Annotated in this window: 129 protein-coding genes and 1 pseudogene; 48 read left to right on the forward strand and 82 right to left on the reverse strand. The window is 70.8% G+C overall.

The genetic code is table 11. From position 1 onward, the window contains the following. Positions 1-324 precede the first annotated feature (324 nt). The 6 genes from AC5Y5V_RS16805 to AC5Y5V_RS16830 form a co-directional block, all read right to left on the reverse strand. On the reverse strand, positions 325-1,110 hold the full coding sequence (locus AC5Y5V_RS16805; RefSeq protein ID WP_499937696.1) for a crotonase/enoyl-CoA hydratase family protein: 786 nt from the start codon (positions 1,108-1,110) through the stop codon (positions 325-327). Positions 1,111-1,125: 15 nt separating this feature from the next. After that, the gene (locus AC5Y5V_RS16810) at positions 1,126-2,538 is read right to left on the reverse strand and encodes a WS/DGAT/MGAT family O-acyltransferase (protein WP_499937410.1); all 1,413 of its coding nucleotides are present in this window, start codon (positions 2,536-2,538) and stop codon (positions 1,126-1,128) included. A gap of 28 nt (positions 2,539-2,566) precedes the next feature. Further along, positions 2,567-3,772, reverse strand: a complete 1,206-nt coding sequence (locus tag AC5Y5V_RS16815; RefSeq protein WP_499937412.1) for an alpha/beta hydrolase — start codon at positions 3,770-3,772, stop codon at positions 2,567-2,569. Positions 3,773-3,859: 87 nt separating this feature from the next. Continuing rightward, a complete protein-coding gene (locus AC5Y5V_RS16820) occupies positions 3,860-4,390 on the reverse strand; it encodes a hypothetical protein (RefSeq protein WP_499937414.1) in 531 nt (176 codons plus the stop codon). A gap of 1 nt (position 4,391) precedes the next feature. Beyond that, a complete protein-coding gene (locus AC5Y5V_RS16825) occupies positions 4,392-5,606 on the reverse strand; it encodes a molybdopterin-dependent oxidoreductase (RefSeq protein ID WP_499937416.1) in 1,215 nt (404 codons plus the stop codon). Beyond that, positions 5,606-6,262 (reverse strand): class I SAM-dependent methyltransferase, encoded by a 657-nt coding sequence (locus AC5Y5V_RS16830; RefSeq protein ID WP_499937418.1) that lies wholly within the window; start codon positions 6,260-6,262, stop codon positions 5,606-5,608. Before AC5Y5V_RS16830 ends, AC5Y5V_RS16825 begins: the two co-directional genes overlap by 1 nt. A 126-nt stretch (positions 6,263-6,388) precedes the next feature. Between AC5Y5V_RS16830 and AC5Y5V_RS16835 the strand changes: the two genes are divergently transcribed. Both AC5Y5V_RS16835 and AC5Y5V_RS16840 read left to right on the forward strand, forming a co-directional pair. Further along, a complete protein-coding gene (locus AC5Y5V_RS16835; protein WP_499937420.1) occupies positions 6,389-8,200 on the forward strand; it encodes a PE family protein in 1,812 nt (603 codons plus the stop codon). 18 nt (positions 8,201-8,218) lie between these two features. Continuing rightward, the gene (locus AC5Y5V_RS16840; RefSeq protein ID WP_499937422.1) at positions 8,219-9,127 is read left to right on the forward strand and encodes an alpha/beta hydrolase; all 909 of its coding nucleotides are present in this window, start codon (positions 8,219-8,221) and stop codon (positions 9,125-9,127) included. Here the strand turns inward: AC5Y5V_RS16840 and AC5Y5V_RS16845 are convergent. Together AC5Y5V_RS16845 and AC5Y5V_RS16850 are read right to left on the reverse strand one after the other, a co-directional pair. Continuing rightward, positions 9,112-10,416 (reverse strand): amidohydrolase family protein, encoded by a 1,305-nt coding sequence (locus AC5Y5V_RS16845; protein ID WP_499937425.1) that lies wholly within the window; start codon positions 10,414-10,416, stop codon positions 9,112-9,114. The two genes, AC5Y5V_RS16840 and AC5Y5V_RS16845, sit on opposite strands and share 16 nt — an antisense overlap. Continuing rightward, positions 10,410-11,567: a CoA transferase gene (locus tag AC5Y5V_RS16850; protein ID WP_499937429.1), complete on the reverse strand. Its 1,158-nt coding sequence runs from the start codon at positions 11,565-11,567 to the stop codon at positions 10,410-10,412. The genes AC5Y5V_RS16845 and AC5Y5V_RS16850 overlap by 7 nt, the downstream gene beginning before the upstream one ends. 172 nt (positions 11,568-11,739) lie before the next feature. On the opposite strand from AC5Y5V_RS16850, the gene AC5Y5V_RS16855 reads away from it, so the two are divergent. Beyond that, the gene (locus AC5Y5V_RS16855) at positions 11,740-13,074 is read left to right on the forward strand and encodes a PPE family protein (RefSeq protein WP_499937431.1); all 1,335 of its coding nucleotides are present in this window, start codon (positions 11,740-11,742) and stop codon (positions 13,072-13,074) included. 9 nt (positions 13,075-13,083) lie between these two features. Here the strand turns inward: AC5Y5V_RS16855 and AC5Y5V_RS16860 are convergent, their stop codons facing one another. Next, the gene (locus AC5Y5V_RS16860) at positions 13,084-13,683 is read right to left on the reverse strand and encodes a TetR/AcrR family transcriptional regulator (protein ID WP_499937433.1); all 600 of its coding nucleotides are present in this window, start codon (positions 13,681-13,683) and stop codon (positions 13,084-13,086) included. 407 nt (positions 13,684-14,090) lie between these two features. On the opposite strand from AC5Y5V_RS16860, the gene AC5Y5V_RS16865 reads away from it, so the two are divergent. After that, a complete protein-coding gene (locus AC5Y5V_RS16865) occupies positions 14,091-16,763 on the forward strand; it encodes a PE family protein (protein ID WP_499937435.1) in 2,673 nt (890 codons plus the stop codon). Between the two features lie 23 nt (positions 16,764-16,786). Then, entirely contained in the window at positions 16,787-34,624 is a 17,838-nt protein-coding gene (locus tag AC5Y5V_RS16870; protein WP_499937437.1) for a PE family protein, read from the forward strand. Positions 34,625-34,714: 90 nt separating this feature from the next. On the opposite strand, the gene AC5Y5V_RS16875 is transcribed toward AC5Y5V_RS16870, so the two are convergent. Further along, on the reverse strand, positions 34,715-35,725 hold the full coding sequence (locus AC5Y5V_RS16875) for a MaoC family dehydratase (protein ID WP_499937439.1): 1,011 nt from the start codon (positions 35,723-35,725) through the stop codon (positions 34,715-34,717). Between the two features lie 69 nt (positions 35,726-35,794). Between AC5Y5V_RS16875 and AC5Y5V_RS16880 the strand changes: the two genes are divergently transcribed. Beyond that, positions 35,795-36,943 (forward strand): acyl-CoA dehydrogenase family protein, encoded by a 1,149-nt coding sequence (locus AC5Y5V_RS16880; protein ID WP_499937441.1) that lies wholly within the window; start codon positions 35,795-35,797, stop codon positions 36,941-36,943. Between the two features lie 17 nt (positions 36,944-36,960). Continuing rightward, the gene (locus AC5Y5V_RS16885) at positions 36,961-37,329 is read left to right on the forward strand and encodes a CD225/dispanin family protein (RefSeq protein ID WP_499937443.1); all 369 of its coding nucleotides are present in this window, start codon (positions 36,961-36,963) and stop codon (positions 37,327-37,329) included. A 12-nt stretch (positions 37,330-37,341) separates the two neighbouring features. Here the strand turns inward: AC5Y5V_RS16885 and AC5Y5V_RS16890 are convergent, their stop codons facing one another. The 5 genes from AC5Y5V_RS16890 to AC5Y5V_RS16910 all read right to left on the reverse strand — a co-directional run bounded on the left by AC5Y5V_RS16890 (position 37,342) and on the right by AC5Y5V_RS16910 (position 44,075). Further along, the gene (locus tag AC5Y5V_RS16890; RefSeq protein WP_499937445.1) at positions 37,342-38,235 is read right to left on the reverse strand and encodes an enoyl-CoA hydratase/isomerase family protein; all 894 of its coding nucleotides are present in this window, start codon (positions 38,233-38,235) and stop codon (positions 37,342-37,344) included. Then, a complete protein-coding gene (gene fadD4, locus AC5Y5V_RS16895; RefSeq protein ID WP_499937447.1) occupies positions 38,232-39,749 on the reverse strand; it encodes a fatty-acid--CoA ligase FadD4 in 1,518 nt (505 codons plus the stop codon). Before fadD4 ends, AC5Y5V_RS16890 begins: the two co-directional genes overlap by 4 nt. A 25-nt stretch (positions 39,750-39,774) precedes the next feature. Continuing rightward, on the reverse strand, positions 39,775-41,601 hold the full coding sequence (locus tag AC5Y5V_RS16900; RefSeq protein ID WP_499937449.1) for a phosphoenolpyruvate carboxykinase (GTP): 1,827 nt from the start codon (positions 41,599-41,601) through the stop codon (positions 39,775-39,777). Positions 41,602-41,778: 177 nt separating this feature from the next. Continuing rightward, positions 41,779-43,242, reverse strand: a complete 1,464-nt coding sequence (locus AC5Y5V_RS16905; RefSeq protein ID WP_499937451.1) for a hypothetical protein — start codon at positions 43,240-43,242, stop codon at positions 41,779-41,781. Next, positions 43,239-44,075, reverse strand: a complete 837-nt coding sequence (locus tag AC5Y5V_RS16910) for a hypothetical protein (RefSeq protein ID WP_499937698.1) — start codon at positions 44,073-44,075, stop codon at positions 43,239-43,241. Before AC5Y5V_RS16910 ends, AC5Y5V_RS16905 begins: the two co-directional genes overlap by 4 nt. 151 nt (positions 44,076-44,226) lie before the next feature. On the opposite strand from AC5Y5V_RS16910, the gene trmB reads away from it, so the two are divergent. The 3 genes from trmB to mmpL3 all read left to right on the forward strand — a co-directional run bounded on the left by trmB (position 44,227) and on the right by mmpL3 (position 48,514). Beyond that, a complete protein-coding gene (trmB, locus tag AC5Y5V_RS16915) occupies positions 44,227-44,991 on the forward strand; it encodes a tRNA (guanosine(46)-N7)-methyltransferase TrmB (RefSeq protein ID WP_499937700.1) in 765 nt (254 codons plus the stop codon). A 6-nt stretch (positions 44,992-44,997) separates the two neighbouring features. Further along, the gene (locus AC5Y5V_RS16920) at positions 44,998-45,681 is read left to right on the forward strand and encodes an NYN domain-containing protein (RefSeq protein WP_499937453.1); all 684 of its coding nucleotides are present in this window, start codon (positions 44,998-45,000) and stop codon (positions 45,679-45,681) included. A gap of 67 nt (positions 45,682-45,748) precedes the next feature. Continuing rightward, a complete protein-coding gene (mmpL3, locus tag AC5Y5V_RS16925) occupies positions 45,749-48,514 on the forward strand; it encodes a trehalose monomycolate exporter MmpL3 (protein WP_499937457.1) in 2,766 nt (921 codons plus the stop codon). A gap of 105 nt (positions 48,515-48,619) precedes the next feature. On the opposite strand, the gene AC5Y5V_RS16930 is transcribed toward mmpL3, so the two are convergent. Next, the gene (locus AC5Y5V_RS16930) at positions 48,620-49,753 is read right to left on the reverse strand and encodes an AI-2E family transporter (RefSeq protein ID WP_499937459.1); all 1,134 of its coding nucleotides are present in this window, start codon (positions 49,751-49,753) and stop codon (positions 48,620-48,622) included. 116 nt (positions 49,754-49,869) lie between these two features. Between AC5Y5V_RS16930 and AC5Y5V_RS16935 the strand changes: the two genes are divergently transcribed. After that, positions 49,870-51,039, forward strand: coding sequence for a lysylphosphatidylglycerol synthase transmembrane domain-containing protein (locus AC5Y5V_RS16935; RefSeq protein ID WP_499937461.1), 1,170 nt, complete (start codon positions 49,870-49,872; stop codon positions 51,037-51,039). A 35-nt stretch (positions 51,040-51,074) separates the two neighbouring features. Here AC5Y5V_RS16935 and AC5Y5V_RS16940 read toward each other — a convergent pair whose 3' ends face one another. Then, a complete protein-coding gene (locus tag AC5Y5V_RS16940) occupies positions 51,075-52,913 on the reverse strand; it encodes a serine/threonine-protein kinase PknD (RefSeq protein WP_499937465.1) in 1,839 nt (612 codons plus the stop codon). A gap of 210 nt (positions 52,914-53,123) precedes the next feature. Here AC5Y5V_RS16940 and AC5Y5V_RS16945 point away from each other — a divergent pair, with 210 nt between their 5' ends. From AC5Y5V_RS16945 to AC5Y5V_RS16955, 3 genes are all read left to right on the forward strand, one after another. Further along, positions 53,124-56,123, forward strand: a complete 3,000-nt coding sequence (locus AC5Y5V_RS16945; RefSeq protein ID WP_499937469.1) for an MMPL family transporter — start codon at positions 53,124-53,126, stop codon at positions 56,121-56,123. Further along, positions 56,120-56,611 carry an XRE family transcriptional regulator gene (locus AC5Y5V_RS16950; protein WP_499937472.1) on the forward strand — a complete coding sequence of 164 codons (492 nt, stop codon included), beginning with the start codon at positions 56,120-56,122 and terminating at the stop codon, positions 56,609-56,611. The genes AC5Y5V_RS16945 and AC5Y5V_RS16950 overlap by 4 nt, the downstream gene beginning before the upstream one ends. Positions 56,612-56,730: 119 nt before the next feature. Beyond that, entirely contained in the window at positions 56,731-57,093 is a 363-nt protein-coding gene (locus AC5Y5V_RS16955; RefSeq protein WP_499937474.1) for a DUF4189 domain-containing protein, read from the forward strand. 43 nt (positions 57,094-57,136) lie between these two features. Here AC5Y5V_RS16955 and AC5Y5V_RS16960 read toward each other — a convergent pair whose 3' ends face one another. Continuing rightward, on the reverse strand, positions 57,137-57,826 hold the full coding sequence (locus AC5Y5V_RS16960) for a hypothetical protein (RefSeq protein WP_499937476.1): 690 nt from the start codon (positions 57,824-57,826) through the stop codon (positions 57,137-57,139). After that, complete coding sequence (locus AC5Y5V_RS16965; RefSeq protein ID WP_499937478.1) at positions 57,823-58,434, reverse strand: hypothetical protein; 612 nt, start codon at positions 58,432-58,434, stop codon at positions 57,823-57,825. The genes AC5Y5V_RS16960 and AC5Y5V_RS16965 overlap by 4 nt, the downstream gene beginning before the upstream one ends. Here AC5Y5V_RS16965 and AC5Y5V_RS16970 point away from each other — a divergent pair. Further along, on the forward strand, positions 58,433-60,460 hold the full coding sequence (locus AC5Y5V_RS16970) for a M13 family metallopeptidase (protein ID WP_499937480.1): 2,028 nt from the start codon (positions 58,433-58,435) through the stop codon (positions 60,458-60,460). The two genes, AC5Y5V_RS16965 and AC5Y5V_RS16970, sit on opposite strands and share 2 nt — an antisense overlap. 4 nt (positions 60,461-60,464) lie before the next feature. Here the strand turns inward: AC5Y5V_RS16970 and AC5Y5V_RS16975 are convergent, their stop codons facing one another. The 5 genes from AC5Y5V_RS16975 to ricR form a co-directional block, all read right to left on the reverse strand. Next, the gene (locus tag AC5Y5V_RS16975) at positions 60,465-62,693 is read right to left on the reverse strand and encodes a molybdopterin oxidoreductase family protein (protein ID WP_499937482.1); all 2,229 of its coding nucleotides are present in this window, start codon (positions 62,691-62,693) and stop codon (positions 60,465-60,467) included. Then, entirely contained in the window at positions 62,690-63,283 is a 594-nt protein-coding gene (locus tag AC5Y5V_RS16980; protein WP_499937485.1) for an LmrA/YxaF family transcription factor, read from the reverse strand. The genes AC5Y5V_RS16975 and AC5Y5V_RS16980 overlap by 4 nt, the downstream gene beginning before the upstream one ends. 168 nt (positions 63,284-63,451) lie before the next feature. Further along, positions 63,452-64,438 (reverse strand): L,D-transpeptidase, encoded by a 987-nt coding sequence (locus AC5Y5V_RS16985; RefSeq protein ID WP_499937489.1) that lies wholly within the window; start codon positions 64,436-64,438, stop codon positions 63,452-63,454. Between the two features lie 130 nt (positions 64,439-64,568). Beyond that, a complete protein-coding gene (locus AC5Y5V_RS16990; protein ID WP_499937492.1) occupies positions 64,569-65,807 on the reverse strand; it encodes an MFS transporter in 1,239 nt (412 codons plus the stop codon). A 118-nt stretch (positions 65,808-65,925) separates the two neighbouring features. Beyond that, positions 65,926-66,225: a copper-sensing transcriptional repressor RicR gene (gene ricR / locus AC5Y5V_RS16995; protein ID WP_499937496.1), complete on the reverse strand. Its 300-nt coding sequence runs from the start codon at positions 66,223-66,225 to the stop codon at positions 65,926-65,928. A gap of 80 nt (positions 66,226-66,305) precedes the next feature. Here ricR and ilvD point away from each other — a divergent pair, with 80 nt between their 5' ends. From ilvD to AC5Y5V_RS17010, 3 genes are all read left to right on the forward strand, one after another. Continuing rightward, a complete protein-coding gene (gene ilvD, locus AC5Y5V_RS17000; protein WP_499937501.1) occupies positions 66,306-68,000 on the forward strand; it encodes a dihydroxy-acid dehydratase in 1,695 nt (564 codons plus the stop codon). 382 nt (positions 68,001-68,382) lie between these two features. Further along, complete coding sequence (locus tag AC5Y5V_RS17005) at positions 68,383-71,574, forward strand: PE family protein (RefSeq protein WP_499937504.1); 3,192 nt, start codon at positions 68,383-68,385, stop codon at positions 71,572-71,574. An 11-nt stretch (positions 71,575-71,585) separates the two neighbouring features. Next, complete coding sequence (locus AC5Y5V_RS17010; protein ID WP_499937506.1) at positions 71,586-72,578, forward strand: NAD(P)H-dependent flavin oxidoreductase; 993 nt, start codon at positions 71,586-71,588, stop codon at positions 72,576-72,578. On the opposite strand, the gene AC5Y5V_RS17015 is transcribed toward AC5Y5V_RS17010, so the two are convergent. Further along, on the reverse strand, positions 72,575-73,231 hold the full coding sequence (locus AC5Y5V_RS17015; protein WP_499937508.1) for an O-methyltransferase: 657 nt from the start codon (positions 73,229-73,231) through the stop codon (positions 72,575-72,577). The two genes, AC5Y5V_RS17010 and AC5Y5V_RS17015, sit on opposite strands and share 4 nt — an antisense overlap. A 102-nt stretch (positions 73,232-73,333) precedes the next feature. Between AC5Y5V_RS17015 and mymT the strand changes: the two genes are divergently transcribed. After that, positions 73,334-73,480 (forward strand): copper-binding metallothionein MymT, encoded by a 147-nt coding sequence (gene mymT, locus AC5Y5V_RS17020; protein ID WP_499937510.1) that lies wholly within the window; start codon positions 73,334-73,336, stop codon positions 73,478-73,480. On the opposite strand, the gene AC5Y5V_RS17025 is transcribed toward mymT, so the two are convergent. Genes AC5Y5V_RS17025 through AC5Y5V_RS17040 form a run of 4 tightly spaced genes read right to left on the reverse strand, consistent with a single transcriptional unit; the run spans position 73,473 to position 77,732 of the window. After that, positions 73,473-75,542: a beta-glucosidase gene (locus AC5Y5V_RS17025; protein ID WP_499937705.1), complete on the reverse strand. Its 2,070-nt coding sequence runs from the start codon at positions 75,540-75,542 to the stop codon at positions 73,473-73,475. The genes mymT and AC5Y5V_RS17025 overlap by 8 nt on opposite strands. A gap of 44 nt (positions 75,543-75,586) precedes the next feature. Then, positions 75,587-76,102: a TIGR04338 family metallohydrolase gene (locus AC5Y5V_RS17030; protein WP_499937513.1), complete on the reverse strand. Its 516-nt coding sequence runs from the start codon at positions 76,100-76,102 to the stop codon at positions 75,587-75,589. Beyond that, positions 76,099-76,848, reverse strand: coding sequence for a DUF2786 domain-containing protein (locus AC5Y5V_RS17035; protein WP_499937515.1), 750 nt, complete (start codon positions 76,846-76,848; stop codon positions 76,099-76,101). Before AC5Y5V_RS17035 ends, AC5Y5V_RS17030 begins: the two co-directional genes overlap by 4 nt. A 44-nt stretch (positions 76,849-76,892) precedes the next feature. Continuing rightward, a complete protein-coding gene (locus AC5Y5V_RS17040; RefSeq protein ID WP_499937517.1) occupies positions 76,893-77,732 on the reverse strand; it encodes an alpha/beta hydrolase in 840 nt (279 codons plus the stop codon). Here AC5Y5V_RS17040 and AC5Y5V_RS17045 point away from each other — a divergent pair. Continuing rightward, the gene (locus AC5Y5V_RS17045; RefSeq protein WP_499937518.1) at positions 77,680-78,768 is read left to right on the forward strand and encodes a sigma-70 family RNA polymerase sigma factor; all 1,089 of its coding nucleotides are present in this window, start codon (positions 77,680-77,682) and stop codon (positions 78,766-78,768) included. The two genes, AC5Y5V_RS17040 and AC5Y5V_RS17045, sit on opposite strands and share 53 nt — an antisense overlap. A gap of 13 nt (positions 78,769-78,781) precedes the next feature. On the opposite strand, the gene AC5Y5V_RS17050 is transcribed toward AC5Y5V_RS17045, so the two are convergent. Next, positions 78,782-79,057 (reverse strand): hypothetical protein, encoded by a 276-nt coding sequence (locus tag AC5Y5V_RS17050; protein ID WP_499937519.1) that lies wholly within the window; start codon positions 79,055-79,057, stop codon positions 78,782-78,784. A 138-nt stretch (positions 79,058-79,195) separates the two neighbouring features. Here AC5Y5V_RS17050 and AC5Y5V_RS17055 point away from each other — a divergent pair. Both AC5Y5V_RS17055 and AC5Y5V_RS17060 read left to right on the forward strand, forming a co-directional pair. Further along, positions 79,196-80,017: pseudogene (locus AC5Y5V_RS17055) on the forward strand (serine/threonine-protein kinase); the annotation flags it as partial. Between the two features lie 114 nt (positions 80,018-80,131). Beyond that, positions 80,132-80,485, forward strand: coding sequence for an RDD family protein (locus AC5Y5V_RS17060; RefSeq protein WP_499937708.1), 354 nt, complete (start codon positions 80,132-80,134; stop codon positions 80,483-80,485). 67 nt (positions 80,486-80,552) lie between these two features. Here AC5Y5V_RS17060 and AC5Y5V_RS17065 read toward each other — a convergent pair whose 3' ends face one another. Then, complete coding sequence (locus AC5Y5V_RS17065; RefSeq protein WP_499937521.1) at positions 80,553-81,686, reverse strand: NAD(P)H-dependent amine dehydrogenase family protein; 1,134 nt, start codon at positions 81,684-81,686, stop codon at positions 80,553-80,555. A gap of 103 nt (positions 81,687-81,789) precedes the next feature. Between AC5Y5V_RS17065 and AC5Y5V_RS17070 the strand changes: the two genes are divergently transcribed. Both AC5Y5V_RS17070 and AC5Y5V_RS17075 read left to right on the forward strand, forming a co-directional pair. Continuing rightward, positions 81,790-82,602, forward strand: a complete 813-nt coding sequence (locus tag AC5Y5V_RS17070; protein ID WP_499937711.1) for an IclR family transcriptional regulator — start codon at positions 81,790-81,792, stop codon at positions 82,600-82,602. Positions 82,603-82,607: 5 nt separating this feature from the next. Further along, on the forward strand, positions 82,608-83,321 hold the full coding sequence (locus AC5Y5V_RS17075; protein WP_499937523.1) for a pirin family protein: 714 nt from the start codon (positions 82,608-82,610) through the stop codon (positions 83,319-83,321). A 7-nt stretch (positions 83,322-83,328) separates the two neighbouring features. On the opposite strand, the gene AC5Y5V_RS17080 is transcribed toward AC5Y5V_RS17075, so the two are convergent. After that, positions 83,329-83,898 (reverse strand): TetR/AcrR family transcriptional regulator, encoded by a 570-nt coding sequence (locus AC5Y5V_RS17080; protein WP_499937525.1) that lies wholly within the window; start codon positions 83,896-83,898, stop codon positions 83,329-83,331. A gap of 107 nt (positions 83,899-84,005) precedes the next feature. Between AC5Y5V_RS17080 and AC5Y5V_RS17085 the strand changes: the two genes are divergently transcribed. Continuing rightward, a complete protein-coding gene (locus tag AC5Y5V_RS17085; protein ID WP_499937528.1) occupies positions 84,006-85,424 on the forward strand; it encodes a YhgE/Pip domain-containing protein in 1,419 nt (472 codons plus the stop codon). 63 nt (positions 85,425-85,487) lie between these two features. Continuing rightward, positions 85,488-86,612, forward strand: a complete 1,125-nt coding sequence (locus AC5Y5V_RS17090) for a phosphodiester glycosidase family protein (RefSeq protein ID WP_499937530.1) — start codon at positions 85,488-85,490, stop codon at positions 86,610-86,612. Here AC5Y5V_RS17090 and AC5Y5V_RS17095 read toward each other — a convergent pair. From AC5Y5V_RS17095 to fadD5, 14 genes are all read right to left on the reverse strand, one after another. Further along, a complete protein-coding gene (locus AC5Y5V_RS17095) occupies positions 86,609-87,283 on the reverse strand; it encodes a YoaK family protein (protein WP_499937532.1) in 675 nt (224 codons plus the stop codon). The genes AC5Y5V_RS17090 and AC5Y5V_RS17095 overlap by 4 nt on opposite strands. A gap of 13 nt (positions 87,284-87,296) precedes the next feature. Then, a complete protein-coding gene (locus AC5Y5V_RS17100) occupies positions 87,297-88,031 on the reverse strand; it encodes a mammalian cell entry protein (protein ID WP_499937534.1) in 735 nt (244 codons plus the stop codon). Next, the gene (locus tag AC5Y5V_RS17105; RefSeq protein WP_499937536.1) at positions 87,998-88,564 is read right to left on the reverse strand and encodes an Rv1363c family protein; all 567 of its coding nucleotides are present in this window, start codon (positions 88,562-88,564) and stop codon (positions 87,998-88,000) included. The genes AC5Y5V_RS17100 and AC5Y5V_RS17105 overlap by 34 nt, the downstream gene beginning before the upstream one ends. After that, a complete protein-coding gene (locus tag AC5Y5V_RS17110) occupies positions 88,561-89,535 on the reverse strand; it encodes an RDD family protein (protein ID WP_499937540.1) in 975 nt (324 codons plus the stop codon). The genes AC5Y5V_RS17105 and AC5Y5V_RS17110 overlap by 4 nt, the downstream gene beginning before the upstream one ends. Next, positions 89,532-90,233, reverse strand: coding sequence for an Rv1363c family protein (locus AC5Y5V_RS17115; RefSeq protein ID WP_499937544.1), 702 nt, complete (start codon positions 90,231-90,233; stop codon positions 89,532-89,534). The genes AC5Y5V_RS17110 and AC5Y5V_RS17115 overlap by 4 nt, the downstream gene beginning before the upstream one ends. Continuing rightward, complete coding sequence (locus AC5Y5V_RS17120; RefSeq protein ID WP_499937548.1) at positions 90,203-91,798, reverse strand: MCE family protein; 1,596 nt, start codon at positions 91,796-91,798, stop codon at positions 90,203-90,205. The genes AC5Y5V_RS17115 and AC5Y5V_RS17120 overlap by 31 nt, the downstream gene beginning before the upstream one ends. Then, on the reverse strand, positions 91,792-92,955 hold the full coding sequence (locus AC5Y5V_RS17125) for a virulence factor Mce family protein (protein WP_499937552.1): 1,164 nt from the start codon (positions 92,953-92,955) through the stop codon (positions 91,792-91,794). The genes AC5Y5V_RS17120 and AC5Y5V_RS17125 overlap by 7 nt, the downstream gene beginning before the upstream one ends. Positions 92,956-92,972: 17 nt before the next feature. Next, entirely contained in the window at positions 92,973-94,580 is a 1,608-nt protein-coding gene (locus tag AC5Y5V_RS17130) for a virulence factor Mce family protein (protein ID WP_499937557.1), read from the reverse strand. Then, on the reverse strand, positions 94,577-96,157 hold the full coding sequence (locus tag AC5Y5V_RS17135; protein WP_499937562.1) for a virulence factor Mce family protein: 1,581 nt from the start codon (positions 96,155-96,157) through the stop codon (positions 94,577-94,579). The genes AC5Y5V_RS17130 and AC5Y5V_RS17135 overlap by 4 nt, the downstream gene beginning before the upstream one ends. After that, positions 96,154-97,194 carry a virulence factor Mce family protein gene (locus tag AC5Y5V_RS17140; protein ID WP_499937566.1) on the reverse strand — a complete coding sequence of 347 codons (1,041 nt, stop codon included), beginning with the start codon at positions 97,192-97,194 and terminating at the stop codon, positions 96,154-96,156. Before AC5Y5V_RS17140 ends, AC5Y5V_RS17135 begins: the two co-directional genes overlap by 4 nt. Continuing rightward, a complete protein-coding gene (locus tag AC5Y5V_RS17145; protein WP_499937569.1) occupies positions 97,191-98,498 on the reverse strand; it encodes an MCE family protein in 1,308 nt (435 codons plus the stop codon). The genes AC5Y5V_RS17140 and AC5Y5V_RS17145 overlap by 4 nt, the downstream gene beginning before the upstream one ends. 4 nt (positions 98,499-98,502) lie before the next feature. Then, the gene (locus AC5Y5V_RS17150) at positions 98,503-99,372 is read right to left on the reverse strand and encodes an MlaE family ABC transporter permease (protein ID WP_499937573.1); all 870 of its coding nucleotides are present in this window, start codon (positions 99,370-99,372) and stop codon (positions 98,503-98,505) included. A 1-nt stretch (position 99,373) separates the two neighbouring features. After that, on the reverse strand, positions 99,374-100,090 hold the full coding sequence (locus tag AC5Y5V_RS17155) for an MlaE family ABC transporter permease (protein WP_499937713.1): 717 nt from the start codon (positions 100,088-100,090) through the stop codon (positions 99,374-99,376). Positions 100,091-100,419: 329 nt separating this feature from the next. Next, the gene (gene fadD5 / locus AC5Y5V_RS17160) at positions 100,420-102,054 is read right to left on the reverse strand and encodes a fatty-acid--CoA ligase FadD5 (protein WP_499937576.1); all 1,635 of its coding nucleotides are present in this window, start codon (positions 102,052-102,054) and stop codon (positions 100,420-100,422) included. A 112-nt stretch (positions 102,055-102,166) separates the two neighbouring features. Here fadD5 and AC5Y5V_RS17165 point away from each other — a divergent pair, with 112 nt between their 5' ends. Further along, positions 102,167-102,859 carry a GntR family transcriptional regulator gene (locus tag AC5Y5V_RS17165; RefSeq protein WP_499937580.1) on the forward strand — a complete coding sequence of 231 codons (693 nt, stop codon included), beginning with the start codon at positions 102,167-102,169 and terminating at the stop codon, positions 102,857-102,859. Here the strand turns inward: AC5Y5V_RS17165 and AC5Y5V_RS17170 are convergent. After that, positions 102,856-103,296, reverse strand: a complete 441-nt coding sequence (locus AC5Y5V_RS17170; protein ID WP_499937582.1) for an SRPBCC family protein — start codon at positions 103,294-103,296, stop codon at positions 102,856-102,858. The two genes, AC5Y5V_RS17165 and AC5Y5V_RS17170, sit on opposite strands and share 4 nt — an antisense overlap. Positions 103,297-103,309: 13 nt before the next feature. Beyond that, positions 103,310-103,777: an acyl-CoA thioesterase gene (locus tag AC5Y5V_RS17175; protein WP_499937586.1), complete on the reverse strand. Its 468-nt coding sequence runs from the start codon at positions 103,775-103,777 to the stop codon at positions 103,310-103,312. Positions 103,778-103,791: 14 nt separating this feature from the next. Here AC5Y5V_RS17175 and AC5Y5V_RS17180 point away from each other — a divergent pair, with 14 nt between their 5' ends. Beyond that, positions 103,792-104,898 (forward strand): alcohol dehydrogenase catalytic domain-containing protein, encoded by a 1,107-nt coding sequence (locus AC5Y5V_RS17180; RefSeq protein ID WP_499937589.1) that lies wholly within the window; start codon positions 103,792-103,794, stop codon positions 104,896-104,898. Here AC5Y5V_RS17180 and AC5Y5V_RS17185 read toward each other — a convergent pair. From AC5Y5V_RS17185 to AC5Y5V_RS17225, 9 genes are all read right to left on the reverse strand, one after another. Next, complete coding sequence (locus tag AC5Y5V_RS17185; protein ID WP_499937715.1) at positions 104,885-105,823, reverse strand: alpha/beta hydrolase; 939 nt, start codon at positions 105,821-105,823, stop codon at positions 104,885-104,887. The genes AC5Y5V_RS17180 and AC5Y5V_RS17185 overlap by 14 nt on opposite strands. After that, the gene (locus AC5Y5V_RS17190; RefSeq protein WP_499937592.1) at positions 105,820-106,551 is read right to left on the reverse strand and encodes an SDR family NAD(P)-dependent oxidoreductase; all 732 of its coding nucleotides are present in this window, start codon (positions 106,549-106,551) and stop codon (positions 105,820-105,822) included. The genes AC5Y5V_RS17185 and AC5Y5V_RS17190 overlap by 4 nt, the downstream gene beginning before the upstream one ends. Before the next feature lie 2 nt (positions 106,552-106,553). Then, complete coding sequence (locus tag AC5Y5V_RS17195) at positions 106,554-106,946, reverse strand: nuclear transport factor 2 family protein (protein ID WP_499937594.1); 393 nt, start codon at positions 106,944-106,946, stop codon at positions 106,554-106,556. Beyond that, positions 106,943-107,704 (reverse strand): HpcH/HpaI aldolase family protein, encoded by a 762-nt coding sequence (locus AC5Y5V_RS17200; RefSeq protein ID WP_499937596.1) that lies wholly within the window; start codon positions 107,702-107,704, stop codon positions 106,943-106,945. Before AC5Y5V_RS17200 ends, AC5Y5V_RS17195 begins: the two co-directional genes overlap by 4 nt. Then, positions 107,697-108,668 (reverse strand): zinc-binding dehydrogenase, encoded by a 972-nt coding sequence (locus AC5Y5V_RS17205; RefSeq protein ID WP_499937599.1) that lies wholly within the window; start codon positions 108,666-108,668, stop codon positions 107,697-107,699. The genes AC5Y5V_RS17200 and AC5Y5V_RS17205 overlap by 8 nt, the downstream gene beginning before the upstream one ends. Position 108,669: 1 nt before the next feature. Further along, the gene (locus tag AC5Y5V_RS17210; protein ID WP_499937717.1) at positions 108,670-109,845 is read right to left on the reverse strand and encodes a cytochrome P450; all 1,176 of its coding nucleotides are present in this window, start codon (positions 109,843-109,845) and stop codon (positions 108,670-108,672) included. Positions 109,846-109,883: 38 nt separating this feature from the next. Further along, the gene (locus AC5Y5V_RS17215; protein WP_499937601.1) at positions 109,884-110,588 is read right to left on the reverse strand and encodes an NIPSNAP family protein; all 705 of its coding nucleotides are present in this window, start codon (positions 110,586-110,588) and stop codon (positions 109,884-109,886) included. A 21-nt stretch (positions 110,589-110,609) separates the two neighbouring features. Beyond that, positions 110,610-111,179, reverse strand: a complete 570-nt coding sequence (locus tag AC5Y5V_RS17220) for a hypothetical protein (protein ID WP_499937603.1) — start codon at positions 111,177-111,179, stop codon at positions 110,610-110,612. 87 nt (positions 111,180-111,266) lie between these two features. Further along, positions 111,267-112,436 carry a CoA transferase gene (locus tag AC5Y5V_RS17225; RefSeq protein WP_499937605.1) on the reverse strand — a complete coding sequence of 390 codons (1,170 nt, stop codon included), beginning with the start codon at positions 112,434-112,436 and terminating at the stop codon, positions 111,267-111,269. Positions 112,437-112,578: 142 nt separating this feature from the next. Here AC5Y5V_RS17225 and AC5Y5V_RS17230 point away from each other — a divergent pair, with 142 nt between their 5' ends. Genes AC5Y5V_RS17230 through AC5Y5V_RS17240 form a run of 3 tightly spaced genes read left to right on the forward strand, consistent with a single transcriptional unit; the run spans position 112,579 to position 117,906 of the window. Beyond that, positions 112,579-114,429 (forward strand): serine/threonine-protein kinase, encoded by a 1,851-nt coding sequence (locus tag AC5Y5V_RS17230; protein WP_499937607.1) that lies wholly within the window; start codon positions 112,579-112,581, stop codon positions 114,427-114,429. Between the two features lie 19 nt (positions 114,430-114,448). Further along, entirely contained in the window at positions 114,449-116,137 is a 1,689-nt protein-coding gene (locus AC5Y5V_RS17235) for a protein kinase domain-containing protein (RefSeq protein ID WP_499937609.1), read from the forward strand. A gap of 2 nt (positions 116,138-116,139) precedes the next feature. Beyond that, complete coding sequence (locus AC5Y5V_RS17240; protein WP_499937611.1) at positions 116,140-117,906, forward strand: serine/threonine-protein kinase; 1,767 nt, start codon at positions 116,140-116,142, stop codon at positions 117,904-117,906. A 10-nt stretch (positions 117,907-117,916) separates the two neighbouring features. Here AC5Y5V_RS17240 and AC5Y5V_RS17245 read toward each other — a convergent pair whose 3' ends face one another. Next, the gene (locus AC5Y5V_RS17245; RefSeq protein WP_499937613.1) at positions 117,917-119,497 is read right to left on the reverse strand and encodes an HNH endonuclease signature motif containing protein; all 1,581 of its coding nucleotides are present in this window, start codon (positions 119,495-119,497) and stop codon (positions 117,917-117,919) included. Positions 119,498-119,671: 174 nt separating this feature from the next. Further along, a complete protein-coding gene (locus AC5Y5V_RS17250) occupies positions 119,672-121,129 on the reverse strand; it encodes a PE family protein (protein WP_499937615.1) in 1,458 nt (485 codons plus the stop codon). Between the two features lie 78 nt (positions 121,130-121,207). Here AC5Y5V_RS17250 and AC5Y5V_RS17255 point away from each other — a divergent pair, with 78 nt between their 5' ends. After that, positions 121,208-121,897 (forward strand): DUF427 domain-containing protein, encoded by a 690-nt coding sequence (locus AC5Y5V_RS17255; RefSeq protein WP_499937617.1) that lies wholly within the window; start codon positions 121,208-121,210, stop codon positions 121,895-121,897. Here the strand turns inward: AC5Y5V_RS17255 and AC5Y5V_RS17260 are convergent. The 3 genes from AC5Y5V_RS17260 to AC5Y5V_RS17270 are packed head-to-tail and all read right to left on the reverse strand — an operon-like array spanning position 121,878 to position 124,837. Then, positions 121,878-123,029 (reverse strand): acyl-CoA dehydrogenase family protein, encoded by a 1,152-nt coding sequence (locus AC5Y5V_RS17260; protein WP_499937619.1) that lies wholly within the window; start codon positions 123,027-123,029, stop codon positions 121,878-121,880. The two genes, AC5Y5V_RS17255 and AC5Y5V_RS17260, sit on opposite strands and share 20 nt — an antisense overlap. Further along, positions 123,030-123,950, reverse strand: a complete 921-nt coding sequence (locus AC5Y5V_RS17265) for an LLM class F420-dependent oxidoreductase (RefSeq protein WP_499937621.1) — start codon at positions 123,948-123,950, stop codon at positions 123,030-123,032. It lies immediately after the preceding gene. A gap of 5 nt (positions 123,951-123,955) precedes the next feature. Next, positions 123,956-124,837: an acyl-CoA thioesterase gene (locus AC5Y5V_RS17270; protein ID WP_499937623.1), complete on the reverse strand. Its 882-nt coding sequence runs from the start codon at positions 124,835-124,837 to the stop codon at positions 123,956-123,958. Positions 124,838-124,973: 136 nt separating this feature from the next. On the opposite strand from AC5Y5V_RS17270, the gene AC5Y5V_RS17275 reads away from it, so the two are divergent. Genes AC5Y5V_RS17275 through AC5Y5V_RS17285 form a run of 3 tightly spaced genes read left to right on the forward strand, consistent with a single transcriptional unit; the run spans position 124,974 to position 127,189 of the window. After that, positions 124,974-125,792, forward strand: coding sequence for an SMP-30/gluconolactonase/LRE family protein (locus AC5Y5V_RS17275; protein WP_499937625.1), 819 nt, complete (start codon positions 124,974-124,976; stop codon positions 125,790-125,792). Between the two features lie 16 nt (positions 125,793-125,808). Next, entirely contained in the window at positions 125,809-126,630 is an 822-nt protein-coding gene (locus AC5Y5V_RS17280) for a thioesterase family protein (RefSeq protein WP_499937627.1), read from the forward strand. 10 nt (positions 126,631-126,640) lie between these two features. Next, on the forward strand, positions 126,641-127,189 hold the full coding sequence (locus tag AC5Y5V_RS17285) for a TetR/AcrR family transcriptional regulator (protein ID WP_499937629.1): 549 nt from the start codon (positions 126,641-126,643) through the stop codon (positions 127,187-127,189). Here the strand turns inward: AC5Y5V_RS17285 and AC5Y5V_RS17290 are convergent. From AC5Y5V_RS17290 to AC5Y5V_RS17300, 3 genes are read right to left on the reverse strand one after another with little or no spacing between them, the layout of a single operon-like run. Then, a complete protein-coding gene (locus AC5Y5V_RS17290; protein WP_499937633.1) occupies positions 127,186-128,526 on the reverse strand; it encodes an FAD-binding oxidoreductase in 1,341 nt (446 codons plus the stop codon). The two genes, AC5Y5V_RS17285 and AC5Y5V_RS17290, sit on opposite strands and share 4 nt — an antisense overlap. Before the next feature lie 12 nt (positions 128,527-128,538). Next, entirely contained in the window at positions 128,539-129,279 is a 741-nt protein-coding gene (locus tag AC5Y5V_RS17295; RefSeq protein ID WP_499937636.1) for a glucose 1-dehydrogenase, read from the reverse strand. Between the two features lie 15 nt (positions 129,280-129,294). Continuing rightward, entirely contained in the window at positions 129,295-130,395 is a 1,101-nt protein-coding gene (locus tag AC5Y5V_RS17300; RefSeq protein WP_499937638.1) for an NAD(P)H-dependent amine dehydrogenase family protein, read from the reverse strand. A 100-nt stretch (positions 130,396-130,495) separates the two neighbouring features. Here AC5Y5V_RS17300 and AC5Y5V_RS17305 point away from each other — a divergent pair, with 100 nt between their 5' ends. From AC5Y5V_RS17305 to AC5Y5V_RS17315, 3 genes are all read left to right on the forward strand, one after another. After that, positions 130,496-131,875: a PE family protein gene (locus AC5Y5V_RS17305; protein ID WP_499937640.1), complete on the forward strand. Its 1,380-nt coding sequence runs from the start codon at positions 130,496-130,498 to the stop codon at positions 131,873-131,875. 101 nt (positions 131,876-131,976) lie between these two features. Then, entirely contained in the window at positions 131,977-133,413 is a 1,437-nt protein-coding gene (locus tag AC5Y5V_RS17310) for a PE family protein (protein ID WP_499937642.1), read from the forward strand. 63 nt (positions 133,414-133,476) lie between these two features. Beyond that, a complete protein-coding gene (locus AC5Y5V_RS17315) occupies positions 133,477-134,871 on the forward strand; it encodes a PE family protein (protein WP_499937644.1) in 1,395 nt (464 codons plus the stop codon). Positions 134,872-134,882: 11 nt separating this feature from the next. Here AC5Y5V_RS17315 and AC5Y5V_RS17320 read toward each other — a convergent pair whose 3' ends face one another. Then, on the reverse strand, positions 134,883-135,512 hold the full coding sequence (locus AC5Y5V_RS17320; protein WP_499937647.1) for a TetR/AcrR family transcriptional regulator: 630 nt from the start codon (positions 135,510-135,512) through the stop codon (positions 134,883-134,885). Between the two features lie 174 nt (positions 135,513-135,686). Between AC5Y5V_RS17320 and AC5Y5V_RS17325 the strand changes: the two genes are divergently transcribed. Further along, positions 135,687-135,812 (forward strand): hypothetical protein, encoded by a 126-nt coding sequence (locus AC5Y5V_RS17325; protein ID WP_499937649.1) that lies wholly within the window; start codon positions 135,687-135,689, stop codon positions 135,810-135,812. 68 nt (positions 135,813-135,880) lie between these two features. On the opposite strand, the gene AC5Y5V_RS17330 is transcribed toward AC5Y5V_RS17325, so the two are convergent. The 4 genes from AC5Y5V_RS17330 to AC5Y5V_RS17345 all read right to left on the reverse strand — a co-directional run bounded on the left by AC5Y5V_RS17330 (position 135,881) and on the right by AC5Y5V_RS17345 (position 139,328). Beyond that, complete coding sequence (locus AC5Y5V_RS17330) at positions 135,881-137,305, reverse strand: NAD(P)(+) transhydrogenase (Re/Si-specific) subunit beta (RefSeq protein ID WP_499937651.1); 1,425 nt, start codon at positions 137,303-137,305, stop codon at positions 135,881-135,883. Beyond that, the gene (locus tag AC5Y5V_RS17335) at positions 137,302-137,643 is read right to left on the reverse strand and encodes an NAD(P) transhydrogenase subunit alpha part 2 (protein WP_499937719.1); all 342 of its coding nucleotides are present in this window, start codon (positions 137,641-137,643) and stop codon (positions 137,302-137,304) included. The genes AC5Y5V_RS17330 and AC5Y5V_RS17335 overlap by 4 nt, the downstream gene beginning before the upstream one ends. An 8-nt stretch (positions 137,644-137,651) precedes the next feature. Then, positions 137,652-138,770, reverse strand: coding sequence for a Re/Si-specific NAD(P)(+) transhydrogenase subunit alpha (locus AC5Y5V_RS17340; RefSeq protein WP_499937653.1), 1,119 nt, complete (start codon positions 138,768-138,770; stop codon positions 137,652-137,654). Between the two features lie 96 nt (positions 138,771-138,866). After that, on the reverse strand, positions 138,867-139,328 hold the full coding sequence (locus AC5Y5V_RS17345) for a nuclear transport factor 2 family protein (protein WP_499937655.1): 462 nt from the start codon (positions 139,326-139,328) through the stop codon (positions 138,867-138,869). A 170-nt stretch (positions 139,329-139,498) separates the two neighbouring features. Here AC5Y5V_RS17345 and AC5Y5V_RS17350 point away from each other — a divergent pair, with 170 nt between their 5' ends. The 7 genes from AC5Y5V_RS17350 (at position 139,499) to AC5Y5V_RS17380 (ending at position 150,405) form a co-directional block, all read left to right on the forward strand. After that, positions 139,499-140,710 carry an acyl-CoA dehydrogenase family protein gene (locus AC5Y5V_RS17350; RefSeq protein WP_499937722.1) on the forward strand — a complete coding sequence of 404 codons (1,212 nt, stop codon included), beginning with the start codon at positions 139,499-139,501 and terminating at the stop codon, positions 140,708-140,710. A gap of 1 nt (position 140,711) precedes the next feature. Continuing rightward, positions 140,712-141,533, forward strand: coding sequence for a tyrosine-protein phosphatase (locus AC5Y5V_RS17355; RefSeq protein ID WP_499937657.1), 822 nt, complete (start codon positions 140,712-140,714; stop codon positions 141,531-141,533). Positions 141,534-141,601: 68 nt separating this feature from the next. After that, positions 141,602-143,215: a PE family protein gene (locus AC5Y5V_RS17360; protein WP_499937659.1), complete on the forward strand. Its 1,614-nt coding sequence runs from the start codon at positions 141,602-141,604 to the stop codon at positions 143,213-143,215. A 23-nt stretch (positions 143,216-143,238) separates the two neighbouring features. After that, positions 143,239-144,912 carry a PE family protein gene (locus tag AC5Y5V_RS17365; protein WP_499937661.1) on the forward strand — a complete coding sequence of 558 codons (1,674 nt, stop codon included), beginning with the start codon at positions 143,239-143,241 and terminating at the stop codon, positions 144,910-144,912. 7 nt (positions 144,913-144,919) lie between these two features. Beyond that, positions 144,920-146,539 (forward strand): PE family protein, encoded by a 1,620-nt coding sequence (locus tag AC5Y5V_RS17370; protein WP_499937663.1) that lies wholly within the window; start codon positions 144,920-144,922, stop codon positions 146,537-146,539. 174 nt (positions 146,540-146,713) lie between these two features. Beyond that, a complete protein-coding gene (locus AC5Y5V_RS17375; RefSeq protein ID WP_499937665.1) occupies positions 146,714-148,561 on the forward strand; it encodes a PE family protein in 1,848 nt (615 codons plus the stop codon). A gap of 41 nt (positions 148,562-148,602) precedes the next feature. Then, a complete protein-coding gene (locus tag AC5Y5V_RS17380; protein WP_499937667.1) occupies positions 148,603-150,405 on the forward strand; it encodes a PE-PPE domain-containing protein in 1,803 nt (600 codons plus the stop codon). Between the two features lie 2 nt (positions 150,406-150,407). Here the strand turns inward: AC5Y5V_RS17380 and AC5Y5V_RS17385 are convergent, their stop codons facing one another. From AC5Y5V_RS17385 to AC5Y5V_RS17420, 8 genes are all read right to left on the reverse strand, one after another. After that, positions 150,408-151,376, reverse strand: a complete 969-nt coding sequence (locus AC5Y5V_RS17385) for an NADPH:quinone oxidoreductase family protein (protein WP_499937669.1) — start codon at positions 151,374-151,376, stop codon at positions 150,408-150,410. Positions 151,377-151,381: 5 nt separating this feature from the next. Further along, positions 151,382-152,242 (reverse strand): SDR family oxidoreductase, encoded by an 861-nt coding sequence (locus tag AC5Y5V_RS17390; protein ID WP_499937671.1) that lies wholly within the window; start codon positions 152,240-152,242, stop codon positions 151,382-151,384. 42 nt (positions 152,243-152,284) lie between these two features. Then, positions 152,285-153,727, reverse strand: coding sequence for an aldehyde dehydrogenase family protein (locus tag AC5Y5V_RS17395; RefSeq protein WP_499937673.1), 1,443 nt, complete (start codon positions 153,725-153,727; stop codon positions 152,285-152,287). 88 nt (positions 153,728-153,815) lie between these two features. Beyond that, entirely contained in the window at positions 153,816-154,745 is a 930-nt protein-coding gene (locus AC5Y5V_RS17400) for an SAM-dependent methyltransferase (RefSeq protein WP_499937675.1), read from the reverse strand. Beyond that, complete coding sequence (locus tag AC5Y5V_RS17405; RefSeq protein ID WP_499937724.1) at positions 154,745-155,677, reverse strand: class I SAM-dependent methyltransferase; 933 nt, start codon at positions 155,675-155,677, stop codon at positions 154,745-154,747. The genes AC5Y5V_RS17400 and AC5Y5V_RS17405 overlap by 1 nt, the downstream gene beginning before the upstream one ends. 38 nt (positions 155,678-155,715) lie before the next feature. Further along, positions 155,716-156,663: a class I SAM-dependent methyltransferase gene (locus tag AC5Y5V_RS17410; RefSeq protein WP_499937677.1), complete on the reverse strand. Its 948-nt coding sequence runs from the start codon at positions 156,661-156,663 to the stop codon at positions 155,716-155,718. Positions 156,664-156,727: 64 nt separating this feature from the next. Further along, a complete protein-coding gene (locus AC5Y5V_RS17415) occupies positions 156,728-157,363 on the reverse strand; it encodes a TetR/AcrR family transcriptional regulator (RefSeq protein ID WP_499937679.1) in 636 nt (211 codons plus the stop codon). A gap of 2 nt (positions 157,364-157,365) precedes the next feature. Beyond that, on the reverse strand, positions 157,366-158,346 hold the full coding sequence (locus AC5Y5V_RS17420) for a pirin family protein (RefSeq protein ID WP_499937681.1): 981 nt from the start codon (positions 158,344-158,346) through the stop codon (positions 157,366-157,368). Positions 158,347-158,555: 209 nt separating this feature from the next. On the opposite strand from AC5Y5V_RS17420, the gene AC5Y5V_RS17425 reads away from it, so the two are divergent. Further along, the gene (locus tag AC5Y5V_RS17425) at positions 158,556-160,526 is read left to right on the forward strand and encodes a chloride channel protein (protein WP_499937683.1); all 1,971 of its coding nucleotides are present in this window, start codon (positions 158,556-158,558) and stop codon (positions 160,524-160,526) included. Here the strand turns inward: AC5Y5V_RS17425 and AC5Y5V_RS17430 are convergent, their stop codons facing one another. Continuing rightward, on the reverse strand, positions 160,527-161,078 hold the full coding sequence (locus AC5Y5V_RS17430; RefSeq protein ID WP_499937686.1) for a Dps family protein: 552 nt from the start codon (positions 161,076-161,078) through the stop codon (positions 160,527-160,529). 53 nt (positions 161,079-161,131) lie between these two features. Next, positions 161,132-162,043 (reverse strand): DNA-3-methyladenine glycosylase family protein, encoded by a 912-nt coding sequence (locus tag AC5Y5V_RS17435; protein ID WP_499937689.1) that lies wholly within the window; start codon positions 162,041-162,043, stop codon positions 161,132-161,134. 95 nt (positions 162,044-162,138) lie between these two features. Between AC5Y5V_RS17435 and AC5Y5V_RS17440 the strand changes: the two genes are divergently transcribed. Next, a complete protein-coding gene (locus tag AC5Y5V_RS17440; protein ID WP_499937726.1) occupies positions 162,139-162,498 on the forward strand; it encodes a nuclear transport factor 2 family protein in 360 nt (119 codons plus the stop codon). Here the strand turns inward: AC5Y5V_RS17440 and AC5Y5V_RS17445 are convergent. Together AC5Y5V_RS17445 and AC5Y5V_RS17450 are read right to left on the reverse strand one after the other, a co-directional pair. After that, positions 162,479-162,859 (reverse strand): DUF427 domain-containing protein, encoded by a 381-nt coding sequence (locus AC5Y5V_RS17445; RefSeq protein WP_499937691.1) that lies wholly within the window; start codon positions 162,857-162,859, stop codon positions 162,479-162,481. The genes AC5Y5V_RS17440 and AC5Y5V_RS17445 overlap by 20 nt on opposite strands. Before the next feature lie 36 nt (positions 162,860-162,895). Next, positions 162,896-163,711, reverse strand: a complete 816-nt coding sequence (locus AC5Y5V_RS17450; RefSeq protein WP_499937693.1) for a class I SAM-dependent methyltransferase — start codon at positions 163,709-163,711, stop codon at positions 162,896-162,898. Positions 163,712-163,793 lie beyond the last annotated feature (82 nt).

A 163,793-nucleotide genomic window follows, 5' to 3' on the forward strand; every position in this document is an offset into this window, starting at 1 on the left:
GCTCAGGCCCAGACTCGGGCTCGGGCTCGGGCTCGGGCTCAGCCACACCTTGTGATTCGAACATACTTTCGACTATACCGAACCCTACCGACACGATTGCGCTGTCTCGCAGGACATCGGTGACGCGTTGACTCACCAAGAATGCCCGCGAAACGGTGCTTCGTCGCCTCAACAAAAATGCGCGCGTGGACAGCGCGCCTCCCTGATCGGTCAGCACTGACTCCGGTTAGCCGACCAGACGCGGTCATACCTCAAGACATCGGTGACGGAATTGGGGTGCAGGAGCGGAGCCAACCTCCAACAGTCACCGACCGCGCCAAAGGCTCAGGTCCCGGTCCAGCGGGGCGCGCGCTTCTCGGCGAACGCGATCGCGCCCTCCTTGGCGTCGTTGGACATGAAGATCGGGGCGAGGATCTTGATTTGCTCCGCCCAGCGGGACTCCTGGGTCCAGCCGCGGGACTCGACGATGATCCGCTTGGTGGCGGCCACGGCCAGCGGGCCGTTGGCGGTGATCTTCTCGGCCAGCGCGATCGCCGCGTCCAGCGCCGACCCCGGCTCGGCCAGCACGTTGACCAGGCCTAGGTCGTGGGCGCGCTCGGCGGACAGGCTGTCACCGGTCAGCGCCAGCTCCATGGCGATGGCCGACGGGATGCGCTCCGGCAGCCGCAGCAGTCCCCCGCCACCGGCCACCAGGCCACGCTTGACCTCGGGAATGCCGAACGCCGAGTCCCTGGCCGCCACGATGAGGTCGGTGGCCAGCGCCAGCTCGGTCCCGCCGGCCAGCGCGTATCCCTCCACCGCCGCGATCAACGGCTTGGCGGGCGGGCGTTCGGTGAAGCCCATGCCGCGCCCCTGGATGGCGACGTTCTCGCCGCGGGCGAACGCCTTGAGATCCATGCCGGCACAGAACGACCCGCCGGCTCCGGTCAGGATCCCCACCGACAGGCCGGCGTCGGCGTCGAGGCGATCCATCGCGTCGGCCAGGGCATGGCTGACGGCGGCGTTGACGGCGTTCTTGGCCTTGGGTCGGTTGATGGTGATGATCAGGATGCGGTCGCGTTGTTCGACCAGGACTTCGGGTTCGGTAGCTTCGTCGCTCACAGTGCTGATGGTAACTGGCGCGGGTCAGGCCGGAGCCATGGCGGTCTCGACGACCGTCAGCTCCTCGGAAAGCCCAGCGGCCCTACGTATTTCGATGAAGTCGGCGACCATGGCCTCCGTCACCTCGTGCGGGTCCTTGACGGTGGACCCGTCGGACAGCACGGAGATATTGAGCTGGTCGACGTAGCTCCAGACGGTGATGTTCAGGCCGCTGCCGGCGGTCAACGGTCCCACCGAATAGATCTCCGTCACCAGCGCGCCGCCGACCTGTCCGCGGACGCGCGGGCCTGGGACGTTCGAGATGTTCAGGTTGAGCACCTTGTTCTGCCCGTCGCGGCCCGACATCCACCGGAACAGGGCTTCCGTCGTCGCCGGCGGCCAGTAGGCGGCCCAGCGGCTGATCAACTCCGGCCCCATGAGTTGGTGGCTTTCCTTGGCGGATACCGCATTGTCGTGTGCGGCGCGCACCCGCTCCAGCGGATCGTCGGAGTCGGTCGGCAGCGCCACCATCATGCCGCTGAAGCGATTGCCGGAGATGCGCTCCGGCGAGAAGTCGTAGGCAACCGGCACCGACGCCAGCAGGGGTTCGGCCGTGCCGTCGTAGCGCAATAGCAGCGTGCGCAGCGCACCGCTGGACATGGCCAGCACCATGTCGTTGATGGTCGCGCCGAGCTTCTTGCCGGTCGCCTTCACGTCGGCGAAAGCCAGTGTCGCGGTAGCGAATCGACGTTCGGGGGTCAGCAGGTGGTTCATGAAGGTGGGTGGCGGTGTGAACGGCCGGGTCAGCTCCGGGGAGAACTTGCGGGAGCTGCGTCGCACCCGGCCCACGCCCTCGGCGGTGTAACGCACGGTCGCCGGGATGCGCCCGATGTGCCGCATGTGGTCGGCGAAGGCCGACGTCATCAACTCCAGCTTGGAGGGCGCCGGATCCGGAGTGTAGGAGCTGACCTGAGGCGTCGGCATCAGGTCCATGCCGTGTGCCATCAGGTTCGCCGAGGCCACCCCGTCGGCGAGCGCGTGGTGGATCTTGACCACCACCGCGATCCGGTGGTTGGCCAGTCCCTCGACGAAGTACATCTCCCACAGCGGATGCGCCCGGTCCAGCGGCGTGCTGCAGATCTGCCCGATCGCCTCGTCCAGCTCGCGCCGGCCACCCGGGGCGGCCACGTGCCACGGCCGGATGTGGTACTCGAAATCGACTTCGCAGTTCTCCCGCCACATCGGGTGGTGGAACTTCAGCGGCACGTCAACCAGCTGCCAGCCCAACGGGACCAGCTTGTCCATCCGCCCGGCGATCACCTGGCGGAACGCCTCGATATCGAAGTAGCCGCGATGCTGCTCGTCTAGTTCGATCACCGCGACCTTGATGGTGTGCATGTGCACGTTAGGCGTCTCGCTGTACAGCAGTACCGCGTCCCACCCGCTAAGCCGCTTCATACGGCGACCTTACAATCGCCGGCCGGACTCAGATAACCCGTTTCGCGAACTGCGTGCGGTTGCGGTGAACCTGATTGAGGAACAACGCCGTCGCGTGCGCCATGGCGCCCGCGCGGGGTCCGTCGAGCAGGTCGAAGCCGTGGCCCGCGCCGGGCAACTCGACGTAGCTGACCAGTGACGTGGACACCGACCGCAACCGGTCGACGAAGCCGCGGGCCTGCTCCACCGGGATCACCCGGTCTCGGCTGCCGTGAATCACCAAGAACGGCGGCGCATTTCGGTGCACGCGGTGGATTGGCGACGCGTCGTGGAACACGTGGGGATGGCGCACGATCGACTTCTGCACCACCACCCGCTCCAGGAAGTCGACGAACCGGACGCGCTCGGGGGTGGAGCGATCCGCCCAGTCGTAGCGACCGTAGATCCCGACGACGGCGTCCACCGAGCTGTCCGCGCCTTCGGGCAGCTTCGACTGGTGGTACGGGTCGTCGGGGGTGAGCCCGGCCAGCGCGGCCAGGTGTCCACCGGCCGAACATCCCGCCACCGCAACGAAATTGCGGTCGCCACCGAACTTGTCGACGTTGGCCCGGGCCCACGCGATCGCGGTCTTGACGTCAGAGATGTGCCGCGGCCAGCGGTGGTGCGGCGAGACGCGGTAGTCGACGGCCAGGCACACCCAACCCTGCTCGGCCAGCCGCGACATCAGCGCGGAGCCCTGCAGCATGCTCCGGCCGTGCACCCAGGCGCCGCCGGGCACGAAGATCAGCACCGGCGCGGGTCCGTCGGGCAGATCCTTGCGGCGCCACACGTCGAGCGTCTGGGCGGGGCTGTTCCCGTAGTGGACGCCGCGGCGGTAGAGGTAGGGGCGTTGGCGTAGGGCCTCCCACATGGGGGGCGTGTTCGGGGCCGCAGGCCACTCGACGTCGAGGTCGGCCGACGACACCACCCCGCGCAGGGCGGCGATGGACACCTCGTTGGTGCTTTCGCGGTCGCGGCGGCGTTCTTCCTCCGTGATACCCGGGGTGCGGGGGCGTTTCGTCGCCGCCGACACGAAATCCGGCGCATTCTTGACGCCCCAGATGCCCACCGCAGCCAGAGTGCCCAACGGCTCCAGCCGCTTGCCCACCACCGGCAGCGAAGCCCCCGCAACGCTGAGCGCCAGCATATAGTCCGTAGGACGCGCCCGTAGCAACCATTTCACATAGGGCTTCATGCGTGGCCCCCTCGCCGTCATGTTTGGGAGCGTACCCCCACGCAGTTCGCAGAAACTACGTTTGAACCCTGCTAATCTGCGGCGCCGAAAATTTGCGCGCGCGCGTGTTTAGCCGGAATCAGCATTATTGCTGTTGAAAGCGGTTTGTCTGTTCGCCAGCGTCGCGCTGACGGTAAGCCGCGCGCCGTACACAACGGCGCTGGCGGCGAACAGGGCCGCCGTGAGCAGCAGCCACCTGCCGAGGAACGGTTGCTGCGTCTGTCCGGTCGCCGCCTGATAGGTCGGCGCGCCCTGCTCGATGATGCCGGGCAAGAAGATCACGAACGTCAGCGCGGCCGCCAGCGCGGGAACCCGAATGTGGTTGCGCGCCGACACTTTCGGGTGACGTCGCGGGCGTACGCGGACGGATATCAGGCGGTCGGCCAGCGCGTAGATCGGGAAGAGCAGCAGGTCGTGGCCGACGACCGCGGCGGCGAACCAGACCGCGATCGATTGCCACCAATGGTCCGGGTTCCACAGCGTGGCCGGCTTGAAGGTGGCCAGCACATAGCCCAGCAACGCAAACCCGGCCACCATGGTCAGCAGGTGCATGGGATGCGATCCGTAATGGCGGGCGAAATGCTTTGTCAGTAGCGACATCTCAGGCCTCGAACGCGATCGATGCGACCCACTTGGTGTTGTGCACACCGGGCAGCGCGGGGACGATGATCCGGGCCGGGTAGCCGTGGTCCAGCGGCAGATCGGCGCCGTTGACCCGCAGCGCCAGCAGCGCATCGGGGTCACCGATCTGGTTGCCCTGCAACGTCGCTTCCCTGAACGCCCCGCCCCGCTGCAGCGACGACACCCGCGCCGACCGGGGCGCCGACACGCCGGCCGCGCGGGCCAGCTCGGCCAGCGGCACCCCGCTCCAGGTCTGCACCGTCGACCAGCCTTCCACGCAGGCGATCGGCAGCCGCGCGGTGCGTTGCGGCAGGGCGGCCAGCGCGGCGCGGTCCAGCACCACCTCCGACTGCCCGCCGCGCAGCGTCAACCGCCAGTCCGCGCCGACACGCTCCGGCGTGATGCCGGCGACCACGGCGGTCTTGTTGACCGGGAAATCGCGGCCCCGACCGCGCGGCAGGAGCAACGCGGCGCCGCGGGCCGCACCGCCGAGCGTCTGCCCCACCGTCAGCGCCGCGATCAGCAGCGCACCGGAGCCGACCAGCGCCAGCGTGCCGCGCCTGCTCATCGTCGGCTCGGCGGGGTCGGCGGCCACCAGCCCGGCGGCGTCGGATTCCTGCGGGCGGGTCTCGGATACGCTGGTGTGCAACACCTCTCGCATCGACAGGGACCTGAGCCCGGCGATCATGTGCGGGATCTTGAGCGCGATGTGCATCAGGAAGCCGATGATGAAGACCCACGCCCCGAAGTAGTGGGCGTCATAGAAGCTGAACCCGAAGATGTAGTCGTACTGGATGTTCAGCACGCCGGTGACGATCTGAAACAGCACTCCCCCGACCAGCATCAGCAACGACAGCCGCTCCAGCAGCTGGGCGATCGACCGCGCGGGCGGCCAGACGAACAGCCGCGGGATCACCGACCACAGCTTGGCCAGCACCACCGGGATGATCACCAGGCCCAGCCCCACATGCAGACCCTGGGTCAGCCGGTACAGCCAGGAGGGGCGGGTGGGCCAGGTGAACGCGGGCAGCCGAAGCCAGCCGACGTCGGCCGGGATGGCCTGCCCGAATTGCGGCGCATACGCGACCCAGGACAGCAGCCCGGTGATCGTGATGATCGGCAGCGCCACCAACAACACCAGCCCGAACACCGACGTCAGCCACGGACCACGCAGCGGACTGCGAAACCGCGGCACTATCGGGAAGCGAGGCTCGCGATCACCCGGCCGCTGATCAGGCTGACGCCCGCCAGCGTCAGACCCACCTGCGCGGCCAGCACCGCCGCGCTGTCGACGCCAACCGATGCCCATCTGAACCATGGTCCCACGTCATGACCGGTTTCCAGCCGTACCCAACTGGTCCGGATGCCGATGGCTTCGACGTCGAACTCGGCGACGCAGCGCCCGCCGGCCGCCAGCAACTCGGCGGCGCGGCCCAGGATCCGCCGGGGATCCCCGCCCAGGCCGACGTTGCCGTCGACCAGCAGCACCGTCTGCCAGCGGCCGACGCCGGGCAGCGCGTCGAACACGTCGCCCAGCAGAGCCGGCGCGCCGCCGCGGCCCGCGAGGCGGATCGCCGTGGCGGACCGGTCGACGCCGAGCGCCGGTATCCCCCGCCGAATCAGTCGCGCCACCAACCGCGCGGGGCCGCAACCCAACTCGATGGTCGGCCCGCTGCACAGCTGCGTCACCGCCTCGTCAAAGGCTTCGTCCGAGGCCTCGTCGAAGGCCCCGTCGCGGCCGGCGCGGTTGTGCAGCCAGCGGTGCGCGGGCAACGGACGAACCTCGCCGCCTTCGTGCCGGATCCAACATCGCTCGCCGTCGAGCGCCCGGTCGTACAGGTGACCCAGCATGTGAACGTCCCCTCGGGATTTCTGCCGTTGATACCCCGGCCCCGTTGTTCTCAACCAACGCGAACGCAGCATATGGCGCCCCGGATCGCGTTACGATCCGCGAGTTGCCGGATGAGGGGGTGATCCATGTCGTTTGTGTTCGCGGCTCCTGAGGCGGTGGCGGCCGCCGCGTCGAACCTGGCCGGCATCGGGTCGTCGGTCAGCGCCGCCAACGCCGCCGCGGCGGCCCCCACCACCGGGGTGCTGGCCGCGGCCGAGGACGAGGTGTCGGCGGCTATCGCGGCGGTGTTCGGCGGCCACGCCCGTGGCTACCAGGCCCTGAGCGCGCAGGTCGAGGCGTTTCACCAGCAGTTCGTGCGCACGCTGACCGCGGGCGCGGGCGCCTATGCCAGCGCCGAGGCCGCCAACACGTCCCCCTTGCAAGGCGTGCTGGACGTGATCAATGCCCCGACGCAGCTCGCGCTCGGACGCCCGCTGATCGGCGACGGCGCCGCCGGTCAGACCATCGACGGGGTGGGCCAGGCCGGCGGGGCCGGCGGCCTGCTGTTCGGCAACGGCGGCACGGGCGGGGCGAGCACCAAACCCGGCGCCGCCGGGGGTGTCGGCGGCGCCGCGGGACTGCTGGGCACCGGCGGCACCGGCGGACAGGGCGGGGCGGGCGCGGCCGGCGGCAGCGGCGGCTCCGGCGGCCTGCTGTTCGGCAACGGCGGGACGGGCGGGCAGGGCGGCACGGCCGCGCAGGGCGGCACCGGCGGCAACGCCGTGCTCTTCGGCAACGGCGGGGCCGGCGGCCAGGGCGGCACGGGCCTGACCGGGATCCCCGGCGCCAACCCGGCCTACACCGGCACGGCACAACACGGCGCCAACATCGACCCCGTGTCCGGCTCCGGCGCGCTCACCGGCGTCGCCGGCGGTGACGGCTTCAACGGCGGCGCCGGCATGACCGGCGGCACCGGCGGCGCGGGCGGCTCGGTGACCACCACCAGCGGCATGGCCATCGGCGGCGCGGGCGGCCACGGGGGCACCACCGTCGGGGGCGGCAGCGGCGGCGACGGCGGTGCCGGCGGCTCCGCAACCACCGCCTCGGGCGCGGCCTTCGGCGGGCGCGGCGGCGACGGGGTGATCGGCTCGCTGTCCGGCGGCGCGGGCGGCGACGGCGGCAACGGCGGCGCGGCGTCCGGCAGCACCCAGGCCACGGCCGGCGCCGGCGGCAACGGCGCGAACGGGGCGGCCAGCAACGTGTCCGGCGGTACCGGCGGCACCGGCGGCGTCGGCGGCACGGGCGGCCGCGGCGGCCTGCTGATCGGCAACGGCGGCACCGGGGGCGCCGGCGGAACCGGGGGCACCGGCGGGACGGGAGCCGCCGGCGGCGCGGGCGGCGCGGGCGGCACCAACGAGCTGGGCGCGACCGTGTCGTCCGGCGGCGGCCGCGCGGACGGCGGCACCGGGGGCGCGGGCGCCAACGGCGGCGTCGGCGCGATCGGCGGCACCGGCGGGACCGGGGGCGCGGGCGGCACCGGCGGGGCCGGCGGGCTGTTGGGCAGCGGCGGCGACGGGGGCAGCGCCGGCACCGGCGGGACGGGTGGAACCGGTGGAGACGGCGGGGCCGGCGGGGCCGGCGGAGCGGGTGCGGACAATCACGGTCCCGTCGGGGCGCGGGTCATCGGCGGCGACGGTGGCCAAGGCGGCGACGGCGCGGCCGGCGGCACGGGCGGAACGGGCGGAGCCGGCGGAACCATCGGAGGCGCCGGTGGCAAGGCGCTGCTCGGCCTCGCGGGGGCCACCGGCGGCGCCGGGCACGCAGGCGTGGGCGGCGAGGGCGGCGCCGGCGGGGCGCGCGGCGACGGCGGAGTGGCGGGCACGGGCGCGACGCAGAACGGCAGCGGCGGCGAAAACGGTACGGCCGGCGCCAAGGGCAAGTCCGGCGCCCACGGCTGAGACGGCCATACTGGACCGATGCCGAACGCCGACGTTCACCCGGTTCACCCCGACCTGCGGCTGATCTCTCGCCTGGCTCCCCGCCAGATGGTCGGACCGCGAACTCTGCCGCTGATGCGGTTCTTGACCGGGCTGCGCGGCGGCGGCGTCCGCGACGCCGAGGTGCTGACCCTGGAATCCGGCGCAGGCGTCCGCCTGTTCCGGCCCGTCGGTGTCACCGAGCCGACGCCCGCGCTGGTCTGGATCCACGGCGGCGGCTACCTGTTCGGCACCGCAGAACAGGACGACCGCATCTGCCAGGGGTTCAGCCGGCGGCTGGGCATCACGGTGGCGTCGGTCGACTACCGGCTGGCGCCGGAACATCCGTATCCCGCGCCGCTGGAGGACTGCTACTCCGTGCTGACCTGGCTGACCGGGCTGCCCGCGGTGGACCCGCAGCGGGTGGCGATCGGCGGCGCCAGCGCCGGCGGCGGGCTGGCGGCGGCCCTGGCCCTGCTGGCCCGCGACCGCGGTGAGATGACGCCGGCATTCCAGCTGCTGGTGTACCCGATGCTGGATGATCGCAGTGCGGCGACGGCCGACAAACCGAACTACCGGCTGTGGAACACCCGCGCCAACGCCTTCGGCTGGTGGGCGTACCTCGGCAACGCCGACCCCGACGTCGCCGTGCCGGCCCGGCGCGCCGACCTGAGCGGGTTACCGCCCGCCTGGATCGGCGTGGGCAGCAACGACCTGTTCCACGACGAGGACCTCGCCTACGCCGAACGCCTGAAGGACGCCGGGGTGCCGTGCGAGGTCGAGGTGGTCCCCGGCGCCTTCCACGGGTTCGACCTGGTGGCCCCGAAAGTCGGTGTGGCGCGGCGGTTTTTCGACAGCCAGTGCGACGTCCTGCGGGCCGCTCACATCGCCGGTCACATCGCGAAGTAGATCAACTGCCCGCCGATGACGGTGGCGGCCACCAGGCCGGCGTCCAGCTCGGCCAGCACCGTGTCCGGCGGCTCGGTCAGCACGCACAGGTCCCCCGGCTGCCCGACCTCGACGCTCCGCAACCGGCCCGGCCGCTCGGGCCGGCCCAGGAAGAGCGTCAAAGCCGTTCGCGCGGACACGCGTTCGTCCGCGTTCAGCACGGATCCGCTGGGCGTGGTGCGGTAGACCGCGGCGCGCATCGCGGTCCACGGGTCGCCGTGCCCGAAGGGCATGTCGGTGGAGAACGCCACCGGCACTTGAGCATTCAGCAGCGAGGCGACCCGCCATAGCTGGCGGTGCTCGTCGGCGGGGACGTCGCTGAGGTAGTGATCGCCGCGCTCGGCAACGAAATTCGGCTGCGTGACCACCGTGACGCCGAGCTCGGCCAGGTCGGCGAGGCTGTCGTCGGGCACCACCGACGCGTGCTCGATGCGGTCCAGCGGGTGGCCGCCGGCCGCGCGCAGCGCCGCGATGGTGACGACGAGTTGGGCGGCGGTCACGCAGTGCACGGCAACCGGGTTGTCGTCGGCGTGCTGCTCGCTGATCCACTGCGCCAACGAATCCAGGTCCAGGTGGTCGTCCTGCAGAATCTTCTTGGCCGGCGCCAGGAAACGCAGCCGCGGCCGGAACTCGCCGTGCCGGTGCGCCACCATCAACGCGACCATGTCGTCGGCGCTGAGGTCGGGGGTGGCGTCCGTGACGCCGGTGACGCCGGTCGCGGTGATCCGGCGGCTGAGGTCGGCCAGGTCGGATTCGCGCCGCGACACCGCGTCCGACCAGCCGCGGTCGGCGGCGCGCAGCCGCCCGTCGGGATGCTCCGCGAGGCCGACACGGCCCAGGGCTTCGGAGTTGAGGATCCACAGCGCGCCGCTGCGGTGCTGGATGCGCACCGGGACCTTGCGCACCACCTCGTCCAGGGCGTCCCGGTCCAGGTCGCCGGCCACCGATTCGTGGTAGCCGACCGCGCGGATCCACCCGTCGGGACCCGGTGAGGCATTCGACAGTAGCTGCGCCATTTGCTCTTTGGTGCTGACGCCGGGCGGGCCGACGAGGAACGAGTCCAGCGCGGCAGCCGCCGACCGGACGTGTACGTGGTGGTCGTGCAGGCCGGGTAGCACGGTTCCGCCGCCGGCGTGCAGCACACCCTCCCGGTGCCCGGCTTCCAGCTCGGTACCGATTTCCTCGATGCGCTCACCGACGCGGAGGTCGACCAGCCGGCCGTCGAGCAGGGTAGCGTTGCGAATCAGCATGACAGGCAGCGCCTTTCGGTGACCAGTCGGCGCACGGCGTCGTTGTCGGCACCGAGCGCGGGGGCCGATCCGGTTACCCGCGGCGACTGCGGCGGCGGGGCGGCGTGGGCCGAGACCGCTTCGCCCGCAGGAAGTTCCGCGTAGCCGGCGGCGACGGCGGCCATGGCCACCTCGATCAGCTCACCGCCGCCGCGGCGCAGCGATTCGGTCACCGCGCGGGCCGCTTCCAGGCCGGCCAGCGGGTCGGCGATGGCGTCGCCACAGAACACGGGGCCGGTGCCCACCAAGCCCCCGGCGACCGCGGCGTCGTCGCCGAACGCGGCACGGTCGGGGTTCCCGTCGTATCCGGTGATCCGCAACCAGATTCGGCCGGGCTTGGCGGGCATGTCGTCGGGCCCGAGGCGGCGCCTCGCCAGCGCCGCGGGCCGGGAGCCCTCGATCACGATGTCGGCGGCGGCGAGCAGCTCGCGCACGTCGTCGGCGTGACGGTCGAAATCGACACAGTAGGACAGCTTTTGACCGTTGATCCAGTCGAAGAAGGCGCGGTTGCCGGCGCGGGTGCCGTCGGGGCGGCGTGGGCTTTCGACCTTGACGACGGTGGCTCCGGCGCGGGCCAGCAGCGCCCCGCATAGCGGACCGGCCCACATCGACGACAGGTCGGCCACCAGCAGGCCCGCCTCTTCGCCCAGCGGCGCCGACGGACCCAGGCGGCGCACCCGCGGCGGCGTCGCCTCGGCCTCGCCCAGCGCGGCGGCGGGGATGTCGAGCAGACCTGTGCGTTCGGTGATTTCGGCGGCCAGACGGGTTGCGGCCCAGTCATTCAGCGCCGGCCACGGGTCGGCGAGCACGTCGTCGGCCTCCAGCAGCGCGGGCACGGCGGCGACGTCGTCGGGGCGGGACAGGGTGATCGCGCACCAGCCGTCACGGGACCGCAGCAGTCGGGTGGCGCCACCGGCCGAGACCCGTCCACCTCGGGTCAGGCCGAGCAGCGCGGCCCGCCCGGCCAGCAGCGTCGCCGCGTCGGCGGCGATTGCCCTGGCGCGGCCCAGCACGTTCGCGCGGGAGAAGTCCGGCGGGCCGTCGGGCGGGCCGGTCAGCCAGGCCAGCCCGCTATCCCCCCAGTCGGCCGGCGCACAGCTCACGCTCCCCATTGTGCCCGTAGTGCACATCGCCCTGCGACACGCCAGACCCGGGTTGCGTCATCACAGCAAATTTCTTGCGAAGCTCCTCGTGTCGATGCGACTGTGCAGTAACTCGTCGGCAACCACCGGCAGAAGGCGGCTCGCGACGGCGCCGCAGCGGTCGCTGAGGAGGGCAAGAACCGTGGATTTCGCGACATTAGCGCCCGAGATCAATTCCGGCAGAATGTATACCGGCCCCGGTTCGGCTCCTATGCTTTCCGCCGCGGCGGCGTGGGACGCGCTCACCGCGGAAATGCGCTTCACCGCCGCGAGCTATGCGACGGTGGTTTCCGGCCTGACCGCCGGGCCCTGGTTGGGCCCGTCAGCCGCATTGATGGCCGCGGCGGCAGCACCATTTGTTCTGTGGCTGAACGCAACTGCCGCCCAGGCCGAACAGGCCGCACTCCAGGCCCGAGCCGCCGCGGGCGCCTACGAGGCGGCGTTCGCGATGACGGTGCCGCCGGAAATCGTCGCGGCCAACCGCAGCCTTCTCATGGTGTTGATTGCGACCAATCTTTTCGGGCAGAACACGGCGGCGATCGCCGCCGCCGAAGCGGAATACGCCCAGATGTGGGCCCAGGATGCCGTCTCGATGTACGGCTACGCCGCGTCCTCGGCCGCAGCGTCGACGTTGGTGCCGTTCAGTTCGCCGCCGTCGACCACAAACCCGTCGGGGGTTGCCGCTGCGCTGGGGCCCGAAGTGATCACCGCGTTGCCACAGGTGCTGCAGGCGCTGACAACACCGTCGGCAACCCCGCTGGCTTCGCTGTCGGATCTGCTCAGCGGGCCCACGCTGAACCAGATCCTGGTCGCCCTCACGTTGGTGGTGATCCCGTTGACAGCCATCGACATTCCGATAGCGACGACGAGTATTTCCGCTTCTTCGACAAGCGCCACGGCCTCGTTCACGTCGGCGTCGACGACGATGCGAGGCCTCCTGATCAATGCCGACCGTGATTACGCCGCCGGCAAGGGACCATTCACCGGCAACGGACCGGGCGCCGCGAGGCTGCCGGAGTGGATCCTGGGCGGGCCGAACGGTGGACCATCGACGCAGTCCGTGGCCGCCAACCTCGGCCGGGGAATCCCCGTCGGCGGATTGTCCGTCCCGCCAGGCTGGGCGGCGTCGGCCCCGGCATACCGCACGGTTGCCTACGCCCTGCCGATCAGCACCGGCGCTTCCGAAGCGTTGGCGAGAAGCTCCGGCAACCTGTTCGCCGAAATGGCGCTCGCCGGTGCGGCCGGGCGCGTCGTCGGCGGTACCGCCGGCCTGGGACACGGCGACCAGCGCGTCCGGACAGCCGGGCGCAGCGCCCCGACGCCGTCGCCGCAACCGCAGGCCCAGCTGGTGAGCGACATTGCCACCGAGCTGTCCGAACTGGCCGCGAAAGCCCAGTCGCTGCTCACCAAACTGGCCGATTCCGGGCTCATGAGCGCCGAGCAGATCACCGAGCAGAGAAGACGCTTCCTCGGTTAGCAGGCGCGGTCACCACGTCAATCCCATTGCGGGAAAGAGTAATTGGGCCATATCGCCGTCCGGGATGGCGGCCGGATTCACGCTGCGCTCCAGGATGACGCCCGTGGTGACGGCGAAGAAGAATTCGGCCAGCGACCGGGCGGGGATCGGCGGCGTCAGGCGGGCGGTCGAGTAGACCTCGGCAAGCACCGCGGCGAGGTTGTCGACCGCGCGGGTGTGCACGTCGGCGTAGCGTCGGTCCAGCTCCGGGTCGCGCGCGGCGTGTGCCCGGAACTCGGCCAGCACACACTGCCACCCGGTATCGGATGCGCTGTCTTCGTCGCCGGCACGGAGTACGGCCTGGAAGGCGTCGGCGCCGCTGCGCCCCGTCACCGCCCGTCGGTAATGCGCCGCGCGCTCCTCGACCCGGAGCTCCAGCAACGCGAAGAACAGGTCGGGCTTGCCGCCGAACTGGGAGTAGACGATGCCCTTGGAGAACCCGGCCTCCTCGGCGATGGCCTCCAGCGTGGCCCCCGCATACCCGCGAGCGACGAAGACCCGTTGGGCCGCCGCCAGGACCAGGCCGCGGTTGCGCTCGACCTGTTCGACGCGGCGCAGGCGGGTCGGCATGGCGCCGATTAAATACCGTGGGTATTTGAATGTCAACGGTACTTCACGGCTGCGAAGCGAGTCGAGGCGGAACCATCGGTATCGCGAAAATAGGTCAACCGGGCATGGCTGATGGGCAGGCTCCGTATAGATACCAAAAGAATGATTCAGCCGATTTTGCGGAATAGTAGGTATATAGAGCCCCGATATGTTTATCCTTCTTATCGGGCCGGTCGGGTGCCGCGGCCATGCCCAAAGACCTGCATTGCAGACCAAATATTCGTGCCCGGGACGGAACGCCGTTCTGCTCCGGAGGGGAGCACGAATATCGCTTTAACACGCCCAAAAACTGGGCGAACCGTGCCGGGGGGCCGATACACGACCTAGCACCACCTAGGTCGTGACCTAGCGAATTGGGTGGTCCCCGAATGTCATACGTGATCGCGACTACGGACGCGCTGTCAACCGCCGCATCGGACCTGGCAAAGCTCGGTTCCACCATCGAGGTGGCCCGCAGCGCCGCCGCCGCCCCGACGACCAGTTTGCTGGCCGCGGGGCAGGACGCGGTGTCCACCGCCATCGCGCGGCTGTTCGGCGCGCACGGCGCGGCGTTCCAGTCCGTCGGCGCCCAGGCGGCCGCTTTTCACGACCAGTTCATCCGGGCCATGTCGGCCAGCTCCGCCGAGTATGTCCTCGCCGAGACCGCGAACGCGGCGGCGTTTCCGTACCCGTCGCAACCGGCCATCTTCTCGCCGTGGTTGTGGCTGACCGGCCGGCCGTTGTTCGGCAACGGCGCCAACGCCGCGGCGGGCAGCGGCAACGCCGGCGGCGCCGGCGGATGGCTGCTGGGTAGCGGCGGCAACGGCGGCTCGGGAGCGGCCGGTGGAACCGGCGGAGCCGGCGGTGCCGCGGGGTTCTTCAGCGGCGACGGCGGAAACGGCGGGGCCGGCGGGGCCTCGTCGACGGGTAACGGCGGCAATGGCGGGGCCGGCGCCAACAGCGGATTGTTCTTCGGCAGCGGCGGTTCCGGCGGCGACGGCGGCGCCAGCACCGGCGGACTCGGCACCGGCGGGCTCGGCGGGGCCGGTGGGCGCTCGTGGATATTCGGAACCGGTGGGGCGGGCGGCGCCGGCGGATCCAGCGCGAGCGCGGCCGGCGGGGCCGGCGGGGCAGGCGGGGCCGGTGGGACGTTCTGGGGCCACGGCGGAGCCGGCGGCGACGGCGGCAACGGCGCGGGCAGCGGGGCCGGCGGTGCCGGCGGCGCGGGCGGGCACGCCTCGCTCATCGGCAACGCCGGCTGGGGCGGCGACGGCGGCGACGCCAGCGGCACCGGAGCCGGCGGGGCCGGCGGCGAGGGCGGCGTCACCCGGGTGCTGGGCAACGGCGGCTGGGGTGGCAGCGGCGGCGACAGCGCCGCAGGCAACGGCGGCGCCGGCGGGGCCGGTGGCAACTCCCTGATCGTCGGCTACGGCGGATTCGGCGGCGCCGGCGGCGACAGCGCGGGCGCCTTCGGCGGGGCCGGCGGCGCCGGCGCCAACGGCGGATTCCTGTTCGGCGGCGGCGGCTACGGCGGGCTCGGCGGCAGCAACACCGGCGGCACCGGCGCGGGCGGCGCGGGCGGGGCCGGCGGCACCGCCTGGCTGTTCGGCGACGGCGGCGACGGCGGGGCCGGCGGCACCAGCGTCAGCGCCGCGGGCGGGGGCGGCGGCGCGGGCGCCAACAGCGGCTTCTTCGTCGGCAACGGCGGCGACGGCGGCAACGGCGGCACCACCAGCTTCACCGGCGGCTCCGGCGGGGCCGGTGGAACGGCCGGCGACGCGTGGGTGATCGGCAACGGCGGACACGGCGGGACCGGCGGCGACAGCAACAGCGCGATCTCGGGCATTGCCGGCAACGGCGCCCGCGGCGGCAACGCCGGGTTCCTGTTCGGCAACGCCGGCGACGGCGGCGACGGCGGCACCGGCACCTCGACCAACGGCAACGGCGGCGCCGGCGGCAACGCCCCGCTGTTCGGCAACGGCGGCGACGGCGGCAACGGTGTGGGCGGCGGCGCGGCCGGCAAGGCCGGCCTGTTCGTCGGCAACGGCGGCGATGGCGGCACCGGCCAGCGCGGCGCCGACGGCGGGTTCCTGCTCGGCAACGGCGGCGCGGGCGGCACCGGCGGCATCGTCGACACCGCCGGCGGGGCGGGCGGCAACGCCTGGCTGATCGGCAACGGCGGCGCGGGCGGCACCGGCGGCCACGGCATCGCCGTCATCGCCGACGGCAACGGCTTCGAGGGCGGGGCCGGTGGCAACGGCGGGGTGCTGTTCGGCTTCGGCGGCGCGGGCGGGACCGGCGGCGCCGGGCTGACGACGGTGCCCGGGTCCGGCATCGGGGGTGACGGCGGCGCCGGCGGCCGCGGCTCCTGGGTGCTCGGTGGCGGCGGTGACGGCGGCGCCGGCGGCGCCGGTGGCGTCGGCAACGCGTCCGCCAGCGGCGGCCGTGGCGGCAGCGGCGGCGCGGGCGGTGCCGCGGTCCTGGCCGGCAGCGGCGGAACCGGCGGCGCCGGCGGCCACGGCGGACAGGCCGGCGCCGGCTCGGCGGCCGGGGCCGGTGGCCAGGGCGGCGACGCCGGGGACAGCGGACTGCTGTTCGGCTACGGCGCGGCCGGCGGGGCCGGCGGCGACGGCGGGACGGGCGCGTTGGGCGCGACCGGCGGGGCCGGCGGGTCCGGCGGGGCCGGTTCGTCCGCGACGCTGTTCGGCCCGGGCGGGGCGGGCGGTGCCGGCGGGGCAGGTGGTGACGGCGGCGGGAGCGTCGGCGCGGCCGGCGGGCACGGCGGCGACGCCGGAGACGCCGGGCTGTTCTTCGGCAACGGCTCGACCGGCGGGGCCGGCGGCACGGGCGGCGCAAACCTGAACAACAACGTCGGCGGCCACGGCGGCGACGCGGGCGACGGCGGAGACGCCGGGTGGATCGGCCTGGGCGGCAGCGGCGGCACCGGTGGCTCCGGCGGGGCGGGCACGCCCCCCGGGACCGGCGGGGGCGGCGGCCTCGGTGGTGATGGCGGGCTGCTGGGCCAGCCCGGCCTGCCCGGCCAACCCGGCGCACCGGTCTAACGCGGTCCAAGAAGGGTTTTCAGATGTCTTACGTGATCGCGACCCCGGACGCCTTCTCGGCCGCGGCGCTGCAGTTGGACAAGCTCGGTGCGGCGCTGGAGCAGGCCAATTCGGCCGCCGCCGTCCCGACCACCAACCTGCTGGCGGCGGCGTCCGACGAGGTGTCCATCGCCATAGCGGAGCTGTTCGGCACGCACGGCCAGGACTTTCAGGCCCTGACCGCGCAGGCGTCGGTGTTCCACAACCAGTTCCTGCGGACCCTGACGGCGAGTGGCAGCCAATACGCCGCCACCGAGGCCGCCAGCGCGGCGCCGCTGCAGGGCCTGGCGGACCTCGGGATCTTCTCGCCGTGGAAGCTGCTGACCGGGCGGCCGCTATTCGGCGACGGCGCCGACGGCGCGGCGAACAGCGGGAAGGCCGGCGGCGCCGGCGGCTGGATATTGGGCAACGGCGGCAACGGCGGATCCGGAGCGGCCGGTCAGGCCGGCGGCGCCGGGGGTTCGGCCGGGCTGATCGGTGAGGGCGGTTCCGGCGGGGCGGGCGGCGCGACGTCGATCGTCAACGGCGGCAACGGCGGCAACGGCGGGGCCGGCGGCAACGGCGGCTTGCTGTGGGGCAGCGGCGGCTCCGGCGGGGCCGGCGGCCTGGACACCCTCGGCACCGGGGCCGGGGGCATCGGCGGTAGCGGCGGCCGCGCCTGGCTGCTCGGCGCGGGTGGCGCCGGCGGGGCCGGCGGCGGCGGCGCGAGCGGTGGCGCCGGCGGGTCCGGCGGCGACGGCGGATGGCTGTCGGGCAACGGCGGCGTCGGCGGCGCCGGCGGCGCCAACACCACCGCCACCGGCACCGGCGGCATCGGCGGCGACGGCGGACGGGCCTGGCTGCTCGGCACCGGCGGCGCGGGCGGCGCCGGGGGCATCGGCGGTGTCGGCCCGACGCTGGGCGGTCACGGCGGACACGGCGGCGAGGGCGGCCTGCTCGTCGGCGGCGGCGGCACCGGCGGCGACGGCGGATCCGCGGGTACCGGCGGCACCGGCGGCGACGGCGGCCGGGGCGGCTGGCTGTCCGCCGGCGGTGGCGGCGCGGGCGGCGTCGGCGGGATCGGCCTCACCGGGGCCGGCGGCGCCGGCGGAACCGGCGGCAGCGGCGGACTGTTCGGGCCGGGCGGGGCCGGCGGCGCGGGCGGCAGCGCCGCGCTCACCGGCGGTAAGGGCGGGGCGGGCGGCGAAGCCGGCCTGGTGTTCGGTACCGGCGGGGCCGGCGGCGTCGGCGGCAACTCCGGCGCGGGCATCGACGGCGGCACGGGCGGCGACGGCGGCCGCGGCGGCTGGCTCCTCGGCAGCGGCGGTGTCGGCGGCAACGGCGGCAACGGCGGGGACGGCATCAGCAACGTCGCGGGGGCCGACAGCGACGGCGGCAACGGCGGCAACGGCGGCAAGGGCGGCCGCGGCGGCCTGCTGTTCAGCGACGGCGGCAACGGCGGCAACGGCGGCCTGGGCGGCCGCGGCGGCAACGGCGTGAACGGCGTCGACGGCGCAAACGGGACCTTCCCCAGCGGCGACGGCGGCGACGGCACCGACGGCACCGGCGGCGGCCACGGTGGCACCGGCGGCAACGGCGGGGCGGGCGGGCAGGGCGGTTTCCTCGGCCGCAGCGGCATCCTCGGCGCCGGCGGCGACGGCGGCGACGGCGGCACCGGCGGCTATGGCGGCAACGGCGGCGACGGCGCAAACGGCGACGCAAGCAGCCCCAACGGCGGCAACGGAGGCAAGGGCGGCAACAGCGCCGGCGGCGGCATCGGCGGCGCCGGCGGCGTCGGCTCCACCATCGGCGACCACGGCGCCAACGGGACCGCGCCCCCGGGTGTCGGCGGCAACGGCGGTAACGGCGGCAACGGCTACAGCCCCACCACGGCGGGCGCCAACGGCGGCAACGGCGGCAGCGGCGGCGCGGGCGGCAACCAGGGCAACGGCGGCAACGGCGGGCTCGGCGGCAACGGCGCGACCGGCCTGGCCGGCGACGACGGCGTCAGCGCCGGCGCCAGCGGCACCGACGGCCAGCTCGGCGGCACGGGCGGTGACGGCGGGGCCGGCGGGGCGGCCGGCGGCAGCGTCGGGACCCACGGAGGATCCGGCGGAGCCGGTGGCCGCGGCGGCGACGGCGGCGTCGGCGGTTCGGGCGTCGACGGCGCCAACGGGCTCGCGACCACGGGCGCGGGCGGAAGCGGACACACCGGCGGCGACGCCGGCAGCGGCGGCGACGGCGGCGGCGGCGGCAAGGGCGGCGCGGCGGGCTCGGGCGGGGCCAGCGGCACCGCGGGCACCGCGGGCGCGGGCGGGGTCGGCGGCGACGGCGGCGCGGCGGGCACGGCGGGCGCCGGCGGCGTCGGCGCGAACGGCCACGACGGGACCGCGGCGCACATCGACGGCTACGGCGGCGGCGACGGCGGGGCCGGCGGCAAGGGCGCCGACGGCGGCAACGGCGGCGCCGGCGGGGCCAACGGCAACGGCGTCGGCACCGCGGCCAACGGCAACGGCGGCGACGCCAGCGACGGCGGCAAGGGCGGGGCGGCCGGGGCCGGCGGCTCCGGTCTGGCCGGCGCGGCCGGGACGTCGGGCGTCAACCTCGGCGCCGGACAGGACGGCGGCGACGGCGGCAAGGGCGGCACCGGCGGCAAGGGCGGCGACGGCGGCACCGGCGGGACCGGGACGCACGCCGGCAGCGATGGGCTGGGCGGCGTCGGCGGCAAGGGCGGCGACGCGGGCGCGGCGGGCGACGGCGGTAGCGGCGCGAAGGGCGAGACCGGAGTCAACAACGGCGACGGCGGCGCGGGCGGCAAGGGCGGCGACGCCGGGGCCGTGGGCACCGGTGGTGCGGGCGGGACGAACGGCGGCGGCGGCACGGCGCTCTCCGGCCTCGATGGCACGGGCGCCAACGGCGGCCGGGGTGGCGACGGCGGCGCGGGTGTCGCCGGCACCAAGGGCGACAACGGCGTCAGCGCCGGCGACAGCGGCACCGACGGCACGGACGGCGGCAAGGGCGGCGACGGCGGCGCGGGCGGCGCGAGCAGCGGCACGCTGGGCACCGTCGGCGGCGCCGGTGGGGCCGGTGGCCTGGGCGGCGCCGGTGGGGCCGGCGGCTCGGGCGTCGACGGCGCCAAGGGCGACGCCACCGCGGGCGCGGGCGGCAACGGCCTGAAAGGCGGCGACGCCGGGGCCGGCGGCGACGGCGGAGCGGGCGGTAAGGGCGGGGCAGGCGGCTCGGGCGGGGCCGACGGCACGCAGGGCGCGGCGGGCGCCGGCGGCGACGGCGGCGACGGCGGCGCGGCGGGCAGCGCGGGCGCCGGCGGGACCGGCGCGAACGGCCACGACGGGACTACGGCGCACATCGCCGGCTACGACGGCGGCAACGGCGGCCAGGGCGGCAAGGGCGCCAACGGCGGCAACGGCGGTGCCGGCGGGCTCGACGGCAACGGCGCCAACCAGGCGGCGACCGGCGACGGCGGCGACGCCAGCGACGGCGGCAAGGGCGGCGCGGCCGGGTCCGGCGGCGCGGGCCTGGCCGGTGTGGCCGGGACCGCGGGCGTCAACCTCGGCGCCGGCACGGCGGGCGGCGACGGCGGCAACGGCGGCGTCGGCGGCAAGGGCGGCGACGGCGGCACCGGCGGGACCGGGACGCACGCCGGCACCGACGGGCTGGGCGGCGTCGGCGGCAAGGGCGGCGACGCCGGTACCGCGGGCGACGGCGGCCGCGGTGCCAACGGCACAGACGCCTACGTCGACGGCGGCGGCGGCGGCAAGGGCGGTAACGCGGGCGCTGTCGGGACCGGCGGCGCGGGCGGGGCCAACGGCGGCGGCGGCACGGCCCTGTCCGGCGGGGATGGCACCGGCGCCAACGGCGGCCGGGGTGGCGACGGCGGCAACGGCGCCACGGGCGCCGCCGGCGACGACGGCGTCAACGCCGCCAATCCCGACGGCACCGACGGCAAGACCGGCGGCGTGGGCGGCGCGGGCGGCGGCGGCGGCGCGAGCAGCGGCACCCTCGGAACCACCGGCGGCGCCGGGGGCGTCGGCGGCGCGGGCGGCGCCGGCGGCGACGGCGGCAGCGGTATCGACGGCGTCATCGGACAGGCCGGCAACGGCATCGGCGGCAACGGCACGGCCGGCGGCAACGCCGGCAGCGGCGGCGACGGCGGCGCGGGCGGCAAGGGCGGCGCGGGCGGCTCCGGCGGAGCCCTGGGCACGACGGGCGCCGTGGGCGCCGGGGGCGCCGGCGGCGACGGCGGCAACGCGGGCAGCGCGGCGGCCGGTGGCGCGGGCGCGGTCGGCCACGACGGCACCTCGTCCCACGTCGACGGCTACGACGGCGGGGACGGCGGCAAGGGCGGCAAGGGCGGCGACGGCGGCAACGGCGGCGCCGGCGGGTTCGACGGCAACGGCGCCAACCAGGCGGCGACCGGCGACGGCGGCAACGCGAGCGGCGGCGGCAAGGGCGGCGCGGCCGGCGCCGGCGGCGCGGGCCTGGCCGGCACGGCCGGGACGGCGGGCGTCAACGCCGGCATCGGCACGGCCGGCGGCGACGGCGGCGACGGCGGCGTCGGCGGCAAGGGCGGCGACGGCGGCACCGGCGGGACCGGGACGCACGCCGGCAGCGACGGGCTGGGCGGCGTCGGCGGCAGGGGCGGCGACGCCGGAGCAGCGGGCGACGGCGGCCGGGGAGCCGCCGGTACCGGCACCTACGTGGACGGCGGCCAGGGCGGCAAGGGCGGCGACGCGGGCGCCGCCGGCGCCGGCGGCGACGGCGGGGCCAACGGCGGCGGCGGCTCGGCGCTATCCGGCGGCAGCGGCACCGGCACCAACGGCGGCAAGGGCGGCGACGGCGGCAACGGTTACACCGGCGCCAACGGCGACAACGGCGTGAACGCCGGCGACAGCGGCACCGACGGCAAGACCGGCGGCAAGGGCGGCGACGGCGGGGCCGGCGGCGCGGGCAGTGGCACCACTGGCACGCACGGAGGCGCCGGAGGCGCCGGTGGCACAGGCGGCAACGGCGGCAACGGCGGCACCGGAATCAACGGCGGCGCTGGGCAATTCGGCAACGGCGTGGGCGGCGACGGTCAGGACGGCGGCAACGCGGGCAACGGCGGCGCCGGCGGCACCGGCGGCAAGGGCGGGGCCGGCGGATCCGGCGGCGCGAACGGCACCACGGGCACCGTCGGCGCCGGCGGGGCCGGCGGCAACGGCGGCAACGCGGGCGGAGCGGGCGCCGGCGGTGCGGGCGCGTCGGGCGCCAACGGCACGGCCGGCATCAACGACAACGCCGGATACGACGGCGGCGCGGGCGGGGCCGGCGGCAAGGGCGGCAACGGCGGCAATGGCGGCGTCGGCGGGACCGACGGCAACGGCCTCAACCAGGCGGCCACCGGCAACGGCGGCAACGCCAGCGCCGGCGGCAAGGGCGGCGCCGGCGGCGCCGGTGGCGCGGGCGTCAAGGGCGCGACGGGCACGGCCGGCGTCGACCTCGGCGTCGGGACGGACGGCGGCGACGGCGGTAACGGCGGAGCCGGCGGCAAGGGCGGCGACGGCGGCACGGGCGGCACCGGAACCACTCCGGGTGGCGACGCGGCCGGCGGCGTCGGCGGCAAGGGCGGCAACGCGGGCGCGGCCGGCGACGGCGGCAAGGGCGCGGCCGGTGTCACCGGCATCAACAACGGAGACGGCGGCGCGGGCGGCAAGGGCGGCGACGCGGGTGCCGTCGGCGCCGGCGGCGACGGGGGGGCCAACGGCGGCGGCGGCACCGCCCTGTCCGGCGGTGACGGCACCGGCGCCAACGGCGGTAAGGGTGGGGCCGGCGGCAACGGCTACGTCGGCGCCAACGGTGACAGCGCCACCAATAGCACCGCCCCCAACGGCGCCGACGGCAAGACCGGCGGCGCGGGCGGGGCGGGCGGCGCCGGCGGCGCCGGCAGCGGCACCGCGGGCACTCACGGCGGCGACGGCGGGGCCGGCGGCAAGGGCGGCGACGGCGGCAAGGGCGGCAACGGCTTCGACGGTTCCACCGGGGTGGCCGGATCCGGCATCGGTGGCAGCGGGACGGCCGGCGGCAACGCCGGCAGCGGCGGCGACGGCGGTGTCGGCGGCAAGGGCGGCGCGGCCGGCTCCGGCGGAGCCAACGGGACCAGCGGCGCGGTGGGCGCCGGCGGGGCCGGCGGCAACGGCGGGTCCGCGGGGATCGCGGGCGTCGGCGGGGCCGGCGCGACCGGACACGACGGGACCGCGGCCCACATCGCCGGGTACGCCGGCGGTGACGGCGGGGCCGGCGGCAAGGGCGGCAACGGCGGCAACGGCGGCGTCGGTGGCTTCGACGGCAACGGCGCCAACCAGGCGGCGACCGGCAACGGCGGCAACGCCAGCGCCGGCGGCAAGGGCGGCAACGCCGGCAACGGCGGCAACGGCCTGGCCGGCACCGCCGGCACCAACGGCGTCAACCTGGGGGCCGGGACGGACGGCGGCGACGGCGGGGCAGGCGGCAACGGCGGCGCGGGCGGCAACGGCGGCACGCGGGGCACCGGGACCGTCAACGGCAGCAACGGCGCCGGCGGCGTCGGCGGCAACGCCGGTAGCGGCGGCCTGGCCGGCGACGGCGGGCGCGGTGCCGACGGCAACGCGACGAACGTCAACGGCGGCGCGGGCGGCAAGGGCGGCAACGGCGGCACCGCCGGCACCGTCGGCGCGGGCGGCACCAACGGCGGCGGTGGGAACGCGCTGTCCGGCGCGGCCGGTACCGGCACCAACGGCGGCAAGGGTGGCGACGGCGGCAACGGCTTCGTCGGCGCCAACGGCAGCGACGGCGTCAACGCCACCAACCCCAACGGCACCGACGGCAAGACCGGTGGCACCGGCGGCGCGGGCGGCGCCGGCGGCACCAGCGGCGGCGTCGGCACCACCGGCGGCGTGGGCGGGGCGGGCGGCCACGGCGGCGACGGCGGCACGGGTGGCAGCGGCATCGACGGCACGGCCGGGGTGGCCGGCAGCGGTATCGGCGGTAGCGGGACCGCCGGCGGCAACGCCGGCAGCGGCGGCAGCGGCGGGGCCGGCGGCAAGGGCGGCGCCGCGGGCGGCGCCGGCACCGGCGGCACGGCGGGCGCCGTCGGCGCGGGCGGCGCCGGCACCGGCGGCACGGCGGGCGCCGTCGGCGCGGGCGGAGCCGGCGGCAACGGCGGGTCTGCGGGCAGCGCAGGCGTCGGCGGCGCGGGCGCGACCGGGGCCAGCGGGACGACGGCACACATCGCCGGCTACGCCGGCGGTGACGGCGGGGCCGGCGGCAAGGGCGGCAACGGCGGCAACGGCGGCGTCGGTGGCTTCGACGGCAACGGCGCCAACCAGGCGGCGACCGGAAACGGCGGCAACGCCAGCGCCGGCGGCAAGGGCGGCAACGCCGGCAACGGCGGCAACGGCCTGGCCGGCACCGCCGGCACCAACGGCGTCAACCTCGGGGCCGGCACGGACGGCGGCGACGGCGGGGCAGGCGGCAACGGCGGCGCGGGCGGCAACGGCGGCACGCGGGGCACCGGGACCGTCAACGGCAGCAACGGCGCCGGCGGCGTCGGCGGCAACGCCGGTAGCGGCGGCCTGGCCGGCGACGGCGGCCGCGGTGCCGACGGCAACGCGACGAACGTCAACGGCGGCGCGGGCGGCAAGGGCGGCAACGGCGGCACCGCCGGCACCGTCGGCGCGGGCGGCACCAACGGCGGCGGCGGCAACGCGCTGTCCGGCGCGGCCGGCACCGGCACCAACGGCGGCAAGGGTGGCGACGGCGGCAACGGCTACATCGGCGCCAACGGCGACAGCGCCACCAACGGCACGGCCCCCAACGGCACCGACGGCAAGACCGGTGGCACCGGCGGCGCGGGCGGCGCCGGTGGCACCAGCGGCGGCGCGGGCACCCACGGTGGCGACGGCGGGGCCGGCGGCAAGGGCGGCGACGGCGGCACCGGCGGCAGCGGCGTCGACGGCACGACGGGGGTGGCCGGCAGCGGTGTCGGCGGCGACGGCACGGTCGGCGGCAACGCCGGCAAGGGCGGCGACGGCGGCGGGGGCGGCAAGGGCGGCGCCGCGGGCGGCGCCGGCAGCGGCGGCACGGCGGGCACCGCGGGCGCCGGCGGGGCCGGCGGCAACGGCGGGGCAGCGGGGATCGCGGGTGTCGGCGGCGCCGGCGCGACCGGGGCCAACGGCACCGCGTCCCACATCGCCGGGTACAACGGCGGCAACGGCGGGGCCGGCGGCAACGGCGCCAACGGCGGCAACGGCGGCATCGGCGGCGCCAACGGCAGCGGCAGCGGCACGGGCGCGACCGGAAACGGCGGCAACGCCAGCGCCGGCGGCAAGGGCGGCGCGGCCGGCAACGGCGGCGTCGGCCTCACCGGCACCGCCGGCACCAACGGCGTCAACCTCGGGGCCGGCACGGCCGGCGGCGACGGCGGGTCCGGCGGCACCGGCGGCAAGGGCGGCAACGGCGGCACCGGCGGCACCGGAACCGTCAACGGCAGCAACGCCGCCGGCGGCGTCGGCGGCCAGGGCGGCAGCGCGGGCGCGGCCGGCGACGGCGGCCGCGGCGCCGACGGCAACGCGACAAACCTCGACGGCGGCGCCGGCGGCAAGGGCGGCAACGGCGGGGCCAGGGGTCTCGGCGGGGCCGGCGGCACCAACGGCGGCGGCGGCACCGCGACCGCCGGTGGCAACGGCACCGGCACCAACGGCGGCAAGGGTGGCGACGGCGGCAACGGCTACGTCGGCGCCAACGGCAGCGACGGCGTCAACGCCGCGAACCCCAACGGCACCGACGGCAAGACCGGCGGCGTGGGTGGGGCCGGTGGCGCAGGCGGCACCAGCGGCGGCGTCGGCACCACCGGCGGCGCGGGCGGCGCGGGCGGCAAGGGCGGCGCGGGCGGCACCGGCGGCAGCGGCATCGACGGCACGGCGGGCGTGGCCGGCAGCGGCGTCGGCGGCGACGGCACGGTCGGCGGCAACGCCGGCAGGGGCGGCGACGGCGGCGGGGGCGGCAAGGGCGGCGCCGCGGGCGGCGCCGGCAGCGGCGGCACGGCGGGCACCGCGGGCCTCGGCGGCGTCGGCGGGGCCGGCGGCAACGCGGGCAGCGCGGGCGCCGGCGGCGCGGGCGCGGTCGGCCACGACGGGACCGCGGCGCACATCGCCGGGTACGCCGGCGGCAACGGCGGGGGCGGCGGCAACGGCGCCAACGGCGGCAACGGCGGCGCCGGCGGCGCCAACGGCAGCGGCAGCGGCACGGGCGCGACCGGCAACGGCGGCAACGCCAGCGCCGGCGGCAAGGGCGGCAACGCCGGCAACGGCGGCAACGGCCTGGCCGGCACCACCGGCACCAACGGCGTCAACCTCGGGGCCGGCACCGACGGCGGCGACGGCGGGGCAGGCGGCAACGGCGGCAAGGGTGGCAACGGCGGCACACGTGGCACCGGGACCGTCAACGGCAGCAACGGCGCCGGCGGCGTCGGCGGCAACGCCGGCAGCGGCGGCCTGGCCGGCGACGGCGGCCGCGGCGCCGACGGCAACGCAACAAACCTCAACGGTGGCGCCGGCGGCAAGGGCGGCAACGGCGGCACCGCCGGCACCGTCGGCGCGGGCGGCACCAACGGCGGCGGCGGCACCGCACTGTCCGGCGCGGCCGGCACCGGCACCAACGGCGGCAAGGGTGGCGACGGCGGCAACGGCTTCATCGGCGCCGACGGCGACAGCGGCGTCAACCCCGGCGACAGCGGCACCGACGGCAAGACCGGCGGCACCGGCGGCGCCGGCGGCGCGGGCGGCCTGAGCGGCGGAGCCGGCACCCACGGCGGCAACGGCGGCGCCGGCGGCACGGGCGGCGACGGCGGCGACGGCGGTTCCGGCGTCAAGGGCAGCAACGGGCAGGTCACCTCCGGCGACGGCGAAGACGGCCAGAACGGCGGCAACGCGGGCAAGGGCGGCGACGGCGGCGTCGGCGGTAAGGGCGGCGCCGCGGGCGGCGCCGGCAGCGGCGGCACGGCGGGCACCGCGGGTCTCGGCGGCGTCGGCGGCAACGGCGGCGACGCGGGCGCCGCGGGTGCCGGCGGCGCGGGCGCGCTCGGCCACGACGGCACCACGGCTGGCGCCACACCCCACACCGCCGGATACGACGGCGGCGACGGCGGCGACGGCGGCAAGGGTGGAAACGGCGGCAACGGCGGCGCCGGCGGCGCCAACGGCAGCGGCAGCGGCACGGCGGCCACCGGCAACGGCGGCAACGCCAGCAACGGCGGCGCGGCCGGAACCCCCGGCGACGGCGGCAACGGCGCGGACGGCACGCTCAGCAACCCCGACGGCGGCAAGGGCGGCCACGGCGGCAACGCCGGGACGGCGGGCACCGGTGGCACCGGCGGCACGGGCACCGTCGCCGGCGGCAACGGCTCCGCAGGCACCCCTGTCACCGGCCCGGCCGGTAACGGCGGCAACGGCGGCAACGGCTACAACGCCACGGTCGCCGGCGCCAACGGCGGAAACGGCGGCGCCGGCGGCGACGGCGGCTCTGTCGGCAACGGCGGCAACGGCGGAATCGGCGGCGACGGCATGGCCGGCGACAACGGCGCCGACGGCGTCCAGCCCGGCGCGAGCGGCGGCAACGGCCAGAACGGCGGCAACGGCGGCAACGGCGGGGCCGGCGGGTCCGGCCACGGCGCCAACAGCCACGCCGGCAACGGCGGGGCCGGCGGTAAGGGCGGCGACGGCGGCGACGGCGGCACCGGTGTGACCGGCGCCAACGGCGTCTCCGGCAGCGATGACTACGACAACGGCACCGGCGGCGGCCAGGCCGGCGGCGGGGGCGGCAACGGCGCCACCGGCGGCACCGGCGGCACCGGCGGCGCGGCCGGGACCGGCTACGCGGGCGCCGGCAACGGCACGCAGGGGGTCGGCGGCGACGGCGGCGCAGGCGGGGACGCGGGCACGCCCGGCGACGGCGGAAACGGCGCGGCCGGCACCGCAGCGAGCACCACCGGCGGCGCCGGCGGCAAGGGCGGCGACCCGGGCACCGCGGGTGCCGGCGGCAGCGGCGGCAACGGCCGGATCGACGGTACCGACGGTGCCGACGGCGCCGTCGTCACCAGCGGCGGCAACGGCGGAAACGGCGGCGTCGGGTTCACCTCGACGGCTGCCGGTGCCAACGGCGGCGACGGCGGCGCGGGCGGGGCCGGCGGCGCGGTCGGCAACGGCGGCCACGGCGGCGACGGCGGCAACGGTGTGGACGGCGCGCGCGGCGACAACGGCCTGAACCCCGGCGACGACGGCCAGACCGGCCAGGCCGGCGGCAAGGGCGGCACCGGCGGTGCCGGCGGCGCGGGCGGCTCGACCTCCGGCGACGGCGGGGCCGGCGGCGACGGCGGGACCGGCGGCAACGGCGGCACCGGCGGGACCGGCCGCACCGGCAACAACGGCGTGTCCGGCAGCAACGACTATGGCAACGGCTTCGGCGGCGGCCAGGACGGCGGCGACGGCGGCAACGGCGGAGTCGGCGGTGGCGGCGGCAACGGCGGCGCCGGCGGCAGCGCGGGCCTCTACGGCACCGCGGGCGCCACAGGCAACGGCGGCAACGCCGGCAACGGCGGGGCCGCAGGCACGCCCGGCGACGGCGGCAACGGCGCGGCCGGCATCCTCGGCCACATCGACGGCGGGGCCGGCGGCAACGGCGGCAACCCCGGCACGGGCGGTGCGGGCGGTGCCGGCGGCACCGGCTTCGCCGACGGCGACGACGGCACCACCGGCGCGGGCTTCACCGGCATTGCCGGCAACGGCGGCAACGGCGGCGTGGGCTACAGCGCCTCCATTCCTGGTACCAACGGCGGCAACGGCGGGGCCGGCGGCAATGGCGGCACGCACGGCAACGGCGGCATCGGCGGCGACGGCGGCAGCGGCGCGGACGGCAACAACGGGGCCAACGGCGCCAACCCCGGCGACAACGGCGGCAACGGCCAGGCCGGCGGCCTGGGCGGCGACGGCGGCGCGGGCGGTAAGGGCGGCTCGGTCGTCGGCGACGGTGGCGCCGGCGGGCACGGCGGCGACGGCGGCAACGGCGGCAACGGCGGAAAGGGCCTCGACGGCGCCAACGGCACCCACGACGGCGAAGACGGCGGCAACGGCGGCGACGGCGGCGACGGGGCCGTCGGCGGCAACGGCGGTAAGGGTGGGAACGGCGGGACGGCGGCCCACGGCACCACGGGCGCGGGCGGTGACGGCGGCAACGCCGGCAACGGCGGCAACGGCGGCACCGAAGGCAACGGCGGCGACGGGGCCGACGGCACCATCGACCACATCGACGGCGGCGACGGCGGCCATGGCGGCAACCCGGGCACCGGCGCGGCGGGGGGCACGGGCGGTGCCGGCGGCACCGGTTCGCCGCATGGGACCAGGGGCGCGGACGGCGCGGCGGGCACCACACCCACCAACACCGCCGGCAACGGCGGCGACGGCGGCGACGGCTACAACGCCACGGTGCCGGGCACCGACGGCGGCAACGGCGGTAAGGGCGGCGACGGCGGCGACTACGGCGACGGCGGCAAGGGCGGACACGGCGGCAACGGCGCGACCGGCGGGGCCGGGCAGAACGGCCAGAACCCCGGCGACGACGGCGCCGACGGCGACAAGGGCGGAAACGGCGGCGACGGCGGCGACGGCGGCAAGAGCGGCACCTACGCCGGCCACGGCGGCGACGGCGGCGCGGCCGGTAACGGCGCGACCGGCGGGGCCGGCGGCGACGGCGCGGCCAACCCCGCGGGCGTCGGCGACGGTTACGGCGGCAACGGCGGCAGCGGCGGCGACGGCGGCACCGGCGGCCACGGCGGCAAGGGCGGCGACGGCTTCACCGGCGGCGGCAACGGCGGCGACGGTGGCAACCCCGGCGCCGGCGGCGACTACGGCCTGGGCGCCTCGGGCGCGGCCGGCAACGGCGTCAACGGCTCACATGGCGACACCCCGACCGACATGACCGGCAACGGCGGCGACGGCGGCAACGCCATCGGCGTCCCCGGTGCGGGCCTGCAGGGCTACAGCGGCGGCGACGGCGGCGACGCCGGGGCGTACGGCAACGGCGGCAACGGCGGCAACGGCGGCGTCGGCGGTACCGGCCAGCACGGCAGCACCGGCGTGATCAGCGTCAACAACGGCCTGGGCGGCGACGGCGGCGTCGGCGGCCAGGGCGGCGACGGCGGCAAGGGCGGCGACGGCGGCACGGTCGTCGGCAACAGCGGCAGCGGCGGCGCGGGCGGCACCGGCGGGCAGGGCGGCACCGGCGGCACCGGCGCGACGGGCAACTTCACCTACAACAGCGGCACCGGCGGAGACGCCGGCAACGGCGGCACCGGCGGCATCGGTGGCACCGGCGGCGACGCCGGGGCGGCCCCGCACGGCTCCATCGGCAATTCCGGCAACGCCGGCGACGGCGGCGACGGCGGGTTCGGCGGCGTCGGCGGCGTCGGCGCGGCGGGCACCAGCGGCCACGTCGACGGCGGCACCGGTGGCGACGGCGGCAACCCGGGCGGTGGCGGCGGGGTGGGCACCGCGGGCAGCGGCACCGCCACCGGCCACGTCCCCACGCCGGGCGACACACCGCACGACACCGTCGGCAACGGCGGGGCGGGCGGTGCGGGCTACAGCCCCACCACCCCGGGCCAGAACGGCGGCAACGGTGGCCTCGGCGGCAACGCCGGCGACTACGGCATCGGCGGTGTCGGCGGCGCCGGCGGCAACGGCGCCAACGGCTCGACCGGCAGCAACGGGTCCACCCCCGGCGCGAATGGCACCGGCGGCGGCGACGGCGCCGACGGCGGCATCGGTGGCCAGGGCGGCAAGGGCGGCGTGCTCGCGGGCGCCAGCGGCGCGGGCGGGGTCGGCGGCAACGGCGGCAACGGCGGGGCCGGCGGCAACGGCGCCGACGGCGGCATCTCCCACTTCGACGGCGGCGACGGCGGCAACGGCGGCAACGGCGGCAACGCCGGGGCGGGCGGCAACGCCGGAGCGGTCGGCGGTGACAACACCGCGGGCGTCGGCGGAGCCGGCGGCAACGGCGGCGACACCGGCACGGGCGGCCACGGCGGCAACGGCGCCGACGGCACCGCGACCCACCACGACGGCGGCAACGGCGGCGACGGCGGCCACACCGGCACCGTCGTGGGCAACGGCGCCGGCGGCGGCTCCGGCTCCTCGCCCGGGGCAGACGGGCACAACGGCAACACGCCCACCACCATGACCGGCAACGGCGGCGACGGCGGCGACGGCTACAGCCCGACCTACAGCCAGGCCACCGCGGGCCAGAGCGGCGGCAACGGCGGCGCCGGCGGCAACGCCGGGGATTACGGCGACGGCGGCCACGGCGGCGACGGCGGCAACGGCGTGAAGGGCAGCAACGGCAGCAACGCCACCACCCCGGGCGCCAACGGCGGCAACGGTGTGGCCGGCGGCAAGGGCGGCGACGGCGGGGCCGGCGGCAACGGCGGCGCACAGGCCGGCGACGCCGGCGACGGCGGCAACGCGGGCAACGGCGCCAACGGCGGCAACGGCGGCAGCGGCGCCAACGGCAAGTACGGGACGGCTGGGCAGCTCACCCCGGGCACTGGCCTCGGCGGCGGCCAGAACGGCGGCAACGGCGGCGACGGCGGCAAGGGCGGCGACGGCGGCAACGGCGGCCTCGGCGGCACGGCCGCGCACGGGTCCGGCGGCAGCACAGGCAGTTCCGGCAACGGCGGCGACGGCGGCAACGCCGGAACACCGGGCAACGGCGGCGCCGGCGCGGCGGGCACGTCTGTCTTCCGCAACGGTGGCAACGGCGGCAACGGCGGCAACGCCGGCGCCTTCGGACCCGGCGGCGCGGCCGGCGCCGTCGGCACCGGTGGCATCGGCGGCAACGACGGCGACCCGGTCGTCGGCCCGGCCGGCAACGGCGGTCAGGGCGGCGCGGGCTACAACGCCCTCGGCGCGGGCACCAGCGGCGGCAACGGCGGCAACGGCGGCAACGGCGGCAACATCGGCAACGGCGGCAACGGCGGGGCCGGTGGAGACGGCAAGTCCGCCGTCGTGGCCGGCGCCGACGGCGTCAACCCCGGCGACAGCGGCGGCAACGGCCGCGCCGGCGGCAACGGTGGCAAGGGTGGCAACGGCGGCAACGGCGGCGTCGGCATGACCGGCGGCGACGGCGGCAAGGGCGGCAACGCCGGCAGCGGTACCAACGGCGGCAACGGCGTCGCCGGCGGAGACGGCGTGACCGACGTCAACGAGTACGGCACCGGCATCGGCGGCGGCCAGAACGGCGGCAACGGCGGCGTCGGCGGTAACGGTGGCAACGGCGGCAACGGCGGCACCCACGGCACGGCCGTCGGCGGCACCGACGGCATCGACGGGGCGGGCGGTGACGCGGGCAGCGGCGGCAACGCCGGGACCGCGGGCCACGGCGGCAACGGCGCCAACGGCACCCTCACCAACCCCGACGGCGGCAAGGGCGGCAACGGCGGCACCACCGGCATCGGGACCGCCGGGACGCCCGGCACCGGCTCGACGTCGGGCGCCGCCGGCTCCAACGGCACCTACGTCAGCGGCACCGGCAGCGGCGGCGACGGCGGCGACGGCTACAACCCGACCACCCCGGGCGCCAGCGGCGGCAACGGCGGGGCCGGCGGCAACGGCGGCACCTACGGCACCGGCGGCGACGGCGGAAAGGGCGGCAACGGCGTGGCCGGCACCGACGGCGGCAACGGCTCCGGCGCGGGCGCCAGCGGCACCGCGGGCACCGACGGCGGGTCCGGCGGCAACGGCGGCGCCGGCGGTAAGGGCGGCACCATCTCCGGCGACGGCGGCCAGGGCGGCGCCGGCGGCAAGGGTGCCAACGGCGGCAACGGCGGCAACGGCGTGGACGGTGACGACGGCAGCGCCGGGGTGAACAACGGCGCCGGCCAGGACGGCGGCAACGGCGGCAAGGGCGGCGACGGCGGCAACGGCGGCAACGGCGGAGCGGGCGGCACGGTCACCAGCGGCACCGCGGGCACCGACGGCGCGGGCGGCGACGCGGGCGACGGCGGCAACGCCGGAACCGCGGGCCACGGCGGCGACGGCGCGGCCGGCAACGCCGCCAACCCCAACGGCGGGGCCGGCGGCAACGGCGGCACCACGGCCATCGGCACCGGCGGCACCGGCGGCAGCAGCGGCTCGACACCCGGCAATGACGGGGTCGACGGCACCTTCGTCAGCGGCACCGGCAGCGGCGGCAAGGGCGGCGACGGCTACAGCCCCACGAGCGCCGACTCGTTCAGCGACGGCGGGTCCGGCGGCGCCGGCGGCAACGGCGGCACCTACGGCGCCGGTGGCGACGGCGGCGCCGGCGGCAACGGCCGGGCCGGCACCGACGGCACCAGCCCGACGGCGGCCGGCGCCAGCGGCGGCAACGCGACCAACGGCGGGTCCGGCGGCGACGGCGGTGCCGGCGGCAAGGGCGGCACCATCTCCGGTGACGGCGGCAACGGCGGGGCCGGCGGCCAAGGCGCCAACGGCGGCAACGGCGGCAACGGCGTGGACGGCGGCACCGGCCAGGACGGCGGCAACGGCGGCAATGGCGGCAACGCCGGCGACGGCGGCAACGGCGGACTCGGCGGCACGGTCACCAGCGGCACCGTGGGCAGCACCGGCGCCGGCGGCGACGGCGGCGACGGCGGCAACGCCGGCACCCCCGGCAACGGCGGCGCCGGTGCGCCCGGCACCGCGGCCCACCCCGACGGCGGCAACGGTGGCAACGGCGGCGACCCGGGGACCGCGGGCACCGCGGGCACCGGCGGCACCGGCAACCCGGCCGGCACCGACGGCACGCCCGGCCACCCGGTGGTCGGCACGGTCGGTAACGGCGGCACCGGCGGCAACGGCTACAGCCCGACCTCCGGCGACAGCTTCAGCGACGGCGGCAACGGCGGCAACGGCGGCAACGGCGGATCGCAGGGCAACGGCGGCAACGGCGGGTCCGGCGGCAACGGCCTGGCCGGCACGATGGGCACCAGCGGCGGAACCAACCCCGGCGATCCGGGTGGCGTCGGCAACCCCGGCGGTAACGGCGGCCACGGCGGCAACGGCGGTCTGGGCGGCTCGACCTCCGGCAACGGCGGCGACGGCGGTAACGGCGGCACCGGCGGCACCGGCGGCACGGGCGGCACCGGCGCCGACGGGTCCTACGTGTCCGGCTCACCCAATGGCGGTCAGGGCGGCGACGGCGGCCAGGGCGGCAACGGCGGCAACGCCGGGTACGGCGGCAACGCGCAGGGCGCGGGCGACGGCGGGACCGGCGGGACCGGCGGCACCGGCGGCAACGGCGGGACACCCGGGACCGGCGGCACCGGCGCGACCGGCACGTCGGGCAACCCCAACGGCGGCACCGGCGGCAACAGCGGCACCGGCGGCGAAGGCGGCCTGGGTGGCAACGGCGCCGTCGGCGGCTCCGGCGGAACGACGTCAGGCGACGGCGGCACCGGCGGCAGCGGCGGCGACGGCGGCCATGGTGGCAACGGCACCGGCCTGAGCGGCGGCACCGGCGGCAACGGCGACACCCTGGCGGGCGGCACCGGGGGCACCGGCGGCAACGCCCCCAGCGGCGGCAAGGGCGGCGACGGCGGCGACGGCGCCGCCGGCGGAGCGGCCGGCACGGGCGGTACCGGCGGCGGCAACGGCACCGGCGGAAGCGGCGGCACCGGCGGCGCGGCCGGAACCCCCGGCCCCGGCGGCATCCCGGCCGGCCTGCCCGGCGGACCCGGCACCACCGGCGGAAACGGGCAGGACGGTCAGGACGGCTAACCCCCGCTCGCTCACTCTTCGCGCCCCGCGCCCCGCCCGCCCCGCGCCTCTCGCACCCCGCGCCGACGCGCCTAACCGCGGCGCCCGCGCTCAGAAGTGCAGCGCGCGGAACCGCCAGTCCAGCACCGGGCGGTCGGGCTCGTCGGCCGAACCGACGGCGTACACCAGCGACCGCAGCCCGAGCACGCCGCCGTGCGCGGTCGCCTCGGCCGACTCGATGTGCAACTCGCTGTACAGCGTGTCGCCCTCGTGCACTGGACCGGTGTGGTCGCAGGACTCCCAGCCCAGCACCGTCGCCAGGTTGGGCAGCAGCCGGTTGGCCTGCGCCAGCGCCAGGCCGATGGTGTGCCCGCCGTAGACCAGCCGCTGGCCCCCGACCCGCGAATCATGATGGGTGGCAGCGATGTTCAGCGTGAGGCGAGCCAGCTCCGGCGCGCTGCTGACCACGTCGGCGGTGCTGCGCAGCACCTGCCCCGCCAGGCCAGCATCGAAATGTGGTCCCGGCACCCGAATTCGAAAGATGTCGCCGTCCCAGTGCTCGGTCGGGTCGACGGCCGGCGCCAGGGCGTCCGCGCCGACCGCTAACAGGTCGTCGCCGGGTTCGCCGGGCCGCCAGTCCGGGCTGGCGGGCAGCATCGCGCAGCGGTGGAAGTCCAGCACCAGCTGGTCGGCCTGGTCGATGGTGATCATCCGCAGCGCGGCCAGACCCGTCGGCGGGCGTCCCGGCTTCACCGAATTCGCCCGCAGCCCAACCACTTCGGTGCGGGTGTAGATCGAGTCGCCGATCATCGGGAAGCGGTGGAACTCAAGGCCGCGGTAGAACAAGTTGGCCTTGACCCGCTGGGTGACCAGCGTCGACTGCCCGATCGCCACGTCGCACACCAGCCCCGGATGCGCCAGCGGGCCGGGCGTGCCCGTCACCGCCGTGCACAGGTCGCCGTCCAGAGCCAGCCGCATCCGGTCACCCAGGATCGCCTGGTGCGCGGCCGCCAGTCCCGACGACAGGGTCACCGACGGCGCCCAGTCGAACACCTGGCCCACCGAGAGATCGTCGAAGTAGGCTCCGCCCTCGCGCAAACCCGCGTACCCGTTCACCGTCACAACGCCCCATGCTGGCAGGCTGTCGAAGCGAGGGTCAACACGGAGGTCGCCCATAGTGAGGACTGCCGAGTGAGTACAGCCGAAGAGGACATGCTCGTCGCGACCGTACGGGCGTTCGTCGATCGCGACGTAAAGCCCACCGTCCGCGAGGTCGAGCACGCCAACACCTACCCCGAGGCGTGGATCGAGCAGATGAAGCGGATCGGCATCTACGGCTTGGCCATTGGCGAGGAGTACGGCGGGTCGCCGGTGTCGATGCCGTGCTACGTCCAGGTCACCGAGCAGCTGGCCCGCGGCTGGATGAGCCTGGCCGGCGCGATGGGCGGGCACACCGTGGTGGCCAAGCTGCTGACGCTGTTCGGCACCGAGGAGCAGCGCCGGACGTACCTGCCGCCGATGGCCACCGGCGAACTGCGCGCCACGATGGCGCTGACCGAGCCGGGCGGCGGGTCCGACCTGCAGAACATGACCACCACCGCGCTGCCCGACGGCGAAGGCGGCCTGATCATCAACGGCGCCAAGACCTGGATCAGCAACGCCCGCCGGTCCGGGCTGATCGCCCTGCTGTGCAAGACCGATCCGAGCGCCACGCCGCGGCACAAGGGCATCTCGATCGCGCTGGTCGGCCACGGCCCCGGGATGACGGTGTCGCGGGATCTGCCGAAGCTGGGCTACAAGGGCGTCGAGTCGTGCGAGCTGTCGTTCGACGACTACCGGGTCCCCGAGTCCGCGATCCTGGGCGGCCAACCGGGCCAGGGCTTTTCGCAGATGATGAAGGGCCTCGAGACGGGCCGCATCCAGGTGGCCGCCCGCAGCCTCGGGGTCGCGACGGCGGCGTTGGAGGACGCGCTGGCCTACGCCCAGCAGCGGGAAAGCTTCGGCCAGCCGATCTGGAAGCACCAGGCGGTGGGCAACTACCTCGCCGACATGGCGACCAAACTCACCGCCGCCCGTCAGCTCACGCGGTACGCCGCCGAGCGCTACGACAGCGGCGAGCGCTGCGACATGGAGGCCGGCATGGCCAAGCTGTTCGCGTCGGAGGTCGCGATGGAGATCGCGCTCAACGCGGTACGCATCCATGGCGGTTACGGCTATTCCACCGAATACGACGTCGAGCGCTACTTCCGCGACGCCCCCCTGATGATCGTCGGGGAGGGCACCAACGAGATACAGCGCAACGTGATCGCCGGTCAATTGGTGGCCCGCGGCGGAATCTGACTGTATATTTTGGCGCCATGACCAATCCACCGCGGCAACCGGATTGGCAGCCCTCGAAGCCCGGCTGGCAGGTCCAGCACCCCGATTTCCACGGTCAGCGCGAACCCGAGAGCTACCTGCTGTGGGGGATTTTGTGCACCCTGCTGTGCTTCGCCCCGTTCGGGATCGTGTCGATCGTCTACGCCAGGCGGGTCAACGGCCTATGGACCGACGGGAAGTACCCCGAGGCGCAGAAGGCGTCCACCAGGGCCAAGCGGTGGGCGCTGGCCGGCGCGATCACGGGTCCCGTCCTGGCCGCCGTCGGCGCGGTCGCCTTCCTGCTGCTGGCGCCGACGCCCCAGACGCCGGCCCCCCACGTCACCACCACCGTCAGCCAAACCCCCTGACGGGCAGCGGGTTTACTGCAGCGCGTCGATCAGTCCCCACGCCAGCGCGGTCTGCGCGTCGACGGTGCGCCCGGACAGCACCAGGTATGCGGTGCGCCAGCGGCCGATTCGCCGCGTGACGCTGACGGTGCCGCCGGCGCCCGGGATCAGGCCGAGGGCCAACTCCGGCAGCCCGAACACCGAATCACCGTGCGCCTGAACCCATCCGCAGAACGCGGCCATCTCCAGCCCGCTGCCCAGCACCCGGCCGTGCACCTCGGCGCGGCAGGCCCGGCCGAGCCGGGCGGTCAGCTCGTCGAGCACCAGCGCGGGGCTGTGCCTGGTGCGGGCCAGGTGCGCGCTCGTCGGGTCGGCGAACGTGCCGAACTCGGCGAGGTCGCCGCCACTGCAGAACGAAGGGCCGTTGCCGCCCAACACGATTCCGGTCACCGAGGGGTCCAGCTGCGCCACCGCCAGGGCCTCCAGCAGCGCCGCGCGTGCGTCGGTGGAGAACGCGTTGTGGCGCTGCGGCCGGTTGAACCTGATGCGCAGGGTGTCGCCGTCGCGCTCGGCCCGCACGGGGTCGGCAATCTCGGGCATCCGGGCCGGGCCGCGTTCGGACAGCCAGCGCGCGAACTCCGGGCCCGCCTGCAGCGTCGAGTAGGCCAGCGACTCGGTCACCACGCCCGCCAGCGTCGGCCCGGCGGGGTCGATCGCGCGCAGCACGTCGTCGCACACGGCGCTGGCCTGCGGCCACCGCTCACAGCGCGCCGTCAGCTCGGCCAGCGCGTCGGGCACCGAATCGACGGTGACCACCCGGCGGTCGGCGGACGGCTCCTGGGTCAGCGTGAAAGTCGCTGCATCGAGCGACGTTTCGTCTGTTGGCGGACCTACGGCGACGGTCACGCCGGGCGGGCCGGATTTCACGCCGAATACTTGTCGATCAGCTCGTTCTTGTAGAGCTTGCCGGTGTCGGTGCGCGGCAGCTGCGGCTCGAACGCGATCACGCGCGGACATTTGAAGTGCGACAGGCGATCCCGAAGCCAGGCCAGCAGCTCGTCGGCAAACTCGTCGGTCGCGTCGGCCGGGTCGACGGTCTGCACCGCCGCCATGACGCGCTGCCCCATCTCGTCGTCGGGCACGCCGAATACCGCCGCGTCCAACACCTTTGGGTGGGTGACGAGCAGGTTCTCGGTCTCCTGCGGATAGATGTTCACGCCGCCGGAGATGATCATGTGGTGACGCCGGTCGGTCAGGAACAGGTAGCCCTCGTCGTCGAGGTAGCCGACGTCGCCGACCGTAGTCCAGCCGTGTTTGTCCCGCGACGCCGCGGTTTTGGCCGTGTCGTTGAGGTATTCGAAGGTGTTGCCGCCGCTGAAGTAGACCTCGCCGGCCTGCCCCGGCGGCAGCTCGTTGCCGTCCTCGTCGAGGATGTGTATCTCGCAGAGCATCGGCTTGCCCACCGAACCCGGGTGCGCCAGCCACTCGTCGGCGCTGATCAGCGTGGATCCGATGGCCTCGGAGGAGGCGTAGTACTCGTCGACGATCGGGCCCCACCAGTCGATCATCTGCTGCTTGATCTGTACCGGGCACGGTGCGGCCGCGTGCATCACCCGCTGCAAGCTGGACAGGTCATACGAATTCCGCACGGTTTCAGGGAGTTTCAGCATCCGGGTGAACATCGCGGGCACGAACTGGCCATGGGTTACCCGGTGGCGCTGTATCGCGTCCAGGCAGCCCTCGGGGTCGAACTTCTCCAGCACGACAGTCGTGATCCCGCCGGCCTGCGCGCTCATCGACCACACCGACGGCGCCGTGTGGTACAGCGGCGCCGGACTCACGTAGATCGACTCGGGCGTCATCCAGAACCCGACCAGCGCCGACATCATGCCCGGCACCTCGGTGGGCGGCAGGTGCGGCAGTTCGCGGCGGATCCCCTTGGGGCGCCCGGTAGTGCCCGACGAGTACTGCAGCAGGTCGCCCTCGATCTCGTCGTCGATCGGTGTGTCCGGTTGGTCCGCAACGCATTCCGGGTAGCGCTCCCAACCCGTCAGGTCCCCGTCCGCGAGGATCAGCAGCTCGGGCAGGCCGTCCGGCAGGTGCTCCGCCAGCCGCTCGCAGGTCTCGCGCAGCGCCGCCGAGCCGACGATCGCCTTGGCATTGCTGTTGTCGACGATGTAGGCGGCCTCGGCGGCGGTCAGGTGGGTGTTGATCGGCACGTAGTACAGCCCGCTGCGCCGGGCCGCCCACATGACGGCGTGGATGTGCTCGTTGTTCTCCATCAGGATCGCGACGCTGTCGCCCTCCTGCAGGCCCGCCGCGCGGAACCGGTGCGCCAGCCGGTTGGCGCGGGCCTCGAGCTCGTCGAACGTGACGACCGTGCCCGACGGGTGCAGGATGACGGCGGGCTTGTCGGCGCCGACATGCTGACGAATCTGCATGCGCCGACTGTACGACGCGCAGCTGTTAGTCGGCCTCGGCCAGGCGGTGCTTGAGCGCGTCGAACTCGTCGCGGATGCCGGTCGGCAGCTTGTCGCCGACGAACTCGAACCACTCCTCGATCAGCGGCAACTCGGACCGCCACTCTTCGGCGTTGACGGCCAACGCGCTGGTCACGTCGTCGGCGCCGACGTCCAGGCCGTCCAGGTCCAGGTCCGCGGGGGTGGGCACGATGCCGATCGGGGTGTCCTGGCCGCCGGCGTTGTGCTCGATGCGATCGACGATCCACTTGAGCACCCGGCTGTTCTCGCCGAAGCCCGGCCACAGGAACTGGCCCTCGTCGCCGCGGCGGAACCAGTTGACGAAGAACACCTGCGGCAGCTTGGACTCGTCGGAGTTCTTGCCCAGGTCGATCCAGTGCTGGAAGTAGTCGCCGACGTTGTAGCCCAGGAACGGCAGCATGGCCATCGGGTCGCGGCGCACGGTGCCGACCTTGCCCTCGGCGGCCGCGGTCTGCTCGCTGCCCATGGTCGCGCCCATGAACACGCCGTGCTGCCAGTCGCGGGCCTGGGTCACCAGCGGCACCGTGGTCTTGCGGCGGGCGCCGAACAGGATGCCCGAGATCGGCACACCCTGCGGGTCGTCCCACTCGGGCGCCAGGATCGGGCACTGCGACATCGGGGTGCAGTAGCGGGAGTTGGGGTGGGCGGCCTTCTCGTCGGACTCGGGAGTCCAGTCACGGCCCTTCCAGTCGATCAGGTGCTGCGGCTCGCCCTCCAGGCCCTCCCACCACACGTCGCCGTCGTCGGTCAGCGCGACGTTGGTGAAGACGGTGTTACCGCCCTCGATGGTGCGCATGGCGTTGGGGTTGGACTTCCAGTTGGTGCCCGGCGCCACGCCGAAGAAGCCGAACTCCGGGTTCACCGCGTACAGCCGGCCGTCCTTGCCGAACCGCATCCAGGCGATGTCGTCGCCCAGGGTCTCGGCGCGCCAGCCTTCGATGGTGGGCTGCAGCATCGCGAGGTTGGTCTTGCCGCACGCCGACGGGAAGGCGGCGGCGAAGTAGTAGGCCTTGTTCTCCGGGGAGATCAGCTTGAGGATCAGCATGTGCTCGGCGAGCCAGCCCTCGTCGTGGGCCATCGCCGAGGCGATCCGCAGCGAGTAGCACTTCTTACCCAGCAGCGCGTTGCCGCCGTAGCCCGAGCCGTAGCTCCAGATTTCGCGGGTCTCCGGGAAGTGGGTGATGTACTTCGTGTCGTTGCAGGGCCACGGGACGTCCTTCTGGCCGTCGTCCAGCGGAGCGCCCACGGAGTGCAGCGCCTTGACGAAGAACCCGTCGTCGCCGATCTTGTCCAGCGCGGCCTTGCCCATGCGGGTCATGGTGCGCATCGAGACGACGACGTATTCGGAGTCGGTGATCTCGACGCCGAGCTTCGGGTCGTCGGCGCCCAGCGGGCCCATGCAGAACGGCACCACCCACATGGTGCGGCCACGCATACAGCCGCGGTAGAGCTCGGTCATCGTGGACCGCATCTCGGCGGGGTCCATCCAATTGTTGGTCGGGCCGGCGTCGACCTCGCGCTCGGAGCAAATGTAGGTCCGCGACTCGACGCGGGCCACGTCCGACGGGTCGGACAGCGCCAGGTAGGAGTTCGGGTGCTTGGCCTCGTTCAGCTTGGTGAAGGTGCCCGCCTCGACCAGCTGGGCGGCGAGCCGGCTGAACTCCTCGTCGGAGCCGTCGGCGAAGACCACTCGGTCCGGCTGGGTGAGCTCGGCGACCTCCTCTACCCAGGACAGCAGCCCCTGGTGTTTGGTAGGCGCATCGTCCAGACCGGGAATGGTCGCTGAGGTCATCGAAACTCTCCTGAATTATCTGCTTACTTGGCGGGCGTCTTGCGTGTGCCGACACAACTGTTCACACGGTAAAGCTTTCTATACAGGTTATCGCGAGCAACTTGTCGCGGAAGGCCTGGGCGGGTATAAGCCTCCTCACAACAACGATTCAGAAGACGCAAAAACGCGGGAAAACGCCTAGTTAGGCTCACGTATACCCGGTTCACCGAGTTCTGCACGCACCGCGTCCAGCGCCGCCTGCACCGTCGGCATCTCGCGGTCGCGCACCGCGGCGGCCCGGGCCGCGGCGATGGCGTATTCGCGCAGTTCGGTATCGATGGCGCTGACCTGGTCGGCCACCTGAGCGTTCTCGGCCTCGTCGCGGGCGCTCAGCGCGGTATTCAGCAAAGTCTCCGCCATCAGCACGCGCGTGGCGACCAGCTCCTCGGTCACCGACCGCAGCGTCTCGGTCGCTTCGCCGGCCCAGCGGTCCAGCACCGCCCGGTCGCGCAGCAACCCACGGATCCGCACCACCGCGACGGTGAGCACCAGCCCGACGAGAAGACAGGCCGCGTATCCGACCGCCGCCAGCCAGGGCGACAGGCGGGGCGCCAGGCTGGCCAGCAGGCGGTTCAGCGTCACCGCGACACCCAGGCCGAACGCGACGCCCAGCAGCACCATCAGCCAGGTTTCCTGGCGCCGCGACTTCAGCGACGGGGCGGCGACCTCGACGGTCGGCAGTTGGTCCACCGCGGGCAGCTCCACCGGCACGCCCATCACCTGGGCCACGTCAGCGAGGTGCGCGGAGGTGCCGTCGCTGACCTCGACGACGACGTCGCCGAACCGGCGGTGGGCGTACTCCTGGAAGCCGGGCATCTTGCGCCGGGACAGCCGCGCGGCGTCCTCCTGCAGCTCGCTGCGCAGCGTCGAGCAGCGGTTGCGCGCGAAGTGGGACAGCTGGACGCGGGCCTGCTGGACCTGGCCGCGCAGCATGATGGTGTGCTCGGTCTTCGACTGCCGACGCTCCCGCAGGGCCGCGCTGCGCTGGTCGCGCAGGGCGTCGACCCGGGCCCGCCGGCCGGCGCCGTCGGCGTCGCGGTCGAACCGCTTCGCAACCGTCTGGAGCCGGGACTCCCACGCCCGCAACCGGTTCCGGCGCGGGATGTCGGAACCGTCCAGCTGCGTCCGGACCGCGTCGACCAGCTCGTCGACGCGCGGCTCGCCCAGTTCGGGCAACGCCGCCACACCCACCCAGGGCACCCGCCGGTAGCGCCGCGCGTGGGCGGACAGCTTGTCGCGGTTGGCGTTCAGCACCTCGTTCCAGGTCAGGTGCACGTCGATCTTGGACACCACGCCGATCACCACGTCGGTGTGCTCGGCGGCCGCGTCCAGCAGGGCGCAGTCGGACTCGGTCAGCCCGGCGGCGGCCGACACCACGAACACCGTGGCGAGCGGCGCGTCGCCGGGGCCCAGGTCCGTCGACTCTACGAACTTGTGCTCCGGCAGCCGCTCGCGCAGCGCAAAGACCACGCCGCTCACCCCGGCCATCCACGGGCCGGTCACCAGCACCACGTCGCGGCGGTTGATGGCGGGCGCATCCAGCCGGGGCCCGATCGCCGAGACCAGCGCGTCGACCTCGCCGGCCGCCTCGTCCCCGCTCACCGCCCCGCCCCCAGCCGAAGCGATCCCCGCGTGATGTCGGCGGCGCAGGCCCGACGCACGGCGGGGGATCCGGCTTCGACCAGCTCGGCCGCCGCCATCCGGGCCAGCACGGTGTCGTCGCGGGCCAGGAACTCGCCGATCCCCAGGTGCTGCGCGCCGACGGCGAGGGCTTCCAGTTCCGCGACGGCGTCCAGCACCCGCAGGTAGCGCACCCCGGCTCCGGCGTCGTCGATGGCCGCGACGACGTCGTCGACGCAGCTCATCCGCCGCAGCAGCGCGCGCAGCCGGCCCGGCGTCCACCCGTTGCGGACGGCGGCGACCCCGAGCGCGGTGCCGAACATGTCCAGCGCGCCGAGCAGGGCGGGCGCGACGTCTCCAGTGCCGTCGGCCAGCGCGCGCAGGCCGGCCCACGCCCCGTCGGGCAGGCCGTCGACCGCGGCCACCGCCAGCAGCCCGATCATCGGCAGCACGGGCACCTCGACCAGCTGGGCCAGCTGCGCGCAGCGGGCCCGGGCCGCGACCAGGGGCCCGTCCCCGGCGAAACCGGTCAGGTCGGCCTTGTTGAGCACGACCAACACCGGACGCCGCTCCGCGGTTATCGCGGTGACGTCCTCGGGCTTGAGCACCTCGACCGTCACGTAGACGACCACATCGACCGCATCGGCGGACTCGGACGCTTCGCGCGCGTCCAGCGCACGCGCGACCGTGCTGCGGCCCACCCCCGGGCGTCCGCGGACCGCGACCCGCAGCGGCGCCGCGGCCGCCTCGGCGATCGCCGTGACCCGCTCATCGGCGCTGACGGCGGCGAATCGTGCCAGCTCATCGATGAAAATCTGGTGCCCCTATCCCCGGTGTCCGGTCAGCTCCCGCATGCGAATCGTGGCACTTGCGGCGCGCAGATGCGAGCCAGCCTGTCTATCTGTTACCAGCTGAAGGCAACTGTTGGGTATCAATCTGGACCACGTGCGGCTACATCGGGCGTTCATGGGCCACCATGGACAAATGCATGCGCAACCCGGCGTGGGGATCTCCGAGCAGGGAGCCGCCGGGCGAGATGTCCTTGCGGGAGGACCCGTCACCGCGTTCCGCTCGCGGCGCTCCGCCCTGTCCACCACGCAGCGCGAGACGTGGGAGCGGCTCTGGCCGCGGCTGGGCAGGACCGTGACGGTCGAGCAGGAGCCCGCGCCGCTGGACACCCGCGCCTGGTTCGGCCGCGAGGCGCCGCTGGTGCTGGAAATCGGCTGCGGTACCGGCACGTCGACGCTGGCCATGGCGGCCGAAGAGCCGGACATCGACGTGATCGCGGTCGAGGTCTACAAGCGGGGGCTGGCGCAGTTGCTGTGCGCGATCGACCGGGAGCGGGTGACCAACATCCGGTTGATCCGCGGCGAGGCCACCTACGTGCTGCTGCATCTGATCGCGCCGGATTCGCTGACCGGTGTGCGGGTGTTCTTCCCCGACCCGTGGCCCAAGGCTCGCCACCACAAGCGCCGGCTGCTGCAGCCGGCCACGGTGCGGCTGATCAGCGAGCGGCTGCGCCCCGGCGGCGTGCTGCACGCCGCCACCGACCACGCCGGGTACGCCGAGCAGATCGCCGAGGTCGGCGACGCCGAGCCCCGGCTGCGCAGGGTCGAGCCAGGCGAGGCGCCGCCGATCTCCCTGGTCCGTCCCACCACAAAGTACGAGACCAAGGCCCAGGACGTCGGCAGCGCCGTCGCGGAATTGATCTGGAAGAGACCCGAGAACTAGATGACCATGAGCGTGACTGACGAGGCGGCGGTCGCACCCCCGGAGCCGGACGGCCTGTCCAGCCGCCCCGTCACGCGCGTGCTGCTGGTGTGGGATGCCCCGAACCTGGACATGGGGCTGGGTTCCATCCTGGGCCGACGGCCGACGGGCGCGGAACGCCCGCGCTTCGACGCGCTGGGCCGCTGGCTGCTGGCCCGCACCGCCGAGGTCGCGGCGAACCGTCCCGACGAATCCGTCGAACCCGAGGCCACCGTTTTCACTAACATCGCGCCCGGCAGCGCCGACGTCGTCCGGCCGTGGGTGGACGCGCTGCGTAACGTGGGATTTGCGGTCTTTGCCAAGCCGAAGATCGACGAGGACAGCGACGTCGATCGCGACATGCTCGAGCACATCGCCCTGCGACACGGCGAGGGGCTTGCGGCGCTGGTGGTGGCCTCGGCCGACGGCCAGGCGTTCCGTCAGCCGCTGGAGGAGATCGCCCGCGGCGGGATCGCCGTTCAGGTGCTCGGATTTCGTGAACATGCCAGTTGGGCGTTAGCGTCGGATACCTTAGAGTTCGTCGACCTGGAAGATATCGCGGGTGTTTTCCGGGAACCGTTGCCGCGAATTGGCCTGGATTCGCTGCCTGACCAGGGCGCTTGGCTGCAGCCGTTCCGGCCGCTGTCTTCGCTGCTGACCTCGCGTGTGTGAGAAAAACAGAAAAGCCCCAAGACAGAAGTCGCAGCGCGGGTCGCTAAAGATCCAGTAAGGAGTCCACGTGTTCGCCTGGTGGGGTCGAACTGTGTACCGCTACCGGTTCATCGTGATCGGGGTCATGGTTGCGCTGAGCCTCGGCGGCGGCGTCTTCGGCATGAGCCTGGGCAAGCACGTCACGCAGAGTGGTTTCTACGACGACGGCAGCCAGTCGGTCAAGGCCTCGGTCCTGGGCGACCAGGTGTACGGCCGTGACCGTACCGGCCACATCGTCGCGATCTTCCACGCCCCGGAGGGCAAGACCGTCGACGACCCGGTGTGGTCGAAGAAGATCAAAAACGAGCTGGACAAATTCGTCGCGGACCACCCCAAGCAGGTGCTCCTCTGGGGCGGCTACCTGAAGGCACCTGACAGCGAAAGCCCGCTCGTCAAGGGCATGGCCACCGACGACAAGCACTACACGTTCGTCTCAATCCCGCTCAAGGGTGACGACGACGACACCATCCTGACCAACTACAAGGACATCGAACCGGCGCTGCAGAAGCTGGACGGCGGCACCGTGCAACTCGCGGGCCTGCAACCGATCGCCAGCGCGCTGACCGGCACCATCGCCACCGACCAGCGACGCATGGAGGTGCTGGCGCTGCCGCTGGTGGCCGTGGTGCTGTTCCTGGTCTTCGGCGGGGCGGTCGCGGCCTGCCTCCCGGTGATGGTTGGTGGTCTGAGCATCGCCGGCTCGCTGGGCATCCTGCGACTGATCGCGATGTTTGGGCCGGTGCACTTCTTCGCCCAGCCCGTCGTCTCCCTGATCGGTCTCGGCATCGCGGTGGACTACGGCCTGTTCGTGGTGAGCCGGTTCCGAGAAGAGATCGCCGAGGGCTATGACACCGAGGCCGCTGTACGGCGCACGGTGATGACGGCCGGCCGGACCGTGGTGTTCTCGGCGGTGCTGATCGCCGCCTCGGGCGCCAGCCTGCTGCTGCTACCGCAGGGCTTCGTGAAGTCGTTGACGTACGCCCTGATCACGGCGGTGACGCTGGCCGCGATCCTGTCCATCACGCTGCTGCCGGCCTGCCTCGGCGTCCTCGGCAAGCACGTCGACGCGCTCGGCGTACGGACCGCGTTCCGGGTGCCGTTCCTGCGGAACTGGAAGGTGTCGCGGGCATACCTGAACTGGCTGGCCGACCGGCTGCAGAAGACCAAGACCCGCGAAGAGGTCGAGGCCGGGTTCTGGGGCAAGCTGGTCAACTTCGTGATGAAGCGCCCGCTCGCGTTCGCCATCCCGATCGCCGTCGGCATGATCCTGCTCTGGATCCCGCTGGGCAACATGTCGCTGGGCGGCATGAGCGAGAAATATCTGCCGCCGAACAACGCGGCGCGCCTGGCCCAGGAGCACTTCGACAAGCTCTTCCCCGGGTATCGCACCAACCCGCTGACCCTGGTGATCCAGTCGACCAACCATCAGCCGGTCACCGACCAGCAGGTCGCCGACATGCGCGCCAAGGCCATGTCGATCCCCGGCTTCGTCGAGCAGGACAACAACCCGGCGAACATGTGGCAGGAACGTAAAGAGGCCCCGGGCGCCTCGAAGGATCCGTCGGTCCGCGTGCTGCAGAACGCGGTGAGCGCCGATGCGGATCCGGCCAAGAAACTCGAAGAGCTGCGCTCGATCACGCCACCCAAGGGTTTGCAGCTCTATGTCGGCGGCACACCCGCGCTGGAACAGGACTCGATCCACAGCCTGGTGGACAATGCGCCGCTGATGGTGGTCGTGCTGATCACCACCACCATGCTGTTGATGTTCCTGGCCTTCGGATCCGTGGTGCTTCCCATCAAGGCCGCCGTCATGAGCGTGCTGACGCTCGGTTCCACCATGGGCATCCTGACCTGGATATTCATCGATGGGCACGGCGCGGGACTGCTGAACTTCACGCCGACGCCGCTGATGGTGGTGATCATCGCGCTGGTGGTCGCGGTCGGCTACGGCCTGGCCACCGACTATGAGGTCTTCCTGGTCTCCCGAATGGTCGAGGCGCGGGAGAACGGCATGTCCACCCAGGAGTCGATCCGGATCGGCACCGCGACCACCGGGCGCCTGATCACGGCCGCCGCGCTGGTCCTCGCCGTGGTCGCCGGCTCGTTCGTGTTCTCCGACCTGGTGATGATGAAGTACCTGGCGTTCGGCCTGATGGCGGCGCTGTTGCTGGACGCCACCGTGGTCCGGATGTTCCTGGTGCCGTCGGTGATGAAGCTGCTCGGCGACGACTGCTGGTGGGCCCCGCGGTGGGCCCGCCGGCTGCAGAACAAGATCGGGCTGGGCGAGATCGACCTGCCCGACGAGCACAAGCGCCCCTCGATCGAGGGCCGGTCCACGCGTCCTGCCGTCACTGCGGCGGCCGCCGTCACCCAGGCGCAGCGACCGCAACACGACCCGACGCATCCCGGCGCGCCGGAGCCGCCGGCGCCCCGTCCGGCGATCCGCCCGACCCAGGAGCTGCCCGCTCCGACCTCGAAGGAGCTGCCGTCGGGCGCGGCGACCGGACGCATGCAGTCGGCGACCACCGCGTCGGGCCCGACACGGCCGGCGCCGTCCGCCGACCAGACCCGCGGCCTCCCGGTTGCTTCGAACAAGGCCGACCGTCCCAGCGAGGCCAACGGCGACCCCGCCGACCCCACCGCCGCGCTGCCCGTCATGCGCTCCGACGACTCGGAGGCCGCGACCGAGAAGCTGAATGCCCGCGGCGGGCAGGGCGACAAGGCGCGGCCCAGGCGCCGCGTCGGTGGTGGACTGTCCGCCCAGGACCTGCTGCGCCGCGAGGGCCGGCTGTAACTCCTGCCCTCTCCCCCGCCGACTGTCGACTTATGCCACGCATCTGGCCCTCAGGCGTGACATAACCCAACACTCGCGGGGGTGTAGACGGGGTTGCGAGGGCACTCAGTCGGGATCGTCGGGCGCGGCCTGCATGATGGCGCCGACTTCCTCGTCGTCCTCGGCCTTTTCCGCCTCGGCCTCGGGGTCGTTGGCCAGCAGCACCTGCATCGCGTTGTTGAGGAACGCGACTGTGGGGACCGCGAGCAAAGCGCCGACGATCCCCGCGAGCACCCCGCCCGCGGCGATGGCCAGCACCACCGCCAGCGGGTGAATCGACACCGCGCGACCCATCACCAGCGGCTGTAGCACATGCGCCTCGAGCTGGTTGACCACGATCAGCAAACCCAGCGTCAGCAGCGCGTAGACCATGCCCTTGGCCAGCAGCGCCACCACCACGGCCAGCAGACCCGAGAGCAGGGCACCGATCAGCGGCACGAACGCGCCGAGGAAGACCAGCGAGGCCAGCGGCAGCGCCAGCGGCACACCCATGACCGCCAGCCCCGTCCCGACCCCGGCCGCATCGGTCAGGGCGACCAGGAACGTGGCCCTCACGTATCCGGTCAGGGCGCCGTATCCGGCGCGGCCCGCCTCGTGGACGCGGTCGCGCACATGGGCGGGGACGATCTGCGCGACGTACTGCCAGATGTTGCGACCGCCGTACAGGAAGAAAATCAGCGTGAACAGCACCAACACCGCCGCGGTGGCCAGCTCGGTGATGGTGGCCGCGGTGGATAGCGCGCCGCTGGTCAGCTTCTCCTGGTTGTTGCGGATCGCCTGAATCGCGGAGTTGCCCGCGTTGTCGATCTGCTCGCGGCGCAGGTGCGCGGGGCCCTCGATCAGCCATTTGCGGGTGGAGTCGATGCTGTGCTCGACCTGCGTGACCAGGTCGGGCAGGCCGACGATGAACTGGCTGACGACGAACGTCAGGATGCCGCCCAGGATCGCGAAGCCGCCCAGGAGAACCAGCGACACGGCAATGCCGCGCGGTACGCCCCGCATGTCCAGCCAGTCCACCAGCGGTACCAGCAAAGCGCTGAGCATCACCGCCAGCAACACGGGGACCACGATGACCTCGAGCCTGTCGACCACCCATAGCAGCGCGACGGCGGCGGCCACGATGACCAGCAGCCGCCACGCCCAGGCTGCGGTCTTGCGAACGAGGGGGGAGACCGATTCGTCGTCGAGATTTGCCGACATCGCGCAAGCCTATCTGTCGTCGCGACCCTTCATGGCCGGCACGATCCGGTCACTATCCCGACACGGTCGCCAAGTGCTCGGATGGTGCCGCCACCAGCACGGTTACCCTATTCCACGTGTCGCACGACGCCCCGGCCCGCAGCCTGCGGACCCAGCGCGAGGACGCACCCCGCAGCAAGTACTGGTGGGTGCGGTGGGTGATCCTGGGCATCGTCGGGATCGTGCTGGCCGTCGAGGTGTCCCTCGGGTGGCATCAGCTGGCCAAGGCCTTCGTCAGTACGTACCACGCCAACTGGTGGTGGCTGATCGCGGCGGTGGTGGCGGCCGTCGCGTCGATGCACAGCTTCGCGCAGATCCAGCGCACGCTGCTCGGGTCCGCGGGCGTGCACGTCAAGCAACTGCGGTCGGAAGCCGCCTTCTACGCCGCCAATTCGCTGAGCACCACGCTGCCGGGCGGGCCGGTGCTGTCGGCGACGTTCCTGTTCCGTCAGCAACGGCTCTGGGGTGCGTCGACGGTGGTGGCGTCCTGGCAGCTGGTGATGTCGGGCGTGCTGCAGGCGGTGGGCCTGGCACTGCTCGGCCTCGGCGGCGCCTTCTTCCTGGGCGCGAAGAACAACCCGTTCTCGTTGCTGTTCACGCTCGGCGGTTTCGTCGCGCTGTTGCTGCTGGCGCAGGCGGTGGCGTCGCGGCCGGAGCTGATCGACGGGATCGGCACCCGGGTGCTGTCGTGGGCCAATTCGATTCGCGGCAAACCGGCCGACACCGGCCTGGCGAAGTGGCGCGAGACGCTGATGCAGCTGGAGTCGGTCAGCCTGGGGCGGCGCGACCTGTCGGTGGCGTTCGGGTGGTCGCTGTTCAACTGGGTCGCCGATGTGGCGTGCCTGGGCTTTGCCGCCTACGCGGCCGGCGATCACGCGTCCGTCGCGGGGTTGACGGTGGCGTACGCGGCCGCCCGCGCGGTGGGCACGATTCCGCTGATGCCGGGCGGCCTGCTGATCGTGGAGGCGGTGCTGGTGCCGGGTCTGGTGTCCAGCGGCATGTCCCTGCCCAACGCCATCTCCGCGATGCTGATCTACCGGCTGATCAGCTGGTTGTTCATCGCGGCCGTCGGCTGGGTGGTGTTCTTCTTCGTGTTCCGCACCGAGAATGTCGACGACTCCGACGACGACCCCATCACCGGCCCGCTGCCCGTCGTGCGCGACCACTTCGGCGAGCCGCTCGCCGACCCGACGGAGACGGCGCTGCAGGGTCCACTACCGCCCGAGCCGCCTGAGCCGGCCGACTAGCTGCGGCGCTGGACAGCGCTGACTCGCGATGCGGGTCAGCGCTGCGGCAACTTGACGACGCGGTTCTTGCCGTTGTCGTTGACGTAGACGTCGCCGATGCCGTCGACCACCACGCTGTAGGGCCCGTTGAGGCCGGCGAACGGCAGCACCGTCTGGGCGCCGGACCCGGCGGGCAGCTTGACCACCCGATGGTTGTCCCGGTCGGCGACGTAGACCGCGCCGCTGCTGTCGACCGCGACGCCGCAGGGGTTGTTGAGGCCGCTGAATGGCAGCACCGTCTGCTGTCCGGACGCCCCGTCCACCTTGACCACCCGGTTGTTGCCGTTGCCGACGTCACTGACGTAGACGGAGCTGCTGCCGTCGACTGCGACACCGTCGGGCCGGACCAGGTCGGTGAACGCCACCTGCGCCTGTTCGGTGGACCCGGCCGGCAGCGTGAGCACCCGGCGATTGCCGGTGTCGGTGATGTAGACCGCGCCGTTGCCGTCGACCGCCACGCCTTGGGGTCCGACAAGGCTGGTGAAGGGCAGCACCGTCGTCACGCCGGACGCGTCCACCTTGATCACCCGGTCATTGCCGGTGTCGGCGATGTATATCCCGCCGTTGCCGTCCACCGCCACACCGTGGGGCAGGTTGAGGCCGACGAACCCCAGGTCCTTCTGCGCGCCGGCACCCGGGGCCAGCGACAGCACGCGGTTATTGCCGGTGTCGACCACGTACACGGTGCCGTTGCCGTCGACGGCCAGACCGCCGGGACGGTTCAACCCGGCGAACGGCAGGACCACCTGCGCACTGGTGGTACCGGTCGACGTGCCCTTGTTCATCACGATCAGGGCCACGCCGGCGGCGATAGCCACCGCGACCGCCACCGCCACCGCGGCAAGGACCAGGGTGCGACGACGGCGCCGGGGCTGGGGCTGGGGCTGGAGCTGCGGCTGCGGCCGGGGCGTCACCGCCGGCGGCGTCACCGGCGGCGGCGTCACTGGCGGTGGCGTCACCGGCGGCGGCGTCACCGGCGGTGCGTACCGAGGGGCAGGCTGGCGGGGCGGGGCGTGCAGCGCCATCCGCGCGGCCCGGGCCAGGTCCTTGGCGGTGGCGTAGCGCTGCCGGGGGTCTTTGGCCATGCCGGTGGCAATCACGGCGTCCATGGCCTCCGGAATCCCGGCCCGCAGCCGCGACGGCCGCGGCGGCGGCTGCGTCAGGTGGGCCATGGCGATCTGCTCGATGCCGTCGGCCGGAAAGGGCTCCTGGCCCGTCAGGCCCTGATGCAGCACACACGCCAGCGCGTAGATGTCGGCGCGGGCGTCGGCCACCCCACTGTCGGTGAACCGCTCGGGCGCCATGTAGGCCCAGGTGCCGATCGTCGACCCGACGCTGGTCAAGCCGGTCTCGCCGACGGCGCGGGCGATCCCGAAGTCGATCAGGTACGCGAAGTCGTCGGCGCCGACCAGGATGTTGGACGGCTTCACGTCGCGGTGCACCAGCCCGACCTCGTGCGCGGCGTGCAGCGCCGACGCGATCTGCTCGATGATCGCGACCACCCGCGCCGGCGGCAGCGCGCCGGCCCGCAGCAGGTCCTGCAGTTCGCGGCCCCGGACCAGCCGCATGCTGACGAACAGGCGCCCGTCGATCTCGCCGGAGTCGTAGATCGGCACCACATGGGGCTCGTCGAGCGCCGCCGCGGACCGGGCCTCCCGGCGGAACCGCTCCTGGAACACCGCGTCGTTGGCGAACGCCACGGGCAACACCTTGAGCGCCACAAACCGCGCATTGACCGGGTCGTAGGCCCGCCAGACCTCACCCATCCCACCGCGGCCCAGCAACTCGACCAACCGATACCGCCCGAAGGGCGTCCCTTCGTGCTCAACGGCCATCCGCTCATCTTCGGAGATGCGGACGGCCAGTCCAAATTCCAGCCCGCTCTCGATTCGACAACGGTTCCGTAACTTCCTCGTCCTAATGCCGTCGTCGCAGCTCAGATACCAAGAACCCGGCTTCATCCACAGACCGCTGCGGTAGGCTCGCCAACACGCATTGCGCGAGGAATCGCGAGAAATACGGGGAGTCCGACAATCCAGCAGCTCATGATGCGCCTCAGCCGCAGCCTGCGCAGATTCCGCTGGTTGGTCTTCACAGGCTGGTTGCTCGCGTTGGTGCCGGCGGTGTATCTGGCGCTGACGCAGTCGGGGCATCTCACCGGCGGCGGCTTCGAAGTCGCCGGTTCGCAGTCGATCACGGTGCACGACCAACTCGAACAGCACTATCGCGAGCAGGGAGCGTCGTCGCTGGCGCTGGTGGCGGCCCCCCGCGCGGACGCCAGCTACCAGGACATGAGCGACGCGGTCGCCCAGCTGCGCCACATCGCCACCGAACTCCCCGGCGTCACCGAGGTGCCCAATCCCACCCAGCGGCCCCCGCAGCCCGACCGCCCGTACGTGGTCTCCCTGCGGCTGGACTCCCGCAACACCAGCGACATCGCCAAGAAGCTGCGCACCCAGGTCGGCGTCAAGGGCGACCAGGCCGGGCAGACGGCGAACGGCCATGTGCGGCTCTACGTCATCGGGCAGGGCGCGCTCAGCGCCGCCGCGGCGGCCAACACCAAGCACGACATCGCCAAGGCCGAGGAATGGAACCTGCCGATCATCCTGATCGTCCTGCTCGCGGTGTTCGGTTCGCTGGCCGCGGCGGCGATCCCGCTGGCCCTCGGGGTCTGCACCGTCGTGGTCACCATGGGCCTGGTCTATCTGCTGTCGATGCACACCACCATGTCGGTGTTCGTGACGTCGACGGTGTCCATGTTCGGCATCGCGCTGGCCGTCGACTATTCGCTGTTCATCCTGATGCGCTTCCGCGAGGAGCTGCGCACGGGCCGCAGGCCGAACGAGGCCGTCGACGCCGCCATGGCCACCTCCGGCCTGGCGGTGGTGCTGTCCGGCATGACCGTGATCGCGTCGCTCACCGGGATCTACCTGATCAACACCCCGGCGCTGAAGTCGATGGCGACCGGCGCGATCCTGGCCGTCGCGGTCGCGATGCTGACGGCGGCCACCCTGACGCCGGCGGTGCTGGCGACGTTCGGCCGCCAGGCCGCCAAGCGGGCGGCGTTGCTGCACTGGTCGCGCCGCCCGGAGCGCAGCCAATCCCGGTTCTGGACCCGCTGGGTGGGCTGGGTGATGCGCCGGCCGTGGATCTCGGCGCTGGCGGCGTCGCTGGTGCTGATCGTGATGGCCGCGCCGGCATTGTCGATGGTGATGGGCAACAGCCTGCTGCGCCAGTTCGACTCGGCACACGAGATCCGCGCGGGGGTGGCCGCGGCGTCGCAGGCGCTCGGACCCGGCGCGCTGGGCCCGGTTCAGGTGCTGGTCACCTTCCCCGGCGGCGACGCGTCCGATCACGGCCAGCTCATCGGCGCCGTCCGGCAACGGATGACCGAGGCGCCCAACGTCCGCTCGGTGGCACCGCCGGTGTTCGCCGACGACAACGGCGGAGCGCTGCTGTCCGCGGTGCTGTCCGTCGACCCGGAGGACCTGCGCGCCCGCGAAACCGTCACGTGGATGCGCACGCAACTGCCGAAGGTCTCCGACGCCGAGTCCGTGCACGTCAACGTCGGCGGCCAGACCGCGCTGATCAAGGATTTCGACGATCAGGTGTCGCAGACCGAGCCGCTGGTGCTGCTGTTTGTCGCGCTGATCGCGTTCTTCATGCTGCTGCTCTCCATCCACTCGGTGTTCCTGGCGCTCAAGGGCGTGCTGATGACGCTGCTGTCGGTGGCCGCCGCCTACGGGAGCCTGGTGGTGGTGTTCCAATGGGGCTGGCTGGAAAAGCTCGGGTTCGCGCACATTACGTCGATCGACAGCACGGTGCCCCCGCTGGTGCTGGCGATGACGTTCGGGTTGTCGATGGACTACGAGATCTTCCTGCTGACCCGCATCCGGGAGCGCTTCCTGCTGTCCGGGGACACTCGCGACGCCGTCGCCTACGGGGTGAGCACCAGCGCGCGCACCATCACCAGCGCCGCGCTGATCATGATCGCGGTGTTCATCGGCTTCGCGTTCGCCGGCATGCCGCTGGTCGCGGAGATCGGCGTCGCCTGCGCCGTGGCAATCGCGGTGGACGCGACCGTGGTGCGGTTGGTGCTGGTCCCGGCGCTGATGGCGGTGTTCGCGCAGTGGAACTGGTGGATGCCGCGGTGGATGCTGCGGGTGCTGCCGTCGGTCGACTTCGACCGCCCGCTGCCCGACGTCGACCTCGCCGACGTCATCGTCATCCCGGAGGACATCTCGGCGCTGGTGGCGCCGAACGCGGACCTGCGGATGGTGCTCAAGTCGGCGGCGAAGCTGAAGCTGCTGGCGCCCGACGCCATCTGTGTCGCCGACCCGCTCGCGTTCACCGGCTGCGAACGGAACGAACGCGTCGACCCGCCGGCCGACGTCGACGCGCCGCAGGACGACGACGCCGGAGAGTCGGCGGCCGTGCGAGTGGTCTCGGTCGACACCAAGACCGGCCAGAAGTCGGCGGCCCGGAAGCTGGTGGGCGGCCTGGCGGCCCGCAACGGCATCGCCTGGGCGATTCCGTGGGGCGCTCGCCCGGTGCATCCGGTGACGCTGTGGCGTGGCCGCCTCTCGGTCGCCATCGACGCGCTCGAGGCGGACAGCCCGGAGTCCGGCAGGCGGCCGCAGTACGAGCGCCGCAGTCCCGTGGAGACCACGCACGTCCAGCTGCCCACCGGCGACCGGTTACTGGTTCCGACCGGCGCCGAAGCGCTGCGCCTCAAGGGCTACCTGATCATGTGCCGTAACAGTCGGCGCGACTACGCCGAATTTGCCGACATGGTCGAAACCATGGAACCGGAGACCGCCGCCGTGGTGCTTGCCGGGATGGACAGGTATTACTGTTCTCAGCCACGCGCGTCGCATGCGAGGCGACAATGGATGGCGAGTCAGCTGGTTCGTCGGCTCGCGGATCCCCATCCGTCGGACCTCGACGAGGGTCAGTTGACCGAACCCGACGCCCGGGCAGACTGGGAAGAAGTCAGGCAACGCTGCCTATCGGTGGCAGTTGCGATGTTGGAGGAGGCGAGGTGACGTTGGCAGCCGACCGACGTTCCCACGCCCCGGCGCGGCGCAGCTACGACCCCAGCCAGCCGGTGGAGTTCTGGCCGACGTCGGCCATCCGCGCCGCGATGCAGGGCGGGGACATCGCGACCTGGAAGCGGATCGCCGCCGCGCTGAAGCGCGACCCCTACGGCCGCACGGCCCGCCAGGTGGAGGAGATCCTGCACGGCACCCGGCCGTACGGCATCTCCAAGGCGCTGGCCGAGGTGCTGGAACGCGCCCGCCAGCACCTCGAGGTCAACGAGCGCGCCGAGGTGGCCCGCCACGTGCGGCTGCTGATGGAACGCTCCGGGCTGGCCGAGCAGGAGTTCGCGTCCCGGATCGGGGTGGAGCCCGACGACATGGTGGCCTACCTGGACGGCAGCATCAGCCCGTCGGCGTCGCTGATGGTCCGGATGCGCCGGCTGTCCGACCGCTTCGTCAAGGTGAAGTCGACCCGCGCGGCCGAGACGAACTAGCGCGCAGGGTAATCAGAACGCCTCAAAACAGGTAGTCCGATACTCATGCGGCAAACACCGCCGGGTTTGTATGTTTTCCCTTGTGCATACGCACAGCATTTTCATTGAGGGGGAAAATCATGGGCAAATGGGTAGCACTTGCCGCGGCCGGATTGATCAGCGCCGGACTGGCAACGGCGACGCCCGCGCAGGCGATGGCGGGGTGGCAAGCAATTTACGCGTCCGACGGGGATCCGTTCGGGCATTGGGGGACCGCCGAGAATTTCAGCACCAAGCAGAACGCAGAGGCACAAGCCCTCAAGCGATGCCAATCGAGCGGGGCCAGCGACTGCAAATTCGCTGTTTCGTCGATGCAGTGCGTCGCGTTGGTCGCGTCCCCGAACAGTTGGCACGGCGGTTGGGGGCCCGACCCCGCTACGGCGATAGCGGGCGCGCGGATCGGGAATCACGGCGGCGGTGACGTCGTGCTCACCAGATGCTGATCTGCTGACGTGACCGGCCGCCGCGTCGCGGTGGCCACTAGCCCTAGCTCCGGCGGATCGGCGATACGCCCACCACCAGCCAATCGTTGCCGCGCTTGGTCAGCGTCACCCGCACCGCAGGCGCGGCCTGACTCGGCGGCTCACCGGGCATGGTCTGCGTCACCCGCAGGATCACCGCCACGCTGGCCGCCGTCGGCCCGATGGCCTCCACCCCGGCCGCCAGCGTCGACGCCGTGGCGGTGATGTTCTGCTTGGCCAGGTCGGCGGTGGACTTCCGGTACTGATCCTTGAGCGCGTCCGCCTGCTCCGGCACCATCATCGCGGCGGCCCGGTCGATCGAGTGGCTGGGATCGGCCGGGGCGAACGACGCCTCCGCCTCGGCCATCTGCATGGAGAGTTGCACCACCGACTTGGCGTCTTCCTTGAACTGGCGGTCCGGCGTGGTCCAGTGCGAGTACCCGGTCAGCACCGCCGCCGACAGCGCGGCGGTGCACAGGAAGACGACGCCCAACCGCAGCCTGGGCGCGTCGTCGTCGGTGCCGAGGCTGACCGAGTCGCGGCGCAGCAGCCAGAAGTTGATCGCCATCCCCTGCACGATCAGCAGCAGCAGCACCGAGCAGACCGATACCCACCACCGCGGCCACGACAGCACCACCCCGATGGCCAGCAGTGCGACGATCGTCCCCAGCGGCGCCAGGACGTCGAACGCCAGCAACCGCCACCGGTTTCTCATTTGATGGACTCCAGCCGCGAGATCATCAACTTGCCGGCGATGTTGGAGACGTCCAGGCGCAGGCTCCAATGCACCGTCAGCGGCTTGCTGCCGGCGTTCTCGCTGATCGAAGTCGCGACCACCATCACCGAGTCGGTCCGGCTCGCGAAAGCCGGCAGCTTGGTGGTGATGACGGGATGCGGATTGTCGGGCTTGGTGTCGAGGTCGCGGTGCACCGTTTCGATCGCCACCGACTCGATCCGGCCGACGCTCTGCGACTGCAGCTTCTGCGCCACCTTCCGGTAGTCCTGCACCACGCCGTCGAAGTAGGTGTTGAGGTCTCCCACCGTGCCGTCGTGCAGCTTCTGCAGGCTGGGGTCGAGATTGGTGGTGTTCATGTTGATCAGGACGCCCGTCCAGTCGGCCGCCATCTGCATGACGCTGCTCAGGTACCGGCGCTCCGCGGTGTCCGAACGGTGCGCATGCCAGATCAGCCCGCCGAGCACCACCGCGGCGACCGACAGCAGCGCCAAAAAGATCGACCCGACGCCGTAGCCGGACAGGGCCGGCTCGACGTCCTCGACGTCCTCGTCGTCGAAGTCTTCGACCTCTTCGGCGTCGTCAGACATGGGCAAGATCGTTGCATCCAAAAAACAATGGAAGGATGGCGGGGTGACTGTAGAGGCCATCCGCTCCGGCATCGACCTGAGCTACGTCGACCCCGACGCCCGCCCGCAAGACGACCTATTCGGCCACGTCAACGGCCGCTGGCTGGCCGATTACGACATGCCGGCGGACCGGGCCACCGACGGCGCCTTCCGCGCCCTGTACGACAGGGCCGAGGAGCATGTGCGCGACCTGATCATCGAGGCCAGCCAGTCCGGCGGCCATGAGGGGTCGGACGAGCAGCGGATCGGCGACCTCTACGCCAGCTTCCTGGACGAGGAGGCCGTCGAACGCCGGGGCGTGCAACCCCTGCTCGACGAGTTGGCCACCATCGACGCCGCCGCCGACCGCGACGCGCTGGCCGTCGCCCTCGGCACGCTGGAGGCGGTCGGCATGGGTGGCGGCGTCGGGCTGTACGTGGACACCGACTCCAAGGACTCGTCGCGCTACCTGCTGCACTTCACGCAGTCCGGCCTCGGGCTGCCCGACGAGTCCTACTACCGCGACCCCCAGCACGCCGAAATCCTGGCGGCCTACCCCGGGCACATCGCCCGGATGTTCGCCCTGGTGTACGGGGAATCAGGCAACCACGCCGACACCGCGGCGCGCATCGTGGCGCTGGAGACCAAACTGGCCGCCGCGCACTGGGACGTGGTGAAGCGCCGCGACGCCGAGCTGACCTACAACCTGCGCACCTTCGCCGAGTTGCAGGACGAGGGTGCGGGTTTCGACTGGGCCGGCTGGCTGACGGCGCTGGGCACCACCCCGGAGAACGCCCCGGAACTCGTGGTGCGCCAGCCCGACTACATCACCGCCTTCGCCGGCCTGTGGAGCAGCGAGGACCTCGACGACTGGAAGCGCTGGGCGCGTTGGCGGCTGATCAGCACGCGGGCCGCTCTGTTGACCGACGCCCTGGTCGCCGAGGAATTCGAATTTTACGGACGCCTGCTTAGCGGCACCGAGCAGATCCGCGACCGGTGGAAGCGCGCGGTTTCGCTGGTGCAGGGCCTGATCGGCGATTCGGTCGGAAAGCTTTATGTGCAAAAGCATTTCCCGCCCGGCGCCAAGGCCCGCATCGACACCCTGGTGGCAAACCTGCAGGAGGCGTACCGGGTCAGCATCGGCGACCTGGAGTGGATGACCCCGCAGACGCGCGAGCGCGCGCTGGCCAAGCTGGACAAGTTCACCGCGAAGGTCGGCTACCCGAACAAGTGGCGGGACTACTCCAAGCTGGTGATCGACCGCGGCGATCTGTACGGCAACTACCGGCGGGGCTGCGCCGTCAACAACGACCGCGAGCTGGCCAAGCTCGGTGGCCCGGTCGACCGCGACGAGTGGTTCATGACGCCGCAGACCGTGAACGCCTACTACAACCCGGGAATGAACGAAATCGTCTTTCCCGCAGCTATTCTGCAGCCGCCGTTCTTCGACGCCGACGCCGACGACGCCGCCAACTACGGCGGGATCGGCGCCGTGATCGGGCACGAGATCGGCCACGGCTTCGACGACCAGGGCGCCAAGTACGACGGCGAGGGCAACCTGGTCGACTGGTGGACCGACGCCGACCGCACCGAGTTCGGCCAGCGGGCCAAGGCGCTGATCGAGCAGTACGACGCGTACACGCCGCGAGACCTGGGCGACGGACATCACGTGAACGGCGCGTTCACCATCGGCGAGAACATCGGCGACCTGGGCGGGCTGTCCATCGCGCTGCTGGCGTATCAGCTTTCGCTGGGCGGCGAGCCCGCTCCGGTGATCGACGGGCTGACCGGGGTGCAGCGGGTGTTCTTCGGCTGGGCCCAGGTGTGGCGGACCAAATCGCGTGACGCCGAGGCGATCCGGCGGTTGGCCACCGATCCGCACTCGCCGCCGGAGTTCCGCTGCAACGGCGTCATCCGCAACGTCGACGCGTTCTATGAGGCCTTCGACGTCGGTGCCGACGACGCGCTGTTCCTCGACCCGCAAAGCCGCGTCCGCATCTGGAACTAGGGGGTCACCCGCCTACTGCTCGCCGGATGTCCGCGGGGACGTGCTTGTGCCAGGGGGTGCCCGCGTAGGGGTCCCGCCACTCCGTCGAGGTCAGCGCGTTCGGCGCGACGCCCGGGATGACGGTGCGCCCGTCCTCGCCGACGTAGTCGAGCCCGAAACCGTTGGGCAGGGCCGCATGTCCGGGCAGCATGGTCTCGGTGATCTCGACGGTCGCCTCGGCGCTGCCGGCCGCGGTGGTGATGCGGGCCCTGCCGCCGTCGACCAGCCCGAGTGCCTGCGCGTCCTCCACGCTCACCCGCAGCGCGCCGTCGGCGTCACGCTTGCGCCACGACGGGTCGCGGAAGATGTCGTTGGCGGTGTAGGCGCGACGTTCGCCCACCGACAGCACGATCGGCAGCTCCGCGGTGGTCAGCCGGGCGGGCGCGGTCGCCAAACCCCTTATTTCGTCCAGCATTTCGGGGATTTGGAGCGCGATCTTGCGGTCGGCGTGGGTGATCAGCGCGAAATCGTCCTCGTAGTTGTGCACGGTGAACGTGACGCCCGACGGGCTGGTCAGGATCGCGTCGAACAGCGCGTTGCCGTCCGCGTGGCCCGCGCGCCGGACGGCGTCGGGATACTTCATCGCGGTCTTCTGGGCCAAACCCCACAGCGCCGCGGCGCCGGCGAGCCCGTCGGGCAGCGTCGGCCCCAACGTTTCGTACAGCACGTAGGGCGCCAGCTTCGAGACCGTCGGGTCGGCCGTGGCGCGCAGGAACGCTTCGGTATACGCCTGACGGCCGTGCCGCGCAGCCTCGCGCAGCGGCCGCAGATCGTCCTCGGTGACCTCGCCCAGGGCCCGCACCAGCCGCGCCCAGATCTCCGGTTCGGGCAGCGTCCCCGGCAGCGGCTCCAGCAGCGGCTGGCGCAATTGCATTGCGTTGTGCGGAAATTCCAGGTTGAAGAACGTGGCTTCGGTCTTCTCGAACTGCGAGGCGGCCGGTAGCACGTAGTGCGCGAGCCGGGCGGTTTCGGTCATCGCGATGTCGATGACCACCAGCAGCTCCAGCGCCTCGAACGCCTTGCGGCACGCAGCCGAATCGGCAAGGGAGTGCGCGGGATTGCTGCTCTCGACGATCATGGCCCGGAAGCGGTCCGGGTGGTCGGTCAGGATCTCCTCGGGGATGACGTTGCTGGGCACCAGGCCGGCGTTGATCGGCGCGCCGGTCACCGGCGTGCGGCCGTAGTACTGGCCGAACAGCGGCGCGAACGACGAATGCAGATGCTGGCCGCCCTTTTTCGCGAAGTTTCCGGTGAGGATCCACAGCAGCTTGTTCAGGTAGGAGCACAGCGTGCTGTTGGGGGCCTGCTGGACGCCAAGGTCCTCGAACACCGAGACGCTGGAGGCCGTGCCGATGCGGCGCGCCGCCGCCCGCAGCAACTCCTCGTCCACGCCGCAGCGTTGGGCGTACTCGCCGACCGGCACGTCGCGCAGGACATCGCGGACGGCGTCGACGCCATGGACGTGGTCGGCGAGAAACACCTCGTTGCAAAGGTTTTCCTGCACCAGCACGGCGGCCAGCGCCGCCAGGCACCAGGCGTCGGTGCCCGGATGCACGCGCAGGTGGAAGTCGGACATCTTGGCGGTGTCGGTGACGACGGGATCGATGACGATCATCGACCGGTCCGGGTCTTTGGCGATCTCGTTGAGCACCACGCGCGCCCGCGGGAAACTCTGCGACATCCACGGGTTCTTTCCAACGAACACCGACACCTCGGCGTGCTCGAACTCGCCGCGCGTGTGACCCCCGTACAGGTGCGAATCCACCCACGCCTCACCGGTCTTCTCCTGCGCCAGCGCGCTGGACCGGTACTTCGAGCCCAACGCCTTCAGAAATGCGGCGCTGTAGGACCCGCCGAGGTGATTGCCCTGCCCGCCGCCGCCGTAGTAGAAGATCTTGTCGCCGCCGTAGGCGTCGCGGATGTGCTTGAACCCCTCGGCGATCTCGACAATCGCGGTGTCCCAGTCGATTTCCTCGTAGGTCCCGTCGGGACGGCGGCGCAGCGGGGAGGTCAGGCGGCCGCGGCCGTTCTGGTAGTGGTTCAGTCGCAGCGCCTTGTTGCAGGTGTAGCCCTGCGACGCCGGATGCGCCTTGTCGCCGCGGATGCGGGCCAGTTCGCGGCCCTGCACCTGCACGACGATGCCGCAGTTGCATTCGCAGAGGATGCAGGCCGTCGGCTGCCAATCGGTGGTCATCGCGGGTTCCCTTCCGGTAGCTCGGCGAGCAGCAGGTCGCGCAACTGACGGTGCACGATTTCCAGCGGCGTCAGATCGCGACGCACCCTTGCCAGCAGCAGCGCGCCCTGAAGCGCCGACGTCGCGAGGACCGCGAGCTCGCCCGCCCGCGGCGCCGCGACGCCGTCGGCGACGAAGCGCTGCGCGATCAGGTCGGACCAGCGGTCGAACACCGCGGCCGCCCGCTCCACCACCGGCGCCATCCGCTCGCGGTCGGCGGGCTCGCCGGCTTCCACGGACACCGCGGCGATCGGGCAGCCGGCCTTGAAGTCGCTGTCGAGCAGCTGGCGGCGGTACTTGTCGATCAGGGTGTCGAGTATCTCGACGCTGCCCGGTGCGCGGTCGATGATGGCGGCGACGTGATTGCCGGCGTAGTCGACCGCCTCGGACAGCAGCTGCGTGCGCCCGCCGGGGAAGTAGTGATACGCCGATCCTCGCGGCGCGCCGCTGTGCTCGAGGACGTCGGAGATAGCGGTCGCATGCGCGCCACGCTCCCTGATCAGCAGCGCGGCGGACACCACCATTCGCTCACGCGGACTCAGCGTCGGCATATGTATGACGGTATACATAATTCGCGGCGCTGACTAGGCCCGCGGGTGAACTACTGGCGTTGACTCTGCGCCTACTGCGGCGATGTGCGAGTAGCGACCACACTCACCGCAGACTCAACACCGGCGAAGCGCCGCAAACGCCCGCAAACAGCGCCGGCGAAGCGAAGGTCAGAGCTCCCAGTCGTTGGAGCCGTCGTTCTTGGGCACGCCGACGGAGTTCTTGACGACGATCGGGTCGCCACTGCCGAAGTTGTCGAAGAACCACTTCGCATTGGCAGGACTCAGGTTGATGCAGCCGTGGCTGACGTCGCGTTTGCCCTGGTCGCCGACGGACCATGGCGCGCTGTGCACGAAGTTGCCGCTGTTGTCGAAGCGGACGGCATCCGACACGGTCACTTTGTAGCCGTTGGCCGAGTTGACGGGCACGCCGTAGGTCGACGAGTCCATCACCACGGTCGGCATCTTCTCGAGCACGTAGTAGGTGCCATTGGCGGTCTGGTGACCGCCCGCGGCCATACCCATCGACATGGGGAACGTCTGCACCACGGTCCCGTTGCGGGTGATCGTCATCTGGTGGGTCGCATCGTCGGCCACGGCGATCAGCGAGTCACCGGTGCGGAAACTCGACAGGGCGCCGGCGGCGTCGATGTTCACCGCGGTGTTGGGCGGCCAGAACGCCAGCGGGCGCCACCGCACCTGCGTCGGGGTCAGCCAGTAGAACTTGCCCGGCACCGGCGGGATCGACGAAATGTGGATGGCCCGCTCGGCCATGGCCTGGTCGGCAATCGGCACGGCGAAGTTGATGATGATCGGCTTGGCCACACCGACCATCGCGCCGTTCACCGGATTGAACGTCGGCGGCCGGAACGGGGGCGCGCCGGTGAACGGCGTCGGGTCCTGTCCGGCGACCGGACCGCTGGGAACCGCGGCCGGAACGGGCTCGCCGGGCGGCGGCGGCAGGGGTGCGTCGGGCGGGGGCGGAGGCGCCAGCCACGGCGGCAATGCCAGCGGCGGCGGGGGTGCGTCGGCGGGCGCCACGACCGGGCCCGGGTCGGGGGCCGGCGGGTCTGGGTCTGCCACTGCGGTGGCCGCGAACAACACCGACATCAGCAGGCTCACAGCGGCAAGGAGGGTGCCCCTCATCCAGTGCGACATAGGCATTTCTCGGCGGTCCTCCAGTTCTCAGTCTCGGACCAGTGTGGCACAGCACAACGGCCAGCTACCTAATTCGGACGCCGCCAAACCGCTTACAAGACGGCAAAAAACCGACCTTGAACTGCGGAGATCAGTCCTCCTGTGAAGTTGGCTCCGCAACGTCCAGCACCCGCCGGTTCACCGCCATGCCGACCAACGCGATGCCCACCAGCGCCGCGGAGGCGGTCAGCATTCCCGCCACGCTGCGCTCGCCCAGCAGGCCGCCGGCCAACGGGCCCGCCATCATGCCCACCTGAAACGCGGTCACGTACATGCCGGACGCGCCGTCGGGGTCGTCGGCGCCGCTGCGCATCGCCGCGGATTGCAGCATCGGCGTCACGGCCATCGCCATGGCGCCCCACAGCACGATCGCACCGGTCCCGATCACCAACGCCGTCGTCGCGGAGCGATGCCAGCCGAAGGCCAGGGCGGCCAGCACCGCCAGCGCGATCGTCAGGCCTGCCATGCAGACGATGACCGCGCCTTTGGGCCGACGGTCCAGCGGTCGCGCCACCATGGCCAGCGCGAGCACCCCGGCGATGCCGTAGGCGGCCAACAACCAGGCGACGTTGGGTCCGCGCACGCCCACGACCTGACGGATGATCACCAAGAAATAGGTGTAGGAGACGAAGTGTCCGGTGACGCCGACCATGGTGATCAGGCTGACGATGATCAGCGCCCGGTTGCGGTGATGCGTCGACCGTCGGCCCACGTACTGCAGCTGGTCCTCACTGAGCGTCATCTGGGGCAGCACCAGCCACGCCGCCACGGTCAGCACGGCGGCCGCGACCGTCAGGCACACCGCCGCCAGCCGCCAACCCCACATCAGGCTCAAGGCCGCGGTCAGCGGGCTACCGACCACCAACACCAGGCTGGTCCCGATATACGTCGACGCCGTCGCCCGCCCGGCATGCGAGGCCGGCACCAGACGCGTCGCGATCGGTGCGATGACCGACAGCAGCAGGCCGTGGGTGATCGCGCACAGCACCCGCCCCGCGGCCAGCACCGCGAAGGTGGGCGCCAGCGCCGATACGAGTTGCGACGTGGTCAGGCAGAACAGGCTCACCAGGAGCGCCCGCCGGCGCGGCCAATGCGCGGTCCAGCGCACCAGCGGAACCGTCGTCACCGCCGCCACCCCCGCATAGCAGGACACCAGGGCGCCGACCAGGAACAGGCTGACCTTGAGATCTTTCGCGATCGCCGACAGGGCGCTCACCGGCAGCAGCTCGGCGGTGACATAGATGAAGGCCGCGGCGGCCAGCACGGACAGCTGCACGGCGATCCGTGGCGTCCACGTGCGCGCGGGGGCGGCGGTTCCGGTTTCGGTCATGGTAGGCGTCTCGCGGTTCTCGCCCGGGCTGCGCTTTTGCACCCGGCCCGATCACGCTGACCCTAACCGTACGCACTGCGACGACGGGTTTTAACCACCTATGGGATTCAACACGCGGTCAGGAACGAACGAGGCGCGCAATGGCGGCCGAGGCCTCCGCAAGCTTGTCGTCCGCTTCGCTGCCGCCCTCGGCCACCGCCCGCGTCACGCAGTGGTTCAAATGCTCGTCGAGCAGATTGAGCGCCACCGACCGCAGCGCGCTGTTGACGGCGCTGACCTGGGTGAGGACGTCGATGCAGTATTTGTCCTCCTCGATCATCCGCGCGATGCCCCGGACCTGGCCCTCGATGCGCCGCAGCCGCTTGGCATAGTCGTCCTTCTGCTGGGAGTATCCGTGTTCGGTGGAGGTAGCGGTCACGTTCGCCAGCATACCGGATATACCCTAGCGGGGTATAACCCGTGGTATTTCCGCCCGCGCGGACACCGCATACTTGAACGATGACCGGCCCCGACATCAAACCCCGCAGTCGCGACGTCACCGACGGCCTGGAGAAGGCCGCCGCCCGCGGCATGCTGCGGGCGGTAGGCATGGGCGACGAGGATTTCGCCAAGGCCCAGATCGGGGTCGCGTCGTCGTGGAACGAAATCACGCCGTGCAACCTGTCGCTGGACCGGCTGGCCAAGGCCGTCAAGGAGGGCGTGTTCGCCGCGGGCGGCTACCCGCTCGAGTTCGGGACGATCTCGGTGTCCGACGGCATCTCGATGGGCCACGAGGGGATGCACTTCTCGCTGGTCTCGCGCGAGGTGATCGCGGACAGCGTGGAGACCGTGATGCAGGCCGAGCGACTCGACGGGTCGGTACTGCTGGCCGGCTGCGACAAGTCCCTGCCCGGCATGCTGATGGCCGCCGCCCGCCTGGACCTGGCGGCGGTGTTCCTCTACGCGGGCTCGATCCTGCCGGGCGTGGCCAAGCTGTCCGACGGCAGCGAGCGTGAAGTGACCATCATCGACGCGTTCGAGGCGGTCGGCGCGTGCTCGCGCGGGCTGATGAGCCGCGAGGACGTGGACGCCATCGAGCGCGCGATCTGCCCCGGCGAGGGCGCGTGCGGCGGCATGTACACGGCCAACACCATGGCCAGCGCCGCCGAGGCGCTGGGCATGTCGCTGCCGGGCAGCGCGGCTCCCCCGGCGACCGACCGTCGCCGCGACGGGTTCGCCCGCCGCAGCGGCCAGGCCGTCATCGAACTGCTGCGCCAGGGCATCACGGCGCGCGACATCATGACGCAGGGTGCGTTCGAGAACGCGATCGCGGTGGTGATGGCATTCGGCGGCTCCACCAACGCGGTGCTGCACCTGCTGGCCATCGCGCACGAGGCCGACGTCGAGCTCTCCCTCGACGACTTCAGCCGGATCGGCGCCAAGGTGCCGCACCTGGCCGACGTCAAGCCGTTCGGCCGGCACGTCATGTCCCACGTCGACCACATCGGCGGCGTGCCGGTGGTGATGAAAACCCTGCTGGACGCGGGCCTGTTGAACGGCGACTGCCTGACGGTGACCGGTAAGACGGTGGCCGAGAACCTCGCCGACATCGCCCCGCCCGACCCGGACGGCAAGGTGCTGCGCGCCCTGGACAACCCGATCCACCCGACCGGCGGCATCACCATCCTGCGCGGTTCGCTGGCGCCCGAGGGCGCGGTGGTCAAGACGGCCGGCTTCGATTCCGACGTGTTCGAAGGCACCGCAAGGGTTTTCGACGGCGAGCGGGCCGCCCTGGACGCCCTCGAAGACGGCACCATCACCCACGGTGACGCCGTCGTGATCCGCTACGAAGGCCCCAAGGGCGGGCCCGGCATGCGCGAGATGCTCGCCATCACTGGCGCGATCAAGGGCGCCGGGCTCGGCAAGGACGTGCTGCTGCTGACCGACGGCCGGTTCTCCGGCGGGACGACCGGCCTGTGCGTAGGGCACATCGCGCCCGAGGCCGTCGACGCCGGGCCCATCGCCTTCCTGCGCGACGGCGACCGGATCCGTCTCGACGTCAAGGCGGCCACTCTGGACGTGCTGACCGACGCCGACGAATTCGCCGCTCGGGGAGAGGGTTTCAGGCCTCCCCCGCCGCGCTACAAGACCGGCGTGCTGGCCAAGTACGTCAAGCTGGTCGGCTCGGCGGCGATCGGCGCGGTCTGCGGCTAGGCGTACGGTTTCGCCGCGCTGCGGCCCGTCGCTTGCCCGCGAGAGCGCCCGCGGAACGACGCCGGCGTCAGCTCGCAGCCCCGTCCGCCTTCACATCGCCGCACCTCACCGGCACCCCATCGGGGCATCGGCCAGGATCTTCTTGGCGACCGCGGACAGCTGCCTACGGGAATTGCGTTTCGACACGCACACAGCTGGTTGCCGATCCTTGCCGAAATCCCACCTCAAGGGCCCCACATGCCGACCATCCACACACCCGGCCGGGGTACGGGCGTTAGAGCCGCAACTGTGTTTCCGCGCTTTTCGGCACCCGCGTCAATTCCAGCCGATAGCATCGGGCCACCCGTTGCTCGGGGGAGCCCTGATGACTCGCGAGGTGCTAATGACTCACGTCCTGATTTCACCAGAGAGCGTTGCCGTCGCGGCCGCTGACGTCGACCGCCTCCGCGGTTTGCTGGCCAACGCCAACTCCGCCGCGGCGGGCACCACCACGAACCTGGCCCGCGCGGCGGCCGACGAGGTGTCGACGGCCGTGGCGACGCTGTTTTCCGAGCACGCCAGCGAGTATCAGGCGCTGGCCGCGCAGGCTTCGACGTTCCATGAGCAGTTCACGCGCAACCTGCTGTCCGGTGTGCATGCGTATGCCGCCACCGAGGCCGCCAGCGCGGCGGACGGCCTGCTGGGGCTCGTCAACACGCCCACCATGCTGCTGCTCGGCCGCCCGCTGGTCGGCAACGGCGCCAACGGAACGACGGTCAACGGCGTCGGCACGGCCGGCGGCGCCGGCGGCATCCTGTACGGCAACGGCGGCAACGGCGGGGCCAGCACCAACGCCGGGGCAACCGGTGGCGCCGGCGGCGCGGCGGGGCTCATCGGCAACGGCGGCAACGGCGGCATGGGCGGCGCCGGCGGCAACGGCGGCGCCGGGGGCGCCGGCGGATCGCTGTCGGGCATCGGTGGCGCCGGCGGCGCGGGCGGAGCCGGAATCGCCGGCCTGGCCGGCAACGCCGGCGGTGCCGGAGGCAACGGCGGCGTCGGCGGCAGTGGCGGGCTATTCGGCCAGGGCGGCGTCGGTGGGGCCGGCGGCGACGGCGGCGACGGCGGCGACGCCGGCCCGGCCAGCACCGGGAAAGGCGTCACGGGTGGCACCGGCGGCAACGGCGGGGTCGGCGGCGCCGGGGGCAACGCGGGCGTCTCCGGCACCAACGGCAGCGGTGGGCGCGGCGGCGACGGCGGAATCGGCGGAGTCGGTGGCACCGGCGCTGCCGACACCGGCACCGGCGCCGGCAGCGGCGGCCACGGTGGCACGGGCGGCGACGCCGGCGCCGGTGGCGCGGCCGGGACCGGCGGTCGTGGTGGTACGGCGGGCACCTACGGCGACGGCGGCATGGGCGGCACCGGAGGCCTGGGCGGGGCCGGGGCCAGCGCCGCGGCGGGCACCGGCGGTAACGGCACCAACGGCGGCGCCGGTGGCTGGGGCGGGGCCGGCGGCAACAGCGGCGCCGGTGGCACCAACGGCAGCGGCGGCACGGGCGGCGTCGGCGGCACGGGTGGGGCGGGCGGTTCAGGCACCGCGGACACCGGTAGCGGCGCCGGCGACGGCGGCAAGGGAGGCGATGGCGGCGAGGGCGGCGTCAACGGACTCGCGGGCAGGGGCGGCACGGGCGGCACGATCGGCACCGGCGGCGCCGGCGGCACCGGCGGTGCGGGCGGGGCCGGCGCGGCGGGCCTCGCCGACTCCGGGCACCAAGGCGGCAACGGCGGCCTCGCCGGCGCCGGCGGCAACGGTGGCGGCGCGACCAAGGGCGGCACCAACGGCGCCGGCGGCACGGGTGGGGTCGGCGGAGCCGGCGGCACGGGCGGCTCCGGCACCCCGGACACGGGTTCCGGCGGCGGCCAGGGCGGCTACGGGGGCGACGGCGGCCAGGGCGGTTACGGTGGCTGGGCCGGGAAGGGCCCCGGCGCCGTCGCCGCTGCGGGCACGGGCGGCGTCGGTGGCGCGGGCGGGGCGGGCGGCACGGGCGCTGAAGCCGGGTCCAGCGGCTACGCCGGCTACGGCGGCGACGGCGGCGACGGCGGGTACGGCGGTTACGGCGGCAATGGCGAGACGGGCCCGGGCGGCACGGGCGGCGCCGGCGGTACGGGCGGCGCCGCCGGCGCGGGCGGCATGTCCAGCAGCGGCCAGGCCGCGTATGGCACCGGCGGGACCGGTGGCACCGGCGGCCAGGGCGGCTTCGGCGGTGCCGGCGACCTCGAACAAGTCGGCGGCACCGGCGGGAACGGCGGCGTCGGCGGCACCGGCGGGAACAGTGGAGCCGGCGGAACGGCCGGCAACGGCGGCGTCGGCGGCACCGGCGGGGGCGGCGGCTGGGGCGGCCCGGGCAACTACCAGCAAAACGGCTTCGCGGGCGGCGCGGGCGGTAACGGCGGCACCGGCGGAGAGCCTGGCACCGGCGGGGCCGCGGGTGTCGGCGGCAACGGCGGCACCGGCGGCGTCGGCGGTGGCGGCGGCTACGGCGGCACGGGCCAGGATTCGGCCGGCGCCGTGGGCGGCACGGGCGGCACCGGCGGTACGGGCGGCAATCCCGGCACCGGCGGGATCGGCGGCAACGGCGGCGACGGCGGCGTCGGCGGCCAGGGCGGCCAGGGCGATACCGGCGAATCGACGGCCGGCTGGGCGGGCGGTACCGGCGGCACCGGCGGCACCGGCGGGCTCGCGGGTCCCGGCGGCCTGGCAGCGGGCAACGGCGGCCAAGGCGGCAGCGGCGGCTACGGCGGCTACGGCGGCAGCGGCGGTACTGACCAGACGGGCTATGCCGGCGGCGCCGGCGGAGCCGGAGGCACCGGAGGCGTCGGAGGTGTGGCCGGTGTCGGAGCCAACAACGGCAGCGGTGGCGCCGGCGGCGGCGGTGGCCACGGCGGCTCCGGCGGCTACGGCGGGATCGACGGCTCCACCGATGACGGCCTGATGGGCGGCACCGGCGGCGCGGGCGGCGGCGGCGGCGCGGGCGGACAACCCGGCTCGGGCACCGGCAGCGCGGGCAGCATCGGCGGCGCGGGCGGCGGCGGGACCGGCGGCGACGGCGGCATCGGCGGCCCCGGCTACAACTCCAACAACGCCGGTCCCGGCGGGGAGGGCGGCCAGGGCGGCACCGGGGCCGACGGCGCTCCGGGCCAGGCGGGCGGCGCGGGCGGGTCCGGCGGCACCGGTGGTCTCGGCGGCACCGCGTCGGGCAGCGGCAACGGCGGCAACGGCGGCCTTGGCGGGACCGGTGGCACGGGTGGCAACGGCGGAAACGGCGCAGTTGCCGGCCAAGCCGGGGGCGCGGGCGGAAACGGCGGAACCGCCGGGAACGGCGGCGCCGGCGGGAAGTCGTCCGGCGGCGGCAACGGCGGCGATGGCGGCACCGGCGGCACCGGCGGGGACGGAGGCGACGGCGGCGACGGCAACGGCGCGGTCGGTGGCGACGGCGGGACGGGCGGCCAGGGCGGCCACGGGGGCGTTGGCACCGCGCCCAACGGCACCAACGGCGGCCCCGGCGGCCCCGGCCAGGACGGTGCTGACGGCCTGTAACGTCGGCGGCAATGACCGCCACCACCGACATCCTCGACCGGCTGCGCCTCGACGTTCCGGTGAGCCAGGCGGGCATGGGTGGCCTGGCGGGTGCGCCGCTGGCCGCCGCGGTCGCCAAGGCCGGCGGCCTGGGCACGCTGGGGCTGGCCACGCCGTGGCAGTTGCGGGCTTCGATCGACCGGGTGCGCACGGAGGCGCCGGGCCGGGCCGTCGCGGTAAACCTGTTGATGCGCTTCGTCGGTCGCCGCCACATCGAGGTGTGCGTCGACAGCCGGGTGGACGTCGCGGTGCTGGCGTTCGGCGAGACCCGCAGCGTCGTCGAGCACCTGCGTGAGGCCGGGATCTTCGTCTTCGTGATGGTCGGCAGCCGGGCACAGGCGCGTCGCGCCATCGGCTGGGGCGCCGACGGCCTGATCGCGCAGGGGCGCGAGGCCGGCGGTCACCTGGTGGGCGCCGAGCCGGCGCTGGAGTTCCTGCCGCGGGCGCTGGCCGCGGCCCGGACCCGCCCGGTGTTTCTGGCCGGCGGCATCGCCGACGCCTCCGACACCGACGCGGCGCTGGCGGCGGGAGCCAGCGGCGTCGTCGCCGGCACCCGCTTCCTGCTCACCCACGAGGTCAACGCCAACAGCGAGTATCAGCGGCGAATCATGAACGCCGACAGGACCATCGAGACCAACCTGTTCGGACTGACCTGGCCGCTGCGGCATCGGGTGATCCCCAACGCCGCCACCCGCCGCTGGTGCCGCGACGACGGCCGCGCCAAGACGCTGCCCGCCATGCTCAACGCGGCCAGCCGGCCGATGGCGGCGCCGCTCTACCGCGAGCTGGGCGACGTAGTGCGGCTGCAGTCACCGCGCCGGCCGCTGTTCTCACCCGCGGCGCCGGACCGCCGGATGCCCGACTCGTGGGTCGACCGCGCGGCGCTGTACGCCGGCGAAACGGCGCTGCGGCTGGGCAGGATCACCTCCGCCGCGCAGGCCGTGCAGGATCTGACGCCGCGCTAACTGACCCGCGCGATAGCGAAGCCGTCCCAGCCCTTCGCCCCGACCGTCTGCAGCGCCGCGGTGTCCAGCCGCGGATGCTCGCCCATCACCTGCAGGGTCTGACGCGTCGCGGTGACCCTCGGATCATCGGACTCGGTCAGTATCTGGCCGTCGCGAATCACGTTGTCCACCACGATGACCGAGCCCGGTCGGGTCAGCCGCAGTGCCCAGTCCAGGTAGGCGAGGTTGTTCTCCTTGTCGGCGTCGATGAACACCAGGTCGAAGGGGCCACCCGTCACCGTCGGCAGCGTGTCCAGCGCGGCACCGACCAGCACCTCCACCCGGTCGGCCAACCCGGCCCGCTCCAGGTTGGCCTTGGCGACCTCGGCGTGCCTGGGCTCGTACTCCAGCGTGGTGACGCGCCCCTGCGGCCCCGCGCCACGCGCCAGCCAGATGGTGCTGAAACCACCCAGCGTGCCGAACTCGAGGATGCGGCGGGCACCGATCGCGCCGGCCAGCAGGCTCAGGAACTTGCCCTGCTGCACCGACACGGCGATGGGCGGCAGGCCCGCCGCGTTGCTGGCCTGGACCGCCTCCGCCAGCACCGGATCCTCGGCGATCAGCGTGGTGTCCAGAAACGCGTCGACGTCTTGCGGTGTGGGAGTTTCGGGCATGCCGTCCAAACTAGCGCGGCGCCGATCCTTGCCAGATACCCCTACCGGGTATAGGGTTGCAAGCGCAACACCAAGTCACCCAGACAGATAGGGGATTACGAAATGACTGACTACGCACCGGGAACCCTGCTGACCTGCGGCCACGACGGCTGCGGCTGCCGCGTTCGCGTCGAGGTCGAATGCCACTGCTCCGGTTCGGGCGAGAGTTACCGCTGCGTCTGCGGCGAAGAGCTCGTCGAGGTCAAGTAGCGAACACCCGGCCGGCCAGCTCGATGTCGGCGCGCAGCTTCAGGGCCGCCGCCGAGGCCCCGACGGCCACGGCGTACCGCCCCGGGGTGATGCGCCAGCCCGGGGCGGCGCCGTCGTAGCGCGCGAGCAGGCGGGGATCCGCCGCGATGGTCACCCGCCTGCTCTCGCCGGGTTCCAGCTGCACCCGCTCAAACCCGAGCAGCCGCAACCGCGGTCCGGCCGGCGCGGCGGTCAGGTACAGCTGCGGGACGTCCGCGCCGCCGCGAGCGCCGGCGTTGCGCACGGTGAAGCTCGCCGTCACGGTATCGGAGGCGTTCACCGTCAGGTCGCGATACTCGAACGCGGTGTAGGACAACCCGTGTCCGAACGCGAACATCGGGACCCGGGCCTGCGCGGCGAACCAGCGGTAGCCGACGTCGGCGCCCTCGAAGTAGTCGACGGTGTTCGGCGTCCCGACGGGCTCGCCCAGGCCGGGCAGCTCGGGACGCGGCGTCTGGTCGAGACCGACCGGAAACGTGATCGGCAGCCGACCCGACGGGTTCACCTGTCCGGCAAGGACTTCCGCGATCGCCCGGCCGCCGGCCTGGCCCGGATACCACGCCTGCACGACGGCGTTCACCGAATCGCGCCACGGCATCGCCACCGGATTGCCCGTCTGCAGCACCACGACGGTGTTGGGATTGACCTCCGCGACGGCGGCGATCACCTCGTCCTGCCCCCACGGCAGCGAAAGGTCGGCCGCGTCGAGGCCCTCCCCCTCGACGCGGATCGCGACGACGATCGCGACGTCCGCCCGCCGCGCCGCCAACACGGCCTCGGCCGGGCTGACGCCGGGGTCGAAGTCGATCTGCGCATCGGGGATCTGCTTTCTCAGCTCGTCCAGCGGGCTCGACGGCAACAGGTACAGATTGCGCAGGCCGCCCGCCAGCCCGGGGCCGCCGATCGGGATCACCTCCGCGTACCCGCCGGGCGGAACGACGGCGCTGGAGCCGCAGCCCGTCGGCACCCCGCGATGCGCATACCCGCCGATGACGGCGACGCGGGCCGACGGCGCCAGGGGAAGCGCGCCGCGGTTGGCCAGCAACACGATGCCCTGCCGCGCCACCTGCAGCGCAATCTCGTTGTGCGCCGCCATATCCGGCTCGGCGACCGACTCCCACCGGTCGACGCCGACCGCGAACATCGACCGCAGGATCCGCCGCACCATGTCCGACAACCGCTCCCTGGGCAGCCTGCCGTCGGCGTAAGCGCTCCGCAGGGGCTCGGTGAACGCCTCCGACTGCCAGAACACCGCATCGATCTGGGCGCCGCACTCCTGGTCGAGACCGCTCAGCGCGCACTCCCAGCCCGGTGTCCCGCCCCAGTCGGACATCACCCAGCCGCGGTATCCCCAGTCGCCTTTCAGCACCTGGTTCAGCAAGATGTCGTTGGCCGCGGCGTAGTCGCCGTTGACCTTGTTGTAGGCCGCCATGACGGCACCGGGCTGCGCGCGCTCGATCGCGATCTGGAAGGCCAGCAGGTCCGATTCGCGGTGCGCGTCGGGGTCGATGATCGCGTCCAGCCAGTGCCGGTTGGTCTCGTTGCAGTTCAGCGAGTAGTGCTTGACCGTCGAGATGACGCCCTGGTGCTGGATGCCGGTGACCGACGCCGCCGCGATCACGCCGGTCAAAAGCGGGTCCTCCGAAAGGTATTCGAAGTTGCGGCCGTTGCGCGGATCGCGGGCCAGGTTCATGGCGCCGGCCAGCTGCACGTTGAACCCGCGCCAGCGCGCCTCCCTGCCGATCACCGACCCCGCGGCCCGGGCCAGCCCCGGGTCGAAACCGGCGGCCAGCGCCAGACCCGCCGGCAGCGCGGTGGCGGTGTCACCGGCCCGGAAGCCGGGGTTGGTGACGCCCAGCCCCGCGTCGCTCATCCGCAGCGCCGGAACGCCAAGCCGGGGAACCCCCGGCACGTACGCGGCGCTCATCGGAACGTCTGGCGGGATCCGCTCGTCGCGCACCGGCCACATCTCACCGGCGCCCATCACCCCGACGAGCAGCGAGAACCGCTCGTCGTCGGTCATCTGCGCTTCGACCGAGCGCGCCCGGGCGTCGGGATCGTCGGGATCTAGCTCCACCGCACCCCCTCCTTCGCGTAGACGACGCGCAGCACGTGCCCAAGTTCGGCGCCCATCACCAGCTCCGCGAGCGTGCAGAACGTCGCGACGAACTGCGGACCGTGCGGCGGCTGCGTCTGGCACAAATGGTGCGCCACTTCGTGCAGCACCACCAGCTCGCGCATCGCCCAGTCGGCGGTGTCGCGGTCGGGAACCGCGATGGTGCCTGCGCCGTCGCGATTTTCGTAGTGCGCGGCGGTGGCCGCCCGCCGGGCCCGCACCCGCAGGGACGACACCCCGGGCCAGTTGCGGCGCACCGCCGGCAGCGCCAGCACGTCGTCGACGTAGCGCTGCACGGACTCCACCGACCCGAACCGCGCCTCCGGCGGCAGCGTCAACTGCGTGCCGAAGAAGTCCACCGCGCGGGAGCCGTGCTCGGCGGCCCGGTCGAACATCGTCCGGACGAAGTCCTCGGCCGCATAAACCTTGGCGCGCTGGGAATCCCGCGGCGAGGCCGCCTGGGTCACCGGCCCAGCGCGCTCCGCGCCCCGGGCAGCTCGGGGCTGTTGCCGAGCCTCGCATGCCGGCCGGCGCGGTCACCGGCGCGCCGCGCCGCCGACGAATAACCCGCCGTCGCGCTGCTGGCGCGCCAGGTGCCCCGCGCCTTCGAGGCGCCGCGATAGTAGTCGCGCAGCTCTAACTCCTTGTCCCGCAAGGCGATCGCCGTGCCAGGCGCGCGGCTACGATCCTTGGCGACCTCCTGCTGGGCCTGCTCGCGGGCCTCGGCCAGCCGCTGGCCGACCCGGACTCCGAACGCGAGCTGGAAGTTGAGCCGCGCGGTGATCGTCGGCGTGGGCCGGTGCGCGCCCGAGGCCAGGTAGCCGTCCGACGCGCGCACCATCTGGACCACCAGGCTGGCGTACAACGCGTGGGTCGCGTCGATGTCCTCGGTGAACCCGTAGGCGTAGACGAACGTCGAATTCGACGCGATGTCGCAGCGCACGTCGTTGGCGGCCGCGATCAGCACGAAAAGCTGCACGTACGTCCGCAGCCCGCGGGTGCCGGCGGTGCCGATGGTGACGGTGCGCTGCGTGGGCGCCTGCGCGGGTGAACGGTTGGCCGCATGCGACCGGGCCACCGCCAGGTCGATGGAGGCCGCCGTGGCCAGCCGCTGCGCGGCACCCATGAACGCGTCCGCCTCATGCGGGTTGTCCGTGCCCTCGGCCTGACGCAGCAGCGCGGCAATGCGCGCCAGCATTTTGTCGTCGGTCATATCGCCAAGCTAGTGCAGGGGTATGACAACTCGGGGACGCCGCCTCACAGCCGCTTGTTGATCCAGGTCACCACGTCGTCGAGCACCTGGTCGCGCTCCGGCTCGTTGAACACCTCGTGGTACAGCCCGGGATACACCTTGAGCTCGACGTCGTTGGATCCCACGCATTCCACCAGGCGGTGACTGCCGGCGACGGGGATCAGCTTGTCGTCGGAGCCGTGCACCACCAGCAGCGGCGCCGTCAGCGCCGGGGCCCGCTGCGGCATGGTCTCGCCGACTTGTAGCAGCGCCCGGCCCAGACCGGCGGGCACCCGCCCGTGGTAGACCAGCGGGTCGCTGTCGTAGGCCGCCACCACCTCTGGGTCGCGGGAAATGGCGGTGAAGTCCAGCGCCTGCACCGGCAGACCGGGCGCCAGGATGCCGAGTCCCTTGGCGGCGAGCACCACCAGCGGACTCACCATCTCCTGGGCGGCCACTGCCGGACCGGACAGCACCATCAGGTCGTAGTTGTCCGGGCGCTCCACGCCATAGGCGAAGACGATCCCGCCGCCCATACTGTGCCCCAGCACGATGCACTTGAGGCCGGGATTCTCCCGCTTGGCGATGCCCACCAGCGTGTCGAAGTCGGCGGTGAACTCGCTGACATCCCGCACCATCACCCGCTTGCCGCCGGAGCGCCCGTGCCCCCGGTGGTCCAGCGCGTAGGTGATCAACCCGGCCTCGCCGAACCGCTGCGCGACATGGTCGTAGCGCCGCGCATGCTCGCCAAACCCGTGCGCCAGCACGACGAGGGCTTTCGGCGGTGTGTCCGGCGTCCACACGTCGTAGACGATGCGCACGCCGCCCACGCCGTCGAAATTGCGTTCAGTGCGGTTGGTAGTCATTACGGGCAGCGTAATGGCTCCCCGGGCGGGTTTGTCGGGAACTCTAAGTAGGCTCTTTTGCGTGAGTGTGCTCGCGGAAGATTCCGATGCAGATTTCGCCACGCACGCAGAACCGTACCGCCGTGAACTGCTGGCGCACTGCTACCGGATGACGGGGTCGCTGCACGACGCGGAGGACCTGGTGCAGGAGACGTTGCTGCGCGCCTGGAAAGCCTACGACCGGTTCGAGGGCAAGTCGTCGATCCGGACCTGGCTGCACCGGATCGCCACCAATACCTGCCTGAGCGCGCTGGAAGGCCGGGCGCGACGGCCGCTGCCGACGGGGCTGGGCACGACCAGCTCGGACCCGACGGCCGAGCTGGTCGAACGCGCCGAGGTGCCCTGGCTGGAACCGCTGCCGGAGCCCACCGACCATCCCGCCGATCCGTCGGTCATCGTCGGGTCGCGGGAGTCGGTGCGGTTGGCGTTCGTCGCCGCGCTGCAGCACCTGTCGCCCCGCCAGCGCGCGGTGCTGCTGTTGCGTGACGTGCTGCAGTGGAAGGCCGCCGAGGTGGCCGACGCGATCGGCACCACCACCGTCGCCGTCAACAGTCTGCTGCAGCGCGCCCGGTCGCAGCTGGAGGCCGTCGGGCCCAGCACCGACGACCGGCTGATCGCGCCGGACTCCGCCGAGGCGCAGGACAGGCTGGGCCGCTACGTCGCGGCCTTCGAGACGTACGACATCGACCGACTGGTGGAGCTGTTCACCGCCGACGCGATCTGGGAGATGCCGCCGTACACCGGCTGGTACCGGGGCGCGCGGGACATCATCACGCTCATCCATCAGCAGTGTCCCGCCGACGGCGCCGGCGACATGCGGATGCTGCCGCTGATCGCCAACGGCCAGCCCGCCGCCGCCATGTACATGCGCCAGGGCGCCGTGCACGTGCCCTTCCAGCTGCACGTCCTGGACATGATGGCCGACGGCGTGTCACACGTGGTGGCGTTCCTGGACAACGCCCTGTTCGCGAAGTTCGGGCTGCCGGCGACGATCTGACGACGGGCGCGGGTCAGCCGGCCGACCGGATGGACTCGAGGAGTGCGTGCAGCCGGGGCGTGTCGCGGTGATGGGCGTATGCGCTGAGCCAGTCGGTCAGCCTGGCCGCCAGCGCGGGGCTCACCGGCACACCCTCGCGGTGGATCGCCCTCAGCATCCGCTCGATTGCGGAGTACGAATAGCCCGCGCCGATCGCGGTGTAGATGTCGATGCGATCGCCGTCCGGGACCAGCAGACAGGCGATATCGGCCAGGTCCCACGCCAGATCGGTCTCAGCCCGGTCGTCCACCTGATCCATTGTCCAGCAAGCCGGGTGGTAGAGCGCCGGGCGAACGTGAACACTTGTGTTACGCCTTGTGCAGATGACCGTGCATCAACCGGACACTCGGCAGAAGGCCCAGCAGCCGGGAAATGAGAGGCGCTACCCATGACCGATCCGCCGCCGGGAACCCCGTTCGGCCGTTACCGGCTCATCGAATTGCTGGGCCGCGGCGGGATGGGCGAGGTCTGGCGAGCCTTCGACACCGCCACCGACCGGATCGTCGCGCTGAAGGTGCTGCCGCAGCACCTGTCCCATGACGAGCTGTTTCAGCAGCGGTTCCGCCGCGAAGCGCACGCGGCGGCCGGTCTGAACGATCCGCATGTGATCCCGATCCACTTCTACGGCGAGATCGACGGGCGACTGTTCGTGGACATGCGGCTGATCGAGGGCCGCGACCTGCAGAGCACGCTGAACGACGGCCCGCTCGAGCCCGACCGGGCGGTTCGGATCGTCGAGCAGGTCGCCAGGGCATTGCATGCCGCACACAAAGCGGGCCTGGTGCACCGCGACGTAAAGCCGTCGAACATCTTGCTCGACGAACACGACTACGCCTACCTGATCGATTTCGGGATCGCACGCACCGCCGGCGAGACCGGTCTCACGGGAACCGGCTCGTTCGTGGGCTCCTGGCACTACATGGCCCCCGAGCGATTCAGCGCCAACGATGCCGACGCCCGCGCCGACGTCTACTCGCTGGCCTGCGTGCTCTACCAGTGCCTGACCGGAACGCAGCCGTACCCCGGTGACAGCCTCGAGCAGCAGTACGCGGGACACGTCCACGCGCCACCCCCGCGGCCGTCGAGAAGCCACCCGGCCCTGTCCGGGTTCGACCCGGTGACCGACAGGGGCCTCGCTAAAGACCCCAGCCAGCGGTTTGCCAGCACGCTGGAGTTGGCCTACGCGGCCCGCGGCGCCGCCACCGACCCGATTCCGCGACAGGCGCCGACGCTACAGGCGCCGACGGTACGCGCGCAGCAACCGCGGCGTCGCCTCGTCGCGATCGACAGAACGTCGGGCCGGCCGATCGGCGGCGGGCGTCGTATGGTGGCCGCGCTTCTCGACGTGGTTCCGGTGCCGCTGATCTGTGTGGGCTATTTGGCCCTTTTCTTTTTCGTGGTCCAGCCCGCAGTGCGAAGCAAGCCCCATTTTTGGGGGATCCCGTTAGCGCTGTTGTTTTCCGCGTTCGCGGTGGCGTATTGCTTTTGGAACTGGGGCTACCGCAAAGGTAGGACGGGTTCGACCATCGGCAACGCGATCCTGAACTACCGGATCGTCAGCGCAGACGGGGGTCAGCCCGTCCGCCTGAGCGCCGGCCGGGGCGTCAAGATCGTCGCCTCCGCCGTGCTCGGCGTCCCGATCGCGTTCGCCGTGGCGGCACTGGTCTTTGTGCCCTGACGCCGAATGTCGGCTTATGTCACGCTTCGGCGCAGCCAACGTGCATCACCCGCCTCTCCGCGAAGGCCTAGAACAGCCGCGAATCCGGCGAGGGCCCCTCAACAGCCCGCACCAGACCCGCCCCGGTCACCAGCGGCAGGTCCAGCGCGGACAGCAGACCGGGCGGCGCGGCGCACACCGCCGGGATGACGTTGACCATCCGCGACGCGCCGGCCATGCGCGCGCCCAGGTCGTGGTCGTGGTCGTCGGCCATCTCGAACTCGCAGCGCATGCTCGGCGAGCCCTCGATCTCGACGCGGTAGAGGCCGCGGCCGCTCGCCTGCCCATAGCCGAGGTCCTTGGGAGTAATCGAGATGTGCGGTTGCGGCCAGTCCGGAGCGATGTCGTCGCGCATACGCGTCACGTGGTCGAGGACGAAAGTCGCGTTGCCACCGACGTAGCCGGTCAGCGTCGAGCGCATCGCCGCGATCGTCCCGGCCTCGATGCGGCCGGTCGGCGTGTCGAACGACTCCGGCGCCGGCACGCGCTCGACGTTCTCGTCGATGCGGTCGATTTTGCAACCCAGGCCGGCGGCGAGCTGATGCAACACGGGTCCCCAGCCGAATGTGAACACCCCGGGCGTGGCGGCGAACGCGCTGAACTCCGGCGGCTTGCCGAACCCGAGGATCTCGTACACCGCGGATTTGTCGGGGTAGGTGGCGTAGTTGAACATCTCGGTCACCCGCACCGACTCGATCACCCGCGACACACCCGTAAGCACCAGCGGCAGAATGTCATTGGCAAATCCGGAGTCGATGCCGGTGGTGAAGAAGGACACGCCGCCGTCCAGCGCAGCCTGCCGCAGCGGCTCGGTAAACGCCGAATCGACCGCCTCGGGATACACCAGCGGCACCACCGAACACGACACCACGTTCTTACCGGCGCGAAGGATCGACACCATGTCGTCGACGGCCTCCAGCGGCCGCAGGTTGGCGCCCGCCGCGTACACCACCACGTCGGCGTCGCCGGCGAGCATCGCTGTCGGGTCCTGCGTGGCCGCGACGCCCACCGGAGCGACGCCGCACAACTCCCCCGCGTCGCGGCCTGCCTTGGCGTCGCTGTGCACGACGAGGTCGACGAGCTGCAGCGACGGGTGATCGATCACCCCACGCAGGGCGATCAGCCCCATCGAGCCCGGTCCCCACACCCCTACCCTGAGCACACTATCTCCTAATATTAGGACGAACTTATCGATATTCTGGACCGATGCTAGGGAGCCGCGGGTGAGCCCGTCAACCGCCAAGTCGCCGCCCACCGCTCGTGTGATGGACGTGCTCAACGCGCTCGCCGACGCACCGCAGGGCCGGACGTCGGGCGAGCTCGCCAGGACGTGCGGGATCAGCACGTCGACCTGCGCGCTGATCCTGGCCGAGCTGGAACGCGGCGCCTGGGCGGCCCGGCGGGGGGACCGCCGCTACGCGCTGGGCAGTGGCCTGTTCGGGCTGGTAGACGGCCTGCGGACGCAATTTCCGCTGCTGGACCGCGGGCGTGACGCGCTGCGCTTCCTGCATGAGACCCTCGGCGCGGGCTGTTCGATGTCCAAGATCGGCGACAAGCACCTCATGACGGTCGATGCGTTCGGCCACGGCACCGACGGCGAGCACGCTGTGGGGCAGCGCTTCCCCATCGACCCGCCGTTCGGATTGGTCGCGATGGCCTGGCGCGACGACGACGTCGTCGAGGCCTGGCTGCGCCGGGTGACGCCGCGACTCACCGCCGCCGACACAGCCCAGCACCGGCGAGTCCTCGCCGATATCCGCGCGCGCGGCTACGGCGCGTGGCGGTTCGACGACACCCACCAATCGCTGCACCACCGACTGGCCACCGTGCTGGCGTCGCTGGAACCCACCGCGCGGGTGACCCGTCAGCTCACCACGCTGATGACCATGGTGACGCTACAATCGGTCACCGACGTCCTCGAAAACGCGCTCCCGGCAACCGAATTCGTCGTGCTGCCGGTCTTCGGGCGCGACGGCCAGCCGGAGTATCAGATCGAGATCCACCTCGGCGGAGCCCCCGGCCTGACGCTCCCCCAACTCGATGCCGCCCTGCGCCAGGCACAGGCCCTACTACTGTAGAAACGGTGAAAATCCGGCGAGCGGCGGACAGGGCCGTCAGCACCACCGCGTGGTTGCGGTCCCGCCATTCCTTTTCGTTCGGCGACCACTACGACCCGGCCAACACCCACCACGGGCTGCTGCTGGTGAACAACGACGACATCGTCGCTCCCGCATCGGGTTTCGACACCCACCCACACCGCGACATGGAGATCGTCACCTGGGTGCTCGACGGCGAACTGGCCCACCGAGATTCCGCCGGAAACAGCGGAGTCGTCTATCCCGGCCTCGCGCAACGCATGTCGGCGGGCAGCGGAATCCTGCATTCGGAGAAGAACGATTCATCCACGCGGCCGGTGCATTTCGTTCAGATGTGGGTGATTCCCGACGAGACCGGCATTACACCCGGTTACCAGCAGCACGACATCGCCGACGACGTGCTGGCCGGCGGCCTGGCCACGATCGCGTCAGGCATACCCGGGCGCGACGCGGCGATCACCCTGCACAATCGCGGCGCCGCGCTGCACGGTACGCGCCTGGGGCCCGGCGCCGCGGTCGCCCTGCCCGCGGCCCCCTTCGTGCACCTGTTCGTCGCGCGAGGCCGGGTCGCGCTGGAAGGGGCCGGCGAGCTCGCCGAGGGCGACGCGGCCCGGTTCACCGACGAGGATGGCCAACGGGTCACCGCGATCGAGCCGGCCGAGCTGCTGATCTGGGAGATGCACGCCGGCCTGGGCGGCTGAACACCGGTCAACCGAGGACGGCACGCACCACCGCACGGACCCGGTCCGCGACCGCGTCGGAGGAGGAGGCATCGAGCCTGCCGTCGAGATGCAGAAACGCCAGGCCGTGCACGAGCCCCCACAGACCCAGCGCCATCGCGTCCGGATCGCCGGCCGAAACCGCCCGTCGCACGATTGAATGAAGGTACTCGGTGACGGCCTCGACGGCGGCCGCCCGGTCGGCGGCGGACGGATCGCGCGGCTCGGCGAACATCGCGCGGAAAAGCCCGGGCCGACGCAGCGCGAACTGCACGTAGGCAACGGCGACGTCGGCCAGGTCGTCGACGGTGGTCGGCGCGGGGTGCGCCGCCGCCAGCTGGGCGGCCAGGTCGCGATACCCCACGGCGGCGACCGCGGACACCAGGGCCTCGCGGTCGGCGAAATGACGGTAGGGCGCACCGGCGGACACCCCGGCGCGGCGGGCCGCGGCGCGCAGCGACAGCTCGGAGACCCCGCCCTCCTCGAGAAGTTCGACGGCTGCGCGCACGAGCGCACCGGCCAGGTCGCCGTGGTGGTAGCGCCGGTCAGATCCGGACATCCGTGACCGCCCTCACAAATGTTGACACCGCTTACATTAGGCTCCTACTTTAGCAGGAAGTCGTACTCCGAGGCTCTAGAGTGGCCCGCAGACAGGGAGGAGCCCGCATGTCGCAGAAACAGCCCAAGCACGCAGCCCCCAATCCCAACGCCAGCCTGAAGTCCATCCGGACCGTGCGGTTCTGGGGTGTGCCGATCGTGGTCACGTTGGCCTTGATGTCGGCACTGGCCGCGCTGTATCTCGGCGGCATCCTGAACCCGTCCACCAACCTGCAGCATTTCCCGATCGCCGTCGTGAACGCGGACGCGGGCCCCGCGGGCGCCAAGATCGTCGACGGCCTGATGTCCAGCCCCCAGTTGGACAAGAACAAGTTCGACATCCGGGTGCTCAAGCGCGAAGACGAGGCCAAACAGCTGATGGACACCGCCCAGGTGTACGGCATGCTGTTCATCCCGGTGAACTTCTCGACCAACCTGCGCGAGTACGGCGAGAGCTCGGTGGCGCCCACCCATCCGACCCGACCGTGGGTCAGCATCTCGACGAACCAGCGGGCCGGCACCCTTGGGTCGAGCATCGCCAGCCAGACCCTGGCGAAAGTCATGGCCGAGGCGAACCCGCAAGTGGGTAAGAACCTTTCGGCCGAGGTCGCCGCGCAGACCAACAACGCGCCGCTGGCCGGGGCGGCGGCGCTGGGGCTCGCCAACCCCATCGAGGTGCGGTCCACCGTGTACAACCCGCTGCCCAATGGGACCGGCAACGGCCTCTCGGCGTTCTACTACTCGCTACTGCTGCTGCTGGCCGGGTTCACCGGCAGCATCGTGGTCAGCACGCTGGTGGACTCGATGCTCGGCTACGTGCCGGCGGAATGGGGCCCGGTGTATCGCTTCGCCGAGCAGATCAATATCTCGCGGTTCCGCACCCTGCTGGTCAAGTGGGGAATGATGATGCTGCTGGCGCTGATCACATCCGGCATTTACATGGCCATCGCGCATGGCCTCGGCATGCCGATCGACCGCGGCTGGCAGTTGTGGCTCTACGGGGTGTTTGCGATCACCGCGGTGGGGGTCACGTCCAGCTCGCTGATCGCGATCCTGGGCTCGATGGGCCTGCTGTTCAGCATGCTGATCTTCGTGATCCTCGGCTTGCCGTCGGCCGGCGCCACCGTCCCACTCGAAGCGGTCCCGACGTTCTTCCGCTGGCTCGCGAAGTTCGAGCCGATGCACCAGGTGTTCCTGGGGGTTCGGTCGCTGCTGTACCTGAACGGCCGGGGCAGCGCGGGGCTGTCCCAGGCATTGCTGATGACGGCCATCGGCCTGGCGCTCGGACTGCTACTGGGCGGCATCGTCACCCGCATGTACGACCGCAGTGGCTTCCACCGAATTCCCGGGGCGGTCGCGATGGCGATCGCCGAGGCACACCAGGCTCAACACCAGGCGCAGATCAGCAAGCGCGAAGCCGAAGCCGAAGCCGACGAGCCCGCAGAGCCCGCAGCCGAAGAGCCCGAAAGCCCAAGCGAGAAAACGTAATTGCAGCGCGGCCGAAGCGTCACGCGTCTGTTACTAAAGTTGACAGAGTGACAGATGTGACTAATGCTTGGTTCTTGCGACCCCATCCGGGCCGAAAGGGCTACCGTGCTGACACCATCTGCCGGCTTGCGCAGACTGGCCGCCTGCTGCGCCGCGGTGGCCGTGTGCGCGACGCTGGCCGTCACCACCGGTCAGCCGCTGGCCCGCGCCGCTGACGGTAGGCAGTTGCTCGAGGCGGCCATCGCGACCACCAAGGGTTCGTACCTGGTGTACAACTTCGGCGGCAGTCACCCCACCCCGATGCTCAACGGCGGTGGCGGCTGGTACGAGATGAACAACGGCGGCCACCTGATGGTCATCAAGAACGCGTCGCAGCGGCTGCAGCCGCACCTGCTGGTGGACACCCACCAGGGCGACCAGGCGCGTTGCGAGAACAACCCGGGGGCTCGCACGGCCGAGGGGCTGTGGCAGGCATCGGAGATCTACCCGCCCCTGCAGGCGTGGCAGCGGATGGGTCAGCCGACGATCGCGATCAACGCGAACTTCTTCGACGTCCGCCCGCAGAAGGGCGGCACCTGGCGTTCGACCGGCTGCAGTTCACCGCTGGGTGCCTTCGTGGACAACACCCACGGCCAGGGCCGGGCCAACCAGGCGGTCACCGGCACCGTGGCCTACCCCGGCAAACAGGGTCTTTCGGGCGGCGGTGAGAGCTGGACGTCGTTGTCGACGATGATCCTGCCGGCGGGCGGCGCGCCATACGTGTTGCGGCCCAAGGGCAGCCAGGACTACGACATGGCCACGCCGGTGGTGCAGGATCTGCTCAACAAGAACGAGCGGTTCGTCGCGGTCGCCGGCATCGGGTTGCTGTCCCCCGGCCGCACCGAGCAGCTGCACGACGGCGGGCCCAGCGCGGCCCGCACAGCGCTGGCCTACGTGAAGTCGCGCGACGAGATGTACATCTTCGAGGGCGGCAACTATACGCCCGACAACATCCAGGACCTGTTCCGCGGCCTGGGCAGCGACACCGCGATCCTGCTCGACGGCGGCGGCTCGTCGGCCATCGTGGTGCGCCGCGACACCGGGGGCATGTGGGCCGGCGCCGGATCGCCGAAGGGTTCCTGCGACACCCGGCAGGTCCTCTGCGATTCGCACGAACGCGGCCTGCCCAGCTGGCTGGCGTTCAACTAACGCGCCGCGCCGAAGCGGAAGATCAGCAGGCTCGCCGCGACCACCGCCGCGGTCACCGCGAACACCGGAGCGACGACGAACCGTGACATCGTCGCGCCGAGGAAGGCGCCGGCGCACATCGTCAAAACCACGCCAAACCGCAGCTTTTCCCGTGCACCAGTGCCGCCGGCCAGATGACTGTCCAGGCCGAGGCTGACGATCGTCGACGTCAATACCGTGGTGGACAGCTCCTGAATGCCGAACTGGCGCGCGCTCGAGTGCTGCAGGCCGAACGTCACCGCGAGCATGCCGATCATGATGAGCTTGGTGTTGTCGTGATAGTGCAGCACGCCCGCGCCGGCCAGGATCGACAAGGCAACCAGCAGCCCGATCTCCATCGTCAGCACCGTGCTGATCCAGGTCCGGGTCCGGTCCCCGAAATGCCGCCACAGCCGGCCGCTGACGATGGTGGTGCACACGAACGTCGGCAGCGCCACCACGACGGCCGTCAGGTCCACGTTGGTGTGCGGGGCCAGCCAGAACCCGAGAAAGATCACGTTGCCCGTCATGTTGGCGACGAACACGTGGCCGAGCACCAGGATGCTGATCGCGTCGGCCAACCCGGTGGCGAACGTCAGCAGCAGCAGCGCCACGACGGTCCGCCGTTCGGAAACCGGCGAGGTAACGGCCACGGACCCGATCGCGCTAGAGCTGAGGCGTCAGGTTCAGTGAGGTGACGGTCGTCATCCGAGTCACCAGCCAGCGACCGCGGTCGTGCTTCATGCTCAGCCGGTAAGACAGGTACCTCAGGGCCGGGATGTTCTTCTTCAGCGGCGTGGTCGAGGTCGTGTTCGTGTACACGATGGCGATCGCGTTCGCGCCGTCGAGCGATTCCACGCCCGCGCCCGTGACCTGCGTGCTGCTGCTGATCTTGGCCTGCTTGTTCGGTGACGCCATCTCGTCGACGAACTTGCGGTACTGCGCCGCGAAGTCGCCGTAGAGGTAGTGCTGGGCCCGGTCGGCCAGGCTGTCGATATTCTCCGGCGTGTAGGACCACAGCGTGGTGATCGCGTTGGCAGCCGTACGGGCGATGTTGAGTTTGGTTGCGACGACGGCGCGTTCCGACAGGTACGCCTGCATGGTCGAGCCCGCGAACGCGGCCGAACCGACGAACAGCAGACTCGCCGCCACCGCGATGGCGATGGCCGTGCGCCTACCGATCAGCGGCTTGGTCCGCGGCTCACGAACGCGTTTGGGCCGGGTACGACGGACCTTCTTGGTCGGCTTCTTCTTGTCTTCGGCCTTCTCGGGAGCCACGTCCTCTTCCGCGGCCTCGGCGGCCTCGGCTTTTTCCGTGGCCTCGGCTTCCTCCGTGGCCTCCTCGGTAGGCACGTCCGCTTCGACGGTCAGATCACCTGCAGCAGGTTGCTGATCTTCCACTGATTCCCTTCCTGCTTGGCGGTCGCCGTCCAGCGATTGGTGTTGTGGAACACCTGTTTCTCGTCGGCCGATTTCGACGTCACGTCGGTCGCCACCAGCACGCTGACGCTGCCGTCGTCGTTCCACCGTTCCACTCCCGCGCCCAGGACGGCGCCGGTGGCCGGCTCGGCCCGGGCGATCTGCAGGAGCGTCTGGTTGGCCGTCTCCTGGAAGTGCTTGCTGAACTCGCCCGTCGCCTGGGCCAAGATCCGGTCGACGTAGTCGTTTGCATGGTACGGGTCGATGGTGGTGAACCCGGTCATGAACCAGCTCACGTAGCTGAGCGCTTCGCGGTCCTTCTGCGCGGCGCGGTGATGGGTCTCGTGAGCCATCAGCATCAGCGCGGAGACCGTGATCGCCGCGACGGCCAGGACCGCGGCGAGCGCGGCGGCGAGCGCAAACTCCCACCGCCGCGCGGGCGACGGCGTAGGGCGGGCCGGCAACTCGTCCAGCAACAATGCCTCGCCGGGCCGAAACTTGCGGCGCGGGCTCATCGTTGACCCCCGGCCGCCCTCGGGGCCGTCAGCACCGCGAGGTTGTCGACGAGCCAGCGGTCGCCAGGGCCTTTGACGAAATTCGCCTGCACGCCCGCCGTGATGTAACGCTGCGCGTCCCCTTCGCCGCGACGGCCGTGCATGAAGACCAGCATGCTGGCCCGGTCCGGACTGGCCGACTGAATCGAGCTATCGGTCACCCAGTACTCGTTGGGCTCCAGCGGCGCCTTCTGGACCCGTGCCTGCTGGGCGGCCAGCTGCGGCCGGTAGTTATCGCTGGCCATGGACAAGGCGCGCGCGAAGTCGTCCTTCGCCGTTTTCGGGTCGTACGTCAGCATCTGCGCGACCATCCTGGGGCCCTGAATCGCGATGTCCGCGCGGGTCTGGTCGGTGGCCCGTTCCTGCCGGTACACAACCGCGTAGCTCAGGTGCGCCCCATCCATGCACAGCACCACCGCGACCAGCATCACCACGATGGTCCAGCGCAGGATGTCGCGCGGCCGCTCGTCGGGTTCGACGCGCCGTACCTCGGTGCGCAGCAACATGTCGGCGAACGTCCGGCGCTTCGCATCCCACAGGGGCCACAGCCATCCCACCAGCAGCGAGACCGTGTCCAGCAGGTGGGCCACGTCCCGCGCCAGCAGCGTCCATGCCCCGGGCCTGTCCCCGTCGCGAAGCACCACGATGCCGCAGAAGGCGCGGCCCAGGCTCCACCCGGTAATCGCGGGCAGCAGCAATCGATTGACCAGCAACAGCAGGCTGGCGAGAGCCAACACCGAAATGGCGGCCCACGACCACGCGCTGCCGACCGGCATGGTGCGCCAGACCAACAGCATCGTGACGATCACGACCAGCGGCGGCACCACGTCGATCGCGAAGGCACCCGCCCGCACGGGCCACGACGCCAGGTTGGTGGGCGCTGGCTCGTCGACAACCGTGACGGCCTCCGGCTTTTCGGCCAGCAACGTCACTTCGTCACCGTGTCGAGTTTCGCGATCTTGTACTGCCCCTCCACCGGCGCCATCTTGACGCGCAGGCGGTAGCCGGTCTCCTGGTTCTGCGCCGCGTTGTTGGACACCTTGACGCGCACCGCGACCAGCACGTCGACTGAACCGTCGCTGTTGTTGCGCTCGACCGCCGCCCGCTCGTCGGTGACCTGCACGTGCACATTCGCGGCCTGGTACGCCTGCACGAGCATGCTCGTGTACAGCAGTGCCTGCGACCGGTATTCGTCGGTGCCGCAGTCGATGATCTTCTGCTCGCTCTGGGCCATCGCGTTCGTGTCGGGCGCCTGCGTCGCCGCGACGCACACCTTCGCCGCGTCGAGCGCCGCCCTGTTCTTGCGGTCGAGGGCCTGGCTCTCGTGGTGCGAACGCATTGCGAAGTAACCGCCGACGCCGAGGCCTCCCGCCGCCAGTAGCAGCACGGAAGCGATCAGCGCCAGCCAGCCGCGGCCTACCCGCGACGGCCCGCGCTCGACAGCGGGGACCGGGGCCACTTCGGTGGGCTCGGACGCGGAAGGCTCGGGCGCCGAAAGCTCAGACGCCGAGAGCTCAGTTGTCTTTTCGGTTCCGGCTTCGGATTCTGGCGAATCCTCGGCTTCAACCTCGGTACGCAACGAATCGTCGTCGGTGGGGTTCAGCCGGCTGGTGCCAGCATCTCCTTCCATCCGTCGTCTCCTGTTTTGGTCGAGTTTTCGACGGAGTATCTCACGCCGTCGGGCCCTACCAGTTGACCGCTCTGCGGACTGTATACCGCCGAGGGAGGTCCGCTCGGAGTGTAGACACACGGGTTGGGCTGTTGTCCGTTGCATTGCACCGTACCTGAACCGGGCCGCTGCAACGGGTCACTCACCGGTGGTGGCGTCAATCCGCCGGGTGGAAGCCGGTCGGCGGGCGCCGGGTTGAGGCCGTTGTTCACCGACGGCGCCGGGATGACCTGGCCGGGCCGCACCGACTGGTCACAGCGGGCGGACGGCGCCGGGCAGGTCAGCAGCTGGTTGGGGTCGCCGAACCACGGGTTGGTGCCCAGCGGAACGTACGGATGCGGGTCGCGGCACTCGCGCGGCGTGGCGGCCCGCTTGCCGGGCACATCCACACAGGGGATGTTGCGCGACCCGCGGACGCTGTTGGCCGGAGTATCCATCGGGATCTTGCAGTACGTCCCGCTCGGCAGCGGCGCGACCTTGGTATCCGCCGGAGACCGCCATTCCGCGGCGGGGATGAAGCCGGTCAGGCAGGGCGGCGGCTGGTTGATGGACAACGCCAGGTCCAGGGCGGCGTAGTTCGGGAACGGGGCGGCCACGGTCTGCGCGATCGAAGCACCCTGCGGCAGGAACACCAGCACCTGCTCGAGGCCTGCGTGGTAGCGCTTGAGCATCTCGATCACGACCTCGAGGTTCGCCAGCACCTGCGGCAAAGACTCCCGGACGTCGCTGAACACCTCGTTGACCTGGTCGGCGGTCGGCGCGGCCTGCCTCAGCACGCTGCGCAGGTTCTGGTCCCGGGCCGCCGTCTGCGCGGCCAGGCTGTTCAGATTGCGCGCCCAGCGCTCAATGTTGTCGCCGGACCGGACCTGGCTCTCGATGACCGGTCCCGAGTGCTGGATCAGGTCGTTGATGTCGGTGATCTGGGTCTTGAAGTCGCCGACGATCGCCTGGGTGGAGTTGACCAGCCGCTGCAGGGCCGGACCCAGCCCGCCGAGCCCTTGCGCCGTCTCGTCGAGCAGCTTGGGGATCTTCTCCTTGGGCAACACGGCCAGACCGCGGTTCGCGGTGTCCAGCGCCGGTCCGATCTCGCTGGGCACGGTGTTCCGGCACTTCGGGCCCGGTCCACAACCGATGGTCGAGCCGGGTGAAAGGAACTTCCCGTTGTTGTTGCCGTTCGACACCAGGTCCAGGTACTGCTCACCCACCGCCGACACGGAATGCACATTCGCGGTCGCGTCGATCGGGACTTCGTAGTCGTCGTTGATGCTCATCTTTGCGAAGGCCCCGGTGGGGGTGGGCCTGACCTCGGTGACCTTGCCGATCGTGATGCCGCGATAGGTCACGTTCGCCGTCGGGTACAGGCCGCCCGACGCAGGCAGTTCGGCGTTGAGCTCGTACCGCACCGGGTTGATCGCGTTCGGGAGCAGCGTCGGAATCTGCAGGTAGTAGATGCCGAGGACGGACAGCACGATCACGGTCATGACCCCGAACAGGATCAGTTGGCGCTTGATGAAGGGAGTTAGCATTGCCCTCTCTCCGCCCTTTCCACCAGCGGCCCACCGGGCGCGTCGTTCGGGTTCGACGTGTAGCGGACGTCGGGGATCATCGTCTCCGGGTCGCGCCCGTACGACTGCTCGAGCGCCCGCAGCGCGCCGGACAACCCGGTACCAGTCAGGAACGCGTTGTCGATGGAGCTGTAGGTGACGTCCAGCGTCAGCGACAGGTTCTGGTAGTCACCGCGGAAGATCTTCGGGACGGTGTCGATGTCGAACGGCTGCGTCAGGATCAGCTTTAGCGCGCCGATCAGATACGGCGACGCCTTGCCCAGTTCCCGCAGCGGGCATTGCAGCGACGCCAGGTTCTGATGCAGCGGCCCTCGTGCCTCACCGACGTACTGCGCGGTGACCTGGCTCAGCCTGCCGACCGCGTCGACGGCGTTGATCAGCAGGTTCTGCGTGTCGGCAAAATGCTTGATCAGCGGCGGAACGTCGGTCAGCACCCGATCCAGCACGTCGCTGCGGCCGCCCACGTAGGTCAGCAGCCGGTTGGTGGAGTCGATCGCGTGGGTGATGTCCTCGCGCTGCTCGTTCAACTGGCGGGTGAAGGTCGACAGCTTGCCCAGGAACGCGTGGATCTGGTCGCCGCGCCCGTTGAGGATGTCGTACACCTCGTTCTGCAGCGTTTCCAGGTTCGGGATGCCCCCGCCGCGCAACACCAGCGAAAGACTCGCCAGGGTTTGCTCGGTGGTGGGGTAGGCCGACGAATTCTTCAGCCGGATGATGTCGCCGTCCTTGAGCAACTCCGGTGACGGGGGCTCGTTCTCCGGCGCCCCCAACTCCACGTGCTGCGAACCCAGCAAACTGGTCTGGCCGATCTTGGCCCTCGCGTTGCGCGGCAGCTTCGTCTTCTTGCTGATCCCCAGCTTCAGCGTGGCGACCCAGTTCCTCAGCTCGATCGATTTGATCGAGCCGACGAACACGTCGGCCACCAGCACCTTGCTGTTGCCGTTGATCGCCAGCGTGTCGGGCATCTCCACGTACACCGTGTAGGCGTCCGACCCGCCCCCAGGCCCACCGGGGATGGTGACGTTGGAGATGCCCTTCCAGCCGCACGAGCTCAACATCAGGGCGATGCCCAGCAGCGCCGTTGCCTGCCAGCTGCGGCGGCGGATCAGCCGTGTCATGCGTGTCGCCATAGTCACTAGTTCATCCCTGCCTCAGCGGGCAACGGCGCTCCCACCGGTGCCGGGGCGGGCCCAGGACCGGGACCGGGAGCCGGTGTGGGGGCGACGGGACCCGGAATCACTGCCGGCCCGGGCGGCGGCGGCTGCACCGGCACCGGCGCGTTCAAGCCGATGGGCGGCACGATCGGGTTCTCGTCGTAGGCGTTCGGTGGTCCCGGAGGCGTCTGCAGCGTCGACTGCACCGGCGGGATGTCCGGGCCACCCATCAGCTCCGACAACGACTCGGGGGTCATCAGGCCGGCCGTGATCGGTCCCACCTTGGTGCCCTGCATGCCGGGTGCGACGATCCAGCCCTGCTGCGTGTTGCGGTGCGACGTCGGGGTGTCCGGTACCCAGATACCCGGGACGGTGGTGTCCTTGTACCCGGGCGGCGGCTGCAGCCGTGGCTCGGAGTAGGCGATGTGCTTCGGCAGCGTCTCCGCGGTGCTGAACAGGTTCAACCCGAACGGGAAGTAGTTGAACTTGATCGCGTCCAGGATCGGCGCGAGGTACTGCGCGCAGAGCTCGGCCGACTCCTGGTAGCCGAGCCGGCTACCGGCCTGCACCGAACTGCAGATGAACTGCATCGGGTTCGCGAAGGTGATCGACGGAATCGCGACCACCGACCCGTGCGACGGGTGATAGATCTGGTTGACGTTCGCCGCCGCCGTGGGAAGCACGTGCAGGGCCGTCTCCAACCCGTTCAGTGGCTCCGACTGCAGCAGCGTGTTCGTGACCGTCTCCAGGTTGTTGACGTCGGTCGTCAGCACCGCGCGGTTCTTGTCCAGGAACGGCCGCACCGTCGTCAGCAGGGAGTCGATCTGGCTCACCGCGTTGGACAGGTCGTGGTCGGAGCGGGCCAGCCGGCTGGTGAACGAAGCCAGGTTCTGGTTCAGGGCGACGAACTGCTGGTCGTCGGCGTGCAGCGCGTTGACGAACAGCGCCAGGCTGCGCACCACCGCGAAGAAGTCACCGCGTCCGTCGTTGAGCGCCGTCAGCGCCTCCGAGAGGTTGTTCAACGTCGCGTTGAATTGCTTGCCCTTGCCCTCGAAACCGTCGGCAAACGAGTTGATGACCTCACCGAACGGACCCTGGGGCTGCTCCTTCGTCGGGCCCAGCTTGGAGATGATGTCGGTGATGCTGTTGCGCAGCTCGTCCCACTCCGTCGGCACCTCGGTGCGCTTGATCGTCGCGCCGTCGGCCAACACGGGGCCACCCTTGTAAGGCGGCTCCAGCTGGATGCTGCGCGACGCCACCAGCGTCGGGTTGAGGATCACCGCCTTGGCATCGGCCGGGACCTTGTATTTGCTCTCGTAGTGAAACTTGACCTTCATCTTGTCGCCGGCCGGCGTGATCTCGTCGATCGTGCCGACCTTCAGCCCCATGATCTGGACCTTGTCACCGCTGTAGAGGGCGTTCGTCTGGTCGAAGAAGGCAAAGACGGTGTTCGTCGTCAGCTTTTGATACAGGTTGTAGCCCACGTAGGCGGCGACCAGACCGAGCACCACCACCAGCGATCCGATGATGACCGACGTCCGTGACAGCACCGGCAACTTGATGTTGCGGATATCAAAGGCAGTACTCAATTCTGGCTACCTCCCCCAGCACCGCTACCGCCGGCGCCACCCGGGTTGATGAACGGTGCCGGCAATCGCGGCCCAGGGCCGGCCGGCGCGGGCGGGCCTGGGGGCAGGCCCGGTGCGAATGTTGACGGGGGCGCAGGTGGGGAGCCGTCGGTGCGTGCCAGCGGCGGCGCGCCGGGCACCGGCACCGGCGTGCCCGGGACACCCGGAGGCGCCTGGCCCGGACGTCCGCTACCGGGAATCCCCGGAGTCGGCGGCAGCCCGTCGGGGTTCGGCGGCGACGCCTGCACGTCGACCGGGACCGGGAAACCGCCCGGCACCGGCCCGAACGGACCCTGGGTAATGCCGGCGCAGGGCAACGGGTTGCCTGGACGCGGCAGACCCTGGTCGCCGACGGTGACGTTGCCGCCGGGATTGGCCGGGGTGTACGAGCACGGCGACCCGGGCGGGACGGCCGGTCCCGGGTGCTCCGGGGTGCCCTCCAGCACCAGCGGCGGCGGCGGCGGTGCGCCATTGGGGAACCGGGTGCCGTTGGGGTCGGGCCACCGGAACTCCGGCAATCCGGCGCTGCGCCAGAAGTTTTCGGGGTCCAGGCCGCGCTTCTTGAACGCCGCGTCGATGAACGGCTGGATGATCTGACCCGGTGCCAGGTTGTGCAGCACCACCTTGAAGAACGGTCCCGAACCGATCGCCTCGTTCAGCGAGGGCAGGAACTTGCCGACCTCGGTCAGACCGACCGCCAGGTCGTCCTTGCGCTGCACCAGGATGTCGCTGACCTGATGCAGCTGTTCCAGCACGTGGTTCAGGTTCGGGTTGTCGTTGATCAGCCCCGCCAGCTGGGTCGAGAACGACGAGATGTTGCCCAGCAGCGCGTTGATGGCGCGGCCACGCTCCTCGAACGCGGCCAGCAGCGTGTTGGCGTTGACCAACGCCCGGTCCACCTGCTGGCTGCGGTCGCCCAGCACGCTGGCCACCTGGTTGGCCTGGGCGAGCAGGTGTTTGATCTCCTCGTCGCGCTTGCCGATGGTGTCGGAGAAGTTGGCGACGCCCTCAAGGGCCGCACTCAGGTGCGGATAGGTCTGGTCGACGGTCTGCGACAGCACATGCAGCGACTCTTTGACCGAGGCGATGTCCCAGTGCGTCGCCGCCTTGGTGACGTCGAAGAACGCGTCGTAAATCTGATAGGGCGTGGTGCTTTGCGCGATCCGCAGGGTGCCTCCGGGCTTGAGCAGCTGGCTGCCGCGCGCCTCGATCTCGAGGACCTTCTTGCCGAGGATGGTGTCGGTGCGCACCGCAATGCGGCTCTCGGTGCCGATCCGGTTGGTGCCGATCGAGAACTTCATCACGATGTGGTCGCCGTCGATCTTGAGCTCTTCGACCTTGCCGACCTCGAAGCCGGCGATGCGGACCTTGTCGCCCTTGTTGAGGCCGCCGGTGTCGGAGAACTCCCCGTAGTAGCTGGGCCGAGCGAAGATCATGGGGACGCTCGTGAAGCTCTGGCCCACGCCGATGACCAGGATCGTCACCACGATCCCCATGAGCCCGATGTGAAGTCGGTTGGCAGGTTCGAGAGTTCTCATTGCGGCGAGCACCTACCCGACGGCTGGTGGAAGAGCCGGACCGTGCGGACGGGTCCGCCGGCCTGCAGCCCATTGATTTTCAGAGTGATATCGCAGGAGTAGAAGTTGACGAAGTCGCCGTAGGAGCCGATGCTGCGCCCGATCGAGTTCAGCGCGCCCGGCACCTTGTGCAGGAAGTCCTGAAGCTGCTGACTCTGATCGATGAGCGGCTGCTGGACCGCGTCCAGGTAGTTGACCGCCTTGTGCAGCAGGGCGCGGTCCTCGGCCAACAGGTCGGCTACCGTGCCCGCGGCATTGCTGATGTTGGCGGTCCCGGCGGCCAGCGGGTCGGCGTGGTTCTTCAGACCGGTGATCAGCACCTCGAGGTTGTTGACGGTCTGGTCGAACTCCTTGCGGTGCCGAACCGTGGTGTCCAGCACCGTGTTCAGGTTCTTGACCACCTCACCGATCGCCTGGTCCCGCTCGGCGAGCCTGGACGTCAGCTGCGCGGTGTTGTCGAGGATGTCGTTGATGGTTCCGCCCTGCCCCTGGAACACGGTGATCAGGGTCCTCGCCAGCGTGTTCACCTTGTCGGGATCCAGCGCCTTGAACACCGGCTTGAAGCCACCGATCAGCGCGTCGAGGTCCAGGGCCGGCGACGTCCGCGCCAGGGGGATGAATCCGCCGGGCGCGAGCACCCTGTCAGACCCGTCGCCGGTACCGCGCTTGAGTTCGAGGTAGCGGTTGCCGATCAGGTCGAGGTAGCGGATCTGGGCCGTCGTCGACTGGTACAGCGGCACCGAGCGGTCGACGTTGAACTCCACCCGCGCGCGCTTGCCGCCGTCGACCAGCTCGACCTTGCTGACCTTGCCGATCTCCACTCCGGAGGCGCGCACGAATTGACCGGCCCGCAGACCGCTGACATTGCTGAACTCCGCGGAATAACCGTGGGTGCGGTCGAAGCGGATCTGACCGAACACGATGAAGATCATCACGGTGAAGAGCAGCAGCACCACCGAGAAGATGCCGAGTTTGAGGAGCGTACCGGTGATTTTCATGGGTTGATCGTGTTATCCCCTACCTGACGGCCCCAGACGTACTCGATCGCGTAGGGCGAACCGGTGTCGACGTGGTTGTACGGCGCGAGGCTGTTGCCGCTGTCCATCACGAGGTTGGGCGCGGGCCACAGCTGACGGGTGATCTTCTGCCAGCATCCCGGCGCCCCGCCCGGCCCGCCGCGCGCGTTCACCCGCGGCAGGTTCTCCGGATAGGTATAGGGGTTGGGCGCACCGCCAACCACGCCGGGGAATGCCGCCAGCAGGGTGGGCAACAACGACACGGGGTTCAGGAGCAATGCCAGCCCCGACGTCGCCTCGGTGTGGGTGTTGAGCGAGTAGCCGTTGCCGCCGAGGAACTGGGCGGCCTTGGGTTCGATGTCGTGGTAGTTGCGCACCATGCAGAACAGCTCCGGGCTGTAGGTGTCCAGCAGCTGCGCTGTCGGCACCAGGTCCTTGGCGCCGCGCGCCAGGTAGGGGCCGCCCCGGCCGATGACGTCCGCGCCGGTGTTGCCGAACCCGGCCGCCGACAACAGCGCCTGGTCCAGATCCCGCTGCTGCGCGTTGAAGGTGCGTGACGTGATCACCGCGTTGTTGAGGAAGTCGAACAGGTCCGGTGCGGCGTTGGCGTAGGTGTCGCCCAGCGCCGCCAGCTGCTGGATGTCGCGACGGGCCTGCGGCATCTGCGGGTTGACGTCATCGAGTATCGCGTTGCCGTTGACGATCGACTGGCCGAACTTGTCGCCCAGCCCGGTCAGCGCCTGCGCGGCCGCGCTCAGCGTCAGGTTCAGCTTGACCGGGTCCACCTTCTCCGAGATCGAGGTGATGGTCTGGAACAAGGTGTTGATCTCGGTCGTCACCGAATCGGCGTGGATGATGTGCCGCTTGGGGTCGAAGTGCCCGCGCGGCGCCTCTTTCGTCGGCGTGGTCAGCGACACGTACTTGCCACCGAACACCGTGGTCGCCTTGATGTCGGCGACGACGTTCTCCGGAACCACGCCGTCGGGCCCGATGTACTGGGGATACACGTCGAGGGTGAACTTCGCGGCCGGTTTGCCTTCGCGGGTGACCTCTTCGATCTTGTCGACGCGGCCGATCTCCACCCCGTTGAAGGTGACCTTCGAGCCCGGGTCCATGACCAGGCCCGCGCGGTAGGACTCCAGCGTCACCTTCGTCTTGGGCGTCAGGGCCCCGCGGAACTCGGCGAAGACCCAGACGAAAATCACGGCCGCGATGACCAGCAGGCCGAGGCCGGCCAGCATGTACGGCGGGTTGCGGGGCTTGTTGAGCTTGCCTGGTGTCGTCATGGCGCTACACCGTCAGTGCGAAGTTGGGGTTGACGCCGTAGAGCGCCAACGCGGCGGACAGGACGACTACCTGGACCGAAACGAGCGAGAGCCGCATCGATCGGCCGACGGCCTCGCCGACGCCGACCGGGCCGCCGCCGGCGTTGTAGCCGTAATAACAGTGGGTCACCATCACGACGGCCGCGATGATGATGGTCTCTAGGAACGACCAGAACACGTCGTCGGGCCGCAGGAAGGTCCGGAAGTAGTGGTCGTAGGTGCCGTTGGATTGCCCGTACAGGACCGTCGTGACGATCCGCGGCGACAGGAACGACATGATCATCGCCAGCGAGTACAGCGGGATGATCACCACTAGGCCCGCGACGATCCGGGTCGAGGCCAGGAACGAGATCGACTTGATGCCCATCACCTCGAGGGCGTCGATCTCCTCGCTGATCCGCATGGCACCCAGCTCCGCGGTGGCACCCGCGCCGACCGTCGCCGCCAGCGCGATGCCGGTGACCACCGGGCCGGCGATGCGCACGTTGATCAGGGCGGAGAAGAAGCCGGTGAACGCCTCGACGCCGATGTTGCCCAGCGACGCGAAACCCTGGATGGCCACCAGCGAACTGCCGGACAGCGTGACGAAGCCGACGATCGCGGCGGTGCCGCCGACGACGGCCATGGCGCCGGTGCCCATGCCGATCTGCGCGATCAGCCGCAGCGTCTCCTTGCGGTAGTAGTGCACCGCGTGCGGAATCTGCCCGAGGCAGACCAGCGTGAACCACGCGAGCTGCCCCGTCTCGTTGAGCCCCCGGTTGAAGATGAGGCCGTAGCGCTTGAAATTCTCTGTGGCCCGCGGGAAGCGGGACCGGACCACCGCGCCTGTCGACATGTCAGTGCCCCGTCCCGAACCGCACACCGATGGTGGTGAGGATGACGTTGACCGCGTACAGCGCGACCACGCACAGCACCACCGTCTCGTTGACGGCGGTGCCCAGGCCCTTGGACCCGCCGCGGACGGTGAGCCCGCGGAAGCAGCCGACCAGGCCGGCGATCAGCCCGAAGGTCGCGGCCTTGACCGTGGCGATGACGACCTCGGGCATGCCGGTGATGGTGGTCAGGGTCGCCAGGTAGGCGCCGCCCGACACATTCTGCAGGCCGACCCCGAAGAGGTAACCGCCGACCAGGCCGACCGTGATCACCAGACCGTTGAGCAGCGTGGCGACGACGGTCGCGGCGATCACCCGGGGCACCACCAGCCGGTGGATGGGATCGATGCCGAGCACCTCCATGGCGTCGATCTCTTCACGGATGGTGCGGGCGCCGAGGTCGGCGCAGATGGCCGTCGAACCGGCACCAGCAACCACCAGCACCGTGGTCAGTGGGCCGAGCTGGGTGACCGCGCCGATCGCCGCGCCCGCGCCGGACAGGTCTGCGGCGCCGAACTGGGCCAGCAGCACGTTGAGCGTGAAGATCAGCAGCACGGTCAGCGGGATCGACACGAAGATGGTCGGCAGCATGGCGACCCGCATGATGAACCAGCACTGCAGGATGAGTTCTTTCCACTGAAAAGGCCAGCGGAACAGCGCTTTTCCGGTCAACACGCACATCCGGAAGAAGCCGCCGATCAGAGTCAGCGGGGTCTGGAGTTGATCCCGGGCCCACCCGATTGCGCTTGGCCGATCCGATGTCGTCGTCACAGGTGCCCCCTCACGCCGGTGCACCTCGTGTCATCGCGGCGTTGCGGCGGATCCTGTCGCACGCCTCCTCCTTGCCCCGACCATACGTGTGTGACCTTCGGCTCCCTACCCGCAGGTAGTAACGGAGACCACAGGAATGTACCCGATGGCCGTCCACGTGTGAACCGGATCCGCACAATTAACCCTTCGTCAACAGCAGGCAAACGTTACAGAATGCTTTAGATTCCCTCTCTTTATGATTAATCCCTTGTTGGGGAATGGTTTTCGGCCTCTTCCTTGGCGCCGTAGCGCAAACGCAGTTCAGTCTTGAGCACCTTCCCGGCGGGGTTGCGCGGTAGCCCGTCTACGATCTCGAGCGCCTTGGGGTGTTTGTAGCGCGCGAGCCGTTCGGTCAGGAACTCATCAAGCTCTTCGAGTCGGAGGCCCTCGCGCGTTACAGCGACGACCGCGATGGGCACCTCGCCCCACTTTCGGTGGGCGCGGCCGATGACGGCGACCTCGACGACGTCGGGGTGGCTCGCAAGGACGTTCTCCACCTCGGCGCAGTAGATGTTCTCGCCGCCGGAGATGATCATGTCCTTCTTGCGGTCCACCACCCAGACGTAACCGTCCTCGTCCATCCGGACGAGGTCGCCGGAGTGAAACCACCCGCCCGCGAACGCTTCCGCCGTAGCCTGCGGGTTGTTCCAGTAGCCGCTCATCATGGTCGGCGCCCGGTACACGATCTCGCCCACCTCGCCGATGGGCACGTCGTTCATGTCGTCGTCCACCACCCGGGCGGCGACGGTCGGGATCACTTTGCCTACCGAACCGCGCTTGCGGATGGCGTCTTCCCCCAACAGCATGCAGGTGACCGGAGACATCTCGGTCTGGCCGAACGCGGCCAGGATCTGGGTGCCGGGAAAGATTGCCGACATCTCGCGCAGCAAAGCGTCCGGCGCGGGGGCCGCCCCCCACGACATGACCCGCAGCCGTAGGTCGCGCGGCCGCGCCTTCTGCTCGGCGCAGACCGCCTGCCACTGCGCGGGAACCAGGAAGATGCCGGTGACCTTCTCCGCGGCGAGGACGTCGAGCAATGGCCCCGGCTCGAACGCACCGAGCGGATAGATCACCGTGGGGACGCCGAGCAGCATCCCGGTCAGCATGTTGCCGATGCCGGCGATGTGGAACAGCGGGACGCCGATGAAGCCGACGTCGTTGTTCAGGTCGACACCGCTCGTGTAGAGCATGGTCATGGTCTGCCCGGACAGGTTGGCGTGGGTCAGCACCGCCCCCTTGGGCCGCCCAGTGGTGCCCGAGGTGTACATGATCAGCGCCGGCGAGTCGTTAGGGATGTCCACCGGCTCGGGCGCATCGCCCGGCTCATCTATGAGGTCCTCATAGAGAAGGACACCGTCGCCGGAGGAGTCGGAGAAGTCGCCCGCGACGACGACGGCTTCCAGCGCCGGCGCGATGTTCCGGACGCCGGTGGCCACCGGTGCCAGCACGGCCTCGGTGATCATCACCCGCGCGCCGCTGTCCTCGACCAGGAACGCGATCTCGGACGGGGTGAGCCGGAAGTTCAGCGGGACGGCGATCGCGCCGAGCATGTTGGCCGCGAGTACCGATTCCACGAACTCGGTGCGGTTGAGCATCAACACCATGACGCGGTCACCAGGTCCCACGCCGCGGCGGCTCAGCGCGCCGGCCAGCGCGGCCACCCGGCCACGCAGGTCGGCCCACGTCAGGGTGCGGCCGAGAAACCGCAGTGCCGTGGCCCCCGGCTGCATCATCGCGTGCCGCTCGAGCTGGTTGACCCAGTTCTGCCGGCGGGCAAGGTAGGGCTGCTCGTGCGCCTCGGCCCCGGTCAGGTGGCTGGCCAGTTGCACGGTCACCCGATCTTCCCCTTGATATTTGATAAAACCTGGTGTTGTCTGGGTCACACTAACGGCGTTGGTACCCCGAAGACAAGACCCGACCTGACCCCTGAAAGTCCTGGCAGCCGACGTGAACGCACCTCTCTCAGCTCGGTCGCGCGGCCGGCGCCCACTGCGCCGGGCACAGCTGTCCGACGAGGTCGCGGGCCACCTGCGGGCGGCCATCATGTCGGGGAAGCTGCGGCCGGGGACCTTCATCCGCCTCGACGACACGGCGGCCGAACTCGGGGTGAGCATCACCCCGGTGCGCGAGGCGCTGCTGAAACTGCGCGGCGAGGGCATGGTGCAGCTGGAGCCGCACCGCGGCCACGTCGTGGTCCCGCTGACCCGCCAGGACGTCGACGACATCTTCTGGTTGCAGGCCACCATCGCCCGCGAGGTGGCCGCGGCCGCCACGACCCGCATCACGGACAGCGAGATCGACGAGCTCGACCGGATGAACTCCGCGCTCGAGGGGGCGGTGGGCTCCGGCGACGCCGACACGATCGCCGGGCTGGAGTTCGCGTTTCACCGGGTGTTCAACCAGGCCAGCGGCCGCATCAAGTTGGCCTGGTTCCTGCTCAACGCCGCCCGCTACATGCCCGTGCTGGTGTATGCCTCGGACCCGCAGTGGGGCGCGGCGGCGGTGGACAACCACCGGCAGCTGATCGCCGCCCTGCGCCGACGGGACACGCCCGCGGTGATCGAGCACACCGTCTGGCAGTTCACCGACGGGGCACGCCGGCTGAAGGAGACGCTGGAGCGGGCGGGAATCTTCGCCTAGCCGGCCGACAGGTGCTCGGCGCGCTTCCTCAGGTTCTCCGCCAGGGCGTCGAGCACGTTGCCGAGCATCATCTTCACCATCGGCGCGGGCACGGGCATGCTGGGCTCGACGTCGAGGTCGACGGTCAGCAGCGACTTTTCCCCTGCCTCGACCACGCTGAACAGTTGCTCCTGCTTGAGGAACAGATCCCCCTGCTGCATCACGGTTTGAATCTGGTTGTCGCCCGGGTAGTAGACGGCCTGTATATAGGTGCCCGGGAAGCCGGAAACCTCGGTGTCCAGCCGCAACTGGCTGGGCCGCCCGTCGTCGTAGCGGGCAAGTACCCAAACGCCTTTGATGCTTTCGTTCCACTGGGGGTACGCCTCGAAGTCGGCCACGATGGCCATGATCGATGCGGCGTCGGCATCGACCTCGGTGGTCTTGCTCAAAACTGGCATTGGCGAAGCATAGCTATTGGCTCGGTTCGCTCACCTGAGCCGTCTCCAACAGGGCTCGGACGGCGTCGGGGATCGGGACCGACTTGCGGGTGACCCGGTCGACGTAGACGTGCACCCAGCGGCCCAGCGCCGTGATCGGCCGGGGCTCGGCGTCGGGTCCGTCCCGGAAGACTCCGAGCCGGTAGGTGACGCTGCTGCGGCCCAGCCGGGTCACCGCCAGGCCCACCAGCAGGCCCTGCGGGAAATGCAGCTCCGAGAAGTAGCGGCAGCCGGATTCGGCGACGATGCCCAGCGCGGGCGTGGCGAGCGGGTCCAGCCCGGTGGTGGTGTTGATCCACGCGTTGATCGCCGTGTCGAACAGCTGGTAGTACACGGCGTTGTTGAGGTGGCCGAACATGTCGTTGTCGGCCCACCGGGTGGTCACCGGCCACAGCACCGGGAAGTCTGCGCTGGTGAGGTTGTCCTGTGGCGGCGTAGCCATGGTTGTATTCCAACATGTTTCACATTCGGGGCGCGGTACTGGAGCGGATTGGTTCGCCGCGGCCGTACGCGCAGTCGCGACCGATCGGCGTGGTCGATCTCGAACTGGACGACCCGGGCAGCGACGAGGTCCTGGTCCGGATCGAGGCCGCCAGCGTCTGCCACTCCGACCTGTCGGTGGTCGACGGCAACCGGGTGCGGCCGGTGCCGATGCTGCTCGGCCACGAGGCGGCCGGCATCGTCGAGGCGGTCGGTTCCGGTGTCGGCGACCTGGCCGTCGGACAGCGGGTGGTGTTGGTGTTCCTGCCGCGGTGCGAACACTGTGCGGCGTGCGCGACGCAGGGCCTGACGCCGTGCGAACCGGGCAGCGCCGCGAACGCCGCCGGCACGCTGTTGGGCGGCGGCATCCGACTGCTGCGCTCCGGCGGGCCGGTCTATCACCATCTCGGCGTCTCGGGTTTCGCCACGCATGCCGTGGTCAACCGGGCCAGCGCGGTGCCCGTGCCGCCCGACGTGCCCCCCGAGGTGGCGGCCCTGCTCGGATGTGCCGTGCTGACCGGCGGCGGCGCGGTGCTCAACGTCGGCGACCCCCGGCCGGGCCAGACCGTGGCCGTCGTCGGCCTCGGAGGCGTCGGGATGGCCGCCGTGCTCACCGCGCTCACCTACGACGGCGTCCGCGTGGTCGCCGTCGACCAGCTGCCTGAAAAGCTCGCGGCCGCAGCGCGGTTGGGGGCGCACGAGACGTATACGCCGCAACAGGCCACCGACGCGGGTGTCAAGGCCGCCGTGGTGGTCGAGGCCGTGGGCCACCCCGCCGCGCTGGAGACGTCGATCGCGCTGACCGCCCCCGGCGGCCGCACCATCACCGTGGGCCTGCCGCCGCCGACGGCCCGGATCAGCGTGTCGCCGTTGGGATTTGTCGCCGAGGGACGGTCGCTGATCGGCAGTTACCTGGGCTCCGCGGTGCCCAGCCGCGACATCCCGCGGTTCGTGGCGCTGTGGCAGGCGGGCCGACTGCCGGTCGAGGCGCTGGTGTCCTCGACGATTCGGCTGGACGACATCAACGAGGCGATGGATCACCTGGCCGACGGCACCGCCGTGCGTCAGCTCATCCGGTTCTGAGCGCGCGCGCCAGCGCGTCGGCCTGCAGCGCGAAAAGGCGTTGCGACACCGACCAATCGGGTAGCAGCGAATCAAATCCGTGGCAGACGCCGGGGAACACGTGCAGCTCGGCGGGCACGCCGGCGCGCAGCAGTCGCAGCGCGTATTCGACGGCCTCGTCGCGGAACGGATCGACCTCGGCGCAGGTGATCAGCGCCGGCGGTAGCCCGCTCAGGTCGCTTCGCCGCGCGGGCACCGCCTGCGGCGACGGGGTTTGGCCGGCCAGGTAGTGGCACCACATCTCCTCGGCCGCCTCGCCGTCGAACGCCGGTGTCGCGCGAAATTCGGTCGCGGAGGCGGTGGGCCGGTCGTCCAGCACCGGCTGGTGCAGCAGCTGAAACACCAACGGCGGCAACGATCCGTCGCGTGACCGCTGCGCCAGGCAGGCCGCCAGCGTGGCGCCGGCGCTGCTGCCCGCGACGGCCAGCCGGGCGGGGTCCAAACCTAGTTGCGCCGCATTGTCGACCACCCATCGCAGCGCGACGATCGCGTCGTCCAGCGCGGCGGGATAGGGGTGCTCCGGCGCCAGCCGGTAGTCCACCGACACCACCGCGCACCCCGCGCGGCCCGCCAGTTCCAGACACTGCCGGTGATCGGTCTCGAGGTCACCCAGCGCGAAACCGCCAGCGTGGCAATAGAGGACCACCGGCGAGGGTGCCGCGCCCGCCCGGTAGATGCGCACCGGCACGTCGCCGTCGGCCCGCGCGTGTTCCACGGTCACCCCCGCCGCGGCGCCTTCCGGGCGAGCCGCGAGGCGTCGGCGCTCGTTCATCGACTGGCGCACCAGCGGGATCGCCTCGGCGGTGAAGACGGTGCGGTTGACGGCGACCGCGCGCAGCACCGGGTCGAGCCGGTCCGCGGCCTGCAGAGGCGGCGGCTGGGTCACCTGATCTGTAGGCACTGGCCGCCGTCGACGACGAGTTCCGAGCCGGTGATGAACGACGCCTCCTCGGAGACCAGAAAGGCGACGGCGTCGGCGATTTCGGTGGGGCGGCCGAGCCGTCCGAACGTCGACCGCGCGACCAGCGCCGCCTGGGTCGCGTCGTCGAGCATCGCGGTCGCGATCGGACCGGGGAACACGGCGTTGACCCGGATGCCCGACGGCGCGAGTTCGGCCGCCGCGGTCTGGGTCAGGCCGCGCAGTGCCCACTTCGAGGAGCCGTAGGCGCAGTGCTCTGGGAACGGGCGGATGGCCCCCGTGCTGCAGATGTTGACGATCGACGCGTTTTCCGCCTCGCGCAGCCGGTCGAGTGCCGCCCGCATGCCGAGGAAAGCGCCCAGACAGTTGACCCGCCAGGCGTTTTCGAAGTCTTCGGCGGTCTCGTCGGCCAGCGTGGCGCGGTGCAGCACGCCGGCGTTGTTGACCAACGCGGTCAGCGCCCCGAAGCGCTCGACGACACCGGCGACGGCGGCAGCCCAGTCGGCCGCCGAGGTCACGTCGAGGCCGATCCCCAGCACCCCGTCGTCGCCGAGTCCGTCGACCGCGGCGCTCAGGTCTTCGGCGCGCCTGTCGCAGGCCGCCACGCTATATCCCCGTGCGCGAAGCCGTTTGGCGATGGCGAAGCCCTGCCCGCCGGCTGCCCCGGTCACCAGTGCGACGCGTGGAGTGGTCATGTTCACGGGACCTCAGGGGCGTCGGACAGGCCGTGCGTGGTGACGAACCGGCACCGACGGCGCCGGAACAGCCAGCGGCCGCCCTCGCGGACCAGCTCGTCGTCGTACAGGGCGGGCCGCAGTTGCAGGCTGCCGGCCCTGACGAACAGCACCTGCGACCGGGCCGTCGCGGTGTCGCCGTCGACGTCGACGCGCGAAACCCCGGTCATGTGCAGGCCGTGCGGCGCCTCCCGAAACATTGTGCCGATGGCGTCATGGCCGGCGAAAGTGCGTCCATAGACCACGAATTCGCCGTCGGCGGCGAACAGTCGCACGCATGCCTCCGTCTCGCCGGCATCCAGGGCGAGCGCGTAACCCGCGATCAGCTCGCGGATCTGAGCGCCGGAGTCGCTCACTGCGCGTTCGCTTCGCGCAGGATCTCCGTCGCCCCGCGCCGCAGCGCCTGCGCCTCGGCGCTCAGGGTGACCATCCGAAACCCCAACTGCCCCATGGCATGGCCGGCTCTGCCCTCGCCGGCATGGATGCCGGTGACCAGGCCCGCGTCGGTGGCGGTGCGATGGATGCGCACGATCGTGCCGAGCACCTCCGGCTTGCTGGTCGCGCCGACGGCGTCGAAGCCCATCGAGATGGCCAGATCGGCCGGCCCGATGTAGATTCCCGTCAGCCCGTCGACGGCGCAGATCGCGTCGAGATCGGACAGCGCCGCCGCGGTCTCGATCATCGCGAACACGCTCGCCCGCGCCTCCAGCGCCGCGGCGTCGTGGCCCAGGCTGGCGCGCAGCGGCCCGAAGCTGCGGATGCCCAGCGGCGGGTAGCGGGTGGCGGCCACCGCCGCGGCGGCTTGGTCGGCGGACTCGATCATGGCGATGACGACGGCGTCCGCGCCGGCGTCCAGCACCCGGCCGATCGGGGCCGGGCCGGCGTCGGGCAGGCGCACCACGGTGCCGATCGACAGCGGTTCGAGGTGCCGCAGCATCCCGGCGATGTCGGCGTCGTCGAGGTAGCCGTGCTGGGCGTCGAAGCCCACGTAGTCGTAACCGGCGCGGGCGAATTCCTGGGGACCGAGCAGCGTCGGGCCGGTGATCCAGCCGCCGTACAGCGGGGTCTTCCCGGCCAGCGCCCGCTGCAGGTTGCTGGCGAATTCCTCAGTCATGTTCGATCGCGATCTTGACGCGCCCGGGGTCCGGCCGGGACGCGAGATCGAAGGCGGCCTGGACGTCGGCAACGCCGAACGTGTGCGTCAGGTACGTCGGCAGCAGGGCGGGATGCTCGGCGGCGAACTTGCCGGCAAGCTCGAGCACCCGACGCCGGTCAAGCGTCACACCGGATTTCAGCGTCAGGTTGTTGCGCAGCATCATGCGCATATTAATCGGATAGGCCTCGTCGTCGGCAACGCCGAAGTAGAAGACGGTGCCGCCGGGGGCGGCGGCCGCGACGGCGTGGCCGAGGGTGGCCACCTGGTGACCGACGGCCTCGATGACGACGTCGGCGCGATCGGCCGGCGCGAGCTGACTCACCCAGCGGTCGCTGGTCGCGCGCACGGCGTCATCGACGCCGAAAGTCGTTGCCACCGTGGCCCGGTCGAGGGGGTCGACGCCGGTGACCCGCCGGGCGCCGGCGGCCTTGGCGACGTAGGAGAACAGCAGGCCGATCGAGCCCTGGCCGATGATCGCCACGTGCCGGCCCGCCAGATCGGGTAGCTGTTCGCAGGCGTACAGGACGCACGCCAGCGGTTGCAGGCCGACCGCCTGCGCCGGGGTCAGCGACGGGTCATACGGCGCCAGCCCGTCGCCGTCGCTGACGACCCGTTCCATCAGGCCGTCGAATCCGGAGGCCCAGCCGACCACGCGGTCGCCCGGGCGGTGCCGGTCGTGCCGGCTCGCGATCACCTCGCCGGCCACTTCGTGGACGGGAAAGCCGTCCTTCTCCGCCGCGCTGCGGCCGTCGTCGCCGGACAGCCGCCCCCGCGCGCCGCGGAAGGCCGGCAGATCGCTGCCGCACACGCCGGCCGCCGAAAACCGCAGCAGCACCTGGTTGTCCGCGAGGTCGTCGGCGGTCTTGTCGGGTATCTGGGTCCGTTCGAACAGGTAGGGCGCGACGAGCCGGTAGGACCACACGTCACACCTGCACCGGGATCTTGTTCCAGCCCCACTGGAAGCTGGACGGTAGCCGGGTGGCCTGCTCGCCGTCGATCGCGAAGTCCGGAACGCGGCGCAGCCATTCCTGCAGCAGAACCGCGACTTCCAGCCGAGCCAGGTGGTAGCCCAGGCAGAAGTGCTGGCCGCGGCCGAACGCCAGGGAACGACGGATGGGCCGGTCCCAGACGAACTCGTCGGGCTCGGGGAATTCCCGCTCGTCGCGGTTGGCGGACGCCAGCAGCGTGATCACCCGCTGGCCGGGCTCGATCGTCTGGTCGTGAATCCTGAACGGCTTGCGGGCCGTTCGCGCGAACCACTGCGCCGGTGCGCAGAAGCGGAACATCTCCTCGCGGGCGACGGGGACGTTGGCGGCCGGGTCGGCGCGCACCGCCGCGAGTTGCTCGGGCCGCTTGCCGAGTTCCCACAGCCCGTGCGCGACGATCTTGGGCACAGTCTCCGTCCCGCCGATGAAGATGCACAGCATCTGGGTGGCGACCTCCACATCGTCGAGGTCGGTGCCGTCGGGCAGTCGATAGCCGAGCAGGCCGTCGACAACCGGGAGCGTACCCGCCGACCGGTCCGCCCGGCGGCGCTGGACAACGGGTATCAGGAACTCCAGGTAGTTCGGCCGGGCTTCCGCGGTGTCGACGCCCGCGCCGGGCTCGGCGAGGCTGCCGGCGTTCACGGCGGCCAGCACCTGCGGCGCGAGATCGGTTGCCAGTCCGAGTAGTTCACACACCATCGACGCGGCGACGATTCCGCCGTAGTCCTGGGTCAGGTCGAACGAGCCCTGCGGCAGGAGTACGTCGAGCCGTTCGTTGGCCAGCTCGCGGATGCGGGCCTCCAGCCCGGCGACCCCGCGGGGCCGCAGCGGCTGCGAATGCGCGCGGCGGATCTCGCCGTACAGGTCGGCGTCGTAGACCGCGTGAAACGGCAGCGGGTGCAGCGGCGGGTCCTGGACCGGACCGGTGTTGTGCCTGGCCAACACCGACGCCGGGGGCAGCGTCCCCTCCGACGCGACGAACGTCCCGTCGTCGACCTCCAGCACCCGCCAGATGTCCTCGAACCGGGACAGGGCGAAGGTGTCCCACTGCGGCAGGTAGTAGACCGGGTGCTCGTCGCGCAGGATCTTGTAGTACGGCAACGGGTTTGCCATCACGGCCGCGTCGAACGGGTCGTAGCGGAAATCGCCGGTCACTGCAGCGGCGACGGCGGTAGGGCCTGCAGGATCGAGTCTTCCCAACCGTCACGCAGCGCCGGCGCCACGCTCATCCAGGTCACGATCTCGGCGGGCGGGCTCTCCTTCCACGACGGGTAGTGGTTGGCGAAGCATTCCCACCCGCCGTCCAGTGCCCAGTAGTGGATGACCTCGTTGAACCGGAACGTCGTGGTGAACGAACCCAGCCAGCGTTTGCCCGTGCGCTCCGACCACGGGACGTAGAGCCGCTCCAGCTCGCGGATGTAGTCGTCCTGGCGGCCCGGCTTGGTCTGCATGATCTCCTGAATCACCAGCGGTGCAGTGAAATTGGCGTCCCGCAGTTGCGCCAGCGTCTTGTTGCTGGGCCCGGCGTACATGATGCGGCCCTCGCCCGACGCGCCGGTGTCGGCCAGGTACGCCGACCACTTCCCGGCCGCGGCCTCATGGCTGCCGCCGCGGGCCTGCGCGGCCCCGATCCGGGCGTAGTCGGAGAACCCGTCGATCTCCCAGATGATCGTCACCTGCGGCCAATGCCCGTTGTAGAGCGTGCCTTCCCAGATCGCGAACAACCGCGCACCGAGCTCGTCCATCATCGGCCGGTAGATGTCGGTGAATGCCTCTGTGAACTGCTCGCTGCGGCCCGATCCCAGGTCGATCGTCTCGTGCAGGTACAGCAGCGTGTGGCGGTGGTAGGTCTTCATCTCTCGCCGAGTCCTTGTCTGCTAGCCGAGCCGGATCAGCTCCGAGTCGACCGCCAGGCCGCTGGCCATGTCACACAGCAGCGCCTCGGTGGCATCGACTGCGCCGCAATTGATCCCGGCCGCCGCCAGCGCGTGGCCCTTGAACACCCGCGCGGCCGCGCTGAGCACGTGCTGCACCCTGGTCATGCCGCGGCTGGGCAGCGACCACCCGTCGCCCCACAGCGCGACCTCGGTCAACCGGTGGTCCAGGGCCTTGAGCACCTTGGCCCGCACCCGCGGGTCCGCGGCGAACACCCCGGCGCCGACCGCCAGGCCCTGGCTCAGCGGACGGGTGTAGCCGTCGTCCAGGTCCACGACATTCACCCCGAGGATCTGCAGCGGCCGCGTGTCGCATCCCGCCGGCAGCAGCACGGTCACCTCCCAGCCGGCCGCCACCCGGTCGTACATCCATCCCCCGGCCGCCCGCACGGCGTCGTCCGCGCCGGCCGCGACGACGTCCAGGCGGTAGCGCAGGCTCGCCGCGTCCGCGCGTGGACCGCTAGAACGCCGCGCCTTTCGGTAGTCGCCGATGTCGAAGGGTTGAGTGACCATCCATCCATTCCTCAGGGCTGTGGGGCGATGCGGCTCACCGGACAGCGTGACACTTTAGAGGAATATTGTAAAGGTGCGCCAGGGCGGTCAGGACCCGCGGCGCGCCTCGAGTTCGGCAAGAACTTCGGCGGTGTGCTGCCCGAGTTCCGGTGCCGCGGAACGCGGCGCCCACGGTGTGCCGTGGAAATCCGCAGGTGTTGCGACCATTGGGCTGGTGCCGTGCGCGTCTGGGACCTGTACCACCCCGCCGGCGACGTGGAACTGCTCGTCGGCCAGCACGTCCTCGAGGGTGTTGACGGGTGACCAGAAGAAGTCGGGTTCGGCCGCGAACGCCTGCGCCCATTCGTCCAGCGGCTTGGTCGCGAAGATCTCGTCCAGCGCGGCGATCAACTGCCCTGCGTTGGCGGCCCGGGACCGCGCGTCGCTGTACTGCGGGTCGGTCAGCCACTCCGGCCGGCCGACGGCCCGGCACAGCGCGGGCCAGTGCCGGTCGATCTCGAGCCCGACGATCCAGAAGCGCCGCCCATCGCCGGCGGTGTAGTTGTTCATGCACGGGTTGCCCATCGACTCCCGCTGCCCGATCGCGATCTGCTGGCCGGTGAGCAGGTAGGTGTTGAGGTCGAAGCTCACGGTGTAGGCGCCCTGGCGGTACAGCGACGTGGTGACCATTTGGCCCGCACCCGTCCGCTCGCGGGCCAGCAGCGCCGCGCAGACCGCCGCGGCCAGGGTCATGCCGGCCGAGTGGTCGCCCATGCCGCCGCGCTGGAACGGCGGCGTGTCCCCGGGCCGGGTCAGCAGATGGGCGACCCCGGCGCGCGACCAGAACGCCGCCACGTCGTAGGCCGCCCGGTCCGCGTCGGGCCCGGTTTCGCCGTAGCCCGTGATCAGCCCGTAGACCAGCCGGGGGTTGCGCGCGGCCACCGCTTCGTAGTCAAGCCCGAGGCGCCGCAGCGCCCCGGGCCGCACATTGGTGACGAAAACGTCCGCGTCGCTGAGCAATTCGAAGGCCGTGTCGCGGCCGTCTTCGGTGGTGAGGTCCAGCACGATGCTGCGCTTGGAGCGGTTGTCCATCTCGAAGGGCGGGTTCACCCCCAGGTCGCAGCCCAGCATCCGGCCGAACATCCGCCCAGGATCGCCGCGCGGCGGCTCGATCTTGACGACGTCGGCGCCCCAGTCAGCCAGGATGCCGGCCGCGGCTGGTCCCGCCACCCAGACTCCGAGCTCGACGACCCTGATGCCCTCTACCGGTCCGGCCATGCCTGGCACCCTAAACCGCGCGAAGCTTCCAAGCGCCGGCGGTGTTCATCGCCGTTCATCGCCGCAATTTGGCCGTCCACGCCGCGGGTGTTTGCTCGATGTGCGTTAATCGTTGCGCGAGGACGTTGCTGCTGGGGGGGACATGGAGGGGACGCCGTTCGGGCGGTACCGGTTGCAGGATCTGCTTGGCCGCGGCGGCATGGGCGAAGTCTGGCGCGCGTTCGACACCGTCACCGAGCGCGTCGTGGCGCTGAAGGTCCTGCCCACCCAGTTCGCCGACGACGCCACGTTCCAGGAACGCTTCCGCCGGGAGGCCAAGGCCGCCGCCGGCATCGACGAGCCGCACGTCGTGCCGATCTACGACTTCGGCGAGATCGACGGGCGGCTGTTCGTCACCATGCGGCTGATCCAGGGCCGCGACCTGCACGCCATCCTCACCGACGGGCCGATGGACCCGGCGCGCGCGGTGGCGATCGTCGACCAGATCGCCGCGGCGCTGGACGCCGCCCACCGCGTCAACCTGATCCATCGCGACGTCAAGCCGTCCAACATCCTGGTCGGCAACGACGACTTCGCCTACCTGATCGACTTCGGCATCGCCCGCGTCCTCGGCCAGACGAGCCTGACGGGCACCTCCAACGTGATCGGCACCTGGGCCTACATGGCCCCCGAACGCATCACCGCCGGACAGACCGACGCGCGGGCCGACATCTACGCGCTGGCCTGCGTGCTCTACGAATGCCTGGTCGGCACGCCGCCTTTCGGCCGCGACAGCATGGAGCAGCAGATCGGCGGCCACATGTCGCTGCCGCCGCCGCGTGTCGCCCGGCCGAGCGTTCCCGTCGCGCTGGATGCCGTGATCGCCAAGGGCATGGCGAAGAACCCTGACGAGCGCTACGCCACCACCCGCGAGCTGGCCCGCGCCGCCCGGGCCGCTCTCGGCGAACCACCGACCGGCCCGAACACCGTCGCCGCCCGCACGGTGGCCTTCCGACCGCCGCCCGCCCCGACGCCGTCCGCCCCCAAGGCATCCCGCCGGGGCCGGGTCCTTGCCCTGTCGGGCATCGGCGCCGCTGTCGTCGTCGCGGCCGTCGTCGCGGGGTTCGCCCTGTCCAGCTCCGGCGGGCACGGCGCCGTTAGCTCTGCGCCCGCCGCCCCGGCCGCGCTCGCCAACACCGGACCGCTCACGGGAACCTTCACCGCGGCCATGGGCCTGAAGACGAAACCGAACGGCAAGCCGGTGATCGGCGACGCCGACGAGGCGGCCTTCTCCGAGCCGTGGCGCCTGCGCTCGGCGTGCGGCGCCAATGGATGCGTCGCCACCGCATCGACCGGTGGTGCGTACCCCGTCAAGGACCTGGTGTTCGACAAGGTGGGCGATGGCTGGCTCGCCGTCAGCACGTCGAGACGCACCTGCGGCGGACGCGACGACGACGAGGCCTGGAACGTGATCCGGCTGCAGCCGCAGCCCGGCGGGGGCTTGTCGGGCGAAGCGACACAGGTCACCGCGAACGGATGCACCAATACCCGCACCGTGACCTTGACCCGCACCGCGGACGCCGACGTCGCGCAGCTGTCCGACCCGGCCAAAGTGCCGGCCCGCGTGGTGTCCCCGGCGGAAGGGTTCCGCGGCAGCTATGACTTGCAGGCGGCCTACGCCGACGGGACCAAAAGCCGCAACGAGCGCTTCGGCGTGCGCACCGACTGCCTGCACGCCGGCGACCGATGCGTGAGCCTGCTCTACAACCCGCAGACCGACGGGCGGCAGGTGTTCGTCTTCGTGAATGGGACCTGGACCCGCAACCAGGAGTTCGACAACAAATGCCCGTCGGGCGGCACTTTCCACGACACCCAGACGGGCACGTTGACGCTTCCCCAGTCGGCGCAGAATCCCATCCCGCTGCTCACCGGGCACGGCTACACGGAGGCCAGTCCAGGGACGAAGTGCCATGGCGAGGCTTACGACCAGACGGCGACGCGCGCCGGCGACTAGATCACCCTGGGGAGGGAACATGCAGGAGGGGACGCCGTTCGGGCGCTACCGGTTGCAGGAGCTGCTCGGCCGCGGCGGGATGGGGGAGGTCTGGCGGGCCTTCGACACCGTCACCGAGCGCGTCGTGGCGCTGAGGGTCCTGCCCGCCGACTACGCCGACGACGCGTCGTTTCAGGAGCGCTTCCGCCGCGAGGCCAAAGCCGCTGCGGCGCTTGACGAGCCGCACGTCGTGCCGATCTATGACTTCGGCGAGATCGACGGCCGGCTGTTCGTCACGACGCGGCTGATCCAGGGCCGCGACCTGCACGCCATCCTCACTGACGGCGGGCCGATGGATCCGGCGCGCGCCGTCGGGATCGTCGACCAGATCGCCTCCGCGCTGCACGCCGCACACCGCGTCGACCTGATCCATCGCGACGTCAAGCCGTCCAACATCCTGGTCGGCAAGGACGACTTCGCCTACCTGATCGACTTCGGCATCGCGCGCATCCTCGGCCAGACGGATGCCGGGCAGACCGACGCGCGGGCGGATGTCTACGCGCTGGCCCGCGTGCTCCACGACTGCCTCACCGACGCCCCGCCCGCCGCACTGGCCGCCGTCATCGCCAAGGGCATGGCCGAAAATCCCGACGAGCGCTACCCCACCACCCGCGAACTGGCCCGCGCCGCCCGAGCCGCCGTCGGCGAATCGCCGACGGGGCCCAACACCGCCGGCCGGATGGCGCCCGCGCCCCGGCCGTCCCGCAAACGCCAGGTCATCGCACTGTCGAGCATCGGGGTCGCCGCCGTCGTCGTGGCCGTCGTCGCAGCGCTCGCCTTGTCGAAGCCCAGCGAACATCACGCCGCGCCGTCGGTGACCTCCACGACCGTCACTGTCCCCGCGCTGCCCGGCCCACTCACGGGAACCTTCACCGTGGCCCTTGGTCCCACGACCGCGCGCAACGGAACCGCCGCGCCGGTGAGTCCGAAAACGGAGGCGTACACCGAGGCGTGGCGTATGCGTTCCACGTGCGGCGCCAACGGCTGCGTGGCCACGGCGGTGAGCGGCGGCCGGTACCTGGCGAAGGAGCTGGTGTTCGACAGGGTCGGCGACGCGTGGCTCGCCGTCGCGACTTCACAACTGAAATGCGGCGACCGCGCCGACGACGAGGCCTGGAACGTGATCCGGCTGCAGCCACAGCCCGACGGCAGCTTCTCGGGTGAAACGGCAACATTCACAGCGAACGGGTGCGCCGGCAAACGGACCGCAACCTTCACCCGCACCGCGGACGCCGACGTCTCGCAGCTGCCCGATCCGGCCAAGTTGCCGGCCCGCGTGGTGTCGCCCGCGGAAGCGCTGCGCGGCAGTTACCAGGGGCAGATGGTCTACGCGAACGGCGATAAGGACGGGTCGCGCTATACGGTGCAGACCCACTGCCTGCGCACCGGCGACCGCTGCGTGAGCCCGTTCTACATTCCCGCCGAAGACAGCGGCCAGATGTTCGTGTTCGCAGCGGGGGAATGGAAGCGCAACCAGCTGTACGACAGCCCCTGCGCGCTGGGCGGCAGCAGCCTCGTCACGTTCATCACCACGCTGCCACTGCCGCAGCCGCCGCAGAACCCGATCGGGTCGCTCGCCGGGCACGGTTTCGTCGACCATCCGTCGGCGAACCCCACGAAATGCGGCAGTCAGGCCTTCGACGAGACGTTCACCCGCACCGGGGACTAGTCATGGACGGGACGCCGTTTGGCCGCTACCGGTTGCAGGATCTGCTGGGCCGCGGGGGTATGGGCGAGGTGTGGCGGGCGTTCGACACCGTCACCGAACGGGTCGTGGCGCTGAAGGTGCTGCCCACCGAGTACGCCGACGACGCCACGTTCCAGCAACGCTTCCGCCGCGAGGCCAAATCCGCTGCCGGCCTTGACGAGCCGCATGTCGTGCCGATCTACGACTTCGGTGTGATCGACGGCCGGCTCTTCGTCACGATGCGGTTGATCCAGGGCCGCGATCTGCACGGCATCCTCGGCGACGGTCCGATGGACCCGGCGCGCGCCGTCGGGATCGTCGACCAGATCGCCTCGGCGTTGCACGCCGCGCATGAGATCAACCTGATCCACCGCGACGTCAAGCCGTCCAACATCCTCGTCAGCGAAGACGACTTCTCCTACCTGATCGACTTCGGGATCGCGCGCGTTGTCGGCGAAACCGGCCTGACCAGTGGTTCCGGTGTGATCGGGACCTGGGCCTACATGGCGCCCGAACGCATCACCGCCGGCCAGACCGACGCGCGGGCCGACGTCTACGCGCTGGCGTGCGTGCTCTACGAATGCCTCACGGGTGCACCGCCTTTCGGCCGCGACAGCCTGGAGCAGCAGATCGGCGGCCACATGACGTTGCCACCGCCACGCGTTTCCCGTCCGGACGTGCCCGCCGCCCTGGATGCGGTCATCTCCCGGGGAATGGCCAAGAACCCCGACGAGCGCTACGCCACCACCCGCGAGCTGGCCCACGCCGCCCGCGCCGCGCTCGGCGACTCGCCAACCGTTCCCAAGCCAGAGCGCAAACGGCGGGTCATCGCGTTTTCGAGCATCGGCGCGGCGGCCGTCGTCGTGGCCGTCGTCGCAGCGCTTGCCCTTGCGAGCGACCGGGATTCGGGGGCGCCGACAGCACCGTCGGCCACCGGACCCTTCACGGGAACGTTCACCGTCGCCGCGGGCCAGAAGACGAAGTGGATCGGGTCGCCCCTGCTCGATGACGCCGACTCGGCGGCATTCTCGGAGACCTGGCGCCTGCGCTCGGCGTGCGGCGCCAACGGCTGCGTCGCCTCCGCGGTGAGCGGCGGCCGGTTTCCGGCGAAGGAGCTGGTGTTCGACAAGGTCGGGGATCGCTGGCTCGCCGTCACCACTTCCCGACGGAAATGCAAAGACCACGACGACGTCGAGGCGTGGAGCGTCGTCTCGGTGCAGCCCCAGGCCGACGGGACCGCATCGGGTGAATGGACGGACGTCACGACAAACGGATGCGAGTTCAAGCGGACCGTAACCCTCACCCGCGCCGCGGACACCGATCTCTCGCAGCTGCCCGATCCGGCCAGGTTGCCCGCCCGCGTGGCGTCCCCCGCGGGAGCGCTCCGCGGTAGCTATGACGGTCAGGCGACTTTCGCCAACGGTCAGTCGAGCCCCCCGGAGCATCTGGTCGTTCACACCGACTGTCTGCGCGCCGGCGACCGATGTGTCAGCCCGTTCCACCCGCCGATGAGCACCGGATTGCAGACGTTCGTCTTTGCGAATGGGACATGGACGCGCAGCGAGGATTTCGAGACCGCCTGCTCGCTGGGCGGCACCTTCGTCGCCACGTTCACTGCGACCTTGCCGCTGCCCCAGCCGCCGCAGAATCCCATCCCGCAGCTCACCGGGCACGGCTATGTCAAAGCCGCGCCTGGGACGAAATGCCGAAGCCAGGCCTTCGACCAGACATTTACCCGCACCGGCGACTAGGCCGGCCAGGTCAGAACGGGGGCTCATCGGGCACCGGTTCCTGCGGAGCTATCTCAGGTTGCCAGTCCGGGGGAAGTTCTTCGGGTTCGCGGGGTTCGTTGATCCAGGTGGCCCATGGGCTGGTGCTGGACGTGCCTTTGAACAGGAACAGCATGTCGCGCATGTGGTTTCGCCATTTGCGGTCAGAGACTTCTTGTTTGCGAGCCCGTTCGAGTTCGCGGCGAGCCTCGTTGACGGGGCGCTGGGCGCGGTTGTGGCGGCGCGCGGCAGCGTTGCGCGCGGCGCGCCGTTTGCTGCGGCTGCGCCGGTCCGCTGGCATCGGGGCCGCACACGCCGGGGCCCGCGGCGGCGGGAACAAGTCCAAACCGGCGGGGAAGGTGCGGTACTCCCGGCCCGCCGGGCTGGTCCAGACCACCGTGCCGTCGGCGAGCTGTCGATCGCGCCAGCCGCCGAAGGTTTTCAGACGATGATGCAGCCGGCAAAGGCATTTCAGGTTGTCGATGACCGTGTGCCCACCGGTGGCGGGGTCGGCGTGGCTGAAGGGGACGGTGTGGTCAAGGTCGCACACCCAGGCCCGGCGGTGACACCCCGGGAACCGGCACGTCAGATCCCGGCAGCGCACCGCGCGCGCCAGCGCCGCGCCCGGCTGATACCGCAACGCTTCGGCCGCGCTGGATGATGGGTCCGTTGACCGCAGCCACGCCTGCTCGGCCAGGGCGCGGACCTGCTCGGCGTCGATCACCCCGTAGCCGTCCAGATACCCCGGCCGATCACTGTCCCCGTAGACGGTCTGCTCGGTGGCCACCACATTGATCACCACCGCAACCGAACCACGCCCGCTGTCGCCGGCGCGGATGGCGCAGTCCGAACGCCCGCAACCGCACGTCAGCACGCTACCGGCGACCAAGGCGCCCAACGCATCCGCGCGCCGCTGATCCAGCGTGCGCGGATCACTCGCACACACCCCCGTCGCCAGCTGCGACAGACGCTGGTCGAACGCGGCCGCGGCCGCCGCTCCCACCGTTCCCGACACCGCCGCCATCCCGTCCTCACCCGGGGTGACATCGAGACGGCGCTTGTCCTCACGCTGATCCCGGCGCTCCCGGACGGCGTCCGGATCCGCCGCGCGCACCGCGGCACCCACCGCGTTGAGCACCCGGCGCCGCGACCACCCGCGCCAGTGCCCGATCCGCACCGCCAGCGACTCATCCAAGGCCGCGATCTTGTCCTGGGTCACCAGTTCAGTGCGCGCGATGATCATCCGCACCGTGCGCCAATCCACCCGGCCCTCAGCCAGCAACGCCGCCACCTTCGGCAACCGCGTATCCAACGCCTCGGCATCCCCGACCACATAACTGGCCGCCGCCGGCGGCAGATTCAACGCCGCAGCCACCTCCGCCGCGGTCTGGATAAATGGATCCAGCACCGCAAACCCCTGCTCGGCGCGCTCGCACCCCGCCTCCAGCCGATGCTGCAACAAGGCCGCCACCGCCGCCAACCGCCGCGCGACCAACGCGGACTCCTGCCGACACGCCGACTCCACCACCTCTACCAGGGCGGATGGTTCGAGATCCTCGAATTCTTCGAACATGTGTTCGAGTATAGATCGTCCCTCCGACAAGACCTCCGACAAGACCACGCACTGAACGGCCCACCAAGGACTGCCTGGTCGAACGGGCTTAGGGCGTGGCGCGTTATACACAAACCGTCACTGATGTCCTGATACAGAACTGGGGCTGTGGTGTATCAGGACATCGGTGCCAAGCTAGGGACCATTTCCACCTTGGCCGCTATCAACGCCATTGCCGCCATCGCCACCTTTGCCGCCTTTGCCGATTGCGCCCTGGCCGATGCCGTTGCCGCTGCCACCGCCGCCTCCGCCACCCACACCGGCGGTACCGCCCTGCCCGGCGGTGGCCGCGCCGTTGCTCTGGATGAACGCACCGCCGGGGTTGCCCGCATGGCTTGCGGTGCCGCCGGCTCCGCCGCCGCCGAGGACGCCGCCGCCACCACCGCTGCCACCACTGCCGGCGAGGACGCCGCCGCCACCACCGCCGCCCCCACCACCGGAGGCGAAGACGCCGGAAACGCTTCCCGAGGCGGACCCGCCGAATCCGCCGAGGCCGCCGCCGGTCCCGATGCTGTTCCCGGCGCCCGCGACGCCATTGGCGCCAACGGCCGCGGTGTGGCCGACGATTGCGGCCGTGCCGCCGCCACCCCCGCCGCCGGGACCACCGTGGGCGCCGACCGGCCCGCCGCCGGCGCCGCCCGCGCCGCCGCGCAGGTTGTCGAAGCCGCCGGCGCCGCTCCCCGTGCCGTTCGCGAAGGTTCCTGCGGTGCCGCCGCTGCCGCCGGTCCCGCCGATCCCGCCGTGGCCTCCGCCGGTGCTATTACCGCCCTGGCCACCACCGCCGCCACCGCCTGCACTGGCGGCGGCCGAGGTGGTTGACTCGACGTAGGCGTTGCCGCCATTTCCACCGTTTCCGCCGTTGCCTCCGTTGGTGCCGGCCCCTCCGGTGCCCCCGTTGCCGCCGGTGCCGCCGACGCCGGTGATGGCGCCGCTGCCCTTGAAGTTGGTGCTGCCGCCGTTGCCGCCGTTGCCGCCAGCGCCGCCGTTGCCGCTTATCGACCCGCCGCTGCCGCCGGTGCCGCCGTTACCGCCGCGACCGCCCGGGGTGCCGGTGGCCGCGTTACCCGCGGTCCCGGCACCGCCGTCGCCGCCCCGACCGCCGTTGCCGAACAACCCCGCGTTCCCGCCTCTGCCGCCGTCCTTTCCGGCCGCCCCGGACCCGCCGTTTCCGCCGTTGCCGATGAGCCACCCGGCATTTCCCCCGGGGGCACCGCTGCCCGCCGCCCCATCGGTGCCATTCCCGAACATCGGGCGCCCCGTCACCAGCTTCACCGGCGACAACAGGTCCGCCAAGCCCGCCAGCGGCGCGGCGTTCGCCGCCTCGGCCGCCGCGTACGCGCTGCCCGCACCGGTCAACGCCTGCACAAAGCGGTCGTGGAACGCCGCCGCTTCGGCCTTGAGTGCCTGAAACTGCACGCCGTGGTCGGAAAAGAGCGATGCAAGGCCCGCCGATACCTCGTCCGCCGCCGCCGCCAGCACCTGGGTCGTCGAGAACGCCGCCGCCGCGTGGGCTGCGCTGAGCGCCGACTCGATACCCACCAAATCCGAAGCCGCCGCAGTCATCAACTGCGGTCCTGCGATCACATACGACATGGACCCAAGCATGGTCCGAAGCGACGGGACGGGCTTAGGTAGTCGACTACTTCAAATGGCACTTACACTGGGCAAGACATGAGTCTGGTAGCTGGCCGCGGACCACTGAGCAACGATCCCGCCGGGCGGTTCTGCCCGCCGATCCCGGGCAGCCTCGTCTACGTCGAGCCGCATCCGCGCCGCATCATGGCCTATCGGAACGGCCAATTGGTGATCGACACCGAACGTGCGCTGATGGTGCACCGGCAGGGCCGCCCGCTCAGCTATGTCTTCCCGGCAGACGAAATCCACGAGCTGCCAACGACGCCCGAGCCGGAGGCACCCGGCTTCGTCCACGTGCCGTGGGATGCCGTCGACACCTGGCTGGAAGAGGGCCGCACCCTGGTCCACTACCCGCCCAACCCCTACCATCGGGTGGACTGCCGGCCCACCCAGCGACGGCTGCGCGTCAGCGTCGCCGATACCGTGCTGGTGGACACGGACGATACGGTGATCCTCTTCGAAACTGCCTTACAGCCAAGGCTTTACGTCGATCCGGCGCACGTCCGCACCGACCTGCTACGCAAGTCCGACACGACAAGCTACTGCAATTACAAGGGCGTCGCGACGTACTGGTCGGCGGTCCTGGGCGACGCCGTCATCGAGGACGTGGCCTGGAGCTATCCGGACCCGCTTCCGGAAAGCCTTGCCATCAAAGGGTTTCTGAGCTTCGACGGCACCAGGGCCGACGTGCTGGCCGACCTGCCGGTCAGCCCCCGTAGCTGCTAGGCCGCCCCAGGCCCAGCTCGTGCTGGGCGATCATGTTGCGGAACACCTCCAGGGTGCCGCCGTAGATCCCCATCGGCAGCGCCAACCGGAACAGATACTCCGCCGCGCCGTCGTCGGCAAAGCCTTCGGTGTCGGCGGGCAGGGCGGACGCGGCGCCGAGGATGTCCATCAGGTCCGCGGAGATGTCGCGGGTGGCCTGCGCCATCGCGACGCGCCCGTACATGCCCGGGGTGGACAGCGCGGCCTCCATCCGCGCGACGCTGCGGCCCAGTCGATACTTCACCGAGTCGTCACCGACGTCGGCAAGGCCCGCGACCTTATCGACCCCCTCGGCTATCAGCATCCCGTGGCCCGACATCGCCGCAATGTTCTGCAGGCCGTGATCTTGCGCTTCGACGATGCCGTGTTCGGAATCCAGCGCCGCGCGCATCACGGTCCAACCGCCATTGACCTCACCGATCCGATACAGATCGTCGACGCGCACATCGCTGTAGTAGACGATGTTGGTGCGGTCGCCGTCCAGCGTACGGATCGGCTGGATCTCGACCCCCGGCGAATCCAGCGGCACCAGAAACATGGTGAGGTTGCGGTGTTTACGTCCCCGCGAGTCGGTGTTGGTGAGCAGGAAGACGTACGCGGCGTTCTGCGCGTTAGACGTGAACATCTTGGAGCCGTTGATGATCCAGCCATCCCCGTCGCGCGCCGCACGCGTCTTGCAGGTGGCGACGTCGGAGCCGCCTTCGGGTTCGGTGTAGCCCAGACAGAGCCTGATGTGGCCCGACAGCACGCCCGGCAGGACCCGGTCGCTCAGTTCCGGCTTGCCGAATTGCCGCACCAGCCGCGCGACGACGGACGTGGTGCCCCAGTGGTACCACGGCGTGTGGGCTCGGGCGATCTCGAGTTCGAAGATCCTGCGCCGCACCGCAGTGAATCCACCCTCGGACTCGAGCTTCCAGTCCGCGGCCAGGTAGTCCGCGGCACCGAGCGCCAAATGCACTCCCTCGTCGAAGTTTTCGCCGGACTCCCGGTCGCGACGGCGTACCTCGTCGGTGACGTGTGTGGTCACGAACGCGCGGGTGCGATCCTGAAATTCCTTGTCCTCGGCCGAGAGTTCGACCTCCGAGAAGTCCATCTAAACCACGTCGAGAACGAGAGCCCGGAACCGGTCGACGGTCTCCAGCGCGTGCGCGATGCTGTCGCCCGGCAACGACGCGGCCACCCACGTCACCCCCAGCGACGCCAACTTCTCCAGGCCGGCCAGGTAGGCGTCGGCGTTGAAGTCGTCGCTCGCCGGGCTGCCGCCCTCGAAATTGGTGAACGTGATGTCGATCCCCGACCAGTCCCGACCCGCCGCATCGCAGCGACGCCGCAGGTCATCGATGCCGGCGGCGAGCTTGTCCAGCGAGTCCAGCACCGCGGTGCCCGCGGTCTTGGCCAGGCCCGCGGGTGCCGCGAACGGACACCATCCGTCGCCGTAGTCGGCCACCCGCTGACGGGCGGCGCCGGTGTTGCCGCCGACCCAGATCGGTGGATGCGGCTGACTCACCGGCCGCGGATGCGCGGTGATGCCGCGGGCGCTGAAATGCTTGCCCGCAAAGGAGATATCGTCGCCGGTCCACACCGCCCGGATCACCTGCAGCGCCTCGTCGAACAGCTCGGCCCGCTCGTCGTAATCCACACCCAGGGCCGCGAATTCCCGCTTGAGATAACCCACGCCCACCGCCAGTGTGAACCGACCGCCGGACAGCAGATCCAGCGTCGCGCCGGACTTGGCCACCACGAAAGGGTTTCGATACGGCAGCACCACGATGTTGGGGATCAGACGCAGCGCGCTGGTGTGGGCGGCCGCGAAACCCAGTGCCACAAAGGGATCCAGGGCATCGTGGCCGCCGGCCTCCAGCCAGCGCTGCGACGGCGCCGGGTGGTCGGTGAAGCCGAACCCGTGATACCCCGCCGCTTCCGCGGCGGCCGCCACCGTCGCGATGCCGTCTCCACTGGCCAGCTCCGGGTTGTACGGATGGCTGTGCATCGGATGGGTGATGGTGAAACGCATGGGATTTAGAACCGTGCCGCGGCGTTGATCGCGGTGTCGGTGGTGCGCAACGGGCGGATCAGCGACTCCTGCGCGAAGGACGCCAGCAGCGCGCCCTCTTCGGAGTGCACGGCGCCGCGGACGTACGACATCCCCGCGCCGACCTGGGTGCTTTCGTGCGTGTACAGCAGCCAGCCGTCCCAGCGCACCGGTTCGTGGAAGGCGACCGAGATCGTCATCGGCGCGGTCGACACCGTCAGGTGCGCCTGTGCCGTCCCGATGCCGGCGTGCGCGCGCATGGTGGTGGAAATCCCCAGGTGGCCGGTGAAATACGCGATCAGGGCTTTGGCCAGGTCGTCGCGCGTCGGGATGGGGTCATAGTGCAGCCACGCGTAGAGCTCCGGCGGCCCGACCTCGTCGGGGCTGTTGACGTCGACCACGTCCACCAGCCGCAATTCCCGCCCGGTCATCGGCATCTCGGACACATTGGCGTCGGCGGGCCCCGCGACGTCGGGCCGTGGCAAATGGTGCCGGATGACGTCGTCGGTGGGCACATCGGCCAGCACGGTCACGCTCACGCAGCGGCGTCCGTTCTGGTGCGCCGCCACGATCGCGGTGGCGGTGGACCGTCCCTCGGACACCACGTCGAGGACCAGTTCGACGGGCGGGCCGACCATGACGGCGCGGGAGAACACCGCGTGCGCCGACCGCACCGACTTGTCCGGGAAGCGTTTCGCCACAGCGACAATCGCCTGCGCGACCACCTGGGTGCCCTCAACCACCTGCCGGCCGTCCTGGCCGTCCACACCCGTGAGGCCGGTGAACCGGTCCGGCCCGTCGGCCGCGGCGTCGAACAGGTCGAGCAGCCCCTCGACCGACCACTGAGCCTGATCCGATTGCGTGGTCAAATCCGCCTCACCCTCTCGTTAGCAGCCAAAGGCTCAGCGTGACACTCTGAGCAACATTTGTAAAGCTCAGCGCCGCGTTGACAGCGACACCCGAGATACGTGACACTTTTGCGGTGTTTTGTAAAGGCGGGAGCGGATGAACCCGGCGCCCCTGGCCAACGGGTTCTGCTTCGGCGAAGGGCCACGCTGGTTCGAGGGACTGCTGTGGTTCTCCGACATGCTGGGCGAGGCCGTACACACGTCCGACCTGCGTGGCTCGTTGACGACGCTGCCCCTGCCCGGGCACTTCCCGTCGGGCCTGGGGTTCCGGCCCGACGGCTCACTGCTGATCGCCTCGGCCGACGACCGCCAGGTGTTGCGCTACGACGGCGAAACCGTGGTCACCATCGCCGACCTGACCGACCTGGTGCCGGCCAATCTCGGCGACATGGTGATCGACGACGACGGGCGCGCCTACATCGGTTCGCAGGCGCGCGACGCGGGCGTGATCGTGCGCCTCGATCCCGACGACCGCGCTCACGTCGTGGCCACCGACCTCGACTTTCCCAACGGCATGGTCATCACGCCGGACCGTTCGACGCTGATCGTCGCCGAGTCCGTCGCGCGGCGCCTGACGGCCTTCACCATCGGCGCGGACGGCGCCCTGAGCGATCGCCGGATCTTCGCCGACGGCCTCGACGGGCCACCCGACGGGATCGCCCTGGACGCCGAGGGCGGGGTTTGGACGTCGATGACGCTGGCGCACCAGTTCGAGCGCATCGTCGAGGGTGGCATCGTGACGGACCGCATCGACATGGGGGACCGCGTCGCCGTCGCCTGCACCCTCGGCGGTCCGGAGCGCCGTACCCTGTTCCTGCTGTCCAGCACCGACGCTTATCCCCAATGCCTGGTGGGCACCCGACTTTCGCAGCTCGACGCCGTCACCGTTGCCACGCCCGGCGCGGGCCGACCCTGATCCCGAAGAGGTGACCATGTCCGACTCGTACTACGAGCTGATCGACGGCAGCGACGCGCTGGGCGAGAAGTTCCGGGCCACCGACCTGGCCCGCGGCACCTGGTCGGCGTCGATACAGCACGGCGCGCCGGTGTCGGCGCTGCTGGCGCGGGCCCTGGAACGCTGCGAGCGGCGCGACGACACCCGGCTCAGCCGGGTCGTGGTCGACCTGCTGGGCCCGGTGCCGGCCGAGGGCGACCTGTGGGTGCGTTCGCGGCTGGAACGCGGCGGCAAGCAGATCGAGCTGGTCACGGCCGAGCTGCTGGCGGTCGGCCCCGACGGCCAGCCGCGGCCCGCCGCCCGGGCCAGCGGTTGGCGGCTGCAGCGGCAGGACACCCAGGCCGTCGCGCACGCGCCGGAGCCGCTGCCGCGTCCGGTCAGCGAGGCCCGCAACCGCGACCTCAAGGCCCGCAGCTGGGACCGCAACTACGTACACAGCCTGGAATGGCTCTGGCTTACCGAACCGTTGAAACCGGGTCCGGGGGAATCATGGATCAGACCGATCTCGGACCTGGTCGCGGGCGAAACGATGACGCCGCTGGAGCGGCTGTTCGCCGTCGCCGACTGCGCCAACGGCATCGGCAGCAAGCTGGACATCACGAAATGGACGTTCCTCAACACCGATCTGGCGGTGCACGTGTTCCGGCTCCCGGAGGGCGAGTGGATCGGCATCCGCGCGGAGACCAGCTACGGGCCCGACGGCATCGGGACGACGATCGGGACGCTGTTCGACGAGCAGGGTGCCGTCGGCGCGATTCAGGAGTCGGTGCTGGTGCGACGGCGCCCCGAACGTGGTTAGGGTCTCAGATATGAGCCAGGCGGCCCAGATACCCGACTTCGGCGAGGCCGATCCCTCGACTCGCCAGCGCATCCTCGCCGCCACCGCCGAGGTGCTCGGCCGCAGCGGGAAGACGAAGCTCAGCCTCTCCGACGTCGCGGCCCAGGCCGGGGTGTCGCGGCCCACGCTCTACCGCTGGTTCGCCTCGAAGGAGGAGTTGCTCTCCGCGTTCTCGCGCTACGAGCGGCACAGCTTCGAAAGCGGGCTCGCCAAGGCGACCGTGGGACTCAAGGGTGTCGAAAGGCTCGATGCCGCATTGCGATTCATCGTCGAATGGCAGTACTCGTACTCGGGAGTGCGGATGGTGGACGTGGAACCCGAACACGTCATCTCGCAGGTCTCCCGGGTGATTCCGGAGATGCGCGAAGGTCTGCAGCGGCTGCTGCCCGGGCCCAACGCAGCGGTGAAGGCCGCGACGGTGATCCGGATCGCGATCTCGCACTACATCGTGCGCAGCGACGACGCCGACCAGTTCCTGGCGCAGCTGCGGCACGTCGTCGGCATCAAGAACGTGGGCTAGTCGAACAGCACCGCCGCGTTGAGGAAACCGGTCGGGTCGAACGCCGCCTTGACGGTCCGCATCGCGGCGATGTCGGCGGCTTCGCGCGACATGGACAGGTAGGGGCGCTTGCGGCTGCCGACGCCGTGTTCGGAGCTGACGTTGCCGCCGCGCTCGGCGATCAGATCCATCATCGCCGCGTACAGCCCCGGTTCGGCCTCGGTGGGGCAGCGCAGCACGTTGAGGTGCAGGTTGCCCTCGCCGATGTGGCCGAACAGCACCGGCAGCGCGTCGGGCACCCGCGACCCCACCAAAGCCGTTGCGGCCCTGGCGAATCCGCCCACCGACGACAGCGGCAACGACACGTCGAACTTCAGCGGCGGGCCGTAGAGGCCCAGCACATCGGCAAGCGATTCGCGGACCCGCCACAACCGTTGCTGCGCGGCGACATCGACGCCGACGGCGGGCTCGCCGGACATCCGCATCCCGTCGAACAGGGCGGCCAGGCGGTCGGTCTGATCCTCGTCGGCGGCCAGTTCCACCAGCAGCATCCACTGCCCGTCGACGGGCGCGGGCACCCCGAGATGCTCGCCGGTCAGCGCGGCGACGCGGGCGTCGATCAGCTCCAGCGCCGCGATCCCGTCGACGTCGCGCAACACCCGGCCGGCGTCCACCAGCGCTTCGAGGTCGTCGAACCCACACACCGCCGTCACCCGGTGCGACGGCGTGGGGTGTAGCCGCAGGTCCAAAGCGGTGATCACCCCCAGGGTGCCCTCGGCCCCGATGAACAGCGCCGGCAGGTCGTAGCCGGTGTTGTCGCGGCGCACCCGGCTGTGGCGGCGCAGCACCGAACCGTCGGGCAGGGCCACGTCCAGGCCGACGACCTGCTCGGCCATGTTGCCGTAGCGGACCGTGCGCAGGCCCCCGGCGTTGGTTGAGGCCATGCCGCCGACGGTCGCGGTGTCACGGGCGGCCAGGTCCACACCGAACACCAGGCCCGCCGCCACCGCCGCCGCCTGCACCGCGGCCAGCGACGCCCCGGCGCCAGCCACCACTCGGCGCTCCACCGAGTCCACATCGCTGACGGCACACAGCCGCTCGGTGGACAGCAGCACGTCGTCGTGTTCGGGCACGGTGCCCGCCACCAGCGACGTCCGGCCGCCCTGCACGGTCACGTAGGCCCCGGCGTCGCGGCACACCCGCAGGACCTCGGCGACCTCGTCGGCGGACCCCGGCCGCACCAGCGCGCCGGCGCGCCCCCGGTAGCGGCCGGTGTGGTCGACGCTGCGGCCGGCCAGCACGTCGGGGTCGGTGCTCACGTGGCTGGACCCGACCGCCGCCGCGAGGCTGGCCAGCATGCTCACGAGGCTCTAGAACTCCTTGTGGTTGACGTCCGTGATCAACCCGCCGTCCATCACGAACTCGCTGCCGGTGGCATAGGACGACTCGTCGCTGGCGAGGAACAGCACGAACGTCGCGACCTCACGCACCTCGCCCGGCCGCCCGAGCGGGATGGTCACCATGTCCTGCGGCAGATGGGCGGTCATCGGGGTCCGGATGAACCCGGGGTGCACGGAGTTGACGCGGATGTTGTGCGGCGCCAACTCCAGGGCCGCCGACTTCGCCAGGCCGCGCACGCCCCACTTGGACGCGACGTACGGGTGCACGGCGGGCGCGCCGCGCAGGCCCTCGATCGAGGACACGTTGATGATCGAGCCGCCGCCGGCCGCGATCATCGGGTCGACGGCCACCCGCATGCCCAGGAAGGTGCCGGTGAGGTTGACGTCGATCACCCTCTGCCACTTGGCCAGATCGAAATTGCGCAGCTGCCCGAGCGCGACGGTGCCTGCGTTGTTGACCAGCACGTTGAGCTTGCCGAATTCGCCGACCGCGGTGGCGACGGCGGCGTCCCACTGGTCGGGCTGGGTCACGTCGAGATGGACATACCGCGCGGCGTCGCCGATTTCAGCGGCCAGCGCCTTGCCCTCGTCGTCGAGGATGTCGCCGATCACCACCTTGGCGCCCTCGGCGACCAGCAGCCGCGCGTCCTCGGCGCCCATCCCGCGGGCCCCACCGCTGATGAGCGCAACCTTGCCGTCTACCCGTCCCATCTGAGTCCTTTCGGTTTAGTTGGCTACCAAATCGGTTGGCGCGTAGAGACCTTTGCCGGTGACCAGCGGCAGGTCGAGTGTGCTCCGGATGCCCGGCGGGGCGGCGATCACCGTCGGGATGGCGTTGACGATGCGCCCCGCGGCGCCGGCGATCGCGGCGTGGTTGTGGTCGCCCTTGCGGCTGGTTGGCACGATGTCCACCGCGTAGGACGGCTCGCCGGTGATCTCGATCCGGTACGAGCCGCCGCCCGACGCGGGCTGCGGCAGGTCGGGCCGCAGGTCGGGCCGCAGCCGGGTGATGTGCTCGATCACGATGGCCGGGTGGCCCTTGACCATCCCGCGGATCTCGAACTGCAGCACCGCCTGGGTCCCCTTGGCCACGTGTCCCACCGCGATGTCGAAGTCCTCGGGCGCCGGCTCGCGCTGACACGATTCGGTGATCTGGTCGACCTCGATGCCCAGGCCCGCCGCCAGCTGACGGATCGCGGTCCCCCACGCGATGCCGAGCACGCCCGGCTGCAGCAGCATCGGCACCTCGTCCAGCGGCCGGGCGAACCCCATGTAGTGCATGACCTCCGCGCCGTCGTAGCTCGCGTAGTCGTGGATCTCCATGCAGCGCACCTGCTCGATGCGCTGGCAGGTGCCGGCCAGCGCGAACGCCAGCAGGTCGTTGACGAAGCCGGGGTCGACGCCGGTGATGAAAATGCTCGAATTGCCCAGCCGCGCAGCCTCTTCCACGCGGCCGATGTACTTGTCGGGGATCACGCCCCACGGGTACTGCAGCAGCCCCGGTGAGGATCCGACGACGTCGACACCGGCGGTCAGGATGCGCATCACGTCGGCCATCGCGTCGGGCAGCCGGGTGTCACCCATGGCGCAGTAGACGACACAGTCCGGCTTGGTGGCCAGCAGGGCATCGAGGTCGTTGACCGCCCTGACGCCGGTGACGGTCGGGGCGTCCAGGCCCACTCCGCACAGCTCGCCGGCGTCGCGGCCCACCTTCTCCGGCGTGGACACGCAGACGCCGGTCAGTTCGAACAGCGGGTTCGTGATGAGTTCGGCAAGGGCCAGTCCACCGACATTGCCGGTGCCGACGTGGGCGACGCGGATCGCCATGCGAGTCCCTCCGTCCCTGGTACGAAGACTGAAACTTTTCTAGACAGTAGTCCATAATTTTCGGGACGCCGCACCGGGCCGGACTTAGAATGGCTCCCCGATGGCACAGCTCGCTGACGTCCAGTACCTACACGCCGCTCCCGGGGTGCTGGCGACCGCGGCCACCGACGTGGCGGGCATCGGCGCGACGATCAACGCCGCCAACGCCTCCGCCGCGACGGCGACGACCGAGCTGCTGGCGGCCGCCGGTGACGAGGTGTCGGCGGCCGCCGCGGCGCTGTTCAGCGCGTACGCGCGGGGCTACCAGGCGGTCCTCACGCGGGCGACGGCGCTGCAGGACGGTTTCACCCGGGCGCTGGCCGCGGCGAGCGGCGCATACGCGCAAGCCGAGGCCACCAACGCGGCGCTGGTGACCGGCTCGCAGGTGGCGTTCATCATGGGCGGCACCGGGGGACCCAACCCCGACGCGGCGTATCAGGCGGCCGTGCAGAACTTCTACATCCAGCCGCATTACCCGGGGTACACCTCGTCCGCCCTGTACACGCCCGAGCAGTTTGCGCCGTTAACCCCATGGCTGGGCAACCTGACCCTCGGCCGGTCCATCGCCCAGGGCGTGACCGCGCTGGACACCGCGATCAACGGCCTCGGCCCGACCGACAGCGCCGTCGTTTTCGGCTACTCCCAGAGTTCGGTGATCGCCACCAACGAAATCCGCGCGCTGATGGCGCAGGGCGCGCCACATGCCGGCCACTTGGCGTTCGTGTTGACCGGCAATCCGAACAACCCCGACGGCGGCTTCCTCGAGCGCTTCACCGGCCTGTACCTCCCGGGTCTGGACATGGACTTCAACGGCGCCACACCGCCGGATTCGCCGTACCCGACCTACACCTACTCGCGCCAATACGACGGCGTCGCCAACTTTCCGCGCTACCCGCTGAACGTGCTCGCCGACGTCAACGCCGCCCTCGGCGCCCAGTTCGAACACTTCTACGCGGGGTTCGCGCCCGCCGACGTCGCCAACGCCGTCGAGCTGCCGACCTCGCCGGGCTACACCGGCGACGCGCACTACTACCTGATCCTGACCAAGAACCTCCCGCTGCTGGACCTGTTCCGGTACAACGCGACGGGGAACGTGATCGCGGACCTGATACAGCCCGACCTGCGGGTGCTGGTCGACCTGGGCTACGGCAGCACGGGCCAGGAATACGCCGACATCCCCACCCCGGCCGGGTTGTTCTCGCTACCCAACCCGTTCACCGTCGTGCCGTATCTGGGGCTGGGCGCGGTCCAGGGGGTGCAGGCCGCGATGGTCGATGTGGGTTGGCTGCCGTCGTCGCACCTGCCGGACGCGTATCCGTACCTGCCGGCCCCGGACCCGGCCCTGCACGTCTACCTGGGCCAGCCGAGCGTCACGGGACTCTCGCTACTGACGGGGGCGCTCGGCGAAGCCGCCGACAAGCTGGGCCTGATTCCATTCTGATTCCAGAGCCCAAAATGGCTGACTTCCTGGCCCGACCGCTCTACCCTACCTGTTAGTACCTCAAGTACCTCATACCCGCGGTTACGGGGAAGGACGGGGAGATGGGTCAAGTCATTGCCACCCCCGAGCTGTTGGTATCGACAGCCGCCGACGTGGACGAGATCGGTGCGGCGATCAGCGCCGCGAATGCGGCCGCCGCGGCCCGGACCACGAAACTGTTGGCGGCGGCCCAGGACGAAGTCTCGACCGTCATCGCGCAGTTCTTCGGCGAATACGCCGACGAGTACCAGGCCGTCCTGCGGCGCGCGTCGACGTTCCCCAGCGAGTTCACCCGGGCGCTCACCGCCGCCGGCACCGCATACGCCGAGGCGGAGGCCGCCAACATCGCAGCCCTGACGTCCGGGACCACGGCGACGCCCGCGGTGAACCTGCTGGCCGTTTCCACGCGAGTGGCCCTGATCATGGGCGGCACGGCCAACCCGTTGCCCGACTTCTCCTACCTGTCGTCCGTCAACGCCGCGTATATCCAGCACCTCTTCCCCGGCGCCCTCTTCCAGGGACAGTTCACGCCCGAACAGTTCTGGCCCGTCACGCCGCAACTCGGCGGAATGAGTTTCAGCAAGTCCGTCTCGGAGGGTGTGACCGCACTGCGCGGCGCGGTGCTGGACCAGATCAACAACCAGGGTCACGCCGTCACCGTTTTCGGCTATTCGCAGAGCGCGACGGTCGCCAACAACCTCATCAAAGAGTTCATGGCGATGGGCACCGGCGCGCCCAACCCCGCCGACCTCTCCTTCGTGCTCGTCGGCGACCCCAACAACCCCAATGGCGGTCTGCTCTCGCGCTTCCCCGGGTTCTACATCCCGTTCCTCAACGTCGATTTCAACGGCGCGACCCCGCCGAATTCGCCGTATCCCACGACCATCTACACCGCCCAGTACGACGGCATCGCGCACGCCCCGCAGTATCCCCTCAATGTGCTGTCGGACCTGAACGCGTTCCTCGGCTACTTCTTCGTGCACAACACGTACCCGTTCCTCACGCCGGACCAGGTCGCCAACGCCTGGCACCTGCCGACGTCGCCGGGCTACACGGGCAACACCGACTACTACATGATCCCGACGCAGAATCTGCCGCTGGTCGAGCTGATCCGGATGATCCCGTACGCGGGTCCCCCCATTGCCGACATCTTCCAACCGACCCTGCGGGTGCTCGTCGACCTCGGCTACGGGAGCGGCGAGTACGCCAACCTGGCCACGCCCGCCTCGCTGATCTCGGTACCCAACTGGCCCGTCGTTGCCCTGGATCTGGCCAGGGGTGCCGTCCAGGGGCCGTATGCCGCCGCGGTGGAGATAGGTGTCGAGGCCGGATTCTGGGGACCGGAGTGGTTCCCGCAGGCCTATCCGTGGGTGCCGTCGCCGGACCCGCACCTGCACCTCAACCTGGGGCCACTGATCAACCAGTCGCCGGTGACGGGGCTGTCGCTGCTCAGTGGCGCCATCGGGCTGCCGCTGCACCTGATTCCGGAGTTCTACTGAGCATCTGCTGACCTTCTCCCCCGCCCGCCGGTACCGTGAGGGACGGGGTTGGGGGGCATCACCATGAAAGACCTGTTCACGGTTCCGGAGGCGCTGGCCTCGACGGCCGCCGACGTGGCGGACATCGGGTCCGCGATCGAGGCCGCCAATGCGGCCGCCGCGGGTTCGACATCCGGGCTGATGCCCGCGGCCGCAGACGAGGTGTCGACCGCGGTCGCGAAGCTGTTCGCCGGATACGGCGCGGAGTACCGGGCGCTCGTCGAGCGGGCCGGGGCCTTTCCCGGCCAGTTCACCCGCGCGCTCGCCGCGGCCGGTAGCGCCTACGCCGGAGCCGAGGCCACCAACGCGTCGCTGATGTCGGCCACGTCCACGACCCAAGCCGACGTGGCGCTGATCATGGGCGGCACCTGGAACCCCGACCCCGACCTGGGCTATCTATCCAGCGTCAACGCCGGCTTCCTCCGGCTCCTGCCCGGCGCCCAACCGCTACCCCTGCACACGCCCGAGCAGTTCTGGCCGGTCACGCCCGAAGTCGGCAACATGACGTTCGGCCAGTCCGTCGCCAAGGGCACCGACCTGCTCAACACCGCGATCCTGGACCAGGTCAACAACCAGCACCACACCGTCGCCGTCTTCGGCTACTCGCAGAGCGCGACCGTAGCCACGAACGAAATCCGCAACCTCATGGCGATGGGTACCGGTGCGCCCGGCCCGGGCGATTTGTCCTTCGTCCTCGCCGCGAATCCCAACAATCCCAACGGGGGCCTGCTCGAACGCTTCAACGGCTTCTACATCCCGCTGCTCGACGTTGCGTTCAACGGCGCCACGCCACCGAATTCACCCTGGCAGACCTCGATCTACACGATCCAGTACGACGGCGTCGCCGACGCCCCGCAGTACCCGCTCAATGTGGTGTCTGACCTGAACGCCATCATGGGCTACCACTACCTGCACAGCAGCTACCCGTTCCTCACGCCCACCCAGGTGGATGGCGCGGTGCAGCTGGCGACCTCGCCGGGATACACGGGGAACACGCAGTACTACATGCTCCTGACGCAGAACCTGCCGCTGCTGGAGCCGGTCCGGCAGATTCCCAACGTGGGCGGACCGATCGCCGAACTGATCCAGCCCGATCTTCGGGTGCTGGTCGACCTGGGCTACGGCGACATCGGCACCGGCGCCAATTACGCCGACATCCCCACCCCCGCGGCGCTGTTCTCGCTGCCCAACCTGGGCAAGGTCTCCACCTACCTGGCACAGGGAGCCGTGCAGGGAGCGCAAGCGAGCCTGGTGGAACTCGGCCTGTTGCCGCAGTCGGTCTTGCCCGACGCCTACCCCTACCTGCCGTCCGTGGATCCCGGGCTACACGTCTACCTCGGCCAGCCGAGCGTGACCGGGGTATCGGTGCTGGCCGGCGCGCTCGGGGATGTGTTGGAGCTGATCCCGCCGATCGCCTGAGCGGCTCTGGGCTAGCGCCTGGCCCCCAGCGGCGACTGCTCGCGGATCTCCGGATCGCGGATCAGTCCCCGCAGCAGCGACGTAGAGAACTCGGCGGCGATCTCCTTGGCCGTGCGCCGCCCGCTCGGGCGCAGCCAGCGGTAGCTGCCCAGCGTCATCCCGATGTAGCCGAGCGCGACCACGTGCGAGTCGCACGGATAGAACTCGCCACTGGCGATCCCGCGGTCGATCAGGCCGTGCACGTGCTGGTAGACCTGCGCTTCCTTCTCCCGGACCTCGGCGACCTGCTCGGTGGTGAACCACTCGGTGATGTAGGGCTGCTCCTGGAAGTACACCGCGGCCCGTTCGGGATCACCCGCGATGCCGGTCAGTAGCCGCACCGTGTACTGGTAGAGCGCCTCGCGGGCGGTCCACGTCGGGTCGTCGTGGACGGCGGCCAGCGTGCCCTCGGCGGCCTGACGATAGATGTCGAACAGGATCAGCGACTTGCTGGCGTAGTAGTGGTAGACGGTGGCCTTGTTCAGCCCGATCACGTCGGCGACGTCGTCCATCCGGGTGCCGTGGTAGCCACGTGCGGCGAACAGCTTGGTGGCCACGGCCAGCAGCTCCTCGCGGCGCGTCAGCCCGTTTTCGGATGGCATCTACGTCTCTCTATGGGTCTCCCGACGGCGCCGGGTCGCAGGTCTCGGTAAGGAAAGCTACCAATCAACTAGTTGGACAGTTTAGGCAAGGCCCCGGTACCTGTCGCACAGACACGGATGCGACTACACTTCGGAGACGAACTTGGTCGCGGGGCAAGTCGAGAGGTGGGTGGAATGGATCCGAATCCGGACTACGACGCGAGCGACGAGATCGAATACTTCTTCCGGTACCTCACCTGGGGGCTGCGGGGGGTTGAAGACGGCAACGGGTACCCCCCTCCCGCGTATCCGCCCGTCTAACGAGCTGCAGCACCCGCCGGCCGGCGCCCCGAGGGCGTCGGTCGGTCTTTGCTCTCAGGGCTGGACGCTTAGAGCGCCTTGAGTTCCTCGGCCACCTCGGTCACCGATTTCTTCGCATCGCCGAACAGCATGGTGGTGCCCTCGCCGTAGAACAGCGGGTTGTCGATGCCGGCGAACCCGGAGTTCATTGACCGCTTGAGCACGATGACCGACTTGGCCTTGTCGACGTTGAGGATCGGCATGCCGTAGATGGGGCTGGACGCGTCGTTGCGGGCCGCCGGGTTGGTGACGTCGTTGGCGCCGATGACGATCGCGACGTCCGTGCGCGCGAACTCGTCGTTGATGTCGTCCATGTCCTTCATGGCGTCGTAGTCGACCTCGGCCTCGGCGAGCAGCACGTTCATGTGCCCGGGCATCCGGCCGGCGACCGGGTGGATCGCGTACTTGACCGCCACGCCCTTGTCCTCCAGGAGCGCCGCCATGTCCTTGACGGCGTGCTGGGCCTGTGCGACGGCCAAGCCGTAGCCCGGCACCACGATCACCTGGTTGGCGTACGCCATCTGGATCGCGGCGTCGGCGGCCGAGGTGGCCTTGACGGTCTTGTCGCCGCCGTCACCGCCGCTCGGCGCCACGCCGCCGCCGCCGAAACCGCCCGCGACGATCGCCGGGATGGAGCGGTTCATCGCCTTGGCCATCAGGTTGGTCAGGATCGAGCCCGATGCGCCGACGATCATGCCGGCCACGATCATCGCGGTGTTGTTCAGCGCCAGCCCCGCCGCCGCGGCCGACAGGCCCGTCATCGCGTTGAGCAGGGAGATGACCACCGGCATGTCGGCGCCGCCGATCGGCAGCACCACCATCAGCCCCAGCACCCCGGCGGCGGCCAGCAGGCCGATCATCCAGAGCAGCGGCGCCCCGCCGCTCTCCGGGTGCGCGTGGATGCCGACCACCACCGCGGCGGCGATGGCAGCGGCGAGCAGCAGCAGGTTGACCGGCTGCTGCAGCTTGCCCAGGCCGATCGGGCGGCCCGGCAGGATCTCCTGCAGCTTGCCGAACGCGATGATCGAGCCCCAGAACGAGATCGAGCCGATGATCGCCGCGAACAGCGAGGCCACCACGATGTGCACGGTCGGCTCTTCGTGGTGCTGGAACGACGAGAAGCCCTTGGTCTCCATGAATTCCGCGAGCGCGATCAGCGCGACGGTGCCGCCGCCGACGCCGTTGAAGAAGGCCACCAGCTGCGGCATGGCGGTCATCTTGGTCAGCCGGGCCGGCGGCACGCCGAGCCCGATGCCGACCACCAGGCCGGCGATGATCCAGATCCAGCTCTCCGTGTGGCGGATCTTGATCAGGGTCGCCGTCACAGCCAGCGCCATGCCGACCGCGGCGATCAGGTTGCCGCGCACCGCGGTCTTGGGCCCGGTCAGACCCATCAGGCCGTAGATGAACATCGCGAACGAGATGACATACAGGCCGATCACCAGGTAGTTCATTTGGCGGCCGCCTCTTTGTCGGCGGCGTCCGGCTTGGCGGGCAGGGCCTTCTTCTTGCCCTTGAACATGCCCAGCATCCGGTCGGTGACGATGAAGCCGCCGATGACGTTCAGCGTGCCGAACACCACCGCGACGAACAGGATGATCTGCACCGCGAGCGATGGGTGCTCGACCTCGCCGAACACCACCAGCGCGCCGAGCACGACGATGCCGTGGATGGCGTTCGTGCCCGACATCAGCGGGGTGTGCAGGGTGTTGGGCACCTTCGAGATCACCGCGAACCCGACGAACCCGGACAGCACCAGGATCGCCAGGTTGGAAAGCAGTTCGTCATACATGCCGTGCATCAGGAGTCTTTCTTTTCCGGTCCGCGGGTGACACAGGATTTTGCGATCACTTCGTCGTCAAAGTCAGGGGCGAGCTTGCCGTCCTTGATCAGCAGGTCCAGCAGCGCCGTGATGTTCTTGCTGTAGAGCTCGCTGGCGTGCTCGGGCATGGTCGCGGGCAGGTTCAGCGGCGAGGCGATCGTGACGTCGTGCTTGACGACCGTCTGCCCGGGCTCGGTCAGCTCGCAGTTGCCGCCGGTCTCCCCGGCCAGGTCCACCACCACGCTGCCCGGCTTCATCGCCTCGACCGCGGCGGCGGTCACCAGCCGCGGCGCCGGGCGTCCGGGCACCAGCGCGGTCGTGATCACCACGTCGAACCCGGCGATCGCGTCTTCCAGCGCCTTCTGCTGCTGGGCGCGTTCCTCTTCGGTGAGCTCGCGCGCGTACCCGCCCTCACCGGCGGCCGCCACGTCTTTGTCGCCGAGCGACAACCACTGCGCACCCACCGAACGCACCTGGTCGGCGACCTCGGGCCGCACGTCGTAGCCGGTGGTGCGCGCGCCGAGCCGCTTGGCCGTGGCCAGGGCCTGCAGCCCGGCCACGCCGACCCCGAGCACCAGCACTGTGGCCGGCTTCACGGTGCCGGCCGCCGTCGTCAGCATCGGGAAGAACCGCGTCGACTCCGACGCCGCGAGCAGCACGGCCTTGTAGCCGGACACGTTGCCCTGCGAGGACAGCGCGTCCATCGCCTGCGCGCGCGAGATGCGCGGGATGGCCTCCAGCGCGAACGCCTGCACGCCGGCTTCGGTCAGCGCGCCGATCGAGTTGTCGGCGTTGCGCGGGGCCAGGAAGCCGATCAGGGTCTGCCCGCTGCGCAGCTTGGCGACCTCGTCGGCGCTGGGCGGCGCCACCTTGACCACGATGTCGGCGGCCCACGCATCCCCCACGGTGGCGCCGGCGTCGGTGTAGAGCTCGTCGGGAAGCAGCGCCCGCTCCCCCGCGCCGGCCTCAACCACGACCGCCACGCCGCTGTTCACCAGCGACGCAACCGCCTTGGGCACCAGCGCCACGCGCCGCTCGTCGGCTCCGGATTCGGCGACCACGCCGACCTTTACCAGCTCGGTCTGCGGATCTGTCATCGCGCGTACATCTACTTTCCTCACGGGACCCCGATAGATTGCTCAGACACCCTACCGTTGAGCACCCGTCTCCCCGAAAACGCCGGGAATACGCGACTACCAGAGCGGAAATTCCAGGCCGTGCTCGTTTGCGGGGCGCGGCCCGAAGTAGCGACGCTCGGATTCGTCGATCGGCACGTCGTTGATGCTGGCCTCGCGGCGCGCCATCAACCCCTCCGCGGTGAACTCCCACAATTCGTTGCCGTAGCTGCGGTACCACTGGCCGGCCTGGTCATGGCACTCGTACTGGAACCGGACGGCGATGCGGTCGTCGTGGAAGCTCCACAGGGCCTTGCGCAGCGAGTAGTCGAGTTCGCGCTGCCACTTGCGGGTCAGGAAGGCGACGATCGCCTCCCGGCCGGCGATGTGTTCGTCGCGGTTCCGCCACTGTGAATCGCTCGTGTACGCCAGGCTGACGCGCTCGGGGTCGCGGGTGTTCCAGGCGTCCTCCGCGGCCTGGACCTTCTGCAGGGCGGTGTCGCGGGTGAACGGCGGAAACGGCGGCTTGCTCTCGGTCACGAGGTAATGGTGCACCCGCGAACGCCGGCCGGCGTTCTCCGAGACTTAACCCACGCACAGCCGCACCGGCGTGTCGGGTACGTAGTTTCAGTGTCGTGCGACCCCCATGTCCGATAGCCCCATGAGATGCAGAATTGCGCTGTCATATCGTGGCGGATATGGACTTTGCGATGTCGGCCAAGGCAATCGACTACCAGCAGCGGCTTTCCGACTTCATGACCGAGTTCGTCTTCCCGGCGGAGGCCGACTACGACAGCTACCGGCACAAGGCCGGCCCCGACGACCACACCGTGCCCCCGGTCATCGAGGAGCTCAAGACCAAGGCCAAGCAGCGCGGCCTGTGGAACCTGTTCCTGCCGGCCGAATCCGGCCTGACCAACCTCGAGTACGCGCCGCTGGCCGAGCAGACCGGCTGGAGCCTGGAGCTCGCACCCGAGGCGCTCAACTGCGCCGCACCCGACACCGGCAACATGGAGACGCTGCACCTGTTCGCCACCGAGGAGCAGCGCAAGCAGTGGCTCGAGCCGCTGCTCAACGGCGAAATCCGCAGCGCCTTTTCGATGACCGAGCCGGCGGTCGCCAGCAGCGACGCCCGCAACATCGAGACCTCGATCGTGCGCGACGGCGCCGACTACGTGATCAACGGCCGCAAGTGGTGGACCTCGGGCGCTTCGGACCCGCGCTGCAAGATCCTGATCGTGATGGGGCGGACCAACCCCGACGCGGCCAGCCACCAGCAGCAGTCGATGGTGCTGGTCCCGATCGATACGCCCGGTGTCACGGTGGTCCGCTCGACGACGGTGTTCGGCTACCAGGACCAGCCCGGGCACTGCGAGATCATCTACGACAACGTCCGGGTGCCCGCCACCAACCTGCTCGGCGAAGAGGGCTCCGGCTTCGCGATCGCCCAGGCCCGGCTGGGACCGGGCCGCATCCACCACTGCATGCGCGCGCTCGGCGGCGCGGAGCGCGCCCTGGCCCTGATGGTCAGCCGCGCCAAGAACCGGGTGGCATTCGGTCGCCCGCTGGCGGATCAGGGTGTGGTGCGAGAGGCAATCGCCAAGTCCCGCAACCAGATCGACCAGGCGAGGCTGCTGTGCGAGAAGGCCGCGTGGACCATCGACCAGCACGGCAACAAGGCGGCGCACCTGTTGGTCTCGCAGATCAAGGCGGTGGCGCCGCAGGTGGCCTGCGACGTGATCGACCGCGCGATCCAGGTGCATGGCGCCGCGGGGGTCAGCGAGGACACACCGCTGGCCCGGATGTACGGCTGGCATCGCGCCATGCGCCTGTTCGACGGTCCCGACGAGGTGCACATGCGCTCCATCTCGCGAGCCGAGATCGGCCGCGAGCAAACGGCATTCGCGGCGGCGGTCACCTGACATGGCCCTCGAACTTTCCGGCGCATGGAACTTCCGTGACGTCGCCGACACCACCGGGGCGATCCGCCCGGGACGGCTGTTCCGCTCCGGCGAGCTGAGCCGCCTCGACGACGACGGCCGGGCCACCCTGAGCCGGCTGGGCATCACCGACGTCGCCGACCTGCGCGCGGCGCGAGAGGTGGCACGTCGCGGTCCGGGACGGGTGCCCGACGGCGTCGACATCCACCTGCTGCCGTTCCCGGACCTCGCCGACGATCAGGCCGGCACTGACGACGAGGCGCCCCACGAGTCGGCGTTCAAGCGGCTGATGACCGAAGGCGACGCCGGCGACTCCACCGAGGAGATCGAGGCGACCGCGACCCGGTACATGATCGACGAGTACGGCGAATTCCCGACCCGCAACGGGGCGCAACGCGCGGTGCACCAAGTCTTCTCGTTGCTCGCCGATGGACGCCCGGTGCTGACGCACTGCTTCGCGGGCAAGGACCGGACCGGCTTCGTGGTGGCCACCGTGCTGGAGGCGGTCGGGCTGGATCGCGACACGATCGTCGCGGACTACCTGCGCAGCAACGACGCCGTCCCGCAGCTGCGCACTCACATCTCGGAGATGATCGAGCAGCGCGCTGACGTGGAGCTGACGCCGGAGGTGCTGACCTTCACCAGGGCGCGCCTGTCCGACGGGGTGCTGGGGGTGCGGCCGGAGTACCTGGCCTCGGCCTGGAATGCAATCGACCGGACCTTCGGGTCGCTGGACAACTACCTGCGCGACGCGGGCGTCAGTGCGGCCGTTGTAAACCGGCTGCGCGACGCGCTGCTGTCTTAACGCCTGCTGCTGAAAAGCCTTCGCGCCAAACGCCCGACAGAGTCGCGAGATCGCCCTACGCTGGGCCGATGACACACGTGATCGCGCAGCCACAGCTCATGGCCGCGGTCGCCGCGAACATCGACGAAATCGGTTCGGCGATCAGCGCGGCCCGCGCCGCCGCGGCCCGGCCCACCTCCGTCCTGTTGGCGCCGGCCGCCGACGAAGTGTCCGCCGCCGTCACGAAGCTGTTCGGTGCGTACGGCAGCGCATATCAGGCCGTCGTCGACCAGGCCACGCGGTTTCACGAGGGGTTCGCGCGGGCGCTGGCCGCCGCGGGCAGCACGTATGCGGACACCGAGGCGGCCAATGCCGCGCTGACGAGCGCGGTGACGCCGATCAACAGCGACCTGACGCTGGTCCTGGGCGGCACCGGGAACCCGACGCCCAACAACGCCTACGTGACCGCCGCCAACGATCTGTTCATCAGGGCGACCGCGCTGCCGCGGGCGTTGTTCACGCCCGAAGAGGGCTACCCGATCACCGGCGTGCGGAGCCTGACTTTCGACCGGTCGATCGGCGTGGGCCTGACGGTCATGGACGACGCGATCAGGAACATGCCCAGCGGCAGCACGCTGACGATTTTCGGCTACTCCCAGAGCGCCATCATCTCCTCGCTGGAAATGCAGCGACTCGCCTCACTGGGACCCAGTGCGCCGGGCCCGCACCAACTCACCTTCGTTCTGGTGGGCAACGAGATGAATCCCAATGGCGGCCTGCTCGCCCGATTCCCGAACCTGAGCATCCCGAGCATGGGACTCACGTTCTACGGCGCGACTCCCCCGGACACCCCCTATGCGACGAACATCTACACGCTGGAATACGACGGCTTCGCCGACTTCCCGCGGTATCCCTTGAATTTCATCTCAGACCTCAACGCCGCGGCGGGAATCCTTTTCGTCCACACCACATATATGGATCTCACGCCGACTCAGGTCAATCAGGCGATTCCGTTGGGCACGACGGCGAATTACTACGCCGACGGCGGTGCCACCCACTACTACATGATCCCCACCGAGCACCTGCCGTTGCTGACGCCCTTGCGCGGCGTCCCCGTCATCGGCACCCCCCTGGCCGACCTGCTGGAGCCGGACTTGCGGGTGATCGTCAACCTGGGTTACGGCGATCCGGCGCACGGCTACTCGACGGCCCCGGCGAATGTCGCCACGCCGTTCGGTTGGGCGCCGCACGTCCCCGCGAGCACCGTCCTTTCGGCGCTGACCGCCGGAACCCAGCAGGGCATCCACGACTTCGTCACCGACATTCCGGCCGCGTTGTCGACGCCGCCGACGCTTCCGGATTTCAAGCCGCCGCCATTTATCACCGCCGTGATGGGGCCACCGCCGCCGCACGTCACCCCGACGCCGAGCAATATCGCGAACACCGTCGCCGCCATTCTGTCGAACGACTACGGCGTGCGGCTCCCGACGCGGGACATCCTCATCTCGCTTTTCACGACGATGCCCGCCTACGACGCAAGCCTTTTCGCGAGCGAACTCGCGCAGGGCAACCTATTGGACGCGATCAGATATCCGATTGCCGCGGACGTGGGGCTGGCATCCGTGGCGGGATTGATCGAATTCATCTCCGTCGCCGAAGCGGTGATATTCGACATTCAAGCCGTCCAGAGCTTGCTGCCCTGACCTGAAAACGGAAGGAAGTCGCCATGTCGTACCTGAGCGTGGATCCGGGGATCGTCGCCGCGGCCGTGGCCGATGTCGACGGCATCGGCTTGGCCCTCGATGCCGCGCACCGGGCGGTCGCCGGTCCCACATCCGGTCTGGCGGCCGCGGCCGCGGACGAGGTGTCGACGGTGATCGCGCAGCTGTTCGGTGAATACGGCCGGGCCTACCAGTCCGTTACCTCGCTCGCCGCGCAGTTTCACGGCGAATTCAACCGGGCGCTCGCCGCCGCCGCGGCCGCCTACTCGGATGCCGAGACGGCGGCCGCCAAGACTCTGAACGCGGCACCGGCAGCGGCGACCAACGTCAACGCGATAGTCCTCAGCGGCACCGGAAACCCGATCCCAAAGCCGGCCTTCGTCGATGCCATGCTGAAGTACGTCCCGGCCGGGGAATACAACGTGCTGAACAAGCTTCCGTTGGTCACTCCGGAGCAGCTCTACCCCCTCACCGGCATCAAGAGCCTCCCGCTCGTCGCGTCGGTGTCGCAGGGCGTCCAGATCCTGGACAACGCGCTCTTCGGGCCGCAGGGCCAGATCACGCTGGGAAACAACACGCTCGTCGTGGCCATCTCGCAGAGCGCCATGATCTCCTCCCTGGAGATGCGGCACATCCTGACGCTGCCACCGGCCATGCAGCCGTCGGGAACCCAACTCGGCTTCGTGCTCATGGGTGACCCGATGAACCCCAACGGTGGTCTGTTCGCGCGCTTCCCCGGGCTGACGATGCCGAGTCTGGGCCTGAATTTCTACGGCGCGACGCCCGCGGACACGCCCTGGCCGACCAGCATCTACTCGATCGAATACGACGGCTTCGCCGACTTCCCGCGCTACCCGATCAACCTTCTGGCAGACCTCAACGCGTTTGCCGGCATCGTCTTTGTGCATCCGACCTACCCGAGCGTCGATCCGACGACGCTGCCGCCCGGTCAGCTCGTGCACCTGGAGACGAGCCCGACCTACACCGGCAACACCAACTACTACATGATTCAGCACCCCGACCTACCGTTGCTGGCGCCGCTGAAGGCGATACCGGTCATCGGTCAGCCGATCATCGACCTGATCCAGCCGGACATGAAGGTGCTCGTCAACCTCGGCTACGGCGATCCCTATCACGGCTGGTCGACGACCTACGCGAACGAGCCCACCCAGTTCGGCCTGTTCCCGCATGTTCCCCCGGGCGTCATCGCCGAGGCCCTGGCCGTCGGCGCCCAGCAGGGCACCCAGGCGTTCGCCAGCGACATCGCAAACATCCTGTCTCACGGCATCGCGCTGCCCAACCTCCCGGACGTGTTGCCGTCGCTTGGCACGCTGCTCGCCCCGGGCTCGATCCCGAGCATCATCGCGGCGCTGCAACAGGCGAACACGAACATCACCAACGCCGTCTCCAGCGCCGCCGCGACGGCTTACGCGACGCTGCTGCCGACCGCGGACATCGCGACCGCCCTGCTCACCTCCATTCCGTCCTACGACGTCAACCTGTTCCTGGACGGCATCCTGCAGGTGCTCGGGGGGAATCCCGCCGGCCTGATCAATGCGATCGGCTACCCGATCGCCGCCGATTTGGCATTGCTGACCCTCGTGGGGGGCTTCGAAGCCCTGGTCCTCACCGCCGCGGCCGCCTCGATCGTCAAGGACTTCACGAGCCTCATCCCCTAGTGCCGCGATGACGCGCTTGACTGCCCGACCCGACTCGATTGCGTCTGCTGCCGCCGACGTAGCCGAAATTCGATCGGCGATCAGCGCGGCCCAGTCGGCCGCGGCCAGCCGGACGACCCACTTGCTCGCGGCGGCCGGTGACGAGGTCTCGGCGGTCACCGCGAAGCTCTTCAATGGCTACGCCGCGGAGTATCACGCCGCCATCAGGCAGGCCTCGGCGTTGCATGCGGAGTTCACCCGGGCGCTGGCGGCGGCCGGGCAGGCCTACGCCGCGGCCGAGACGGATGGGACCTCGCTGATCACGAACTCGAAGATCGCTTTGATCCTGGGTAGCAGTGGGCTGCCGATACCTTCAGACCTGCCGGGCTATGTGACGAACGTCTTCAATCACTACATCGCGCCCAATCCCAACTTCGCGAATTTCATCGCGTCGGAGCTGTTCACCCCGGAAGGCTTCTACCTGCACACCGGTGTCAAGACGTTGACCCTCGACGACTCGGTGGCCCAGGGCGTCACGATCCTGAACAACACGCTGGTCGGCAGCGGCGAGGGACAGCATGGGTTGCTCGTGCCCGGATCCGGCAACAAGGTCGTGGTCCTCGGCTTGTCGCAGGGCTCAGTGATTGCTTCGCTGGAAATGAACAAGCTCATGGCGATGCCCGACGCGACGCGGCCTTCACCCGATGACCTGCGCTTCGTCCTGCTGGGTAACCTGATGTCCCCCAATGGCGGCCTGCTGGCCCGCTTTCCGGGTTTCCCGGACGGGACCCCGTTGCAGTTCAAGAGTCTCGGCGTCACGTTCTACGGCGCGACGCCCGACACGCCGTACCACACCGACAACTACACGCTCGAGTACGACGGCTACGCCGACTTTCCGCGCTACCCGATCAACCTGCTATCGGACCTCAACGCCTTCCTGGGCTTAGAGACGATCCACGGGCACTACCCGGCCACCGATCCGAGCACCATCGACCCGAGCCGCCTGGTGTTGCTGTCCGGATCGACCGACTACGTCGGCGGCACCGAGCAGGCCCAGAACACCAACTACTACATGATCACCGGAAACGGGCTGCCGCTGACGGCGCCGCTGCGCGCAATCCCGGTCATCGGAAATCCGATCGCGGACCTGATCGAGCCGGATCTACGGACGATCGTCAACTTGGGTTACGGCGACCCGGCCTACGGTTACTCGACCTCGCCCGCGAATGTGCAGACCACGTTCGGGCTGTTCCCGCACGTGAGCCCCGCCCTCATCGCCCAGGACCTGCTCACCGGCGCCCAGCAGGGCGGCGCGGCCTTCGTCAGCGACATCCGCGCCCAGGCATCCAGCTTCTCGCTGTCGACCGTCCCCGTCGACACGATCCTCACCGGCGTCACCAATGTGGGCGCGTCGGCCGCCCAACTCATCGGGCCCACCATCGATTACGCGAACGCCGCCGTGACCACGCTGCCGACCTATGACATCAACCTGTTCCTCAGCGGAATCCAGCAGGCGTTCGACGGTGACGTCCTCGGCGGGCTGCAATACGCATTCGTAGCTCCGATTGCCGCGGACGCGGCACTGCTCACGCTCGGCGGCGGCTTCGAAGCGGTCTTCCTGACGGAAGGCGTCATAGCGATCCTGTAATAGTCTGAGCCGCAATGCGTTTCGTGCCTTACTCACGGATTCACAGAAGATACCAACAAAACTCGCCGAAAACGCAGACAAGCTAACAAGCCCGTCCTAAGCTGGCGAAGTGCCGGCGTCGTGCACAGCCACGCCTTGTTCGCCGGCGCCTCCGCGGGGTGAAGGGACACGGCCATGACGAGCTTGGTGATAGAGCCGCAACTGTTGGCCACGGCCGCCGAGAATGTGGCAAATATTCGGGCGGCGATCGGCGCGGCCAATTCCGCCGCCGCGGGATCCACGACCGGCCTGCCCGCGGCGGGCCGCGACGGCGTGTCGCGGGCCATCGCCGCGATGTTCGAGGAGTACGCCAGGGAGTTGCAGGCGGGAGTTCATCAGGCGACGGAGTTCCCCAAGCAGTTCACCGCGGCGCTGGCCTCCGCCGGGCACGCCTACGTCGACGCCGAGGCCGCCAACGCCGCCGCGATCTCCGGCGCGCTGGGACGCCTGTTCGGCGGCGGCGCGCTCAGTGCAGCCTCCCCGGTCACCAACATCACCGCGGCCGACCTGCCCGGGGCCGGGCTGCCGCTGATCACGAACAAGGACATCGCACTGATCATCGGCGGCAGCGGGCTGCCGATCCCCTCCGACAGCCCCGGCTACGTGACGAACGTCTTCAACAACTACGTCAAGCCTCTCTTCCCGACCTACATCCCGTCGGAGCTGTTCACCCCGGAGGGCCTGTACCCGTTCACCGGCGCCAAGACCCTGACGCTCAACGACTCGGTGTCCCAGGGCGTCACGATTCTCAACAACACCCTGGTGGGCGGCGGCGAAGGCCAGCACGGGCTGCTCCTGCCCGGCTCCGGCAACAAGGTCGTCGTCGTCGGGCTGTCGCAGAGCGCCATCATCGCGTCGCTGGAAATGGACAAGCTCGCGGCCCTGGGACCCAATGCCCCGGCGCCGGGCGATCTGAGCTTCATCCTGATGGGCAATCAGATGACCCCCAACGGCGGCCTGCTGTCCCGCTTCCCGGGTTTTCCGGCGGGCCACCCGCTGGAACTCAAGAGCCTGGGCATCACCTTCTACGGCGCGACACCCGAGGGCACGCCGTACCACACCGACAACTACACGCTCCAATACGACGGATACGCCGACTTCCCGAAGTACCCGATCAACATCATCTCGGACCTCAACGCCTTCCTGGGCATCGAGACGGTGCACGGCACCTATCCGACGGTCGATCCGAGCACGATCCCGCCCCAGAACCTCGTCTTGTTGCCGGGATCGACCGACTACGTCGGCGGCACCACACACGCGGTGAACACCAACTACTACATGATCACCGGCAACGAGATCCCGCTGCTGGCGCCGCTGCGCGCGATCCCGGTGATCGGGAACCCGATCGCGGATCTGCTCAAACCGGATCTGACGGCCATCGTCAACCTGGGCTACGGCGACCCCAACTACGGCTACTCGACGTCACCGGCGAATGAGCAGACCTATTTCGGGCTCTTCCCGCACTACGACCAGGCCCTTCTCGCCCAGCAGCTGATCACCGGAGCCCAGCAGGGCGGCAACGCGTTCGTCGCCGACATCACCGCCCAGGCGTCCAGCTTCTCGCTGGCCGACGCGTCGACGAACTTCGCACACTCGGTGAGCTCGGCGGTCCAAACGGGCGGAGCGGCGACGCAGACGTTCCTGACCACCCTGGCCGCCAGCCCCGTCGACACCATCATCACGGGCCTGCAGACGGCGACCACCAACGTGAGCAACACGATCACGGGCGTGGGGACGGCGGCCACGGAACTCATTCAGCCCACGATCGACATCGCCAATGCCGTGGCGACCACGCTGCCGGCCTACGACATCAACCTGTTCCTGAGCGGGATCCAGCAGGCGTTCGACGGCGACGTGCTCGGCGGATTGCAGTACGCGCTCGTCGCGCCGATTGCGGCCGATGCGGCGCTGCTGACCCTCGCGGGCGGTTTCCAGCTCGTCGTCGTGCTGAACAGCGTCGACGCGATCACGAGTGCGCTCTAGCGATGGTCTAGCAGTCCCTCACCACTGGAAAGGCCGGCCAGATGACCACTTTGATTGCGCACCCGGATCTCATGGCGGCGGCCGCGGCGGACCTGGGGGAAATCCGTGCGGCGATAGCGTCGGCCAAGGCGGCCGCGGCGGGCCCGACGACCGGTCTGGCGGCGGCCGCCGCCGATGAAGTCTCCGCGGCCTGCGCCAAGCTGTTCAGCGCCTATGCGGTTGAGGGCCAGGCCGTCCTGGAGCACATGTCGGCGCTGCAAGCCGAGTTCGCCCGGGTGCTGGCCGCCAGCGGTTTCGCCTACGTCGAAACGGAGATCGCCAATGCCGCGGCCGCGGCCCGGAATGCGCTGGGCGGCGGCGCGGTCAGCGCCGGGTCCGTCGGCGCCGGAACCGCGGCCCCGCTCGTCACGGCGCTGTCGGACCCCGCCCGCACCATCAGCCTGATCATGGGCGCCAGCGGCTACCCGATCCCGTCCGACAAATACGTGCAGGAACTCCTGCCGCTGTACTTCTCGGGCACGACGGGCATCAAGATCGGTCTGCCGACGCCCGAGGGGCTGTATCCGCTCACCGGCGTCAAGGACCTGACGCTGGACGTGTCGTCGGCCCGGGGTGCCCAGATCCTGCACGACGCCATCCTGCAACAGTTCCCCGCCAACACGAGCCTGGCGAACCCGTTCACCGTCAACGTCCTGGGCTACTCGCAGAGCTCCACCATCTCGTCGATGGTGATGCAGATGTTCAACCCGACCAATATGCCGGGCGCCATTACGGGGCTGCCCGAAGGCGCGAACCTGCATTTCACGCTGCTCGGCGACCCCAGCAACCCGAACGGCGGCCTGCTGGCCCGGTTCCCCGGCCTGAATATCCCGAGCCTGGGCCTGACCTTCGGCCTCGCGACGCCGGACAACTCGTTCCCGACGGACATCTACTCGATCCAGTACGACGGCTTCGCCGACTTCCCGCGCTACCCGATCAACGTCGTGTCAGACCTGAACGCGTTCCTGGGCATCATCGAGCTGCACGGCAAGTACCCCTACATGACCCCGACGCAGATTTCCGACGCCATCGTGTTGGACAACGGCGGTTCGCTGACCAACTACCACATCATCGACACCGGCAAGTTCCCACTGACCGATTACGTCCGCTACATCCCGATCGTCGGCAATCCGATCGCGGACCTGGTGACGCCCGACCTGAAGGTCATCGTCAACCTCGGCTACGGCAGCGTCGACCACGGCTACTCGACGAGCCCGGCGAACGTGCAGACCCCGTTCGGGGTGTTCCCGCACGTGCCGCAGCAGGAGATCCTGGCCGCGCTGCAGGCCGGCACCCAGCAGGGGATCCACGACTTCTCGCACGACCTGAGCACCCTGTTCACGACTCCGCCGGACGTCACGCTGGCACCCCTGACGCAGCTCGCGACCAACGTGTCCAACAACCTGTCGGCGGGCCTGACGACCGTCTCCGGGGCGCTGTCCTCGCCGCAGAGCTTCATCGCGGCCCTGCAGGCGGCGAACACCCGATTCACCGATGCGCTGTCGTCGTCGGTCGCGGACGCCTACGCGACACTGCTCCCGACCGCCGACATCGCGAACGGCCTGGTGACCGCCCTACCGTCCTACGACGTCAACCTGTTCCTGGACGGGGTCGAGATGATGCTGGGCGGCGACATCACCGGCGGCCTGACGTACGCGCTCGGCGCCCCGCTGGCCGCCGACACCGCGGCGGTGGTGCTGCTGGGCGGGTTCGAGTTCCGCGTCCTCGAGCACGCCGCCACGGCGATCTACTACGACATCACTGGCAAGACGCCGCCGGCTCCCGGGCTGGGCGCGGCGATCTAGCCTCAGGGCTCCAGGACCAGCTTGCCGAGCACCCCGCCGTCGGCCAGGCACTGCAGCGCCGCCTGACCTTCCGACAACGGGAAGCGCTGCGGCGGTGGTGGTTTCAGGCCCAGCGACACCAGCTGGTTCAGGCCCCAGGAGAACAGCTCCGCGGAGCCGGGCACCTTGTTCAGGTACTCGCCCCACGCGACGCCCAGCACGCCGACGTTGCGCAGCAGCAGGCGGTTGACCTTGACGGTGGGAATGCTGCCCGCGGCGAAGCCGATCACCAGGAGCTTGCCGTCGATGGCCAGCACCCGGATCGCGTCGTCGAACGTCGGGCCGCCGATGGGGTCGACCACGATGTCGACGCCGCGGCCGCCGGTGAGGTCGCGCACCTGCTGCGCCCAGCCGTCGGCGAGCACCAGCACGTCGTCGGCGCCCAGCGACGCGACGTAGTCGGTCGCGGTGTCCCGGTGCGTCACGGCGATCACCCGGCTGGCGCCCATCGCCTTGGCGACCTGGACGGCGGCGGTACCGACCCCGCCGCCGGCACCGAGTACAAGCACCGTGTCACCCGGCCGCATCGATGCGCGCCGGGCCAGGGCGAAGTACATGGTGTTGTAGTTGACCAACAACGACACCGCTTGGGCGTCGTCGAGTTCGGCCGGGCTGCGGATCACGTTGGACATCGGGGCCGCCACCTGCTCCGCGTAGCAGCCAAGGATCCCGAACGCCGAAACCCGTTCGCCGACACGAAAGTCCGATTCGGGCGGCGCGGAACGCACCACACCCGCGGTTTCCATGCCGGGCACGAACGGCGGCGGCAACTTCAGCTGGTACTCGCCCTTGGTCAGCAGCAGGTCGGGAAAGCAGACACCGGCCGCGCGCACATCGATAACGACGACGTCATCGTTGCCGGCAACATCGTCGATATCGGTGTACACCATGCCCGATGGGCCGGAAAGCTCCTGTACGACACAAGCTTTCATGCGTCCTACAAGCTGAAGTTGGCTTTTTGCGCCTCCGAGAGGTCGGTGATCTCAGCCCAGTGGTCAGCGATGTCGGCCACCGTGGGTGGCTTGTCGAAGTTCGCGCCGGAGTTCTGGAACAGCGCCACGCGCTGCACCTTGCCGCCGCCGACGATGAACACCGAGCCGTTGTCGGGGCACTCCTCGCTGGACAGGTAGCCGACCACCGGGGCGACGTACTCCGGCGTGAGCTTCTCGAACACCTCGGGCGGCAGGATGTCCTGGGTCATCCGCGTCGCCGCGATGGGGGCCACCGCGTTGGAGTGGATGTTGTACTTCGCGCCCTCCTGGGCCAGCGTGTTGATCAACCCGACCAGGCCGAGCTTGGCGGCGCCGTAGTTGGCCTGGCCGAAGTTGCCGAACAGCCCACTGGTGGACGTCGCGACGATGACGCGGCCGTAGCTCTGCTCGCGGAAGTGCGGCCACGCCGCCCGGATCACGTTGTACCCGCCGTAGAGGTGCACCTTGAGCACCGCGTCCCAGTTCTCGAACGACATCTTGTGGAAGGTGCCGTCGCGCAGGATGCCGGCGTTGCTCACCACACCGTGCACGGCCCCGAACTCGTCGATCGCGGTCTTGATGATGTTGGCCGCGCCGTCGGCCTCGGCAACGCTGTCGTAGTTGGCCACCGCCCGGCCGCCCGCCTCGCGGATCTCGTTGACGACCTCGTCGGCCATGTTGTGTCCGGCGCCAGTACCGTCGCGCGACCCACCGAGGTCGTTGACGACGACGCTGGCACCTTCGGCGGCGAGGGTCCGGGCGTAGTCACGGCCCAGACCTCCCCCGGCTCCGGTGACGACGATGACGCGATCCTGCACTCCTGGCATCAGGTTCCTTTCTGCGACTGGCGGTTCGGGGGCAACACTAAATCAGAACAGCCGGCGGGCCAGCTTGAAGGCCCGCTCGGTGTACGGCGGATAGATGACGCTCGAGAAGTCGGGCCGGGTGGGCTTGGTCAGCACCGACTTGCGGTGGCTGAACTCGTCGAACCCGAACTTGCCGTGGTAGGCACCCATACCCGAGGCGCCGACTCCGCCGAACGGCAGCTTGGCCGTGGACACCTGGAACGCGAGATGGTTGACCAGCATGCCGCCGGCCGACACCTTCTTGATGAACTTCTCGCGGGTGTCCTTCGCCTTGGTGAACAGGTACGCCGACAGCGGCTTGGGCCGCGCGTTGATGAAGTTGATCGCGTCGTCGAGGTTCTTGACGGTGAGCACGGGCAGGATCGGGCCGAAGATCTCGTTCTGCATCAGCGGCCCCTCCGGGTCGGGGTCGACGACGACGGTCGGCTGGATCCGCAGGCTCGACGCGTCGCACTGGCCGCCGACCGCGACCTTCGCTTTGTCGTCGGCCTCCGCCGCGGAAATGTAGTCGCTGAGCCGCTTGAACTGGCGCTCGTTGACGATGCGCATTCCGCTCTGGTCTTCGTTGGCCCGGAACTTGCTGATCGCGGCGCCGATCTTGTCGACGAGTTCGTCGCGGATGCTCGCGTCGGCCAGCACGTAGTCGGGCGCGACACAGGTCTGGCCGGCGTTCATGATCTTGATCCAGGCGATCCGCTTGGCCGCGACGTCGATGTCGCCGTCGGCCGCCACCACCACCGGGCTCTTGCCGCCGAGCTCGAGGGTGACCGGGGTCAGGTGCTTGGAGGCACCCTCGTAGACCTTGCGGCCGATCTCCGTGCCACCGGTGAACATGACGCGGTCCAGGCCCTGGGCGATCAGCTCCTGGCTCACCATGCCGTCGCCCTCGACCACCGCGATCGCATCGCGGTCGAGATACTTGGGCACCAGCTCGGCCATCAGCCGCGAGGATGCCGCCGCGATTTCCGACGGCTTGAGGATGACGGCGTTGCCGGCGGCGATCGCACCGACCGCCGGTCCCAGCGTGAGGTAGAACGGGTAGTTCCAGGCGCCGATGATCAGCACCGTGCCGTAGGGCTCGTACTCGATCCACCCGCGGCCGGGCAGTTGTGGCATCTCGAGCAGCAGGTACTTGCGACGGGTCCACCGGCGCAGCTTCTTGGCCGCGTACTTCGCTTCGTTGATGGTTCCTGCGACGTCGGCGATGAACGCCTCGACGGGGTTGCGGTCCAAGTCCTCGGCGAGCGCCTTGGTGATCGCGTCCTCGTTCTCCTCCATCAGCTTCGCCAGTTGCAGCAACTGCTGCTTGCGCCAGTCCAGGCTGCGGGTGCGCCCGCTGGCGAAGGTTTTGCGGAGGCGGGCCACCGTCGCGGCGACCTCACTGGGTTGCGACTCACCGTTGTCGGCGGCTTCTTCAGTCTTCGGGGCAACCGATTCGGTCGTCATGGATGTCTTCCCTTCTCGGCGCGGCACAAATTAGGCGATAACCGCGATCCTAACCAAGTGGTTGGGAGAGGAGTAGGAAAGATCCGACTCAGGGCTTGTTCGCGACGATGAACCGGTTGGCGAACGGTCGCTCGTCGGACTGTGGCCGACGGCCCAGCCGCACGAGTTCGTCGCGGGCATGCACCGTTTCGGTGGCCCAGCCGTGGGCGGCAAACCACTCGGCCGGGTCGGGGCGACCCAGGTCGTCGTACCAGAGGTCGAACGGGCTGAACGACGTGTCCGCGCCGCGGGCCGCCCGCTTGGCCTTCAGCTCCGCCCACATCTTCTCGGCTTCCTCGCGCCGGGTTTCGTCGACGCCGAAGATCTCCACCGCCGCCCGGCTGCCCCGTCCGCTGAGGTCGTCGATCGCGACGAACATGGCTTCCTGGGCCGGCCCCGGCAGAAACGGCAGCAACCCCTCGGCCAGCCAGGCCGTGGGGCGCGCCGGGTCGAAGCCGGCGTCGCGCAGCGCCCGCGGCCAGTCGTGGCGCAGGTCGATGGCCACCGCGCGCAGGTCCGCGATCGGGGTGGCGCCGTGCCGGGCGAGCGTCTGCGCCTTGTACTCGAGCACCTTGGGCAGGTCGAGTTCGTAGACGACGGTGGCGTCCGGCCAGGCCAGCCGGTAGGCGCGCGAGTCCAGCCCGGCGGCCAGGATCACCGCCTGCCGGATGCCCGCCTCGGACGCCTCGGCGAAATACGCGTCGAAGAAGCGGGTGCGCACGGCCTGGTAGTCGATCATGTTCTGGGCGTCGACGGCCAGGTTGGGGTCGGCCTCGTCGTCGGGGTCGGGGGTCCACCACGCATCCACCTGTTCGCGGACCCCGGCCAGCTCGGGCGTGGACACCAGCGGACCGGCGAACGGGTCGCTGATCAGCGGATCGGCACTGGCCGTCTCACGCGCACGGGCCATCGCCACCATCACCGCGGTCGCCCCGACGCTGGTCGCAATGTCCCAGGAATCGTCCGCGGTGCGGGCCATTACAAGCGCTCCGCAATCACAAAGTCGGAGAACGCGTCGTCGTCGTCGGCCAGCGGGACACTCTCAACCCAGCGGTCCAGCCGGCGCATCTCGTCGGGCGAGCGCTGTCCGCGTGCCCGCCAGCCGTGGTCGTTGAGCCAGGTCGTGACGTCGGCCCGGTGATCGTCGCGGTACATCAGTTCCCCGACGTCGATGCTCTGCTCGAGGCCGATCTGGTCGGCCACCTTCTTGAACCGTTCGCGCATCTGCTGCCGTCGCTCGTCGGCGTGCGCGGGCGCGGTCTCGGCCGAGACCCGGCTCCCGGCCGGGCTCAGCTCGCCGATCTGGGTGAACAGCCGGTCCTGCGCCTCGGCGGGCAGGTACATCAGCAGCCCCTCGGCCAGCCAGGCGGTCCGCGCGCTCGGGTCGAAGCCGGCGGCCCGCAACGCGGCGGGCCAATCCTGACGCAGGTCGATGGCCACTTCCCGGCGATCGACCGCTGCGGTCACGCCGTTTTCCGCCAGCGTGGCGGACTTGTACGCCAGCACCTGCGGCTGGTCGATCTCGTAGACGGTGGTGCCGGCCGGCCAGTCCAGCCGGTACGCGCGCGAGTCCAGGCCCGATGCCAGGATCACCACCTGCCGGATCCCGTCGGCGACGGCGTCGTTGAAGTAGGTGTCGAAGAAGTTCGTCCGCACCGCCTGGTAATTGCGCATGTGCTGCAGGTGCGCCGCGGATTCGGCGTCGATGGCCTCCACCTTGGCCGCCACGTCGGGGTCGAGCATGGCCTCCCACAACACCCCGGCACCGGCGTTGGTGACCAGCAGCTTGGCGTACGGGTCGCGGATCAAGGCGTCGGGCCGCTCGGTTTCCACCGCCCGCGCGGCGGCGACCATGACCGCCGTGGTGCCGACGCTGGACTTGATGTCCCAGGTGTCGTCGTGGGTGCGCAATGAGCTCATCGAATGCTCCGGCCTTTCGGGTATCAGGGTTAATCGGTTGGACGGGCCAGACGCGCCCGCACCAGCGTGGTGCGAACGGCCTCGTCGACCAAGTCTTCGGGTACGGGCCGGCCCAGTCGGGCCATCTCCTCGTGGTTGGGCACGCCTTGCACCTGCCAGCCGTGCTCGGCCAGCCACTGGACGGCGTCGGACCGGTCCGGCTCGTGGTACGTCAGGGCCTCGACGTTGACGTCCAGGCCGAGCCTGTCGCGCATGCGATTCCAGCGTTGGGTGTTCGCGCGGGTGTTCATCGTGAACGCCTCGACGGCGAACTCGCTGCCCGGCGCGCTCAGGCCGGTGCACATCTCGAAAAGCCGGTCCTGGGCGTCGGCGGGCAGGTAGGCGAGCAGACCTTCGGCGAGCCACGCCGTGGGTTGGCTGCGATCGAATCCGGCCGCCGAGAGCGCGGCGGGCCAGTCGTCGCGCAGGTCCACGGCTACGGCCCGACGCTTCGCCGCGGGCACCGCGCCATGCGCTTCCAGGACGGCTTGCTTGTACTCCAGCACCTGCGGCTGGTCGATCTCGTAGACGGTGGTGCCCGACGGCCAGTCCAGGCGGTAGGCGCGAGAGTCCAGCCCGGCCGCGAGGATCACCGCCTGGCGCACGCCGGACGCGGCCGCGCCGCGGAAGTACTGGTCGAAGAAGTGCGTGCGGACCGCCTGGTAGTCGCACCCGGCCCGGTGGATGCGCTGCCCGCGCGGGTCGTCGTCGAGCCAGGCGATGTTCACGTCGGCCAACCGCGGCCAGGCGCCGCCGGCGGCGGACACGAGAATTGCGGCGAAGTCGTCGCGGATCAGAGGATCGGGCCCCGCGGTTTCCACCGCGCGGGACGCCGCGACCGCCAGCGCGGTGGCGCCGACGCTTTCGGTGATGGCCCACGTGTCGCCGGCGGACCGGCGCGAGGGCACGAGCGGGGGCAAGCCGTCGAGTTCAGTCATTGCCCGACATGTTACCCGAATAAGTTAGGCAAACTATGTGCTTAGTCTGATGCGCTTGCGGCCGTCAGCCCCCGGCGTGCCAGAGCTGGCCCGCCAGCAGCTGCTGCAGCGTGCCGGTGATGGCTTCCATCTCCTGGTAGCCGCGGATGTACCCGGCGTAGAAGCCGACGCCGCACAGCACCAGCAGCAGCGTCTCGACCAGGACCGACACGTCCGTGCCGGGGGGCAGTTCACCCCGGTCGACCGCGTCGTTGACAGTCCACGCCAGGAACTCCCGGCTGATGCGCACCGGGTCGCTGCCCGGGCGGGTCAGCTCCGGGTGCCGCTGCGATTCCATGACGGCGGTGACCAGGAAGGCCGACATCGACGGGTTTTCGTTTTCGGCCTGCAGGGACACCTCGAGGAAGGCCCCCAGCTTGCCCGTGGCGCTGGACTCGCCGCGGGCGCGGTCGATGCCGGCCGTGACAACGAGTTCGATGGCCTGGTCCACCACTTCGCGATAGAGCACGCGCTTGTTCGCGAAGTAGTGATTGATGGCCGGCCGGGTGAGGTCGGACCGCAGCGCGATGGCCTGGAAAGTCGCGCCGTCATAGCCGAACTCGCTGAACACTTGACGGGCCGCATCCACAATGCGCTTACGCGTTTCGTCCGCCTTGGCAGCAGGCGGACGACCCGGCCGGCGACTTGCCGTAGGCGCCATCCCTAAAGTGTGCCACCCCCACGGTGTGGTACCAGGGCATTTGGCGGGACATGCCCGAACTTACCGGCCTGATAGTCCTCCAACGCCTCGATCACCTCGTTGCGCGAATTCATCACGAAGGGCCCGTAGTGGAACACCGGCTCCCGGATCGGCTGGCCGCCTAGCACCAGCACGTCGATGCCCGTGCGGCCGGCGTCCTGGACCTGGTCGGCCGCGATGGTGATGCGGTCGCCGGGCCCGAGGACGGTCAGCTGCCCCCGGTGCACCGGGTGTCCGACCGGGCCGACGGTTCCGCGTCCGGCCAGCACGTAGACCAGCGCATTGAAGTCGCGCCGCCAGGGCATGTTGAGCCGCGCGCCGCCCTCGATGGTTGCGTGCACAAGGGTGATCGGCGTGTGCGTGACGCCTGGGCCGCGGTGGCCGTCGAGCTCGCCCGCGATGACGCGGACCAGCGCCCCGCCGTCGTCGGAGGAGAGCAGCGTGACGTCGCCGCCCTCGATCGCCTGATAGCGCGGGGTTGCGAACTTGTCGCGGCGCGGCAGGTTGACCCAGAGCTGCACGCCGTGGAACAGGCCGCCGCTTTCCACCAGCTCGGCGGGCGGGGTCTCGATGTGCAGAATGCCCGAACCGGCCGTCATCCACTGCGTGGCGCCATCGGTGATCAGGCCGCCGCCGCCGTGGGAGTCCTGGTGCGCGAACTTGCCGTCGATCATGTAGGTGACGGTCTCGAAGCCACGGTGTGGATGCCAGTCCGTGCCCCGCGGCTCGCCGGGCTCGTAGTCGACCTCACCCATCTGGTCCATGTGCACGAACGGGTCGAGGGCCGCGGCGCTGACCCCGGCGAAGGCGCGTACCACCGGGAAGCCCTCGCCCTCATAGCCGCGTGGGCCGGTGGTGATGGTCCGGACGGGACGCTCGGTGTCGGCGGGACCAGGGGCGCTCACCTTCTGCAGGGTGAGTGCGTTTGCGGTAATTGCAGGCATTGCCACCTCTCTCTACTAGAACTACCCATATAACCGGACCGGAGTCCGTTTATTCCGGTGCGATCCCGCCGAGGGCAGCGAGGCACCCCCAGCGACCGTTTTGCGCGGCAACATTTGCTGTTGGGTAGCGGCGGGCCACGCCATGCCCGATCCTGAGAAGGTCGGCGGGCCGACGACGGCGACGCCCGCCACGGAAAGGATGTCGGCGCATGGTGAGGCAAGAAGCAGCTACAGACACGCCTCATCGGCCGCGGGCCCTGACGGATGCGATCCGGCGCTCGGTGGTGTGGTTGCGCGCGAATGGCTTCGGACTGTTCGTCCTCACAATCGTCGTCGGTTTCGCCGCCGGGCTGGGAGCGGTGGGGTTCCGCTACCTGATCTACGGCTTCACCTGGTTGGCCACCGGCCATACCGAATTCGGCCAGCAAGGCTGGAAAGGCAGCGACCACCTGCCCTGGCTCGGAGTCGGGTTCTTCGTGGTCATCCCCGTCATCGGCGGTTTGCTGTACGGGCCGTTGATCGCCCGGTTCGGACGCGAGGCACGAGGTCACGGCGTACCGGAAGTGATGATCGCCGTCGCCGAGAACGGCGGTCGCATCCGTCCCCAGGTGACCGTTGTCAAAGCGTTCGCCTCCGCGCTGTGCATCGGTAGCGGCGGCTCGGTGGGCCGTGAGGGTCCCATCGTGCAGATCGGTGCCGCGCTGGCGTCGGGCCTGGGGCAGTGGATGCGGCTGCCGGAGAGTCGGTTGCGCCTCTTGGTCGCCTGCGGCGCGGCCGGCGGCATCTCGGCGACCTTCAACGCGCCTATCACCGCGGTGTTCTTCGCCGTGGAGCTGATCCTGCGCGAACTGTCGGTCGAGGCGGTCTTCACCGTGATGCTCTCGGCGATGGTCGCCGACGTGATCTCCCGCGTCTTCCTCGGCTCGGCCCCCTTTCTCACGCAGCTGCCCGCGGGCATCGAGCTCAACCACATCGCCAATTACCTGCTGGTGGCCCTGCTCGCGGCGATCGCCGGCGGGATCGGAATTCTGTTCAAGACCATCCTGTACCGGACGGAGGATGTGTGCGACCGCCTCTGGGGCCGGCGCCCGGAATGGGCGCGGCCGGCCGTGGGCGGAATCGTGCTCGGCCTGCTGCTGCTGGCGGTGCCGCAACTCTACGGCGTCGGATACCCCGTGATGTACGCCGCGTTCGCGGGCCACTACGCGCTGTGGCTGCTGCTGCTGTTGGCCGCCGGGAAGATGCTCGCGTGCGGCCTGACGATCGGAATCGGCGGCTCGGGGGGCGTGTTCGCGCCTTCGCTGTTCGTGGGGGCCACCTCCGGCATGGCCTTCGGCGTGTGCGTCACCCACCTCATCGGCCCGGCCGCGGGGGAACCGGCGCTCTACGCGATCGTCGGCATGGGCGCGGTGTTCGCCTCCGCCGCACGCGCCCCGCTGACCGCGCTCGCCAGCACGGTCGAGATGACCGGGGACTTCACCCTGACCCTGCCGGTGATGCTGGCGGTGGCGATCGCCACCACGGTGTCGCGGGCGCTGTCCTACGGCACGATCTATACAACCAAGCTGCTTCGCCGCGGCATCGACATCGACCGTCCCAGCACCACCGACGCGTTCACCGAATTGACCGCCGCCGACGCCATGCACCCATTTGCCGACCCGCTCGCCGTCAGCCGACACGCTGTGCACCTGCAGCGGGACTGGAATGCCCTGTTCGGACCGGTCACCCGCACCCGTGAGGCGCAAGGGTTGTTTGCCGGCGACAGCCTATCCCAGGGTCTGCGCGAACTCGTCGTGCACGGACGGGACGGACTCCCGGTCATCGACAACACCGCACGAGAGGTCAAGGGCTGGCTGACCAATCAGGACGTGATGCGCGCGGTCCGGAAGTATCTGTCCGCCGACCAGAAACGCGCCGAGGAGGCGCCGGAAATCCGCGAAGCGCACGGCCGGATCGCCGGATACCAGATCGTGGAACGCACGCTGACGCCGGACTCCACCGCGGTCGGCTGCCGCGTCAGCGACCTCGACTGGCCGACCGGCTACATCCCGGTATCGATCATCCACCGCCGACGGTTGGTCAACGCCGATGCGGGCGTGCAGCTCGCCGCGGGCGACCGGATCAACATCCTTGCCCCGGTCGACGCCGACGATGCCGGGGATCCCACCGGGGCTTGCTGACTATTTGGTCTTGCGCCGCGCGCTGCTTGCCGCACTCTTCTCGGTGGACTTGCCCTCGTGTGTCAGCTTCCCGCCGGCGCTTTCCAGGTGCGCCCGGACGAACCACTGGAACTTCTCCAGCTGCCCCGCCTGACCGATCAGCAGGTCCTGCGTCACCTGGTCGAGTTCGTCGGTCTCGTCGATGGCCGCGCGGATGTCTTCGATGACGCCGTTGTAGACGAGGTCCAGCGCGGCCAGGTGCGCCTGGACGGTGTCGCGTCCGACGGAGTAGTCGTCCCAGGTGCGGTCCTCGATGATCGCGTTCGGGGTTCCCTTCGGCGAGGCGCCCAGCGCCGCAATGCGTTCGGCGACGTCGTCGGCGAAGACGCGCACCGCGTCGACTTGCGGGTCGATCATCTCGTGCACACCGATGAAGTTGGGCCCCACCACATTCCAGTGAATGTGCTTGAGCGTCAGATGCAGGTCGTTGTAGGTGCTCAGTTGCTTCTGCAACAGCTCGGCGAGCCGCGCGCCCTGTTTGTCGGTCAATCCGGGAATCGTGAACTGGGTCATTCGTGACGTGTACCCGAAGGCGTGATCGGTAATCAACACGCAGGTGGGGTGCCCTAAAGCCGACTGATGTGCTGCACCGGCAACCGGGCCCCGCGGCGCGGCTCCCGGGCCAACCCGCTGACCTCCAGCAGCCGGACCACGCGGTGGCGGTGCGGGCGCATCGGTTCCAGCAGTTCGAGCATCCCGGCGTCGTCGACCGGGCGGCCGAGCAGCGTCCAGCCGATCATCTTCGGGATGTGGTAGTCGCCCACCGACACCGCATCGGCATCGCCGAACGCCCGTTGCGCGGTCTCGGCGGCGGTCCAGACGCCGATTCCCGGCAGCGACTGCAGCGCGGCACGCGCCCCCTCCGCGGCCTGCGACACCAACCGTTCCAGTGACGCCGCCCGTCGCGCGGAACTCACCACCGCCTGCGCGCGCCGCGGGTCGACGTTGGCGCGGTGAAACTCCCAGGACGGGATGCGTCGCCAGTCCTCGGCCGACGGCGGCACCCGCATCACGGCGGGCGCCGGCCCGGGCGCCGCCGTCCCGTACCTGGTCACCAGGACGCGCCAGGACCGGAAGGCATCGGCGCCCGGCACCCGCTGCTCGATGATCGCCGGGATGAGCGCTTCGAGCACCCGCCCGGTGCGCCCGAGCCGAAAATGCGGAACCCGCTGGTGCGCGGCCGCGACGACGGGGTCGCGCGGCACGAAGCCGGACCGATCGTCGTCGGCGCCCAGCAGGGCGGGCAGCGTCTCGACGAACTCGTCGGCGCCGTCGCCCCACGCCTGGCAGCGGGCGGCGTCGGGCGCCGCGCGGGTGATCCGCGCCGACACGGGTCCGCTGGTCAGCAGGCTGGTCCGCCAGATCGCGCCGTCGCCGGACAGCTGGAAGCACGGGTCCCGGGGCCCGCGACGCAGCGGCGCCAACGTGTGCCCGAAGCTGACCGCCCCGGGGAACGTCACCGTACGCTCACATCCCACCCAAAGCTCCGTTTCGATTGACCGGCATCAGTCACCCCAGACAATATTGCGATGTGACGACGCCGTTCGATGACCCGCAGGCGGAGCTCGCCTGGATGTTCATGCAGTGTCTGTGCGAAGGCGGAGACGTCGACGAGGGCTTCACGCTGCTCAGCGACGACTTCACCTACTGGAGCATCATCACCCGCGTCTGCTTCGACCGGGAAACGTTCCGGCGCGCGATCGACGCCCGCAAAAGCATCGCCGAGGTCAACATCGAGCTGGTGCGCTGCATCAACGACGGCGAGACGGCGGTGGTGGAGGCTCAAGTCGACGGCACGACCGCCGATGGCGTGCAGTACGAAACGCCGTTTGTCTGCATCTTCGAGACCCGCGACGGGTTGATCGTGTCGATGCGCGAGTACAGCGATACCCGGGCGTTCGACGAGGCCTTCCCTAGCCTGGCAGGACGCTGATTTCGGCCTTGTTGGGGTAGAACGCGACGTGGCCCGCGATCGCCGCCACCGCGGGATAGGGCTGCTCGTAGGTCCAGATCACGTCGTCGACGGTGTCGCCGGCCGTGGTGGTCACGCTGTAGTAGCTGGCGTCACCCTTGAACGGGCAATACGTGCTGGTATCGGTGCGGGTCAGCCGGTCTTGGACCACATCGGCCAACGGAATGTACTGCACCACAGGCAAAGTCGCTTCCTGTAGCTGCAGCGCGGCGGTGCTGTCCGCGATCAGCTCGCCGTTCACACGCACCTGCACCCGCCCCCCGGTCGGTTCGATCGTGATCGGATGTCCGGCGCTGGGCTCTTTGATTTCGGGATGGCTCATGGGAGGTTCAACGCCAACCACCCACCGGCATTCCCGTCAGAAGCCGTAGCGGTGGTACTGCGCCATGGTGCGCAGGCCCGGCACCGCGCCCATCAGCCTGCCCAAAACACGCATCGCGGGCGACACCAGGTGGTAGGTGTCGCTGTCGAACACCGGTTGCCAGGCCAGCACCCGCGTGCCGGGGACGGCGTCGAGGATGTCGGCCGGCGAGTCGATCGCCCAGTGCAGCGTCGACCCCGAGCGCCGGACCACGCTGTTGATCACCTGCGTGCGAACGCCGAACGTGTTGAACGAATCGAACTGCAGTTCCCCGGACGGGAAGCGGTCCACCACGCGCCGCAACAGGGCGAGTCCGTCGTCCTTGGTCAGGTACATGGTCAGCCCCTCGCCGAGGAACAGCGCGGGCCGGTCCGACGGAATCGCGGCGAGCCACGACGGGTCGGTCACCGACGCCGGGATCAGCCGGTAGTAGGGCCGGTCCCGGTAGACCTGCTCGCGCAGCTTGACGACGTCGGGGTAGTCGATGTCATACCACTGCACGTTCGGGCCGGGGTCGATCCGATCCACGCGGGCGTCCAGGCCGCACCCGACGTGCAGCACCGTCGCTTCCTCGTGGGCGGCCAGGAACTGGCGCGTCCAGTTGTCGAACTGCAACGTCCGGACCGCCACCGACGGCGCCCGCCGTGGCGTGATCGTGGTCTTCGCCCAGTCGTAATCGATCCGCGCCACAGCGGCTTTCGCGTAGACGTCGCCCAGGATCGGCTTCGCGGCGTCGGCGTCCAGCGCCTTCGCGTAGAGCGTCGCGAGCATGGTCTGGGGCGGCCCGTCGAGGTCAACATGAACGCGTTCCATGCGCCCGAGCCTATGAACGCGTCAGCTCGCTTCGCTACTAATGGGAGTCGTTCGGCGTGTGCGTTCACGGTTTGAGTGGATA

Source organism: Mycobacterium sp. NGS68 (assembly GCF_059812195.1).

Excerpts from the sequence above, each read along its gene's own strand:
- AC5Y5V_RS16810 (WP_499937410.1), bottom strand. The coding sequence starts at position 2,538 with ATGAAGCGGCTTAGCGGGTGGGACGCGGTACTGCTGTACAGCGAGACG.
- AC5Y5V_RS16815 (WP_499937412.1), bottom strand. The coding sequence starts at position 3,772 with ATGACGGCGAGGGGGCCACGCATGAAGCCCTATGTGAAATGGTTGCTA.
- AC5Y5V_RS16820 (WP_499937414.1), bottom strand. The coding sequence starts at position 4,390 with ATGTCGCTACTGACAAAGCATTTCGCCCGCCATTACGGATCGCATCCC.
- AC5Y5V_RS16830 (WP_499937418.1), bottom strand. The coding sequence starts at position 6,262 with ATGCTGGGTCACCTGTACGACCGGGCGCTCGACGGCGAGCGATGTTGG.
- AC5Y5V_RS16835 (WP_499937420.1), top strand. The coding sequence starts at position 6,389 with ATGTCGTTTGTGTTCGCGGCTCCTGAGGCGGTGGCGGCCGCCGCGTCG.
- AC5Y5V_RS16840 (WP_499937422.1), top strand. The coding sequence starts at position 8,219 with ATGCCGAACGCCGACGTTCACCCGGTTCACCCCGACCTGCGGCTGATC.
- AC5Y5V_RS16845 (WP_499937425.1), bottom strand. The coding sequence starts at position 10,416 with ATGCTGATTCGCAACGCTACCCTGCTCGACGGCCGGCTGGTCGACCTC.
- AC5Y5V_RS16850 (WP_499937429.1), bottom strand. The coding sequence starts at position 11,567 with ATGGGGAGCGTGAGCTGTGCGCCGGCCGACTGGGGGGATAGCGGGCTG.
- AC5Y5V_RS16860 (WP_499937433.1), bottom strand. The coding sequence starts at position 13,683 with ATGCCGACCCGCCTGCGCCGCGTCGAACAGGTCGAGCGCAACCGCGGC.
- AC5Y5V_RS16865 (WP_499937435.1), top strand. The coding sequence starts at position 14,091 with ATGTCATACGTGATCGCGACTACGGACGCGCTGTCAACCGCCGCATCG.
- AC5Y5V_RS16870 (WP_499937437.1), top strand. The coding sequence starts at position 16,787 with ATGTCTTACGTGATCGCGACCCCGGACGCCTTCTCGGCCGCGGCGCTG.
- AC5Y5V_RS16885 (WP_499937443.1), top strand. The coding sequence starts at position 36,961 with ATGACCAATCCACCGCGGCAACCGGATTGGCAGCCCTCGAAGCCCGGC.
- fadD4 (WP_499937447.1), bottom strand. The coding sequence starts at position 39,749 with ATGCAGATTCGTCAGCATGTCGGCGCCGACAAGCCCGCCGTCATCCTG.
- AC5Y5V_RS16900 (WP_499937449.1), bottom strand. The coding sequence starts at position 41,601 with ATGACCTCAGCGACCATTCCCGGTCTGGACGATGCGCCTACCAAACAC.
- trmB (WP_499937700.1), top strand. The coding sequence starts at position 44,227 with ATGGGCCACCATGGACAAATGCATGCGCAACCCGGCGTGGGGATCTCC.
- AC5Y5V_RS16920 (WP_499937453.1), top strand. The coding sequence starts at position 44,998 with ATGAGCGTGACTGACGAGGCGGCGGTCGCACCCCCGGAGCCGGACGGC.
- AC5Y5V_RS16930 (WP_499937459.1), bottom strand. The coding sequence starts at position 49,753 with ATGTCGGCAAATCTCGACGACGAATCGGTCTCCCCCCTCGTTCGCAAG.
- AC5Y5V_RS16940 (WP_499937465.1), bottom strand. The coding sequence starts at position 52,913 with ATGGCCGTTGAGCACGAAGGGACGCCCTTCGGGCGGTATCGGTTGGTC.
- AC5Y5V_RS16945 (WP_499937469.1), top strand. The coding sequence starts at position 53,124 with ATGATGCGCCTCAGCCGCAGCCTGCGCAGATTCCGCTGGTTGGTCTTC.
- AC5Y5V_RS16955 (WP_499937474.1), top strand. The coding sequence starts at position 56,731 with ATGGGCAAATGGGTAGCACTTGCCGCGGCCGGATTGATCAGCGCCGGA.
- AC5Y5V_RS16960 (WP_499937476.1), bottom strand. The coding sequence starts at position 57,826 with ATGAGAAACCGGTGGCGGTTGCTGGCGTTCGACGTCCTGGCGCCGCTG.
- AC5Y5V_RS16970 (WP_499937480.1), top strand. The coding sequence starts at position 58,433 with ATGGGCAAGATCGTTGCATCCAAAAAACAATGGAAGGATGGCGGGGTG.
- AC5Y5V_RS16965 (WP_499937478.1), bottom strand. The coding sequence starts at position 58,434 with ATGTCTGACGACGCCGAAGAGGTCGAAGACTTCGACGACGAGGACGTC.
- AC5Y5V_RS16975 (WP_499937482.1), bottom strand. The coding sequence starts at position 62,693 with ATGACCACCGATTGGCAGCCGACGGCCTGCATCCTCTGCGAATGCAAC.
- AC5Y5V_RS16980 (WP_499937485.1), bottom strand. The coding sequence starts at position 63,283 with ATGCCGACGCTGAGTCCGCGTGAGCGAATGGTGGTGTCCGCCGCGCTG.
- AC5Y5V_RS16985 (WP_499937489.1), bottom strand. The coding sequence starts at position 64,438 with ATGTCGCACTGGATGAGGGGCACCCTCCTTGCCGCTGTGAGCCTGCTG.
- AC5Y5V_RS16990 (WP_499937492.1), bottom strand. The coding sequence starts at position 65,807 with ATGACCGAAACCGGAACCGCCGCCCCCGCGCGCACGTGGACGCCACGG.
- ilvD (WP_499937501.1), top strand. The coding sequence starts at position 66,306 with ATGACCGGCCCCGACATCAAACCCCGCAGTCGCGACGTCACCGACGGC.
- AC5Y5V_RS17005 (WP_499937504.1), top strand. The coding sequence starts at position 68,383 with ATGACTCACGTCCTGATTTCACCAGAGAGCGTTGCCGTCGCGGCCGCT.
- AC5Y5V_RS17010 (WP_499937506.1), top strand. The coding sequence starts at position 71,586 with ATGACCGCCACCACCGACATCCTCGACCGGCTGCGCCTCGACGTTCCG.
- AC5Y5V_RS17015 (WP_499937508.1), bottom strand. The coding sequence starts at position 73,231 with ATGCCCGAAACTCCCACACCGCAAGACGTCGACGCGTTTCTGGACACC.
- mymT (WP_499937510.1), top strand. The coding sequence starts at position 73,334 with ATGACTGACTACGCACCGGGAACCCTGCTGACCTGCGGCCACGACGGC.
- AC5Y5V_RS17025 (WP_499937705.1), bottom strand. The coding sequence starts at position 75,542 with ATGACCGACGACGAGCGGTTCTCGCTGCTCGTCGGGGTGATGGGCGCC.
- AC5Y5V_RS17035 (WP_499937515.1), bottom strand. The coding sequence starts at position 76,848 with ATGACCGACGACAAAATGCTGGCGCGCATTGCCGCGCTGCTGCGTCAG.
- AC5Y5V_RS17045 (WP_499937518.1), top strand. The coding sequence starts at position 77,680 with ATGCGCACGCCGCCCACGCCGTCGAAATTGCGTTCAGTGCGGTTGGTA.
- AC5Y5V_RS17040 (WP_499937517.1), bottom strand. The coding sequence starts at position 77,732 with ATGACTACCAACCGCACTGAACGCAATTTCGACGGCGTGGGCGGCGTG.
- AC5Y5V_RS17060 (WP_499937708.1), top strand. The coding sequence starts at position 80,132 with ATGGTGGCCGCGCTTCTCGACGTGGTTCCGGTGCCGCTGATCTGTGTG.
- AC5Y5V_RS17070 (WP_499937711.1), top strand. The coding sequence starts at position 81,790 with ATGGACGTGCTCAACGCGCTCGCCGACGCACCGCAGGGCCGGACGTCG.
- AC5Y5V_RS17080 (WP_499937525.1), bottom strand. The coding sequence starts at position 83,898 with ATGTCCGGATCTGACCGGCGCTACCACCACGGCGACCTGGCCGGTGCG.
- AC5Y5V_RS17085 (WP_499937528.1), top strand. The coding sequence starts at position 84,006 with ATGTCGCAGAAACAGCCCAAGCACGCAGCCCCCAATCCCAACGCCAGC.
- AC5Y5V_RS17090 (WP_499937530.1), top strand. The coding sequence starts at position 85,488 with ATGCTTGGTTCTTGCGACCCCATCCGGGCCGAAAGGGCTACCGTGCTG.
- AC5Y5V_RS17105 (WP_499937536.1), bottom strand. The coding sequence starts at position 88,564 with ATGAGCCCGCGCCGCAAGTTTCGGCCCGGCGAGGCATTGTTGCTGGAC.
- AC5Y5V_RS17115 (WP_499937544.1), bottom strand. The coding sequence starts at position 90,233 with ATGGAAGGAGATGCTGGCACCAGCCGGCTGAACCCCACCGACGACGAT.
- AC5Y5V_RS17120 (WP_499937548.1), bottom strand. The coding sequence starts at position 91,798 with ATGCTAACTCCCTTCATCAAGCGCCAACTGATCCTGTTCGGGGTCATG.
- AC5Y5V_RS17125 (WP_499937552.1), bottom strand. The coding sequence starts at position 92,955 with ATGACACGGCTGATCCGCCGCCGCAGCTGGCAGGCAACGGCGCTGCTG.
- AC5Y5V_RS17135 (WP_499937562.1), bottom strand. The coding sequence starts at position 96,157 with ATGAGAACTCTCGAACCTGCCAACCGACTTCACATCGGGCTCATGGGG.
- AC5Y5V_RS17140 (WP_499937566.1), bottom strand. The coding sequence starts at position 97,194 with ATGAAAATCACCGGTACGCTCCTCAAACTCGGCATCTTCTCGGTGGTG.
- AC5Y5V_RS17145 (WP_499937569.1), bottom strand. The coding sequence starts at position 98,498 with ATGACGACACCAGGCAAGCTCAACAAGCCCCGCAACCCGCCGTACATG.
- AC5Y5V_RS17150 (WP_499937573.1), bottom strand. The coding sequence starts at position 99,372 with ATGTCGACAGGCGCGGTGGTCCGGTCCCGCTTCCCGCGGGCCACAGAG.
- AC5Y5V_RS17155 (WP_499937713.1), bottom strand. The coding sequence starts at position 100,090 with ATGTGCGTGTTGACCGGAAAAGCGCTGTTCCGCTGGCCTTTTCAGTGG.
- AC5Y5V_RS17170 (WP_499937582.1), bottom strand. The coding sequence starts at position 103,296 with ATGCCAGTTTTGAGCAAGACCACCGAGGTCGATGCCGACGCCGCATCG.
- AC5Y5V_RS17175 (WP_499937586.1), bottom strand. The coding sequence starts at position 103,777 with ATGGCTACGCCGCCACAGGACAACCTCACCAGCGCAGACTTCCCGGTG.
- AC5Y5V_RS17180 (WP_499937589.1), top strand. The coding sequence starts at position 103,792 with ATGTTTCACATTCGGGGCGCGGTACTGGAGCGGATTGGTTCGCCGCGG.
- AC5Y5V_RS17190 (WP_499937592.1), bottom strand. The coding sequence starts at position 106,551 with ATGACCACTCCACGCGTCGCACTGGTGACCGGGGCAGCCGGCGGGCAG.
- AC5Y5V_RS17200 (WP_499937596.1), bottom strand. The coding sequence starts at position 107,704 with ATGACTGAGGAATTCGCCAGCAACCTGCAGCGGGCGCTGGCCGGGAAG.
- AC5Y5V_RS17210 (WP_499937717.1), bottom strand. The coding sequence starts at position 109,845 with ATGGCAAACCCGTTGCCGTACTACAAGATCCTGCGCGACGAGCACCCG.
- AC5Y5V_RS17215 (WP_499937601.1), bottom strand. The coding sequence starts at position 110,588 with ATGAAGACCTACCACCGCCACACGCTGCTGTACCTGCACGAGACGATC.
- AC5Y5V_RS17220 (WP_499937603.1), bottom strand. The coding sequence starts at position 111,179 with ATGGTCACTCAACCCTTCGACATCGGCGACTACCGAAAGGCGCGGCGT.
- AC5Y5V_RS17225 (WP_499937605.1), bottom strand. The coding sequence starts at position 112,436 with ATGGCCGGACCGGTAGAGGGCATCAGGGTCGTCGAGCTCGGAGTCTGG.
- AC5Y5V_RS17230 (WP_499937607.1), top strand. The coding sequence starts at position 112,579 with ATGGAGGGGACGCCGTTCGGGCGGTACCGGTTGCAGGATCTGCTTGGC.
- AC5Y5V_RS17235 (WP_499937609.1), top strand. The coding sequence starts at position 114,449 with ATGCAGGAGGGGACGCCGTTCGGGCGCTACCGGTTGCAGGAGCTGCTC.
- AC5Y5V_RS17240 (WP_499937611.1), top strand. The coding sequence starts at position 116,140 with ATGGACGGGACGCCGTTTGGCCGCTACCGGTTGCAGGATCTGCTGGGC.
- AC5Y5V_RS17245 (WP_499937613.1), bottom strand. The coding sequence starts at position 119,497 with ATGTTCGAAGAATTCGAGGATCTCGAACCATCCGCCCTGGTAGAGGTG.
- AC5Y5V_RS17250 (WP_499937615.1), bottom strand. The coding sequence starts at position 121,129 with ATGTCGTATGTGATCGCAGGACCGCAGTTGATGACTGCGGCGGCTTCG.
- AC5Y5V_RS17255 (WP_499937617.1), top strand. The coding sequence starts at position 121,208 with ATGAGTCTGGTAGCTGGCCGCGGACCACTGAGCAACGATCCCGCCGGG.
- AC5Y5V_RS17260 (WP_499937619.1), bottom strand. The coding sequence starts at position 123,029 with ATGGACTTCTCGGAGGTCGAACTCTCGGCCGAGGACAAGGAATTTCAG.
- AC5Y5V_RS17265 (WP_499937621.1), bottom strand. The coding sequence starts at position 123,950 with ATGCGTTTCACCATCACCCATCCGATGCACAGCCATCCGTACAACCCG.
- AC5Y5V_RS17275 (WP_499937625.1), top strand. The coding sequence starts at position 124,974 with ATGAACCCGGCGCCCCTGGCCAACGGGTTCTGCTTCGGCGAAGGGCCA.
- AC5Y5V_RS17280 (WP_499937627.1), top strand. The coding sequence starts at position 125,809 with ATGTCCGACTCGTACTACGAGCTGATCGACGGCAGCGACGCGCTGGGC.
- AC5Y5V_RS17285 (WP_499937629.1), top strand. The coding sequence starts at position 126,641 with ATGAGCCAGGCGGCCCAGATACCCGACTTCGGCGAGGCCGATCCCTCG.
- AC5Y5V_RS17290 (WP_499937633.1), bottom strand. The coding sequence starts at position 128,526 with ATGCTGGCCAGCCTCGCGGCGGCGGTCGGGTCCAGCCACGTGAGCACC.
- AC5Y5V_RS17295 (WP_499937636.1), bottom strand. The coding sequence starts at position 129,279 with ATGGGACGGGTAGACGGCAAGGTTGCGCTCATCAGCGGTGGGGCCCGC.
- AC5Y5V_RS17300 (WP_499937638.1), bottom strand. The coding sequence starts at position 130,395 with ATGGCGATCCGCGTCGCCCACGTCGGCACCGGCAATGTCGGTGGACTG.
- AC5Y5V_RS17305 (WP_499937640.1), top strand. The coding sequence starts at position 130,496 with ATGGCACAGCTCGCTGACGTCCAGTACCTACACGCCGCTCCCGGGGTG.
- AC5Y5V_RS17310 (WP_499937642.1), top strand. The coding sequence starts at position 131,977 with ATGGGTCAAGTCATTGCCACCCCCGAGCTGTTGGTATCGACAGCCGCC.
- AC5Y5V_RS17315 (WP_499937644.1), top strand. The coding sequence starts at position 133,477 with ATGAAAGACCTGTTCACGGTTCCGGAGGCGCTGGCCTCGACGGCCGCC.
- AC5Y5V_RS17320 (WP_499937647.1), bottom strand. The coding sequence starts at position 135,512 with ATGCCATCCGAAAACGGGCTGACGCGCCGCGAGGAGCTGCTGGCCGTG.
- AC5Y5V_RS17325 (WP_499937649.1), top strand. The coding sequence starts at position 135,687 with ATGGATCCGAATCCGGACTACGACGCGAGCGACGAGATCGAATACTTC.
- AC5Y5V_RS17330 (WP_499937651.1), bottom strand. The coding sequence starts at position 137,305 with ATGAACTACCTGGTGATCGGCCTGTATGTCATCTCGTTCGCGATGTTC.
- AC5Y5V_RS17335 (WP_499937719.1), bottom strand. The coding sequence starts at position 137,643 with ATGTATGACGAACTGCTTTCCAACCTGGCGATCCTGGTGCTGTCCGGG.
- AC5Y5V_RS17340 (WP_499937653.1), bottom strand. The coding sequence starts at position 138,770 with ATGACAGATCCGCAGACCGAGCTGGTAAAGGTCGGCGTGGTCGCCGAA.
- AC5Y5V_RS17350 (WP_499937722.1), top strand. The coding sequence starts at position 139,499 with ATGTCGGCCAAGGCAATCGACTACCAGCAGCGGCTTTCCGACTTCATG.
- AC5Y5V_RS17355 (WP_499937657.1), top strand. The coding sequence starts at position 140,712 with ATGGCCCTCGAACTTTCCGGCGCATGGAACTTCCGTGACGTCGCCGAC.
- AC5Y5V_RS17360 (WP_499937659.1), top strand. The coding sequence starts at position 141,602 with ATGACACACGTGATCGCGCAGCCACAGCTCATGGCCGCGGTCGCCGCG.
- AC5Y5V_RS17365 (WP_499937661.1), top strand. The coding sequence starts at position 143,239 with ATGTCGTACCTGAGCGTGGATCCGGGGATCGTCGCCGCGGCCGTGGCC.
- AC5Y5V_RS17370 (WP_499937663.1), top strand. The coding sequence starts at position 144,920 with ATGACGCGCTTGACTGCCCGACCCGACTCGATTGCGTCTGCTGCCGCC.
- AC5Y5V_RS17375 (WP_499937665.1), top strand. The coding sequence starts at position 146,714 with ATGACGAGCTTGGTGATAGAGCCGCAACTGTTGGCCACGGCCGCCGAG.
- AC5Y5V_RS17380 (WP_499937667.1), top strand. The coding sequence starts at position 148,603 with ATGACCACTTTGATTGCGCACCCGGATCTCATGGCGGCGGCCGCGGCG.
- AC5Y5V_RS17385 (WP_499937669.1), bottom strand. The coding sequence starts at position 151,376 with ATGAAAGCTTGTGTCGTACAGGAGCTTTCCGGCCCATCGGGCATGGTG.
- AC5Y5V_RS17390 (WP_499937671.1), bottom strand. The coding sequence starts at position 152,242 with ATGCCAGGAGTGCAGGATCGCGTCATCGTCGTCACCGGAGCCGGGGGA.
- AC5Y5V_RS17395 (WP_499937673.1), bottom strand. The coding sequence starts at position 153,727 with ATGACGACCGAATCGGTTGCCCCGAAGACTGAAGAAGCCGCCGACAAC.
- AC5Y5V_RS17400 (WP_499937675.1), bottom strand. The coding sequence starts at position 154,745 with ATGGCCCGCACCGCGGACGATTCCTGGGACATTGCGACCAGCGTCGGG.
- AC5Y5V_RS17410 (WP_499937677.1), bottom strand. The coding sequence starts at position 156,663 with ATGACTGAACTCGACGGCTTGCCCCCGCTCGTGCCCTCGCGCCGGTCC.
- AC5Y5V_RS17415 (WP_499937679.1), bottom strand. The coding sequence starts at position 157,363 with ATGGCGCCTACGGCAAGTCGCCGGCCGGGTCGTCCGCCTGCTGCCAAG.
- AC5Y5V_RS17420 (WP_499937681.1), bottom strand. The coding sequence starts at position 158,346 with ATGCCTGCAATTACCGCAAACGCACTCACCCTGCAGAAGGTGAGCGCC.
- AC5Y5V_RS17425 (WP_499937683.1), top strand. The coding sequence starts at position 158,556 with ATGGTGAGGCAAGAAGCAGCTACAGACACGCCTCATCGGCCGCGGGCC.
- AC5Y5V_RS17430 (WP_499937686.1), bottom strand. The coding sequence starts at position 161,078 with ATGACCCAGTTCACGATTCCCGGATTGACCGACAAACAGGGCGCGCGG.
- AC5Y5V_RS17440 (WP_499937726.1), top strand. The coding sequence starts at position 162,139 with ATGTTCATGCAGTGTCTGTGCGAAGGCGGAGACGTCGACGAGGGCTTC.
- AC5Y5V_RS17445 (WP_499937691.1), bottom strand. The coding sequence starts at position 162,859 with ATGAGCCATCCCGAAATCAAAGAGCCCAGCGCCGGACATCCGATCACG.
- AC5Y5V_RS17450 (WP_499937693.1), bottom strand. The coding sequence starts at position 163,711 with ATGGAACGCGTTCATGTTGACCTCGACGGGCCGCCCCAGACCATGCTC.